Source organism: Bradyrhizobium sp. USDA 3311, assembly GCF_054062495.1.
In genome coordinates this window covers 2,562,193-2,784,007 of record NZ_JBSSFI010000001.1, presented here as the reverse complement: position 1 = coordinate 2,784,007, position 221,815 = coordinate 2,562,193, and the positions used below count along the sequence as shown (strand labels likewise).

Sequence of the window (221,815 nt, the reverse complement as noted above, 5' to 3'; positions counted from 1 at the left end):
TCCTGTTCGGCCTCTCCATTCTCTGGGAGGTCTTCACCACCGGCAAGCAGGTCCCCGGCTATCCCTCGCTCGTGGTCGGCCTGATGACCATCGGCGGCGTGCAGCTCATCATGATCGGCATCGTCGGCGAATATATCGGCAAGATCCTCTCCGAGCTGAAGGCGCGCCCGATCTACTTCGTCGCCGAGCACAGCGAGAAGCATTTCGAGGCCGACAAGGCCGACGACGCCGCGAAGAGGACGGCGGCCGAATGAGCGCGGCGGCGGCGCCGCGGCGGATCTGGCTCTGCGCCGACGATTACGGCATCAGCCCGGGCGTCAATCGCGCCATCCGAGACCTGATCGAGCGCGGCCGCCTCAACGCCACCTCGGTGATGATGGTCGGCCCCGCGATCGCTCGCGGCGAGATCGAGGCGCTTGAGGCCGCGGCGAAGACGAGCCCGCGCTGCGCGATCGGATTGCACGTGACGCTGTCCGCGCCGTTCCGGCCGCTCACCATGCATTTCCGCCCGCTCGACGGCGACATGTTCATGCCGTTTCCGAAGCTCTTGCGCGCGGGTGTCTTGCGGCGGCTCGACCGCGAATTCTTTCGCAATGAGGTGAAGGCGCAGCTCGTGGCCTTCACGGAGGCTTTCGGCCGCGCGCCAGACTTCGTCGACGGCCATCAGCATGTGCAGCTCTATCCGCAGGTGCGCGACGGCTTTATCGACGCGGTCAGCGAAACCGCGCCGAACGCCTGGGTGCGTCAGGGCGGCCGCGACCTGCCGCTGAAGCAGCGGCTGGCCTCGCCGAAAGCCATGGTGCTCGACATCCTCAGCGCACAATTCCGCCGCCGCGCCGGCGGCGCCGGCCTCGGTTTCAATCCCGGCTTCGCCGGCGCCTATGACTTCACGCGCGCGGCCGATTTCGGCGCGCTGATGCGGCAGTTCCTGGAAGGCCTCCCCGATGGCGGCCTCGTGATGTGCCATCCCGGCTTCGTGGACGACGTCCTTGCCGCGCTTGATCCGATGACCGACGTGCGCGAACGCGAGCATGCCTATCTTGGGGGCGATGAATTCGTACGGCTGCTGGAGCAGACCAACACGACACTGGGGTGAATGGCGGCGAAAGCCGGCCGACGAGGCAGCTTGTCGCATACCGAAATTTAATCCAGCCGGCACTGTTGGGGCCACAATGGAACCCTACATCTCCTGCGCGCTTGGTTTGCGCGAGGGAGATTGATCATGACGCCGCAGGAACGCCAGCTCGTCGACGAGCTTTTTGACCGGCTTTCGAAACTGGAAAATGCACCGCGCGATCCCGACGCGATCGCCGCGATCTCCGACGGCCTGCGCAAGGCCCCCGGCGCCGTCTACGCGCTGGTGCAGACCACCCTGTTGCAGGACGAAGCGCTCAAGCGCGCCCATAACCGCATCCAGGAACTGGAAGCGGCGCAGGCGCCCGAGCCGGCCCAGTCCGGCGGCTTCCTGGATACCATGCGCGACACGCTGTTCGGTGGCGGCCCCTCGCGCGGCTCGGTTCCGAACGTGCCGCCGCGTGACGCACGGCCGGTGTGGAACAGCGGCCAGGCGATGCAACAGGCGCAACCGGGTTACGGCCAGCCGCCTTACGGGCAGGCTTACGGCCAAGGCCCAGGACAGGGCCCCGGTCAGGGCTATGGCGCCCCGCCGGTCGGCGGTGGCGGCGGCTCGTTCCTCGGTACGGCCGCGGCGGCCGCGGCCGGCGTCGTCGGCGGCTCGCTGCTGCTCTCCAGCATCCGCGGCATGATGGGCGGATCGCACCAGCAGGCCTTCGGCGACACCAACGCCCTGGGCGACCGCAGCGCTGGTGGAAGTCCCTGGGGCGGCAGCGACCAGTCCGGCGGCTCGCTCGCGCGCGATGCCGGCCTCGACGACATCGGATCGAACCGCGACCGTGGCGGCGATTCCCGCCAAGGCTTTGTCGACCAGGCTTCGAACGACGACCAGAATTACAACGATCAGAACGACAATGACGACAACGTAGACCTGGCCGACGACAGCGATTTCGGCGGCGACGATGGCGGCAGCGATTATGCGTAAGGCCGCTCGATAGCGCGCAAACAAAAACGGCCGCCGATGGGGCGGCCGTTTTCATTTCGGGGCTCGGACCTCACATCACCACGACCCTGGTGCCGACATTGACGCGACCGTAGAGGTCGATGACGTCCTCGTTGCGCATGCGGATGCAGCCGGACGAGACGTTGGTGCCGATGGTCCAGGGCTCGTTGGAGCCGTGGATGCGGTAGAGCGTGGAGCCGAGATACATCGCGCGCGCGCCGAGCGGGTTTTCCGGACCGCCTTCCATGTGCCTGGGCAGGTCGGGGCGGCGCGCGATCATTTCCGCCGGCGGGGTCCAGTCCGGCCATTCGCGCTTGGCCGTGATCGCCTTGACGCCGGACCAGGTGAAGCCGGGACGGCCGACACCGATGCCGTAGCGCATCGCCCGGCCGTTGCCCTCGACGAGATAGAGGAACTTGTTCGGCGTATCGACCACGATCGTGCCGGCACTTTCCTTGCCGCTATAGTCAACGAGTTGTTTCTCGAACTTCGGATCGAATTGACGCTGGCGCGGATCGACCGCCTCCTGCTGGAGACCTGCGCCTTGCTGATATCCGCCCTGCATCTGCGGCTCGCCCATCGGCGGCAGGCGGCGCGGATCGTTGTAGCCCGGCTGCTGCTGATACACCGGCGGCGCGTAGGCCGGACCGCGGCCGGGCCCATCGCCGAACAGGAACTCGATGAAGCCGCCGCCCATGTTCGCGTTGGAGGCGACGCGCACCGGCGCCGGCGGCACTTGCGGCTGATAAAGCACCGCGGGCGGATCGTTCGGAACGGTATTGTCGAAGGCGCTGGCGCTGGTTGCGCCGGCAACGAGGGTGCAAGCGCTGCCGAGCAGCGCGACAGACATTTTCTTGAACATCGACGTACTCTGTACTGTTTCGTCTAGATCACATGCGTCGTGCAGAGCTGATGGCTGATCGGCGTCCGCGACGTGGTCAATAAAGAGCAAAAGGCGTTTCGTTTGGTAAACGGAAACGCCGTTTTGATTCACCACGTCGCGAGCGAGAGCCCAATTTGGCGATCAGCGTTTATTTTCGATGAAAGCCTCATGCTCATGGTTAATCGCTTCTTCTCGCGTCGTCGCGCGCGGCCGCGCAACAGTTCCGGTCGTGAACCTCGTGTTAAATTGCTTCTGCCTACAAAGACGCGTGAGTGAGGTGGGGGGAGTTTCTGATGGCTATTCACCGCAAACGTTTTCGTGTCGAAGAGGCTATTGTCGGCGAGATGCCCAGCCCCGAAATGATTGAGGAGGCTGCGCCGATGCATAGCGAGATCATGGCGGAACTGCGCGCGATCCGCGCACAGATGGCGAAGGGCACCGCTGCCCCGCTGTCCGCCAGCGCGGCGATGGCGGCGATCGACGCTTCCACGGCCCATGAGCTTGCCGAGACGCGCACCATGCTCGACACCTACCGGGCGCAGATCGAGCAGTGCGAGAAGCTGAAGGTCGAGCTCGACCTCATCCACGACGCCATCGACCGCACCAAGCGCGAAATCGCGACGCTGCACGGCAAGAGCTTCGACGGCGGCGAGATGGCCAAGGTCAATGGCGAACTCGGCGCGGTCGTCGGCGGCACCGAGCAGGCGACCCAGCAGATCCTGGAAGCCGCCGAGTCGATCGACCAGGCGGCCAGCGCGATGTCCAAGGTGCAATCGGCCGACCAGCAGAAGCGGCTCGCCGACGACATCCAGGAACGCGTCATCTCGATCTTCGAGGCCTGCAACTTCCAGGACCTGACCGGCCAGCGCATCAGCAAGGTCATGACCACGATGAAGTTCATCGAGCAGCACATCAACGCGATGATGGAGATCTGGGGCGGCGTCGACGCGATCAAGGCCCATGTGCCGGCGCCGGCCGACACCCGCAGCGAGGACGAAAAACTCCTCAACGGTCCGAAGCTCGCCGGCGACGTCGGCCACGCCTCGCAGGACGACATCGACGCGCTGTTCGACTGAACGGACGCGGCATAGAGAAGAAGCAAAACGCCGGCGCGAGCCGGCGTTTTTGTTTTTGGGATTTATCTCACGCTGTCATTCCGGGGCGGCCCGCAGGACCGAACCCGGAATCTCGAGATTCTCAGGTGCGCAATTGCGCACCATAGTTCGATACTTTCGCATCGCCCCGGAATGACGGGAAGAACATCACGCCCTCGGGGCGCAGCGGACGTAGACCATGTTGCCGTAGCGGGTGGCGGCGTCCTTGTCGATGAAGCGGGTGATCAGGACGCGACCGTCGAAGGACACGATCTCGCGGTCCTGCTCGCCGGGGGTCGGACCGGCCGGCCCGATATAGTTCTTGCCGCTGGGCGAGCCCTTCAGCCGCAATTCCTGCGGTGTCGCCTGGTCGGCCAGATGCATGACCACGCCGCCGGAGGTGCCGGCGCCGATCACGTAAGGATTCTTGCACTGGGACCGCGCGGCGGCCTCGGTGCGGGCGCGGTCGGCCGGGTTCTGGAACGAGGCGAGACCCCAGCGGCCGACGATCTCGTCGGCGCGGATGCTCGCCGGCATTTCCGGGCCGGTACCGGGCTCTGCCTCGGGCGGCGGGGACGAAGACGAGAAGGACGGCAGGCTCATGCCGCCGCCGCAGGCGCCAAGCAGCAACGCCAGGCCAGATGCGGCTGCCAGATTGGCAACCTTGCGCGCGCGAGCTGAACTGATCATGGCATTCCCCCGAACAAGACCATGGCCGCACCCCTCCTGCAGCCAAGCGCAAAACCGCCACCGGAGCAATGACGTCGTTTGATACGCCGGCGCCCCGAACACGTTTCCAATGCCACCATCCTATATCCGCCTCACCAATCGCTTAACCACCTTTGCTTGACAGGATCGCGGCCAAGCCATATTTCCGGGCGCACTATTAGCACTCGGAAAGCCCGATTGCTAAGCGCGCCGTTCGATCCTCGGGACGAGGGTGGACGGAAGCGCCGCCCCACCCACTTCCACTACTTCCGAAGCGAGCCTCCAAAGGGAAACGTCATGGCTAAATCCAAATTTCGTCCGCTGCATGACCGTGTCGTGGTCAAACGTATCGACGCCGAGGAAAAGACCAAGGGCGGCATCATCATTCCGGACACCGCCAAGGAAAAGCCCTCCCAGGGCGAGGTCGTCGCCGTCGGCCCCGGCGGCCGTGACGAGACCGGCAAGCTGATCCCGATCGACCTCAAGGTCGGCGACCGCGTGCTGTTCGGCAAGTGGTCGGGCACCGAGGTCAAGATCGACAACGAAGAGCTCCTGATCATGAAGGAGTCGGACATCATGGGCGTGATGGCCTAAGGCCGTCAGCCTGAACGGCCGCTGAATGTCGTGCCCGGATCGCGTGATCCGGGCATCCATCCTTCCGCCGGGTTCGACCTGCGGATCCCGGAATCGATGCGGCCGGCAAAGCGGCAAGACGCAGCACGAAACAAGACACAGCACGAAACACGAGGGATTGCAGAAATGGCTGCCAAAGACGTCAAGTTTTCCGGAGACGCGCGCGAACGCATGCTGCGCGGCGTCGACATTCTCGCCAACGCCGTCAAAGTGACGCTCGGCCCGAAGGGCCGCAACGTCGTCATCGAGAAGAGCTTCGGCGCGCCCCGCATCACCAAGGACGGCGTCACCGTCGCCAAGGAGATCGAGCTCGAGGACAAGTTCGAGAACATGGGCGCCCAGATGGTGCGTGAGGTCGCCTCCAAGACCAACGACCTCGCCGGTGACGGCACCACCACCGCGACCGTGCTGGCCCAGGCCATCGTGCGCGAAGGCGCCAAGGCGGTTGCCGCCGGCATGAACCCGATGGACCTCAAGCGCGGCATCGACATCGCGGTTGCGGCCGTCATCAAGGACATCGAGAAGCGCGCCAAGCCGGTCGCCTCCTCCTCCGAGGTCGCCCAGGTCGGCACCATCTCGGCCAACGGCGATGCCGCCATCGGCAAGATGATTGCGCAGGCGATGCAGAAGGTCGGTAACGAGGGCGTCATCACCGTCGAGGAGAACAAGTCGCTCGACACCGAGGTCGACATCGTCGAGGGCATGAAGTTCGACCGCGGCTATCTCAGCCCCTACTTCGTCACCAACGCCGAGAAGATGACCGCCGAGCTCGAGGACGCCTACATCCTCCTGCACGAGAAGAAGCTCTCGGGCCTCCAGGCCATGCTGCCGGTGCTCGAAGCCGTGGTGCAGTCGGGCAAGCCGCTCGTGATCATCGCCGAGGACGTCGAGGGCGAGGCGCTGGCCACCCTGGTCGTCAATCGCCTGCGCGGCGGCCTCAAGGTCGCCGCCGTCAAGGCGCCGGGCTTCGGTGACCGCCGCAAGGCCATGCTCGAGGATCTCGCGATCCTCACCGGCGGCCAGCTCATCTCCGAAGAGCTCGGCATCAAGCTCGAGAACGTCACGGTGAAGATGCTCGGCCGCGCCAAGAAGGTGGTGATCGACAAGGAGAACACCACGATCGTCAACGGCGCCGGCAAGAAGCCCGACATCGAGGCCCGCGTCGGCCAGATCAAGGCGCAGATCGAGGAGACCACCTCGGACTACGACCGTGAGAAGCTCCAGGAGCGCCTCGCCAAGCTCGCCGGCGGCGTCGCGGTGATCCGCGTCGGCGGCGCGACCGAGATCGAGGTCAAGGAGAAGAAGGACCGCGTCGAGGACGCCCTCAACGCCACCCGTGCCGCGGTGCAGGAAGGCATCGTCCCCGGCGGCGGCGTCGCGCTGCTCCGCGCCAAGAAGGCGGTGGGCCGTCTCACCAACGCCAATGACGACGTCCAGGCCGGCATCAACATCGTGCTGAAGGCGCTGGAAGCCCCGATCCGCCAGATCTCCGAGAACGCGGGCGTGGAAGGCTCGATCGTCGTCGGCAAGATCCTGGAGAACAAGTCCGAGACCTTCGGCTTCGACGCCCAGAACGAGGACTATGTCGATATGGTCGAGAAGGGCATCATCGACCCCGCCAAGGTGGTGCGCACCGCGCTCCAGGACGCCTCCTCCGTGGCCGGCCTGCTGGTGACCACTGAAGCCATGGTCGCCGAGGCGCCGAAGAAGGACGCTCCGCCCGCGATGCCGGCCGGCGGCGGCATGGGCGGCTTCTGAGCCCACCGTTCCCTGACAATGTTGCGAAGGCCGCCTCCGGGCGGCCTTCTTTTTTGCCGACCATGGCTCACGCTTTCCGATTCAACCGACGGCCAAAACCCATTACGGTGGCGCCGATTCTAAAGCGCGATGAGGTCGGAACGAGTCGTCATCGCGCTTTAGGTTGTTGTTTGAGCATGATCTTTTCGGTCACACTTTTCCGGATCATGCTCCCTTGCTCGAGGATTTTATCGATGCGCGCGCTTCTGGTTTGCTCCACGGCCCTTGTGGCGGCTCTGCTTGCTGTTTCGCCGGAGGTCGCATCCGCCCAGATGAAGCTGTCGCCAAAGGCGACGGTGCCGGGCGGCCCCGAGACGCGCTATTTCACCTCGATCGACGGGCTGATGGACGGCAATGCCGACGTGATCCTGAAGGAGACGCGCCAGGGCAAGACGGTCACGGCCGCCGTGCTCGACGTCTGTTATCCGGTCGCGAAAAATTCCGACCGCAAGGATCGCTTCGTCGTCAATCTCCAGGTCGCCGGCCAGACGCTGACCGGCACGACGCAGAGCCTCGGCGCGAAGGCGCCCGTCACCGTCAAGCTGCTGCGCAAGCCGACCGGAGACACTTTCGAATTCCGCGGCCAGATTGGAATCGGCCAGGCCGTGACCGAGGTCACCTCGCCCGACAATTCCGATCTCAGCGAGAAGGAGTTTCTGGACAACCAGACCTCCGACGACGGCATCACGCCGCAGCCGAAGGACTTCACCGACGTCTCGCCGGAGGCGATCGCGGTCAAGGTCAAGCTGGATGCGGCGACCGAGTTCCTGAAGAGCCTGAAGGGCCAGGAGGTCGAGGTGACGCTGGCGAGCCTCACCGTCGGCTGCGACGCGTTGCGCGCCGGCGAGCAGACCATCAACATGTCGGTCGACCCGGAGCGCGCCGGCGCGCTGCTGGCAAAATTCAAGGCGATGCCCGGCGTCGTCGCCGCGGGCTGGACCGCGGGCATGACCGAGATGGACCGCACCATCCGCTTCGCCGCGGCCGACTGGCGCGACGGCGACAAGATCAACCGCGACAAGCTCGCAGCCGCCGTGGCGGGCGTGCTGGGCCGGACGCTCGCGGCAAAGCCGGTCTCGCAAAGCTTCAACCCGGCCACCGGCAAGCTCAAGCTGGTCTTCAAGCGGCCGAACCAGGATTTCCCAACGCTCGATCTGACCGACACGATCGAGGTCGCAGGGCTCATCTCGCCGGACAAGCCCGGCACGACCGACAAGCTCATGCTCTGGATCGGCAGCCCCGCCACCACGACCGCCGACGAGAGCAGCGGCGCCAAGCTCAATCTCTCGGACGAAGCTTCGGCCGACGAGGAGGGCGACCAGCCCGACGACAACGGCTCGGTCGAGGCGCTCGCTAAGGAATTGAAGGGCCAGCGCTGGGACGCCGACAAGTCGGTGTGGAAATAGACGGAGACACCACCTCAACCCCGGCGAAGCCTTTGGCGTAGCCGGGTCGCGGGGTATGACAGCGAGGCTAATTGCCGTTCGCGCGGAAGCGCAGCGGCTTGGGGCCGAGAAGCGTCAGCACATCGCCCTGGCGCTTCCAGGTCTCGACGCTGCCGAGCGCTGCGACGAGATCGTCGTCGGCCTGGGCCTTTGCCGGCGGGCAGGACCGGTCCTGGATCTGACCGGGGACGAAGATCACGGTGTTGCCGGCGACCGAGAACTGGCCCTTGCCGCCCTTGCACCAGAGCTCCAGCACGACCTCGCCATTGTCTCCAATCTCGATGTTCGGAATCCGCTTCGAGCCCGGCTGCGGCGACGCCTCCAGCGTCAGTTCGGTGCCGAAGGGAAAACCATCCTCCGCACGCGCGACAGTGGACATCGCAAGCACTGCAACCGTCGCACACACCATATGCCTGAGCGAAACCATGAAACCTCTCGAGCGACCTGATTTGCCGCACCTTCTATAAGACGGCGGCGCCATTGAGAAGGTTCGCTCAGCACGGACGCAAAATCCCCGCGGGGGTGAACCCCGCGGGGATTTGCGTCGAAGTGGAGCCTGTTACTTCAGCACCATCGCCGTGAACGGCCAGACATAGGCCTGCAACGTCACGAGCACGCCGACGAGGCAGGCCAGCACGATCGAGTGCCAGAACACGAAGCGCAGGATCGTGCCTTCATGGCCGTACCAGTTGGTGGCGGTGGAGGCGACGACGATCGATTGCGCGTCGATCATCTTGCCCATCACGCCGCCGGAGGAGTTCGCCGCGCCCATCAGGATCGGCGACAGGCCGAGCTGCTCGGAAGTGATCTTCTGCAAGTTTCCGAACAGCACGTTGGAGGCGGTGTCCGATCCCGTCAGCGCCACGCCGAGCCAGCCGAGCAGCGTACCGAAGAAGGGATAGAGCACGCCGGTTGCGGCGAAGGCGAGACCGAGCGTCGCATCGACGCCGGACAGGCGCGTCAGCGTGCCGATCGCGAGCATCGCCGAGATCGTGATCAGCGAGATCGCGCACAGCCGGATGGTGCGGGCGTACTCGGTCACGAGCTTGCCGGGACCGACGCCCATCAGGAAGCCGGAGATGATCGCCGCGATCAGCATGCCCGTACCGGTGAAGGACAGGTAGGTGAAGCCGAACACCGCGCTCTCCTTGGTCGGCCCTGGCGCGACCGGCGGCATCTTGTTGATCATCTGGTGCAACTCGGGAACGGGATAGTTCCAGGTGAAGATCGAGTTCGCCCAGGTCTTGAAGCCGCCATTGCCCCAGACCAGCATCACGATGCAGACCATGATCCATGGCAGCAGCGCGCTGAAGAGTTCGCTTTGCGTCAGCGGTGTCTTGTCCAGCGGCTTTGCGGCGGCCATGGTGGAGGCCGATTCGTCGCGGCCGCGCAGCGCCGGCGACAGCCAGAGCTGCCTGGGCTGCCACACCTTCAGGAACAGGATCAGCGCGCCCATCGAGATCAGCGAGGCGCCGATGTCGACGATCCACGGATTGATGAAGTTCGAGATCACGAATTGCGGGACCGCGAACGACACGCCGGTGACGAGGATCGCCGGCCAAACGTCCTTCATGCCCTTCCAGCCCGCGAACGCCCACACCACCCAGAACGGCACGATCAGCGAGAAGAACGGCAACTGCCGTCCGACCATCGCGCCGAGGATGTAGGGATCGAGCCCGGTGACCGAGGCAAGGCCCTGGATCGGCGTGCCCAGCGCGCCATAGGCGACCGGCGCGGTGTTGGCGATCAGCGACAGGCCGGAAGCGGCGAGCGGCGAGAAGCCGAGGCCGATCAGCACCGCGCCGGTGATCGCAACCGGCGTGCCGAAGCCGGAGGCGCCCTCGAAGAAGGCGCCGAACGAGAACGCGATCAGCAGCAATTGCAGCCGCCGGTCCTCGGTGACGCCGCCGACCGCGCGCTTGAGCAATTCGAAGCGTCCGGTGGTCACCGTCACCTGGTAGAGGAAGATGACGTTGAGAACGATCCAGCCGATCGGGAAGAAGCCGGTCACGACGCCGAGGATCGAGGCGCGGATCGACATGTTCACCGGCATGGTGAAGACGAAGATCGTGATCAGGTTGGCCACGATCACGGCGATGATGGCCGCGATATGCGCCTGGACGCGGCCGCTCGCGATCAGGACCAGCAGCGTGACGACGGGTACCGCCGCGGCGATCGTCGACAGCACAGGGTTGTGCAGCGGATCATAGATTTGATTCCACATGGTCTTCCTCCCCCACGCATGTGTGCCGCAGGCGGCCCGCGTGGACAGCCGAACCTGCTTGACGCTGGAAGCGATAACCCCCGAGCTGGACGCGAATTCCTCGCGAATGCGGCGGTTCCCGTCCGCTCACAAGCTCGCGAAGTCCCGAAGGCCCCCACCCCGCGCCGTTAAACCCCATGCTAGGGTTGCAAGCGCCGACAAGCCAACGCAAATTGCAGAACTTGCGACTTTAGTCTAAGCGCGCCCATTTCGGCCGTTGCCTCAGCCATTTGGCTCCAGGCATTTGTGCACATCCCCTCAGGAGACAGAGCTCTGTGAAGAACATCAGCGCCACGCTCGCGATCGTCTGGCGAATCGCCGTCCCCTATTTCCGATCCGAGGACAAATGGGTCGGCCGCGGCCTGCTCGCCGCCGTGATCGCGATGGAGCTGGCGCTGGTCGCGATCGACGTGCTCGTGAACCAGTGGCAGAACCGGTTCTACAGCGCACTGCAGGCGAGCGACTGGGACGCGTTCGTCACGCAGATCTGGATTTTCGTCGCCCTCGCCTCGATGTTTATCGCGCTGGCGGTCTACAAGCTGTACTTGAACCAATGGCTCCAGATCCGCTGGCGGCAATGGCTGACCCGGCACTATCTGGGCGAATGGCTGCAAGGCGCCACGCATTACCGCATGCAGCTCAAGGGCGATGCGGCTGACAACCCGGACCAGCGCATCACCGAGGACGTCAAGAACTTCGTCGAGCAGACCCTGACGATCGGGCTCGGCCTGCTCTCGTCGATCGTGACGCTGTTCTCCTTCGTGATCATCCTCTGGGGTCTCTCCAACGCCGCACCGCTGCACCTGTTCGGCACCGACCTCATGATCCCGGGCTATCTTTGCTGGGGCGCGCTGGTCTACGCGATCTTCGGCACCGCGCTGACGCACTGGATCGGCGCTCCGCTGGTCAACCTCAATTTCGAGCAGCAGCGCTATGAGGCCGACTTCCGCTTCCACCTCGTCCGCGTCCGCGAGAATTCCGAGCAGATCGCGCTGCTCAAGGGTGAAGGGGCCGAACGCGGCCGGCTCCTGGGTCGCTTCGGCCTTGTGATCGGCAACTGGTACGCCATCATGAGCCGGACCAAGCGCCTCACCGCGTTCACCGCGAGCTATCAGCAGGCCGCCGTGATCTTTCCCTATGTGCTGGTGGCGCCGGCCTTCTTCGCCAAGAAGATCCAGCTCGGCGACATGATGCAGACCGCATCGGCCTTTTCCAGCGTACAAGGCGCGTTGTCGTTCTTCGTCACGGCTTACCGATCGCTCGCGGAATGGCGCTCGATCGTCGCGCGTCTCGATGGCTTCGAGATGTCGGTCGATTCAGCCGCGAACCTGCCGGCACACGAGCCGGCGATCGCCCTCGAGGCCGCCGGCGGCGACCGCAATATCGACCTCGAGCAGCTCTGCGTGAACCTGCCCAACGGCACGCCGCTGGTCGCCGCCGGCGCCTTCGCCATCCAGGTGCCGGAGCGCGTGCTGGTGACGGGGCCGTCCGGCTCCGGCAAGTCGACGCTGTTCCGGGCCATCGCCGGCATCTGGCCGTTCGGCACCGGCACCATCGTCGTCCCTGAGAGGGCGAAGCTGATGATGCTGCCGCAGCGCCCCTATTTCCCCGTCGGGGTTCTGCGCGATGCCGTGGTCTATCCCGCAGCGCCTGATACATTCGACGCCGCGCGCGTCCAGGACGCGCTGATCGCGGTCGGATTGCCCGACCTCGCCGAGCGGCTCGACGAGGACGGGCACTGGAACCGGATGCTGTCGCTCGGCGAGCAGCAGCGTCTGGGTCTCGCCCGCGCGCTGCTGCATGCGCCGGACTATCTGTTCCTGGACGAGGCCACCGCCTCGCTGGACGAGCCGTCCGAGGCCCGGCTGTACCGGCTGCTGACGGAGAGGCTGCCGCAAGCCGCCATCGTCTCGATCGGCCATCGCTCGACCCTCGATGCTTTCCATACCCGCAAGGTGACGATGGTGAAGGACGGCCAGATCCACGTCCTCGGCAAGAGCGGCGAGCCGGTCCAGGCGGAATCGACCGTGGCGCGCTGAGGCGCAAGACGATCGCTATCGTAGTCGAAGGACCCCGATAAGGGCCTTTCCTTGCGGCCCATCCTTCGAGACGCCCGCCTTTGGCGGGCCCTCAGGATGAGGTCGGACTTCGCCGCAAAGTCCCAGATCCTCATGGTGAGGAGCGCCGCCCTTGCGGCGCGTCTCCCGGACGATGCTTCGCATCGCCTAGAAAACCATGAAGGCCCGGCACGATCGCAGCGCTCCAGGCCGCAAAAAGCAAAAGGGCGGCAGATTGCTCTGCCGCCCTCAGCAAGTCGTTTCGGGAAGAAACTTACTTCAGGTTGGTCATCGCCGTCAGGTCGAACGACAGCTTGGCGATGCCGGCCGCGCCGCACCAGTTGGAGCCAGCGCCGCTCGGGTTGATCGGGGTGACGTTGGTGGTGCCGGTGGCATTGAAGGCGCTGGTGAAGGCGTTGCAATCACCCTTGTTCAGGTCGGTGTCGGAGTAACGCAGATCCAGCGTGAACACCTTGTAGGTGAAGCCGATGCCGACGTTCCAGGTGTTGTAGTCCTTGTAGGGAATACCGTTGGCGAAAACGGTGCCGGCGCCGGTGCCGTAGAAGGCGTCCGAGGTGCCGAACCACTGGCGGCCGAACTCACCCGACACATACATGCCGACGCCCGAGGGACCGAAGACGGTGCTGGGCGCGGTGTACTTGGCAGTCACCGACGCGTAGTTGCCCCAGGCACCCGAGTTCAGGAAGTTCGGCGAGTAGTACTCGTTCACGCCGACGGCCCAGTTGTCGTTGATGGTGTAGTTCAGCTTGGCATAGCCTTCGAAGAAGCTGACGTTCTTCTTCATGACGTTGCCGTCGGCGAGGAATATCGTGGTGGTGCTGACGGCGCAGACGTTGCCGCCGGGAACGCCGCCGGTGAGCACGTTGTCGGCGCAGCTTCCGCCCGGATACAGGTAGCCCCAGATACCGAAGTCGAAGGCGAAGGCGCCGAAGGTCGGGCGGATACCGCCGTAGACGTCGACTTCAGCCGCAGCGCGGTTGGCGAAGGAGATGCTCTCCGCGGACACACCGGCGTAAAGCTGGAGGTCCTTGGTGACGTTGTAGCGCGGCTCGAAATAAGCGGCGACCGACGGCTGGTGGTTCGACTGGGTCACGCCGCGGAAGATGTAATCGCTGACGAGCGCACCGCCGAAGGCGATGTCCCAGGGGTCGAAGGCAGCGACCGGCGGGGCCTTCTTGGCCTTCACCGCCATATCCGCCGCGAAAGCCGAACCCGTCGTCACCATTGCCAGCGCCGTTGCCAACAAAGCCACTTTTTTCATTTCGATCCCCATCACCAGTTCTCACCCAGTCGGTTTCCCGGAAGCCCCCCGGGGCGTACGACCCAACATCAAAAATTCATGACTGCGGCAATCTGGATCGGAGGATGTGAACCGTGAAGCAAAAAACGCGGGCATCTGCTGACTTTTTAGGCGTTCTGACGATTTCACGAAAGGTTGTCTGCCTGTGTGGCTTCTCGATCACATTATTTGCCCTCCAAAGGGCACTGGAGGACGGGGTTAGTACGGAGACCTGCAGTACCGTGCTCCGCGCGCTACGAATCGGGCTGGCGCCGGGGAATGGCGGCCTCCGGCAGCCACAGCCGCGATGCAGAAAGGCCGCAGCGTCGCCGCCGCGGCCCTCCTGCTGTCGATCGTGTTCGTTGGGTTGAAGCCAGCCTTGGCCCAGCCCCTGGCCTGACCGCGGGCCTGACCTTAGGCCTAACCCTGCCCCTCGGCCGGCGTCGGTTCCGCAGAAGACGAAGGCATCGCCCAGCTTGTCTCGGCGACAGGCTCGGGAGCCGGAGCTGCCACCGGCGCTGACGGCTTCGGCGCGGGAGCTGCCTTCGCCTTCTTCGGTGCCGCCTTCTTCGCAACCTTCTTGGCGGCCTTCTTCGGTGCAGCCTTCTTTGCAGCTTTCTTGGCCGACTTCTTCGGTGCGGCCTTCTTAGCAGATTTCTTCGCTGACTTCTTGGCTGCCTTCTTCGTCGCCTTCTTCGCGGTCTTCTTCGCCGCTACAGCCTTCTTGGCCTTTTTTGCCTTCTTGCTTTTTTTCTTTTTCGCTTTCGCCATCGTGGTCCTCCTGTTGCCGCCGAACAATGGTCGATCGGACGTCTTTCCGCCGTCACCTCCGGACGAAAGCTCAGCTCGACGCGTTCAATGCCGGCCGCGACCCGCCCGTAGCCCAATCGAGAAGCTCAATCGTGTGTACGACCGGAACTGACGTGCCACTGGCAATCTGCACCATGCAGCCGATATTGCCCGCGGCAATCATGTCCGGCTTGACGCTCGCGATGTTGGCGACCTTGCGATCACGCAACCGGCCCGCAAGCTCGGGTTGGAGAATGTTGTAGGTCCCCGCCGAACCGCAACACAAATGGCTCTCGGGCACATCTTTCACCACGAATCCATTCTTGGAAAGCAATTCTTTCGGAAGGCCCGTGATTTTCTGCCCGTGCTGCAACGAACAGGCGGAGTGATAGGCGACGACGATGTTGTCGCCTATCGCAGTGGTCGCGAGATCGAGGCCGGCAACATATTCGGTGATGTCCTTGGCAAGCGCGGACACCTTCGCCGCATCGGCCGCGAACGCAGCGTCCTCGCGCAGCAGATAGCCGTAGTCCTTGATCACGGTGCCGCAGCCGGACGCCGTCACCAGGATGGCGTCGAGCCCCTCGCCGGCCGCTTCCGCCCGCCATGCCGCGATATTGGCGCGAGCCCGCGCCAGCGCATCGTGGTCGTTGCCAAGGTGATGGGTCAGCGCGCCGCAGCATTGCTCGTCCCTGACCAGGACGACCTCGATGCCGTGGCGGGTGAGAAGACTGATGGCAGCCTGGTTGATGCGCGGCGCCAGCACCTGCTGCGCGCAGCCCTGGAGCAGCGCGACCCGGCCGCGCTTCTTGCCAAGCGCCGCAAACACGCTGCCCGGGAGGGGGCCGGGCGACGGCAGCCGGTTCGGGGCCAGCGCCAGCATCGCCTTGAGGCGCTGGACCAGGCCCGGTGTCGCCGAGGGCCGCGGCGTCGGCAGGAATACGGCGAGCGGACGGGCCAGCCGCGCCAGCCACATGCTGGCGCGGAAGCGCTGCGGATCCGGCAGGACGAAGGCCAGCACCTGGCGCAGCAGCCGCTCGGTGAGTGGCCGCTGATAGCGTTGCTCGATCCTGACCCGGGCCTGGTCGACGAGGTGCATGTAGTTCACCCCGGAGGGGCAGGTCGTCATGCAGGCCAGGCACGACAGGCAGCGGTCGACATGCTTGACCACCTCGGCCGTCGGCGCCTGGTCCTTCTCCAGCATCTCCTTGATCAGATAGATGCGGCCGCGCGGGCTATCGAGCTCGTCGCCGAGCAGCACATAGGTCGGACAGGTTGCAGTGCAGAAGCCGCAATGGACGCAGGCGCGCAGGATCTTGTCGGCCTCCGCGATATCGGGATCGGCAAGCTGCGCGAGTGAGAATTCGGTCTTCATGCCGCAGCGCCCCGCGTCAGCCGTCCCCGGTTGAGAATGGACTTCGGATCGAAACCGGCCCGTACCCGCTCGCTCAGGGCGGCGATGCCTGGCGCTTGCGGATGGAACACATCGACGTCGCGCCTGACATCCTCTGCCGCCCGGATCAGCATGGCATGCCCGCCGACCGCATTCGCACGCGCGCGCACGGCCGGTTCATGCGCGTCGCCCTTCGGCGGCAGTGCGGCCCAGATCAATCCGCCGCCCCAGTCGTAAATCACGTCGCCGCCGGTCTCGCGCGCCAGCTGGGTCCCGAGCGCCGCACCTGACGCCGGCGGACAGACGATCCGCCACACCGGCCGGGCGCCCAGCGCGCCGCCGGCCGCGAACGGCAGGACGTCGCGGACGGTCGCCCACAGTGCCGCCGACGATGCGTCCTCGACCAGGGCCGCGGTTCCGAACGGCGCCAGCAATTCGCGCAGCGAACCGGCGCGGTGGGCGGCTGAAGCGGTAATGCCTTCGAGCCGCAGCACGGTCAGCGCTTCGCCCTGGCCCGCGATGTCGCCGAGCCCGTCGATCTTCGCCCGGAACGCGGATTTCGGCAGGTGGGCGGCGCCGGACACGTCGAAGGGCGAGCCGAGCGCCGCGGTCATCGCCTTGTTGGCGGCGGCATCGTCGAGCCCGCGCAGCAGCAGCGTCCGCTCGGCCTCCGGCTTCGGCATCACCTTCAGCGTGACCTCGGTCATCACCGACAGCGTGCCCCAGGAACCGGCCAGAAGCTTGCAGAGGTCGTAGCCGGTGACGTTCTTCACCACCTTGCCGCCGGTCTTGAAGCTGTCGCCGAAACCGGAGACGGCGTGCGCCCCGAGCAGGTGGTCGCGCGCCCCGCCCGCCCTGATGCGCCGCGGGCCGGCGAGGCCCGCCGCGATCATGCCGCCGATGGTGCCTGATACGGGCGTGCCGAGCAGCGGCGCGGTGTTCATCGGCTCAAAGGCGAATTGCTGGTTCTTGGCATCGATCAGCGACAGCACGTCGGCCAGCGGCGCACCGGCCTCAAGCGTCACGATCAGCTCGTTGGGCTCGTAGGAGGTGACGGCATTGAGCGCGGAGACGTCGAGCACGGCGTTGGTCGCCATCGCGTGGCCAATGCTGCGCTTGCTGCCATGACCGATGATCTCGAGCGGCTGCTCGTTGGCAATCGCCGCGCGCACCACCTCTTCGACGTCTTTGGCGTCTCTGACCTTGAGCGTATCCACGGGAAAAGGCGGTAGCGAAATTCGCCGCCAAAATCAAATGCAGCGTGACGCGGCGACCACCCAGCCGTGCAATGCCAGTGCGGCGTGCGACGAAACTCCATCAGGCCGGCTCCGCGACATCCGACAACAACGGTTCGATAAAGATCGAAGCGTTCACGACATCGACACTTCGATCACCGGCGAACCAAAGCCGACAGGCCATCGCTACAAGCTTGCGCCGATCGCGATCGAGCCCAACCGACGGAGACACACATGGAGCGATCGACATATGCGCGGCCGGCGCCGCGCGTCCACGAAACATTCAGCCGCAGGTCGGTGATCACCGCCTTCGGTGCCGTCCTGGCGATCTATCTCTCGCCGTGGACGTCGTCATCTCAAGCCCAGCAGCAAGGAGGAAAGACCATGAACCACTATGCCACGCAGAAATCCCTCAGCGACGCCGTCGACGGCGGCGGCCTGCTCGTCGTCGCGCAATGGGAGGCCAAGCCCGGCGAGGCCGACAAGGTCGCCGCGATCCTCGACCGCTTCCTGCCCGAGGCGCAGCGCGAGGACGGCGTCAAGCTGTTCCTGATCTCACGCGCCAGGGAGAATCCGGCCCAGTTCCTGTTCTACGAGCTGTTCCGCGACGAGGCCGCTTTCAAGGCGCACCAGGAGAGCGGGCACTTCAAGACGTACATCGCCGGCGAAGCCCTGCCGCTACTGGCGAAGCGCGAGCGGGCGCAATACGGGCTGCTGTAAGCGTTTCGGAGGGAAGAGGTTTGCATCGCAAGCCCCTTCCCTCCGCGCGAGCGCCTAGAACCGCGGAATGTCCGGAAACGCCAGCTTGCCCGCGTGCACGTGCATGCGGCCGAGCTCGGCGCAGCGGTGCAGGGTCGGAAACACTTTTCCGGGGTTGAGCAGGCCCTGCGCGTCGAAGGCGCATTTCAGCCGCTGCTGCTGGTTGAGGTCGATCTCGCTGAACATCTCCGGCATCAGATCGCGCTTCTCGATGCCGACGCCGTGCTCGCCGGTGAGCACCCCGCCGAACTCGACACAGGCGCGCAGAATGTCAGCGCCGAAGGCCTCGGCCCGCTCGATCTCGCCGGGCTTGTTGGCATCGTAGAGGATCAGCGGGTGCAAATTGCCGTCGCCGGCGTGGAACACATTGGCGCAGCCGAGCTGGTATTTTTCCGATAGCTCGCGGATGCGCGCCAGCGCCTTCGGCAACGCACCGCGCGGGATGGTGCCGTCCATGCAGAGATAGTCGGGCGAGATGCGGCCGACGGCCGGAAACGCGGCTTTCCGGCCCGCCCAGAACAGGTTGCGCTCGGCCTCCGAGGTCGAGATCTGGCAGGTGGTCGAGCCGCAGGCATTGGCGATGGTCTCGACGCGCGTGATCAGCTCGTCGACCTCGATCTTGGGACCGTCGAGCTCGATGATGAGCAGCGCCTCGACGTCGAGCGGATAGCCGGCATGGACGAAGGCTTCCGCGGCGTGGATCGCGGGCTTGTCCATCATCTCCATGCCGCCGGGAATGATGCCGGCGCCGATGATGCGTGCCACGCATTCGCCGGCCGCTTCGACCTCCGCGAAGCCGACCATCAGCGCGCGCGCCGTCTCCGGCTTTTGCAGAATGCGCACCGTGATCTCGGTGATGACGCCGAGCAGACCTTCGGAGCCGGTGATGACGCCCATCAGGTCGTAGCCGGCGTTCTCGCACCCCTTGCCGCCGATCCGCAGGATCTCGCCGCTCATCAGCACGATCTCGCAGCCCAGCACGTTGTTGGTGGTCATGCCGTATTTGAGGCAGTGCACGCCGCCGGAATTCTCCGCGACATTGCCGCCGATCGAGCAGGCGATCTGCGAGGACGGATCGGGCGCGTAATAGAAGCCGGCATGCGCAACCGCCTGGCTGATCGCCAGATTGGTGACACCGGGCTCGGTGACGACGACGCGGTTGTCGAAATCGATCTCGCGGATGCGCTTGAACTTGCCGAGCCCGAGCAGCACGCCGTCTTCGAGCGGCAGCGCGCCGCCGGACAGCGAGGTGCCGGAGCCGCGCGGCACCACCTTGATGCCCTGCCTGGCACAATATTTCAGGACGAGCGAGACCTGCTCGGTCGTATCGGGCAGCACCACGACCATCGGCGGCTGGCGATAGGCGGTCAGCCCGTCGGATTCATAGGCCCGCATCTCGGCGGCGCTGTCGATCACGCCTTCGCCTGATACGATTGCGCGCAAGGCGGCGACGATCTCGCTGCGACGCGCCAGCACTGCCTGGTCGCTTGCGGGCATCATGATGGCCATATTACGAAGCCTTCGTCCGACGGAGGAAATTGTCCCGGCAAATCAATCATGTCTTGCCGTCTTTGGGTAGGTCCTCCGAAGGTCGCATTGCATTGTTGCAGCGCAAGTTCTCTCTGGGGCAAGTCTGCTATCAGGAAACCTGTCAAGGATTCGCGGCTTGTCCACTTGCCCTGGACCTGCCAAAACCACGACCCTCCATCTGACCCGGGAAGAGACGAAGAGCACCCTTATGACAAAACTGACTTTCGGCGCGCTAGTTGCCCTCGCCATGACTGCCGCAGCGTCCACCGCCATGTCTTCCAAAGCGATGGCGCAGGACGCCGCCGCGGGCAAGACGTCGTTCAACAAGTGCCTGGCCTGCCACGCGATCGGCGAAGGCGCCAAGAACAAGGTCGGCCCCGAGCTCAACGGCCTCAACGGCCGCAAGTCGGGAACTGCGCCGGACTACAGCTATTCGGATGCGAACAAGAATTCCGGCATCACCTGGGACGAAGCCACGTTCAAGGAGTACATCAAGGACCCCAAGGCCAAGATCCCCGGCACCAAGATGGCGTTCGCCGGCATCAAGAACGAGACCGAGATCAACAATCTCTGGACCTTTGTCTCGCAGTTCGACAAGGACGGGAAGATCAAGCAGTAAGCGCGCGAGAGGCGGCCGCCAGAGCTTCGGTTCTGATTGAAGCAGAGCCGAAGCTCCGGCTTCTTGTTTGGACGCGTTTTCTTCACGCGAACCGGTATCCGCTTCGCTCGAAAACGCTTCAGTCGGCGGCCGCCTGCGCGGGCACGATTTTCCCGATCATCGTCTCGATCTCCGTCTTCACCAGATCCGGCACGGCGTTCTGCACCATGTGGCCGAGATCGGGCAGCACGATCAGCTTTGCATTCGGCACCTGAGCTGCGAACGGGCGCGCGTGGATATTGGTCTTCACCGTCTTGTCGGGCTCGCCGGCGATGATCGTGACCGGGGCCGATATTTCGCCATAGCGCGCGGCTTGCCCAGCCACCGACGCCTTCAACGTCACCAGATCATAGGCATTGGCGATGAACTCGCGCGGCCGCAGCAGCAGCGGCGTCGCGGAGTGCTGCACGAAACCATCGGGCATGGTCTGCGGCAGGAACACATTGCGCGCGCCGGACTCGGCGACGAAATACCCGAGCGGCAGCGTGATGGTGTAGGCGAGCAACGGGCCGATCACGGGCGCTGCGATGAGTTCGTTGTAGCGGCCGACGCCGCCGCGCCAGGGATGCGTGACGGGCGCCAGCATCACGAGGCCGGCGACGCGGCCGGGATGATCGAGCGCGAGGCGCGCGCCGAGCGCCCCGCTCCAGGAATGCACGACGAACACCGCACGATCGATTCCGAGCTTACGAAGCGCCTCGTCGATCATCCGTGCCTGGATCTGCGGCGTCGAATCCTGCCGCCGCGCGCGCGTGCTCCAGCCATGGCCGGGACGGTCGATCAGGACGACGCGATGGTCTTTTGCCAGGAGATCGCCGAGCGGGCGTCGCATCGCTTCGAGATTGGAGCTCGCGCCGTGCAGCATCACGACCGGCAGGCCTGAATCGCGCGGGCCGATGTCGACGACGTGAAGCGTCGCGCCATCGACCTCGATCATCCGGCCCTGTGGCGGAAAGGCGCGTTGCACGGCGACGATTCCGCCCTGCGTGACCAGCGCCAGCAGAACCAGCGCCGTCACGACTGTCATCACGATCATGGAGAGAATCCGGACGTAATAGGGCACCTGGCAATTACGGGCGTGGCACGCGGCAGTTTCGCCCCAGGCGCTTCAGCACTTCCACCGGAAATGAGGGGCTGTGGATATGTGCATAATCGAGGGCCAGAAAAACTCAATAGAATCAATCTAATTCCTGATTGCGCGCAGGCTTCGGACCAGCTTCATGCGGTCGTCATAGCGGTTTCCATATAATCGCCATGGTCGGTTCCGCCATTTAGGCGCGGGTGGGCGCCGATCCTCCTCGCGACCTCAGGGGATGCGGGACAGGCCGGCAGGATTTGTCCTGATTTGAACCGGAGAATTTCGATGAGCTTCAGATCGAACGACACTGCAATCGACGAGATTGTCGCAAGCTGCAACGGTGACCTGCGCGGTGCCGTGCGGGCGCTGCTCCTGATCAACGAGCATCTCGAGGCGGAGCTCGCCAGGGCTTACGCCGCAGTGGCCGATCGCGGCCTCGCCGAGCGCGGCGGCGCCGCCCTGCATTAGGTTGCGGGCCGGACCTAGTCCGTCTTGTCCTCGTCCTTTTCGTCATCGGGACTGACCGCGGGACAGGCGCGGATGGTCGAGCGGGCGAGCTTGGCGTCGGCCCTGGACTTGTAGGGACCATCGCCGAACCAGATGTCGCCGATGATGACCGGATTGCTGGTCACGATGTTGCATTTGCCGGTGGCGCGGTTGCCGACCACCCAGAACAGTCCGTCGGCGAGACTCACCGTTCCCGACGCGAGCAACAAGCTACCCGCAAAAATCAAACGCTTCATGGCTTTGCTCCTGCCATGCAGGTAGGCCTGCGGCCGCATTGGCGATACCCCAGCTCATGCGACGCGTGTGATCGTGGTTAATCCGCGTGCGCCGCAATCGCTCGGGAAATGATCAAACTATCCCTTTGCGCTGGCGCGGCCCTTCGGGTCCGGATCGTGCTCTAGATGTCGCGGCCTTCGACCTTTTCGGTCAGCGCCTTGACCTGATCGGGGATCTTCTCGAGGTGCGGATTGACGGCGAGCGCCTTGCGGTAGGCCTCGAGCGCGCGCTTCTCGTCGCCGACCTCCTGCATGATCATGCCGAGCCCCGCGAGCGCGCCGAAATGGCGGGGTTCGCGGATCAGCACTTGCTGGATGTCGGCGAGCGAGCGGCCGTAGTCGTTCTGCATGTAGTAGAGCGTGGCGCGCCGGTTCCAGGCCTCGATGTAGTCGGGCCTGAGCTTGATGACCGAATCCAGCAGCTTGATCGCGACGTCGATCTTCTGCGCGTCGACCGCGGTCTTGGCCCGCGCCATCAGCAGCGAGGCGGTATCGCTCGGGGTCTGGAGCCAGATCGCCCAGATCCGCGCCTCGACATGCTTGGCGCTGACATCGTCGGGCGCCGCCTTCAGCGCGCCGAACAGGAAATCGAGATTCTTGGTGCGATCGACCTTGGGCAGCTTGGCCGGCGCTTCGGGAAGCTTCTTCTGCTTGCCGGGCGGGGTCGGCGGCTCAACCTGCTGCGCCGCGGCCGGAGCGAGGCCGGCGGCTCCCAAAGCAAGGGCCAGACACAGGGTGCGCGCGAAAGGGAATCTGACTGCCATGGCCGAAGTCTAGACGCGCAAAGCCGCCCTTGCAAAGCAAAGGCGGCGTCAAACTCATGTGAGACCGTGGTCTTGCGGGGCACGCGAAGGCGACCGCGAGGGCAAACTCAGCCCTGGCGAGCCTTGAAGCGGCGCTGCACCTTGTTGATCACATAGACCCGGCCCTTGCGGCGGACCAGGCGGTTGGCGCGATGGCGACCGCGCAGCGATTTCAGCGAGTTACGGACCTTCATGGCGGAATCCTGAACGTTCGAAAGGCCGTGTTCGGCACTACCGTTTCGGCACGCGCGAATGTGGCAAAATGAGATTTTTCCCGCTGGCGGACGACCGCCCGGGACGGGGCGGTTCTTAAGGCATGGCGGGAGGTCATGTCAATGTTAACTGCCCGGTTCCGAACCGGCAAATTCGCGAAAACAACCCCATGCACAATAGAAGCGGCCGGATCGGCCCGATCTGCCGCATCAGAGGCCAGGCACGGCAATGACTTTTGCGGGCTGCGGTTTTGCTTCCAGCGACGCCTTGCCAAATTCGTTATATCATATAATCAATTTGGCAACCCGTCGGGAGGAAACCAATGCCGAAGCTGAAGCTGCCCAATATCGACGATGTCGTCGCCATCGACATCCACACCCACGCCGAAGAGCCCTGCGGCTGCCACGCTGACGACGGCTATGACGACTTCCAGGCGCAGATGGCGGAGTACTTCAAGTCGCCGAACAAGCATCCGCCGACCGTGCCGGAGACCGCGGCCTACTACCGCTCCAAGAACATCGCCGCCGTGATCTTCCCGGTCGACGCCGAGCGCGAGACCGGTTTCCGCCGCTACAACAATTACGAGATGCTGGAGGTCGCCTCCGACCATCTCGACGTCCTCATCCCGTTCGTCTCGATCGACCCGCACAAGGGCAAGCTCGGGGCGCGCGAGGCGCGCAAGCTGATCGAGGAATACGGCGTGCGCGGCTTCAAATTCCATCCGACCATGCAGGGCTTCTATGCCAACGACCGCATGGCCTATCCGCTCTACGAAGAGATCAACAATGGCGGCGCCATCGCGCTGTTCCACACCGGCCAGACCGGCGTCGGCTCGGGCATGCCCGGCGGCATGGGGATGCGGCTGAAATATTCCAACCCGATGTACATGGACGACGTCGCGGCCGATTTTCCCGATCTCAAGATCATCCTCGCCCATCCCTCCTTCCCCTGGCAGGAAGAGGCGCTGTCGGTCGCGACCCACAAGCCGAACGTCTACATCGACCTGTCGGGCTGGTCGCCAAAATACTTCCCGCCGATCCTGGTGCGCTACATCAACTCGATTCTGCAGGACAAGATGCTGTTCGGCTCGGACTGGCCGGTGATCACGCCGGACCGCTGGCTGTCGGACTTCGCCAAGATCGACATCCGCGACGAGATCCGGCCGAAGGTGCTGAAGGCCAACGCGCGCAAGCTGCTGGGCATCTAGCGCGGACGCTGAGAAGGCCGCTGGCGTGGCAGGGCAACGCTCGAGCTGCCGACGGCAAGGAGACCGCCAGACGGCGGTCTCCGGAAGTTCACCACGCCTGATCAGGCAGCTCGCTTGAAAGCCTCCCGCGCCGCCTCGTTGGCACGATCAAAGGCAAGGCGGGTCTCCGCCAGGGCCGCCATGAGTGCGGACCATGAGTGGGTCCCCGCCTCTCTGAGCTTCTCCAGTTTTTTCTCCGCCTCGATTGCATCGGCATTCATGCGCTTCAGGGCTGCGTCGATGTCGCCGCGGCGCTCGGACGCAAAGTTCTTGGCATCGCTGCCGAGCTTGTCGGCGGCTTCGCGCCACGCCTTGAGCTGCGCTTCGGCCTGAAGCTTGAACGTCGCCTGTTGCTGCTCGATCTGCTTGCCGAAGCTTTCGACGTATTTTCCGGCCTCGGTCTCGAACACGCGCCAATCGGCTTCCATCCTTGATTTTGCCTGGGTCCAGGCGGCCTCGCCGACCTCCGACTGCTTCTTCACGGTGTCGCGGAATTCGTCGCGCTGCTTGCAGAGATCCGCCAGAACCTTCGTGGCCTTCTCACGCGCTTCCGACTGCACCTCGGAAGCCCTGGCTTCGAGCGAGGTCACCGTTGCTTCCATTTCGTCAAGACGCTCCTTGGCCCAGTTGGTGAAGAAATTGATGTTGTTTTGCGTGACCATTGCTTCGTGTCCATGGTTCGAATGGTACCGCCCCAGTTTCCCGACTAACACGCTGCGCCACGCGTGTTCTTGACGTGAGTCAAGCAACGTCGCCGAGCTGATGAGGGCTTCGATGCCGAGGACAGAAACCCTCACTTGCCAGATCAAGCGCCAGCCCGGGACTCAAGGATTTGTAGGTCGCGAGCGGCGCCTGCGCCATTGCCGGGTGCGCGAGCATCAACAGGACGGTGGCCGCAAGCAGGGTGCGAGCGAGCATGGTTTCTCCGACGTGAGCTGGTCGACGTCGACTTTAATCTAGGGCGTGTACTCTTAACGCGCAGAAGTCCGGTCTTGAAGGCTTAGCGGAAATGTTCCGCTCGGTCAGCGCATTGCCGCTGATGACCCGATTGAGACATCCTCATGACAGTCGGGCGATGAAGAACGCGGTCTGTCGGCTGAGCCATCAAAGGCCCATGTACGCCCAAGAGGGAGTACCACCATTTTTCTATCGCGATTGGCGGCCATGAGGTTGTTATCGTCTTGTCGGAAATGGCAAAAACCCTCACCCTTGGTTCGGCCAGTTCATTCCGACATTGCTTTGATGAAAAGCTAGGAGGGAACATGCGCAAATATGTCCGTGGTACCTTCGTCGCCGCGCTAGGTCTTGCTTTTATCGGTGCGGCCCTCAGACCAATTGCAGCAGAAGAGCCTTACAAGGCTCAGCTCGACGCGTTGCGCAAATCGCTGGAGAAATATCAGGACTACAAGGTAGCCGTGCGCGACCTCTACCTGTCGACGGTGGGCTGCGTGCACTATTCTGGCGAGAAAGTTCCGCACCACATGGAGTATGCCAAAGGCGCTATGGGAGTGCACTTTGCCAATGTCACAGTGCAGGGCGCTCCCGATCCGATGAAGCCCAACGTATTGATCTACGAACCTGTGGGCAAGGAATTGAAGCTCGTGGCTGTTGAGTGGTTGGTGCCTCTAACGGCAGATACCAAGCAGCGCCCCTCTCTCTTCGACCAACCCTTCATGGGCCCGATGGAAGGACACTGGCCGCTCATTCCAAAGGAGTTTGTGCATTATGATCTGCATGCCTGGTTGTTCAAGGACAACCCGCTCGGCATGTTTGCGCCCACCAACCCGAATGTTAGCTGCGAGGGCTACGACTTTTCCCTGCTGGAAGAGCCGACCATGATGGTGCCGGGCCCATAAGCCAATCGCGAGGTCGGCTTCTGGCCCATCAGCGAAGTGGTAGCACGCCTCATTGAGGTCCGTTCAATGGGGCATAGCGGACTGAGCTTGCTCACGTTGAGTTTTTCGCGTTTTGACCCCAAAGAAGGCACGGCATCGGGCCGGGCAGATGTCGGCCTCGACCCGCTTCGGACATCGCGGTTTGGCAAACAGGGCAGTAAGACTCCCGGGCGCATCACGAGGCAATATGAAGCGGCGGGAGTTCATCGGGCTGGTTGGTGGTGCAGCTGCTTCGTCGGTTGTGGCGCATGCAAACTTTTTCCGCTTTAGCGGGCGCTAAGCGGGATGGGCAAGTAATCTTATGCTCGTCGGTTGCTACTTTTGCTGAACGCGGCTGAGATAATCGACAACAGCGAGGATGCGTTTTCGCACGACGACTTCGGGGCTTTGCTCCGGCCCGGCCATCTTCCAATAAGACGGATCAACATAGTGAGGCAAGTTGACAATGGGGTTGAATCGTTCCCCCCAAATTGGCATCTCACGAGTGCCGTGAGCAGGAATTGTTTTCGATCCATCTATGGTTTCATAGACAGCGTTCGTGGGAAAGACCCCGTTGTTGTTCTTGGCCAACACCGTCAAATCGGGAGGCGGGATCTTGAGCTGGTCGCTGACCGGTCCTTTGCCCTTTGCATCCGCGCCATGACAACTCGCGCACGAAGACTGAAATTCTGACTTGCCGATGTCGAGGTCTTCAGCCTGAGCCGCGGCAGCGAAAGCAGCGGTAAGGCCGGCAATTATCAACCAACCACACTTTACCATGTCGCGCTCCGACGCTGGCTAGAAAGGCTTTACTACTAGCCGCTTTGCGCTCCGACAGATTGACGCATATCAAGACTGGCTTCCGGCTTAGGCTTGTGAAGGTTCTGGGAGTGGCATGCTTTCGCCGGCTGATCGGACTTAAGAGCCCGCGCCCTAGAGTGATGCCGTGCTCGCCGATCTCGCGCTGCTCTGCTACCACCCGCATGGTCTGGGCGCGTCCGCCGTTCGGTCGCTATCGGGGATAGATCGGACATGGAGCGGATAACCCATGTCGGTCGCAAATGACCCTATGTATGGTCCGGCCGTGCGTAGCAAGAGGTTCGTCGATCAGGTGGTGTGGTCTTGCATCAATGTATCCGGCCTTTGGTTGGAGCATTTTCTCCGGGCCATCATGGATATCAGCGCGCGTGCGTTCTCATTAGCGGACAGGCCTCGATTGGGCCATTTGGGTCACCAGTGTTCGCATGCGCCGGGAAGACCGAACCTCCATCTCGTCTCATCCTCTCGCAGACCTCGGCTGGAACCTGTTGATGGGGTTACGTCATCGCTTGCTCCTCCTACCTCGCAGTTCCTGTGTTCGAGCCGGGGGCCGTTCCTTCGTCCCGGCCCGCAGGACGTGCGTCGCGTCGCGCGCACGGGCGGTCAAGGCCGGCCGTTGCGCTTGGCTTGCGGCTGGCTCCGGCGTTGCCAGGCCGCGCCTTGACCGCGCCGAGCACGGCGCGACGATCAAGCGGGTCGGACGCCTGCATCGTTGGTCCTTGTCAGCTCGAAGGCGCGTCCTTTAGCCAGCACCGCCCAGGCGATGCGGGCAAGCTTGTTGGCGAGTGCGATCGCCAGCACGTTGTGGTGCAATCGCTTCTTGGCGGCTTCGATCCAGGATCTGAGTCCGTAACGTTCCCAGTTCTTGATCCTGACCAGCACCACCCATGCCGCCTGGACGAACAGAACGCGGAGGTAGCGATTGCCGCGCCTTGAGATTTTGCCGAGGATCGTGCGGTCTCCCGTCGAGATCTGCTTGGGCACCAGCCCGAGCCAGGCGCCGAAGTCACGGCCTTTGGAGAAGACGTCTCCAGTGCCGATCGCGGCCACCATGGCGCTCGAAATGATCGGCCCGATGCCAGGCACCGTCATCAGGCGCGAACATGCCTGATCTTGACGGGCCAGTGCTTCGATCTCGCCGGAGAGCCTATCGATGCGCTGATCCAGCCGACGCCAGTCGCCTGCCAACTCCTCGATGACACACAACATGCGTGGCGACAGGGCATCGGTGCGCGTCGCAAGGATGGTGGGCAGTTCTGTGCGCAGGAAGCCGATACCCTGGCGCACCGCGATCCCGCGTTCCAGCATGAAGGCGCGAATCTGGTTGATGATGCCGGTGCGTTGCGACACCAGCCGCTCGCGCACCCGATGCAGCGCCTGCAGATCCAGTTGCTCCGCGGTCTTGGTCGCCACGAACTTCATCGTCGGGCGCTGCACGGCTTCGGCAATCGCTTCGGCGTCATTGAAGTCGTTCTTCGGTCCTTTGCTATAAGGGCGGACATATTTGGCCGGCATCAACCTGGCATCGTGACCTAACGATGCGAGTTTGCGGCTCAAATGATGTGCGCCGACGCAGGCTTCCATGCCGATCAGGCAAGGCGGCATATTGGCGAGCCGCGCCTCGACCTGGCCACGCGACCACTTTTGCCGCAGCACGACGGTGCCGCGCGTATCGTGGCCCACGACGTGGAACGAGTTTTTGCCGATATCGATGCCGATCACGGCGATCGCGGTACTGGGTGTCTGGGACATGGCGTGCTCCTTGTCTTGGCGCCCCTGGCCAGCTTATCGCTGGCGGGGCAGGAGCACGGCCGGACCATCCCATTAGCGGACTCTCGCATCGGCTACTAGTCAGCTTCAACGTAGCGAATGATGCTCTGATTTGAACGTTTGCAACCAATTCATCCGCGCGGGACAAAAGACGGCGGAGCAGGGGCGACGGATTAGTCCGATTGTATCCCAGCGCCAGATCGACCGTCGGCGTGCCGCCCTCGAGCGCTCTGGCGACGACGTTCGGTGCAAGCATGTTCTGCGCATAGAGCGGGACGAGGCTAATTCCGCCTGTGGAAGCCACGAGCGACATGGCCGATGATATGTTTTCGCCTTCATACTTCGCCTTGAGGGTAATGCCGACCCGAGATGCGTAATTATGTATGACCTCCTGCAAGACCGGCGATGTTCTTGCCGAGCTGACATAGATCTCGCGGGCGAGATCCTGCGGACGAATCTTCTTCCGTGATGCCAAGCGGTGTTCGGCCGGCAGCACGGGAATCAAGGGCTCCTTCGCCAATATCTTGAAGACGACGCCCTCGTTGTCTTTCTCCGGACGAAGGAAAGCGATGTCCAGCTTTCCCCGCATCAATGCCAGTGCGAGTTCTGGCGAAGATTGCGTGCTGAGCGTCACGTCGACATCGGGGGCTTCCTCGCGGAGGATGCGCAGCAACTGGGGGAGCCACATCACCTCCAGCCCGACGAGAAAGCCCATCGAGAGGACGGGCCTTTGCGGTTGCGCCGTCTGCCGGGCCCCTTCCGTTGCGGCCTCGACCTGCAGCAGCGCCAGCCGCGCATGATCGAGAAACACGCGTCCGGCAGCGGTCAGCGTCACGCCGCGCGCCTGGCGCTCCAATAACTGGACGCCGACTTCGGCTTCCAGATCGCGAATTTGCCGGCTCAAGGACGGCTGGGAGGTGTTCAGTCGCCGTTCGGCGGCGTTCAGCAGGCTGCCTTCTTCAGCGACGGCAACGAAATAGCGCAGGTGCCGGAGCTCCATGATCCCTCGTATATCTTCCAGGCATAGCTCGAAGCCTACAAGGTCTTGGTCAGGAGCCAAAGGGGGATTTACCGTTTCGCAGTCTTCAACCAAAAAAAGGACAACGAACAATGTCTTCGCCGAAGCATAGTATCGTCTTCAGCAAAGTGATCCCAGCACTCCAGGCCGATAGGAACGGCGTGATCGCAATTCAGTACGGCCTCGACAATTCTGCAGCGCGATCGAGAGTGGCGTCCCTCATTTAGCGGGAAACGCGCGCGAATGCGCAGGAGCGACGAATAGCGCCGCGCCGGATCCGGCGATAACGCGTCGGCGATCGGGTGTTGGCACGACAAGGGCTTGCCGGCGAGGCCGCTGAACATCGTGTCTTTTGGAAAGCCAGGGGGCGCGATCTGTGGCCTGATCAGCTTGCGCCTGCCTGCTTTTTTAGACCCCCGTCCGCAAACTTTTCAACAAAGATCTAACAGAGCAGATGGAGCGACTCGATGTCGACGATCACGACTACAGACGGCGTAAGCATCTTCTACAAGGATTGGGGATCAGGTCAGCCGATCGTGTTCAGCCACGGCTGGCCGCTGACAGCGGACGACTGGGATGCCCAGATGATGTTCTTCCTTCATCACGGGTATCGTGTGATCGCCCACGACCGGCGCGGCCACGGCCGGTCCGACCAGCCCGGCACCGGCAACGACATGGACCACTGGGTTGCCGACCTCGCGGCCCTGACTGAACACCTCAACCTGCGCGACGCGATACATATCGGGCATTCGACAGGTTGCGGTGAGGTCGCTCGCTATGTTGCTCGCCACCCGGCGCGCGTCGCGAAGGCCGTACTGGTCGCTTCACTGACGCCGAACATGTACCGGAGCGAGGACAATCCGTCCGGTCAACCGCCGGAGTGGTTCGAAGCGATCCGGGCAGGTATGTTGGGTAACCGGTCGGAGTTCTACCGTTTCGTCCCTGAGAATCCGTTCTACGGCTACAATCTCGACGGAGCCAAGCCTTCGGAGGCCATTATCGCCAACTGGTGGCGCCAAGGCATGGCCGGTGGTGCCCTCGCTCACTATACGACTGTCGACTCTTGGCTCGAAGACTATACCGAGGATCTCAAGAAGATCACCGTGCCGGTGCTGGTGATGCATGGCGAGGCGGATCAAGTCGTCCCATTCGCAAGTACCGTGCCGCGTGCGGTCAACCTGCTTAAGAACGGGTCGCTGAAAACTTATCCAGGCTACCCCCATGGCATGCTCACCACACATGCGGATGTCCTCAACCCCGACCTGCTCTCGTTCATCAGGACTTGACGACATCGCTCATCCATCATCGCCTCCCGCGCGAAGGAGATGCCGTTTGCAAGGCGGCCTCTCCTTCCAGTTCAAGAGATGGTGTGCAACGGCCGCCTTTGGCCCAACGCGGAAGTCCTGCGACGTCCGCTTTCGCGCCGCTATCGGGGGCATAGCGGACGTCTAACGGCGTCCCGATTAATGAGTACGCGCCCTAGCACTACTTTGGCAGAATGTGTTTTCGCCGCTGTTTTTCAAGGATTTGCTTTCGGCAATATGGGCACTGCTGGGGCGGCGGCCGAAGGATGAGATCGACGATGGCGTGACGTACGGCGGGCATGGTTGGTTGAGGCGGAGGCCCGTTGATTCTTTTTTTTCCGCCCCGCGTTTGCGAGGCGACGATGTTGCAGGAAGGCGTAGGCAATCATTGTCATAAGGGCGTGGCGATGAAGACCTTGCCATGATCGCCCTTCGAAGTGATCAAGTCCAAGTTCCTCCTTCAACTGTTGATGCGCCTGCTCACAAATCCACCGTGCCTTGATGGTGGCGGCCAGCGTGCGCAGATCCGTCATCGCCGGAAGATTGGCGAGATAGTATTTCTTCTCTCCCGAGGCGCGTTGCTCGCCAATGAGCCAGGCTTCGTCGCCTGGGAGATGCTGCTGACCTTTATCCCATATCCGCTGCGGAGGGCCGTCGGCGGTCCGGACACGGAGAGCAGCAAATCGGGCTTTGAGCCGACCTTTCGTCCCGCTACGCCAACTCACGGTTTTCCATTTGGCGCTGGCCAGCATTTGTTCTGCCGCAATCGATAAGATATCGGGCACGTGGTGCTTTCGTGGTTTCCCGCGGACTTTGGTAATCGGCCAAATGAGCTTCACATCGACCGGATACACTTTCAGGTGCCGAGGGATGCCGACAGCCCAGGCCAGCCCGCGCTCTGTTAGCCCTTGTCGAAACGGTGCGCTGAGGCCGTATCCTGCATCCGCCAGCACACATCCAAAGCGCACGTTGGCTGCCATCGCGCGGTCAATCTCGGCCAAAGCAATCTCCGGCTTGGACCGTGGCGTTCGGTGTTCGACTGGCACGCGAGCGCGCTTCAAACGAGACATGTCGCTTGTCCAACTGTCAGGCAAAAAGAGACGTAACGCGACCATCACTGGCACTTCGCCGCGCGCAAGCGTTAAAGACACCAGCGTTTGGCAATTTGCCGTTTTACCGAGAGCCGACGCGTATTGAGCCGCAACACCGACCGAGCGCTCACCCTTCTTCGGCAGTGAGGTGTCATCAATAACCAGCACCGCATCGCTGCCGCCGACAAGTCGGTCCGCCTGGTTGAGCAGCTCTGTCTCCAGCGGCGTCGCGTCCCAGACACCGTCCGCAATGAAATGGTGCAACTGGTCGTAGTTGCTCGTGGCAAGGCGTTCCGCCATCGGCTGAACGCTCTTGCGATCGCCAGGACCGATCAATCCCGCAACATATAGAGGACACATCCGCTGTCGGGTCTTATGACCCAGCCGGTCCAAGAACGGCATCAGCCAGCGTTCGAGTTCGTCTTCCCATCCCGGCATGGTCAGCCCTCCAAGAGCCGACCACCCATGAATCATTGAAAAATTGATTCGGGAATCCAATAAATCGAGGTGAAATCAACAATCTGCCAAAGTAGTGCTAGTGCAGCGCACCGTATGTCAGGTCGTCGAATACGGTGACGCTGTCGGCCTTGGTCCACAAGCCGATCATGCCGGCGTCCCTGATCGATTCGTCCTCGACCTCGAACATCGGCTTGCCGTCATACGTCACCTTGAATAGCTTTCCCGCGAATTCGCAGCGTAGGGAATGCCATTGACCTGATGGCACCGATACCTTGACGCCATAGCCACCTTTCCGGCCGACGATATCGAGCGCGCTGCGAACACCCTTGATCGTCTTGTAGAGCACGACATTGTCTTCAAGCGCGTTGGCCCGCACGACATAGTAATTGTCGGCATCCTTTGCGCGCCAGACAATACCGGCCGCACGATCCTCGGAGCCTGCGATCGCCTTGAACTTGACCTCGACGAACCCGTCCAGGATGCTGGTGCCGTTCCTGAGCGCCACTGGAAACGTCGCCTGACCGGATTGTTTCAGGACGTTCGGCTTGCTTGGCGCCGTCGACTCCGCCTCGACCGTCCATTTTGGCTGGCCGCGACCCGTCTTCGTCAGAGTCCAACCTTCGGGCGCTGCGCCGGTTGCTGCGTTGTCAAAATTTACAGTGTCTGCCATCGCGTTTCCTTCCACCGACAATAGGAACAACGCCACCCCCAAGAGCGCTACGCTCATTCTTCGCACGACGTCTAAGCTTCCCGCCTGTATTGATCGTAGAGTGTCGCAGCGTTGTCCCATTTGATCGCTTCCATGTAGATGTCGACATACTTCGCGGCCGCGGCACCGTAATCCATGTGATAGGCGTGCTCATACATGTCGAGCACCAGCACGGGGCGTCCGCCGGCCAGCGTCGTCGTGTGGTCGGCGGCCCACTGATTGACCAGCCGCTTGTCGCGCGGTGAGTAGGAAAGAATCACCCAGCCGGAGCCGCCGCCTTCGGCCTTGCCCATGGCGGAGAACTCCGCGCGCCACCGCTCCATGCTGCCGAAATCGCGCGCGATCGCCTCGGCAAGTGCTGTGCTCGGCTTGCCGGCACCGCCGAGCCCGTCGAAATAGATTTCATGGAGGATCATCGAGTTTGACGCGACGAGTTCCTCGCGCTTCAGGCCGTTGATGACGAAGTTCGGAGCTTTCGCGAAGTCGAGCTCGGCGAGTTGCGTTCCGATCGCGTTCAGTCGCTTTACGGCGCCGACATAGTTGTTCTCGTAGTGACTGACGAGCACCTTCTCCGAGATGCCGGCAATGGATTTCGGATCGAACGGCATCGGCTTGGGCTGGTATGTCATTGGCTTGGCTCCTGTTGGCTGATTGGCTTGCGCAAGGGCTTGCGTCCCCGCGAGTAGTGCGGTCGACGCCGCGGCGGCCCCCACGCCCCTGATGAAGTCTCGGCGGTCGGTATTCGTGGTCATGAAGTCCTCCACTTGATCGTCGTCCCCAACGTCCCCCGCGTACTCGCTAGCTCTTGGTGCTCGCCGTCTTGTCGCGTGCGCAAATAGACCGCGCGGTCCTCGTCGATACGGACATCGACGAGACCGGCGCGCTGGCGGCACCAATTGACGGGACAATTTCTGTGATGAGATCGAGATGAAAGCAGACATGCAGCGTCCTTGGTGACCAGGACGCGATACTTGGGCATGTCGCCTCGCGGGGAGATCGCAAATCCCCGTGCCTCGAATTAAGCGCCTGCCGGCGGCAGTGTCAATCTGCTGCGCGACGCCGCCGGGGTGACGATTTCTTGAAGAAGGTTCCGACCTTGTCGCGCACCGGGCCGTTTCGGTATTGTCCGTGCGCCTCCCGCAAAGATCCCAAAGGAGCGAGCCAATGAGCCTCAAAGCCGTCGTCTTCGACGCCTACGGAACGCTCTACGACATCCAGTCGGTCGCTGACATCACCGAGGATGCGTTTCCGGGCTATGGTGAGATCATCACGCAGGTCTGGCGCATCAAGCAGCTCGAATACACGTGGTTGCGCTCTCTGATGCAGCGCTACCAGGACTTTGACGCGGTCACGCGCGACTCACTCGCCTATACGCTGCGCATCCTTGGGCTCGCTTATGAGCGCGAGGAATTCGAGCGCGTGATCGAAAAGTATCTGCATCTCGATCTCTATCCGGATGCAACAAGCGCGCTTGCGGCCTTGAAGCCCCGACAACTCGCCATCCTCTCCAACGGCAGTCCGGACATGCTGAACGGGCTCGTGCGCAACACCAAGCTTGACGGCCTGCTCGATGCCACCATCAGTGTCGATGCCAAGAAGGTCTTCAAGCCGAGCCCGAAGGCCTATGAGCTGATCGGCGAGGTGCTCGCTACCAAGCCTGACGAGGTTCTGTTCGTGTCCTCCAATCCCTGGGACGTGGCCGGCGCGAAATCGTTCGGGCTGAACGTCGCCTGGATCGAACGGGTGACGCCGGAAGCCATGGCGCTGGCTTGCGTCGAGAACGAACTCGTGGCACCGCTGACGATGTTCAAGGCGATCCGCACCCAGATGGACGAGCTTGGCTTTGCGCCGGACCACCGCGTCCGCGCACTCTCCGAGCTGCCAAGTATCATCTGAGGTAGGTACGCCGCCCGCCCGTGAGACTGGAATGAGCCTGGAATCCGTTCGCGCCTTCTTCGCCGAGAAAGCCCCCGACATCTCCGTCATTGAATCCCCGATCAGCTCCGCGACCGTGGCGCTGGCGGCCGAGGCCTATGGTGTCGAGCCGGGGCGAATCGCCAAGACGCTGTCGTTGCGGATCGGCGAGCGCGTCATCCTGATCGTCGCCGCCGGCACCTCGCGCATGGACAACAAGAAGGTGAAGACGCAGTTCGGCGGCAAGCCGAAGATGCTGGGGCTGGAAGAGGTCGCCGAGATCACCGGCCACGAGGTCGGCGGCGTCTGTCCGTTCGGACTGAAGGCGCCGCTGCCGGTCTATTGCGACGTATCGCTGAAGGCGTTCGACGTGGTGGTGCCGGCCGCAGGCTCGACTCACAGCGCGGTGCGCATCACGCCCGAGCGGATGGCCGAGCTGACCGCGGCCGAATGGATCGATGTCTGCGAAATCAGGCCTTAAGAGACGTTAATCGTCCTCATCGTAAGGCCGCGGCTGCGGGGGCGGCGGCGCAGCATTGTAGCGCGGTGGCGGCACCGCCCGCCCTCGCGGGACCGGCTGCTGCGGCTGCATCTGGTTGTTGGATTGGAACACCGCACGGCAGGCGCTGGAGAGCTGGGGCGTGTTCTGCTGCAAGCAAGCCGTGATGCGGCTCACGTCCGGAATCTGGTCGCTGCACAGGCGCCACACATCCGGTGTGCAGGCCATCTGCTGTTCCATGGTTCCGCGATATTCTTCGGCGAATGCTGCGCCTTGCGCGACGATGCCGCCAATCGCGAGCGCCACACCCAGCGCAATCCGCTCTGTTCGCATGTCTCGATTCCTTCCAGAGTTTCTCGAATTCTCATCAATCAATGAGACGCGGGCAGGTTCTGGACGAACAAAAAAATGTGAAGGTCAGGCCGGAACCTACTCCACCCGGCCGATCTTCTTCACGGCCGTGATCAGCCGCGCACTGTCGGTCGCCACAAATTGCGAGAACTCCGGCGCGTCCTGATAGGCGACGAGACTGCCGGAGGCCTCGAAGGACTTGAGGACCTCCGGACTCGCCATCACCTGCGCCATGGCCTCGCGCAGCCGGGTCGCGATCGGCGCGGGAAGAGAGCTCTGTGCAAAGAGCCCGGCCCATATGTACATCTCGACATCCTTGTAGCCGAGCTCCTGGAAGGTCGGCACGTCGGGGAAGCTCGCGATGCGTCGCGCACCGCAATTGCCGAGCACGCGCAGCTTGCCGTCGTCGACCTGCGGCTTCAGCGTGCCGGGCGCGGCCGCGATTGCCTGCACGGTGCCGCTGAGCAACGCGGTGAGCGCGGGACCGGCGCCGCGGAACGGCACATGCAGCAATTTGATGCCGGCGCTGTTCGCAAACATCTCCATCGCCACATGCAGCGTGCCGTACGGCCCGGACGAGCCATAGGTGATCTGGCCCGGCCGCTTCTTCGCGTCCTCGATGAAATCCTGCGCGGTCTTCCATGGTGCCGAGACCGGCACCGCGAGCAGCGTGGGATCGGCGAGCACGCGCGCGATCGGCATGAACTGCGAGACTTCGTAGGCGACGGGACGGTCGAACAGCCGGTCGGCCTCCGGCAGCACCGCGAGCGACGAAAGGGTCATCAGCAGCGTGTAACCATCCGGCTCGGCGCGCGCCGCCGCGGCATTGCCGACCGATCCGCCGCCGCCGCCGGCGCGGTTGTCGACGATCACGGGCTTGCCGAGGATCCGCTCCAGCGCCATGGCCACGGGGCGCGCGGCGAGATCGGCCTGGCCGCCGGCCGGAAACGGCACGATCATGGTGATGTTGCGGGCCGGATAGCCCTGCGCGAGCGCCTGGTCCGGTAACGCAGCCCGCAACAACGGCAATGCCGCAACCGCGCGCAAGAGATCGCGTCGATCCATGGTGGTCCCTCCCCCTGATTTTCTTTGTTTCGCGGCCAGCCTAGCGCGGCGATCGGCAAGAACAAGACGTTTACGAAGTGCTAACCATGTCCGGTCCGGCCCGGAACGCATCCCCGGACCGGCTGTTGCCCTTCCAGGGAGTGAGTGATGCGCAATCTTCAAACCATTGACGTCGCGTTGGACGAGATGCTGGTCAATCTCGCGGCGATCGTGCTGCGGCTGTCAAAGCCCGAGGTGACGCGAACCCCGGAAGCGCGGCGCGCATTGGCGCAATCGGTCCACCAATACGCGGTCTGCGCGGCACGCTCGACGGACCCGCGCGTCCACGAATTGAAATCGGAACTGGAGGGGACGCTGAAGCCGAGCCTGCGCATCGTCGCGATCAACGGCGTGAAGGTGTCGTAGTCAGACCGTCTTCGCCTTCGCGCGCGTCCGCCGCTTGCACGTGCCCGGCAGTTTTGCCGCGAGAAAATCGGCAAGCGCTTCGACGCGCGCGGGGCGCGGGCCGCCAGGCGGCGTCACCAGGTGCACGGCGCCTTCGGCCTGCTTCCAGTCCTTCAGGATCACCTCGACCTCGCCGGAGGAGATGGCCTCGCCGACGATGAATTCGGGAAGCTCGGCGATGCCGAGGCCGGCGATCAGCGCCGGCATCACCGCTTCACCGTTGTTGACGCGAAGCTGCCCGCCCGGACGCACGCTTGCCTGCTCGCCGGCGGAATTGGTGTAGTGCCAGACATTGGGCGTGGAGAGATAGGCGTAGCTGAAGCATTTGTGCTCGGCCAGATGCATCGGATGCGTCGGGCGGCCGTGACGCTTGAGGTAGGACGGCGCCGCCACCGTGAAGCGCGGCATGGTGAACAGCCGCCGCGCGATCAGCGAGGAATCCGGCAGCCGCGCGATCCGCACCGCCATGTCAAAACCCTCGCCGATCAGATCGATGGTCGCATCGCTCAGATGCAGATCGACCGAGACTTCCGGATAGGTCTCGAAGAACTCCGGCAGCAGCGGCGCCACCGCCTTGATCCCGAACGTCATGGGCACGGCGAGCCGCACGAGGCCGCGCGGCGCCACCGATTGCGCCAGCGCCTCGTTCTCCGCCGCCTCACCATCGACGAGCAGGCGCGTCGCCCGTTCGGCGAGCTTGTGCCCGGCATCGGTCAGCGCGAGGCGGCGCGAGGTGCGGTTGAACAGCCGGGCGCCGAGCCGCTCCTCCAGCCGGGTGACGGCCTTCGACACCGTCGCCTTGGACATCGCGAGCTCGCTCGCGGCCCCCGCAAACGACCGTAATTCCACGACTTTTGCGAAAATCGCGAGCGCCTCAAAATCGGGGAGTTTTGCCATGGGAGGGGGTCCGTCAGGAGTAATTCAGGAAACAATGCGTTTCAACAGTTTCTATTTCTATACCATAGGCGGAGGCTTATCCAAGCGTCATCAGAAATTCAGGAATGGAGAAATCCAATGACCAAGAAGCTCTCAGGCAAGGTTGCCCTCGTCACCGGCGGTTCGCGCGGCATCGGCGCAGCCTCAGCCCGCGCGCTCGCCGATGAAGGCGCGGATGTCGCCATCAGCTACGTCGCCTCGCCTGACAAGGCCGAAGCGGTCGTCACGGAGTTGAAGGCCAGGGGCGTCAAGGCTCGCGCTTTCAAAGCCGACCAGGCCTCGGCCAAGGACGTCACCAAGCTCGTCAACGACGTCGCCAAGGAATTCGGCCATCTCGATATCCTCGTCAACAATGCCGGCGTCGCCGCGGGCGGCGCGACCGACGATGCCAAGGCCGACACCGACGCGCTGGAACGCCAGGACCAGGTCAACGTGCATGGCGTGATCGCGGCGATCCGCGCCGCCTCGCAGCTGATGGGCGAAGGCGGCCGCATCGTCACGGTCGGCTCGATGCTGGCCGACCGCGCCTCGTTCCCCGGCCTTGCCGACTACGTCGCCACCAAGGCGGCCGTGGTCGGGTACACCAAGGGCGCGGCGCGCGACCTCGGCCCGCGCGGCATCACCGTCAACGTGGTGCAGCCCGGCTCGATCAACACCGACATGAACCCGGACGACGACCGCGACTTCGCGGAAGCCCAGCGCAAGCAGCACGCGCTCCAACGCTTCGGCCGCCCCGAGGAAGTCGCCGCCGGCGTTGTCTTCCTCGCAAGCCCGGAGGCCTCCTTCGTCACCGGCACCGTGCTCAATGTCGACGGCGGGTTTGGCGCGTAACGCCAAACCCCTCCCCTCCAGTCAGGAACCCACATCCATGATCGAACTCAGACCTTTCGCAAAGCTCGGCGGCGCCGACCACGGCTGGCTCAAGGCCAAGCATCACTTCTCCTTCGCCAGCCACTACGACCCGAACAACATGGGTCACGGCTCCTTAAGGGTGTGGAACGACGACGAGATCGCGCCGAACACCGGCTTTCCCGCCCATCCCCATGCCAACATGGAAATCATCACCTATGTGCGCGAGGGCGCGATCACCCACCAGGACAACCTCGGCAACGAGGGACGCACCGAGGCGGGCGACGTGCAGGTGATGAGCGCCGGCAGCGGCATCCGTCACTCCGAGTACAATCTCGAGCCGAGCAAGACCCGGATCTTCCAGATCTGGATCGAGCCCGTGGCGCGCGGCGGCCAGCCGACCTGGGGCTCGAAGCCGTTCCCGAAAGGGGATCGCTCCGGCAAGCTCGTCACCATCGCGAGCGGCTTCAAGGACGACACGGACGCACTGCCGATCCGCGCCGATGCGCGGGTGCTCGCCACCACATTGAAGGCCGGCGAAAGCGCGGAGTACGAGCCGCAGAAGTCGCGGCATCTCTACCTCGTGCCCGCGGCAGGCTCGGTCGAGATCAACGGCGTGCGCGTCAACGCCCGCGACGGCGCCGCGATCCGCGACGAAGACCGGCTGAAGATCACGGCGCTCGAAGATTCCGAGCTCGTGCTCGTCGACGCGGCTTAGCGGCGGCGAGCTACATCATCTTCCGTCATTCCGGGATGGCGCGAAGCGCCAGACCCGGAATCTCGAGGTTCCGGGTTCGATGCTTTGCATCGCCCCGGAACGACGGAGCAATCACGAACACTCACTGATCACCCAACGGAGACCACCATGACCAAAGTTCTCGTCCTCTATTATTCCGCCTATGGCCACATCGAAGCGATGGCCAACGCCGTTGCCGAAGGCGCGCGCGAGGCCGGCGTCACCGTCGACATCAAGCGCGTGCCCGAGCTGGTTCCGGCCGAGGTCGCCAAGGCCTCGTACTACAAGGTCGACCAGGCCGCTCCGATCGCCAAGATCGAGGACCTCACCAATTACGACGCGATCATCGTCGGTACCGGCACGCGCTTCGGCCGGATGGCCTCGCAGATGGCGAACTTCCTCGACCAGGCCGGCGGGCTCTGGGCCAAGGGCGCGCTGCACGGCAAGGTCGGCGGCGCCTTCACGTCCAGCGCGACCCAGCATGGCGGCCAGGAGACGACGCTGTTCTCGATCATCACCAACCTCCTGCATTTCGGCATGGTCGTGGTCGGCATGAACTACGGCTTCGCCGGCCAGATGAAGCTCGACGAGGTCACCGGCGGCGCACCCTACGGCGCCACCACGATCACCGGCGGTGACGGCAGCCGCCAGCCCAGCGCCAACGAGCTCGCCGGCGCGCGCTATCAGGGCCGCCAGATCGCGGAGACCGCCAGGAAACTCCATGGCTGAGCGGCACGGCTGAACTCCACGGCCAAGGTGCGCGGTTAGGCTTGACGATCGACCGCATGGCTGATGCGACACGGGCGGCATTCTCTTTCGGGAATGCCGCCCCATCTACGTATTCAGGGATATTTGACCAGAAGCGATACGAATGGCTTTCGAACTGTTGTTGATTGCGCAGATGATCCGCAGGCCCGCCCAGGCGCTTGCGCGGCGCTGGTATTGCCGCAGCCTGTTCCGCGCCTCGCGCGGCCGGCTTCACTGTGCAGGTTGCACGGGATCGTGAGACGGCAATCCCCCTAGGCCTGCGTGATGTCGGCGCGAGGCTGAACTGACGCCGTCGGCGTGGGCGCCGGCGCCGTCGACAGCCACCAACCCTCACCGGCGAACCAGCACGTCTCGTCGGGAGCGCCTTTCCTCCGCAACGACTGCACGCTCTCCCATCCTCTCGCGAACGCCTCAGCCAATCGCCGACCGGCCTCCGCATCCTGCAATCCTGCGCAGCCGATGAACTGGGCCCGGCTGAGAAATTTCGCCGGCCAGATCGCGTCGTCGTCAGGACGCGTGATCATCAACATACCGCCGTGCATGCCTTCCGGCGCCAACGGAAACACCAGCCGCCCGCCGGGCCGTAGCGCCTCGAGCCACTCCGTGGCCGGCTGCGCCGCGCCGGCGCAGACATAGATCACATCCGCAGCCGGCAGATCGGACGCGATGCCCGAACGGTCGTGCACATCCGCATGGGCGATATCCCTGAGATTTTCGCGCGCCAGTCCTGCCAGACGCTGGTCGATCTCGTAGGCATGGACGCGGCCGCCGGGTCCGACGAGATGCGCGAGGATCGCGGTGTAGTAGCCGCTACCCGCACCGATCTGGATCACAGTCTCGCCTTCCTTCACGGCGCAGCCGCTGAGCCAATGGGCGTGCGCACCGGGCATCCCGATATTGAGGCCACGCGCGCTGTCGAGCGCCAGCAGCGTGTTCTGATAGATGAACGCGGGATCATCATCGGGCGTCACGACATAGGGATGACCGCCGAGACAGATCGACCACGGCCCGGGCCCGACGAAAGGCTCGCGCCTGACGGTCCGAAAGGCCTCCTCGATACGGGGATCCGCGGCTCTCGCCGCGGCGCAGATCAACTGCGCATAGAATGCGCGATATTTTGCCGAACGATCTTCCATGTCGCCTCCGTGAAACGGAGACGACGATAACACAACGATTGCGATATTCGAGCGACATCTGCAATCGGGGGGCGCGTGCTCTAGCGCGTTCCCTTGCCCATCGCCCGCGACGCGACAGCGGCCAGCCTGGGATGGCGGCGCAGGCCCTGCGCGGCATGGTCGCGCCATGCGTAAGGAGCGCCGCGCCAGGACAGCGCGACGCTGGCGTCGGTCAGCGCGACCTTCTCGGCGCCGAAGCGGCGCTTGTAGTCCTGGTTGCCGATGCTGAGATCGAAACGGCGCACGCCCTCCGCATGCAGCGCCGCCATGGTGCGCTCGGTGACGAGCAGCCCCGGCGAGCAGCTCGACCATGAATCGCCGGCGTGGCTGATCCGCAGCAGGAAATAGGTCGCGCCATGCCTGACGCCGAACGTGGTGGCAACGACGCCCTCGTCGCACACCAGCGCCGAGATGACGACATAACCATCCGCGACACCCTGGCGCGCGACGTCGCGATAGAATCGGGCATGCGTGTCGTCGTTGAGGACGAACCGCGAGCCGAGCTTGCGCATGCGCGCCTGCTGCTGCGCGTCCATCACGTCCAGCAGCTCAAGCGCGCGCGCGGCATCCGTGGCGATCTCGAACCGCGCGCCGGCGTGACGGCTGAACACGCGCCAGCAGCGCGGCATCTGCATGCGCTTGATCGAGGCCTGATAGCCGTCATAGTCGTCGCCCGTCAGCACGAGATTGCCGCTCAGCGAGCTGGATCCGATACGGCCGAGCGACACCAGCGGGTTCGGCTTGCCGCCGACATGCGCCGGCATCTTCCTCAGGCGCAGCAGGTCGAAGCGATCGGGCAAGGCGCAGAGCGCGTCGACCAGCGCCTTGCCGATCGCATCCATCGCCGCCGCATCCAACGCGGCATCGAGCGCCAGGATCGGCGCGTTGTTGTCGGAGACGCCGAGGTCGGCGAACTCGACCACGCGGATGCCGCGCCTGATATGGCTGATCATCGGCACCGCCGCGATGTCCTTGCCGGTCGCGGCATCGGAGATCACAGCGATCAGCGGCGCGAGATCGTGAAACGCCTCGTACCAGGCGCCGAGCCAGTATCCATGCTGGAACGCGGTGCGATGCCCGCCATTCAGGCGCAATGCGGCCGGCCGCCAGTCACGCACGAAATCGACCGCGATTCCCGACGTGCTGGACACCCGATCATCTGGTTGCTCGACGCTGAGAAACGCCATCCGCGGGTCATACAGTGACTGAATGTTTCCAGATAGATTATGTTTTGCCGCAGTCCACAAGTGACGTCGCCGCATATCGTTAAGCGGATGCCACTTACGGCCGTTCCGGCTGCGACAAGCTGTCAGCGCGCGGCTCCGTTTGCTCGACGCACTGGAACCTGGCCAGGAAATGCAGACCGGCCGCGGCAAGCGCGAACATGAACCAGATCGGATTCTGCCGTTCGAGCAGGAAGGTCTCGGTGGTCCCGTAGTACAGGCCGAACAGCCACACGGTCAGGAACAGTTTGACCAGCGCAGCGCTGCGGTTGTGCGCCTGGGCCGACTGGAAATTACGGAGCGGCGCGAGCACGAAGACGAGGACGACGAGCAGCAAGCCCGGCAGGCCGATGGTGACCGCGAGGTCGAGATAGCTGTTGTGGCTGTGCGCGGCGGACGTCGCCCATTCGGCGCCCTGGGCGGTCTGCCGCGCCGTCACGTCGTCCCAGAAGGCCGCATAGCCGTGGCCGATGATCGGCTTTTCGGCGACGGCCGCGAGCGCGAACTCCCAGATGGCGGAACGGCCGGTGAAAGTGGGATCGAGGGGAAGCAGCCGCGTCATGGCGCCGAGCGACGGGCTCACGACACTGCCGACCGTCAGCAGGTTCATCACGATCAGCGGGGCGAAACACATGAGCCGCTTCAGCCACGGGCTTGGCGTGGCACAGACCAGCGACGCGAGGGCGTAGATCGCAAGGCACAGCACCGACGACGTCTTGCCGCCGGTGAAGATCAGGAAGATGCCCGCCAGCGCGGCGATCGCCGGTCCCATCACGAACGACCCGACGCTGCAGAGGTAAATGCCGACATAGACCAGGATGGTCATCACGGGAGATGCGACGTTCTTGTGGCCGAAACTGCCGCGCCAATCGCCGGCGAGCTGCGGCTCGGTGACGTCGAGCGCGGTGTGCATGGAATATTGCGGCGCGAGGAAGACGCCGAGATAGCACAGCACCAGCAGCACGAGCGCGGCAGCGCCGAGACACAGGTTGAAGCTGCGCTGCGTCGGCGGCAGCAATGGCAACAGAACGGCGAGCGACGTCACGCTGGCCGCGAGCACGAAGCGCTGCATCGAAACGCCGCGGCTCTCTGAGAAGACGATGTTGATCAGCAGCCAGCCGACGAGGCAGAGATGCAGCGGGGTCACCAGGCTCTTCAGCGCGGGCGCATCCGTGGCCGCGACGAGCAGCGCGGCGATTGCAGCCAGGAGGCCGAAGGAGATGTAGGTGAGCGCCATTCGTCCGCCGACGACGGTGGTGACGTCGGGATTGCGCAAATCGGGAAACGGATCGAGCGTCACCAGCACGAGGAGCAGGGCCGCAACCGCGACGAGGCAGCGCGCCGCCAGCACGGCATTCAGACCGGCAAGCCCATCGCGCAGGACGTGGCCGAACGATCGGGCCTCGACGTCGGTCATGTCAGCGGCACTGCGATCCATGGCTCAAGGCCGGCCTGGTGAACCCGGGGAAGCAAGCGACAAGTCTTAGCTCGTCCTCGTTAACCATCCGTCAACCAGCAGGCCGGACGCGTCAGACGCCTTCTGCTGCCGCGCCACGCTTCGCGCGATCTCGTAATATTGCAGCGCTCGCTGTTCCAGCGTGAGATTGTCGAGCACGAAGCCGCGCGGATCGAACGTGCCAGCGGCGCAGCCGGCCCAGAAATCGTCCCAGCCCGCCTCGAACCCGGCGGCGTCGACGAACCTGGTGCCGCAACGGTGATCCCAGTACGGCACCGACGACACCGGTTCGAACTTCACGCGATGCGGATAATAGTCGGGGTCCCGCCACGGGCCGCCAGGGTCCCAGGCGAACACCGGCACGCCGCAGGCCAGCGCCTGCTGATAGGCGATGCCCTGGCTTTCGTTCTGGCACAGGAAGATCATCGCGCGCGAGCGCGCCAGCGCGGCCTGATAGTCCTCTTCCTTGTAGCTGCCATAGCGCAGCTCGGTGAACGAGCGCCCCTCCTTGAGCAGCCGGGCGCGGACAGGCTCGATCAACTCCGGCGCATAGCGCTCGCGGTCCCAGTGGACCTTGTCGTAGATCAGCACGTCGACGGTCTTCTGCGAGGCGCGCGACGGCGCCCAGAGATCCGTGTCGATGCCGACGGGCCAGGCCTCCGTGTCGGGCCAGTACGGCCGGTACATGTCGGCGTACCACTGGCCGGGCACCACGACCTTCTTCACCGGCAGGCGCTTGAACAGGTCGGGATCGTCGAGCGGATGATTGTGGGCGGCGACACCGAGCAGGATCGGATTCTTCCACGCGAACTTGTCGAGCAGGAAGGTGCGACCGATGATGCAGGCGACTTCCTCGGGATGCTGCGCGACGTAGCCGTAGTCGTTGACGCGGTAGCGGATGCCGAGCCGATCGAGCCCCGCGCAGAGATTGAGGAACACGCGAAGCTGCCCGCTCATGCGCGGCTCCCCGAGCAGCATGCGGCGCGCCATGCGCCGCAGATGCCGGTCGCCGGGAAACCAGCGGTCGTCCTTGTCCTCGTAGAAAAGGTTGAGGACCATGTCGTCGGGATCGTAGTCGAATGTCTTTGCGGGCACTGGAATCCATCCGCGGCAGCCGAGTGCGCATTCTCGCATGGGACCGGCTGTCGCACTCTTCCAAGTTTGCGACAGGCTTAATGCCAACGGCTTAACGTTATTCTGCGAATCCGGCGTCGCGCAGGCCTTCCGAGAAACGATTTGGCCGTAATGCGGGTATCATCCGCAGCGGCCAAGGTTGCCATCGATCGCATCTGCAGATGCGCCCTGGTTAACGAATCCTTAAAGCGAGCCGCAGCTTGATCACCGCCGAAGACGTTCTCGATTTACCGGTCAGCGCACGCGTAGCGACGCAAGCGCGCCTCCCGCTGCCGGTGGGCTCGACCACATCGGTGTCCGTCGTCATTCCCGCCAAGAACGTTGCGGCCTATGTCGGCGAAACCCTCGCCAGCGCGCTGGCGCAAGGCGAGGTGACCGAGGTGATCGTCGTGGACGACGATTCGACCGACAACACCATCGCGATCGTCCGCGCCATTCGCGACCCGCGGCTGCGCCTGATGACCAACGATTCCGCCGGCGTATCGGCCGCGCGCAATCTCGGCGCGCGACATGCCAGCGGCGAGTGGCTCCTCTTCCTCGATGCCGACGACCGCCTGCGCCCCGGCGCGGTCGCGGCACTGCTGGCCGCAGCGCGCGGCGCTCCGCGCGCCGTCCTCGTCTACGGCGACTACAACACGATCGACAGCGAGGGACGGCAGGTCGGCCGGCGCGACCTCTTGACAGGACGCCGCAAGCCCTCCGGCGACGTGCTGACGCGGCTCGCGGCCGGCAATTTCATCGTCAATGGCGGCATCGCGCTCGCGCGTGCGGAGGCCTTCCGCGCCATAGGCGGCTTCGACACCTCCCTCAGATATTGCGAGGACTGGCACTGCTGGTGCCGCCTTGCTGCGATCGGCGAGTTCGAGTTCGCACCAAAGCTTCTGCTCGACTATCGCCTGCACACGGCCAACACCATGAACGCGGCTGTGCGGACACCGCAGGATTTCTTCCCGGCGATCGCGCGGGTCTTCGACGACGGACTGATCCTGGCGAGATTGCCCGAGGGCACGGCAGCCCGGCTGCGGCAGGCGGCCGAGATTCATCTCGTCACCTATTCGGCGATGCAGGCGGTCCGCTTCGGCAGATATCGCCAGGCCTTCATCTATCTCGGGATGGTCGGCCGCCGCTCGCTCAAATCGCTGCCGCGCTCCGCGCTCAGGGTCGCCCTCGCCTGCTTTGGCATCTAGTCCGCCGCCACGGCGTCAGGACACGATCTTCGAGGCCTCGTAGGGCTTCGGCTCGATGCCGAGCGCTGCCAGCAAGGAGCCGAGCGCGACCATCACGGGATGCATCGCGACGACGGCTTTCGACGTCGCCAGCAGGCGGGCCGCGCGTAGTAAAGACAGCGGCAGCCGGCCGAGCATCTGCGCAAACACCCGCACCCGCGCCGCTGCGCCCTGCGCAGCCTTGTGCTGCACACGGTAGTTGATCGCGCCGATACGCAGACCGCGCTTTGCGATCCAGCCGAGGCTGGTGCGGCTTTGTGGCACGGTCTCGGTGATGACCGCCTCTGTCGTCCAGTGGAACGTCATGCCGGCATCGCGGCAACGCACGAAGAAGTCGCAGTCGCCGCCGCCGAGGAAGTTGAAGCGCAGATCGAAAGCCGGACTGCCGAGCCGGTCGAACGCCGCACGCGTGATCAGACAATTGCCGCAGCCATAGATCAGCGGCACCGCGCCGCTGTAGTCGTAGGCAGGGCGGAAGGCGGGATGACGCGAAAGCCAGGGCTGGCCGTCGTCGTCGAAGTCAGGCAGCACCGGCCCGCCGACCACGTCGGCGCCGGTCGCCTCTGCGGTGCGAACCATCAGCTCGAGCCAGTCGGGCGAGGCGATCTCGTCGTCGTCGATCATCAGGAAGCGGGTCGCTGCGGGAAACAGCGCCTGCGCCGTCTCGAAGGCAGCGTTGATCGCCTGACAGTTACCCTGCCGCTGCTCGACAAGGCAGATGCCCTGGAGCCGGCCGTCGGCGAGATACTCCGCGGCAACCGGCGCGCTCTCGCGCCGCGCGGCATCGTTCTCCACCATGACGACGGCGAAGGAACGCGGGGTTCGCTGGCTCGCGAGCGATTCCAGCGTCAGCCGCAGATGCTGCGGGCGGCGGAAGCAGGGAATGCAGACGACAATGCCGACCGACAGGTCGATGACGCGAGAGCTCGCCGCGATCTCCCGGTTGGGATCGCGCACGGCATCCGAGAGCCGGCTGGCGGACAGGTCTGTCGGGATCAGCGTCATGGCGTTCTAGATGCCCGAGATATGTTGAAAAAGCCCTGCGTCAATCGCATCAGCCGGTGAAGTCCCGCGAGGACACAGTGCCACGGGACAGATGCGTGCCAAAGTGAACGGCCGGACCGAGGCGCGAAACGGCACCATTCCGCGGATCTCTCGACAATGCAGACCTGCCGCCATGCGCTTAACCGCTTTCGCGTGTTTTCCCTACCAATCCATGCGCACGTGGTACTGCAAGTCGCAGTCCATCCGCTGCGGACGGCGCGACAGGGACAATGCTGTAGTTAACGGCCATGCGCATTAACCCGACCGTAAGCACCGCGACCGGTGGGGCGTCGCGGTACCAGATTTGCTCTTCGGGCATGCGAGACTTTTCCTGTAAATTTGAGTCGAACAAGCGCGGTCAGAAAATATGAACAAGCCAGCCACGATCGATTTCGCGACAGCTACGGCGATCCAGATCCCCGCGGCCACCGCGCAAGCCCAGGCGCTGCACGATCTGGTCCCCGGCGAAGCCCGCGACAGCCTGCTCGCCGTCCACGACGTACTGCGCCGCGAACTGCCGCAGGGCCGGCTCGCCATCTATGAAGCCGGCGGCGGCTCGTGCAGCGTTCTGCCGCCGGAATTGCTGAGCCGCAGCCAGGTCACCGTCGTCGACATCGACGAGGACCAGGTCCGCAACAACACCTACGCGGACGAAGCCATCCTCGGCGACGTGCAGACCTACCGCTTCGGCCGCGAGACCTTCGATCTCGTGATCTGCTACAACGTGATCGAGCATCTGCCCAACGTCGACGCTGCGCTCCTCAATTTTCGCGACGCACTCAAGCGCGGCGGGATGATCCTGATCGGCGCGCCCAATCCGCGCTCGCTGTCCGGCGTCGTCACCAAGTACTCGCCGCACTGGTTCCACGTCTGGTTCTACCGGCACATCCGCGGCATCAGGGATGCCGGCCTGCCCGGCGAACCACCGTTCCCGACCTTCTTTCATCCGCTGGTGACGTTGCCTCGGCTCGAAGCGTTTGCGGCCGCCAATGGCCTCGAGATGACCTATCGCCGTGAGGTCGAGAGTCCGCGCTATCCCGAGATGCGCCGGCGCAAACCGCTGTTCGCAGCTCTGGTCGATGCCGGCGCCGCAATGCTGAACGCCGTGCTCCCGCGCGGCACCGACGTTCGCCGCGGCGATTATCACGTCATCCTGCGGAAGAGCTGACAATCATGGCACGCGCGCGGTCCATCGCAGGACGAGCGAAGCCTGGCGGCCTTGCTGCGCGCGGTAACGAACCGTTAATCCCTTGGGGACCCCGGCATCGCGAGTGTCACAGTGACGCGCCGAGGCGCGGCGTGCGCTTAAACGCTTTGTTTGCCATTTCGGTGAATAGTCCCTCAATGAGTATGGTTAATTTTCCCTGTTGCGTTGATTGGGCACCTATATCCCGGGTGCGTGGCGTAAAGCGAAGAGTAACCCCTCAGCCCGCGGTCGTTGGAATGAAAGCTGGGGACTATGCTTGACTACAACCAGCCGATAGATCGGGCCGGACCGGAGGCCCCGCGACAAAGGCCTCAAACCGGCTTCAACGTGCTGGAGCTCGTCAATCTGCTCTGGCGGCGGAAGATCGCGATTGCCGCTGCCGCACTCCTCGGTGCGACGCTTGCCGTCACCGTGGGCAAGAGCGTGACGCCCCGCTACACCGCCACCGCCCAGCTCTATGTCGACCCGCGCGAGCTTCAGCTGGTCGATCGCGAGCTCACGCCGCGTGCCCAGGACGTCTCCGGCATGGCCATGGTGGTGGAGAGCCAGGCCCGCCTGATCACCTCGAACAGCGTGCTGCTCCAGGTGATCCAGCAGGCCGGCCTCGACAAGGACCCCGAATTCGGCGGCGGTGATGCCAGGAGCCTGATGTCGTCGCTGCTCGGCCTGATCGGCCTTCAGCCCCGTGCGCCGTCCGCCGCGGAAACCAAGGAAGTGCAGCTCGCGGCGCTCGACGCGCTGAACCGGCACATCACGGTCCGCAAGACCGAGAAGAGCTTCATCGTCGACATCGAGGTCTGGTCGACCGATCCGGCGAAAGCGGCGATGCTCGCCAACACGCTGACCAGCGCCTACCTCGCCGAATCCCGCAACTCGCAGGCTTCGGCCGCGCGACGCGCCACCAACGATCTCTCCGGCCGCCTCAAGGAGCTTCGCGAGCGGTTGCGCAGTGCCGAGACCGCGCTCGCCACCTACAAGGCCCAGAACAATTTCGTCGGCACCCAGGACGCGCTGATCAGCGACCAGCAGCTCTCTGCCAGCAATCAGCGGCTTTCCGCGGCCCGCGCGGCGACAATGGACGCACAGGCGCGGCTCGACCAGATCGAGGCGAGCCGGCGCGCCGCTGCCGATGCCGGCGCGAATTCGGAGGCGCTGCAATCGCCAACCATCGCGAACCTGCGCGCGCAATATGCCGACGCCCGCAAGAAGTACGCGGAGCAGGCCGGCGAGCTCGGCCCGCGCCATCCGGCGCTGCGCCAGACCGAGAAACAGGTCGAGGATCTCAAGCGCACCATCAACGAGGAGATCGATCGCTTCGCGCAGTCCGCCAAGAACGATCTGACGCGCGCCCGCGACTACGAGGCCTCTCTGAACCGGGCGCTGGAGGCGCAGAAGCGGCAGAGCGTGCAGCTCAGCCAGGCCGCCGTGCGCCTGCGCGAACTCGAGCGCGAGGCCGATGCCAGCCGCGACGTCTATCAGTCCTTCCTCAAGCGCTCGCGCGAGACCGAGGAGCAGGAGACCCTGAACACCTCGGCGGCCCGCGTCATCGGCGAAGCCACCGTGCCGCAGCGGCGCTCGTTCCCGCCGGCGATGAGCCTGTTCGCCATGATCGGCTTCATCTTCGGCGCGCTCGCGGCTTCGAGCTGGTTCGTCGCGGCCGAGCTCCTGTTCGCCGGCGCCCCCACGCCGGCCCGCCGTGAACGCACACCGGCGCCGCAAGGTCCCCGAGCACCAGAGACGACGCGGACTTCGGAGATTGCCCGGCCTCAGCAGGCATCGCGCACTCCGGAAGTCGCGCAGGCTCTGCCGGAAGTTGCCGCGCCATCGCTGCAGCCCTCGATGGTCGAAAGGCCCCTGATCGAAAAGCCGCTGATCGCGCGCCTGCAGGAGGCCGATGTCATCCACACGCTGGGTGCCATTCTCGCCACCGGCGGCGGCGTCGACCTGACACGGCTGGGCTGGCCGACGCTGCGCCCCGGCTTTCCCCTCACGACGCTACTCAATGCCTGGCGCGACATGCGCGCCGCGATGGCCCGGCGCGCCGGCGGCAAGGCGATGCCGGTGATCGCGCTCATTGGTGCGAGCGAGACCACCGGGCGCAGCGTGACCGCGCTGAATTTCGCGCTCGCGGCCGCGCGTGACGGTGCCCGCGTCCTGATGATCGATGCCGACCATCAGGCACGCTCGCTCTCGAACAAGGTCACCCGTCCCGGCAAGAGCGAGCCGAGCGCGCTCGGCTGGCTCTCGATCGGCAGCAAGACCGCGCGCGAGATCAAGACGGTGAACGGCATTTCGGTGCTGCCGGCCGCCGAAGGCGACGCGGGCAAAGCGGCCGAGGCCATCCGCAAGGCGATTTCGCAGGCGCGCGCCGCCGGCGGCTATGACCTCGTGGTCCTCGACGGCCCCGCGATGCCGCTCCCGGCCGGCGGCCGCAAGCTGCTCGACGATGCCGACGCACTGGTTGCGGTACTGCCGACCAGCCTCGACATCAACGACAGCCTGGAAGAGATCCTGAGCACGCTCGGCCGCGCCGAGCGCAAGCTCGTCGGCGTCGTGCTCGACGAACTCGCGCCCGCAACCCAGGCGCGCCAGCGAGGCAGACAATATGCTTGAGCGCCGCGTCAATCTGGACGGCCGGGCCGCAACCGCCGACGTGCCGCGGATCACCGTCGGCGGCCTTCGCATGGCCGCGCTCGACCTGGAAGCGACCGCCGACTTCATGATCGAGGCGACCGATCCGCGTCATCGCATCGGCCGTCCGTTGCACCTGACCTCGGCCAATGGCGAGGTGCTGGCACGCTGCTCGACCGAGCCGGAGACCGAACGCCTGTTCCGCGGCGCCGACCTGATCAACGCCGACGGCCAGCCGCTGGTGGCGGCCTCGAAGCTGCAATCCTGGTTCCCGCTGCCCGAGCGCGTCGCGACCACGGACCTGTTCCACGTCGTCGCGCGCAAGGCCGAAGCGGTCGGCCGCACCTTCTACATGTTCGGCGCCAGCGAGGCCGAGAACGCCGCGGCGGTCGAGAACGTCCGGAAGATGTATCCGAACCTCAAGATCGTCGGGCACAGCCACGGCTATCTGCGCGGCGAGGCCCTGCGCGCGAAGGTCGAGGAGATCAACGCGCTCGCGCCGGACTATCTCTGGGTCGCGCTCGGCGTGCCCAACGAGCAGGCATTCGTGGAGCAATACACGCCGCTGCTGACCAATGTTGGCGTTATCAAGACATCGGGCGGCCTTTTCAACTTTTTGTCGGGCAGCCGGTCCCGCGCGCCGCAATGGATGCAGAAATTCGGACTCGAATGGGCCTGGCGCACCTGGCTCGAGCCACGCCGCCTGTTCTGGCGCTATTTGACCACCAACCCCCGCGCACTCTATCTTCTCTTCAGCCGCAAACGGCCTTCCAATCGCTGAGAGAAGAGTAGAAGACGATATGACCGACCGACCGACCGTCCTCGTCACAGGGGGCGCGGGCTATATTGGCTCGCATGCCTGCCGCGCACTGTCTGCCGCCGGCTATCAGCCCGTCGTTTATGACAATCTCTCGACAGGTCATCGCAGCTTCGTCGCCGGCCCCCTGGTGATCGGCGACCTTCTCGACGGTGCAGCGTTGGCGCGCGCCTTCGCCGACCACAAGGTCACGGCGGTGATGCATTTCGCGGCGGCGAGCCTCGTCGGCGAATCCATGACCGATCCGCAGAAGTACTACATCAACAATGTGCAGGGCACGCTGTCGCTGCTCCAGGCGATGCGCAACGCCGGCTGCCATCGCATCGTGTTCTCCTCGACCGGCGCCGTCTACGGCAACGCCGATTCCAAGGAGCTGCCGGAAGACTTTCCCTGCGCGCCGATCAATCCCTATGGCGCCTCGAAATGGATGATCGAGCGCATGCTCGCCGACTATCGCGCGGCCTATGGCTTCGGCGCGTTCTGCCTGCGCTATTTCAACGCCAGCGGCGCCGATCCGGCCGGCGGCATCGGCGAACTGCGCGACAACGAGACCCATCTCATTCCGCGGGCCATGATGGCCCTGCAGGGCCATGTCGACTTCGCTGTGTTCGGCGACGACTACGACACGCCCGACGGCACCGCGATCCGCGACTACATCCATGTCAGCGACCTCGCCGCCGCGCATGTCGCGGCGCTGAAGCTGCTGGAACAGGGACATGCCGGCGGCAGCTTCAATCTCGGCACCGGCTCCGGCTTTTCGGTGCGCGAGATCCTCAACGCCATCAGGCAGGAGACCGGGCGCGAGGTGCCGCACACCGTCAAGCCGCGCCGCGCCGGCGATCCCACCTATCTGGTCGCCGACCCGTCCGCCGCGCGAAAAGTTCTGAACTTCGTGCCGCGTCACTCTGACCTGCCTACGGTCATCCGCACCGCTTGGGCCTGGCACCAGAAGGCACATCCGTTCAGGTCGCGTTAGGTAATCGTAACACCCGCACCTTGCCTGCCGTCCCTCCAAACGGCTAGAATGGACGTTCGCTGCCGCCGTCGGCGCATCGCTGACGGCCGCATTTCAGGCATTGCCGACGATGATGTCGGCATGCATGGCTCGGCCAATTTGCGCGAGCCAGCTTTTTCCGAGCGTCAAGGCCACGATCAAATCCGCGCGTCGGCCTGTCATCGGGTGCGGATTCCGGGAGTATCGACCGCATGCATCAGGCTGCACGCCTGGAGTTCGAGCGCGTGATGGATGAGTTCGTTCGCTGGCATGTCGTGCCCGGGGACGAGCGCTCGCCTGCGCCTGCCTGGTGGTGGGGGCCTGCCATGGCGGTGGTCGACGACCACGAGCCGATGAGCGGCGCATGGTGCTCCGAGCTCGACCTGAACGAAGGCGCGAGCTTCGCCGACGGTGCGCGCACGATACTTGCGCTGTTCGTCGAGCAGACCTCACTGACGGGGCCGCAGGATTTTCCGAGCAAGGCCGAGGCCACGGATCACGAGGTCCGCGAATTGCACCCGCAACCGTCAGACGACAGCGCATTTCAGCCGTAACGCCGCCGCTTCGCGGGCGGCGGGATCCGGTTCCGGCTGGAGCGGCGGCGCGATCGGCAGAACCATCGGCCGCAGCAGTTCGGCCATCTGCCGGGCCGGCAGCGGCTTCGAGATCAGGAAGCCCTGCATCTCGTCGCAGCCATGGGTGCGCAGGAACGCCTCCTGCTCGACGTTCTCGACGCCTTCGGCGACGACGGTCATGCCGAGCGCCTTGCCCATGCTGATGATCGCCTGCGCGATCGCCTGGTCCTCCGAATCCTGCGGCAGGTCGCGCACGAAGGAGCGGTCGATCTTGATGGTGTCGATCGGGAAGTGCTTCATCAGCGACATCGACGAATAGCCGGTGCCGAAATCGTCGATGGCGAGGCGGATGCCGCGGCTCTGGATGGCGTCGAGCACCTTGAGCGCGCGCCCGACATTGCGCATCATCATGCTCTCGGTGACCTCCAACTGGAGCAGCACCGGCGACATGCCGGAGGCCGCCAGCACCTCGTCGACATCCTGCAACAGATGTTCGTCGACGAACTGCCGCGGCGACAGGTTCACCGCCATCGACAGCGGCAACAGGCCGCGGCGCTGCCAGGCCATCGCCTGCGCGCAGGCCTCGTTCAGCACCCAGCGGCCGATCGGCACGATCAGCCCGGTTTCTTCCGCAAGCGGAATGAACTGTGCCGGCGAGACGTTGCCGAGATCGGGATGTGCCCAGCGCAGCAGCGCTTCCACGCCGGTGATCTGGCCGGTCTCCATGTCGACCTTGGGCTGGTAGTTCAGCGAAAACTGCTCGCGCTCCAGCGCCCGGCGCAGCGCGCTCTCGAGCGACAGCCGCTCGATCGACTGCGTCTTCACTTCCTTGGAGAAGAAGCGGTAGCCGTTCTTGCCGTCCTCCTTGGCGAGATACATCGCCATGTCGGCGTTCTTGGTCAGCGTCTGCGCGTCGGAGCCGTTGGCCGGATACATCGCGATGCCGATCGAGGCCGTGGTGTGACACTCGTGGCCGGCCAGCTCCATCGGCTCGGCGAGCGCCGCGAGCAACCCGGTCGCAATCCGCTGCACGTCGTCGATGTCGCCGCACTGGTCGAGGATCACCACGAACTCGTCGCCGCCGAGGCGCGCCACCACGTCGCTTGTCCGCAGCGCACCGCGCAGCCGGTTCGCCACTTCGAGCAGGAGCAGATCGCCGGCCTCGTGGCCCAGCGAATCGTTGATGACCTTGAAGCGGTCGAGATCGATGAACAGAACCGCAAAACGGTGATCGTGGCGCTGCGCGGCGTCGATCGCCTCGCGCAGCAGCCCGTTGAAGGTCTCGCGGTTCGGCAGGTCGGTCAGGCTGTCATGCGAGGCGAGGTATTCGATTCGCTCGTCCGCCTGGTTCTTCTCGTCGGTGCGATCGAAATTCTCCATCGCAAAGGAGACGTTGTCGGCGAGACGCTGCAGCAGCTCGACGAACTCGGACGTGAAGGTGCCCGGTTCGGTCGACATGTAGATCATGACGCCGACGGCCTGGTCGTGCGCGATGAGCGGAAACGCCGCGCCCGACCGTGCGCCGTCGCCGCGGACGACGGCATGGAAGACACGGACGCGATCGTCGTTGAGATAGTCGTTGCTGATGCAGGGCTGGCGTGTGCGGAATGCCGTGCCGCTCATTCCGCGCCCCTCGGGACGCTCGGGGTCGACGGAGAGGCGGATGTTGCGCGTGGTGTCGGCGGACGGCCCGGCCGCGGCCACGATCTCGAGCTGGTCGCTGTCGGCCCTGGCCAGCGCGATCGTCGTCGAGGTGAACTTGGCGCCGTTCGATGCCGCGAGGCAGACGAGGTCGAACAGCTCGGCGCGCGACTTCGCCCGCATGATCGCCTCGTTGGTGGCGCTCAGCGCCGCGAACATGCGCGTCAGGCGCTCCTTCTGCGCCTCGGTGCGGGCCTTTTCCTCGGCCCGATCGAAATTGTCGAGCGCGAACGAGACGTTCTCGGCAAGCCGCCCCAAGAGCTGGATCAGGTCCGGCGTGAACGCGCCTTCGTCGACCGAGAGGAACAGCAGCACGCCGACCGCCTTGCTGCCGTTGCTGAGCAGCGGGAAGCAGGCCCCCGATCTCGTGCCCTGGATGCGCGCGATCTGGTGCCAATGCGCCGTGCGGATGTCGGTGAGAAGCTCGTTGGCGACGCAAGGGATGCGCGTGCGGAAGGCGGTGCCGGTCAACCCCCGGCCTTCCGGATCTTCCGCCGACGTCGAGAACCGCCACGACTTGACCTGGTAGCAGCTCTCACCCTTGGTCATGGCGATGTCGAGGTAATGTCCGGTTTCGTCCACCAGCGCGATGGTCGCGGAGGAGAACGTGCCGCCGAGCACCGCGGCTTCGCAGACCACTTCGAACAATTCGGCGCGGGTCTTCACCCGCATGATGGCTTCGTTGGTCGCGCTCAGCGCCTCGAGCATGCCCCGCAGACGATTGCGCTGGATTTCGGCCTTGGCCTTTTCATCGGCGCGATCGAAATTCTCCAGCGCGAAGGCGACGTTGGCCTGAAGCTTGCGCAACAGCTCGACGAACTCGGGCGTGAAGGTACCGCGCTCCGGAGAATTGAACAGGAACACGCCCTCGACCCGGTCGCCATTCAAGAGCGGCAGCGCCGCGGACGACGCGATCCCGGTGCGGCGGGCGCTGGCCTGCCACGGCGCAATGCGGTCGTCGGCGAACACGTCGTTGCTGACCGAGGGCTGGCGTGTACGGAACGCGGTGCCTGTCAGTCCCCGCCCCTCCGGCACCTGGTCGGAGGTAGAGAACTTGAAGGTGCGGACCTGATCGGCGTTCGGCCCATAGCTGGCGACCACGCGCAGCAGCTCGGCACGATGGTCGGCGAGCGCAATGGTGACCGAGGTAAACTTGGCGCCCTTCGCCGTCGCCTCGCAGACGAGGTCGAACAGCTCGGCCCGCGTCCGCGCGCGCAGGATCGCCTCGTTGGTGGCGCTCAGCGCCGCATACATGCGGGCGAGACGCTCTTCTTCCGCGGCGATACTGGCCTTCTCTGCCTCACGGTCAAAATTCTCGATCGCGAACGAGACGTTCTCCGCCATGCGCAGGAGCAGCGCGACGACTTCCTCGTCCTTGGCCCACGACCTGCTGACGAAGGACAACAGCACGCCGACGCTTTCGCCGTGCTTGATCAGCGGCGCGACCACGCAGGCGGCGACACCGGTGTTGACGTTGGCCTGCTCCCATGGGGTTCCCCGGGTGCGGCTAGCGAGATCGTCCTCGATGATGGCCTTCTGCGTCCGGAACACCTCGCCGGAGATGCCCTTGCCGTAGGGATTCTCCGGATCGATCGAATAGCGCGCCTGGGTGACCAGCTCCAGATTCTGTCCCGTAGATGCGACCGGCTTCATCCAGTGCGAACCCGGTTCGCGGAGCAGGACGATGGTCGCAAGCGACTTGCCGCCATGCACGGAGGCGTCGCACACGAGCTGGTAGAGCTCCTGCTCGGTCTTGGCGCGGAGAATGGCCTCGTTGGTGGCGCTGATGGCGCCGAACATGCGGTTGAGCCGCCGCGTCGCCCGCTCGCTGGTCTGCCGCGCCGTCTCACGCGCGAAATTGTCGAGGGCATAGGAGATGTTGGCCGACATGCGCTCGAACAGCGACACCATCTGCTCGTTCAGCGAGCCAGCTTCGCTGCGGGTCACGTACAGCACGCCGACGCTCTTGCCGTTGCAGAGCAGCGGCAACGCCGCCGCAGCGCCAATGTGGGCCTTGGCGGCGCCCTCGCGCCACGCCAGCGAGCGCGGGTCGTTCAGATAATCGTTGCTGACGCACAGCCTCTGATCGCGAAAGGCCTCGCCGCCGACGCCCAATCCTTCCGGCGTGCCGGCGTCCGTGGTGATCTCGATCGAGCGCAGCCGCTGGATATCGTCGCCGCAGCCGGCCGCAAAGCAAAGCCGCCGGCCGTCCGGTCCCACCAGGAACACGGCCACGGCCAAAAAGTCCCCGCTCGAAAACCCGGCGTCGCAGACCTTCTGGTACAGCTCGTCCGGCGATTTCGCGTAGAGGATCGCTTCGTTTATGGCGCTCAACGCCGCAAAGGTGCGCGCGAGTGTCGTCGGCACGATCTCAGCTCCCGGGCATTTCTGCCTAATTTTCCCGGGTACTTTATGAACGGCCATCGCCTAAGTGGTCGTTATTGCGTGCCGCAAACCGTCGATCAGAGTGAACGAGCTGCGAACGACCCCCGCCAAACTGTCGAGAATACCGCCGGCCGGAACGAATCTTCGACCAAAGGCGCGCTCTCTTTACGAATTTGCAGCCCTGTATTGGTTTACGGGAGATTGATATCGGTCCTGCGCTTTGAGACGATGGTCCCCAACAAGCGCCCGCCAGCTATCATGATAGGGGCGATGACCGGGGAAACGCCATGCCGATCGTCAGGGCCGACCGCCTCACGCGCATCAGCGCCGCCCTGCTCCAGGCGGCGGGAGCTTCCCAGGAAGAGGCCGATGCGGTCGCGACCGGCTGCGTCAACGCCAATCTCGCCGGCCACGACTCCCACGGTGTGATCGCGGTTCCCACCTATATCGACCGCATCAAGGCCGGGCACATCGTTCCCGGCGCGACATGGACCATCGTGCAGGAATCGCCGACCACGACCGTAATCGACGGCCATTGGGGATTTGGTTTCCACGTCAACGCCAAGGCAATGGCGCTGACGATCGAGAAGGCGAAGACGGCGAACGTCGCCGCCTGCACCGTGTTCCGGCAGAGCCATGTCGGCCGCCTCGCCGCTTATCCGCTGATGGCGATGCGCGAAGGCATGATCGGGATTGCAACCGCGGACTCCGGCCGCTCGCCGAAGCACGTGGCGCCGTTCGGCGGCAAGGAGGCGCGGCTCGGCACCAACCCGATCTCGATCGCGGTGCCGTCCGATCTCGATGCGCCGTTCTACCTGGACATGGCGACCTCGGCGGTCGCCGCCGGCAAGATCCAGCTCGCTGTGGCCCGCGGCGATAAGATCCCGACGGGATGGATCATCGATGCCGAGGGACGGCACACCAACGACCCGACCCAGTATCGCAAGGGCGGCGCGCTGCTGCCGCTCGGCGGCACCGAGGGCTACAAGGGCAGCGGGCTTGCCGCCATGGTCGAGGTGCTGTGCGGCCTGCTCACCGGTCTCGGCTTCGGCGTCGAGCCGACGGGGCGGCACAATGACGGCTGCTTCATGGCGGTGTTCAACGTCGCCGCGTTCCGCCCGCTGAAGGAGTTCAAGCGCGAGGTCGCCGAATTCGCGCGCTATCTGAAATCGACCCCGCCCTCCGAGGGCAGCACGGGCGTCTACTATCCCGGCGAGATCGAGGGCGTGCGCGAGCAACAGCGGCTGCGTGACGGCATCGAGGTCGAGGATGCCACCTGGGACAAGCTGCGCGCGCTGGCGCGGGAATACCGGCTCGACACGGTGCTCGATCTGGCCTGACGCAATTCGGAGAACAGCAGCATGACGCGGCAGATGGTACTGGTCGGCTTCCTCCAGGCGCAAAACTGCACCAATTTGCCGAGCTCCTGGCGGCATCCGGACTCGCGCGACGATTCGATGTCGGCGGATTACTATCAGGAGATCGCCAGGATCCTCGAAGCCGGCAAGTTTCACATGGCCTTCTTCGACGATCGCCTGGCGATGCCGGACCGCTACGGCAACGACCACGCCCATACCGTCGAATACGGCATCCGCTGCGTGAAGATGGACCCGCTGATCGTGCTGACCACGATGGGCATGGTCACCGACAAGCTCGGCCTTGGCGCGACCTGCTCGACCACCTATTACGAGCCGTTCGACGTCGCGCGCCGCTTCGCGACGCTCGATTTGATGTCCGGCGGGCGCGCGGGCTGGAACGTCGTCACCTCGCTCAATGACGGCGAGGCGCTCAACATGGGCCGGGACTCCCATCCCGAACACGATTCCCGCTACGACCGCGCCGACGAGTTCATGGAGGTCGTCCTCGGCCACTGGGACACGTGGGAGGACGGCGCGCTCATCATGGACAAGAGGAGCGGCCGCTTTGCCGATCCGGCCAAGGTGAAGCGGCTCGATCACAAGGGAGCAGCCTTCAAGTCGCGCGGGCCGTTCACCGTGCCGCGTTCGCAACAGGGCCATCCTGTCATCATCCAGGCCGGCGCATCCGGCCGCGGCCAGCGCTTTGCCGGCCGCTGGGGCGAGGTGATCTTCACCGCCGCGCGCAACCTCGCCGCGGCCAAGGAGGGTTATGCGGCCGTGCGCAACGAGGCGGCCAAAGCCGGCCGCGATCCCGAGCAGATGTTCCTCTGCAACCTGACGACGCCGGTCTGCGGCGCGACCAAGGCCGAAGCCGAAGACAAGATGGCGCTGATCAACAAGCTGCCGCTCCAGATCGACGCGCTGTCGCTGCTCGCCGAAGCGCTCAATTACGATTTCGCCTCCAAGGACCTCGACGCGCCGCTGACCACGGAAGAGCTGAAGAGCATGCAGGGCATTCTGGGCATCCGCGACGGCGTGCTGAAGAATTCAGGCAAGAGCAATCCGAGCGCGCGCGATTTCGTCACCTTCTCCGGCCGCGGCCAGGTGCAGGACGCGATGGTCGGCGGCCCCAAGGAGATCGCGGACAAGCTCGAAGAGATGTTCGTCGAGCGCGGCTGCGACGGCTTCGTCATCGCGGCCACCTACGTGCCCGGCTCCTACGCCGATTTCGTTCGCCATATCGTGCCGGAGTTGCAGCGGCGCGGCTTGTTCCAGAAGGACTATCGCGGCAAGACGCTGCGGGAAAATCTCGGCTTGAGGCGGCCTGCCGCCGGCGCCTGGAAGGTGCAGCCGCGCGATGCTGCGGAATAACTGGAGGATCCGACATGCGCTGGCTGAAATTCTCCGCCTCGGACAAGACCTCCTGGGGGATCGTTGAAGGCGACCGGGTCATCGCAATCGACGGCGATCCCTTCCGCGAATGGCAGCGCACCTCGCGCACGCTTCCGCTTGGCGAGGTGAAGATCGAGCTGCCGCTGATCCCGCGCACCTTCTATTGCGTCGGCCTGAACTATTTGAAGCACCTGAAGGAGGCCGCCGACAAGCGCGGCGAGGTGCCGGCCGTGCCTGACAGGCCCGAGATCGGCTATCGCGCGCAGAACGCGCTGATCGCACACGACGAGGAGGTCGTGATCCCCTCTTTCGCGACGGACAAGATCCACTACGAGGGCGAGCTCGTCGTCGTCATCGGCAAGAAGGTCAAACACCTCACCAAGCAGAACGCGATGGATTGCGTGTTCGGCTACACCATCGGCAACGACGTCAGCGAGCGCAGCTGGCAGAAGGCGGATCGCAGCCTGTGGCGCTCGAAGAACGCCGACACGTTCAAGCCGATGGGCCCGTGGATCGAGACCGAGGCGAATCTCGCCAGGATGGAGACCGTCGTCCGCGTCAACGGCAAGGAGACCAACCGCTTCTACACCAACGACATGATCTTCGGCGTGGTGCCGTTCCTGGTCGAGCTGACCAAGTACTTTACGCTATGGCCGGGCGATGTGATCTGGATGGGCACCGACGGTGCCTCGCCGGACATCAAGCATGGCGATGTCGTGGAGATCGATATCACCGGCATCGGCACGCTGCGCAATCGGTTCGTGCGGGAGCAACGGTAGATCAGCTCGCGCCGCCTGAGCGGCCCTTCACATGATCGATAAAGGCCCGCAACTTCGGCATGATTTGTCGGTGACCGGGATAGTACAGGAACACGCCCGGCGTCATCGGCGCGAATTGCTCCAGGACGGGAACGAGCTTGCCCGCCGCCATGGCACCGGTGGCCAGCGGTGCGGGCACTTGCGCAAGACCCACACCTTCGACGGCGGCTCCGAGCATCGTCGGGAAGTCGTTGGCGATGAAAGGTCCCGCAACCACAATCTCGATCGAACGACCGTTGTCGTCGAGCGACCATGACGCAAGCGCACCGTTCGATCGTCGCAATCTCAAGCACGCGTGCTCGCGCAGATCGTCTGGCCGCTCGGGCCGACCGCGGCGGGCAAGGTAAGCCGGGCTGCCGAGGATAATGAGCGGTAGCGGATTCGTCAGGCGCACCGCGACCATGTCGGGGGCGATGAACTGGCCCAACCTGATGCCGGCGTCAAAACCTTCGGCTGCGAGGTCGACCAGTTCTTCGCTTGCGGCAAGCTCCACCTCGATCTCGGGAAATGCCCGGCAGAACGACGCGATCAGCGGCTCCAGCAGGATCGGCACGACGGAGCGCGGCACGGTGAGACGCAGGAGGCCGGCCGGTCGCTGTCCGAGCTCGCGCGCCGCCCCGCTTGCCGCGACGAGCTCCTCGAAGGCGGGTCTGGCGCGCGCAAGGAATCTTTCGCCGGCTTCGGTCAAACCGACGCTGCGGGTCGTGCGGATGAAGAGCGCGGCGCCGACGCGCGCCTCGAGCGCGCGTATCGCCTGACTGATGGCCGATGGCGTGACCCCGAGCTCAGCTGCCGCTCGGCGGAAACTGCGATGCTGGGCGACACTCAGGAACGCCTCCACGCCGTCCAGTGCACCGTGCCTGACTGTGAAGTTCTGCTTCATAGCCCGTCAACATTATCGCGAATAGTAACTCGCGGGAAGCGGCCTTACATCCGAATTGCAAATGAGCCGTGCCGTCGCCGTAACCGCCGCGATCGGAGACATGAAATCGATGAAGACAATCCGCGACGTCGTCCTGAACGTCGTCTTGGCAGTCACCCTCATACTCACAGGCGCAACCTCCATGGCCGATCCTTCACTTGCCCAATCACAGACCGCGTCGCCGACAACGGGGGTCATGGTCATCCTGACCGTCAAGGCGGGCGTCACCCGAGATCAGATCATGGCCGTCATGCCCGATGAAATCAGGCAGACCGTGCAGCTCTATCTCAACGGAACGGTTCGCGAATGGTATTCGCGATCCGACGGGCGCGGCGCCGTATTCCTGTTGAATGTCAGGGATGTCGCCGAGGGACACGCGATCATGGAGGGCCTGCCGCTCGCGCGGCGGGAACTCATGGACCACGACTACATCGCAGTCGGTCCGCTGATGCCGCTCGGTCTGCTGATGGCCAAGCCCTGAGCGTCCGCCGACGCCGAACCCACCGGCTTCGACCACACTGGCCGGACAGGCCACCACAAGGACATCCGAACGTGCCGCAAAGCTTCAACCTTCCCTTCGTGCTCAGCGTCGCCGGCGCTTTCCTGACAAGCGCGGTGGTGGCTTCGATCTACGTCTGGCCGGCACTCCGCGCCATGCCGCGCTATGAGGCCCTGAGACTGCTCGCGGCCTTCAACGCGTTCAGGTTCTTCGGCATGAATTTCATGGTGGCGGGATTCGTATCCGCGGAGTTGAGCCCGAATTTTGCCGCCGAGGTCGGATGGGGGGACCTTATTGCCGCCACTCTCGCGCTCGCGTCAATCGCAGCACTCTCCTGGCGATGGTCGATCGCAATTCCGGTGGTCTGGGCGTTCAACGTCTGGGGCACGCTGGATCTCCTGAATGCCTACTATGTGGGCGTGACGAAAATCCAGGATCCCGGCCTCTTCGGCGCCGGCATTTATATTCCAGCCCTCTACGTGCCGCTGCTGCTCGTCAGCCATGTTCTCGTCTTCATGATTCTGGTGAGGTCCGGATCGGAAGAAAAAACGGCCTGAGATGGCCGCTGGCCGCGATCTCGTGCGTCCACCGCAGCCGACCTCTCTCTAGGGAACGCCGATGAACAGCGATGCTGCTTCCGTTGCCGCCCCGGCCCAGCCTGCCATCCGGCTCGGCTTGATGTGGACCGTTCTATTCACGATCCTGTGGACCTGGCTGATCTACTCGCTCCCCGCACTTCCGCAGAGCGGCTTTCCGGCCCTCGGCGTTCGGCTGCTGGCCCATGGGCTCATTGCGCTCGGCCTGTGGCTCGGGCTCGAAAACACCGCGTTGACGCCAGAGCAACGCCGGGCGACCTGGCTGGTCGTCATAGTCCCCTTCACGCTTTGGGCTGCCCTCGCCTGGACGGCATCCATCAATGGTGCATTCCGCACGGGTGCCTCCTCCTTGCCGCTGCTTCCCGCGGCGATCCTGCTGCCAGTGATCGTCGGCGCTCCGGTGCTGATGCTATCGAAGCGGGTCGGACAATTGCTCGATGCAATGCCGGCGACGTGGCTCATCGCCCTTCAGGTCTATCGCATCTTTGGCAGTCAATGGCTCGCTTACTGGCTGCGCGGGGTGCTGCCGGGCGTCTGGGCATTGCCGGCAGGAGCCGGCGACGTGCTGACCGGACTGTTCGCGGTGCCGGTGGCGATCGCCTTGGCGGCCGGGACGGCCGAGGGGCGGACAGGTGCGATCTTCTGGAATATCTTCGGCCTCGCAGACTTCGCCGTTGCGATCGCCCTGGGAATGGCGATGTCGCCTGGCCCGTTCCAGCTCATCGTTCCGGATGGCCCGAGCATGGCCATTGATACCTTTCCGAACGTGCTGACCCCGGCCTTCGTCGTGCCAAGCTCGATCCTGCTGCATGCACTGTCGCTGCGCCAACTGCGCCGGCGCAGCCGGACTGAGGCAGTGTGAGTCCCGTCGTTGTCTCAGAACGGCAGCGCCACGCCGGTCTTGATCTCCTTCAGCACCACATTGCTGCGGACATAGCGGATGCCGGGGATGCGGAACATGAACTCGTCGAGGAATCTGTTATAGGCCGCCATGTCCTGCACGACGACGCGCAAATGATAATCGGCGTCGCCCGTGGTCGCGAAACATTCCAGCACCTCGCGGCGCGTCGTGACCCTGGCCACGAATTCGTCGACGAACTTCGCATCGTGCCGCTCCAGCGAGACGTGGAGGATGGCCGACATCGTAAATCCCGCCTGCTCGCGCGCGACCAGCGCCGCATAGCCTTGGATGACGCCGCTCTCCTCCAGCGCGCGCACCCTGCGCCAGCAGGCGGAGGTGGACATGCCGATCTCGTCGGCGAGCTGCTGATTGGTGGCGCGACCATCCTTCTGAAGGTGGGCGAGTATTCGCGTGTCCTGTTCTTCGATCATGGAGGCCTCCCCGGGCCGAGAACATCTACCAAATTTGATTGCCTTGCGCAAAATTCTACCGAAATTTTGATCTATGCGGGACAAATAGGTAAGACCTACCAGCCTCCCAGGCATAATCTTCCAGCTTCAGGCAGGATGCCGCGCGAGGTCCACCATGGACGCCATTCCGTCACTCGACGCTTACGAGCTCTCCGACCGCTACGACCGCGAGGACGGCCGCGTCTTCCTCACGGGTACGCAGGCCATCGTCCGCATCGCGCTCGACCAGGCAAAGCGCGACCGTATGCGCGGTCTCAACACCGCCGGCTTCATCTCCGGCTATCGCGGCTCGCCGCTCGGCGGCATCGATCTCGAGCTGTGGCGCATCCAGGAGCGTCTCAAGCGGGACCGCATCGAATTCCTCCCGGCCGTGAACGAGGACCTCGCGGCAACCGCCGTGCTCGGCTCGCAACAGGTCGAGACTCAAGCGGAGCGCGAGGTCGATGGCGTGTTCGGGCTCTGGTACGGCAAGGGCCCCGGCGTCGACCGCTCCGGCGATGCGCTCAAGCACGGCAATGCCTATGGCTCCTCGCCGCATGGCGGCGTGCTGGTGGTCGCCGGCGACGACCATGGCTGCGTCTCCTCCTCGATGCCGCACCAGTCCGACGTCGCCTTCATGAGCTGGTTCATGCCGACGTTGCATCCAGCCGATGTCGGCGAATATCTGGCGTTCGGCGAATATGGCTACGCGCTGAGCCGCTTCTCCGGCATGTGGGTCGGCTTCAAGGCGATCTCGGAGATCGTGGAGTCAGGCGCATCCGTCGCGCTGCGCCCGCCGCGCGCCTTCCGCACGCCCGACTTCACGCCGCCGCCGGGCGGCCTGCATTATCGCTGGCCGGACCTGCCGGGACCGCAGATCGAGGAGCGGCTGGAGGCGAAGAAGCACGCGGTCTATGCCTTTGCAAAGGCCAATCCGATCGACCGCCACATCTACGACATTCCGAACGCCACCTACGGCATCGTCACCACAGGCAAGGCGCATCTCGACCTGATGGAAGCGCTGCGGCTGATGGGCCTCGATGAGGCGGCCTGCCGCAGCATCGGCATCGACGTCTACAAGGTCGGCATGGTCTGGCCGCTGGCGCTACATGACGCGATGGACTTCGTGAAGGGCAAGCGCGAGATCCTCGTTGTCGAGGAAAAGCGCGGCATCATCGAGAGCCAGTTCAAGGAGTATTTCTACGACTATCCCGGCACCAAGCCCGAGCGCATGGTCGGCAAGCATGACGAGCGAGGGGCGCGGCTGATCTCCTGGATCGGCGAATTGTCGCCGCGTGCGCTGGCTGGCGTGCTCGCCCGCCGGCTCGATCCGATGTTTCCGGGCCTCAATCTCGCCGCACGCGCGGCCGCCTTGATGCCGGAAGCCGCCCGCACGATCAACGTCAGCGGTGCGACACGTACGCCTTATTTCTGCTCGGGCTGCCCACACAACACGTCGACAAAGGTGCCTGAGGGCTCGAAGGCGCTGGCCGGCATCGGCTGCCACTTCATGGCGAGCTGGATGGACCGCGAGACGTCGTCGCTGATCCAGATGGGCGGCGAGGGCGTGAACTGGGCAGCGTCGTCGAGATTCACCGGCAACAGGCACATCTTCCAGAATCTCGGCGAAGGCACCTACTATCACTCCGGCTCGATGGCGATCCGGCAGGCGATCGCCGCCAAGGCCAACATCACCTACAAGATCCTGTTCAACGACGCCGTCGCCATGACCGGCGGCCAGCCGGTCGACGGCCCCATCAGTGTCCATGCCATCGCGCATAGCGTCCGTGCTGAAGGTGTGGCGCGCATCGCGCTGGTGTCGGACGATCCCGCGCAGTTTTCGCCGGCGGACCTGCCTATCGGCGTCACCATCCATCCGCGCGAGGAAATGGACCCCGTGCAGCGCGAGCTGCGCGAGGTCTCCGGCGTCTCCGTCCTGATCTACCAGCAGACTTGCGCCACCGAGAAGCGGCGCCGCCGCAAGCGCGGGCAGATGGCCGACCCCAAGCGTTTTGCCTATATCAACGACCTCGTCTGCGAGGGCTGCGGCGACTGCTCGGTCGAATCCAACTGCCTCAGCGTCGAGCCGAAGGAGACGCCGTTCGGCCGCAAGCGGCAAATCAACCTGTCGACCTGCAACAAGGATTTTTCCTGCCTCAACGGCTTCTGTCCCAGTTTCGTGACTGTCGAAGGCGCGACGCGCCGGAAGAAGAGCGCGAGCGAGATCGATGCGGTCGGCCGCGCGGCGACGCTTCCCCTGCCCGCTCCCGTCACGCTCGACCGTCCCTACGACCTGCTGGTAACAGGCGTCGGCGGCACCGGCGTGATCACCGTCGGCGCGCTGATCGGCATGGCCGCGCATCTGGAGCGAAGCGGCGTCTCGGTCCTCGACTTCACCGGCTTTGCGCAGAAGTTTGGCCCGGTGCTGAGCTTTATCCGCCTCGCCGCCTCGCCCGAAGCGTTGCATCAGGTCCGCATCGACCAGGGCGCGGCCGATGCGCTGATCGGCTGCGACCTCGTCGTCAGCTCCGCGCCGAAGGCGTCCGGCACCTATCGCCGCGGTACGCGCGCCGCTGTCAACACGGCGGAGATGCCGACCGGCGACGTCGTTCGCTTCCGCGATGCCGATCTCGCCTCGCCCGCCCGCCTGCGCGCGATCCGGCAGGTCGTCGGCAACGACAATCTCGACACCATCAACGCCAACGCGCTGGCCGAACGGCTGCTGGGCGATGCCGTCTATGCCAACATCATCATGCTGGGCTTTGCCTGGCAGCGCGGACTGATCCCCGTCTCGCTGCAAGCGCTGTTGCGCGCGATCGAGCTCAACGGCATCGCGGTCGAGCGCAACAAGCAGGCCTTTGCCTGGGGCCGGATCGCCGCCGCCGATCCGGACTCTCTGCCGATGGCGGACGATACGCCCAAAACCGAGACGCTCGACCAGCTCATCGCCCGCCGCGCCGATTTCCTCACCGCCTATCAGAACGCAGCTTATGCGGCACGCTACCGGACGATCGTCGATAAGGTTCGCAACGCCGAAGCTGCGCTGAGCAGCGAGGCGATGACCGAGGCCGTCGCACGCGCGCTGTTCAAGCTGATGGCCTACAAGGACGAGTACGAGGTGGCGCGCCTGCACATGCAGACCGGCTTCCTCGACGAACTGAAGCGCGAGTTCGAGGACGGTTTTAGCGTCCAGTATCACCTTGCGCCGCCGTTCCTGCCATCCGAACGCGACGCCCGTGGCCGTCCGCGCAAGCGCGCCTTCGGCCAGTGGATCCAGACGCCACTTGCCCTGCTCGCGCGGTTGAAGGGGTTGCGCGGGACGCCGCTCGATCCGTTCGGTTACACCGCCGAGCGGCGCACCGAGCGGGAGCTGATCTCCTGGTATGAGGGCGTGATCGAACGGATGCTGCACGAACTCGACGCGGCGCGCCTGCCCGATTTCATTGCGATCGCCAAGGCTCCGATGGAGATCCGTGGCTACGGCCCGGTCAAGGACATCGCGGTCGCGAAGGTGAAGCCGGAGGTCGAACGGCGTCTCGCCGATGTGATCGCCGCATCGCCGGCAGAAATGCGCGCCCACGGTTGACGTGAAACACCGATCCCGGCAGCAATGCCGGCAATCCCGGTGTCCAGATTCCAATCGCGCTCGGCGCGACGAGCAAATTGCCGATTGGCCTTGAGCTCGACGGCCCGGCAGGCAGCGATCGTCGCTTGCTCGCGATCGGCATCGCGCTTGACGGCGTGTTCGGGCGGCTGCCGCCGCCGCACCGGTCATGAATAAGGATTGATCAGCTTCTGCTGCTCGGCGCTGTGCGCCACCAGCATGTCGATGAAGGTTCTCACCTTCGCCGACAGATGATGGCGATGTGGATAGACAGCGTTCATGGACAGCTCGACCGTCCGATATTCCGGCAACAGGCGCACGAGGTGACCGGCTTCGAGGTCGTCCTGAATGAGAAACCCCGCCATCAGGCAGACGGCAGCGCCCCCCAGCGCGACCTTCCGTAGCGCTTCTCCGCTGTTGGTGACGAAGCTGCCGGATATCCGTACCGATGCCGGCGTGCCCTTGCGATCGAGGAAGCGCCATTCATCGCCAAACGGATAGTTCAGGTGACGGCCGCAATTATGCGCAGTGAGCTCGTCGAGCTTCTGCACCCGGCCGTGCTTCTCGATATATTCGTGGGAACAGCACAGCACGTGACGCCAGGTGGCGAGGCTCCGCACGATCAGGCTCGAATCCGGCGGCGGCGTCATGCGCAGGGCAACGTCGTAGCCTTCCTCGATGAGATCGACATCGGCCTCGCCCATGCGCAGATCGATCTTGAGCTCCGGATACGTCGACAGGAGTTTCGCCACAACGGGCGCGACGAACGGCACCATGTGCGTGGCGACGTGGACGCGCAACGTTCCGCGGGGCACCGACTGCAATTCGCTCGCGATATCGTCGGCCTGTTCGATATCGGCGAGGATCTGGACGCAGCGGTCGTAATAGGCCTTGCCGATCTCGGTGAGGTTGACCCTGCGCGTGGTGCGCTGAAGCAGCCTCACGCCGAGCCGGTCTTCCAGCGCCTGGACGTGATTGCTCACCATGGTGGTCGACATGTTGAGCTTGCGGGCTGCTGCGGAGAAGCCGCCGGTCTCGACCACCCGGCTGAAGACTTCGAGGCTGGTCAATCGGTCCATGCCGCCTGATTATCCGCTCTTGGTCGATAATCTCAAGGTTTTCGCCCTGATTATCTACCAGATCATCCCGCGTGTGACATGGCGCATGGGTTAGCAGCAATCGCTCGACAGGCGCGGCAATCGCTCTGGGGCAGTCGCACGTCTGGTTCGGTAGACCACACACCAGGGCGAACCCCGGACTATCCACCCCGAGTGGATAATCCTTTCAGCATTTCGCCGATTATCGCTCGAACTGGAAAGACCGATAGTCCCTGCCAGCCGATAGGAGACCGTCATGTCCGAGATGCCCCGCACCGAAAACTTCCAGCAAGCAACTGAAATCACTCAAGATTATTCCAAGGCGCCGCTGCTTGTGCCGATCCGTGACAAGCTCCGGCGCACGGCCCTGATACTCGCGCTCCTCGCGGGCACGACAGCGGCCGTCTATTACGGACACGACTACTGGATCAACGGCCGCTATCTCGAGACGACCGACGACGCCTATGTCAAGGCGGACTCCACGATCGTCGCGCCGAAGGTTTCCGGCTACATCGCGAAGGTCCTGGTCGGCGACAACGAAAAGGTCAAAGCCGGCCAGGTGCTGGCCAGGATCGACGACCGCGACTTCAAGGCGGCGCTCGATCAGGCCCGCGCCGATGTCGCCGCCGCGGAGGCTTCCGTGCGCAACCTCGATGCCCAGCTCGAACTGCAACAGCCGATCATCGAGCAGAGCACGGCCGATGTCACGGCTGCGGACGCCAATCTGAAATTCGCCCAGGAGGAGCGCGCCCGCTACGACGACCTGATGAAGTCGGGCTCCGGCACGATCCAGCGCGCACAGCAGACCGATGCCGCGCTGCGCGCCAGCAACGCGCAATTGCAGCACGCCAAATCAGGCCTTCAGGCCGCACAGCGCAAGGTCGACGTGCTCACCACCCAGCGCGCCCAGGCCACGGCCCAGCTCGAACGCGCCCGCGCGGTCGCGCAGCAGGCGGCGTTGAACCTGTCCTATACCGAGATCACCGCACCGGTAGACGGCACGGTCGGCGCCCGTAGCTTGCGCGTCGGCCAGTACGTGCAGGCCGGCACGCAGTTGATGGCGGTGGTGCCGCTCGATGCGGTCTATGTGGTCGCGAACTTCAAGGAGACGCAACTCACCCATGTCCGCGCCGGCCAGCCGGTCGAGCTGCGCGTCGACAGCTTCCGCAGCCAGACCCTGCGCGGTCATGTCGACAGCCTGTCGCCGGCCAGCGGGCTCGAATTCGCGCTGCTGCCGCCCGATAACGCCACCGGCAATTTCACCAAGATCGTGCAGCGCGTCCCGGTGAAGATCGTGCTCGACGATCACAGCCTCACCGGCCTGCTGCGGCCCGGCATGTCGGCGGTGCCGACCGTCGACACCAAGGCCGCAGTGCTGGCTGAGCGCGAGACGGCAAAGCGCCTCGCTGACAACACGGTCCATCCGAACGGCGGGTGAGGCTGCAAAACCGGCGGGATTATCAAGTCCCGCCGGACGATCCTTCCAGGACTTCCGCGATTATCGAAACCATCCGCCCAGCGCATCCTGTCTCCGTAACCGAGACGAGGCTTCCATGAGCACGCTCCAACCGACCGTCAACGCCGCCTCCGCCGCCAACTTCCCCGCGCCGGCCGCAGCTCCCACGATTCCGGCCGTGTCGGCCAAGACCTGGATCGCGGTGATCGGCGCGACGCTCGGCGCCTTCATGGCGGTGCTGAACATCCAGATCGTCAACGCTTCGCTCGCCGACATCCAGGGCGCGATCGGTGCCGGCATCGACGACGGCGGCTGGATCTCGACCTCCTATCTGATCGCGGAGATCGTGGTGATCCCGCTGTCGGGCTGGCTCGCCCAGGTGTTCTCGATCCGCATCTACCTCCTCACCAACGCGATCTTATTTCTGGTGTTCTCGGCGGCCTGCGCGCTGGCGCAGGACCTGCCGCAAATGATCGTCCTTCGCGCCGTGCAGGGCTTTAGCGGCGGCGTGCTGATCCCGATGGCGTTCACACTGATCATCACGCTGTTGCCGAAGGCGAAACAGCCGATCGGACTTGCGCTGTTTGCGATCTCTGCGACATTCGCACCCGCGATCGGCCCGACCATCGGCGGCTATCTCACCGAGAATTGGGGCTGGGAGTACATCTTCTACGTCAACCTGGTTCCCGGCACGCTGATGATCGCGATGCTGTGGTTCTCGCTGGAGGCGAAGCCGATGAAGCTGTCGCTGCTGCGCGAGGGCGACTGGCCGGGTATCGTCACCATGGCGATCGGCCTCTCCGCGCTGCAGACCGTGCTGGAAGAAGGCAACAAGGACGACTGGTTCGGCTCGCCCTTCATCGTCAAACTGTCCATTATCGCCGTCATTGCGTTGACCGCTTTCCTCGTGATCGAGCTGACTGCGAAGAAACCGCTGTTGAACCTGCGTCTGCTGGTTCGCCGCAATTTCGGCTTCGGCATCCTCGCCAACTTCCTTCTCGGTATCGCGCTGTACGGTTCTGTGTTCATCATGCCGGTCTATCTGTCGCGTATCCAGGGCTACAATGCCGAACAGATCGGCATGGTTCTGGCTTGGACCGGCTTGCCGCAGCTGTTGCTGATCCCTCTGGTGCCGCGGCTGATGCAACGCTTCGACGCCCGGATCATCATCAGCATCGGCTTTGCGCTGTTCGCAGCCTCCAATTTCATGAACATCTATATGACGAACGACTACGCCACCGATCAGCTGTTCTGGCCCAACGTCGTTCGCGCCGTCGGACAGGCGTTCGTGTTCGCGCCGCTCTCGGCCGTCGCCACGGCCGGAATCGAGCCGGAGAATGCCGGCTCCGCATCAGGCCTATTCAACATGATGCGCAACCTCGGCGGCGCCATCGGCATTGCGCTGCTCCAGACCGTGCTGACCAAGCGCGAGCAGTATCACTCCAACGTTCTGATGCAGTCGGTCTCGATGTTCGAGCAGGCCACCCGCACGCGGCTGGAACAGCTCACTCAATATTTCGTCAATCACGGCATCCTCGATCGTGCGGATGCGTCGCATCGTGCCTATGTCGCAATCGGCCATATCGTGCAGAAGCAGGCCTATATCCTGGCCTTCAGCGACACCTTCTACCTGCTCGGCATGGCGCTGATCGTGGCCCTGATCGCCGTCCTCTTCCTGAAGAAGCCCGGCCAGACCTCGGCCGGTGGAGCCCACTGACGTCACCCCAGCAAAAGGAGAACGACCATGAAGCCCCGCATGAACTACTATCAGGCCGCGCCCGACACGCTCAAAGCCCTGATCGCGGTGGACGATCAGATCAAGGCCAGCGGCCTGGAGCAATCCCTGATCGAACTGGTCAAGACACGGGCGTCGCAGATCAACGGTTGCGCCTTCTGCATCAACATGCACACCGAGGACGCCCGCAAGCGCGGCGAGACCGAGCAGCGGCTCTATCTTCTCAATGCCTGGCGCGAATCTCCGCTCTACACCGATCGCGAGCGCGCCGCCTTGGCCTGGACCGAAGCGGTGACGCTGATCTCCGAGACGCACGCCCCTGACGACGTCTACGAGCAGGTCCGCGCGCAGTTCTCGGAGCAGGAGACGGTCAACCTCACCATGCTGATCGGCACCATCAACGCGTGGAACAGGATCGCGATCTCGTTCCGCGCGGTCCATCCGGTGAAGGTGAAGGCGTCGGTGGCGTGAGGGGTGGTGTCAGTGGCGGCGTGCTGGACGCAACGCCGCTACCACACGCTCAACTGTCATGCCCCGCGAAGGCGGGGCATCCAGTACGCCGCAGCCTCTCGATTCATTCACGGGCGTCACGGAGTACTGGATCGCCCGCCTTCGCGGGCGATGACACCTGAGGTACGTCCTAAACCGCCGTCGCCCTGGCGAATTCCACGTAGATCTCGCGCAGACGCGTCGCCATCGGGCCGGGCTTGCCGTCGCCGATTGTCTTGCCATCAATCGCGACCACCGGCTGCACGAACGACGAGGCCGAGGTGATGAAGGCTTCCTTGGCGGCGAGCGCCTCGGCGACCGTGAAGGACCGCTCCTCGACGCGGAGCTGACGTTCTTCCGCGAGCGCGATCACGGCCTTGCGCGTACAGCCCGGCAGAATCGCGTTGGAGTTCTTGCGCGTGACGATGACATCGTCCTTCGTCAGGATGAACGCCGACGATGAACCGCCCTCGGTGACGTATCCATCCTGCAGCATCCAGGCTTCGCCTGCACCGGCCTCCGCCGCGGCCTGCTTCGCCAGCACCTGCGCCAGCAGCGCCACGCTCTTGATGTCACGCCGCTCCCAGCGGATGTCGGGCACGGTGATCACGTTGATGCCGGTCTTGGCCGAGGCGGCATTGATGATGTCCTTTTCCGAGGTGAACATCACCAGGCTCGACCTGACATCAGCCTTGGGGAACGGGAAGTCGCGGCCCTTGTCGGCGCCGCGCGTAACCTGGAGATAGACGAGGCCGCTCCCGAGCTTGTTGCGCGCGATCAGTTCCTTCTGCAGCTCGGTGATGCGCTCGACCGTCTCCGGCAGCCTCAAGCTGATCTCGCCGACGGAACGCTCCAGCCGCGCCAGATGCGAGGCGTTGTCGACCAGCTTGCCGTCCAGCACGGCCGAGACCTCGTAGATGCCGTCGGCGAACAGGAAGCCGCGGTCGAGAACCGAGATTTTGGCGTCCGAGAGCGGGACGAATGAGCCGTTGACGTAGGCGATCGAGTCCAAGGCAGGTCTCCTGGCGGGAAAAGGGGATTTGGCCACGGGTATAGGAGATTTAGCGAGCCCGATAAACCCTCGATCCGTCATTCCGGGGCATTCGCAAAGCGAATGAGCCCGGAATCTCGAGATTCCGGGTTCGATGCTTCGCATCGCCCCGGAATGACGGCGCCGGTTAATGCGACAGAATCTTCGACAAGAACTTCTGCGCGCGGTCGCTGCGCGGCTTGCCGAAGAAATCCTCCTTCGCCGCGTCCTCGACGATCTCGCCGCGATCCATGAAGATCACGCGGTTGGCGACCTTGCGGGCAAAGCCCATCTCGTGCGTGACGACCATCATGGTCATGCCCTCGCGGGCGAGATCGACCATGACGTCGAGCACCTCGCTGACCATTTCAGGATCGAGCGCCGAGGTCGGCTCGTCGAACAGCATGACGATCGGATCCATCGCGAGCGCGCGCGCGATCGCAACGCGCTGCTGCTGGCCGCCGGAGAGCTGCGCCGGGAATTTCTGCGCCTGCTCCTTCAGGCCGACGCGCTCCAGGAGCTGCATGCCTTTCGCCACCGCCTTGTCGTACGGCCGTCCCAGCACCTTCTGCTGGGCAAGGCAGAGGTTCTCGATGATCTTGAGATGCGGGAACAGCTCGAAGTGCTGAAACACCATGCCGACGCGCGAGCGAAGCTTCGGCAGGTCGGTCCTGGGATCGTTGACCTTGGTGCCGTCGACGCTGATGTCGCCCTCCTGGAACGGCTCGAGCGCGTTGACGCATTTGATCAGCGTCGACTTGCCCGAACCCGAGGGACCGCAGACCACGACGACCTCGCCCTTGGTGACGCTGGTGGTGCAGTCGGTCAGCACCTGGAAGGTCGGGGTGTACCATTTGTTGACGTGGCTGATTTCGATCATGACCGACACGCTCTATCGAATGATGGCGATGCGCGCCTGGAGGCGACGCACGCCGAAGGACGCGACACAGGAAATGGTGAAGTAGACGACGGCGGCGAACAGGTACATCTCGACCAGGCGGCCGTCGCGCTGCGCGACCTTGCTCGCCGCGCCCAGAAAGTCCGGGATCGAGAGCACGTAGACCAGCGAGGTGTCCTGGAACAGCACGATGGTCTGCGTCAGCAGCACCGGCAGCATGTTGCGGAACGCCTGCGGCAGCACGACGTAGCGCATGGTCTGGGCGTAGGTCAGGCCGAGCGCGTTGGCGGCGGCGGGCTGGCCGCGCGAGATCGACTGGATGCCGGCGCGCATGATCTCGGAGAAGTACGCCGCCTCGAACATGATGAAGGTGATGAGCGAGGAGGCGAACGCGCCGACGCTGATCGGCCGCGACGCGCCGGTCACCCACTGCCCGATATAGGGCACCAGGAAGTAGAACCAGAAGATGACCAGCACCAACGGCAGCGAGCGCATGAAGTCGACATAGACGCCGGCGATGCGGCCGAGCACCTTGAAGCCCGACAGTCGCATCAACGCGATCGCGGTGCCGAAGATCAGGCCGCCGAGGCCCGCCAGCGCCGTCAGGGTCACCGTGAACGTCATGCCCTCGTAGAACAGGTAGGGCAGCGCGCGGCGGATGACGTCGAAATCGAGATTACCGAACATTGCGCTATTTCCCCGTGATGTAGCCGGGGATCGCGACATAGCGCTCGAGGAAGCGCATCGCGGTCACGACGACGGCGTTGACGAGGAGATAAAGGATGGTCGCGGCGGTGAAGGCCTCGAACACCTGGAACGAGAATTCCTGCATCGAGCGCGCCTGTCCGGTCAGCTCGATCAGGCCGATGGTGATGGCCACCGCCGTGTTCTTGATGGTGTTGAGGAACTCGGAAGTCAGCGGCGGCAGGATGATGCGGAACGCCATCGGCAGCAGCACGTAGCGATAGCCCTGCACGGTGGTGAGCCCGAGCGCGGTCGCCGCCATCTTCTGCCCGCGCGGCAACGAACCGATGCCCGCCTGCAATTGCACCGCGACGCGCGCCGACATGAAGAAGCCGATGCCGATCGCGGCCGTCCAGAACGGCGCATTCGGCAGTTGCTTCAGCCACAGGCCGGCGGATTTCGGCAGCAGTTCCGGCAGCACGAAGAACCACAGGAAGAGCTGCACCAGCAGCGGCATGTTGCGGAAGAACTCGACCCAGCAGAAGCCGAACCGGTAGGCCGCCTTGGACGGCAGCGTGCGCATGACGCCGACGAGCGAGCCGAACACCAGCGCGATGATCCAGGCGAGCACCGCCGTCTTCAGGGTCAGCACCAGGCCCGACAACAGCATGTCGAGATAGGTGCCGGTCCCCATCGGGTTCGGCTCGAAGAAAATTCCCCAGTTCCAGTGGTAGTTCACGTGTCCCTCGCGCGAACGCGCCAATCACAGATGTCGTAAACGTCTATGCAAATGTCCGGCCACTCCCTCCAGAATGGCCGGAATTTGCTTCCTCTCCCCGCAAGCGGGGAGAGGCGAACAACTCAGCTTACTTGTAGTCGTCCGGGTTCGGCGAGTCCGTCGGCTTGGCGAACTCGTTCTTCAGCTCGGCCGAGATCGGAGTGTTGAGGTTGAGCCCCTTCGGCGGGATCTTGGCCGTGAACCACTTCTCGTAGATCTTCTGGCCTTCGCCCGAGGTGTAGAGCGCAGCGGTCGCCGCATCGACCACCTTCTTGAACGGCGCGTCGTCCTTGCGCAGCATGATGCCGTAGGGCTCGGGCTTGGAGAAGGCGTCCTTGGAGATGACGTAGTCGTCGGGCGACTTCGAGCCGGCAACCAGGCTCGCGAGCAGGATATCGTCCATCACGAAGGCGACCGCGCGATCGGTCTCGACCATCAGGAAGGATTCGGCGTGATCCTTGGCCGGGATGATGTTGGCGCCGAGGCCTTTCGCAACATTGGCCTCGGTGAGCTGCTTGATGTTGGTGGTGCCGGCAGTCGAGACCACGGTCTTGCCCTTGAGATCATCGATCGACTTCAGGCCGCTCGACTTCTTGAACACGTAGCGGCTGGCGGTCAGGAAGTGGGTGTTGGTGAAGGCGACCTGCTTCTGGCGGTCGGCATTGTTGGTGGTCGAGCCGCATTCGAGGTCGATGGTGCCGTTGGCCATCAGCGGGATGCGGGTCGCCGAGGTCACCGGATTGAGCTTGACCTCGAGCTTGTCGAGCTTGAGTTCCTTCTTCACGGCGTCGACGATCTTGTAGCAGATGTCCATCGCGAACCCGATCGGCTTCTGGTTGTCGTCCAGATAGGAGAACGGGATGGAGGAGTCGCGGAAGCCCAGCGTGATGGCACCGGTGTCCTTGATGTTCTTCAGCGTGCCGGTCAGCTCCTGGGCCCCGGCCTGGCTGACGACGAAGGTCGCGGCCAGCGCGAGCCCGATGTGACGGAAATGCTTCACTTTTTTGGTCCCCTTTCAGGATGATGCGGCCGGATGCAAGCACAAATCAGGCCGGATTAGAATGTGACTTTCGACTGGATCGCCGCTCAGGTTAACGGCTCAGGTGAGTGGTTTGGGCAATTCGCCGAGATCCCAGAACAGGCCGGCCATCACCGTCAAGGCCTCTTCGGTCAACGGCAGCAGGATGTGCTCATTGGGCGCATGCTGGGAGCAGCCGGGATAGGAGTGCGGGACCCAGATCGTCGGCAGGCCCAGGATCTCGGAAAACACGTCGTTCGGCAGCGAGCCGCCGAAGTTCGGCAGCACCGCCGGCGCCTTGCCGGTGGTTTCCCGCACCGAATCCGCCGCCCATTTGATCCAGGGGCTGTCGAAATCGGCACGCGAGGCGGCAAAGCTCTGTGCGGCCCGCACCTCGACCATCGGGAAACCCTTTTGCACGAGATGCGCGCGGACGGCCTCGATCAGGCCGTCGACCTTGGTGCCGACGACAAAACGCAGTTGCAGCACGGCATTGGCGTGGCCGGGAATGGCGTTGGCCGGCTTCTCGATATTGCCGGACGACATCGCCAGCACTTCCAGCGTGTTCCAGGCGTAGAGGCGTTCGGCCGCCGACAGGCCTTCCTCGCCCCAGTTCTCCGCCAGCGCCGGCTCGTCCGCAGTCGGCACCACCTCCACGTCCGCAAGATAGCTGCGGATCTGGTTGGTGAGCCGCGGCGGCTTCAGGGCCTCGAGCTGGAGACGGCCATGGCCGTCGACCAGCGTCGAGATCGCGTTGACCAGAATGGTCGCGGGGTTGGCGAGCACGCCGCCCCAATTGCCGGAATGATGGCCGCCGTCGCGCAAATTCACGTCGAGATGGATGCGGATGCCGCCACGGCAGCCGAGGAAGAGTGTCGGGCGATCTGCGGACAAACGCGGTCCGTCGGAGGCCATGAACAGATCGGCCTTGAGCGCATCGCGATTGAGGTCGCAGACCTTGCCGAGATCGGGCGAGCCGATCTCCTCGCCCATCTCGACGATGAATTTGGCGTTGAAGCCGAGCTTGCCGCCGCGGGCCTCGCGCACCGCGCGGAGCGCCGCCATGTTGATGCTGTGCTGGCCCTTGTTGTCGGCGGTGCCGCGGCCGTAGAGGCGCGTGCCCGCAACCGTCATGCGCCAGGGATCGCGGCCATCGCGCCATTCGCCTTCCATGCCGTCGACGACGTCGCCATGGCCGTAAATCAGCACGGTCGGGGCGGACGCGCTCTCGTGATGCTCGGCGAACAGGAACGGCGCCTTGCCGCTGGGGGATTCGACCATGCGGCTTTGAAAATCGAGCTCCGCGAACGCCGGCTGCATCTCCTGTTCCAGATAGGCGCGCAGCTCGGGGCCGCGCGACGGATTCTGGCTCTCGGTCTTGAAGGCGACGCGGCGGTCGAGTTCGGCGAGGAACGCGCCCGAATTGAAATCCTCACGGGCACGGGCGATGGCGGCGGCTCTGGTCATGATTTGCTTTTCGGACTTCGAGGAAGGACCCTACCCGAGACAGGACGGCCTTCGATAGTGGCGGGGACTTGGATTGTTCTTGTAGTTCTCTTGTAGTTCTCTTGTTCTCTTGGGATTTCGTTCTTGCTCGCTTGAGATTGGCTTGCCAAGGGCAGCAGTGTTGCTGATTTTGGCCTTGCCAAGTGCAAGTTATATGCAAGAACTTCGCCAAGTTGGGGCGCACGTCTATCATTCGAAGAGCGCTCGGTACAGAGCGCCGGGGGACCAATATGGCCAAGCAGATCAGGCTCAACGCCTTTGCGATGAATTGCGTCGCCCACCAGTCGCCGGGCCTGTGGACCCATCCGCGCGACCGCACCGCCGAATATAATCGCCTGCCTTACTGGCTCGATCTCGCCAGGACGCTGGAGCGCGGCCGTTTCGACGGATTGTTCCTGGCCGACGTGCTTGGCGTCTACGACGTCTATGGCAACAGCCCTGACGCAGCCTTGCGCAATGCAGCACAGACGCCGTCGAACGAGCCGTTGCTCCTGCTCTCGGCGATGGCGGCGGTGACGCAAAATCTCGGTTTCGGCGTCACCAGCAATTTGTCCTTCGAACCGCCCTACCCGTTCGCGCGGCGGATGTCGACACTCGACCATCTCACCGAGGGCCGGATCGGCTGGAACGTCGTCACCGGCTATCTCGACAGCGCCGCCCGCGGCGCCGGCAAGGACAAGCAGACCGGACATGACGACCGCTACGACATCGCCGACGAATATATGGAGGTCGTCTACAAGCTCTGGGAAGGAAGCTGGGAGGACGATGCCGTGCTGCGCGACCGGACGCGCGGCATCTTCACCGATCCCGCAAAGGTTCATCGCGTCAATCACGAGGGCGCGAACTACCGCATCAACAACACCATCCATCTCAGCGAGCCGTCGCCGCAGCGCACGCCCGTGCTGTACCAGGCCGGCACCTCGCCGCGCGGCCGCCAGTTCGCGGCGCGTCACGCCGAATGTGTGTTCATGTCGGGACCGTCGGCCAAGATCATCGCGCCGCGCGTCTCCGCGATCCGCCAGGAGGCTGCCGCACTCGGCCGCAATCCGGCGGAGATCCTCATGTTCAACATGATGACGATCATCCTCGGCAACACGGAGGCTGAAGCTGCGGCGAAATATGCCGACTACCGCTCGCATATCAGCCCGGAAGGCGCCCTGGCCCTGATGTCGGGATGGACCGGCATCGACTTCTCCGGCTACGAGCTCGACCAGCAGGTCCGGCACGTCCAGAACGATGCCGGCCGCAGCGCGCTCGACAACGTCACCCGCGGTGATCCCGACCGCGTCTGGACCGTGCGCGACGTCATCGAGCATGTCGGCATCGGCGGTGCCGGTCCGGTCGTGGTGGGCACGCCGGAGAGCGTCGCAGACAAGATCGAGGATTGGTTCGAGAAGACCGACGTCGACGGCCTCAACGTGGCGTTCGCGATCTCGCCCGGCGATTTCGAGGACATCGCCGACATGCTGGTGCCGGAGCTGACGCGGCGCGGACGGTACAAGCCGGAGTATGCGAAAGGCACGTTGCGGGAGAAGCTGTTCGGTGCGGGGCGCGCAAGGCTCGACACGCCGCATCCGGCGGCGGGGTATCGGGTGGGGAAGACGGGGTAGGCACCACCCCCAATGTCGTCCTGGCGAAAGCCAGGACCCATTACCCCAACAGGGAGTTTGGCGAAGACTGGTCGTTCGGGATTAGTACCACCCGCACACGATAGATCACGCGGTATGGGTCCTGGCTTTCGCCAGGACGACGATGTGGAGGCATTGTGCACGCTGCCTCCACACCGTCACTGCCCTACACCTTCCTGTCCACCATCACCTCGATCAGCTTCGTCCCCGGCCGGCCAAACGCCGACGACAGCGTCGCCTTCAGCTCGCTTGGGTCGCTGATCTTGATCGCCTCGCACCCCAATGCCTTCGCGATCCCGGCGAAATCGACCGGCGGATCGACAAAATCCATGCCGACATAATTGTCGTCGCCATGGAAGGCGAGCAGGCGCTGCTTGATGATGCGATAGCCGCCATTGTTGGCGATGACGACGTTGAGCGGCAGCTTGTGATGTGCCGCCGTCCAGAGCGACTGGATCGAATACATCGCGCTGCCGTCGCCGGAGAAGCACACCACGGGACGATCCGGATTGGCGATGCTGACACCGACCGAGGCCGGCAGGCCCCAGCCGATGCCGCCGGATGCGAGCCCATGATAGCCGAAGCGATCGCGGTGCGGATGCAGGTTCGTGATCTGGCGGCTGGAGGTGAGGCCTTCGTCGACGAGGATGGCGTTGCCGGGCATGGCCTCTGTCATTTGCAGCACCAGATAGTCCGGATCGATGGGGTTGCGGCCCGCACTCTTGCCGATCTGCTCCACCAGCGCGGCGCGGCGCGCGCTCCAGTTCTTCGGCGCAAGCTCGGCGAGACGCTGCCTGGCGCGTTGCGCCAGTGCCGCGCCGCCCATCTCCTTCAGCACCGGGATCAGCGCGCGCAGCGTTTCCTTGACGTCCGCCTTTAGCGCAATCTCCGCGCCAAAATTCTTGGCGATCTCCCAGTCGACGAGGCCGACCTGGAGAATTGGCAATCCATCCGGCAGCGGATCGACCTCGCTATAGACCGACATCCGCAGCGGATCGCCGCCGAGCGCGATCAGGAGGTCGTAGGGCGCGAGCGTGTCGCGCGCGACCTTCTGCACCCGCGCCAACGTGCCGACGAAGCTCGGGCTCTCCGAGAGGAAGTGCGAGCCATAGGGCGTCGAGGACTGATAGGCGGCAGCGCCGAGCAGCTCGGCGAGCTCGGCGGCCTCCTTCAGCGCGTCGCTCTTGACCACCTCGTCCATGGTGACGATGACAGGACGTTCGGCCTTGAGCAGCCGCGCGGCAAAGGCCTTCAGCGCCTCGTCCGACGGTTTGGTGCGCGCGTCGATGCGGGTGGAGCGGCCAAGATCGATGCCGGCTTCGCTGTTGAGGATGTCACCGGGCAGCGAGATGAACACCGGCCCGGTCGGCGGCGTCATCGCGACCTTGGCGGCGCGGCGCACGATGCGCGGCAGATCCTCCAGCCGCGTCACCTCGACCGCCCATTTCACCAGCGGCTCGGCCATGCGCACCAGCGGGCCGTAGAGCACCGGCTCCATCAGGCCGTGGCCCTGCTCCTGCTGGCCCGCGGTCAAAATCATCGGCGTGCCCGTGAACTGGGCGTTGTAGAGCGAGCCCATGGCGTTGCCGAGGCCGGGCGCGACATGGACGTTGCAGGCGACGAGCTTGCCGGAGGCGCGGCTGTAGCCGTCGGCGATCGCGACCACCAGGCTCTCCTGCATTGCCATCACATAGGTGAGATCAGGATGGTCCTTCAGCGCATGCATGATCGGCAGCTCGGTGGTGCCGGGGTTGCCGAACAGATGGGTGATGCCCTCGTCCTTGAGCAGCGCGAGAAAGGCGGAGCGACCGGTGATCTTGTTCTTCATGTTTCCTCCAGGAGCGGGCGTTGCCGCAAGGACGGAGGCATGATGGCCGAACTTGGCCGAGGCACGCAAGGAAGCGCCGTCATGGCAGACTTGCGTCGGCGCGCGCAAGCTGGAAACATGCTCGGGCGTAAACCTGCACGGGGAGACGCGATGGCCTATGACGAGAACACCGCGGCGCGGGTGCGCAAATTACTGGCGGGTCAGCGATACGTCGCAGAAAAGAAGATGATGGGCGGCCTCTGCTTCATGGTGAACAACACCATGTGCTGCACCGTAAGCGGGCGCGGCGGCATGCTGATCCGCGTCGGCCCGGAAGCGCATGCACGCATGCTGCAGGAGCCGCACACGAGCCCGATGGAAATGCGCGGGCGCATCATGAGCGGCTTTGTACGCGTCGCGCCGGACGGCTATCAGGGCGATGCCGAGCTGAAAAAATGGGTCAAGCGCGGGCTCGACTTCGTGGCGGCGAATACCGCGGGACGCAAAGCGGCGCCGCGGAAGGCTGTTTCGGCGAAGACTGAGGTCGCCGCCAAGGCTAAAACACCTCCTCGCGGCCGAGCTCGAAAGGGTTTTCGCCGCTAGCGCGCTTCTTCTTTTTCGAGCGCTGCCAGACCACACCGGGAAAGCCCTTCAACGGCACCAGCGGCTCGCCGGTATAGGCCCATTCCTGGAGCTCTTCGATCGCGATGTGATAGAGCGGCTGGCGGCCGGTGCGCTCCCTGAACAGCGCGCGGGGGATGTTGACCATGTGGGGCCCGCGCGGCCGCTCGTAGGCGATCGGCGTGCCGCAATGCGAGCAGAAGCTGCGCGCGGTTTTGGTGGCCTTGTCCTCGTAGCGCGTGAGCGCGGTCTTGCCGGAGGTGATGCGAAAGCGCTTCTTCCAGCTCCCGACATAGGTCGCGTAAGCCGCGCCATGGGCGCGGCGACTACTGGCGGAATGATCGTGCCAGGCCCAGCGCGCGGGAACGTCGATCTCGAAGGTGACCTTGCCGCAGAGGCATTGACCGGTGGCGGTTCCTGCGGCGGCTGCGGCTTTGGCCATCGTCTCTCTCCGTCGTCGTTGCAGAGACGACAATACACGATCGTCATTCCGGGGCGCGACGAAGTCGCGAGCCCGGAATCCATCGGGCCGCGTACTCAGAGGCGACATGGATTCCGGGCTCGACGCTCCCGGGCCGCGCTTCGCGCGGTCCCGAGCGTTGCCCCGGAATGACCGAGGGAGATTACGCCGGTGTCAGCTCGTCATACGCCGGATAGTCGGTATACCCCTTCTCCTCGCCGCCGTAGAACGTGGCCCGATTGTAGGGCGTGATCGGATAATCGTGCCGAAGGCGCCGCGGCAGATCGGGGTTGGAGATGAAGATACGGCCGAAGGCGATGATGTCGGCATGGCCGTCGGCGATCGCCGCATTCGCGGTCTCGCCGGTAAACCCGCCGGCCGTCATCAGCACGCCGCTGTAGAGCGGACGGAACAGCACCATCGCCGACGGTACATTCTCCCAGTGGACGTCGGCGCGCCCGGCGCCGCTGGAGCGCGGCTCGATGAAGTGAAGATAGGCAAGACCGAGCTTGTCGAGCGCCTTCACGACATGGGTGTAGAGCGGCATCGGATCGGGCTCGCCGGAATCGTTGGCGATACCGTGCGGCGACAGCCGCACGGCGACGCGGTTTGCACCCCAGACGTCGATCGCGGCCTGCGTGACATCGAGCAGAAGCCGCGCGCGATTCTCTATTCCGCCGCCATATTGATCGGTGCGCTGGTTGCTGCGCGATTGCAGGAACTGCTCGAGCAGATAGCCGTTGGCGCCGTGGATCTCGGCGCCGTCAAAGCCGGCAGCGAGCGCATTCTTCGCGCCCTGCCGGAACGCCTCGACGATGCCCTTGACCTCGTCCGTCTCCAGCGCGCGCGGCGTCTCGTAGTCGGCGATCTTGCCTTCGGCCGTCATCGCCTTCATGCCTTCGGCCTTGATCGCAATCGCCGAGGCCGAGACCGGCAGCTCACCGCCATGGAAGGACGAATGCGAGACGCGGCCGACATGCCAGAGCTGGAGGAAGATGATGCCGCCCTTGGCATGCACGGCATCCGTCACCTTGCGCCAGCCGGCGATCTGCGCCTCCGAATAGATGCCGGGCGTCGCCGGATTGCCGCGGCCGTGCGAGAGCACCGGCGAGGCTTCGGCGATGAGCAAGCCGCCCGGCGTCGCGCGCTGGCCGTAATATTCGGCATTGAGCGGCCGCGGCGAAAAGCTGTCGCGCTCGGCGCGCATGCGCGTCAGCGGCGCCATCGCGACGCGATGCGCCAGCTCGTACGGACCGACCTGCAACGGTTTGAACAACGCCGGAAATTTCATGCTGGCCCCAAAGTGGCTATGGAAGGATGCGGAACATATAAGAGGAAGAGACGGCCTGAAAAGACGGTGCCCGGTCTCCCTCTCCCCGTTCTTACGGGGAGAGGGTTGGGGTGAGGGGCCGCCTCCACGAAAATGGTGAGAGCTGGACTCGCGGAAACGCCCCCTCACCCGGAATCCGCGCTACCCGCGCATTCCGGCCTCTCCCCGCAAGCGGGGAGAGGCAAAGTGGCGCCGCGAACGCGGGAACCACGCTACGCCGTCTTGATCCAGACGGCCTTCACGTTGAGATACTCCTCGACGTGCTGCTTGCCGGACTCGCGGCCGTAACCGCTCATCTTGTAGCCGCCGAAGGGCACGGCCGGATCCATCGCCTGGTAGCAGTTCACCCACACCGAGCCGGCACGCAGGCTCTTCGCGACCGCATGCGCCTTGCTGACGTCGCGCGTCCACAGGCCCGAGCCGAGGCCGAACGTGGTGTTGTTGGCGCGCTTGACCAGTTCGTCCATGTCCTTGAACGCGATGGCGGAGATGACGGGGCCAAAAATCTCCTCCTGCGCGATGCGCATATTGTCCTGGACGCCCGCGAACACGGTCGGCGAGACGAAGAAACCCTTCGACAGCGCGCCTTCGGTGACGCGGCCGCCGCCGGCGAGCGCCCGCGCGCCTTCCTTCTGGCCGATATCGAGATAGCCGGTGACGCGCTCGAGCTGCTGCTCGGAGACCAGCGGGCCGATCTGCACGTTGGGATCGAGACCATTGCCGACTTGCAGCTTCTTGCCGAACTCGGCGACGCGGCCGACGAACTCCTCGTAGATCGACTGCTCGACGAACAGGCGCGTGCCGGCACTACAGATCTGGCCGGAGTTGGCAAACACCGCCATCGCGGCGCCGGGCACGGCGGCATCGAGATCGGCGTCCGCGAACACGATGTCCGGCGACTTGCCGCCAAGCTCGAGCGAGACGCGCTTGAGGTTGCCGGCCGAGGCGCGGATGATCGACTGTCCCGTGACGTGCGAGCCGGTGAAGGCGACCTTGTCGACGTCAGGGTGCGCGGCGAGCGCAGCGCCCGCGGTCTCGCCATAGCCGGGCACGACGTTGACGACGCCGGGCGGAATGCCTGCCTCCATCGCCAACTCGGCGATGCGCAACGAGGTCAGCGGCGCCTCTTCGGCGGGCTTGAGCACCACGGTGCAGCCGGTGGCGATCGCCGGGCCGATCTTCCAGATCGTCGCGGTGAGCGGGCCGTTCCAGGGGATGATGGCGCCGACGACGCCGATCGGCTCCTTCAGCGTGTAGGAGAAGATTTCGCCCGGCAGCGAGTTCTCGATGGTCTCGCCATGGATCGCGGTGGTCTGACCGGCGTAATAGCGCAGCATGCCGACGGCGCGGAGGCGATAGGCACGGGTGCGGCTGAGCGGCGCGCCCATATCGAGCGTGTCGAGCTGCGACAATTCGTCGAAATTCTTCTCGACGAGATCGGCAAGCTTCAGCAGCAGGTTCTGCCGCTCGAACGGCTTGACCTTGCTCCAGGGTCCTTCGAAGGCGCGGCGGGCGGCGGCAACCGCACGGTCGATGTCTTCCTTGTCGCCCTCGGCGACGGTTGCGAGCAGCTCGCCGGTCGCGGGATTGTGAGTCTCGAAGCGCTTGCCGGAGGCGGCATCGACCCATTTCCCGTCGATCAGCATCTGCTTGTAGGACCCATTGGCGAATGGGTGGCGCGTGATCGGAATAGCCTGCGACACAGCCATGGCTGCACTCCCTGTCAGGTGATTGATTGGGTTCGATCTCGGCGGGATCGTTGGGCGAGAAAGGATACAGCGGTGCCGGAAAGGCGTAAAGGCGGCGTGGAACGAAGACCTCCCATGCCGACTTGTGCAGGGTCGCGCGAACGCCATGTTATAGCTCGACCGAACTTGACGCCGCTCCCCGGAGAATGAGCCATGTCGCATCCTGTCATCGCCAAGGGCAATGTCGCCGTGATCACCGGGGGCGCATCCGGCATCGGCCTCGCCGCCGCCATCGCCTTCGCACGCGCGGGAATGAAGGTGTGCATCGCCGACGTCGACCAGGCGCGACTGCAGGAGGCCGCAACAAGACTGTCATCCGTCACCGCCGCCACACATGTGATGACATTCGTCGTCGATGTCAGCCGCGCCGAGAGCGTGAAGGAACTGGAACACGCCGTCGGCGCGCATTTCGGCGGTACCGATATCCTCATGAACAATGCGGGCATCCAGCCCGGCAGCACGCTGTTCGGCGAGCCCGATAACTGGCAGCGCATCATCGCCGTCAACATGTGGGGCATCATCAACGGCTCGCGCATCTTCGCGCCCAACATGATCGCGCGCGGCAAGGCCGGCCTGATCATCAACACCGGCTCGAAGCAGGGCATCACCACGCCGCCCGGCGATCCCGCCTACAATGTCTCGAAGGCCGGCGTGAAGGCTTTTACGGAAGCGCTCCAGCATGAGCTGCGCAACACGGAAGGCTGCCACATCACGGCGCATCTGCTCGTTCCCGGCTTCGTCTTCACGGGGCTGACCGCGAAGGGCCGCACCGAGAAGCCGGCGGGAGCCTGGACGCCCGAGCAGACCGTCGACTTCATGATCACCCGGCTCGAGGCCGGCGATTTCTACATCCTGTGCCCGGACAACGACGTGCCCCGCGCCCTCGACGAAAAGCGCATGCTCTGGGCCGCCGGCGATATCGTCGAGAACCGGCCCCCGCTGTCGCGCTGGCACCCGGACTATGCGGACGCGTTCGCGAAGTTCGTGAAGGGGGGCTAGGCGCGCTCTCTCGCTCCCTCTCCCCGTTCTTACGGGGAGAGGGTGGGGCGAGGGGCTGCTTACGCAAACTGCGGTCTGAACTATTGAAGGGATTTCGCAAGGGGTGGCCGTGGAGTCGGAGAGACTTTTGTCGCTGCGACTCAGTGCCATGCCCCTCACCCGGATCGCGTCGGACGATGCTTCGCACCGCCGAGGGCGATCCGACCTCTCCCCGCAGAAGGGCAGGGAGAGGTTAAGAAGCCTACAGCGTCTCTTGCTGATGCCCGCAATTCTTGCAGGCGAACTTGACGCGGCTCTGGCCCTTTGGCGCCTGCACCCGGTTCGGGGCGCCGCACTTGCCGCAGACCGCCTCGATCCGGGTATCGCCCTGCTTGACGACGATGGTCTTCTTTTCCATCGATTCGCGGATCAGGCGCTCGGCCTCCTCTCGCAGGGATTGTTTGGACAAAGCTCATCTCCGCCATGAATGCGGGCGAGGCTTATCGCACCTGCGTCGGAATCACAATCCGTGATGGTGATCGCGGCGTTATCAACATGTCATTCCGGGTTGGTCCGCAGGACCAGACCTCAGGTGCGCACTTGCGCACCGGGGAATCTCGAGATTCCGGGTTCATTCGCTGTGCAAATGCCCCGGAATGACGGTGTATGACTTCAGACCTCGACAATCACATAGCTGTCCTCGACATGCACCGGAAACGTTTCGGCAACATACGGGCCCTTCTGCAATTCGTCGCCCCGCTCCACCGCGACCGGATATGACCTGATCCTGACGCGTTTCGGATCGAACCAGGACTGGCCGCTGCGCATGTCGAACTCCCAGCCGTGCCAGGGACAGCGCAGCATCTCGCCGACGCGAGAGCGCTGATAGATGCCCGGCTCGGGCGAGGTCAGCCGCGCCACGCAGGCGGCCTTGTCGAGCGGCGCGCCCTCATGCGGGCAGCGGTTCAGAAGCGCAAAGAACTCGCCGTTGACGTGGAACACGACGATGTCGCGGCCCGCGACGTCGACGACCTTGTTGCCGCCAGGCGGGATCTCGGAGGTGCGGGCGACAATGTGACGGGCCATGCTGGTTTCAGAGCTTGTAGACCGCGCGGGCATTGGTGCTGAAGATCTTCTTCCGCTCAGCCTCGGTCAGCGGCGTCTTGAAGGCGAAGCGCGGATCGTCGAAGTCCCAATGCGGATAGTCCGACGAGAACAGCAGACGGTCGATGCCGACCCATTCGATCAGCGCGCGCAGGTGCCGGGCCTCGTCCGGCTCGTCGATCGGCTGGGTCGTGAACCAGAAGTGCTCGCGGACGTATTCCGAGGGCCTGCGCTTGAGGTGTGGCACCTCGCTGCGGAACCGCTCGAAATGCTGGTCCATGCGCCACACCGCTGACGGAATCCAGCCAAAGCCGCCCTCGATGAAGACGATCTTCAGCTTTGGAAAGCGCTCCGGCACGCCCTCGATGACGAGGCTCGCAAGCTGCGCAGCAATGGTGTGTGCGTTCGACTGGTGCTCCTCGACATAATAAGACGGCCAGCCGCCGCCGGTCGGCGCGTGGCCGCCATAGCCGCCGACATGGATACCGAGCGGCAAGTCCAGTGCCTGCGCGCGCTCGTAGATCGGCCAGTAGCGGCGGCGACCGAGCGGCTCGTTGGCGCGCGGCGAGACGTTGATCTGGATGTATTCCCCGACCTTGGCGCAGCGCTCGATCTCAGCAATGGCTAGCTCGTTGCCGTCCTGCCCGACCAGGATCGACGCCTTCAGGCGCGGATCCCGATGCGACCAGAACGCCAGCTGCCAGTCATTGATGGCGCGCTGGATCGCGGCGCCGAACTCCAGGTTCTGCTGCGAGAAGATGAAGAGATCGAGCACCTGGAGAATGCCGAACTCGACGTCGAGCGGATCGAGATGCTGCTTGCGCATGAAATCAAGATCGGAACCGGGCGGCCCCCCGGTCGGCGGCCAGGCATCGCGCCGCGCGATCAGCGGCGAGGACCGCGGATAGGGCGTGGTGAACAGATACGGCGTGCGCAGATGGCTGCCGTATTCCTTCAAGTGCTGCTGCCAGCGTTTGGGCAGGAACTCGTTGAGATCGTTCGTCGAGCGCAGGCTCGGATGGACGTCGCAATCGACGATGCGCAGCCGCGATGCGGCGGGCTTCTCGTCGTCGCGCAACGGACGGTCGATGACCTCACTCATGCGAACCTCCAAAATCAGTTGGCGAGCGACAATCGCGGAAACGTCTCCAGCGGGTTGTCGACGCACATCTTCGCGATGATGCCCTTCGGCAGGTTCGGCGGGATCGGATCGTCGCCGTCGAACTGCCAATGCGGGTAGTCGGACGCGAACAGGAACATTTTTTCGGAACCGATCTGGTCGATGATCTCCTCGACGCTTTTCGCGTCGCTAGGTGCATCGAACGGCTGCATGGTGACGCGAAAATTGTCGCGGATGATCGATGCCGGCTCGCGCTCGACCCAGGGAACCTCGACGCGCACGCCGCGCCAGGTCTTGTTGGCCCGCCACATGAAGGCCGGCAGCCAGCTTACGCCCGACTCCATCAGCACGACCTTCAAGTTTGGGTATTTGCCGAACACCCCCTCATAGATCAGGCTGAGGATCTGCGCCTGAAACGCCTGGGCCTCGACGAAGTAATATTCATAACGATGCGACGGCCAGCCGGCCGAGCTCGGCGCCTGGCGATATTGCGTGCCGGCGTGGATCGCGAGCGGCAGCTTGTACTTTTCTGCGAGCTGATAGACGGGCCAGAAATGTCGCCGTCCCAGTAGCGTCTCGCCCTGCGCCAGCACCAGGATGGAGACGAAGCGATTGTCGCCGGCGCGGCGCTCGATCTCCTCGATCGCGAGATCCGGCGCCTGCATCGGCACCACGATGGAGGCGCGCAGGCGGGAATCGCGCGCAAGCCATTCGGCGGCGATCCAGTCGTTGATGGCCTTGCAGAAGTCGGCCGCCATGTAGGCGTCGAAGACGGCCTGCGCGCCGTAGAGCACGTTGAGGATGGCGTGGCTCGCACCCAATTGGTCGAACGCGCCCTTCTGCACCATGGCGACATCGGAGCCGGGCTTGGCGCCGTTGGCCGGCCGCCAGTCGGCGCGGCCCGAAAGGGGCATGCTCGGTGGATAGGAGGTGAGATCGAGCCCATCGATGGCGCGGCTCACCACCTGCTCTTTCCAGTGATCGCTGAGATAGGGAAGCAGCGTCGTGCGCGTGCCACCAACGGCCGGGTGGATGTCGCAGTCGATCCGCGTCGCCGCCATTGGGGTTCCTCGGAGTTTCCTCGCGCAGTCTTTATTGGCGGCGTTCTTCGCGCCGCCCGGGCAGAGTGCGCCGGCCGGCGCCGCCACGCAAGGGCGCGCGCCCGCGCGATCCGTCATGGCTCGGTTGCATTTCGCAGGCGCGATATGTGGATCAGCCGCGCGGTGGATGCTCTGGCACCCACCGCGTCAGATTGCAAACCGCTGCGCACTTCTCTCCTCAAGCCGCCTTGGAAACCTCCATCAAGAGGCGCTCGGCCTTGGCATCCTCGATGCGGTTCATCAGCCGGCTGCTCTCGTGATTGTCGCGCACGGTCTTGGTCAGCGTGACGCAGGTCTGGAGCAGCATCGCGACGCCCATGGTGAGATAGCCCTTCATCCAGAGGTCGATCGGCAGGAAGAAGATGCCGATTGCGACGAGGAAGGCGGAAGCCGCGAAGGACACGTAAGTGAAGGTCACCCAGGCGCTGCTGTGGGGCTGGCCGTTCTGGTTCATGGTCGTCTCCTGTTGGTTCGAATGATGATGGGATCTGAGTTCAGGCAGTCGGCTGGTGCTTGGACTTCAACCGCGCCAGCACGTCGTCCGCGGTCGTCTTCAGCCGGGGGCCGAAGCCCTGCTCGGCGAGTCGTTCGGCGGTCGCGAGCGGACCGGTGGCCGCATCGAGCTCAAACAGCGCGTCATCGGCGGCCTGGGCTTCCATCTGGCGCTCGCGCAGGCGCCTCAAGGTGCTCTCCGCTTCCGGCAGTGTGGATTCGTAAGGACGTGCGGCCTCGATGCCGCTGCGGCGAAGCGAGCGCACCGCTTCCGAGGCACGGGCGAGGCGACGGCCGCGATCGAGCTCGGTGATGCGGGCCTGGGCGCTTGCAACGTGCCGCTTCAGCCTGATGATCTCGGTCGCGAACAGCGCGCGGGCCGTCATCGCCGCATCGCGGTCGGCTTCGAGGCCCGCGATGGCTTCGGCGGCCTCCTTGGCGAGATCCTCGCGGCCGCCATCGAGCGCCGCCACCGCGCGGGTCTCGAGATCGGCGATGCGCGCGCATGTCGCCTCGAGCTTGCGGCCCTCCTGCTGGTCCTGCGCGATCGCCAGCGCCAGCGTCCGTTTGCTGCGCTCCACCGCGGCAGCGGCATCGCGCATCTGCTGATCGAGGATCAGCAGGGCCGTACGGTCCTCCAGCTCCTCGCCTGCGGCGGCCACGCTGCCGCGGAAAAGTGTCACGACGGTCTTGAACATCTGCAGCTCCCTGTTTATGAGCGTTGCTCACAAATGCTTTGTAGCAGGAATATTGAACATCGTTCAATAAATATTTGAGCGACGCTCAAGAATTTGACTCCAGATGACTAAGGCCTTGGAACGTCGAGCGAAACTTCGGACCGACCTGATCCAGGCGGCCGAGCGGATGATCGCTGAGCGGGGGTTGGCGGGTCTGAAAACCCGCGATTTGGCCCGCGAGATCGGCTGCGCCAATGGCGCGGTCTACAATCTCGTCGCCGACGTGGACGAGCTCGTCCTGCGGGTCGGCTCGCGCACGCTGCATCGCCTCGATGAGGCGCTCAGCGCGGCGGAACGCGCCGGGGAGCCCTCGCCGCAGGAAACGCTGGTCCGCATCGCCATTGCCTATTGCGACTTCGCCGCCGAAAACCTCGAACTCTGGCGCGCGCTGTTCGAGCACCGCATGGCCGCCGACAAGATCCTCCCCGACTGGTCCGTCGACGATCAGCTGCAGCTGTTCCGCCACATCTACCACCCGCTGGCGCTGCTGCTTCCCAAGCGCAATCAGGAAGAGCTCGGCATCACCGCGCGCAGCCTGTTCTCGGCCGTGCATGGCATGGTGGCGCTGGGACTGGAGCAGAAACTGGTCGCCGTTCCCCTGCCGGCGCTGCGCAAGGAGATCGCAAACCTCGTGCGCGCGATGATCGACGGGCTGATCGCGCGGGCGGAGTAAAAAGATCGGCGGCGGCTGACTAAAATTTCGCCTGTCGCATCGCGAGTGGTGCGCTTAGCCTTCGGGCCGTCCCCTCACCTCTATCCGGAGTCTCTCATGCCCCTCCTCATCCGCGGCGGCACCGTCGTCAATCACGATCATTCGCGTCGTGCGGACGTGCTGATCGACGGCGAGACCATCGTGGCGGTGGGCCCGTCGCTCGAGGCGCCCACAGGCACCGAGGTCATCGATGCCGGCGGCGCCTACGTCATTCCGGGCGGGATCGATCCGCATACCCATCTCGAAATGCCGTTCATGGGCACCGTCACCGCCGACGATTTCGAATCGGGAACCAAGGCGGCACTGAGCGGCGGCACCACCATGGTGGTGGATTTCTGCCTGCCCGATCCCGGCCAGTCGATGCTCGCGGCCTATCAGGAGTGGCGGCACAAATCCGAGAAGGCCGCCAGCGACTACGGCTTCCACATGGCGGTGACGTCGTGGTCGAAGCAGATTTTTGACGAGATGGAGACCGTGGTCAAAACCTACGGCATCAACACCTTCAAGCATTTCATGGCCTACAAGGGCGCGCTGATGGTGAATGATGACGAGCTCTACAACTCGTTCGCGCGCTGCGCCCATCTCGGCGCGATGCCTGTTGTCCATGCGGAGAACGGCGACGTCGTCGCCTTGATGCAGGAGGCGCTGATCGCGCGCGGCGTCACCGGCCCCGAGGGCCACGCTTATTCGCGGCCGCCTGAGGTCGAGGGCGAAGCCACCAACCGCGCCATCATGATCGCGGACATGACCGGCACGCCGGTCTATATCGTGCACACCAGCTGCCGCGAGGCGCATGAGGCGATCGCGCGGGCGCGCGCGGCGGGAAAGCGCGTCTATGGCGAGCCGCTGATCCAGCATCTGCTGCTCGATGCCGGCGAGTACCTGAACAAGGACTGGGATCATTCCGCGCAGCGCGTGATGTCGCCGCCGTTCCGCGGCAAGTCACACCAGGATAGTCTTTGGGCCGGCCTGCAAGCCGGCTCGCTCCAGGTGGTCGCGACCGACCATTGCGCCTTCACCACGGAGCAGAAGCGGTTCGGGCTCGGCGATTTCAGGAAGATCCCGAACGGCACCGGCGGCCTCGAAGACCGCCTCGCGTTGTTGTGGACCGCGGGCGTCGCCACGGGGCGGCTGACAAAGGAGGAGTTCGTCGCGGTGACCTCGGCAAACATCGCCCGCATCCTCAACATCTACCCGCGCAAGGGTGCGGTCGCGGTCGGCTCGGATGCCGATATCGTGGTGTGGGACCCCAAGGCGACAAAGAGCATCAGCGCGAAGCGGCAGATGAGCCGGATCGACTACAATGTGTTCGAAGGCTTTGCCTGCACCGGCGGACCGGCGGCGACGCTCTCGCGCGGCCGCGTCGTTTGGACGGATGGCGATCTGCGCGCCGAGGCAGGCGATGGCCGCTACATCGAACGCCCCGCCTTCTCGCCCGTGCATGTGGCGAATTCGACCTGGAAAGAGCTGACCGCCCCGCGCGCAGTCGCACGCGGAGCGGTGACGCCTTGAGAACGCGATCCACGCGGGATGCGACGCCATGAAGCGCGGTTGATGGCACGCGCTTTGCCTCTTTATGTCGCAACTTTCTCTCAAGGAGGCCGCGATGAGCGCATCATCTTCCGACATGAACCGTCGCAGCGTCGTGCTCGGTGGCCTCGGTATCGCCGGAATGACGGCCGTCGCGCCTCCCTTCGCCCGGGCGCAGGGACGCAGCGAGACGCTGCTGGTGGTGCAGGAGCTGGGGCCGAACTCGCTGGACATGCAGGGCGTCGGCTCCAACCAGACCGTGAACGGCCTGTCCTGGAATTGCTACGATCGCCTGCTCACCTACGCCTCCAGGACGCTGCCCGATGGGACCGTGTCCTATGATCGCGAGAAGCTCGCGCCTGAACTCGCCGAGAGCTGGGAGGTCGCGGCCGACGGCATGGCCTGCACCTTTCGCTTGCGAAAGGATGCGAAATTCCACGACGGCGCGCCGGTCACGGCCAGGGACGTCAAATGGTCGTTCGACCGCGCCGTGAAGGTCGGCGGCTTTCCGACCTTCCAGATGTCGGCGGGATCGCTGGAAAAGCCCGAGCAGTTCGTCGTGGTCGACGACCACACCTTCCGCATCGATTATGTGCGCAAGGATAAGATGCTGCTGTTCAATGTCGCGGTGGTCGTGCCCTTCATCATCAATTCCGAACTCGCCAAGAAGAACGCAGCGCCCGAGGATCCGTGGGCGCTGGCCTGGCTGAAGACCAACGAGGCCGGCGGCGGCGCCTACAGGATCGAGAGCTGGAAGCCCGGCAGCGAGACCGTGCTGGCGCGCTTTGACGACTGGAAGAGCGGACCGCTGCCGAAGGTCAAGCGCGTGATCGCGCGCGACGTCCCCTCCGCAGGCACGCGGCGCGCGATGCTGGGGCGGGGCGATGCGGATATCTCCAGCGGCTTTGCGCCGCGCGATTTCGAGCAGATCATCAGGGAGGGCAAGGTCAAGGTATCAGGAGTGCCGATCCCGAACGCGCTCTGGTACGTCGCGCTGAACACGGCGAAGCCGCCGTTCGACAATGCGAGGCTGCGTCAGGCCATCGCCTGGGCGATGCCGTACGAGCAGATCCAGAGCAGCGCCTTCTTCGGACGCGCCGTTCCGATGTATGGCGGCGCGGCCGATGTCTCAAAGCCGGTCTGGCCGCAGCCGTTTCCCTATGTCACCGATCTCGACAAGGCCAAGGCCCTGATGAAAGAGGCAGGCTTCGAGTCCGGACTGGAAACGACGCTGTCGCTCGACACCGGTACGGCGACCGTCGGCGAGCCGACCGCGATCCTGATCCAGGAGAGCCTCGCCAAGATCGGCATCAAGGCAGGAATCGAGAAAATCCCCGGCGCGAACTGGCGCACGACGCTGAACAAGAAGGAGCTGCCGCTCGCCCTCAACCGCTTCAGCGGCTGGCTGGATTATCCCGAATATTACTTCTACTGGAATTTCCACGGCAACAATTCGATCTTCAACATCTCCTCCTACCAGAACAAGGAGATGGACGCGCTGATCGACAAGGCACGCTTCACCGCCGATGCAGCCGAGTACGACAGGTGCGTGAAGGATTTCATCGCGCTCTGCATGCGCGACGTTCCCGTCATCCCGCTCAACCAGCCGATCCACGACGTCGCCATGCAGAAGGCCGTCACCGGCTACGAGTTCTGGTTTCACCGCGAGCCGGACTACCGCCAGTTCGCGAAGGGCTAGTGCCGATCGACGACGCGGACGAGGCCTGAGGCGTCTCGCGCCTGCCTGGTCGGAAAGCTCCGCGCGAGCCGCGTTTCGCTCGCGTGGAGCATCACCGCGTCGAGCTTGCCCTGCCGCGATCCGTTCAGCGCGCAGGCGAAGACACGATAGAACTGCGCGCCGTCATAGGCGACCAGCAGCATATCGACGCCGGCATTGATCGCCTCGACCACTGCTTTGCAGACGTCGTTCTGGTAGATCGCGCCCATCACGAGGTCGTCGGTCATCACCATGCCCTGGTAGCCCCATTTGCTGCGGATGATGCCATCGACGACCCGCTTCGAGTGCGACGCGGCGCGATCGGGATCGACCGCGGTCAGCGTGACATGGCCGACCATGAGCGCGCTGCGCGAATGCGACAGCACTTCGCGGAACGGCAGCCAGTCGGTTGCCTCCAGCTCCTTCACTGGCGTGTCGAGACTGGCACTGAAATGATGCGTGTCGGTGCGCACGCGCCCGATGCCGGGAAAATGCTTGAGCGTGGCGCCGACGCCTGAATCTTCCAACCCGCGCACATAGGCGTTTGCGATCGTGCTGACCACGACGGGATCGGTCGCAATCGCGCGCTGGCCGATCAGCGTATGGAAATCGAGGCGGTTGCGCCTCTGCGGCGGCTTGAGGTCGAGCACCGGCGCCAGATTGAGATTGACGCCGAGGCTGGCGAGCTCGCGGCCGTGGATGCGGCCGAACTCCTCGGCTTTGGTCTGCTGCTCGTCGGGGGCAAGCGAGGAGAGGGTCGCGAGCGCCGGCACCTTTGTCAACGGCGGCGCGAGATGCCCGACGATCCCGCCTTCCTGGTCCGCGGCGACGACCAGCGGCGGCAGCCCCACAGCGCGCCGCTTGTCCTGGAGCGTAGCGATCTCGGCACGTAGCGCCTCGATGGTCCGCCCCCGGATGTTGTGCCGGGTGACGTAGACGCCGCCGATCAAGCCTTGCTCGGCAAGGCGCGCGACCTCGGGAAAGGAGGAATAGCCGACCATGAAGTGAGGCCCGAGCTGACGCGCCTCATTGGCGCTGGCGGCAAGAACGTCGTGCTTGCGCAGCTCGAACTTCAGATGCGCCACCGACATCAGCAGCGGCGGCAGGCACCAGAGCATGACGAGAAGCTTGCCGGCCATGGTGCGCCACCGCCCTCTGCGAAGCAGAAGCATGACGATCGCGATGCTTGCAACGACAAGCACGATGTTTCCGGCGCCGCGCAGCGGGACCAGATAGGGATCGTTCTTGTTCGCGGCCGCGAACGCGACGACAGGCGCGGCCAGCCAGAGCAGGATGAGACCGATACGGCGGAGGAATTGCATGATGCGTCACACGCTAGAAGTGGCGAATGCTTCGCACCTAACAAAGCGATTTGCGCTGCGCGAGAGGCAAAAGCGCACCTGCACGAAAACTGCAAAAGACTCCTGAAACCGTGCAGACGATGATCCCGCCTTCTGCACAGACGCCGTTCAGACTTCGTGACGTTACCCATCACGAGAGGTCTTTTGGACATGACGAGCCTGGCTTCGACGATCGCAGCGGACATCCAACCGATCAGGCATTCCTCGATTCCAGCCAAGCTTGGCTGCGCGCTGGCGCTGGCTGCGCTCGCCGACTGGCTGTTCTATGGCGAGCGCATCGGACTGTCGCTCACGCTGTTTGCGACCGCGATGGCTTGCGTGTCGGCGCTGTCCAATCATGCGGCCCTGGATCTGCGGCGCGCCATGATCGCTGCGGCCATTCTCGTCGCCGGCCTCGTGCCGGCCGTCGAGGAGCTCAACACGCTGTCCTTCCTGATCCTCATCACGGCGCTGGCCATTGCGCTCCTGGTCGCGACCAATCCGGAAACGACCGAGTTCACCGAGCGTGCCCGTGCGCTACGCAATTTCTTCCTGCTCGGTCCCTTCAGGTTCTTCCTCGACGCGCTCCAGGTGTTCAACATGTCGGCGTTCACCCGCGGCATCGCGCTCTGGCTGCTGCCGGTGGCGCTCGGCACCGTCTTCGTCGCGCTGTTCGCGGCGGCCAATCCGGTGATCGAGCGGTGGGTGTCTCTGCTCAATCCAAAAATCCTCCTCGAATATGTCAGCGTCCCGCGTGTGTTGTTCTGGACGACGATGCTGGCGCTGGTCTGGCCGTTCATCCATGTGCGCTGGCGGCGGAGGACGGTTGTTACTACGACGGATGCCGATGGCCCGGTGCCGCCGCCGCCCATGGTCTCAGCGGAGTTTCTCGGCCCCTCGACGATCCTGCGCTCGCTGATCCTGTTCAACCTGCTGTTCGCGGCACAGTCCATTCTCGACGGCATCTATCTCTGGGGTCACGGCGCGCTGCCCGCAAACATGACTTATGCGGCCTACGCCCATCGCGGCGCCTACCCGCTGATCGCGACCGCCCTGCTCGCTGCTGCCTTCGTACTGGTGGCGATGCGCCCGGGTGAACCGGCTGAGAAATCGAAGGTGATCCGACCGCTGGTCTATCTCTGGGTGGGCCAGAACGTGCTGCTCGTCGCCTCCTCCATCCTCCGCCTCGACCTTTACGTGGGCATCTACATGCTGACCTATTGGCGCATCGCGGCCTTCATCTGGATGGGTCTGGTGGCACTCGGGCTGATCCTGATCGTGGCCCGCATCGCGCTCGACCAATCCAACCGGTGGCTTGTCGGCGCCAATCTGATCGCGTTAACGATCGTGCTCTATACTGCCTCGCTGGTGAACTTCGACGCGTTCATTGCCGACTATAATGTTGCCCACAGTCGGGAAGCATCGGGCAACGGCGTGCAGATCGACATCAACTATCTCCTGACGCTTGGGCCACAGGCGCTGCCCGCCATAGACAAGGCGATCTTGCTGCGGCCCGGCAGCCCCGAGAGCTGCCTTGTGTCGCGCCGCGACCGCCTTGTAGAACAGCAACGTCAGGATCTGGCCTGGCGGAGCTGGGGCTTTCGAAACTGGCGGCTCCAGCGCAGGCTGGAGGCGCAGGTGAAGAACCAGCCGGCAGGGTGAGCGGAGAGTTTACTTGGCGCATCGCATTCTCATCGTCGACGACGAGGGCCACATCCGCGAGGTCATCCGGGTCGCCCTGAAGAAGGCCGGCATGGACGTGATCGAGGCCCGCGACGGCAAGGAGGCACTCGCCCGCTTTGCCGCCGACAGGCCGGATTTGATCGTGCTCGACGTCGGCATGCCCGAGTTCGACGGCCTCGACGTCTGCCGCGAGATACGCAAAGGCTCCGACGTTCCGATCCTGTTCCTGTCGGCGCGCGACGAGGAGATCGACCGCGTGCTCGGCCTCGAGATCGGCGGCGACGACTACGTGACAAAGCCGTTCAGCCCGCGCGAGCTGGTGGCGCGGGTCAACGTCATCCTGCGCCGGCTCAGCCCGCGCAATGGCGAGGTCAAGGCCGGGCCGAGCGCGCTGGCGCAAGGTGGCCTGCTGATCGATCCGGAGCAGCATGTCGCGTCGTTCGCCGGCACGCCGCTGAAGCTGACCGCGATCGAGTTCGGCATCCTGCGCGCGTTCCTGACCCGGCCGACCTCGGTGTTCAACCGCGAGCAGCTGATGCGCGCGGCCTATCAGCTCAACATCCAGGTCTCCGACCGCACCATCGACAGCCACATCCGCAACATCCGCGCCAAGCTCGCGGCGCTTTCCTGCGACAACGTGATCGAGACCATCCACGGCGTCGGCTTCAAGCTCGGCCGCTGCGAGAAAGAGGCATGAGCGCGGCCCCCGACAAATGGCGGCCGTCGCTGGGGCTCGTGATCTTCGCGGTGCTGACGACCGTCGCGGTGCTGCCGCTGGTCGGCCTGTTCTTCTTCCGCCTCTACGACAACCAGCTGATCCGCCAGACCCAGGCCGAGCTGATCGCGCAAAGCCGCGTGCTCGCGACGATCTATGCGCAGGAGGTCGCGGCAAGGCTCGACAGTGGCCTGACGCTCGGAGCCGAGGTGCCGCCGGGCGTGCTGCCTGATCCGGGCGACCAGGTCACGCCGATCCGTCCCGCGCTTGACCTCACCGCCAACGATCTGCTCCGCCGGCGGCCCGATGCACAAGCAGCAATCCGGCCGGCGCAGCCCGCCTATGTCGAGATCGGCGCAAGGCTGACGCCGATCATCCGCGAGACCCAGAAGGTGACGCTGGCGGGTTTCAGGATCCTCGATCCGCAGGGCGTGGTGATCGCCGGGCGCCAGGAGGTCGGGCAGTCGCTTGCCCATATCGAGGAGGTCGCGGACGCGCTGCACGGGCAGTATCGCGCCACCCTGCGCAACCGCGTGCCGGACAAGCCGCCGCCGCCGATCTACTCCTTCAGCCGCGGCCTCGGCGTGCACGTGTTCTCGGCGATGCCCGTCATCGTCAGCAACCGGGTCGCGGGGGTGATCTACACCACGCGGACGCCGAGCAACATCTTCGACCATCTCTACCAGGAGCGGGCTAAGTTCGTGCTGGCCGGGCTCGCCGTGATCCTCGGCACGATCGCGATCGGCCTCGTGTTCTCCCGCACCATCACGCTGCCGATGCGCGAGCTGATCGACCGCGCCGCCAGAATTGGCCGCGGCGACCGCGAGGCGTTCAGGCCGCTGCGGCACTACGGCACGCGCGAGTTCGCCCAGCTCTCGCACAGCTTCCTCGGCATGGCCGAGCAGCTGGCGCGGCGCTCCGACTACATCGCGACCTTCTCGGCGCACCTCACCCACGAGCTGAAATCGCCGCTGACCTCGATCAAGGGCGCAGCCGAGCTGTTGCAGGATTCGGTTCAAGGCAAATCCGAGGGCCTGACGCCGGCCGAGCAGAAAACGTTCATCGCCAACATCCTGTCCGACACCCAGCGGCTGGAGGCGATGGCGCAGCGGCTGCGCGAGCTCGCCCGCGCCGAGAGCCTGCCGCAGAACGAGCGCACCGAGCTTGCGCCCGTCATCGCCGACCTCAGGAGCAGGTTTCCGGAAAGCTCCATCGAGGCCAGCGGCAGCCTCGACCGGGCGATCGGCATGTCCGGCGAGAAGGCATTGATCGTGCTGTCGCATCTCGCCGACAACGCGGTGCGGCACAAGGCTGGGACAATCAGGCTGGAGGCGGTGGACGAGCGGACGACCCTGCTTCTGACGGTGAGTAATGACGGCGAGCCGATCTCGGCGCCGAACCGCGACAGGATCTTTGACGCGTTCTTCACCACCCGCCGCGACCAGGGCGGCACGGGGATGGGGCTGGCAATCGTGCGCGCGGTGATGGCGAGCCATGGCGGCTCGATCAGGCTGAAGCCGACCGACGAGGGCGCGGCTTTCGAGCTGCAGTTTCCAGTCGCCTAGATCGCGAACACCCAGGCGGCGACGATGGTGCCGATGGTGACGAGACCGGCGATGGTCCAGCCGGCGGCATATTCCAGCTCAGGGTGACCGGTCGCCCGCATGATCTCTGCCGGATCGGCGGTATGCTTCTCTGCCATGACAGCCTCGCACGTTTCTTCCCGTGTCTAAGGATAAGTCGCGCCAGCCGCCAGAAGGTTCCATCACGGACGTGCGAGGGACACAAAGACGCGAAAACAACCCCATGCACAGTAGAAAGCCCGCTCCGGCGCGCGGCCCGGTCGCGCCGCACAACCTTCTGACACATCGGTGCAAAACGTCCCCGCCGCGCAATTCCCGCGTGCCCCGCGCCTTGCCTTCCAAATCCGGTTGCATGCTAGACTGGACGCTGTCCACGGCAGGAGGGAAGCATGGCCGACAACAAGGCAAAGCGGGGCGGAGCCGATCGCGCCCTGATTGCGCTCACCGAGAAATACGAAGTCGCCTATTGGTCGAAGAAGTTCAAAGTGACGCCGGCCAAGCTGAAATACGCCATCAAGAAGGTCGGCCACTCCGCCAAGAAGGTCGAGGCCTACATCAAGCTCCAGAAGCACCGCGCCTCCGACAAGAGCCGGATCGCGCTGAGCGAGGCCTATGAGGTCCGCTACTGGTCGAAGAAATTCAAGATCACCCCGGCCAAGCTGAAGGCCGCCGTGGCCGCAGCCGGCCATTCCGCCAAGAAGGTGGAAGCGTATCTCGCGGCCCAGAAGGCGGCAAAAAAGGCCAGGAAGGCGAAGAAAACGGTCAAACGGAAGAAGGCCGCCTGAGATTTCGGGCCCATGGAGGCAGGGATGAAATCCGGCCGATCGATCCTATCCTGCGCCCTTGTTCTTGCCGCCACGTCCCACGTCGCCGGCGCCTCCGCAGCCACGCCCGCAAAGGTCTCGGGCTCGGCGGCGCTGGCGCTCGCGGGCGTGATCGCGCCGCTGTCGCCGAATCTCACCGGCGCCGAGAAGAAGGCGGTGGCGATGCTGTTCGCCGCCAATGCCGACATTCCCTACAAAAAGGCCATTGTGGTGACCGCCGACCGGATCGTCTGCCGCACCGGCAATGTCGACATCACCGTTCGCAATTGCGAGGTGACCTTTGGCAAGAAGGTGAAAACCGTGAACGGCTCCACCGCCAACGAGATCTTCGCGACCGAAGCGCTGGCCGGCGTTCCGCCCGACGGCGCGGCGGGATCGAATTTCGAGAGCCTCGCCAAGCTGAGCTGCACGATCGACCCCAACGCCATCAGGCGGAAGGACGGCAGCGGCGCGGATTGCACATTCGAGCCGGGGAATTGAGCGCCGAAGGTGCCGTCAAATCGCCTCAAGACCAGCCAACTAATAAGGCGAATTGAAAAGACAGGCCCCAAGAGCGAGCCAATATGAGCGCGCAAGGCCCGGCACCATCATGAAGAATTATCTCGCATTTTTGCTTGTTCTGACCGTCTCGACAGCTTCCGCGCATGGTCCGGTTCCGACGCGGCTGGCTGCGCCATCCGATCTCGTCCGCGTCGGGCTGACTGACAACGACACCACCGCCGGCGGCACCGCGCGGCTCTGCGAGCAGGTCACCTTCGCGCGCGGCCTGCGCTACGGCGAGAGCGAAGCCAATGTGCTCGATGTCGCCACCAGCGCGACCAAGGCGGATACGCCGCGGCCGGTGCTGCTGTTCGTGGCGGGCGACACCTTTACCGGCGACCATGCGGCGCCGGAGCTGTCGCGCCAGATCCAGGACCAGATCATGTGCTTTGCCGCGCGCAACGACATGATCGGGGTGCGCGTCAACTATCGCCTCGCGCCGTCGGCGAGCTGGCCCGCCGGGGCGACGGACGTGGCGGCGGCACTGTCCTGGGTCCACGGCAATATCGACCTGTTCAATGGCGATGCCCGCGAGATCGTCGCGGTCGGCTATGGCGCCGGCGCCTTTCACGTCGCCACCCTGCTGGCGCATCCCGAGCTCCAGACCGACCGCGCCGACGTCGCGGGCGTCGTGCTGGTGTCAGGGATCTATCGCGTGGGCAAGGACGCCAGCGACAACGAGAAGGCCTATCTCGGCACTGACGCCACCCAGTACGACAAGCGCTCGGTCTTCCCCGGCATTCTCAATGTCGACGTGCCGATCGTGCTGGCCTGGGCCGCGGACGATTCCACCAGGCTGGTGGCACAGGGCGAGACCCTGAAGAAGACGCTCTGCGGCGCCGGCCATTGTCCGCGCGGCACCATTCTGCGCAGCCGCGACGGCATCGCCGCCGCCTTCGGCCTCGACGGCTCCGGCGACAGCCTCGCCGAACCGACGCTGCTGCTGGTGCATCAGCTCGAGGCGCGGGGGCTGCCGTAGCGGGGTGTTGCGGGCGGCACGCGTTATTTACTCCGACCTTTTGCTGGGCCACCCCTCTCCCCCGCCCTCCCCCGCAAGGGCAGGGCTATCGCATGTGAATTTCACGAGGATTGTCCGCGGGTTTGCTCGGCCTCTCCCGCTTGCGGGAGAGGCCGCCGCGCCCCCGGGCGATGCGAAGCATCGTCCCGAGCGCGGCGGGTGAGGGCTCTCGCCACGCAGGGACGTTCTCCGCAGTCCCTGGCAATCCCGACGCGGAGACACCCCCACCCCAGCCCTCCCCCGCAAGCGGGAGAGGGAGCCGAGTGCCGATGCCGCCGCATCATGCAAACCACATGCGATAGCCCTGCCCGCAAGGGGGGAGGGAGCGCAGCGGAGTGCGCCGCTACGCTGTGCCTCACCGCACTGTCGCAATTGATAAGAACGAACGCGTGCCACAACGAAGGTGCGTTCCCTCCCCCCTTGTGGGGGAGGGTTAGGGAGGGGGGTGCCACACGGGGACTTTCGCGATGAGAAAATCGACGCGTCGCCGCAACGGCACGTCAGCTCGCCTGCCGCTTTCGTTCGCGCTAACAGCTGCGCTGCTTTGAAGTGCGCCACCAAGCCACAGCTTTGACAAACGCTTGACGTAGATCAACTCGCCTTGGTGCGGACTGAGCCGACCTCGTTGGGGGCCAACGACAAGGTGTCGAGCATGCGCGTCACCGGCAGGCTGCTATTCATTGTGATCATCGCCTTCGCTTCGCTCGGGGCGATGTCCCAGCAACGGTCCGAACAACCGGCAAGCGACAACGAGATCCGCATCGGCAATGTGATGCCGTATTCGGGGCCGCTCTCGGAGTTCGGCGCGATCGGCACCGCGGAGGCCGCCTATTTCGACATGATCAACGCGCGCGGCGGCATCAACGGCCGCAAGATCCGCTTCATCACCCGCGACGACAATTCCGATCCGGCGGCCGCGCTGGAGCTGACCCGCAATCTGGTCGAGAAGGACGACGTCCATCTGATGTTCGGCTCGTTCGGCACGCCCGGGAATCTCGCCACGCGCTGGTATCTGAACGAGAAGAAGATCCCGCAGCTTTTCCTCGCCACCGGCGACGAGGAGCTGAGCCAGGCCAAGGCGTTTCCCTGGACCATGGGCTGGCAGCCGTCGTTCCGGTCGGAGGGACGCATCTACGCCAACTACATCCAGGCCTATTATCCGCGGAAGAAGATCGTGGTGCTCTGGCAGAACGACCAGTTCGGGCGCATGCTCTACAAGGGTATCCAGGAAGGCCTCGGCGATCTGAACCGTCACGTCCTCGTCGACATCGCCTTCGATATCAACGACGAGCATCTCGAAGGGCACGTCTCGATCCTCAAGCGCGCCGGCGCCGACATCTTCGTCTTTCTCGGCGTGCCGTCGACGGCGTCCAAGGTGATCAAGCTGGCGGCGTCGCTCAAATGGCGTCCGGTCTTCATCGTGAACGACGCCTCCGCCTCGATCGCCAATGCGATGGCGCCCGCGGGCCTGGAGAATTCGGCCGGCGTGGTCTCGGCCGCCTTCCTGAAGGATCCGAGCGATCCCGCATGGAAGAACGATCCCGCCATGAAGGACTGGTTCGCCTTCATGGATAAATACCACCAGGTCGAAAGCACCAACAACAGCGCGGCAGTCTATGGCTACGCCGCGGCCGAGGCGCTGACCAAGGTACTGAAGCAATGCGGCGACGATTTTTCGCGCGAGAACATCATGCGTCAGGCGGCTTCGCTGAAGAGCTATCAGCCTTCCCTCGCGCTCCCCAACATCAGGATGAACACCTCGCCGGACAGCTATCTGCCGATCAGGCAGATGCGGCTGGTGCAGTTCGACGGCCGTTCCTGGCAGCCCTTCGGCGACGTGATCGAAACCGCATTCACGGAAGGCGCGGCGCGGTAGCCTGCTCACGCGCACCTTTTGCTGGGCTACCCCTCTCCCCCGCTCTCCCCCGCCCTCCCCCGCAAGGGGGGAGGGAGCGCAGTGTGCCACGCGGTGAGAGTTCGGCTCACAAGCTCAATGAGTTCACAGAACCAAAGCCAATTATTGCCACCTTGACGCAGCCACGCGCACAACTGCGTTCCCTCCCCCCTTGCGGGGGAGGGTTAGGGAGGGGGGTGCCGCACGGGGACTCTCTCGACCGGTAAAGCGGCTGCGCACCCTCACGCCGGCTTCAGCGAGGCCAGCGCATTCTCCAGCAGCGCGCGCACACGCGCGGCATCGCCTGACTTCACCACCGCGGGGTCGAGATAGAGCTCGAGGCCGGGCGCGCGTTCGGTGATGATGCCGCTGTTCTCCGCCGCGGCATCGTTCAGCGCGTCGACCGAATAGGGAATCACCTCGCGGCTGATGCCCTTCATCGTGATCGCCGGCAGCGCGTGGGCGCGGACGATGTCGCTGACCAGCGCAAAGGTCTCGTAGCTCAGCACGATGCCGCCGGGCTCGGCGATCGATTGCAGGCGCGCGGCGAGGTTCGCCTCGGCACCGATGATGGTGTAGTCCATGCGGTCGCTGCTGCCGAAATTTCCGACATTGCAATAGCCGGAATTGATGCCCATCCGCGAGCGGAACGGCTGCTCGATGCCGGAGGCGCGCCACTTCGCATTGAGCTCGGCTAGCCGCTGCTGCATGCGCCAGGCCATCTGGAGGCAGGCCTGCGCATCGGCGCGGTCGCCCCGGGTCTCGGGGTCGCCGAAGAAGATCAGCATGGCATCGCCGATGAACTTGTCGATCGTGCCGCCATGTTCGTGGGCGATCGCCGACATCTCGGTGAAATATTCATTGAGGAGTTGCGTCAGTTGCTCGGGCTGGAGCCGCTCCGCGGTCGCCGTAAAATTCTGGATGTCGGAGAAGAAGATGGTGAGCTTCTTGCGCTCGGTGTGGATGATGACGTCCTTCTGGCCGGAGAAGATGCTCTTGTAGACCTGCGGCGGGATGTAGCGCGAGATCTTCATCGAGAGCGAGGCGAGGAAGTCGTTGGCGGATTCGAGCTCCTTGTTCATGCCCTTGATGCGGCTCGCCTGGCGGCGCTGGAGCGAGAGGAAGGACAGGCCGCTGCCCGCGGCGATCAGAAAATAGGCCAGCAGGAACTTGAACGAGAAGATGTTGGCGGCGATCGGCTGGGCGATGATCACCTCCTGGATGCCCCTGATATCGCCGACCTTCCAGTCCTTCTTCGGGCTTTCGGGGTGGCTGTTGTGACAGCTCACGCAGGCCGGGCCCATCGTGACGGGGGCGACGAGGCGGACCTTGTCGTTGAACAGCGAGGTCTCGGTCTCCAAGATCTTCTGTTCGGGATCCCTGCGCAGCGCGTCGAGCGCGTCCTTCTCGAACTTGTCGAGCTGGTGCGGCGCACGGTTCTGGAACGGGAAGTCCGAGACGAAGCGGTAGGTGATGTTCTCCTGCTGCGCGCCGATCACCCGTCCGAGCTCCAGCGACAGCGTCGCCGGGATCGGGATCGCACCAGGAACGGATTCGTAATTGTGAACCACCCTGGTCGTACCATCAGGATTGGCGATGATGCGCCCGACCACGTTGGTCGCGTAATAGCTGCGCACACTCGTGATTACCGAATTGAGATCGGCGGCCTGCCGGCGCAGCGCCGTCTTGGAGAGCTCGGTCAGGTCCAGCCACACCGCGAGCGGCAGAGCGAGCAGCAGGAACGCGATCGCGGCACCGGTCAGGACGCCGCTCTTGCGCTGTTCTTCGGCGATCTCTTGTTTCACACTGTGGCTCCGTTGTGTGCGCTTTTGTCGCAAACCTCCCGGGATTTGCGGCAAAGCCTGCGGCGGCACAGAGCCAACAAAAGCGGGCGCGCGCAACCCCATTTTATGGTGGTCGCACCAAGCGTCTTTCCGTTTCATCACGAAGGTTTAAGATCGGGATCAACCTGCATTGATCATCCGGAGCCAGCACCCATGACCGAGACCGTCCGCATCAAGCGCTTCAATGCGCGGCCCGTGATCGTGCCGATGAACCTGCCGCTCCAGACCTCGACCGGGGCGGTTGCCAGGGCGCCGCTGGTGCTGATCGACTGCGAGACCGACCAGGGCGCCCGCGGGCACGCCTATCTGTTCTCGATCACGCCGTCGGCCCTGAAGCCGCTGACGGCGATGGTCACGGAAATGTCGGAGCTGCTTGCCGGCGACGAGCTGCTGCCGTTCGAGATCGAGCGCAAGCTGACCCAGCGCTTCACGCTGCTGGGCCTCGCCGGCCTGCAGCGGCTGGCGCAATCCGGCATCGACATGGCGGCCTGGGACGCGCTGGCCCGCAGCAAAGGCCTGCCGCTGGCAAGGCTCCTCGGCGGCGCGCCGAAGCCGGTCAAGGCTTACAATTCGAAGGGGCTCGGCATCATGCCGGCAGGCGCCGCGGTGGAGGAGGCGCACAGGTTGCTGGCGGAGGGTTTTCACGCCGCCAAGATCCGCGTCGGCCGGCCCGATGCGCGGGAGGATCTCGCGGTGGTGCGCGCGGTGAGAAAAGCCGTCGGCGATCAGGTCACGCTGATGTGCGACTACAACCAGGCCCTGACGGTCACCGAAGCCATCCGCCGCGGCGAGATGCTCGACGACGAGGGCTTAAGCTGGATCGAGGAGCCGATCCGCCACGACGACTACGAGGGTTGCGCCCGCATCGCGGACGCGCTGCGCACGCCGGTCCAGATCGGCGAGAATTTTGACAGCGCCTTCTCGATGCAAGCGGCGCTGTCGGCGGAAGCCTGCGACTACGTGATGCCTGATGTGCAGCGCATCGGCGGCGTCACCGGCTGGCTCCGCGCCGCCGCGCTCGCGCATGCCGCCGGCATCGAGATGTCCACCCATCTGTTCTCGGAAGTCAGCGCGCATCTCTTGTGCGTGACGCCGACCGCGCACTGGCTGGAATATGTCGACTGGGCCGACGCGGTGCTTTCGACGCGATTGAAGATCAAGGACGGCTTTGCTCTGCCGAACGAGGAGCCGGGCAACGGCATCGCGTGGGACGAGGCGGCGGTGAAGAAATATCTGGTCAGCTGATCCGGCTACGTTCGCGCGAGGGAAAAGCCGGGCTGGCCGCGAAGGAAACCGTTGGCAAAGGCGACGCCCGGGTAAAGCTCGGACAGGCGGCCATTTGCCTCCTCGGCTGACCTGCGCCCGTCGAGCACGTCGCGAAAGGTCTTTGCGACTTCGACCATGTCGCAATCCTGCGGCGACAGGCGCAGCGAGCCGATCCCGGCCTCGCGCAGCGCACCGATGTCACTGATGAGATTGGTGCAGGCATGCGACAGGGTCTGAACGCCGTTGACGGTCAGGAAATCCTGCTGGTCCAACGTCTTCAGCGCGAGCCCGTCCGGGTCCTTCTCGCAGACGAAGCGGCAATTGTCCTTGGAGAGCTTGTGCAGCCGCGCGTGGTAGCAGCGGGCCGCGATCGCCAGCGGCACCCTGCCGAAAGCGAACATCTCGATCACGGCCTCCGGGAGCGCCGCGGCGATCGCCGCCGCTGACGCGACCGGCAGTTCGGGCGGCAAGCAGATGCGCGCGGCGCCTTGCCGGACGTGAAAGGCCGCGCTGGTCTCGTTGTAGATGTTGACGAAGGGCCCGATGGCGTGCGGCCGGCCCTTGATCGACCTGAGGCAAGTGAGGTCGTTGACCTCGACCAGCGCGTCCCCGGCGGCGCAGAGCTCTTCGGTCTGACGCCGTTCGCGCCGCAGCGACACCAGGATCAGCGAGCCCAGGAGGACCTGCTTGCCGGCCTGCTGGAGGCGTTCGATCACCTCAGGCAGATGCCCGGCGAAGAACGGAGACCGTTTCGAGCACACGATCTCACCGACCGATACGACGTCGACCGGCGCCTCGTCGGCGATCCGGAAGTAGAAATCGCGCCAGCGCTCCGGCGCCCAATTGTACAGGACCGGACCGAGACTAAGCTGCATCGGGGCATCTCTCATTCATGCTGGACCGCCAGCCCTCGCTTCACCAGTCATCGCCGAACGATCATCGCCATGTCTTGCGATAGGCGCCGAGCGTGGAGGCCTGGCCTTCGGTGAACGGCTTCAGGCTCACGATATCGGCTTCGCTTCCATCCTCCAGCGTATCGAGCGCGCGGCGGAAGTGACGGACCACGCTCTCGATATAGGCGCGTCCGCGCTGGCGTCCCTCGATCTTCAGCGCGGCCACGCCGGCGCTCCGCAATCCGCCGAGCAGCGTCGTGGCGTCGAGGCTGACCGGATCCTCGAAAATGTAGCCGTCACCAAGCGCCGTCGAGAAGCGCCCCTTGCAAAGGGTCGGATAGCCCGCGGCTTCCTGCGGAGCGAAGCGGTTGATGGTGAAGCCGCCGAGCCGGGATGTCGTTCCTTTCGCGGTCTCCTCATAGGCCACGTGGCTTGCCGGCGAGCAGACGCCCTGCATGTTCGGCGATTTCCCGGTGGCATAGGACGACAGGGAGCAGCGCCCTTCGGCCATCACGCAGAGGCCGCCGAACACGAACACCTCGGTCTCGCATGTCGTCTCGCGGGTGATCTCGGCGATCTCCGAAACGCTGAGCACGCGCGGCAGCACGACGCGGCGCGCTCCGAACGTCTCGACATAGAAGGCGATGGCGTCGGGGTTCGCGGCCGCCGCCTGCACCGAGACATGCAGGCGCTGGTTCGGATGGCGCCTTGCGACATAATCCATCAAGCCGATGTCGGCGACGATCAGCGCGTCCGCACCGGCATCGACGGCATCGTCCACCGCCCGTTGCCAGAGCGCCACGGACGACGCCCGCGGAAAGGTGTTGATAGCGACGAGGATGCGCGCGCCGCGTCCATGGGCAAAGGCGATTCCCTTGCGCAGCTCATCGCGGCTGAAGTTCAGCCCCGGAAAATTGCGCGCATTGGTCTCGTCGTTGAAGCCGCAATAGACGGCGTCCGCGCCGGCCTCGATGGCGCTCCGCAGCGCGGCCGGCGTGCCGGCGGGACAGATCAGCTCCATCACCCCTGCTCCCGGGGCGCGCCGGTCAACCTGTCCCGCGCGAGCTCGAACGAACGCCTGGCCGGCTCGCCCAATGGACCGAACAGGGACGCCAGCTCTGCGGCCAGATCGAGCCGCGCATCGTCGATCGCGTTACGCAAGGCCAGCACCGCCTCCATGTCGCCCTCGATTCCGAGCTGGCGCGAGAACATCAGCGCATCGCCGTCGACCCTGCCCTCGACCAGGGCCAGCAGGTTCGCGAGCGAGGCGGAGACGCAGGCGTCCAAGCCGGATGGCAATTCGCGCACCACCGACAATCGCGCCGGCGCGGCCTCGACGATGAACGCGAACGGCAAGTCGGTCGGCTTGATTCCGAACCGTGCACGGCGATGTTCGCCGAGCCTGTCGAGCAGGCCGGGATTGCGCCTCAGGATCCGCTCCAGGAACCCACCGAGAACGAGTTGCAGCGGCAGCAGGGGCAAGGGACGCAGCGCGAGCGCGAGAAGCGGCGGGATTGTCGGCAACGGGCCGGACGCGAGGGACGAATGACTCATGGGACATATCTGAGCCGATTGCGCGCGAATGTATTTGAGCGGGAACAATGAGGAGCGAAATCGCTCCGGCTAGCTTCTGCTCCTTTCAGGAGATTGTCCGCTTGCAACGTGACGTTCCGCGCTTCCGCGAATTATCCGACTTCCTGCGCTTCATCGAAGGCAAGGGACAATTGCGACGCATTCGCGAACCGGTCTCCGTGGTCCATGAGATCACGGAGATTCACCGGCGCGTCATCGGCGAGCACGGACCGGCACTATTGTTCGAGCGGCCGATCAGGGCCGACGGCCTACCATCCGGCATGCCGCTCCTGACCAATCTGTTCGGCACGGTGGAGCGGACCGCGTGGGGCATGGGCATCACGCCTGACCGGCTCGAAGAGCTCGGCGCGATGATGGCCGAGTTGCGCGCACCGCGCCCCCCGCACGGCGTTCGGGATGCCTGGCGCAAGCTGCCGCTGGCCCGCGCCGCGCTTGCGACCCGGCCGCGCTCGCGCGCAGCCGCGCCGGTCCAGGATCGCGCCGCCATGGGCGAGGACATCGATCTGACGAAACTGCCGGCGCAGATCTGCTGGCCGGGCGAGCCTGCCCCATTGATCACCTGGCCACTGGTCATCACCGCGCCGCCGGCATCGCCGACCGCCGACCAGGAGGAGAATGTCGGCGTCTATCGCATTCAGATCCTCGGCCGCGACCGCGCCATCGTCCGCTGGCTCGCCCATCGCGGCGGCGCCCGGCATCATCAGCAATGGAAGGCCGTGGGGCGCGACATGCCGGTCGCAATCGTCATCGGCGCCGACCCCGCGACCATCCTTGCCGCTGTAATGCCGCTGCCCGAGACGATCTCCGAGCTGCGCTTCGCGGGCATCCTGCGCGGTGAGCGGCCCGAGCTGACGCCCTGCCTCACCGTACCGCTCGAGGTCCCTGCCACGGCCGAGATCGTCATCGAGAGCTTTGTCTCGGCGACCGAGACGGCGGCCGAAGGTCCCTATGGCGATCACACCGGTTACTACAATTCGGTCGAGCAGTTTCCGGTGCTGCGCGTCACCGCCATCACGTCGCGGCAACAGCCGATCTATCTGTCGACCTTCACGGGCCGCGCGCCGGACGAACCGTCCCGGATCGGCGAGGCCCTGAACCGGCTGTTCGTGCCGCTGATCCGGCAGCAATTCCCCGAGGTGACCGACTGCTGGCTGCCGCCCGAGACCTGCTCCTACCGGGTCGCGATCGCATCGATCAAAAAGCGCTATCCCGGCCAGGCACGGCGGCTGATGCTGGGCCTGTGGTCGATGCTGCCGCAGTTCAGCTACACCAAACTACTGATCGTGGTCGACGACGACATCGACATTCGCGACTGGCGCGAGGTGATGTGGGCGGTGGCGACGCGGAGCGACAGCTCGCGTGATCTCGTGGCGCTGTCCGACACGCCGATCGACTATCTCGACTTCGCCTCGCCGAAATCCGGCCTCGGCGGCAAGCTCGGGATCGACGCCACCACGAAGATGCCGCCGGAGACGGAGCGGGAATGGGGCGAGCCGCTGGCGATGGATTCCGCCGTGATCGCCAAGGTCGATGCGATGTGGCCGGCGCTCGGCCTCGGCGGGATCGGCGGGCTGCAGCTACGCGAGCCCGCATGAGCGAGCGGCATGGCGTGATCGTCGGCATCAGCGGTGCCTCGGGCGCGGCCATCGGCGTGCGCATCGTCGAGCGGCTGGCGGAGAATCCACACTGCGCGGTGCATCTGGTGATCTCACCGGCAGCGGAGCGTACGCTCGCCGAGGAGGTCGGCCCCGAGGCGCTGCCGCGGCTGCGCGCCCTCGCCTTCCGCGACCATGCGGCTTCGGACATTGGCGCCAGCATTGCCAGCGGCTCGTTTCCGGTCGGCGGCATGATCGTGGCGCCGTGCTCGATCCGGACGCTGTCGGCGGTTGCCTTCGGACAGCTCGACAATCTTCTCGTGCGCGCCGCTGACGTGCAGCTCAAGGAGCGACGACGCCTGGTGCTGCTGGTGCGCGAGAGCCCGCTGCATCTCGGCCATCTCCGCGCGATGGTCCAGGCCACCGAGATCGGCGCGATCATCGCGCCGCCGCTGCCGGCCTTCTATCTGAAGCCGCAGTCGCTGGCCGAGATCGTCGATCAGATCGCCTGCCGCGCGATCAATCTCCTGGACCTGCCGGACATTGCGGCGCCGGCGCAGAAATGGCACGGCGATAGATAAGCGCCAGCGCGCGGCGGCGTTCAGGTCCGTCGTCTCGGGCAGGCCGTTCTGGCGCCGATCGATGGGGGCGTTCATCGTTGCACGCAAGTGCGACAGGCATTATCGATGCCCCATGACCACCTGGCGCCCTCATCCTCACATCCGCGTCGTCGCGATCGGCCTGCACTGGCGGGACGGGCGGCTGCTGGCGGCCGAGGTGCGCGACGATGCGGGCCGGATCAAGGGCGTGCGCCCGCTTGGCGGCGAGATCGAGTTCGGCGAGAGCTGGCGGGCGGCGCTCGTGCGGGAGTTCCACGAAGAGCTCGGCATCGACATTGCCATCACGGGCGAGCCGCTGGTGATGGAGAACATTTTTGCGCATGAGGGAGAGACCGGGCACGAGGTGATGTTCATCGCCGAGGTCGCGTTTCCCGACGGCGCATTCAGCGGACAGGACCGCATCGATTTCCGCGAGGATAACGGCGAGCAGATCGTCGCGCGCTGGTTCGACCTCGCCGATCTCGACGTGGAGGGCGGACCCAGCCTCTATCCGACCGGATTGAAGGATCTGCTGCTGGAGGCAAAAGACGGAACTGCGTGAGAGGCGCCGCTCTCGTCACGTTCCGCCCGTATCGCGCCGATAGCGGAAGTCGCAATGCGGCGCGCCTTGCATGATCGTCTGCGTGCGCGTGAGCCTGACGTCGGGGCCGAACCCTTCCGCGGTCGCGAAGTCGGCGGTGCAGACCAGGAGAAAACCGAGCTCCGGCTCGCCCAGCGCCTTGTAGAACTCGGCATAGGCGCATCGCTTGACGTCGAACGCGAAGGCGTCGTGGCTCTGCTCGATCACGTCATAGGCGAGCGCATCGTCGCGGGCATAGGTCCTGAACGCCGACGAGACGGCCTTGCCGAGATCGCTCTCGTTCTTGGCTTTCCAGAATTCCTCGCCGAAGCCGCGATAGAGATCGCCGAGCGCCTTGCGCACCAGCGCGTTGGCGCGCGCCTCGCCGAGCTCGGCCTGGAGCGCCTTGACCAAGGGCACCAGCACCTGGGCCTGGATCTTTGCCTGTTCGATGACGGACACGCTCATGGGCAACCTTCATCCGGGTTACTTCACGCCACAGCACGATAACTCAACTTGCTGTTGGCGGCGAGAGCTTGCCTGTTTCGTCCTATGACGTCCCAAAGCCTACGTTTCCGTGATGTCAGGGTTATCGCCGATCGTGCAATTCTGAAAACGTCGACGCAGCCATCAATGGTATGATGAGTACCATTCAAATGCCGCCGGCAGATGACCAGAGGTGAACATGATCCGACCCGAGATGTCTCCAAGCAACGTCAGGCCACGACGTTCTTCACGACGCCGTCATGTTGCGGCGGTGGCCGCGGCACTGTTTCTCGCCACCACGTACTGGTCAGTCGGAGGCGCGCAGGCTGCCGCGAATGACGCCGAGGCACGAGCCATCTTCGAGAAATTCATCGCGGCACAGAATGCGCATGATGCCGATGCGGTGAAGGCGATGCTCTTGAATTCGCCCGGCACGCTGCTGTTTGCCAGAGGCATCGAGACACGCGGCCGCGACGAGGTCGCCACCCGGTTCAAGACGTATTACGAGGGCACCTGGCACCTCGAGCCCGACATGTCGAAATTCCACGTCGCCGTGATTTCGAACGAGGTCATGCAGATCCTCGTCCCGATCGTCTTCACGCGCGCACTTCCGGGCAAGCCGGCGCAGCAGAATACGTTTCTGATCAGCCAGACCTACGTGCAGGATGCGGCCGGCTGGCACGTCGCCTCGATCATGCCGGTGGCGAATACGGAACTGAAGTAGAGGGGGATTGGGCTTGCCTGGCCGAAGCTCGCGGCTGCAGCCCGCCTTCGCCCTTTGGGCTCCGGCGCGGCATCCTTCTCTCGCTATCGCGAGCGAAGGATGGTGGGCACGACAGGGATCGAACCTGTGACCCCTACCATGTCAAGGTTGCGCTCGGCGACGCATGTCCTTGATTTTGGTTCACATTCGTTCCAGCTCGTTACTTCCGGTGAAGGTTCGTTTCCGCGCCTTTTTGCCCTTTCCTGGAAGGTTCATGGAAGCAGCTGCGTTTCCCGGCGGGTGCCCGCATGAGCAGCGAGGCATCGACGGCGCCCCGTAAAGCCCTGTTCAACCGCCTGCCGCGGGAATTCCGCGACGAGCTCATCACAATTGGACGGCGCGCCAAAACCATGTTTGGCCGCATCCGTTTCCAGGATGTTTTCGACGAAAACCTTTCCCTGTTCGAACGATTGGCCGCCAACGGAGCAACCGCGGCCGATATCGGCGAGGTGCTCGCGGCCGCCGGGGTCGCGCGCAGGGACGGCTCGGTGCTGCCGGAGGGGACGGTTACGAGCGCCTTGAGCCGTGCGCGAGAACGCGCCGGCCGCCGCGCCACCAACCTGCGGCCGGCCGGTCCCTGCATGACCCTGCCGATCCCTGCACCAGCCTGCAATGCCCCGCACGAGCAAGAAAACGCGTCAGTAGGCGGCCTGCCCAGACGCCCTTCCCGTCAACAACCGCCAGCTCCCATGCCCGGCTCCAGCTCTGTCCGGGTTTCTCCGGGCGGACCGGCAGGTTTCGATCTGCCGGCACACACCCGCCGCACCGCGGCACTTCTCGATCAAATCAGGAGCGAAAACGATGAAGACGACTAAAACGACGAATTTCCCGGACCTCGTGGAGATCACGGCGGACGGCACGTCGATCGGCAAGACGGTTTTGGCCCACCGCGTCGCCCATCTCTACCGCGAAGTCGGACGGAAGGTCATCCGGGTCCAGATCGAGAGCAGCCGCCGCCGCGCCGCGAGTGAGGAGGAAATCGTCTTCATCAATCTGGAGGAGTTTGCCTCCGCCGGGACCCGCAACGGGGGCCTGGTCGGCGTGCTTTCTCCGATGTTTGAATCGGTCCTAGAGGCCCGCAAGAACGGCGCCGCGGTTGTAGTCGATTGGGCGGGCGGCACGTCGGGCCATCGTTTGGAGGTTCTGGCCGCCACCAACTTCGACGCCACGCTCGCCGCCATGCAGGTGAAGGCGCTGTCAATCGTTATGACTACGAACTCCTCCGAGCACATGACCCAGGCCGAGAAGCACCTCCATAGCCTTCAGAAGGTCGCTCCCCAACTGCCCCGCGCCTTGGCTCTTTCCGGCCGTGCGGGCCCCTTCGACTGGTCAGTCGGCAGCGAGCAGCGCGGCCACTTGGACCGCTTGCTGGCCGCGGCGGGAGAGATCCCGATCCTGCGCATCCCGCTGGTTGCCGGCAGGGCCCTGCAGGTTTGCGCCGATGCCGCCCTCGACCCGACGCGGGCGCTGCTCATGAACTTCGATGAGCTCGCTGCGCGGCTCGGTGTCCACATCTTCCAGTCCACGGCCTGCGCCACCGAGATCGCGCTCTGGTGGCAGCGGGTCGGCGGCGAGCTGCGCAAGACGCTGGAAGCGACCCGTGCCCCCGTCAGCGCGTAGGCTCCAAGAGCGCGTGAACTACTTGGTACGCCTGCGGCGGCTCCTCGCCGTCCAGGCGGCCGCCTTCACGCTTGGCTACTACCGCTGTCACCGCCGGATGCCCCCGAACTACGTGCTGCGCCTCCTACCTTCCGGCACCGTCCACCGGATCCGGCTCCGGGCAGAATTGGAGTTTTTGCTAGGAATCTCGTCTCTTAACAGGTTTTCCCGCCTCTTGTTGGGCCGCGTCATTGACCGTTGCCGTGGCTCGCATGACGTTCGGAGGCGGCGTTAGTCGACTAGTGGCTAATAAAGCCATATCTATGGTAAATGAAGGAGTACCCTATCATGATCGACATCAATAACTGCTCCCCGTATCAGCTGCTCTCCACCACGGAGGTGGCCGCGGTCCTCGGGCTCAGCAAGGGCGCCGTGCGAAAGTTGGCCCGGAACGGTCGCCTGCGCACGATCGACGGCTTCCGGATCTTGTATTTTTCGGCTCAGGCGGTGCGTGACTTCGCGGCCGGCGCTGGTGTCTGATGAGGTACACGAGCGTCCATTCGATCGGTGAGTTCGAGCTGTGCAAGGCAAGCAACAGCCCGAACTACTACGTCGCGACCTACGTGCGCGAAAAGCGCCAGATGGTGCACCGCTCGTTGCGCACGAGCGACCTAGAGAATGCGATCGCCCAAGTGAAAAGCCTTGTCGCCCGCGGTATCGCGGGCGACCCCGGCGACGCGCTGGTTCAAAAGCCGATTCAGACCGTCACTGAGGTCCTTGAGCTCTACAAGCCGCACGCTGCCGAGCTCAAGTCGGCGGAATTCACCAACATCGCAATTGAACGCATCAACCGCCTCATCGGCGGTTCGATCTTGTCGACCATGGTCAAAAGCGATTTCGACGACTTTCGTAAGGCTGCAGAAGGGGAAGGTCTTGCTCTTTCAACGGTGGCTCGGACCCTCACTGTTTTGCGGAGCGCATGCAAGATAGCGGTTGGAGAGCGCCGGCTGGCCGAAGAGAGCGTTCCGCATATCCCCTATATCATGAGCAAAAATGACGCCCGTTCGGCGCCCGCGAAGGGCCGCGTCATGACGGCGCCTGAGATCGCTGCGGCAATCGATCAGTTGGACTATCTGCACCTCCTCGTGGCCAACGTTTTCCTCCTCAATACAGCAAGCCGCATTGGCGCAATTCTTGAAGCGCAAGCTAATCAGATCGATGGCGTCTGTAATATTTTTCACCTGAATGCGAAGGGCCGTATCCAGACTGACAAGTACCGCCCTGACTTGCCAATCACCAATACGCTTATGCCGTGGGCGATCAGCTTGCCGCCCGGCCCGCTGGTCGCGTGGCGCGGAGCCGCGGTCGAAGAAATCGACACCGGCTTCGGTGCTGCATGCAAGCGTGCAGGCCTTCCCGGCGGCGAAAACACCTACTCGATCAGGCATTCCGTCGCCCGCTACATGCTGCAGAAGGGCGTCGACCGTGCCGAAATCGGGCAGTGGCTGGGCCACATCAAGCCCCCCGACTCGCCCGAAACGACCCTGATCTATTCGCCGTACGCGCCCGATTATCTGCGTGCAGCCAAGGCAGCGGTGGAGGATTTCGTGCGCGAGATAAACTCGCACTGCCACAAGCACGACCTGTTGATGCCGCCCTGGCGGAAGTAGTCGATGCCCACGCGCACGCCGGCCACCGACGCCAAGTACCGCGACCGAGCCCGGCAGTACGAAGCCTCGGCATCCCGCGCCGCGGGCCGCAAACTGTCTCCGATCGAGGTTGCTAGCCACCTAATGACGCGCACAGATCTTGCGTATGACAGCTTCCGCCAGAATCGTGCCTCTTTGGTCGCCGTATGGGAGGAGATAGCGAACTTGTCTCCCGAGAACGCGTCCGAATGTCGCGCTGCCATTAAGTTGATGTACACACCGCGCGAAAAGCTAAAACCGGAGCCTAAGAGGCAGTTGCGCACGTCGCAATGCAAGCAGAAAGGGATCGAAGACGAGTTGGACCGCATCTGCTATGCCGCGTTAGCTACGAAAAGCCCTAACCGGCAATCGCTTGTCGCTTATCTGCAGGCGGGAACGCTCGCCGGGGCCCGATTCACCGAGTGGCCCACGGCCAATTTCGGTCCGGCCCAGGTGACTGGTTTCAAGTTTCAGCTGACCTTCGCGAACGGAAAACAAGGCAATGGCCGCGCCCACGGCGAAAGGCGGACTTTGCTGTGGGAGGACCTCCCTGCGGATCAGGTGCGCTTCCTAACAATGTGGATAGAAACATCGGCCAAAGCAGCACAGGAAGGGAGATACGAAACGCTGCATGATACACTTGGAGATTTCATGCTCCGCGTCACAAAGAAGCTCTTTCGAAAGGACAAACAGCGTCGGCCGACCTTATCATCGGTGCGAGACGCAGCGGTCGCACGCTGGAAGCAAACCTATGTAAAGGAGGCTGAGACTGAGGAAGCAAAACAGCTCGGCCGAGCAGTCGTGGCGGCGCTGATGGGTCACGCATCGGATGAAAGCGCCACGAAGCACTACGCCCGCGCTCGCAAGGGGGGCGGCAAGTATCCTACTCCACGCGCGGATCCCGCCGAGGTGGCCAGCGTCTTGCGGCGCTATTCGACGCCGCATTTCGCAGGCGATGATCCAGCGCCCCCGTCCCTCTAGCGTAGCAACCCTTCAGTCCATTCGCCAGAGCGTCTCAGCTATGCTCGAACCGGATGGCTCGCACGGCGATCCGGAGCAACTTGCGGAAATCAGTATCGGACAAGCCGTTGAAGGAAAGGTCCGCAACCCCTTGAGGGGCTTTGAGAGGATGTCGAAAAGAGCTAAATCTACCGTTAGCCCACGTCTGCTTCGAGATTAGTTGCGGACACCACCGCGCGGTTACGCTGCGAGATTAGGGAACGCCAGCCGACGAAGCGCATTTCGTGGGCGTACGCCCCAAAGGCATTGGGCGCACACATTTTCTTTGACGATCAAGAAAAACACATCCTCGGCGCATCCCAGGTCGTTCCCTCCGGCCACGTTCCCGGCCCACACGAGCCGGACGACCCGATAATCCCGGCAGATCTCTAGAGCGAGGACAGTCGGCGACAGGAAGGCGCCGCTCCGGAGCGGGGGGTCGACAGACGAGCCGCCCAGCGCTTGCCAATTTGAGGAGACACTCTGAACTCTGGCGCTGCGGAACACGTGGACAATCCCTAGCCCTGCTGATTGGGAATCCCTGCTCCGTGCTAACCGCCCGGAACGAGCAAGGGGGCGGAAGGATTCGCCCTGGCAGGAGGGATCTCGATGCTGATGCTCAAGGAAAGGCGACCCACGATCCGGACGCTACGCGGCTGGGCGATCTCCCTGCTGCAGGAGGCCGGCGCCATCCGCGAATGCGAGGAGCACGGCTGGATGCGGGACCGCGCCGATCCGCACGCCCGCGAGCGTGCCTTCGACATCGCCCGCCGGGATCCGCCGGACGGCGTCTCCGCCGAGAAAGCCGTGGCCGTGGTGCAAGACTTCATCGACACGATCGGTGATACCTGTCCCGAGTGCCCGTCGGAGCCCGGTTAGGCGGCCTGCTCCTTGCGGCCGTTGGGCGTCGAGGCCGGGTGCATAAGGGCAAGCTGTTGCCAAGCGATGGCCAGGCCAATCAGGCGTTGTCGCTCCGGTCCGTCGGCGGCCATGGCGAGCTTCATGGCCGCTTCCGCTTCGCGCCGAGGATCGTAATCGCTCTTCATCGAACGCACTGTAGTCACGGATCGTAAATGATCACGCACCGGGGAGACCGTAAGAATCCGGCCCCCCGGTCCCGGCATCGACGCTCATCGAGAACCGAGAGCAGCCCGTAGCAACTCGCCGGTGACTTTATCGAACTGCGCCTTCACCGGGAGTCCGCTTTGACGGTCGACGATGCGGGTCTTGAAGGCACCGTCGTCCAGCTCGAAGCTGCCGAGATCGTAACCGAGGGCGTCGATCTGCCGTTTGAGCTGGTCCGCCGCCATCGCCCCAGTTCGCGAGGCCCGGTGGAAAGAGGTATCGGCGTCTTCCGCCAACGCGCTGCCGGTCGAAGTGGCGAACAGGGCGATGGCGGCGTCGATGACTGGCTTGCGCATTGTGATCTCTCGTTTTGGAGGCGCGGCGTCTGCCGCACGCGCAACCGTTACTCCAGCCCGGCCCTCAAGCCGCTGACGGCCGATGTCAGCAAACCGTCAGGCTTGCTGCGCAACAGTTGTGGACGGGGCCGCGTTTTCGGCCGGACCGCTTCGCTTCTCGAGCAGCGCAGGTCTCGGAGCGATTGCCGCCTTCAGACCGCCGAGCTCCGATGTGGAGAGCTCCAGTCCCCATCCGTACGCGTCCAGAACGTCCTGCACGATGGCAAGACCCAGGCCCGCAGCGCCACCTCGCTCGTCGAGGCGGATGCCGCGCTCCAGCACGCGCGAGAGGTGGACAGGTTCGATGCCTGGGCCGTCATCTTCGACGGCAACGGATGGCCGGCTTCCATCGACCGTGAGGCGTACGCATCCCGCGGCGTGGCGAGCGGCGTTCTCGATTAGATTCCCGAGGATTTCCGCGAGGTCGGTTCTGTCGAGTGGGACGCAAACACTGTCGGCGATCAGGTTTTCGAACCTCACTCGCCCGCCGTCGGCAGTGCGCGACAAAGTCGCGACGATGGATCCCACGAGCGGTTTCACGGAAGTGGATGCTGGGGCGCTACCTCTGGCGCGGCCGCGGACCCTGGCGCGCGCGAGCTCGCGGTCGACGTGGCGCCCCATCGCCTCGCCGACGGCTTCGATGTCGCAGGCGATGTCGCGCTCGCCCCGCTCGCGGAGGCGCGACACATCGGCTGCGAGCGCCGCAAGCGGCGTCTTCAGTCCGTGCGCCAAGTCCGCGGCGCGTCCGCGGGACCGCTCGATCTCGCCTTCTTGCGCATCAATGAGCGCGTTGACTTCCTCGACCAGGGACCCGACTTCCGTCGGGACCGAGGACGGCAGATGCCGGGTTCGGCCCGCCCTGATATCCGCCACTCCGCGGCGCAGCGCTGCCAGGGGACGCAGGCCGACGCCGACCTGGACCCACGTCGCAGCGGCCAGCACGCAGGCGAGCAGAACGAGCGCGATCGCAAGGTCCTTGGCGAACGCCAAGGTCGCGGCCGACACCCTCGCCAGGTCCTCGGCGACGGCGAGGCGGACGACAACCGGCTTCCCGTCCGCGGAAAGCGTGACGGCGCGCTCGGCGACCAGCACGCGCTGGCCTCCGGGTCCCGTGGCTTCGTGCTGATGGGTTTCGCCAGGCCCCAGCCGGTCGGCCAGGAGCGTCATGGCGGAGTCCCACAGGGAGCGCGAACGCAGGACCTGCCCGCCGTCGTCGCCGACCTGCCAGTAGAGCCCGGACAGAGGATCCGCGAACCGCGGATCGACCGGCGTTTGCGTCAATACCAGCTTGCCTTGCGGATCGACGTCGATACCCGCGAGAAGCTGCTTCAGATGGACGTCGAGATCCTGGGCAAGGGTGCGCGAGATATGGCGTTCGAAGACCACGACGAGCGCGCCGCCGGCGACCGCAAGCGCGATCAGGATCGCAATGACCCCGCCTGCGACCAGTCGCAGCCTGAGCGAATGCCGGTTCATGCGGGTTCCTCGGGCATCAGATAACCGAAGCCGCGCCGCGTCTCGATGGCATCGGCACCCAGCTTCTTGCGCACGCGGCCGATCAGCACCTCGAGCGTGTTGGAGTCGTGCTCCTCGCCGTGACCGTAGACGTTTTCGTCGATCTCCTGCTGCGAGACGACGCGCCCGCGATTCCGGAGGAGATGGGCGACCAGCCTGTACTCGAGCGGCGAGAGCGTGATCGGCACGCCGCGGCGAGTCACCTTCATCTGCCGCTCGTCCAGCACGATCTCGCCGGCGGTCATGACCGAGGAGCCATGTCCCGCCGAGCGCCGCACGATGGACCGCAGCCGCGCCAGCAACTCCTCCATCCGGAAAGGCTTCGGCAGGTAGTCGTCGGCGCCGGCGTCGATCCCGTCTACGCGCTCCGCCCAGCTACCCCGCGCCGTGAGGATGAGAACGGGCATGTGGCGCCCGTTGGCGCGCCAGCGCTTCAGGACCGCGAGGCCGTCCATGCCCGGCAGACCGAGATCAAGGATAACGGCTCCGAAATCCTCGGTGTCTCCGAGAAACCAGGCGTCCTCACCGTTGGCGACGGTCTCAACCACGTAGCCGGAGGCCTCGAGCGTGCGCGCGACGTCGGACGCGATCCTCGGGTCGTCCTCGACAACTAGCACGCGCATCACTTCTCCTTCGTCCGTTCGACTTCGCCGCTGCGGGCATCAACATGGATTTCGAACAGCCGCCCCTTGTCGTCGACGACCCGCAGTTCGTACATCCAGACGCCGGCTTCCCGTTCGAGCTTCACGCCGACGACGTCGCCGGGCAGCTTCCCCCTGACGACATTCAGAATGTCCGCAAGCGGACGGATCTCGCCGGCCTCGACGGCCCGCCGCGCATCGTCGTGATCCCGGGCGAAGGACGATGCGCCGCCGCCCGCGGCCAGTAGAGCGACCGCAAGGATCAGGGCGCGAAGGCGAGGCAGGCGCAGGTTCATGGGGCAACTCGTCATCCGAAAGATATGGATGCCAAACCCCGGCTGACAAATCGCTGACATGGCTCAACAGGCGTCGGTCAGGCCGCTTCTGGCAGGTTGCCCGCATCGCCGCCGCATGGTGCGGCCGGCCACTTTCAGGAGACATCTATGCGCAAGATCGCAATCCTCACCACTGTCGCCATGGCGCTCGGGGCTGCGGCGTCCGCTCAGGCCGTCAGCCTCGGCAAGCCGTGCACGTCGGCCCCCGAGGCACAGTGGCTGCCGATGGCGCAGTTGCAGGCCAAGGTCGAGGCCCAAGGCTACAAGGTCCAGAAGGCCAAGCTCAAGAACGCTTGCGGCGAACTCTACACCCTCGACAAAAGCGGCAACCGGGTCGAGCTGTTCGTCGACCCGACCAACGGCCAGATCATCGGCCAGATGTGATGGTCGGCAAATGAGAATCGTGAGCAACAAGATCGGAGCCGGCGGCGCGACGCCGCCGGCCACGATCAAGGTCTGGGATCCGTTCGTCCGGATCTTCCATTGGTCCCTGGTCGCCTTATTCGTCGTAGCCTATGCCACCGGCGACGAGATCGAGCGGGTGCACGTCGCCGCCGGCTACGCCATCGCTGGCCTCCTTGGCGCTCGCATCATCTGGGGCCTCGTCGGTCCGCAGCATGCGCGATTCGCGAACTTCGTTCGCCCGCCGCGCGAGATCCTCGCCTACCTTCGCGACATCGCAATGCTCAGGGCGCCCCGCTTCATCGGGCACAACCCCGCGGGCGGAGCCATGATCGTGGCGCTCCTGGTCGCGCTGGTCGGCACCTGCGCCACGGGCTACATGATGACCACGGACGCCTACTGCGGCTCCAAGCTGATCGAACACGTCCACGAGTTTCTGGCTAATCTCACCGTCGGCCTGGTCGTCGCGCATGTTATCGGCGTGCTGATCGCAAGCTTCGAGCATCGCGAAAATCTGGTCGCGTCCATGATCTTCGGCCGCAAGAGGGCCGCCGAATAGGCAGCCCTCTTCGAATCCGCGAATGCCGTCCAACCTGGAGCGTCCCTGTGCCAGCCACCCCGCACATCGAAAAGCACTTCACCTCCTCCGAAAGCGTCCGCGACGTCGTGATCGGGATGGCCGACGGCCTGACCGTGCCGTTCGCGCTGGCGGCCGGTCTTTCCGCGGCGGTCGCCAACACGGACGTAATCGTCACCGCCGGCCTCGCCGAGGTGGTCGCCGGCGCCATCGCGATGGGCCTCGGCGGCTATCTCGCCGCGCGCACGGACGCCGAGCACTACGCCGCCGAAGAGCAGCGCGAGCATCACGAAATCGATCACCTTCGCGAGCGGGAGATCGACGAAGTGGAGCAGATCTTCCGCGAGTACGGTCTCGAAGGAGATGTGCTGAAGTCCGTCGTTGGCGCCATCGCTTCAAACCGGCAGCGATGGGTCGACTTTATGATGCGCTTCGAACTGGGATTGGAGCGCCCGGATCCGAAACGGGCTCCGATCAGCGCTGCAACGATCGGCGGCTCGTACGTGGTGGGCGGCCTGATTCCGCTCGTGCCCTACATGTTCACGAAAGACATCGGGACGGCCCTGCAGATCTCGGTCGCCGCGACCGGCCTGGCCCTGCTCTGCTTCGGAGCCGTCAAAGGGCACTTCACAGGCGTCAACAAGATCAAGTCGGCGCTGCAAACATTGCTGGTCGGTGGATTGGCCGCAGCGGCGGCGTATTGGCTTGCGCACCTGTTCGGCTAGACCTCGTGAGAACTACGCCGACCTCCGCTGCGGCTTGGCCGTGGGCTTCTTCGCCGCCGCCTCCTTCGCGGGCTTCTTGCCAGCGATCGACATCAGCATTTCCTTCTGGCCGGCCGCCGCCTTCCGCGGCTTCTTGGCCAGCTTCTTCGGAACCTTGGCTTCTGCCGCAGCGCCGCCGACGCTTCGGCGCAGCGCCTCCATCAGGTCGACGACGTTGGTCGATGCGGGCTTCTCCTTCGGAGTGATCGGCTTGCCGCTGCGCTTGCTGTTGATGAGGTCGATCAGCGCGGTCTCGTAGTGGTCCTCGAACTTGCCGGGGTCAAACCGACCGGCCTTCTGGTTCACGATGTGCCTGGCGAGATCGAGCATGTCCTTCGTGACCTTCACGTCCTGGATCTCGTCGAAATATTCAAGCTCCGAGCGTACTTCGTAGGGGTAGCGCAGCAGGGTGCCGACGAGCCCCTTGTCCATCGGCTCGAGGGCGATGATGTGCTCGCGGTTGGTCAGCACCACGCGACCGATAGCGACCTTGTCCATCTCACGGATGGTCTCGCGGATCACGGCGAAGGCGTCGTGCCCGACTTTGCCGTCTGGCCGCAGATAGTAGGGCCGGATCAGGTAACGCGGGTCGATGTCGGTCTTGTCTACGAACTCATCGATCTCGATGGTGCGCGTGGATTCCAACGCGATCTCCTCGAGTTCCTCCTTCGTCACCTCGATGAACTGGTCCTTGTCGAGCATGTAGCCCTTGACGATGTCCTCGTTGGCCACCTCGTCGCCGGTGTCGGCGTCGACCTTCAGATACTTGACGCGGTGGCCGGTCTGCCGGTTGAGCTGGTTGAACGAGATCTTCTCGCTCTCGGAGGTCGCCGGATACAGCGCGACCGGACAGGTGACGAGGGACAGACGCAGGAAGCCTTTCCAGTTGGCGCGCGGGGCCATGTACGCAGAACTCCAGTTCAGGGCGGCTTGGATTCAAGACGAACGTGGCAGCCTGGTTCCGACACGATGCCCGACCGAGGATGCCCATTTCATTCCTCCGCTATGGGGCTAGCGAACTTTCGCGATCTGTTCCGTAGGTATTTTTACCTTGATCTAGCGCAGGTTCGGCGCCCCTTTTGGGGCGGGCGGACGAATTCGGCAGAGCGTGCCTGAGCTTGCCGTTCGTTCGCCCGCTTGACTCTCATTGAACAAAACACGAACATCTATCACGCTCGCTGCACCCGAACCCGCTGCGCCCTCCGAGGGCGATCTTGAGTTCGCCGCCGACCAGGCCATCGCGACCTGCCGCGGGGACGCCCGGGAGGCGGTGAAGGCGCTGCTGGTGGCCAACGGTTTTCTCGAGGCAGAGCTCGAGGCGCTACAAGCGTCGGTCTCCACCGGCTATGCGCGAGGCCGGTTCGATCGATCGCGCGATCGCAAGGAGTGACCGCGATGGACGTCACCTCCTACGTTGCCCTGCCCTTCGTGGCCGCCGACGATGGAATCGCCGTCGGCGAGGCGACGGAGTGCCTCTCAGCCACCGCCGCCGTGATGCGCGCCGAGACCCTCTCGCGCAAGCCCGGCGTCATGGGCGCGGTCGCCTTCTCGCGGACCGGAGATCCGGCCAGCGGCGACTTCGGCGACGCCAAGGTGATCCGGAAGTTCGGCGAGGTGCCGGACGACTTGAGCGCGCTATAATCAAGATTGGTCGATGATCTTCGGCGCACCGGACCGCGGCTCAAACCGGAATCAATCCACCGCTTCGCATTTGAAACATCGCCAAACTGGAGACCCTTTGCCTGTTCGAGGCGTGGCCAACGTCATCGGCGTCCTGCAACGCGGGCAAGACGGAATTTGATTGGTACGAGGCATGCTGCAGCGCGCTTGAAGACCCCTAAGGCAATAACCCGGCTTCCGAGGAAACGTGCCGGCGATAGCGCCGCTGCGGTTCAAGATCGCGTGAGGAGACCGCTCGGCGACATGGTCGGCAAATCCCTCGGCGAGTGTGAGCAATTCGAGCCTCTGGGCTCGGGAGGAATGAAATGCGAGGCCGGAAGTTACCGCGCAGGCGCGGCATCCGAACTCAGAACCTGACGGCTGGCGTGGTGAGCAACCGTTCACTTCTTGTTGTTCCTGATCTGCCTCTACACGGGATTGTTCGGAAGAAGCCGCACGCGACGCGGCCGAGGCATCTCACGCCGCAGCGAGGCCGCTGGACGCTCCTTGCGTCCCGTGGCATCTTTCCGTCACTTCATCGGACCGAACGGGCCCAAGGCTGCGCCGGGATCGCAGCGGGTGGGCCCCACATCACCCGACCGACGGAAACATGAAGAAGTTCATTTGCGAGCAGAACATCGCGCATTTCCGCAAACTGCTGGAAGACGCGCCCGACTAAATCCAGCGGAGGACGCTGGAAAAACTGCTGGCTAGTCAGTTGCGCGAACTGGCGGTGCTCGATGCCGCGAGCGTCGGGGCCCTCAGCTCCCCGGCGCGGACGCTTCGCGGATCCGGGAGGAGTTTCTCGCGGACCTCGCCACATCCTTATCTGCTGCTCGATCCCGGACCCGGGCTACAGATTGTCGACGTGAACGCCGCGTATGCCGTCGTGACCTTTACAAGTCGAGCCGACATCCTCGGACGCTCACTGTTCGAGGTCTTCCCGGACGATCCGGACCAACCGTTCGCGGACGGGGTCACGAACCTGTACAATTCGCTGAAGACGGTCGCGCAGACCGGGAGGCCGCACGCCATGGCCGTCCAGCGCTACGACATCAAGGACACGGCCGGTTCCTTCGTGGAGCGCCATTGGCAGCCGATCAACACGCCGGTCCACGACGACGGCGGACAACTTGTCTTTCTGCTGCATCACGTGGAAGACGTCCCCGGTCAGATCGTCCACGGAGCCGAAGGCTCTGATGGGCGAGATTGGTCGGCAGCTAAGTGAAGCCGCTGACGGTGAATGTCCTCTTTGCGCGTCGTAGCGGCTTGAGCGGCGCCGCAGCCGGATCATTTGATGTCATCGCGACACAAGCAGCGGTCCGAGCTAAGGTAGGGGACCTTTGCAATTCGTCGCGCCTCAGCCTGATTGCGCTTTTCCTCGGTCATCAGCCAGCTCGTCGGCTAACGCTCGCGCGTGTCGGTCACCTCTCGCGCCGCCAGCTCAAGCTCTCTGAGCTGTTCAATCAGCAGTTCGACGATCTGCTCATAGTCGGAGGGCGACAGCGAATTCACGCCACGCAACGTCATCTGGTCTTGGAGAATGGTCGCCATCATGGCTTTGACGCTCATGAGCCCCCGTCTGAAAAATGGGCCGTCATAAAATCAATCGTTCCATCAGATGGTCCTCCGGAGGTTGTCGTAGCGGGCACGATCGGCGATCGGTGCATGACGGAGCGTCAGTGCGGCCGGCGTCATAATGTTGGCCGGTGGGTCGGGTTCACGTTGACGGGCCAGGATATTGAGAACGACATCGGCGGAATGGACGCTGTGACTGAGCGCTTCGGCACAGGACGCTTCCACCGCGGGCAGACCGTCAGTCAGCACCGCGTTGAGGATGTCGACCATCTGCCGATTGCCATCGTCGGTGCTGGCAAGCTTGCGCCGGATCCGCTCGATCGCGGCTGGCAGCACCCAGTCTTTGAAGGGAGCACCGTTGCGCAAGGCGCCGGGTTTGCGGGCGAGCACCGGCACATATGCCAGGGGCCGTAGACGGTATCGCCGCGGCCAAAGGATCCCGGGTGCTCGGCAACGATGCTGCGACCGAGTACTTGTTGTTGTCGAAGCGCACCAGGCAGGTCTTCGAGACCGACGCCGTCACCGCATGGAAGCCGTCGAAGCGGCCGGCATAGGCAACGAGTTTGGGGCGTTCGGCTTCGAACACTTCCCAGATCGTCCGATCGACCAGTTCCGGATGGCGATGAGCCTTGGCGTAAGCGATGCATTTGTCGAGCAGCCAGGCGTTTAACTCGTCGAGGTTTTTGAACCGCAGCCGCGGCGTGAAGAAGCGTTCCCTGACCAGCCCGACCTGGTTCTCGACCTGCCCCTTCTCCCAGCCCGACGCTGGCGTGCATCGGTGCGCGTCGCAAGGATGGTGGGCAGTTCAGGTCAATCGCGTCGGTTTGACAGGCCACCGAGGACTTCCGGTCAAGCCTGGTGAACGGACTTCCAGAACCGCTTTCATGGAGGGAGCGGCGGTCGCCAGATCGAAGAAGCCCAGGGAGGTCTGATAGGTTTACTGGATACGACAGAACGCAGTTGCTTGGGACGTCCCATGGTCGGACGACAAGATCGCTGCGGCGCGCACCCGGGAGCGCGAGACCAAAAATCAATTCTTCGCAGGAGAGACACCAGCAAACTTCTGGCAACGCTTCTGGCGCTGGCTATTCGGATAAGGGCTTCGGTCGGACCAAGAACAAGAGAGCATTGACTTCGCACAAGATGGGATGCCACTTACGCTTCGCCCACACCGGTTGGACGACAGCAAGCGCTGGGAGGAAGGCGATCAACATCGACGCAAAGATCTTCAGCAATTTTTTGCAAAACTCCCCCATCGAACGGACCCGGGTCAAGTATCGCAAATGCGATCGTTCGACCCGGCAATAAATTACCGTCTGATGCCTTGCACTCCGACTTCAACATGTTTCTTGAGCTTGCCCTCGTATTCTATGAAGCGACCTGCCGTGATCTGATCGTAAGGGCGCAGGCGCGGATTCGAGCACGGCAACCCCATCACGAGGTCAGCATTGCCTTCGCGATTCTTCAGCCGAACCATTCGCGTATCGGCGAAGTCGGTGGTCGCGCCGATGAAGACGATCGCGCATGCCAGAGCTGAGATCTGAGAATAGCCCCAGCTCCGGACCTTCGAAGCTGGGGCTGAGCCTCTCGATTGGGACCGGCAAGGGGATAGCCGGCAACACAATCTTAGCTCCTCCACCGAAGTCGAGGGATCACAATCCGGTGTCGAAATCGTCAAGGTGTACGTGGCAAAACAGAGCTGCGCGTCAGAAGTCGCTGATGCTTAAGGAAGGCGATGCTCGTCTGTATGCTCCGCATCGGATCAGCCGAAACGTCCTGTTCGACGAAAACATGTTGCACACCGCTCTCCGCGGCGGCTTCGAGTATCTCGGCGAAGTTAATCGTACCGTGACCAAGTTCGATGGTCGATCCGTCCTTTGCCATGTCCTTCAGGTGCAGGAGGCGAAATCGCGATGGATGCCCTCTCAAGACGCGCGCTGAATCGAGATGTCCCTTGGTTGCCCAGTAAACATCGAGCTCGAACATGACAAAGCGCTCATCGGTGCGGCTGAGCAGAACGTCGTATGGCTGGATGCCACCTGCCAAGTTCCCGAATTCAAAATCATGATTGTGATAGGCAAGCGTTAGCCCGGAACGCTGCGCCAGTTCACCGATCGTGTTCAGAGTGTCACAAATCCGCTGCCAATCATCGAGTGTTTGCCTTTCCGATACGTCCAGCCAGGGACAAACGACGAACCGGCTGTCGAGCAAATGGGCGATGTCGAATGCTGAGTTGGCGTTGTTCCGCAGGCTGGCGTAGTCGAGATGCAGCGATGGTGCGGTGAGATCCAGGCTGCGCAGGAGCTTGCGGGTGAGCCTCAGGTCGTTCCCGAGAATGCCGGCAAACTCCAGCTCGCGATACCCGAAATTCGCGACTTTCCTCAGCGTTCCTTCGAAGTCGGCCTTCAGCGGGTCGCGGACGGTGTAGAGTTGGAGACCGATATTCCACAGTTCCCGACCGGAAACCGGCTCGATTCCCATCGTGGCACCGGCCGCGATCCCTCCCAAAACAGTGCGTCTGCTGAGTGGCGCCAGCACGCTCGGCTACCTTGGTGCCTGCAGTACGACGCCATAGCTCTTGTATATCCGATCGACGGTGCCATCGGTTCGTAACCGATCGAGAGCTCCATCCATGGCTTCGCGTAAGGCATCATCAGGGCGAACCATGCCGACGGCGACATTCCAGTTGAGATCCACCGTGCTCTCGTCGCGATCAAGGATGCGGAGCGCCTTGTCGGGATGCGTCAGATTGAAATAGCTCGCCACGGTGGGCGTCACCGCAGCGGCGTCGATCTCGTTATTCGAAAGGGCCTCGAGACTGTCGCTCTCGAAACCAAAGGTCGATGTAGGTACGTGCCGCTGACTAATTATCATGGCTGCGACGGACCCGACCTGCACCCCGACCTTGGTATGCTCGTTGAGGCTCTTGAACGACGTAAGCGTGCTGGCGGATGGCACGGCCAACGCGACGCCCGTGCGATAGTACGGTTTCGAGATCCTCAAGTGAGTTTCGCCTTGCGCCTCGCGGTCGGCGATCACATCGAGAAGAATGTCACAGCCAGCGCTACGCATTTGGTACTGGGTAATGATCCAATCAAGCCTCAGGGAGACGCCGAGCTCCCGCGCCAGTGCTTGTCCCAATTCAACCTGAAATCCGGGAGGATCCCCGGCTTTGCTCGCGAATGGAAGCGAGTTCGGGTGAGCACATAACCCAAGTACGCCGGCCGAGCGGATTGTCTCGAGGGATCGAGCCCGTGCCGGCCCCAGCAAACCTGCCACCGCCACGATGATGAGCGGGAGGATCAGTTCTGTTCCGCGTACCTTGCGCATGGAGTTTGACTCGCCGGCTCATCCCTCTCGCGGCTTTAATTCCCGGATGTACTTGATGATTTGGTCGATCTGAGCATCGCTGAAGGTAGAATCGAATGCAGGCATCGCGCCTTGTTTGCCGTTCTTGATACGGTCGCGAATAAAATCGTCATCGCGCGTCGTGTTCATGAGCTGCGGTCCCTTACCCGCCGCGCGGCCGCCATCGGAATGACACCAGCCGCAGGTCGTTGCGAACAGCTGCTTAACATCGAAGTTCCCGTTGTCCGGCGCAGCGGAATCCGTCTGCGCGGAGACAGGCGTGGCACATGCGAACCAAGTGGCCAGCGCCATCAAGCTCAATTTCATGACGCAGAACTCCACTTTCCGTTAGCCCTGACCGTTCCAAGGCACGGGGAGCGAGCTTCTGTCGCTCCCCGCCAGATTGTCCGAAAACCCCTATTTCAAGCTGTACACGATGAGCGCGCCATCATCGCGCGGCATGCTCTTGTAAACGCCGCCGAAGGTCGGCGCGTAGTCGTCCGACGCCATGCCGCCGAAGCCCGCGGTCACGGCGACATATTGCTTGCCGTTAACGGCGTAGCTGACGATGCCGCCCTGGTGGCCAGTGCCGTCGGAATGGCTCCACAGCTCGGCACCCGACTCGGCGTCGTAAGCATGAAGGGTGCCGCGCGAGTCAGGCACGAAGACGAGATTGCCACCGGTCGATAGCACGCTTCCAAGCGGCGGCTCGGGGTAGCGAACCTCCCACTTCTTGACTCCGGTCACCGGGTCGCGCGCGTCGAGATGACCGTAGATCTCGCCGCCCGGAGGAGGCGCGATCTTAAAGTCGGCGCCGATGTTGAGCTGGGCTTGGGGCGCGGTCACCGGTGTGGTCTTCATGACCTCGAGCGTCATGCACCATTCTTGGCCGAGCTTGTAGTATAGACCCGTCTTCGGATTGTATGAACCCGAGTTGAAGCTGACACCGCCGGAAATATGCGGGCAGAGGGGTTCATTGACCTTGCCTGCGGAGAAGTCGCGACGGCCGATCAACTCACCTGTCTTGGGATCGATATCCTTGACGAAGTTGCTGTTCTGAGTGATCCGCCAGACATTCTTGATACCCAAATTGCGGTCATAGACGAAGATGTAGCCGCTCTTATTGGGGTGCACCACGAGCTTCTGCCCGTCGCGATCGAGCATTACAAACTCACCGACCGCGCTGTCGAAGTCCCATGCGTCGTGCGGCAGCTCCTGATGATAGAATTTTAGTTTGCCGCTATCGAGATCGAGACCGATCACTGAGGTCGTATAGAGATTGTCACCTGGGCGGGCGCCTTGCGTCTTGTAATCGGAGCCCGACCAATCGTAGAGCGGCGCCGGGTTCGCGGTGCCCCACAAGATGGTGTTAGTCTCGGAATCGTAGGTGCCTGGCATCCAGCCGCCGCCGCCGCCGGTGCGCCAGGAGTCACTGCCCCAAGTCTTCATGGCTTCGTCGGTGCCCGCAACCGTCAGGAACTCCCATTTCTTCTTTCCTGTGGCGGCATCGACAGCAAAGATCGGGCCGCGGCCCGGCCATTCGCCGCCCTGCGCGCCGATGATCACCGTGCCCTTCGCATAGAGGGGCGCGCCGGTGAAACCGACCGTCAGCTTTTGGGAATCGATAAGCTTGGTGTCCCAGGCGACCTTTCCAGTCTTCATATCAAGCGCGATGAGCCGGCCATCCATCGTGCCGACGTAGACCTTGCCTTCTCCGAGCGCAGCGCCGCGATTATAGGGAGAGTGCGTCTGCCGCGCGATCAGGGCTTCGTCAAGTTCGGGGAAATAGGACCAGATCACCTCCCCTGTCGCGCCGTTCAGCGCAAACACTCGACTGTAAGAGCCCGTGTAGTAGAGCACGCCGTCGGCCGCAAGCGGCATTGACTGCAAGCCACGGGTGGACCGTCCCGGAATATGGATCCAGGCAACGCTTAAGTTACCGACATTGCTCGTATTGATCTGCGAGAGGGGACTGTAGTGATAAGACTTATAGGAACCGTGATAAGTCAGCCAGTCGTTCTGGCCGCCGGTCTCGATGCGCGCGGTATCCACAGTTTGGGCAACGGTTGACGACGCGGCAAACGTCGCACCAATCGCAACAACCACAGGCAAAGAAAAATAACCCCACCGTTTCTTCATATGCTCGTCCTCCATTTCATTTTTATGGCACTTGGTCATTGCCTTGCTGGGCGCGCTGCGCCCTGTTCATTTGTCGACCCGAATAGATACGGCGTGCCAACAATCTCACCTCGTATCATAGGAACCCCGGCATCGAGGCTTTCGTCGAGTTCCACTGAAGGGGCTGCTTTCCGCACGGAGATGCACCCGCATCTCGTCAGTCATTTCGTCCAACAGTTGTTTGCTGGGCACACGATATCGCCTGCAGGCAATGCCCGCGCTTATCGCGGCATTGCGGACGACTCGATTGACGCATCGCACAATCGGCGGCCGGCTTCCACTTTGCAAATGCAGAGCGTTTGCAGCCATCGCGTCTAACTGCCTCTCAGCCTCGAATGGCCCATTGCAGCGAGTTTCGGCTTGCTTGACGGCATCGTTGCCGCGGAATGTGGCGACACGGCGCCGAGTTGTATCATCCAAGGCGATTTTGTGAATACGGCAAGCAGGTCGCGCACTAAACCGGGATTTCGTCACCTGAGCTGACCTAAAGACTTCACGGGCATCCCACACCGAAACGGCCGGCGCGTCGCATGGAAGTCCGTTCTTCCTTGGGGTAAGGCAGACTTCGCCTATCGACCAATCACGAGCGAGGAGAAGGCAAGCCCCCACGGCCTTACAGAACTACAGCCTATCAAGATTGTTCGCTTAACTCGCAGTGCATTCGACAGGACCAGGGCGCATTCCGCGATGGAGCATGAGACTCTGCTTGAAGCTGCGAACCAGCGCCTGGCTGCAAGCACACGAGCCAAGCGCCAGCGTTGAAAGACAGTCGAGCATCCGTTGGCACGATTAAGGCGCGCAGGAGAGCGACACAGTTCCTTACCAAAGCGCTCCCCAAATTAGCCGGCGAAGTGGCTCTATCGGTCTGGCTTATGGCCGCCATCCCGCGCCTGATCAGACCTTCTCAAACATCCATAGTGCCAGCACGCGCGTGCCGTATGTAAGCGCGACGCCTGTCAGAATCATTGCGATTGTTGTCCAGTCGCTGTTGAAGAGCGAGGCCATCGTCGCGAATGTGCAGGCCGTCGAGCACTCCGAACAGCTCGCTGAGCGCCCGGGCCGAGGAGCTTGGTCACGATGATATCGTGTGCTTCCTCACCAAATCTGAACGAAGAGAAGGCGGCCGGCACCATGCTCAACACAGTGGCGCCGCGCAAGGGCGTCAACGCCAAGGCTTCGAGCGCGGCCTGATCGAGTTTCAAGGCGGTTTCAGCGGCACCGCGACAACGCGGTGCCGCTGTCTCGTTGTGCCAATTGGGCCCCGGCGTAGACGGCGCCATGTTCATAAATCGCGATGCCCAGTGTCGCGAGCGCAACCGAAGGTGCCGCCCCGAAGAGGCCGGCGAAGCTCTTCGGCTTCAGCACGTCGCCCAACATCGAGAACGCCGAAACGACTGCGCCTCCGATCAGGAAACGGATGAGGTACTCGGTCATTTCGGCCTCGTCCAAAGCTTCTTGAGCGGCCCCGCGCCGCCATAGGCCGGGTCCTTGCGCGGCACCGGTACCTTCGGAATGGTCTTCAGCGCGCGCGGACGGTCCTCGACAGTCGTGCACTCGTCGTAGGTGCCTGCCGACGGATAGGCGCCGACGACGAGAGAGTCCTTGTCCGCCGCCAGGCATTGATGGCCGGTCCCAGCGGGCAGGACTACGACGTCGCCGGCCTTCAGCGTGAAGGTCCGCCCCTTGTTGCCGCCGAAGCGGACGCGCCCCTTGCCGCGCGCTATCCCGAGGACCTCGTGGATTCTCGAATGGTAGTGAACATAGTCGTAGATGCCGTCGCGCCAGCTATCCCCCCATCCGTTGCCTTCGAACCGGTCTTCGAGCACCGCCGCAGGATCGTGCTGCTCGTCGAGTCTGACGGCGCTTTGGTACAGCATCAGGGGCCAGCGCGGGTGATTGGGCACAAGGCCGTCATCCCTAAAGCGGACCACGTGTGGCTTCCGCGGACGAGGCAGTTCGGAAGCCCGACGCTTGCCCGGGCGACGAAGACCGGTGGCGCGTTCGGCGTATTCCTTAAGGTCCTCAAGTAGCGGCATCATCTGTCTCCTTGACGGGATAGCCCGTCCATAGGCGAAGCATTCGTTCGAGCGCCGCACCAAGGGCGAAGCCGGCGACGACGTCGCTCGCCCAGTGCGCCAGCACGACGATGCGCGTCAGACAGAGGCCCACCGCCAGCGCGCGGATCGCCCGGCGGGGCCCTGCCGGAAGTGGCCCCGCCGCCGATGCCAGCGCGCCCATGTGCAGGGCGTGTCCCGACGGAAAGGCGTCTTCGCGTTTGCCGGAAAACGAGATCCCGTGAACATGCCCCAACACCGTCTTCCGGTCCGGACGCGTTTGGTCGAAGACCGACTTCAACAAGTGCGGAAGCACGGAGGCCGCAGCGGCCACAAGCAGCGCATGATTGCCGGCGCGGCGCAAAGGCTCTCCTTGCGTACGTGACAGGATCCAACCCGCTGCCGCCAAGGCCAGAAGGATTTTCTCGTCGGCGCCCCAGGTCAACCCGCGGGCGACCGTTTCCGCACGACGGTTAGTCTTGCGCGCCACCGTCCGCGCGATCCTCTCGTCGATCTTGGTCGGTTTCACGGTGAGAAGGGACATCGATCCTCTGAAATTCAACAGGGAATCCTATAACGCGGGGCAGCTCTCTGGGTGCCAAGCGTTCGCGCCGAGGAACGGCCGCTAGTCGCCCCCGTTGACGGACCATGTCCGGCTCTCTCTCTCTCTCTCTCTCTCTCTCTCTCTCTCCACCTACCTCGGCAACATCGCCGCTTTCCTTGCATCGCTCTCCTACATTCCGCAGGTTCGGAAAGCCTGGCCGCGCAATTCCACGGACGATCTTTCGCTCGGCATGCTGACGGCACTGACGCTGGGGCTCGGCCTCTGGGCCGTGTACGGCCTGATGCGGGAAGATTGGGTCATCGTGCTGTCCAACGTTCTTCCCGCTCGCTGATCTTGGGAGCGGTTCGCTTCGCCGGCTTAGGCCGACGCTTTTCACGCTGAATTCGGTTCTCGCCGGACTCCAGATTGATTGGTAGATCGGAGTGCTCGGCAAAACGTCCGGACGACCCCGCCGGCCGCTTGAGGACCACGCCCGGCTTCGACATCGTCGCGGCGACCACATCCGGATCGTCCGTCTCCTTGGCGACGCCCTGATGGAAGAGATTGCTGTCGGCGCCCCACGCCTCCAGCGGCGCCTTCATCGAGGGCGCCGCGATCGCAAGATCGTAGAAGCCCAGCGAGGTCCGAAATGTCTTGAGCTTCCTGGCCATGGAGCGTGCCGGCCCGCGGATTTCCTAGCGCCGGCGCGCGACCCAGAGACCCAGCAGGAACGCGACGAAGAGCGACTGCAGGGGGGCTTTCACGGTCACCTCGCGCAACTGGTCGGCCCAGCGCACCGCCATGTCCGATTGGGGTGAGTGCCTTTGAAATACTCGCGGCTCCGCCCGGCCGCTCGGCCCAGCTTCCGATGCCCGCTCGATGCCGCCCTGAGCGTCCGTCAACCCGGAGGGTTCCGTCATTGCCGAAGCTTCTTTCATATCCATGCGGCTCTCCTACAAGGGGGTCAGGCCGACTTCCGCTGCGGCTTGGCCGAGGGCTTCTTGGCGGCCATTTCCTTCGCCGGCTTCTTCCCGGTGATCGACATCAGCATTTCCTTCTGGCCAGCCGATACTTTCTCCGGCTTCTTGGCCGGCTTGGCCGAACGCCGAGCCCAAGATTCCAGAAACCGTCGCCCGACGCGAAGACGGATGGATCACCCGCCATTCAGCGAGAGGCTGATGCGCGTAACGATCCCATCCCAGGCGCGCTCTTCGCTGGCCGGATAATTGATCAGCACGCAATGGACCAACCCGCCGGAGAAGTTGCAGCGGTCATACCAGACCTTGTCGCCCTTGTAGCTGGAAACCGCAAAAAACCGCGGCGTCACTCTCTTGTACTGAATGCGCGCCGGCAGTCCTTTTTTCGCGAGGAAAACAGCGGGCGAATCGCTCCCGACGTTGGGAGCAGCCTGTATCGTGAGGTCGGCGCGGCCGTCGGCAGTTCGAAAGCGTTGCCCGTAACCGTCCGGCCGGCCCGCTTCTTCGGTGAAGATCGAATAAGGGAAGTCGACCGACGTGCCGGTCTGTGGAATGCGGTAGGTCGTCCACCTTACGGGCTGCGCCGAAACCGAAGCGGCCGAGACAGCGAAAATGGCCATCGCCAGAGCTGTCGCTTTCATCAAACCTCCTCCTTCGCAGACCCCCACCGAGACATAGGCAGCGAGCCGGCTGCATCCCTTCATACCAGGAAAAGCCGCGAGGCCAATTACGTTCCAAGAGGCCTGATCCTTCGCCATCAATGCCTCTCTGCCGAGAAGCAGATGCGAAAGCACCACGCTGACGCGTTCGAGGCAGGGGATCGATGGGCCGCAGCAAACATCGACCGGCGACGTGAGTATCCGAAGGCACGTGACCTCCGGGCGGCCGCTGAGCAACCTCGGTACATGTGTCCCTTACGGCGGAAACGATCAGCCGTCTGCCGCGCCTCCCCAGCAGCCCGCGACCGCCCTGTACCGCAGCCCGTCCCGCCCCGCGTCGCAACCAACTCCGAAACCCTGACGCCTCCACGAGCCCGCCTTCAAGGGGACTTCCGCAGCCATCATAAGACCACCAGAACCGGCTTCCAGTCATACTCGTCGGCGGGCTACCCAGGAACGGCTACGCATTTTGGCCGTTCGACATGAGAACAAATGCTATCGGATATGAGCCGCCAGCGAGCGTACTTCTTGTCGAGGACGACCCTTTGATCCGCGAATTCATCGTCGAAGCGCTGCGCGAGGCAGGCTATCACGTGATCCACGCGAGCACTGGGGAGGAAGCGCTGGCCTGGTGCAAGCGCCACGCCGCGGGTGTGCTGGTCACCGACGTCAGGCTACCCGGACAGGTCGATGGATGGCAATTAGCGGAGCGCTTCCGCGAGCAGGATCCGGAACTGCCGGTCATCTACGCCACGGGCTTCTCTCCCGCCACTTCACGTCCCGTTCCCGGGAGCCGCATCGTGTGGAAGCCCTTCCATCCGCACGAGATCGTCCGGATGGTCAAAGAGCTTGGCGAGGAAAAGGGAGCGCCGCCGAGTTAGCCGGTCTACTCGCGGCCTAGCTTAACCTGCGATCGCCGCAGCCTGGACCACCTAGGATCCGCAGCTTGGGCGCACCATGCCCTTTGCCGCGTAATCACCCTTTGGGCAGGCCCAGTTCCTCTACGGCCCGAACGCAGATTTCGGAGGGGTCCTTGAGGCCCGTCTGACCGATCTCGATGATCTTCTTGGCGATCAACTCGGTGAGAGGGTCGTTCCGATCCTGTACGCCAATCGAACGCAGCGCCTCTTCGTAAGCTCTCGAAAGCCGCGTGATCTCTTCGGGCCCCAGAGGCGAGTTTTGAAGTATCCGGTAGATGACCAATTGTTATCCCTCTACAGGGCGCAGCGTAGCACTGATCTGCTGAGGGAGCATTGCATCTTAGCAGCAAATCTTAACTTCCGTAGTCTGCGCTTGCTACGTTCAGGGAGTTTGCAGGCGGCCGGCGGCGAAGAAAGGCGTCGCAGAGGAGAACGGGGACCTCCGCGCGTTTCCTGGGCGACTGGACTCGAAACGTCTCTGGGACGCGGAAGGAACGATAGCTCGAATTGGCCTCAGCTCACACCCCGGCCCCCGAGCTGGGGCTTTCGGTTGTCGGGTGTCGAGAGGAGGCTAGTGTTGAGGTAGCGTGTAACGGCCCGGTCCTTAGCTATCCGTCGGCTCTGCTCCGAGAGTCCTTGGACCCGAGAAGCTTCAGCGCCGTATCGATCTTGGCGAGGAGCGCCTGGATTTCGGCGCGCTCGTTCGCGCCGGGTCCGGCTTCAAGCCGCGCCAGCAATTGCTCTTTCTGTCCCAGCAGCTTCGCAAGAGCGGACATCCGATCACCGCAATGTCGACCGTATCGAAAGGGCCGCTCGGAGAGCGGCCCTTTCTTGGTAACCGGCTACGGGTTGCCGAAGCTGAAGCCGCTGAGCGGGGCGGCGCTCGCAGCCGATCCCAAAAGGGAGGCGGCGAGCATTCCCAGTGCAATGATCTTCATGAATGTTCTCCTTCCTTGGCGAAATCAGTCGATCTCTTCGATGATGCGACGTTCCTGCGGTTCGACGATGTAGGTTCGGCTATCCCGGTGAATGTATCGGTACTCCCGCAGGCTCGGCGCCTCGCGATAGACCTCGTCGGGGAAGGCATCGATTTCCACGCCGTCCGGTAGGCGCTCGCCCCGGCGGATCTCAGTTCGCACTGTGCTGCCGGTCGTTTGCCGCTCGCGCTCGACGGGACGCGCCTTGACGTGCTTGCGGATCACCTCGCGATCACGATCGCTGAACGTGGTCTTCCGCTGCTCGGTGCGCGCCGGAGCGGCCGCCGTGGACCGGCCCGAGTACGGCAGGACCGCGACGATCTTGTAGCTGGAGGGCTCCACGATCACGACTTCGTCCTTCACCAGGACGAAGTTGTAGCCCCGGTACTGGGGCACGATCTCGACGACCTCCGCCGGCAGCGGCTGCAGACGGACATCCCGCGGCACGGCAGTGCCCACGGACAACGAGAAATTCACGTTGTTGAGGGGCTGCACGTTGAGGTGCGAAATCGACGTGCTGATCCGTGTCCGCTGCTGATCATTGATGTTCACCGAGGCATTCACGTTCGTGTTCGACGAACGATCGGCCGTATTCTGCTGGGTGCTCGGCTGCTCGGCCGTGTTCGTCGAGTTACTACCCGTCGGAGACTGCGCCTGACTGGCGCCCGAAGCTGGCGGGTTCGCGCTCTGCGCCCGGTTGTCCGTAGGCGGGTTGGTCTGCGTCTGGTCCGAAGGCGCATTGGTCTGGTTGGAGGGCTGGCTGGTCTGCGCCTGATTGGTCGAGTTGTTCGAGGTGGGCGCCTGCGTGGTGTTGGTGCCCGTACCGGAATTGGTCGTTTGGCCTGCAGCGCTCTGGCCGGTCGATGACGGAGACTGCGTCTGGGCCGAATTGGTCGAAGGATTGGTCTGCGCGGATCCCGAAGGTGTTGAAGAGGACGGCGTCGTCGAGGTGGAATCCGGCTGACGCTGCGTAGTTGACGGATTGGAGTTCGACGTGCTCGGAGAAGATTGCGCAAGAGCCGAAGTCGCGATCGCGACAGCAGCCGTCGTAGCCAAGAATAAACGCTTGTCCATCTGAACCTCCTAAATGCGGATGTCGATCAACCTCCGATGCGGCACGCGGTTCCTTTTCGGGAAAACCCGGCAGCTCTCGTGGCGGCGGGAGGTGATCGGTAGACCCAAGATCGCGGTTGTGCCGAAATGGCGCTGGGGCGCTGCAGCCGCGAACAAACGGAACTTCAGTCAAACCACGCCGTTGGCAGTGACTACTTACGAATAATTTGAGGAGGACACACCATGAAGAAGCTGATTGTGTGCGGCGCGCTTGCCGCTTTCGCCCTCGGCACGCAGGCCGCCAGCGCCGCCGAGTTCTACATCGTGCGCGACGCGACCACAAAGAAGTGCACTGTCGTCGACACCAAGCCGACCACTACGACCACGACGGTGGTGGGCAACGGCGTCTACAAGACCAAGGTCGAGGCCGAATCCGCGGTGAAGACCACCAAGGTGTGCACCGAACAGTAAATATCGCGGGCTTCAGGCGGCCACTCGGAAGCGTTCGGACAGCAATTGGAGGAAATGCCCGTACTCATTTTGTGGGCCGTTCCTGCCGTCCTCGTTATTGGCGGCCTCGGCTATTTCTTAATTCACATGCACTGAACGACGACCCGCCCGATGATCCGGGCGGGTCTTTTTTTCCCGACAACCGTCGGTGGCTCACGGCGGACAAAAAAGGGCCCCGTGATGGGGCCCTCATCTCTGAACTCTCGTCCCATTTAGTTGTAATCTGAGTATTTGAACTGCGGGAGCGCCTTCAATTGCTCCTTGTTGCCACTCATGACGGCGTGGTCAGGGACCCAATCGTTCGTGCTGCGGTTCGTGGTGGTTGTCGCTGCGGCGCCGGTGGTGGTGTCGCGCGACGTGGTCGAGGTGCTGCTCGAACTGGTCCGGACCGGCTCTTCGACGAACTTCAGCTTGTCCATCGAGACGGCGATGTCGTGCTCACCCATCCCCAAAAAACCGCCGATGCCGATCACCACCGCGTTGATCTTACCGCTCTTGTCGACGAGCAGCTCGTTGATGTCGCCGAGCTTCTCGTTGGCCTCGTTGTAGACGTTCAGGCCCATGAGCTTCGAGGCGCGCCAATTTCCCTTGAGCGCGATCTTCGCATCGGCCGAGTGGGTGGCCGCCGGCGCGGCGCGATCGGCCGGCTGAGTGGTTTGCGCGTACGCAGCGCCGCCGATCACAGCAGTGCCAAGCAGAGCGACGGCGAGAAAGCTTTTCATCGATTATCTCCTCCAACGTGAGCCAACATCCGTACAGATGCCGGCGCCAACGCCCGGGGCTGCCACTTGTTCCTGAATTGACTCTTGTTCAGAACGGTGCTCGCGAAGGATTCGATCCGCGCTGCGGACGCCGGTGCGCTACCGACGTTCGGTGGTAACAAGCCGGACGGGAATGCGCTTACCGTCGGAGCGGAGGCAGGCTTCCGAGAAATGCGGCCAAACCTGCTTCGAACAGACTTCCGCTTCCTTCGTGGAATCGCTTGCCGGCTGGACCTGCGGCTGCGGAGGAGGCGCCTCATCCGCAAGAGCCGCCGTCGTTGCGAGCAGAACGAAAGCTGCCGTTGCGTAAATAATGGTTTTCATGTGTCCTCGATCGCCAACTCAACGACCAAAGTCCGAAGCCGTTCCGACAGGTCGGGAAGACTGTGCTGCCCCTTTCGCGAATCCTTCGTCTCCTCCAGGTATCTGAACACTCTCGGCTGCGCGGACTCCGCGATCGACCAACTCGCGATATCGGATCTCGTACTCCCTCGCCATCCGGCTCGCGGCGAAGCGCTCCTCGAACCGGGCGCGGACTGCTCTTCTGTCCAGCCGGCCCAGTTCGTTCACCGCCGCGATCGCCTGCTCCTCGTTGTCGACGATAAAGCCGGTCACGCCGTCTTCCACCACTTCGGGCACCGAGCCCCACCGGTAAGCGATCACAGGCGTCCCACACGCCATCGCTTCGATCATGACGAGCCCGAAGGGCTCCGGCCAATTGATCGGAAACAGCAACGCGGCGGCCCCGGCGAGGAAGGGCTGCTTCCTGATTTCGTCCACCTCGCCGACGAGCCGGATCTCTTCACCATCGATGTTCGGTTCGAGCTTCTTCTTGAAGTAGGCCGTCTCCGCGCGAGGAATCTTGGCGGCGACCCGCAGCGGCATCCGCGCGGCCCGCGCGATACGTATGGCGGCTTCCGGTCCCTTGTCTGCCGTCAGCCGCCCGAGAAAAGCCAGGTACGAACCATGGTCGTAAGAGGGCCGAAACAGGTCCTTGGGCATGCCGTGCTGGATCGTTGCGATCCAGTTCGCATCCGGAAGCGGCCGACGCTGGTTGTCGGAAATCGAGACGAAGCCCGCGTTCGGAAAGGCCCCGATCACCTTCGATAGACCGGGAAGGTCGAGGCGGCCGTGCATCGTCGTGAGGAAAGGCACCCCGGTCCGGCTGAGCACAGGAAGTGGCAACCAGTCGACGTAGGAGTGGATCACGTCGAAGTCGCTCGCGCGCTCGGCAATGGCTTCTATCAGCAACGCGCAGGCGGCGCTCGGGTCCGCGCCCCTCCGGCCCAGGCGCAGTGCGCGCGGCCACACCGGGTGGAGCTTTCCCTTCGTCTTCGAATCTCCGCTCGCGAACAGGGTGACGTCGTGTCCGAGCTCGACCAGTTCGTCCATCAGCCAGGCGATCACCCGCTCCGTGCCACCATACAGCTTTGGAGGAACGCTCTCGGCCAACGGAGCAAGCTGGGCAATCCGCATCGGCTAGGCCCCGAGCACGAACCGCAGGACCGTCACGATAGTCGCGGAAATGAGGGATGAAATCGCGAGCATTGTCCAACTCGGCCTTGTGCTTCCGCGAGCCACGCGTGCGGCGAGCATTTTCATCCCCGTCAACATTCGTCTTCGGGAAGCCGGTGCAGGTAGGCTATCCCGAAGCTGGCGAGTTCTTCGGCATCGCTCTCTCGCTCATCCCCTCTCCTTTGCAGGTGGCGCTCGAGCAGGCAGCGACGGCTGTCCTGTGCATCGACGTCGGGGTGCCTCGCCCGGTACACCGTCCAGGCGGTCTCCGCGGCCCTCATCAAGGCGACTTCGTCGACCATCTTCACCTCCGGCGACCGCACCAATCGCAGGCAACTCAAGAGGGTTCGGAAAGTTTCTAGTTTTTCCCGAAGCCTCGAAATACCGGCGGAGATCCGCGAGGAGGAGTCAGGAGGCCCTCCCTCGCGCCCGCTCGCGGGCGGCTCGGCGGCGTTGCAGTCGGTTGCTTCGGCCGGACGTTGTGGAGGCGTGAGGTCGGGGCGCGGGGGCTAGAGATGAAGGTTCGGCTCCGAGGCCTTCGCTTGTGGGCTCCAGTTCGCGAGGCCGCGCTTCCATGAATTCCAGCACTACCCGGCCCTTCTCGGTTATGCGCCAGCCACCGTTCAGTCGCTCGACCAGTCCCTGCGAGAAGATATCCAGATCCGGCACGCGCGCGGCCAGGCGCTTGGTGCGCTCTACCCAGTCACGTCCGCTCGTCGCAAGGATCGCCATGTCGCGCTTGAGGTCCGCCATGACTGCGAATCCATCGGGATAGCTCACGAGGATCTTGAGCACGGTGACCTGGAAGTTCACGCCCCGGCTCCCTTCCGCTACCGCCACATCGTCGGTGCGTCGTGGAGAGCCTCGCAGCCGACCTGCTTTAGTCTCTCGCGCGAAGTGTCGCCGTTCGTGGCGGCTTCCAGAATCCTGGATGCCACAAAGCTGCGTGCGCCGGTCTCATAGCGCGAGACGTCTGCGCAGACTTCGTCGAGAACGGCGCGCAGAAGCGCGGTCGTTGCCGGATAGAACATGGGAGGCCCCAAAAGGAGAAATAATCGTAGCGCAATCGCGGGGGCGCCGAAATCAACAGTGTTAAGCGCCCCAATATCTGGCCAAGTCTACACTCGAAGTCCAGCTCGGCAAGCTCCGAAAAGTCGCCGCACCGCACGCGGATTGAACCGGTCTTCGGTCGAAATGTTTGTGTTCCAAGCTCGAAACTCTCAAGTGACGACGTCCCGGCGCCGAGCACCATTGCCTCTCGGCACCGGGGCAACCAGCAACCATTGCCTATTTTTCCCGTTGTCTGGCCGGGCCAGAAACGTGGAGAGGAGGAATCCGATGAAGAAGATTGCAATGGTGGCGGCGACGGTCGGCGCTCTCGGTCTCGGCTCGATCGCGGCGACGTCGCCCGCCGAGGCTCATTGGCGAGGTGGCTGGGGACCGGGTATAGCCGGCGGCCTGATCGCCGGCGCGGTGATCGGCGGGCTTGCCTCCTCGGCGTATGCCTGGGGGCCGGGCTACTACGACTACGGTCCGGGCTACTACGGCGCCGGATACTATGGCGGACCCTACGCCTATGACTATGGGTACGATGCGCCCTACCGCTGGGGCGGCGGCTACGCCACGACCTACTACACCGCGCCGGTGTCCTATGGCTACCGGTACCGCCGCGTCGTCCGGCCCGCCTACGCCTATTACCGCGGCGCCTATCCGGTCGTGCGGCACCACTGGCATCATCACCACTGGTGATACGGCGCCGTCCCTTGAGGCCCCCGTCAGGCCGCGCTCCGAACGGGCGCGGCCTTCGTGGAGCAGGATATTGCAGGTCACCACCATCCGCCGGTGAAGAAGTCGTGCCGGCCGAACGCCAGCCGTGGTTCGGCTGGCCTCCTCACGGATTTTCGTCCACCGCTTCGCCTGCGGGCGAACTTCTGCGCGTTTGCGCGCCGGCGGCTCTTTCTTGGCGTCGGACGGCGGTGCTGCAGGCATCGAGGCCATCGCCTCTCCCACTGATTGCTCCGGTTCTTCCGGCATGGGATCAGCCTCCGCGCGATCTTCGGAACATCGGTGCGCAGGCGCGTGTCGAAGCTTTGCCTCCAACTCCAGACAAACCGCTGCATCGGACTAACCGACGCGATGGGCCAACATGATGTTCGACGCACTTTTCGCGCGCACCGAAACAATATCCATCGTTATCGTCGGCTAACGGTGCAACTCACGAGCAACATGCGCTCTCCCTCGCAGAAGCTTGGGGACATTCTGCCATTAGGTCAACGCTTCTGTATTTTCCGAATCGACAGTTCATGGTGGGTCAGCCACGCGCGACGTTCCGGGGTGTAGGAGTGAGCCAGTTTCTGTCGACGCTTCTGCTAGTTACCGCGGTAATTTTGACCGTCTGCTTTGGAGTGGCGGCCTGGCGCCTCTCTGACGAGAAGGACATCGACGTCACTGGCCAAATTCCGCGCCAGTCCTATGGCTGGAAACCGACATCGAGGAATTGAGCGGGCCGCACCGCGATCTGCTCTGGAGCAAGCCACTTTCAGAGTACGCCCTCCATCAGATGTGCAAGCGTCTCTTGATCCCGCTGCCGATCCGCGGGCATTTCAAGAAGCGGCCGCCAAGGCCGCCATTGGACGGAGACCCGATAAGGGACCGACTCGACGAGTACGACGTGATAGGCCCGTCGGCGTGGTTCGCCCCACGCAGATGCAAAATCCCCAGCGCGCGAACGCTGGGGTGGCCGCATCCATTAATGATCGAGATGCGGCCGCGAAGATCGAGGCGCTGGCTGAGGAATATAAGAGGCGCGCTGGGGCGCTCAGCGCTTCCAAAGAGGCGGAAGCACACAAAGGATTCGGACGAGCCCTGACTGCAGCCAGTATCAGACTGCGTTCAGCAAGCCTACGCCTCTAGCGGGCCAGACGCCGGATTGCCTTAGCCGCCCGGCGTGGACCATGCCATCCGAGAAATTCCAGCTCCTTGTTCTCAAGCGCATTCGTCGCCCGAAAGAATTGTTCAAGGTCGTCGCGCGCGCGGGAAGGCAGTTTGCGGACGTCCTTGATATCCGTTTCGAGCGGTGATCGGTCAGGCACCGCAAACACGCGGTCGTTTCGTTCCTTCTTGCCCTTGCTTTTCTGTTCGACCTCAAGAATGCCAACTGGACGACAGCGCAGCACGACACCGGGGTATGTCTGCGCGTCATGCAGGATCAGCACATCCAGCGGATCGCCGTCCTCGGCTTTCGTCGAGGGAATGAAGCCCCAGTCGTAGGGATAGGTCAGACCTGCCATCAGCGGCTTCGCCAGGGCAAAAACGCCAAGCTTGGGATCGAAATCAAGTTTGCACGAGCTGCCCCGCGGCGTTTCGACCACGGCGAAGATATTATCGTCGTCGGCCCAACTCGGCAATTTCGTCAGATCGGTCATCGCAACAGTCGATCACGCATTTCGCACCGACAACGGGGACGGGCCCGACGAAATCGCGTCGGTCAGGCCCCCTGCTGACATCACGCGGCGGTGGACGCTTTCTTGTTGACGCCCTTGCGCAGTGCGACGGTATTGAGCTTGGTGTTCGCCGCCTTCTCTTCGTTCAGATTTGTGGTCAAAAATCGCACGATATCGTCGTGGCCAAGTTCTTCCGCCCAGGCAATCAGCGTACCGTAACGGCATATCTCGTAATGCTCGACGGCCTGCGCGTTCGCGACAATCGCCGCGTCAAGCACCGTCTTATCTTCGATCTCGCCAGCCGTCTCGTTCGCTTCTTTGATCAGACCGTCGATAGCGGGACATTGCGTGCCGCTCGGCCCCTTGCCCAGCTTCTCAAAAGCCTTTTCGAGACGCTCGATCTGCTTGTTAGTTTCTTCCAAATGGTTCTTGAGGCCCGCCACCAGATCGCGGTTGGTCGCCTTCTCGATCATTTTCGGGAGCGCCTTTATGATCTGCTGCTCGGAGTAATAAATGTCCTGCAAGCCGTGTAGGAGCAAGTCATCCATTGTTTTGAGGTCTTTTGTGAAGAATCCCATAGCTTCCCTCCTCATTCTTAAGGCATGGGAACGCGCGCTTGCGAACCTTGTTCCTCCGCGGCTCCGTCCAGCGGCCGCCCAAGGACCCCCTCGCGTCTTCGGGATTGACGATTCGCGCTGCGGGGGAACGGAGTTGCGGCGGCCGGCCGCGTGGCAAGAAGGAACTCTAGCATCAAGCCGGTGTTTTGCTTTTTTGCGGAGTTTTGCATGGTCAGCACCTCGCTATGGATGGATACCGAGATATTGCCGGAGGCGAGTGCGCTCAAAGGTGATGTGCATTGCGATGTAGCCGTTGTCGGCTCGGGGATTGCCGGTCTGTCGACCGCCTACGAGCTCTCCAAGCGTGATCAGTCGGTGATTGTCATCGACCGTAAGGGCATCGCGAGCGGTATGACGGCGCGCACCTCGGCGCATCTTGCGCCGCTTTGCGATGATCTGATGAGTGAATTCAGGAAGCTGCGTGGCCCGGAAATCGCAAAGCTGTTCTACGAAAGTCAGGCGGCGGCCGTCGATCGTATCGAGGAAATCCAGGCGAGCGAAACCATCGCCTGTGACTTTCGGCGTCTCGATGGGTATCTCTTTCAGGGCCACGGCATGCCGGCCGATGTGCTCGATGAGGAGCTGGAAGCGGTGCGCGAAGTCGGTGCCCCCGTCCATCGGCTGGTCGGCGTTCCTCTCAAGGGATGTGAGAACCGTCATGTGCTTTGCTATCCGCGCCAGGCGACCTTCCACCCCCTCAAATATCTTGCCGGCGTGGCCGCAGTTTGCCAGACTCACGGCGTCCGCTTCTTCGCTAACAGTCCGGTCGAAGAGGTTGCGCAAGGAGATGGCGACGTTACGCTCCGAACCGCACAAGGGCAGATTACGGCCGGTAACGCCGTGATCGCGACCAACGCCTCAATTACCGACCGCTATCAACTGCATTCCAAAGTCGCTCCCTACCGCACCTACGTGCTCGCTTTCGCGATTGCACGGGGCGAACTCCCCGACGCGCTCTATTGGGATACCGAGGATCCCTATCACTATGTGCGGCTGCAACTAGGTTCCGACGATCATGACGTCGTCCTTATCGGCGGCGAAGACCACAAGAGCGGTGAAGCAAATGACGCCGAGAAGCGCTTTGCCAAATTGGAGAGCTGGGCGCGCGAATTGATCCCGGGCCTTGGCAGGGTCACACACCGCTGGTCCGGCCAGGTTCTCGATACCATTGACTATGCCGGCTTCATCGGCCGCGAGCCTGGCAGCGAACGCATCTACCTCGCGATGGGGGATTCCGGCCAAGGGCTGACCCATGGCGTGATGGGCGCGATGCTGAACACGTCCCTTATTCTCGGCGAGCACAACCCCTGGAGTGCTGTATATGCGCCTGGCCGCACACCACTTGCGGCCGCCAGGAATTTCTTGCGCGAGAACCTGACCATCCTACAAAACCTTGCCGAGTATGTGGCACCGGGTGAAATTGCCTCCCTTGAGAAGATTGAGCCGGGTGAGGGCGCCATCCTACGGCGGGGCTTCGAAAAGATTGCCGCCTACAGGGACAAGGCCGGCGAACTGCACCTTCATTCGGCAAGCTGCACGCATATCGGTTGTCATCTGCACTGGAACAGCTTCGAGACCTGCTGGGACTGTCCATGCCACGGCTCGATCTTTGCGCCAAACGGACAACCGATCAATGCACCAGCCGTGTCCGCCTTGCGACCCGTAAAGGTCTAACGAAACTGCTTCTATGCTCTCGGGAGAGTTCCATCTTTAAGGACGAAGACATCGAGCAAGATGATCTGCGCAGCTCCCGCACCCCTTGGGCGGCCCTGCCTCCCCCACCGATAAAGCCTATCGCCGACAGCTTTCGTTGCGATGCTCTGGTAATCGGCGCCGGCATAACGGGTGCTCTGGTGGCCGAACGCCTGACACGGCAAGGTCGTCAGGTGGTCATCATCGATCGCGAGCTTCCCAGCCTCGGCAGCACAGTTGCGAGCACCGCGATGCTGCTCTGGGAGACCGACCGTCCTCTCTTTGAACTCGCGCAGCTCTATAACTTCGAGAAAGCGGTCCGCTGCTATCGGGCTAGCCACCATGCCGCGCGGGGCTTACTTGCCCTGGTCACCGATCACGGAATTGCCTGCCAGATGCGGCCACGTCTTTCGCTTTATTTGGCCGTCGATGACAGTCCGAAGCTTGTTCGGAATGAATATGCCCTGAGGAGCCGCGCTGATCTGCCGACACTGTTTCTCGATCGTGTCGAGCTGCTCAACCGCTTCGGCATCGCGCGGGCAGGCGCCCTTTTGTCAAGGGACGCAGCCGACGCCGATCCGGTGCGACTCACACGTGGCCTACTTGATGTCTCTCTCCAACGCGGCGCCCGCCTCCTGAAGGCCAACGCGGTTGCCTACGACAGCGCGGCGTCAACTGTGACCGTCGGCCTTGAAAACGGGCTTTCGATCGAAGCGCGCCATGTCGTGCTCGCGACCGGCTATGTGATGCCGAATATTGTGGGCTCCACATCGAACCAGCCAGCCTCCAGCTGGGCAATCGCGACCCGACGTCGGCCGAACGCTCTGTGGCCCGAGCAAGCGCTGATCTGGGAAGCGACCCGCAACTATCACTATGCGCGCACTACGCCGGATGGCCGCGTCATCTTTGGTGGCGAAGATGATGATGCCATCATCGATCCCGAAGCTCGCGCTGCCGCGACGCCGGCAAAGGTAAGAGCGCTCAAGGAGCGCCTGAAGGCGCTTTGGCCCCGCGCATCCACCGAGGTGGCCTTCACCTGGTCCGGCGCGTTCGATACCACCCGTGACGGGTTGCCGCTGATTGGCGCTGTGCCCGGCTACAGGAATATCCTTGCCGCCTTCGGCTATGGCGGCAACGGGATTACCTTTAGCTTCCTCGCGGCGGAACTGCTGGGCACGCTGCTTTCAGGAGGCTCTTCGCCCCTGCTCGACGTTCTTGCGCTCGACCGCGATCTCCCAGCTAACGACGCGCCATCAGATAGCCAAGCATGAAGGCGACGAGCAGCGACGGCAGTGGGGCCTCCCGGACCACATCACGCAGAAAGGCGCGCGCCCGGCCGGGCGGTTGCCCCTCTTCCAAACTCTGCCGCACACGAGACCGAATTGGACCCTGGAAGCCATTTCGTGCCTCCTCGCGGGGGCGTGCGTCGTTGTGCTGCAATTTCTGCTGGGACCGTAGGATTGACGACTTACGGCGCGCCGGAGAGGACCGCGCGCAGGGACGCGATGGTTTCAGCTTCGAATATCGTGAATTCCGGCGCGCCAGCGCGGTGCTCCCGCCGGTGCGGCGAACAGGTCGGCGGCCACACGCGCTGAGAAATCGCAGGAACGAGCACCTGCCGATCTCACTTGTCTTGCATCAATCTTTTCAGGAGGAGGACGACGATGGAAACGGAAAGACGTGAAACGGGAACGCTGATCGGCAGCGACAAGGTCGAAGGCACGGCGGTATACGGCGCGGGTGACCAGAAGATTGGGTCGATCGAGCGCGTGATGATCGACAAGGTGAGCGGGCAGGTGTCGTATGCGGTTCTCGGCTTCGGCGGGTTCTTAGGCATCGGCGACGACCACTACCCGCTGCCATGGCAGTCACTGAAGTACGACACGAACCTTGGCGGGTATCGGACCAATCTCAGCGCCGACAGGCTGCAAGGAGCGCCGCACTACGGCAACGATAACGACTGGAATTGGGACGACCCAACGCGAGCGAGAGCGGTGAACGACTACTATTCCGGCTTCTAGCCTTGCCGGCGGTCGAGGCCCTTTGTCGCGAGCGCGCTTCCGGCTGGTGCCGCACGCGAAGTTGAAATGGGTCAAGGCGAAGCAAGGCCAGACTTGGAGTTGTACCGAGTGGCGTTAGCACTCACGTGCTCTTACGGTTGTGGGGCCCGGCGCCTAAGCCCTCCGGGTCCCGCTTCTAGAGTGCTCGAGCCATCGGACGGCCTCAGCGAGCTTTCTGTCCATCTGCGCGCGGGATCCTGGAGCGGATTGATTCCATCGCGGTATGCGCAGGCATGCCGGTCGCGCCCGGCCTTGCCGGGTTCGCTGTTCATTGGGTCGGCGAAAGCTGCGATGCTTCGCGAGCGCGGCGAAACGCAACGAAATTGGCAAAATCCGCGAAATCTGTGCGGCTAATACGCATGCCCCCGTATACCATAGCGACTCAATCATGTTGACAGCCATTCCGCATTATCGCGGCCAGCACCCCGATGGCGGCCGTTGTATCCGCACCCCGATGGAACCTACAGGCTTTTCCGATCTTGAACCGAATATTTCCAAACGACGGGAGGAGCGTCATGCCTCGTGGCGACAAGTCAAGTTACACCGACAAGCAGAAGCGACAGGCCGAGCATATCGAGGAAGGCTATGAACACCGTGGCGTCCCGGAGAAGGAAGCCGAGCGGCGCGCCTGGGCGACCGTAAACAAGGAGACCCACGGCGGGAAGAAGAGCGGCTCGGGTCGAGGCACTGAGGAAGACCATTCGCCGTCCCGCAAAGGTGGCAGATTGGGCGGCGCGGCGTCGGCCAAGCGGCCGGCATCGGAGCGTTCGAGGTCCGCCAAAAAGGCGGCCAAGACCAGAAAACGACGTGCTGCGTAAAGTCATCGAAAGGGAAGACGGGTCTCGAAGCCGTCTTTTCCTTGGAGCGTTTGTACTCCTCACGGCGCTGATCTATGGCGTCCTCAGCTATCACTATCCAAACCGCGCGTTGGATCGCGTGGCCGAAAAAGTTACGCGCGAGAGGTACCGAAGGAACGAAACCTGGCGCGACGCGATCGGGACTTCGATATTGGCTAGGACGCGCTCCAAATCCGCGGCGCTCTACCGAATAGTCGTCGAAGCTTATCGCCTGTTCTCAAAAATCTCCGGCAGGGCGATAGGCCAGCCAGCGACCTCACGCTGGACGGCTCAACCCAAGTTCCATGTTCAAGGTGACCTCATCGTCAAACACCCATCCTCATCATCGAACAACCATGGAGTCCCTTATGTCGCTGTCACCTTCCCGAGCCCCGCAACGACACTGCGCGAGATGCGCGGGTCCATCATCAAGGACGCGGACAAGACGGAGGTGCGAACCGCGATCACGAGCATGGTGAAGGCGGCACGCTGGATCTTCCGACCTCTCCGAGAGACATTGACCACGACGACTAACCGTTTCGCGGGCGACGTCAGAGCCCATCCTGGAATGGCCTAATCTGACGCCGACAAACTCGTCACGTCTTTCATGTCCCGATATCGATCAGCGCTATGCCTATATCTGGCTTCTTCCTCCGCCTGAGATGAGCTGGCGTGTCCGCGACGACCAACTCGAGCGTCGGTCGAACCTTTCCTTCGAGAAGATGCCCGCGACGACCTTCTTGGCATCGAAGATATCCTTGATGAAAAGCGCCTTGGGCTCGACTCGCAGAAGATCCGGATTGATCTGCCCGCCGGGCAACACAATCGCGTCGTAGTCGGGGGCCGATGCCTCCTCGAGCGCCTTGTCGACCTTCACCGGCCGCCCCCAATCCTTCTTGTCCCAGCCTTTGATCTCGCCGGCGGCGAGCGAGACGACATCGACCGTTGCGCCAGCCTTCTTCAAGCGATCCTGCGATACTTCCAACTCGGCCCGCTCGAAGCCGTTCGTGGCGAGAATGGCGATCCTTTTGCCGGTCAGATCCATGGGTCCAATCCTTCGTTTCGGGGTTTTGTCCAACAATCGATCGTCTCGAACATCGTTCCTGAAGAGATAGCTCGGTCGAGAGTTAGGATTCGACCGCCGAGACGACGGTTATCAGGGGTTAGAAGCAGCAGGAGCGCCTCGCATCGCTGGCAGGTTCAATGGCAAAGTCGTCATCGTCACAGGAGCAGCTTCCGGCATCGGAGAAGCGACAGCTCGCCGCTTCGTTACAGAGGCCACGAAGGCAGCCCTCGTCGACCGCAATAGAGCCTTACTGGAAGAAGTCGCCAAGAGTCTGCCCGCCGACCAGGTGATGGTCCAAGCCACCGACGTGTCGGACTCGAGCGCCATCGACGAAATGGTCGCGGCGGTTGTCGACCGCTTCGGACGGCTGGACGTTGTCGTAAACAACGCGGGCGTCCATGAAGGGGGCGCCCCCGCTTCCATCACCGACAAGAAATGGCGGACGGTAATGTCGACTGACGTCGACGGCGTGTTCTATGGCTGCCGCGCGGCACTGCCCACCTTGAAAAGACCAGGGGCTCGATCGTGAACAGGGTGTCAGTCTCCGGGACCGATGGCGATTGGGGCATGAGCCCCTACAACGCGGCGAAGGGCGCCGTCGTCAATCTGACGCGCGCCCTTGCCCTGGACCTCGGCAAGAAGGGCATCCGCGTGAACGCGGTCTGTCCTAGCCTGACGCGTACGGGCATTACGGAAGACATGATGGACGACAAGGAACTGCTCGCGAAGTTCGCCGAGCGGATTCCGTTGGGCCGCGTCTGCGAACCAGAGGAAGTTGCCGCCGTGATTGCGTTCCTGGCAAGCGAAGACGCGAGCTTCATGACCGGCGCCAACGTAGCGGTGGACGGGGGCGTATCCGCCTCCAATGGGCAACCGCCGCAGGAATAGCCGTAGAGCGCCGGTCGCGGTCCTATTTTGTGAGCGCTGTATCGCCGAACCGAGCGTAAAGGGTGCCTGGACCGGGGTACACTTCGACGCACCCAGCTTCCCGCAGCGAGTTTTCGGTGAATCCGCCGCAGAGGACGCCGATGGCCGAGACGCCCGCCTTGCGGGCCGCGATAGCATCGTAGGGCGTGTCGCCGATCGCGACCGCTTCAGACCCCTTGATGCCAAGCTTCTTCAGCACGACTTCGAAGATGTCCGGGGCCGGTTTGGATTCATCGACGTCTTCGGAGGACGTAGCGACGTCTACCAGATCGGAGATGGCAGCGATGTCGAGGTACTTCTTGAGTTCGTCCTCCTTCGCCGAGGATGCTACAGCGATGCGGAGACCGGCCTCGCGGACGCGCTGCAGGAGTTGTGAGACCGCCGAGAAGGGACGGATGAGCGGTAGATAAGTCGACTTGAAGCGGTTGCCGCGCCACTCCTCCAAATGCTTGCCGTGTTCTCGCTGCTGTTCATCGGACAGAAAAACCGGGATGAGCTTATCCCCGCCCTTCCCGATCTGGCTGCGCACCTGCTCGAGGGTGACGTCGTGACCAAATTCCACCATCGCTTCCTGCCAGGCGAGCGCGTGGAGATCTACCGAGTCCAGAAGCGTGCCGTCGAGATCGAAAATGCTGCTTTAGGCAATTCGCTGTCCTCCATGTCCATCACGACCAAGCGATGCGCACCAATCCGCTAGAGCGTGTTCTTCGCTATGCGCCGGTTGAGCATGCTCGGCCAAGGCATCGCCACTACGCGGATCCGCCGGCGACCATTGCGGGCTTGATCGAAGGATCGGAGTTTCACAACGATCCCGGTTCGACCCGGCTAGGCCCGGGTATCCAGTAGCTGCGAGACGGCGGCAGCCAATTGCGCCGGCGCAAAGGGCTTCTCAATCAGGAGGCTGCCATCGACGCCCTGCGATTTCCAGTCTGGCGCGCTGGCGCTCGTCATGTAGACCACAGGAAACCCAGGCGTGATTTCCCTGATTTGCCGCGCCAGCTACCATCCGCTGATGCCGTCACCCAGGTTGACGTCCGTCAGCAGCGCCCGACACTGCTCCCGGCCGTCCCGAAAGGTGGACATCGCCGCCTCTCCCGAATGGACCGAGCAGGCCTCGAAGCCGCCGTCCGACAAGGCGTCCTCGATGAAGCTGCAGATCAGAGCTTCATCCTCGACCACGAGAACACGAAGGGCATTGCTCACTTTTCAAGTCTCCTTTGCGACCGGGGCCGATCCTGTCCCGTCACGGCGGGTGCGTTCGGCCGCGAGTGGCCCGCCGCTCAAGCCACCGGAACACCGTAGTAGGCATTCACGGAGCGCGCGGCGCGGGATCGCTCCAATTCCAACTGCTCTCGTCGGCGTATTTGGGGGCGCTGCGAAGCTGGTCCTGGGTAATGCCGGTGACGTAGCCCGCGAGGTTGGTGTCGTACTTCAGCGCCTGCCAAGGCAGCGGATAGTGAACGTCGCCGATGCCGAGCAGGCCGCCGAAGCTCAGCACCGCGTGCGATACCTTGCCGCTGACCTTGTCGATCATGACGCGCTCGATGTAGCCGACCTTTTCGCCGTCGGCCCCGTAGACATTCGTACCCTCGACGTTGTCGCTTCCGATCAGGCTGAAGGTCTCACGATCTTCCATGGCCATATTGACCTCCCGAATGTTGTCTTCTGGAGTCAACGGGAGGACGATGGCGCCGTTCCTGGCTGAAAGCCTCGGTGGCCCTAGTTTTGGATGAGCGGAGTTCGAGCATGGAACTGACCGAGCTGGAGCGCGAATTTCTGAGGAAGCTGCTCGGCGAATCCTGGGTCAGCCCGCCGATGTTCGACCATGAGATCGTGGCCCGGCTGGTGGAGCTCGGTCTCGTGGAAACCGAACCGCTTCCATCCGGCGATATCGAATACCGGATCACTGACGCGGGGCGAGCGGCGGCCGCGTAAACGCGATTCGGGAATCCCAGGTTCCGTTCCCGGCTGAACGATCGATCGGATGACCTCGGCCGCAACGCTTTGCCTGCAAGCGCGGCCCAGGTCCAAGGTTCCTGCGAGGCAGCGGAATGCCGCGGCGGCACCCTGGAGCCTCAAGTTCGGAGGAACGATAATCGTCGTATCCAGGATCCTGCAGAACTTAGCCATCGGCCGAGGCCGCCTCACAGGTTAGAGAAACGCCCCCGAATCGTCGAAGTTGGCATCGCGTCCGGCATGTAACGAGAAGCTCCGACAACTGCCGCCGCGGCCTCGCCAGGTCCCTCCGGAGCGGCGTTGTGCCAGTCTTACTCGACGACGAAAAACGTGCGTGGATGGAGCTTACGTCAGCGTCCAAACTCGTCCGTAGTGCGAGGGAATGTCCAGCCAGACCTGCTGCAGCGCAGGAACATTCTTCAGATCTAGAGCGACCCCATGCAGCTCTTCGACGTAGTTGCCGGCCTTAGGAAACCAGAACGGAACGGTCCGGTCGGTGTCGCCGAAATTAGTGGCGATCAAGGTGTACTGGGCGCCGTCGTGACGCGCGAACAGCAGGATGCCGAACTGCTGATACCGATCCCAATCATTGAAGAAGAAGTATGTGCCTTGACGAATGTGGTCTCTCTGCCGCCGAATGCGCAGCAACCTGCGCACCAGGCTCACGATCGGCCGGCCTGACTCATCGTAGAAAAAGTCCCAACGCATGGGCCGCAGCAGCGATACCCGGCCCATTCCGAAATCGGGCAAAAAATAGTTCTCCGCAAACTCCTCGCCTTGCCAGAGCATCGGAATGCCTTTGCTCATCAGCAGACAGATCAAATAGGGCTGCAGCAGGTACCGGCGCCTGCGGTCGCCCTCCGCGAACAGTGGATTGCCTGCTTCGTCCGGATCCATCTTCCTCGAAGCCGTCGACGCCATGACCCCTGCTCGTCGTTCAGGAAGGGCATCATCATGCTCAACAACGAGGATCGCGGATGCTTCGTGAAGACCGCACGTCGTTACACGCGCGTGTGCAGCCCCGGCAAACTTGAATTGCTATCCTCCTCCTCACCGACTTCGCCCACGTGGCTGACGAGATCGCGGCCGGCGAAGCCTACGGCAACATGACCCGCTGCGGCGGGCTATTTTGGGAGGCGTTCGCGGCTTGCGTTCTCGACGCGGATTGGTGATGGGAGACCAGCAAACGGCAGCGATAGTGAACGGTCGCCGCGCGGGTACGGTCTTCCCATGCCGCAGTGGTAATGCGTCCTATGTGCAGGAATCTCTGGAATAATACGGTGCAGTTGCGGTTCAGGAAGTCGCACGTTGAAGTGGTGAGAAACGTACATACGTGGCCTTCATTGCGGCAGGACCACTGGAGCGGGCAGACATCGCAGGGTCGCAGCGTTAAGCAAGGGATTGCGAGATGCGCGCTGATCGCGTTGAGCCGCTTCGCCGCGCCGCCGTAGTTGTTCTGAAGCTCGGAACTCGGCCTCGGTCTTGCGACCTCTGCCTCAACTCTTCGTTGCTGGCCGTCTTATCGAGTGCCGCGCAAGCCTTCTGCGAGCTTGACCGCATCATATTCGCCCAGAAGTGCAGGAAGAAAAGCCGTGGCTGCTTGTCCAGCATGCGGCTATGAAGCGCGGTCACATCGATGCCGTGGGAACGTAGCGCTTGACGGGGTCGCCATGTCCGGCGACGTGCATGTAGAACGTCGCAGGGCTCGCGCGCAGGGGATGGTTGTGCACGGCGGTGTACGGTGGCGGACCACCAGCCGGTCTTTCGCGCCGCAAGCGATCATCCCAGTATAACATTTGCCTCCCGAGCCATCGCCGCCTCCTTAGTTATTGCGGCGTCGAGGAGGGCTAATGTCGCGCTGCCGCTTCAATTTGGTGCGCCGTGACTGATTTCGTGCCGCGTGTCTGTCCTGCCAACGCTACCCTGATCAGCAGGATCATAATCCGCTTGCAGGACTTGAGGAGTTTCACGCGCGATCAGAAGCTGTTTCCGCATTTCGGCGAGGCGGGCGCGGCAATATTCGCGGTAGAGCAAGTCGAATATGGCGGGCATGGATACCCCCATCGTTTGAGTATCGCTAGAGATAACTTCCACCACGGATTCGGATAATCGTTGCCCCGGCGATGGCTGTCCGATGTGACCATTTACAGGCCGAGCCAATTCAAAAACTCAAAGGACGATTGGCTGGCTTGCAGGTCGGTGCAAAAGGAACAGGGCTGATTACCTAAAAAAGATTATAGCAGCCTTCTGTTTCCGCATAACTTCGTCAAACAACTTAAGAGCGCTGCTCCGCGAATAAATATCCAACTACAGCGCGAAATAACTTACCACTGGATGCAAGTACCCTTGGCTGCAACGCCGCCTGTTAGCCTCCGGACCGAAGCAAGAATGGATCGACCGAGGCAGCTAGTCGGTCTGCCACTTGCATCTTAGGCGTGGACCGCCCTTCGGTGGGCAGCGAGCCGATGGAATTGATTGCCAGCCCAGCACCAGCGGCAAGAACAGCTATCACAATCGCAGAAAGATATTTTATCCTCATGGCGATCCTCCATCGCTGACGACAAGGCAATTGTGTTCGCTCAAAATTGGTTCCGCTGCGGGCGCTCCGAAAGAGTTCCACAGCGAAAAGAAACGGCGACGGTGATGAGAGGGTACGTCGGGGCCGTGGCCATTCCACATATGACAGTGCTAATGGCTAGATGCCCTTCGCCCTTTCACGGTAACTGGACCCGCTTGCGAGCGATTGGCCACCGCATTTCTGGCTGCGGCGACCGACTACTCGTGATCCGCTCGCAGAGCCGCCTCCAATTCTGCAACGATGTCGAGCAACAGGCCCAGTGCAAGCGGATTAGTGACGTCGCGCTCCATCATGCGGTAGCGCATGATCTGATCTTGAAGCTCCTCGTCGTCGTTCATAACGCGCCCCGCAATTGACGCGAACGAGGTCCATGGTTGCGTGGACGGTCAAAAAGTTTGGCCGGAATTGAGGCGTCCACCCGGCCAACCGCCATACGCGGATCTCTCAGAACATTCCGATCAAGGCGAAAAGCGCAACCTCGATTAGGACAGTGAGGCCCATGATGCCGACAGTGAGAATTGCTTCGCCCGGTGGTAGAGGGGTCATAGCGTGCCTCGCATATTGCGAAGCCCCGAAGCCCAATAGCCAACCCGCCGAAGTCGGGAATGTTTCAGGTCCAAGCGCGTTAGCCACAAGATGCCTAACGCATCTCGAGTTCCTTGATCGCCAAAGCCGCAATTTCTGCCGGGGCGAAGACCTCCGTTTGCGCGATCTTGATTATCTTGCTCGCGACCATTTCCGTGAGCGGATCGTCGCGGTCTTGGACACAAAGCGTATGGAGTGCCTGCTCGTAAGCTGCCGTGATGCGGCTGACCATTTCCGGCTTTAAATTGGCGGTTTGTAATCGCAGGTAGGTAGACACTTCTTGCCTCCCCAAGCCCACGCGGGAGAGCAGGATAGCACGCGAACCCCGTTGGCGATTGAAAACTTCGGAAGCTCGGAGCAGCGGTATCAGCGCGAAGCTGGGATCAAGGTGGCATCTCGCACGTTACTACGGCGGCGGCAGGATATCCGTGCATGGCAAGGAGGCGGTGCACGTCAAGGCTAACGGTGGCAGCCATGGCAGATACCCCTTCGACCGCGCCCGTGGTCCATCCGCCAAATTTAGATCATCCGGATCATCGCCGGGCGATCTGCAACGAGATTGGTGAGCGACTTCGCGGCACCCTCACGGACGATCTCACCCCGCTACCATTGCGACTGCAAGGCATGGTGGAGCGGCTGACCGACTTGGATGGCGACGCCCCATCGGCCGCGCCGGATCGCCGGAGCGGTGCGCCATCCCGGCTACTCTCGAAATTTGTGTCAGCGCTTTCGCGGGCTCTCCGAAAGGGCCCTTGAAGTGCGGGGACGTGAGACCGCACCTTTTCGGCGCATTTCACCCGGACGATTTTCGAATTTAGTTTGCTAGAGTGCGCCACTCGCGCGTTTCCAAGTGAGGGCTGTGTGGGACGCGACCGCGTGCGTAAATCGCGGTAAACGGCCCGCTGGCATTTACCGGACCCACGTCCCACGCGGCGGCGCATCCCGCAATCCTAGAGCATGCACTCATTATGAGCGGCTGGCCGACTGATGTCCGGTCAACCCCCAACAGTGGCTGAAGAGCGAACATTCCCCGAGGTCGCAGATGGGCCCAATAGGCGACATGCAGTGGGATATTACTCTATCAACAGCAGCCCCCGCTTCTTATCGCCGTCGAGCGTATTTACAGCGTCGAACAGCCGCTTCCGCTCGACCAGCCATGGCTGGAAGTTGAAATTGACATCGAGCACGAAAACGAGGTCCTCGGCTTCGAAATAGCCCCCAATTGGGGAGTGATGTCCGCTACCAGCACCAAAAATTCGAGCGCGATCGAAATTCACGATGTAGCGTCGGCCCGGATCGTTAGCGCGACGGAGATGCTCCAGAAACTGGTTCTCGCTGAGATCGCGTAAGACCGTGACTTTCCGGCTCGTGTTGGTCTGGGCGACTTTGGCCAGCTCGTCGAGCGTGAGACCCATGATGCACACGCCTGTCCAGCAGCTCCATGTACCGGCCAACACCTTGCCCTCCGTCCGTGCCGCCTCGCCAAGCGACCGGTAGGCATTCGCAACAGCTGCAGGTCCGCAGCGAGAGCCATTTGACTGCCAGTCAACGTGTCTTTGGAATGTGGCTGCCACGGGCAGGTGCCACGCACGCTCCATAAGCTCCGGAGCACGTGTTACCGATGACGCTATGGCGTCTGATGGCACGTGCGATTGACCGACCACCAGGGCACCGGCACAAACCAGACCCACGGCGATAACCGTGCTGCTGATACTGGCGTAGCGCCATCGCTTCATGGATCAGAACCTTAGCGGCAATGACGACATTGGCCGGCAAGATTATGTTTTCAAGCCAACTGGCGAGAGATATTGTGTGAGCGTCCCATGGGGGCAACAGCTGCTCTCGATGGCGGCAGTCAGCCAGTCCCGGATCCCCGCAACGCCCGAGCTGAAGGCGCACCTCGACAAGCTAAAGAAACGAAGGCCGGCGCGCTGATGATGCTGACGCCGACAGGAAGGGCTTACACCAAGCGCTATTTCAACGAGCACTGGCGTAAGGACTGCGACAAGGTCGACGCGATCAATGCTGAAACCGCGGCCAACGGCAAAAACGCCGAATACGTCAAAACGGCGGACCTTAATTTCCACGAGAACCGCGGCACGGCCGCGACGCTGCTCGCCGAAGCCGGCGCCGGAGATCGCCGAGGCGCTATGCTGGAGCGTCGATAAGGCGCAGAAGGTGATTGATCTGTACCTCGCGCGTCGCGGCGTGCTGGCCGCGAATGCGATCAGGAAACTCGAAGACTACCGGGACAGAACGACGCCCTCGTGAAACTTGGGTGCGATCGATCTTCAAAGAATTACAGGAACTTAGGAAACAGTGGGTCCTTCTCACGTTGTTGAGCAAACAACCTGAGGAGGAAAGCATGCGTCGAATCGCACTTGCAGCAATCGTTCTTGCTGCTGGCTTGACGCCAGTGGTGGCTCAACAGACCTCGCCAAACATGCAAAACGAAGCCGATAAGGGCATCAAAACTCAGAACTCCGGCGCGTCGGGTTACGTCGGTGAGCAGGACAGACCAGGTTCCGCAGCGCAAATCCCGGGCAGTAGCTCAGGTCGCGCCGATTCCACGACAACAGCACCTAGCGCTCAAAATTCCGGAACAGGGATTGCCGGAGCACCGGGTGGTAAAAGCGGCCCCTCTCCAAAAGGTACTGTCGGTCAGAACATGTCGACTCAGCAACAGGACTCATCGAATATCAAAGGTCTGCCGGGAAACAAGAGCGGCCCGCCCGCTAAACGTTGACGGCTCGTTGCTCAAGACGCGTGGCGTAATCGCCACGCGTCTTGATCGCTCTTAGACCTGTAAATTGTCGGTCATGCCGGGCGGCAGCTCATCTGGCTGCGACCGTCCCGTCAGAAGCTCCTTCTCGGCTTCATACCAGAAGGCATCCACGTCCCCGTTTGGCTCGCCAGCACGCCCAAGCTCGTTGGCACGAATACGAATGTCATCCTGACTTAAGTTGGGCGTCGTTTGCTCCTACGTACTGGGTGCAAACCTTGGCTCCAGACGCTCTCGCTGTTGATATTCAGTGTCGCTGGAGAGCGTATCGACGTTTTAATCTTTCGGTTGTCGTCCGAGCAGCATAATCGATGCGGTCAATGTCGGCGCCGTCGGCCGCAGTAACGTTCAAACGCCAATTCATAGTGCTCGGGTTATCTTCATCGCATTCAACTTCGACCGCGATAACCAGTTCGCCGCCCGAAAAGCTCCGGATCTCCTGCAGCGCTATCAACTCCAGGTTTTTCCTTGACACACTGATCATTGCGAGGCTCGCGCGCCCATTTCTCAACCAACACGCAACGTTCTTGCCTCGTTCCTAAAATGCGAAAAAGTCACCATGCCGTCTTGTCGCAGACCGAGACAAAGAAAGCGGGTCTAGCCTGGCCCGGCATTGTGTCTTTGCGGTTGAGACAGCCAGGGGTCGGCTGTTCACTTTCTGACTTGAGCCCATTGCGGGGACGGTACTTCTGCCAAGGAACGATGGCCGTCGGTTCGTAGCTGCGGCGCATAGTCCACTAAGACCGGCCCCGCTGGGCTCCAAAGGAGTGCCCCTTTTGGGCAGTCATCTTTTCCACTTCACCGGCGTAAATTGGAACTCGCCCATCGGGCTGGCTCGCCCCTTCCAGCCCCAATCCGTGAGGCAGGCGGCCCTACCGCGCGATCAGCGAGGCGGGGTTGCTGCGCGTCATACACTCGCGGATGAGGAATGAGGACACCGCCTTTCGCAGGGCGCTGGCCTGCTTCAACCCATAGCGTCAAGAACTTGGATCCAGCGAACGGATTGCGAACGCAAGTGTATTCATCAGCGGAACGCGGTTCCGGGCTAAGGCGAGCTTATTTATTGACATTACCAAGCTGGTTGGTCGGCGCTTGGTGATGAAAGCCGGTTGGATTCCCGCCTGCCCAGCAAGCGAGGGTGCCGTGATCGAACAACCTCACTTCGACCCTTACTCGATCTTAGCACGCATCTGTTTTGCCGTCGCCGTCGTCGGTGGCGTAGCGCTCATTGCGAAGGCGATCATGAGTATCTGTTTCATGTAGGCATAGTCGCCTTTTGGGTCAAACTCGGAAGTCGGCGGGTCTATGGATGGTCTGTTTTGCCACTGTGAGCGGACATCACCGGCTCCGCTGTTCAGGTCCGCGAAGGGCCAATTGCTGACTCATGCACCGCAGCAACAGGGGGTTCTATTGATCACCTCGTCGTCGCGCGCGAGCACAGTTCATTCGGGTAACCCCGCTTTGCGGAGACCCTCAATAAACATCTTTGAGCTTTTGGGGACCCGGGCGATATGCCCCGATATTGTAAAGGCTGGATCGATCTCAAGCACACGCGCCGCTGCGGCGTGCGCCTCAGCGTCGCGTCCGAGATGGGCGAAGGCAGACGCCAGTCCGCGGCAAGCTGGCATAAAGGAAGGATTCTGACGAAGGGCTTTCTTCAATACAATGATCGCCTCGTCAAACCGGCGAAGGCCCACAAGAGCATGCCCAATGCCCAGAAACGTCATATGCAGCAGCGGGTCTAATGGGCTCATGCGAATGGCACGTTCAAAGCTTCGAATAGCCTCTTCGGGCAGCCCCGCCATTGTATAGACCCAGCCTCTATTGTTCCAAGTGCGCCATGAATTCGGGTTGAGCGCGACCGCCCGGTCAGCCATTTCGATTTCGGCTTCACTATCGCCGACCACACACGCCGAGACTACGGCAACCCTTGACAACGTGTCCGGATCACCATCATCGAGGCTCAATGCCAAACGAGCAAGCCGAATTGCTTCCTTGGCGTCGAACTCGGGATTGTTGGCATAGCCTAAAGCGACGTTGCTCGCGTGACAGTCACCTGCCAGAGCCGCTGCAGAGCTGAACCTCGGGTCTAGCTCCAAAGCGCGATGAGCAAGCTTAATCGCCTCGGCCAAACTTTCGCGGGTCGTCAGGTAATACTGTTGCATGGATCGGAGAAAAAAATCATAGGCAGTGAGGTTCTCTGGTCGCCGCCGCGCAGCCGTTGCAATCTCTGTTTGAAGCATCTTTGGCTGAACGGCCGAGACAACGGCGAGCGCAACGTCGTCTTGGAGAGCGAAAATGTCCGTCAGATCACGCTCGAATCTGTCCGCCCAGATGTGCGCCCCTGTAATCGCGTCGATCAACTGTCTGGCGATGCGAACTTTCCCGGCAGCCTTGCGCACAGACCCCTCAAGGATATAGCGCACGCCCAGCTCGTGCCCGACCTGCTTCACGTTCACCGCCTTGCCCTTGTAGGTAAAGCTGGAATTGCGAGCGATCACGAACAACCATTTGAACCGCGAAAGCGCGGTGGTGATCTCCTCAACCATTCCGTCCGCGAAGTATTCCTGTTCGGGATCGCCGCTCATGTTCTCGAACGGCAGCACGGCGATGGATGGCTTGGCTGGAAGTGGCGGGGCCGCGCTTAGTCTCTCGGTCAGCGCGCTAGACGCTCCAGCACGGACAGCGTAAGCGCGGACCGGCTTGGCGATGTTCTTGAGCTGCTGCTCGCCGCGATCCTCGAAGCCAACGTCCAGCTTGCCTTCGACTTCGCTATAGACCTTTTCGGACATCAGGATGCCGCCCGGATCGGCGATCCCCTCCAGCCGGACAGCGATGTTGATCCCGTCGCCATAGAGGTCGCCGTCCTGCCCAACGATCACGTCACCAAGGTTGAGCCCGATGCGTAGCTTGAATGGACCGCTCCCCTCGGCGAGATGATCCTGCATCTCAGTCGCGCATCTCACGGCGGCTAAGGGACTCGCGAATTCGGCGAGCGCGCCATCACCCGTTGTCTTGATCAGTCGCCCGTCGTGGCGGGAGAGGCTAGGCTCGATCAATTCTCGCTTGAGCCGCTCGAACTCGGCGTAGGTGGCCTCCTCAGCGCGTTGCATCAACGCAGAGTAACCAACCACGTCGGCGGCCAAGATCGCCGCTAGTCGCCTCTGAACCCGCTGCTCGGTCACAGCCCCTCCGAACGACCAGACTAACCCCGCCGCTGGGACAAGGCGGAGCGTAGCACTTTGTTGCGGACATGTGAGCGGTAATCGCCGGAGAGACCCTATCTTGCCCAAAATTCGGGGCCGCCGTGGCACGGGCTGCACTCGCTTTTCCATTGCCGGGTGCAAGGCAAAGCGCCCCGGCCAATTCAATGCACTATGTCTCTTACGGGTCAAAAGCGCCGTTTTGGCTACGGCCCGCGCACTTCCGGTCTGCACCGCTAATCGGACGGACCCGGCGTCGGCGGCCACTTCGCAAAAGGGCCATAAGAGAGACTTGTTCAACGGACATCCGCCGAGCACAGTAACTAGCGTCTTAGCTTCCTCTCCTACGGAGGTTCTTCCGTGACATCCAACCCTTGGCTCACTCTCCTCGGACTGATCAACGGCTTCCAGGTCACACAGGCAATTCACGTCGCGTCAACTCTTCGTATCGCAGACCATCTGAAAGGCGGCTCTCGTTCGGCAGAGGAGTTGGCGCCCTTAACGCAAAGCCATCCAGGCGCTCTCTACCGACTGCTGCGGGCGCTCGCCGCAGTGGGCGTTTTTGAGGAAGATGAAGACCGAAGGTTTGCGCTGACACCAATGGGAGATTGTTTGCGCACTGACTCCGCGACACCGATCGGCGCGTGGGCGGAGTGCGTCGGAAGTCCCTACGTTTGGAGCACATGGGGCCATCTGCTGCACAGCATTCGAACCGGCGAGAATGCCTTTCAAAGTCTCAACGGTAAGGACATTTGGAATTATCGCGCCGAACGTCGGGAGGAGAGCGCGGTCTTCGATCGCGCTATGACGGAGTTTTCGCGCGGCGGCGCTGAAGCCGTTATCGGCGCGTATGATTTCTCCGCTTTCCATCATGTTGTGGATGTGGGTGGCGGACGCGGTTTAATGCTGGCAGCCATTCTGACCGCTCATCCCAGGATGCAGGGCACGTTGTTTGATCAGCCAGGGGTCATTGCCGGAGCCGAGGCGGTTCTGGAAGCGCACGGCGTCGTCGACCGTTGCCGAATGGTGAGCGGAAGTTTCTTCGAATCGGTACCTGAAGGCGGAGATGCCTACGTCATGCGGGTAGTAATCCACGATTGGGACGACGACGAAGCGATCGCCATTTTGAAGGCGTGCCGGCGTGCGATGCGGGAGACGGCGAAGTTGGTTCTCATCGAGCGAATTATCGCGCCTGCGAACGAAGTACCGGCGACAAAATTCATGGACCTCCACATGTTGGCTTTGCCCGGTGGGCGGGAGCGGACCCGCGACGAGTTCTCTGACCTGCTTGCCAAATCTGGCTTCGAGCTGACGCGCGTTGTGCCAGCGGGTAGAATCAACGTCATCGAGGCCCGGCCATATTGAGCACAAGGCGGCCCGCCCGGCCTCCGGTGCGTTCCGGGTCACAACGCGAAGAATTCACCTGAGCAAGTCTAGTCCCATGCCTCAGTAAGCGGACCTCCGCGAGGCCAGACGCTACTTCGGAAAAGGGCCAATTACAGGTCTTTAGCCGCGAACCGACGCGCGGATAGCCGTTGCGATCTTCGCCTTCGGGCCACAGGCGGAAACGAGACTATCAGCTTGCAGAGGAGCCACCCCTGTTTTGAGTCAATTGCAACCCGTCGCATGCGCGGCAGTCAGGACAAGAGTCCTGCACCCTCTTGATCGCGACCCGACGGAGATCGATCGGGTTCTTTTGACCGTCAGCAGCCAGGATCAAAATCTTCTCGGCGAGGCATGCCATCAATGAAGGGGTTCGCCTTGCTTCGGGCAGCGTCTCTGCAGCATCCGCCAGAATACCTCGCAATACGGCACGAGGATAAGTGTGCGACCACTCGCTCTTCGTCGGCGCCATCAGCTACTCCACAGAGAGACTACCTACAAACAAGAATTGCTGCTGAACTTCGCTCGCCCGCCTCGCTCTCTAAAAAAAGGCCGTCGAACCCAACATTCGACGGCCCAATTCGTTCGGTGTGACGTGGTGGGCGTTTGGGGGGCTGCCACACCGACGAACCAATATAGTTAGGTCATTGAAAGCCGGACATCTTAGTCATCTCGACGCGCTTCGCAGAGGGGGGTAGTTTCCCAATTTCGTTCTCGAGCAACCAGAGCAATATGCTGCGCTTGTCCGGGTGCGTCTCCTCTCGCAGGAGCTTCTTGTAATGAACTAGGTTCTGGCTGACGATGAAGCTTTCCAAGTCAGTCATTCGAGCCTCGCCTTCTCACGCACTCATTCATACGGTACGCGGTGCGTGAGCAGAACGATTTTCAAGGGCCAAATCCTGCAGACATTGCTCAATCTGGGTCATCACAAATTGAGTGTTCCTTGCAGATTTTGAGCCAGACTGGGTATTGATCTGGATCAGTTTCAGCATCCATCTCCCGATGTAGCGATTTCCTACTCGGCACAATGATGTGACGAGGTCCCGGTCGATTTGGATCATGGATCTTCTTGAATACCCGCTCAGTCGATCTCCGGTCGTTCGCACCCGCGATCCGGAGACGATGAGGAATGCGCTGTTTACGGTGTATGGGGCAACTGGATTTGCGGTCGCTAAACCAGCCGACTTCGAAGGAGTGGCAAATTACCTACTATTGTCCAAGATCGGGCTTGGCTTTTGTGGATATGGTGCGAAGACAGTCGTCGAGTTTCCTGAAGGCGATTTCGCAAGATTACAAATCGGCCTCAAGGGGAAGGCAGGGGTCATTTTAGGCAGCACCGCGACGATCCCCGTGAATGAGCAGCAGCCCGGCATTACGCCGCCGGGACAGCCAACAACCATTGTGTTTGAACCTGGGTTCGAGCAGCTGATCCTTCGCATAAAAACCGGGGCGCTGGAGAACGCTTTAACAACACTGCTCGGCGCAAAACCTCGGGGATCGCTGGTGTTCGACCCGACGGCGCCTCCGAAGCCGCCGACTGCTCAGCTGTTGCGTGAGCTGATCATGTTCCTAGCCAATCAGCTAAATTCAACGGCAGCGCAGTTGCCCAAGTCGATGCTCCAAGAGCTTGAGCAAGCGCTAATCGTCTCGTTTCTCTCGGCTCACCGGCACAACTTCACCGACCTGTTGGAGAGTTCCGCCACGGAACCGGCGCCGCTCGTAGTCCGCTTGGCTGAAGAATACGTCGAAGCAAATTGGGCTCGCGCTATTACCATTGAGGAGCTGGCATCACAGACGAACACCAGCATCCGTAGCCTCTACGCGGCTTTCAAGAAATACCGCGGGTACTCGCCGATGAGATTTGCAAAAACCGTGCGCTTGCGACGTGCTAGGCAGATGCTCCTGGAAGGGAATCCGAAAACTTCCGTTTCCCAAATCGCTTTCAAATGCGGTTTCGGCAATCTGGGCCATTTCGCCGGTGATTTCCGGCAAATGTTCGGGGAGCTTCCCTCCGAAGTGTTCGCGCGAGCACAGCGAGCGAGGTAGAGTCCGAACGCATGTAATCAAGATGGGGCGGCGTTTCGCGCCGCCGCTCAGCATCTCTGCCGAGCCGAAATTCGAGTTGTAACTGCGCGCCGGGGCCGTCCCCGACAGCACGGCTGGCTCAATCTCGGTATTCCGCATGGGGTCAAAAGCGTCGGTGTACGTCTCGGCCGACGTAAGCAACCTCTCAGAAGCAAACTCCGCCCGGAGGGGCCGCGCGGCGAGGTTCTGTGCGGAGAGGGAAAGGTGACTCCCATCTAGCCGCGAAGGCTATTGTTGCTTTTGGATTGTCGTGAGTGTCCCACGCGGAGTTGCGGGCACGTCTCTGGCTTCTTCTTCGGCTAGGAGCGTTCGGATGAGGGCCCGCTTGTCCTCATTCTTCTCCTCCTCAAGAAGTCGCCGGTATAGGCGGTTATGCGGCTGCCTCGTTGCGGTGGTACGAAGCGCAAGCCGTCGTCGGACATCTTCGATGTAGCGCGCCACTTCGCAGAAATGCCATCATCTATCGTCGCTCTGGCTCAGCGAAGGGCTTTGCTGAGCAACACTATTCCGAGCAGGATGATCAATATCGGTGCCAACGGCAGGGAAACTGCAGAAGCATCCACACGCCTCCTGCGAGAAAAGCTACGCCGCAGGCAATCCAGAACAGGTCAACCTTATTGTCCATGCTCCAGTGGAAAAACTGCGCCGCTAAGAGTGAGGACGCCGACGCCCACAAGAAACCAGTCCCACGGCACCCCCATTAGCATGGCGATCCCTACCCAAATGAAGAACGCGGCCCACGCGACAGAGTCGATTCTCCGCGCAGTTTCGCTCGCAGAGCCTTCGCTGAAGGCTGGTTGGATGCTGTTCATCACACGTGCACCGGACAGAGGTTGGAGAGACCAGCGTAAGCACCAGTGATCAAAATGAACGGCGCAAAAACAAAGGGCCACTCGGCCAATTCGGTACTGCAAAATCGGATTAGGCCATCAACGATAGACGACCTCTTAGAACTATCGGCGGCGCAGACCAATGAGCCTCAATGGTCGCAGGCCGGTTGTAAGTTAAGTCTTCGCATCAGAGAGCCGATGCCATCTGTTCGACAGTCTTGTGACGCAGCTACCTTGGCGGAGGAGTCGCTTCGGGAGGTGCTTCGCGATGGCTCAGGCTTCAACTTCTTCGCACTGGCTCGGGTGTCATTTGGATCGTGCCAGTGGCGAGCAATGAATTCTGGAGCCTTCGTCTTGGCCACTTCCCTTGGCTTAGGTTGAGGTGGTACCGGCGGCTCGGAAGGTGTTGTGTAAGCAAGGGCAACCTGCTCCACCCTCGGCTGGATGTCCTGCATGCTGACCAGCGAAAGCCGATCAGCCTCATTGCCGGCTACAGCAGGATAGGTGATTGATGTCATCGGCACCGGAGGAGACTTGGAGGTGGCGGCAGCAATAGCTCCGACGCCCCCAACACAAATCAATCCAAGTACGACGACCTTGATCACAGCGATGCCCACACCGAGGGATCGAGCCTAGACGACATTTTGCCCAGATTAAGGCTACCTGTTTGTTTGGTTAACGCAATAGCTGATCCGCGCCAGGCTCACGACCCCAGAGCAAGGCTATAATTCGGACCTGAGTAGCAGATCGTCTCGATATTCTCTTTCGACCTGTATCGAGCAATGAGTTCAGCGGTAGACTTTGAGGGCTTAACGGCGTTAGGCCAAATTACTATCCCTCTGCTCTCGCTGTCGGTCTTCCAGGTTCGATTGGCGCCTTCCAGCACAACGTCAACGAATTCCCGCCAGAGAATCACTTGGCTTGGCCCCATGAATTGCCAGAAACCCCGAGTTTGACGGTGGGTCTCGGTGGTTCGCTGAGACTTCAGCTCAACGTTAACAAGTTCGCATGCTCCGTTCTCGTCGGTGCGGATCATAAGCAAATCGGCGACCACTTTCGTTGGTTTCGAGCCTCCCCTGTCGTCGGAGGCCGCCAGTGCGATCTCATCTGAAACAAATCACCCTCTCCGCGCCCTATAGCGGGAGCGGGCCAGTTCCGGCAACCGATCAGACCTTAAAAGGCCCGTGGAGTCAGGCCCCCCGAGCACAGGCGCAGGGCTAGAGCATGAGCTCCAGGTCTTTCCTGAGCACGACCTGGCCATCGCGCTCGACAACATAAGTGGCCTTGTAGGACCCGCGTTCCCACCCCCCAGGAGGTCGCTTCTTCCCCGCAAAGAGCATGAATTGCGCCTTGTTGGCCTGAAGTGGCGCAGACCGAGTTTCCGCAATGACGTTCTCGAGAGGATCCTTGATGACCAGCCATTGCGCATCGCCTGCCTTGAGCCCGATAGCCCGCACGAATGCGACGATCGCCATCGAACTGGCAGACGGCATTTGCCTCTCGGCACTGCCGTCCTCGATGAGCTCCATCGTGACCGGACCCGTCGTAAAGCCCGCATTGAGGATGGCTCGTTCCTGATACTCGAGTTTCGAGCGCAAGGCAGTAAGCCAGAGGGATTGACCGCCTTGGCAAGACTCGGGACGAACGCCATACGCAAAGGGATCGACGACCACGCCATTGTGCCTCACGGTGAAATGCAGGTGAGGATACTCCGTGAGGCCGGAGAGACCTACACGGCCGATCGGCTGTCCAAGTTCGACCTTGTCTCCAAGTTTGACCAACACACTTCCGGCGGCCAGGTGGCAGTACTGGGTTTCCCACTGCTCCGGGTGTTCGATGACGACGCCATTGCCGCATTCGGCCTCGCGCACCGCTTCGCGCCCCAATTTTGTAAAAGTCCCGTCTGGAGCGTCATTGCGGATACGAAGAATGCTGCCGCCTGCCGCTGCGCGCACTTCCACGCCGGCCTTTTGCACTGCCAGTGAGGGCAAGCGAAAGTCGGTGCCGTTGTGTTCGTCATAAGTCAGCGTGCCGCACTTGTAATCTCGCGCCGACCGAGACGGATCGAGATCCGTGTAATTCTGGATGTAGCAGGTACGGCCAGGCTCGCAGGCAATAGGAAGCGCCAATTGAATGCTCTGGGCATCGGCATGGAAGCCGGCCCCAACCAATACGAGGGCGGCAAACGCCCGGTGGAGCAAACCTGCGCAGCTCATGCGACTAGACATCGCGGAGACCCCCGTACTCAGTCAGGCGAACGCTTGCCAGCCCTCCGCAATCTCATCGGACCCTCTTCGTCCAATTGACAGTCGAAGGCCGGCCGGCTCACCGAGTTCTCCCGCCTGCCAGCGCCAAAAGGCGACTGGGTGAGATGATACAGAAGAAAGAATTCCGACTGTCGATTGATCCCTAATTTGAGCATGATCCTCTTGGTGTAGGTTCGCACCGTTGCCTCGGTCAGCCGAAGCTCGGCTCCAATATCGCGAGGGCAATGGAATTGAAGAATCCGGGTGACGATTCTTTCCTCGGCCCAGTTCAATCCGAAGGCAGATGCAATGCAGTGCGCGCCCTGCACGTCGTCGAATTGCGGCACGACAATGAGGGCCTGTCCCAGCTTGTCATGCGTTGGAACAGCGCCGATCTTGGCGAAGGCGAACTGCTGACGATCCATCGAGAGCGGTACCGTAGTATTGAACCATCCATGAGTCCCGCTCTCGATCAGCACCTTCCCGACTGCCTCCCGCAAGCTCTCGGTCACGGAACCGCATGAGCCCGCGAGCCTGCCTCCGTCCATCCTTAGCAGCTGGCGCTTGGCAAGCAGTACTCGTCCACCACGATTGACTGCGTAAATGTGCAGACTCTGGTCCGCGACGATGGCGGGAAAGGTCAGCTCTTCGAGCCAGAGTTGCGCATCGACATGCTCCGGCGTTTGCCGGGCAAGTGAATGAGCGGCCTTCCATAACGGGCGCACGGTATGCGCCAAACCGGGAATCTCGGCTGCCGCAAGCGCGGCCGGTCGCCATCCGGCCACGAATACGACCGTGGCTCGCTCATCGGAAGCAAACCTGCCAATGACTGAATGACTCTTTACCGGGGGTTCCGCACCGATCAACTTGCGGACGAACGAGGTCCGGGAATTGATCGGCTCGAGCGAGGCGACGTCCTCAGGGGTGCCCGTGCGCGCAATTCGCTCAACCACCGTCGTGCATGACGGGTCGGTTGGGGCGTCTCCGATTCTGACTTCTTCAAGCCCGGAGGAGGATATCATGGCTACGTAGCAGCTCCGGCAACCGAGCAATTCCGCCATGGCCTTCGCGAAATATTCCATTGCGATCTGTGGCGGGCGCGGCTCCGGACACGGCCCTGATAGGCCACATCCGTCATTGCCTTGCTTCGAGGCGCGCTCGACGCAACCGGAACGAAAATCATCCTGTGCGGACGGTAGTGCCTTACTGCATTCATGCACGGTCGCCTCCCTCGCAGGCCGGCCCACCCCTCACCAGCGCCTAATTCTCCCTGAACGCACGGTTGATCCGTAGCGTCATCGGCTGCAAAAGATATTCCGCAAAGGTTCGTTCCCCCGTCTCGACAAATATCTCGACAGGCATTCCAGGCATCAATGTGGAGATGTAGGAGGCTGTCGGCGCGTTGGGGTCCAGCTCAACCTCGGCCAAATAGGAGCTCTCGCCGGAACGGGTGTCGGTCAGCGCGTCTGCCGCAACGCCGACGACCCTTCCCTCGAGCATCGGCCGGCGACGAACGTTCAGCGCGTGAACCCGCACACGCGTCATCTGTCCGACATAGACCTCTTCCCGATCGGCAGGCTTCAATGTCGCCTCGATGACAAGCCGATCTTGCGTCGGAACGATTTCCAAAAGGGTTTCCCGAGGTCCAAGCACGGCATTGAGGTCCCTGCTGTTGAGGCCGACGATCCTTCCACTTTCCGGGGCACGCAATTCGGACCGGACAAGCTGGGCACGCAACGCGGCAATTCGATGTCTGAGGTCACCGATTTCCTCGCTCGTCGCATGCCGCTGCTTGGCGATATCCTGATTTTGGTTGAACCCTAGTTGCCGGCGTCTGTCCTGCAACTCCGAGATCTTGCCCTGCATCTCCGAAATTGATGCGGCATTGCGATCGACCTGTCCGGCAGCCTCGGCTTCCGCGCGTTGCAACGCCAACACACGTGGTTTCCGGGCGAGGCCCTTTGCGAGGAGATAGCTCGTGTCGGCTATCTCTTCTCGCAAAAGTTTGAGTTGCTGTTCAAGTCCTTGAGTGTTGCTCTCCATGCCGCGGATGGCGTCCGCGTTTTGGAGCATCTGCTGATCGATCACCTTGCGCTCGTTTTCAATCGCGGCCAGTCGCGCGGCAAATTCAGCCTCCTGGGTTTGAATGGCGATACGTGCGGAGAGACGGGTCGCACTTTCCCGCAATTCGTCCGGAAACCGGATTGACTTGGCGGCGTCTTGCTCCGCCGCCAGCCGGGCCTCCATCGCCAGGTCGGCAAAGAACTTCGTTTCGAGGGAACCAAGGGTCGCTTCGATCTGCGCGGTGTCGAGCCGTGCAATGAGTTGACCGGCTTCGACGTGATCGTTCTCCCGGACATAGATCGATTTGATGATTCCGCCTTCCAGATGTTGCACCGCCTTGCGCTTTGAATGGACCTTGATGAATCCCGGTGCCACGACGGCGCCGCGGAGCGGAACCGTGGTTGCCCACAATCCGAAGCCGCAAAATTGCAGGACGAGCAATACACAACCCCAGGCGATGATCCGTCGCATGTCGGATCGCGGTTGCTCCGTCGGCCACGTCTTCGACCGGCCGGCAACAGGCGCGGACATCGCGGAGGCATGACCGGTCTGCGTCATGGAATGACCCTCCTGCCTGGCAGCCTCTGAGGTTCGACATTGCGAGGGGGCCCTGGCGAACCCGGTACCGGTGCCGGCCGCTGGGTACGAAGAACCTCATATGGCGGTCCGAAGGCGATCTGGTTGCCGTCCCGCAACAGCAGCACGGCATCGGCGATGGTCAACAGCCGCGGCCGGTGGGTGACGATCACCGACGCTGCGCCGCGCGCTTTGGCCGATTGAATGGCGGAGCACAACGCTTCTTCGCCGTCCGGGTCGAGATTAGCATTGGGCTCATCCAGCAGGATCAATTTGCGATCGCCGAAGAAAGCGCGTGCAAGACCAAGGCGCTGACGCTGGCCCCCGGATAGCCTGCAGCCGTCGCGGCCGATCTCGGTCTGGTAGCCGGCCGGAAGAGACAGGATCATCTCATGCGCCTGCGCGAGCATGGCCGCCGCGACGATGGCCTCGTCCCGTGCGCATTCATCAAACCCGGCAATGGCTTCGGCCACCGTTCCATCCAGGAGCTGCACGTCCTGGGGGAGATAGCCGACGAATTGCCCAAGCTGGTCGGGATCCCAGGTATGGAGTGCTGCGTGGTCCAACCGGATCGTACCGCTGGTCGGCCGCTCGAGGCCTGCCATCAAGCGCAGCAATGTGGATTTTCCAGCACCGGTCGGTCCGATCACGACGATAAGTTCGGACGGACGGCATTGAAAGGATATGCCCGCGAGAATGGGACGCTGCGTCCCGCCAATCCGGAATGTCACCCGTTCGACCTGGAGGATGCCGGATGGCGGCGGAAGCAACGTCTTCCGCGGACGCGCAAGCACCGGCATCGCGGCGTTGCAGACTTGCGTCCAGGCGTCCTGCGCAGATGCCAGCGCGCGCCAGGCCGAGACTAACCCTTCCATGGGCTGCAATGTGCGCGCTATCAGGATCGAGCTCGCGATCAGACTGCCGGACAGCACCTCGTTCTGGAGCACGAGCCAGGCACCACAGCCGATCGCGGCAATCTGCAGGATGGTCCTGACCGTTCGCGCGGCGGCGCTAATCGTGTAGATGCGTTCGCTGGCCCGCACCACCGGAGACAGGGCTTCGTCATTGAGGCTCATGAACGCGCGGATGGCGCCCCGGGTCCAGCCCATCGCCCGCACCACGCTGGAGTGCCGGACGATTCCATCGAGCAACGCCTGCGTCTTCAACGCGGCCTGCGAAGCCTGCGCAATTTCCCCGCGCGCGATCCAGTGGCTTGCAACACCCATCGCCAGCAGGACCCCAACCCCGATCAGGGCTATGACGCCATACCAGGGGTGCAGGAAGAACAGGATGAGAATAAACACCGGGAGGAATGGAGCATCTATCAGCGATGTGACCGTTCCGCTCGACAGGAAACTTCTCAACTCGCGAAGCTTGACGAGATCGTGCTGCCGGCCGTCGCCCGGCGCCGCGCCGGTGATGCTACCTTCAAGGATGATCGGAGCGAGGCAGTGCTCGAACCCGACCGCGAACCGGCTCAACAGACGGTTACGAAACGTGTCGAAGGCGGCGCTGAAGGCGAGAGCGCCGACGGCGATGACGGTCAGGCCGATAAGCGTCTCGACGCTTCCGCTGCTGAGCACGCGGTCGAACACTTCGATGGAATAGAAAGGTACGACCAGCAGCAGCAGGTTTACGGACACACTGAAACACACGATCCACACCAATGCGAATCGTCCCGGAATTAAGGCCACCAGCAATCTCTGACCAGATGCTGGGATCGCACCACGGTTACGCGAATACATAACTTGCCAGCACTATCACTGACTGAGATGAGGGCGGGGCGGCCTAACAGCCGCCCCGCTACTAGTCGGCGCTAGACAACTTCGATCGCCGTATAACCGGCGGCATTGTTGATATCATCGATCGACTCGAACGGTGTCGCGCCGCCCGAGACGCCGTCGAGCTGGATTGTGCCGAAGCCGAAATCCAGCACCGTGTTGGTGCCGTCGTCGTCCACGACGACCGTGGCCGGGTCAAAGCCTGCCGGAGCATCGACATGAACGACATCGCCATCAGCGGCACTGAGGTCGGTGACCTCATCATTGCCGAAATTGGTCGCCGTACCGTCACCGAAATTGTGCGTATCGGTACCTCCGCCGCCCGTCAGCACATCGTCGCCGAGCCCGCCGCTGAGGACATCGGCGCCGTTGCCGCCGCTCAACTCGTCATCGCCGGCATCGCCATTCAGGGTGTCGTTGCCGGCCCCTCCCGATAGGGAGTCGGCCCCGTCTCCACCGTTCAGGACATCGGCGCCGTCGCCGCCGGCCAGCGTGTCGTCTCCGGCGTCGCCGTTCAGCGTGTCGTTGCCGGCTCCGCCGCTGAGTTCGTCATCGCCGTTACCGCCGCTCATGGTGTCGTTGCCCGCACCGCCGGCCATGAGGTCGTCTCCGGCATCGCCGAACATCACATCGTTGCCGCCGCCGCCATCCATGAGATCATCGCCGGCATCGCCATGCATGGTGTCGATACCGTCGCCACCGTTCAGCGTATCGGCGCCGGCACCACCGTTCAGGATGTCGTCGCCCGTACCGCCATTCAGCAGATCATTGCCAAGTCCGCCGTTCAGCGTGTCGTTACCGGCGTCGCCATTCAGAGTGTCATCCCCGAGGCCGCCGTTAAGTACGTCGTTACCGTCGCCGCCGTTCAATACGTCATTGCCGGCGTCGCCGCTCAACGTATCGTCGCCGGCGTCGCCCCACAGGGTGTCCGCGCCTGCGCCGCCATGGACGTCATCGTTGCCGTCCCCGCCATGGATGCTGTCGTCGCCGGCGTCACCAAAGAGGTGATCGTCGCCGGTTCCACCATCGATTGTATCGATGCCCGCGTTTCCATGGATGGTGTCCACGCCGGCATTTCCGTTCAGCGTATCGTCGCCCGCGCCGCCATTGATCGTGTCATCGCCATCGCCACCGGCGATCGTATCGATACCGGCATTTCCATCCAGGGTATCGTTGCCGGCACCCCCATCGATGTTATCGTTGCCCGGGCCGCCGCTTACGGTATCGTTGCCGTCGAGACCCGTGATGGTGTCGTTACCTTGCAGGCCATTGATCTGATCGTCCGCAGCCGTGCCGGGCAATACATCGTCGCCTGCTGTTCCGTTGATGAGTGCCATGGTCTCCGCTCCCTTTGCATGGAAATGCGCGACGCGGGTCGGATTGCGGCCCGTCATGGACGTCGCAGATTTTGGGTTTGGCTTGATGCCCATCACCGATCGATGTGGGCTCCGATCAAGCAACCTTGGATGAAAGAAGAGCGATCCAGCAATCCCCATTTGGGGACAAAAGAATACGGCAAGCTGGTGGACCCAATGACGGCCACAGTCTTCGTCTCAGGCGCGAACGACCCTCACTCGTTCAACCGATGAGTCCGTCAAGGTGATGTCGGCGTGCGAGCGGAGATGACGGTGGTGCTGTTACGAGAGGTGCTGCTCGATGGCTCTGGCTTCAACTTCTTCGCACTTGCTCGGGAATCATTCGGATCGTGCCAGTGGCGAGGAATGAACGCTGGAGCCTTACGCACGTACATTCAAACTAATGAATTCTGGCGTCGAGCCACCTCCAATCAGCTCAGCTACAGTGGTGCAAACCCCGGGTCTGCGATCCTGTTAAATCAGCCCGGAGACCGGTTGCAGCGCTTTCCAAACCCTGCACGACCTATTTGCCCAGAAAGTCGACCTCCAGCTGCCGCGCCAAATGGGCTGGTCGGCATCTAGGCTGCCCGGAATCTCGCTTGCCTCGCTGCAGACGGTCGCCGACGCAGAGTCGCAGCACGACTTGCCGATCTGACCACATGCCAGCGTGGGAGCGTGCCCACGACTCTCGCTTCGGCCTGATCCCTATGTCGACGCGGCCAGAGATTGCTCACAACGGAAGTTGCAGCAGATCTCCGCGGCACAGAAAGTCTGACATGGCCTTGAGATCCTGACCTTCTAAAGGTGGGGTTCTGCAAGTCGCTTTGTCAGGGCCCTCGATAGCACCCGATAAGAGCGCCCGTTCGCGCCGATCTTGTCAGGAAACGACGTGCGGCTGTCCTGATCCGTAGGATCGGGTTTGTTGTTCAAAGCAGCGCCCCGTGGCCACATGCGGACAAGCCAGCTAAGCACCAGGAGTTTCAGATGATTCCGAGCAGCATGATTCGTGACGCTACTGAAGAGCGAACTCTTTCAACAATGATGGCCTGGCGCGTTCGCGAGTTCGGGCCACCAGAGATCATGAAGTTCGAGCGCGTTCCACGGCCCGAGCCAGGCGCTGGCGAGGTCCTGGTCAAAGTCAAAGCCGCTGGAGTCGGACCATGGGATGGCTGGATCAGGGCTGGCAAGAGCGCTTTGCCGCAACCGCTTCCTCTCACTTTGGGTTCAGATCTTTCTGGTGAAATCGTCGCCATGGGCCATGACGTTGCCGAGTTAGCTGTGGGAGATCAGGTGTACGGTGTTACGAACCCGCAGTTTGTCGGGGCCTACGCCGAATACGCTGTCGCTTCCGCAGGGATGGTTTCGACTAAGCCAACCTCGCTAACCCACGTCGAAGCCGCCTCCGTTCCTGTCGTTGCCGTCACCGCATGGCAGGCATTGTTTGATCACGCCCAACTCAAAGCAGGTCAAACGGTGGTCATTCAGGGAGCGGCCGGTAACGTAGGATCCTATGCGGTTCAACTGGCTCGTCAGGCAGGTGTGCAAACCATCGCATCCGTATCGACGGAGGATATTTCCGCCGTGCGCGACCTCGGCGCAAACACCGTGATTGATTGCCGGACCCAGCGCTTTGAGAAAGAAGTACAGGACGCGGACGCTGTTATTGATCTGGTCGGCGGCGAAACTCAAGAACGCTCATTCCAGGTCCTTCGTCGCGGCGGCAAGCTGATTTCGGCAGTGTCTCGCCCGGGTCAGGACCTTGCAAAGCGATACGGTGTTGAAGCCGCCTTCTTTCTGGTCAACGTCAGGAGCGAATGTCTGACCAAGGTCGCTCGCTTCATCGATGGTGGAAAACTACGAACAAACGTGGGGACAGTCTTACCGCTCGCGGATGCGCGCGAGGCTCATTTGATGCTGGAACGCGTGCGGCCTCAGCCGAAAGGAAAGATCGTGCTCGACGTCGGAGCGAGTTGATCAGGATAACGTCGCAGTTGCGCTCCCGCGCAATGCGCAGCCAAGCCCCACAGTAATCCTAGAAAGGACGCAACAATGACAGCCCGAAATCTCGCCCAGGCTCTCGTCATTCCCGATTCCTTGCTCGCGAAAGAGGCGACAGACATCCTGCGCGAACATTCCACCGATCTGCTGTTCAATCACTCGATCCGCGTCTACCTGTTCGCGACTGAGCAGGGTCGTCAGAGGAATCTGCGCTTCGACCGTGAGCTTCTGTACGTCGCCGCCGCATTTCACGATCTCGGCCTGATCAAGAAGTTCTCGAGCCCAGACGAGCGCTTCGAGGTCGATGGCGCAAATGCCGCACGGCAGTTTCTTAGCACCCATAACATCGCTGAAGATCAGATGCAGACCGTCTGGGAAGCAATCGCGCTGCACACCACTCCCGGCATCCCGAAGTATATGGGTCCTGAAGTAGCGCTCCTCAATTCCGGTGTTCTTCTCGATGTCATTGGAGTGGGGTTCGAGCAATTTCCTGCGGAGCTGCGCGAGGAAATCGTCGCCAAGTACCCGCGCACGAATTTCAGAGAAGGCTTCATTCAGGAGTATTTCGCCGGTTTTGCGCACAAGCCAGCGACCACGTACGGCACCGTCAACGCCGCCGTTTGCGAGCGTTTCATCCCGGGGTTCAAGAGTCCCAACGCCTGCGACCTGATCACTGCTTCTCCCTTCCCGGATTCCCAGCACAAGACTCACAATCATGACTAGGACCTATCCGGTGCTCCAGGAGCTCAAGCCCGATCGCGCGCAAGTTACCAGCGCCGACTCGCTGGCCTCCCCAATCTGGTTAACCCTTGGCGAAGGGGTTCATGATCGCCGGGCTCTCTGTTGTCGGTGCTGCTCAGCGGCAGCAGCACATCAGGCCGAAGGTGATGGCGGAGGCAATGGCTTCTCATCGGAAGCTTCACCATGACCATCGGTTCGGCTCTGAGTCCTGGTTTCAAGCAGTTGCGTGAACTCGTTAGAAGAGGATGTGCGATGATGTCGATCAGTGGATTTGCCTATCGGATTGGTGCTGTATCAGACCCTCGAGGTATGTCGGCAAAAGCAGCGAGAAGAGCACTGCGAACGGCCGCCGTCCCGCTGATAGCAGCAGCGATCGCCCTGGGAGCCTCCCCGGCGATCGCGCAGGACCGGGAGCAGGTGAAAGTCGCCTTCGCGCACGCACTGCCGAATGTCGAAGGAAAGAGGCTGGTTGCTGTGACGGTGACTTATCCTCCCGGAGCCAAATCGCTCGCTCATCACCACGCAGCGTCAGCTTTTATCTACGCCTACGTGCTGTCGGGGGCCATCCGTAGTCAAGTCGGCGACGAACCCGCGAAGATCTATCACGCAGGCGAAAGCTTTTACGAAATGCCCGGTTCGCATCACAGGGTCAGTGAGAACGCGAGTGACAAGGAGTCCGCCAGCTTACTGGCGGTCTTCGTTGTGGATTCCAAGGACGAGCCATTGACGACGCCGGACAAGGCGCCGGGATCACAATAATGGCGCGACAAATTCGCCTGTTGCCGTGACGATCTTTTTGGACCTCCATGGGCCTCTTGATTGGCCGGTGGGAGAGAAAAATCGACCAATAGAGGTCCATAGCCCCTGGTTTATCCCGGATGCACGGATGTTCGTTCTGTTGCCTCTCGGATCGCCCCAGGCCTTTTGCGGGGGCCGGACTACCTGCATAATAAGGCTCCGAGTGGAGAGGCTGTAACAGGTGCCGGTACAGGCTGTCGCGATCGTCGTCTGTGAGGGGGTCCAGGCCCTGGACGTGGCGGGGCCGATGGATGTGTTCAGCGAGGCGAACACGTTTCTCGGCAGCGCGTATCGCTACGAAACGGTATTGGTTGCTGCTCACCGCAATCCGCTGCGCGCGTCGAACGGCATACGCATGGTCGCCGACCTGACTTTCGATGAGGCGGCGGGCGGCTTCGACATCGTTCTGGTGGCCGGCACTCCGACGCCACCGGAAGCGGAGCCCGAACCGTGCCTGCTTCAGTGGGTCAAGGAGCTACCGTGGCGCTCCAGCGTCTATGGATCGATCTGCACTGGGGCTTTTGTGCTCGGTTATGCCGGCCTCCTCGACGATCGGCGTGTCACCACCCATTGGCAGGATGCACAGGCGCTGGCGGCCAGGTTTCCGAAGGCCAAAGTCGAACCGGATCTGATCTATGTCCGCGATGGACGGTTGATCACCGCGGCTGGTGTGACTGCGGGGATAGATTTGGGCTTGGCGCTCGTCGGGCAGCGGCACGGCGCGGAAACGGCGCTCAAGGTCGCCAAGCGGCTGGTTGTAGTTGCCCAGCGCCAGGGCGGACAATCGCAGTTCAGTCCCTACCTCACGGCACCTGCGGATCCGGAATCGCCAATCGCACGCATCCAGGACCATGTCATGGCCAATATTGGGGATCGCCACACGTTGGAGTCGCTTGCCGCTGTGGTCGGCATGAGCCCCCGGAATCTGGCCCGGCATTTCGGGCAGGTGACCGGGACCACACCGCACGAGTTCATCGAGCGCGCCCGTATTGATGCCGCGCGCATGATGCTGGAAGCAAGCGACCGACCGCTGAAGGCCATTGCCTTCGATTGCGGCTTCGGATCTGCGGATCGGATGAGGATTGTCTTCAGCACCCGTCTCGGCGTGACCCCTGTCCAATATCGCGCCAGCTTCCGACGAGCAGAACCGCAATAGTTCGCGAGCTATCCGAGGACGAAACTGCGGGCTCCTACTGCCCTGAAGCTCCGAGCGGCCCTTTGTCAGGAAACGACGTACGGCTGTCCTGATCCGTAGCATCCCGCTTGTTGTCCGGAGCAGAGCTCTGTTGCCTAATCCCGACAAGCAACCAGCCCGTTATCCAACCGAGGAGATTACTCCATGTCCGAAATCATCGCCGGCATTCGCGTGCCTGACAGCGCCATCGCGCGCGCAGCCACGCAGCTCGTGCGCGATACCGAAGACGACCTGCTCTACAACCATAGTCGGCGTGTCTTCCTGTGGGGCGCGCTCACCGGCGAGCGCCGCGGGCTGAAATACGACCCGGAGCTGCTTTACCTCGGCGCCATGTTCCACGACCTGGGCCTCACCGAGAAATATTCGAGCCCCGATCTGCGCTTCGAGGTCGACGGCGCCAATGCCGCCCGCAAATTCATGAAAAGCTACGGCGTGCCCGAGCGTGACATCGAGGACGTCTGGACTGCCATCGCGCTCCACACCACGCCCGGAATCCCCGAGCACATGCGCCCGACCATCGCGCTGGTGACCGCCGGTGTGGAGATGGACGTGCTCGGCATCGCCTATCACGACTTCACGCATGAACAGCGCGACCATGTCTGCGTCCATCATCCGCGTGAGGCAAATTTCAAGGAGAACATCATCGATCACTTCGCCAATGGAATTATCAAGAAGCCGCTGACGACGTTCGGAAACGTGAAGGCCGACGTCCTCGCGCTGAAGGACATGAACTACGTCCGTCAGAACTTCTGCTCGATCATCCTTGGCTCAGCGTGGCCGCACTGAGCCCTCGTTGCTCCCAGCCGATACCAGCCCATACGAGCATGTCTGGTCCTGAAGGTACCGAAATCGGCACGGTGAGATGTCGTTGCGCAGGGGGATCGAGGTTCCGCTCTTTCTAAAGGGATGAAGACACCAGTTGGTTCCCTCTGAGGTCGGCGGACGCGATGTGGGGGGCAGCGCAGAATCGGACCTCAAATGGGAGCCGGCCGGTTCCTTCCGAAAGGCCATTGCATACAGAAGAGACAGGACAGCTATTTCAGACAATCGCCACAAAGTTCACTGACACGACCCCGACAGTCAGTCTCCACGAAGGCCGCGATGTCCCAGTATTCACTCGATGTGTTGCGTCAGCGCTATGTCGTGGAGAAAAGACCGCTTGAAGCCAAGTGTCGAGCAGATCTTGCGGGCAGACACCCGCGCGGGAGCGCGGGCGATCTTGGCTTCAATCGATAAACGCCGCTTCGAGAATAGGTCCGAAGGACAGCGGCTCCGCAAGATGCTCCGCTTCGAGACCTCCCTCTGGGAAAGTGGCCATGCTGCCGTGGCAGGTGTGGACGAGGCCGGAATGAGCCCTCTCGCCGGGCCGGTCTCCGCTGGCGCCGTGATCCTGAAACCTGGCACGCGGATAGTCGGGATCGACGACTCGAAAAAGCTCGATGCCGCGGCACGCGAAGAACTCGCGAAGGAGATCAAGGAAAAGGCGGAGAGTTGGTGTGTGGCGTTCGTCGAGGTCGAGGAGATCGACGCGATCAATATCTATTGGGCCGGCATCCAGGCTATGCAGCGTGCGGTCCGGGGGCTACGGTTGCCACCCCGCATTGTGCCAGCGTGACCACTCTGATTCGCACAAATGGAAAACGAGCCCCCAATGGCGGAAATTCGAATTGACGCTGACAAGGCTGAACGAATGATCTCTCAGATACTGCGCGACGAAGGCGGCATGCTTCCAGCCAAAGCAAACCAACTCGCGGCAAACATAAGCAGGCGGCTCGGGTTGGCCATGGCAGCTCCGACGTCAGAGTCCCTGACGGGTTATAGAGCTATTCGTCGAGAGCCCCCCCTACGGCAGCGATTTTGCTTTCGCCGTGGCTAAGATACTTGCCGACGCAAAGGGCGATTCCGCGCTGCATCCCGAGCCGCTTTGGAAAGCGGTTTATGATCGCGGTCGCGATCTTCCTGCGTCGGGCCTCGATCCATGATCGGGATAGACTACTGGAGAACGGAGTGGTCCACCTTTCACTATAACCTTGGGTGGTCTCGTTGGGTTCGGTTCTTGGATGGGTGGATCGCGAAATGCGCGATGGCCGTACCCGTCGTTGGCTATCTAGTTTTATTCAACGACGGTGTTTCCCAGCACATATCGTTCAATGATCTTGCAAGCGAACATCAACTGTCGGTGCTTAGCCTCACGGCGTCCGGGCGACTGAAGCTGATATACTTTGGCCTAATTTTTTTGGGTTCAGCAAACATCCTTTACCGATTGCGGCGACCTTATATTTTCCGGGTCGGCACCGATCAGTTTGATTACGTGGAGCGAGCGCTGGTTCATTTCACCGTGGACAATTACATCGATCTAAACGGGGTTATCAGACACGAAGGTCACCGCACGTTGCATGGGAAATATGATGACGCGGAATTTGACAGCTTCGTCGATGCTGCGACAGGACGGAACAATCCCGATGTCGGGAACTGGAATCTAGCAAAGAGTAAGTTTGAAGGCCTGCTCCGGTCGATCCTCATAGAGAATTTTTTCCGGAATGACGTCAAGCATCGGTTGGCACTTACGTGCTTCTTGCTTTTAGCATTCTGCGGATACGGCCTGCTTCTTATTCCGAGCTTCGATCTGTTCGTTAAGGTCATTCGCGTCACGATAAGGGGTGTGACGTAAGAGCCCTCACTTCACTTCGCGGCCTGCCTCGGTGGCTTCGCAGGCGGCAACGGGATCGGGATGCCACCGCGAAACACCGCAACGCTGCATGCGCAGCGCCAATTCGGCACCTTCGCGCTTCGCACCGGGATCGCCATAGGGCTGATCCAGCGCGCTCAAGGTGGGATAGCACCGTAGACTTTGCCACGGCATCAGGCCCAGCGCTTCGATCCGGCAATGATTCGCGGCTAACAGTTGCACATTTACAACCCGCACAGTCATTTGAGATACTAAGCTCGTCGATTGAGACGACCAAAACATATTTCATTCAATAAGATTAGCGGGGGACAAAAGGTGTTTGATGTCTATCGCAATGACAAGCGCGACTTGCTCGTTCTAAGTACAGGCTCTGCCGTACCCGTGCTTTACTCTGCACATAAGTGGCGCAAGAGCAGAAAAAGAGTTTTCAAAGTCAGCGCCGAGATCAGGCTGGCCGTTCAGAGCCAAGGCTATTACGTCCGCCGCTTGCGCGTTACCGATAAGGGATTGATGTAGGTCGAGTGCGTCAGCATCACCCCCGACCAAGCGCCATCCTCGCGCCCTACCGCGTGGTCAACTGCTATGCCCCGCGCCTGCGTAGTGCCGGATGATCCGGTAAATCGATGCTTGCCGAAATTCGATCACTTATTTTCTGCAACTTGGATACTTCAATACCGACCGCGCGCAACCTGATAAACTTTCGTTAACCACTTAGGCGTGAAACTAAAACACGGATTTCTACTGCGTATCGGGCAGCCGTGATTATCACGGCAACTCTAGTCGGAGTTGGTCTGTTCGACCGTTGTCTCGCGTGAAGCTATATTTTTTTCATCGTTTTTTTGATCGCTTTCGACAAAGCAACGTCATTGCGGCAGTAATTGCCGACCGCAAAAGAGATTTACGACAATGTCTTCGGTCCTTAGATTTCAGCGGCCTCGCAAATTGAAATCTGGGACAAGTCCCTCAGACCAGAGACTGCCCGACGTTTTAGCGAACGTCGCCGCTCTGTTGTCGCAGGTTGAAGCTCTAAAAATTAAGACAGCAGATGACGCCCGCCAGGCCATTTTTCTTCTTGAACTCGCGAATACTTGCATCCGGCTGATCGTCGGGCAGACCAATTTGGATGAAGAGGTCAGAAAGGCGCTACTTGCTCATTCTGCGATGATCGATATGCGCCTTGGAGCCGCGCGCAGGGACGCATCTATTCTGAAAAGTTGATTGAAGCATTGGAATTTCAGATGATTGGAAATAATCGAAAGACAAATCGCGTTCGGTTTGACCACAAACATATCGTTAGGATCATGGGAGCCGATGGGACATCGCAGCGAAGGTGTCATCTTCTCGACGCGTCTGAAAGCGGTGCCAAACTTGAGGTTGAAGGCTCAACCGATCCTCTAAAGGCACAAGAATTTTTCCTCGTTCTATCCACCACAGGTCTGGCATTTCGGCGATGCGAACTGATTTGGGTCGATGGATCTCAGGTCGGAATTCATTTCGTCACCGCGCGGACAAAGGGCAAAGCGAACGCAGAGAAACAACGTGTTTGTTCACAATAGGAAGATCTTTAAGTGCAGCTTATTTCCTCTCGAATTATTCCGTTCATCGATACTCAATCCCTCTCAGAGAGCCACGCCAGAGAAGCGTTACTGCATGACAATCGCAGAGGCTTCGTCCTCTATCTTTCTAGCGGTGATTTAGCATCGGCCAGGGAAGAACGCGTCTTGTTTCTAGAGCCGCGACAAGCTCTGTTATGGCTAAATGAGTCCTCAGAGGAGCCGGGATCATTTTGGGTATGAGGCATTACGTCCCGACTTAGACACGCAGCCAATCCCCGGACCACACCTTGTCTATGGTTCCTGTCGACCAGGCCGAATGTTTTCGTGATTGGAGCCGGTCTCATTCAAAGACAATGCCGTGATCCTGACGGCGCAGACGAGCAGCGTGATGTCTGGATGCGCGCGCCGTGGGATGAGCGAAGGCGTTACAGCGGCCGTTGCCGGATGGCGCGCTCAAGATTGTGATGCGTGGAGCGGAGAAGGAAGTTAAGGCGGCGGGCTGAACGGGAACAACTGGTTGGCGATCTCGTCGCTGCGCCATCCAACCGCGCCAGCCCAGCCTCAATCACGACGATGTCTTCCTCGATCTGTCGAATAGTGCTCGTGCAGTCGATCCCGGTACATGAATTGAGATCTGCGATAAGTTTGCGGCGCTGTGTCCGAAGCTCATCAAGAGCGGCTTGGTCTCTGAGGGAAACGTAACCCTCCACGATCAGCTCAATAGCACCTGACACTTCATACCCCCCGAGCCTCATGCACACCCTCAAGCACTCCCCAAGCTAGGTTCGGGAGCGCGCCAATAAGGCTACGCGTCTCAATCCCGCGCCTTGAGTTCGTATAGAACAACGTGCCTCCGCAACTCGTGCGCAGTGGCCAAAACAGACATAGCAGTGAGCCAACTGGAGCGGCGAGAAGGCTTCGCGCGCCCGCCCGGTTACGATAAGTGTAATTGTTTTAGCAGCGTAGACAGCTGGATTATTTGGATCGATTTCGAGCGCTGCATCGTATTCAGCCATTGCCTCCTCAGGGTGTCCAAATAGAAGAATGGCTCCCTTGGTCCTATGGGCACTCGCGCTTGCCGGGTTTTTGGACAGAACTCTGTCGACGAGGTCGAGCGCTTGTTTCTTGTCTTCCACAACGGAAGACCAAGCGCCCAAGCCGCTTGGTATCTCGACCCGACGCAGCACATCGGCGCGACCACTCCAATGTCCATCCTGTAATGCCGCTTGGACGATCACTGCGTCGCCGCGGACCATCGCCTAGCGACGGAGCCGCCCTGCTCGGCAAGATGGTCGACGAAGCCCCGCTCGTGGATCTTGCCGCGCTCTGTCAGCGCATCGAGAGTTGGGTCATCGCGGACCCTTGGCCTCGCCAGCTCGCCTTGCGCGACCTTGAGATCGAGGTACGTGAGGTAACGACAATTCAGGTGCCCGACCAAGTCGCCTGCGCTGAAGACGATCGCCGCGCCGTTCTTTTGCATCTATTCCCCCGCGACTGCTGCCGGGACCTAAGGGACACGGCTTTCGCAGCAACGATACCGGCCTTCAGACGGGCGCAAAAGGCCTTCGGAAGTAGAACACGCAAAGCGAAAGAAGCCGGCTGCGAGCCGAGTATCGACAGAAACAGCCGCGCCTTCACCCATCCGATCTTTATGTGACAATTGGGTTTTCGGACCACCGGAGCCCGCAAAGCAAACAAGGCGAGATAAGCCACAATGCGCACATCAGTTGTTATGGAAGAAGTCGGCCATAGACCGACCTCAAACTAGACACCGGGCCGAAATCTATCTTGATCTCCGCCTTGCATTGCCGGCTCAACCGGTCGACGCGACACAGGCGCTAAAGCTGGCGCAGCGGACCAGTGGGTCTTCGATGCGGGGTCCGCACGAGCTTGTCAGGCCCATGCGGCAATGGGCCACGCCAAACCGCGAACCCAACCATGTGCTACGAAGCTTTATGCCTTGTGATGAACGGGCTGCAGGCCATAGACCGGGGTCGGAACGCCCTCATAGCGAGCTTTCAACTGTAGGGACAGGAATTGCGAGTAGTGACGCGACTGGTGCAGGTTACCGCCGTGGAACCATAACCCTTCCTGCTGCGTCGGCTTCCACATGTTGCGCTGTTCGCCTTCCCATGGGCCGGGATCCTTGGTGGTATTCGAGCCTAGTCCCCAGACCTTGCCGACCTTGTCGGCCATGTCCCGGCTGATCAGGTCGGCGACAAAGCCGTTCATCGAACTGTAGCCGGTGGCGTAGACGATCACATCGGCGGGCAGCTCCTTCCCGTCGTAGAGTCTGACACCATTGGGCGTGATTTCCTCGACCTGGCCTGCGACCAACTTGACCTTTCCGTCGATGATGAGCTGCGAGGCGCCAACGTCGATGTAGTAGCCCGAGCCGCGACGCAAGTACTTCATGAACAGACCGGAATCGTCGTCGCCGAAGTCGAGCCGAAAACCGGCTCTCGTCAACCCTGCATAGAAATCGGCGTCATCCTGGCGGATCTTGTCATAAACCGGCTTCTGCAACTGATGCAGGATCTTGTAGGGCAGCGAAGCGAAGATCAGATCGGCCTTGGCTGTCGTCATTCCACCGCGGACCGCGCGCTCTGAATAGAGGTCCGCGATGGATGCCATCAGCGAATCCGAGCGCACGATATGGGTGGTCGAGCGCTGCACCATGGTCACGTCGACGCCGGCCTCGTACAGCGCGGCGCAGATGTCATGTGCCGAATTGTTCGAGCCGATCACGACGACCTTCTTGCCCTTGTAGCGATCGGGACCTGGGTGGCGCGAGGAATGGTGCTGTTCACCCTTGAAGGTGTCCATACCCTTGAATTGCGGCATGTTCGGCTTGGCGGACATGCCGGTCGCGAAAACCAGCTGCTTCGGCTTGAGCGTAATCTCCTTGCCATCGCGCTCGACGACAACCGTCCATTCCTTTTTGGCGTCGTCCCAGTCAGCGTGTTTGGCCGTGGTGCCGGTCCAGTAGTTCAGCTCCATGACCTTAGTGTACATCTCCAGCCAGTCGCCGATCTTGTCCTTGGGCGAAAACACCGGCCAGTTCTTCGGAAAGTCGATGTACGGCAAATGATCGTACCAGACCGGATCATGCAGGCAGAGCGACTTGTAGCGGTTGCGCCAGGAGTCGCCGGGACGGGCGTTCTTCTCGACGATGATGGTGGGCACGCCGAGCTGGCGCAACCGCGCGCCGAGTGCGATGCCACCCTGACCGCCGCCGATGATGAGCACGTACGGCTGCGTCTTAAGGCCGAGCTGCTCGGTTTCCTCGTCCCGCAATTCCTTCCATGTTTTGGCGCCGGGATTGACGCCATGGCGGGCACCAAGCGGCCGGGTGAAGCCCGCCTTTTCCTCGTGACCTTTCAGTTCGACCATCGTCGTCAAAAGCGTCCAGATCTGGCCGTTCTGGAGACGGACTAGACCGTAGCCGCGCGCGACCTCGGTCTCGAACGTGATCCAGCATTCGATTACGCCGTCGGCTTCAGTAGCGCTTTCCGCGTCGGCTATTTTCCAATTGCGTGGCTTTGCTTGTGCCAAGCAGGAGTTGAGCATCTCGCGGATCTGATCGCGACCTTCCATGGTCTTGATGTTCCAGGTGAAGGCAACGAGGTCGCGCCAGTAGCACTCGGGTGCGAACATCGCTACGGCGGCGTCCAGGTCGCCCGCCACAAGCGCCGCTTCGAATTTGTCGAGAAAGGCCTGGATGCGCGCGTTAAGCGTGGTGTCGAGCATCATTTCCTCCCAAGAAGCTTTTTGATCTTTCCGCAATTGTTGCAAGCTTATCCGAACGATCGGCCGAAACCAGACTCGCGCGGATCAACTTTTTCGCAGCGCTTCTGATCGGATAGCGGCACCTTGCCGCGGTGCGTCAGTCCGCAAATTGCTCATGTTTCGTGGTCGCTTTGCCGAAAATTTGTCAGCAAGCGGATGATAGGACCCACTCTTTTGCGAACTGCCGGTCCGACCGAATGTCCGCTTTGCGCGAGGACCCGCCATCCGGCCAAGTCGCTTGTTGACCCGAAGCAGGTGCTTTCCGCAACCGACAAGGCCTAACGTGCACATTCTTGAACTGCGAAAAGCCGCCAGCGGCCGGGGACGCCCTTGAGAGTATGAGAACCCCGGTCCGAGCATTCCACTCTTGAGCCAGCGATCAGGTCCTTCACGGTGCTGGAAAGAAGTATCTCGCCAGGATCAGCGCGGGCTGCCACGCGCGCACCGATGTGCACAGCGATGCCAGCCACGTCGTCGCCTTCAATTACGCACTCGCCAGTATGAATACCGCAGCGGATCGCCAACCCCAAACTGCCAACCACGTCCCTGACCGCGCGCGCGCATTTGATCGCGCGCGCCGGGCCGTCGAAGGTTGCGAACACACCATCGCCGGCAGTGTTCACGACGCGACCGCCGAGACGCGCGACTTCCTTGCTAACGAGCTGATGATAGTTGTCGACCAGGTCGCGCCAACGTGAGTCTCCGATCTCCGTGGCGCGCTGGGTCGACTGGACAACATCAATGAAGAGGACCGTTGCGAGAACGCGGTCCGCCTCCAACATCGGAGTTTCGCCCGTCAGAAATTCTTGGATCTCTGCAAGCAGCGAATCGGCATCGCCGATCCAGAGCATGTGATCGTCGCCGGGCAGCTCGACGAACTTTGCACCCGGGATCTGCCCGGCCATGTAGCGAGCGCCCTCGCAAGGCTGCAATCGATCGCCTCTCCTGTGGAGGATCAAGGTAGGCACCCTGATCGTCGGAAGGATCGCGCGAATGTCGACCTCGACATTCATCCGATAGAGCGTGATGCCGGCGCCTGGGCTGGCGGCTATGCGCATGAACTGGGCCCACCATTGACGCACCCGTTCGTCATTGGCAGCACTGGGGGCCAGCGTCTTGAGGCCGATCGGTGTTCCCCAATGCTTTTCGTAAGCATTGAAGGCGGCTTCGTGCTGCTCACGTGTGGGGCCCCACGGATAGTCGTCGGTGCGGATCCACTTGGCGTAAGCGCCATACATGATCAGTGCGGCGGTGCGCCCGGGATAGGTCGCGGCAAACAGCGTCGAAAGCGGCCCCCCCTCAGAGATGCCGAAGATGACGGCGCGATTTGAACCTGCTGCGTCCATGACCGCGCGGATATCATCCATCCGCATTTCGAGGGTGGGCAGCGCGCTCTCCGCGACGCGGTCCGACAGGCCCGTGCCGCGCTTGTCAAAGACGATGAGGCGACTGAAAGAGGCCAAACGGTTGAGGAACCTGGCTAATGCGGGATCTTCCCATTGGTACTCAAGATGAGAAATCCAGCCATGAACCAGCACCAAGTCGATGGGCCCATCACCAACGACTTGGTAGGCGATGTGAACGTCGCCGCTCTTGGCGTAGTGGGTTGCAGGGACCATAGCCTGGTACCCGTCGGATTACGTCATTGTCGCCCACGACAACTACACTGCGCAAGTCCACGGCGGAGGATCAATGCGTCAATACGGCTTCCCTGATGCGCCTGCCCAAGATCAATCAGGCTTCGCCTTCTGGTCCTTAGCCGTTGTCGACTATCTCGCCAGATGTCCGCTTCGCGTCCACGAGCGGATTCGCAAGTGAGATGTTATGAAAGAAGTCGGTCGATGGCCGACGTCCCTTTTGATGCGTTTAGCGGATCTGAAAACATTTGGGTCGCACGTCAGCGATGGGCCAGAAGGGAGGGCCGCTCTTGGGCGCAAAGCGGACACAAGGCGAGATCTGCTTGTCGCCGAAGGGCCGATAGTGTTGCAAAAGTCGAAAGCTGAACGACGCCGAAAATCTCGCAAAAGCTGATTTTAGCCAGCTCCACCACTGCAATGCTCCGTAGCGCCCATACGAAGCTCCGTGGTCGTTTTTGTGGGAAACGATGTGGTCCCTCATATCGCCGCGTGCGAAGCGCAAGCAGACATCGGCACCTGATCGATCACCTCGCTAGCGCGCAGCAGGAACGACCCGAGCGCGTCGTTGACGACGTAAAGTGCATCCGCGCGACCAGCGGCGGTGAGGCCCCGCTCGGCCCGCGGGTGCGGCAACTCCTGCCAAACACTCAACGGAAATTTACTGGTGCGCCCGCTCGGCATCGGCGGTGGCGGTGGTCATGTATTTCGAATAGAAATGAGCAACCCGCTCGCGCCACATTCCGACGAACGCCTCCGACGTTAGCTTCTCCACCGATTTCCACGCCTCTTTGACGGCCGGAAGCGTATTGCGCCAGATCGCGCGCCTGCACCATTTTTCGCCCTTCTCCCTGCCTTCGCTGGTGGCGCACATCGATTTCCAGGCTATGCGATTGGGTTGGCTGAGGTGCTCCGCGGCGCCCTCCCAGCCCTGCTGATGGATCAGGTAGAGATCGTTCAAGTCCGGCTCCCTGTGCGTCACCCACTGAAACAGAATGCCTTCGATGATGACCTTGTAGGCTGCCGCAACGGCATTATCGCGGGGATTGAGAATGTCTCCGGAGCCGAATTTGCCGAACTCGTATTTGCTCAGCTGGAACAGTCCGATATACGACCCGGTGCGTTGCTTGGGGTCGAAACCGGACTCGACCTTAGCCACCGCCTTCATGAAAGTGAAATCCAGACCGAAAGCGTCGGACGCGCGTTTGATCTCTTCCACCGGCGTTCCGACCGGGATGTCCTTGAACGAACGCAAGACGATCGCAGCCGGCTTCTCGGCAGGCGGCAGTTCGGACCAGACATAACAAATGAGATACCGAAAATCCTGCGGCCCCGAGTTGGAGGAACCGCCGGATGCACCACACCTTGTCGGCGCCGGTTGGGCGACATCACGGTGGCCCAAGCCCACCGATTCCTGCACAGGCGGTAAATCGGCCGACGGCATCTGCGACGGATCGGGCAACGCGACGATCGATTCCGGCTTATCCGATACCGCCGTCGTGTTGGTGGTCGTCCCTGCCGCGGGTTCGGCGGCCGTCGCCACTTCGGCGCTAGCGACAGTGGCGTTCGCGACAACGGTGTTTGCGACAACGGCGTTGGCCATTGCGATTGCCTGCGGTTCATCCGCGAGCCGAGCGGTGGCGGCGAGAGATGCTGCGCGGTCCTCGATTGGCACTGCGCGGGCGTTCTCGGTGCCGGCCGAACCGAAGCCAGCCAGCCAGCCAACGATCCCCCCCGCGAGAACGACCGTCCCGCAAAACGTTGGCGCTACTATCGCAAATCGCCGCGGGTTCATGATGCCGTCGCCTCCATAGGCTCCGCCGGAGCCGTGTAGAAAAGCCAAGCATGCGAAGAGGCTCATTCTTGGGATCAATGTGGGTCGCGCAATGGCGCAAACGGCCGCTCGTCAATTTCTCCAAAACATGTTGCCCGATTGCAACGCGCCGATCACAAGCAATTGCGCCCGTCTCAACGGCAACTCCCACCGTAATTGTGAGTACGGTCCTATTTTCGACCCACTGCGACCAGATTTGAAGGAGAGGCTTGGCGCGCTGGTCGGGATGACGCATCAGGCGTCGGCTTCGCGCATCGTTTCGAAACGATGGAATCGTGCCTATTGGACCGGGCGATGTTCGCTCAGGGATTACGAGCAATGCAGCGCGCGATAACAACGGCTGTATTCGCCATCTTCATGCTCCCTGCGGGGATCGTACACGCTCAATTTCTGTTTGAACCCCAACACACGTTCTGGCCGGGCCAATACGCTCACAAGCACCACCACCGGCAGACAAACTCTGAAACCGCGCCCGAGCCCCTTCCGAAGGGCCCGCTCCAGATCATCATCTCAATAGCAGACCAACGAGTCTCGCTTTTTGACAACGGCGCCCTGATTGCACGCTCTTCGGTGTCCACGGGAATGGAGGGGCATCCTACGCCCCTCGGCGTGTTCAGCGTTATCAGCAAACAACGATGGCACCGTTCAAATATTTATAGCGCCGCACCCATGCCCTACATGCAACGCATCACCTGGTCAGGGATAGCGTTGCACGCCGGTGTCGTGCCTGGGCATCCGGCGTCACACGGCTGCATCCGTTTGAAGAATGATTTTGCCGTTCGACTCTGGCATCTCACGAAGCGCGGCACGCGCGTGATCATTGCGCACGGTGATGTCCAGCCGGTCGAGATAACCAATCCGCATCTTTTTCAAGCGAAAGCCGCGTCCGCTTCGTCGGAATTCCAGACTGCCACCGTCGCAACCAAGAGCATCGGTACAGCCGCAGCAACGCAGGGATCACTGGTGTCAAACGCGGAGACTCCGGAAGCCGCCAGTCTCCAGGTGCCGGGCTCGGTTCCCGCTGCAAGCGCGCCAAAAAAAATCGTCCCAATCTCCATCTTCGTCAGTCGTAAGTTGAGCAAGCTGTTCGTGCGTCAGGGATTCACGCCGTTGTTTGATGTCCCGGTCAAGATCGAAAATTCGGAGGAGCCGCTGGGAACACACGTGTTTACCGCAATGGAATTCCAGAACGAGGGAACGGCTATTCGCTGGACCGTCGTGTCGATTCCGGACGAATTTCCTCGCATCGAGGGTGCCACGAAAGGGCGCGAGGCGCCCGTGAAGCAAACCGCCCTATCGGTACCGTCGCCCGATCAGGCCAACGCTGTCCTCAACCGCATCGAAATACCTCAGGATACGGTTGAGAGGATCTCTAAACTTCTGACGCCGGCCTCTTCATTGATTATTTCCGACAACGGATTTAGCCATGAGACCGGAAAAGACACGGATTTCATCGTGGTAACGCATTGATGCGGCGACGCAACCCACCAACAAACGACGCCGCTGCGCAACCCGTTGGAATTGTTCGACCGCAATTCTGGTGCAAAATTCTTGATGTCCGCACCTAAGCCAAAACGGCGCGAGGTCCGTTCTGGGTCACGAGCGACAAACCTCACGTTGAGCACAACGAGTCCGCTCTTGCCTCGGTCGCCGACATGCGAGCGGACATGAACTTCTGTCGCTAAGGGCCATAAGCCGACCTACCAGGGGCAGGGAATGCTCCGATGAGCGGCAGTGGTGGCATGGCAGACACGATCGAACCGGCTGGGCGTTACCAGCGGCACTTGGTCACCTAGCAGGCTCACCGTCGATCAGGCGAAGGGGGCGGCCCCGGTTGGCTTCGCTGGCAGCGGATGCCAAAAACTCATTTAGCAGGTGTCGTTTGATCCTGATCGGTTCACGCTCGCCTTGGGAAGCGAGTAAGAGAACGCGCTCGGCAACTTCCACCGCAGATCGCTGCTGCTGACGAGTGAATGACGGACTGGAAAGAACGTCGTCTAGAACGTCGCGGAGCATATGTACTGTTACCGTGTCGTAAGTCATGCGCCGAATACCCCGCTCGTCGAAACAAGATGCGTCGTAGTGATGGCGCAAGCGAAAGGAAGTGAAGCGTCGCCGGGCTCGAAATAAGCGTCCCGGCAGCGCTTATTCTCTAACTGAGCGCTGAAATCCCAGTCGTCCTGCATTGTGCAATGGTCATGCCACAGGCTTGTGACGCCGGTTCGCGCCAGGGGTTCCATGCAACAGTCGAACGGCGACCGGAAGCCCCGATCGCGATCTACAGTCCCGTAATATGCACGTTGACGTGCATTTGGTTCCCAGCAAGTTCTTAATATATATAAAGAATTTCCGCTAGATATCTGCGCCGAGTGTTGCAGCTTAGCTACATCAACCTTCAGGCGAACGGGATAGCGTTGATTCCTCAGGTGGGCGTCGTGCCTTTTTTGAACTTCTTTCTGGGGAGATTTCTCGTAATGAAAAAGCTTCTGATTGCCGCGGCCGGGATGATGGCCGTGGGTCTATCCGCCCCTGCGTCGGCGGCTGATCTGGCGGCCCGTCCCTACACCAAGGCGCCGCCCCCGGTGGTCGCGCCGATCTATGACTGGACGGGATTCTACATCGGTGCCAACGGCGGTTGGGGCCAAAGCCACAGTTGCGTGGATTTCGTAACTGCCCTTGGAACGGTCGCGAGCGGGTGCGGTGATCGGTCGGGAGGCGTCGTCGGCGGGCAAATTGGATATCGCTGGCAAACCAGTCAGTTTGTGTTCGGATTGGAAGCCCAAGGCGATTGGGCCGACCTCAAGAACACGCGGGTGAGCCTGTTCAATCCGACTCTCTCAACCACGGCAAAGACTGACGCCATCGGTCTGTTCACCGGGCAACTCGGTTGGGCTTGGAATTCGGCGCTGCTCTATGTGAAGGGCGGTGCGGCTGTGACCAGCAATCGCTTGACTATATTCGACAACACCACCGGGATCGGTCTGGTCTCGGCGGATAATACGCGCTGGGGCGGTACCTTGGGTGTCGGCTTTGAGTATGGCTTCACGCCCAACTGGTCGGTCGGTGTTGAGTACGACCACCTGTGGATGGGGCACGCAAATAACTCCTTCTCCGTGGTCGATCCGCGCCTTGCGGCGGTACTCAACGACCGGATCAGCCAGGACGTGGACATGGTCACCGTTCGGTTCAACTATCGCTTTGGTGGTTACGGGGCTCCGATCGCGGCGAGATACTGATCGCTCCAGTCTGTGCAAACCAAAGCCCCGGCTCGCCGGGGCTTTTTTGCGGGCTATGAATTGCTAGCGTCTGAGGTGGGTCAAAATGCGAAGGACTCAACGTAAGCTCGGGTCTGCTATGCCCCGTTGAATGGACCTCAATGAGGCGTGTCGCCGCTTCGCTACCGGAAGTCAGGCGTCGAACTCCGCGAGAGCATGACGATCTAGCAATTCGATCCGCCGCTGAATGTTTCCGTCAAAGCGCAGCAGCGCTTCGTCTCGAAGTATGGAAAACGCGCGGGAGACGGTTTCCAAGGTGATGCCGAGATAGTCGGCGATGTCGCGGCGGTTCATTGGCAGCAACATCATCGCGGGATGTGCTAGCCGTTCATCCATTTCAAGAAGGAAGGCGGCAACTCTCTCCAGGGAAGTCTTCCGCCCCAGGAGAAGCATGTGATCTTCCGCGTGCTGCAGGTTTTGCGTAACAAAGCAAATGAGGTTTTTTGTGCTGACTACTCGATTTTGCATGGCATCGAGGATGCTGCCTCGCTTTATGATGCGAACGTGGGTTTCGACGAGAGCGTCAGCGCTAAACCGGTGCGCGACGCCATTCTCAAATCCGAACATGTCACCCTGGAGGTGGAACGCATTGATCTGGCGGCGACCATCTGGGAGCATCTTATACGTCCGCACCGCTCCGGAAGTAATCTGGTAGACGTATTCGGCGTGCCCCCCTTCGCCAAAAATCTCGATGCCCTTGCGATACTTGAACTCGCTGCAGAAGACGCGCTCGCCAGCGAGATCGGCGAGGTGCCCGTCAATAGGCTGGCGGGTGGCAGCGTTCGCATTGACTAGCACCGTTCAACCATCCCCATTTTGTAGCTTGGCAAGGAGTTGAGCATAGAGCAAATCCCCGAGATTGATCAGGCGCAAATTGGGGCGGACCTACGTAGTCAACCGGAGGCGGGTGCTTCTCTTGGCTGGCCGGAAAAATGCGTACAAAAGGAAGCCGCCAGCCCTTGGGGAAGCCAGCGGCTTTGGGGTGGGGTCGCGTAGTGGGGGCTACGCAACGTCTCCATTAGCTCTAGCGAAAGGATCGCATGTTGATCAGGATCAAGCTGGATATCGGGTGGAGTCGATGGACGCCCGCTATGGGTCAAAAGCGACCGTCTGGCGCTCGGCTACAAACTTCCGGTCTGCCCCTATGAACTGACATCCCGCTACACCGCGCCTACGGACGCGATGGGCCATATGCGGAAGTCACTGCTCCGGTAGCCCCGCTTTGCGCAACGCTCCTTCCACGTAAGCGCGCTGCTCCACGTAGGCAGGATCGTCCGACAGATCGGTGGCCCGGAATTTCGCAAGACTGGTGTAGTTCGGATTCAGGCGACCCGCCGCCGCGAGTGCCGCGCGGGCAGCCGCTATGTCGTCTTTGATAGCCATGATCGCGGCGTAGTAAAGTTGGCCATATGCCAGTCTCGGATTCGTCGCCACCGACCTGCTGAGCCAGGTTAGCGCCTCATCATCGCGCCTGAGCAGGATCATCGCGCGCCCCATTTCAAACTGCCACGTTCCAAGACCCGGGTCGCGTGGACTGAGTTCAATGGCCCGATCGAACAGCGGGATTGCGTCAAGAGATTTCCCGGTGAAGACAAACGTCTCGCCAAGAAAAGCGTCGTTGTCGCTATATTGCCGTTGATTTGCAGGGAGATCCTGTACTGCTCGGCGGCCTCTTTCTGCCGCTTCTGTGCCTGCAGGGCCCGGGCGCGCAACGCATGAGCGGCCGCATTATTCGGATCGAGCCCGACTGCTTGCTGCGAGAGCTCGTCGGCGCGACTTAAATCTCCTGCCGGGTCGGGGGATTGTCCATTGATCACCAGATTGGCTAGTGTCAGGGAAAGTCCTGTCATCGCCCTTAATGTATGCGGATCAATCTCAAGCGCATGCTCAAACAGGCGCCGAGCTTCCTCACGCGTCTCGGGCGTGGTCGGCTTGTACACGGCAGCCCATCCCTGCAAAGCAAGGTCCGACGCGGTAGGATTGGTCTGGTGCTCCAGTTCGATGCTGCGGGCCGCTAGAACAACCAGTTCCAATCCCAGAGTGCGGGCGATCCGGCCGGTTATGTCATCTTGCAATTCCAGATAGTTGCTCCGCAGACGATCGAAGCGGTCCGACCAGACATGGCCGCCAGTTTCAGTATCGATCAGCTGCGCATTGACTCGAACCTGATCGCCGACGCGCTGCACGCTACCTTCGAGCGCGAAGCGGACACCGAGTTCACGCCCGATCTGGCGGGCATCTATCGACTTGCCCTTGTAGGTGAACGCCGTGTTGCGCGCGATAACGAAGCTGCCCTGAATTCGCGAGAGATCTGTTGTCAGGCCGTCCGTGTGCGAAATAATCCTGTCCCGGATCGCCACTGAGGTTGATGAAGGGAAGCACGACAATGGATAAGCGCGGTGCTGTCCTGGATACTCGGGACGCCGCTTACGCGCCCTCTCGCGAGGGCCAAATCCGCCGTGCCGCTGTGCCTCGTGGTGGGGCGCTACCCGTAAATTTCCCAAGTGTTGGCGACTAGGCGCGCTGGTTAAGTGGTCGGCAGGTTCTGAGCGCCGTACCATGAAAGCACCGAAGCCAAAGCAATGGGCCGAGCAGGAAATCCGACGCTTGGTCAGGCTCGCCCGGCAGGGCGTTGGCGTATCGAAGATAGCCACCGAACTGGGCCGCCATGCGGGGTCGGTGAGGCGAATGGCGCGAACGATGGGAATACTATTGAAGAAGTAGCCGTCGTTCGACGCCTGATCCGTTGAATGCAGGGCGGCGGCCCTACAGCCCAAAACCGCGGCCAATCTCCCGCACAAGCCTGAACGCAGCGTCAGTATTTCGGCCGTAAAAGAGCGCCTGATCGAGCTGCGAAAGAATGCTCAGCCCAAATAGCGCGATAGCTATGCCTCTAAACATGGTTGTGGACCGGGTTGAACCATACAGCGAAAGTTCAAATCGGCCCCAGCCGCAGGTTGGGAGAAACAGCCGGGGCCGACATTCCCATTCCGTGTGCCGTAATCAGCGGTAATCGGCACGGCTCCCAGCAAGCCACAAGAAAGCTAATGAACTGTTTCGCTCGCCTCTGTTCGGGCGGACCAGCGCCGCTGCGTGCTCCCGTGTGTAGCGCAGCGGTGACACTCCGGGCCCGAGCCCCCATAACCTCAGCAGCCTGAACGGCAGGTTGTTCGGCTACGGGGCGAGGCTAATAACCTGGCGAAGCAAGCCGCGTCGATCTTGCGCAGGCGCGCATCGCTGCACCACCTAGCTGAAGGAGGTGCGTTGCCGCTGCGCGGCGCGTCGCGAGCTGGCCAAGCAGAACTCACATCGTTTGCAACAATATCATTCCGACGACGGTCACAAAGAAACCGATTGCCGTCACTGCGGCGAAGCACCGCTCTACGCTATCCATGAACGCAACCCCTGCCGAAAAAATTCAATTCAGCGTTTTCCGTGATCTACTGCGATTCCAACCGCTGACTCGCTCGTACCCCGCGAGGAAATTTGAGATCTCCTTCCCTAGAACAGAACGCTCTGCAAAGAGTGAGAGCTAGCTGTGACCGTCAAGGGGACTTGGTACCGAAAGCGCTCATGCCGCCCTACTGTGGGCCGATTGCGTGGTGTTCGCATCATCTCCAATTGCTGGGAGCGGGAAGGCAGATGTGCATGACTGATCGCGCAGCGCATCATCGGCCAAATGCTCCCAAAACTCAGCTTCGGCGAGCAGTTTCCAACTTCGATCAGGGTGATGCGCAGCAGTCTGACGGCACAGCGATGCCATCGCGCGCAGGCGACTTAGAGTATCCACCTACTCCTCCCAATATCTTTGTTTTTTCCACCCTATTTTCTATTTTTGCGTCGGAGTCATTATGATTATGACGCAGAACCAATTTTTAGGTTTGCAAGCGCGATTCGGCTTTCGTTACGCCTCAAATCGCGTCCCGAAAACAACGGACGCAACCCGTGCTTCTTATTCGCGCTCAATTGTCGAGCGGCGCCAAAATGGTTGTCGAGTTTGCAGTGCAGTGCAAAGGTCCTTGCCATAGCCCGTAATTCTACGGCGATGCGCATCCCTAACGTTTGGCGTCTACTTCAGATTGTTCTTATGACGATCTAATTTCAGACGAGGTCCCATGAGCGTCAAAGCCATGATGGCGACCATTCTCCAAGGCCAGATGACGTTGCGTGGTGTGAATTCGCTGTCGCCCTCCGACTACGAGCAGATCGTCGAACTGCTGATAGAGCGGCTTCGAGAGCTGGAGCTTAGCCTGGCGGCGCGAGAACTGACGGACAAGCACGAGCCGCAGTAGCGTAATGAACAACCAAGGCTGGCAGGGGACTTTCGACGATCCGATCCTACTGCCAGATGGCCGCAAGCTGATCACGCTGCACGACGCCGCCACCGTCATCACGAAGCTGCCGAAGCCCGAGCATGATGCTCCGGAATGGCAGGCCGCCATCGAGGCGCTGATGCTGGTGGTCGATCTCGGAGGCCCGACGATCTTCGCTCGCGTCGGCGTTGTGCGTGCGCTTAGCCGACATCAGAAGCCGTTCGTCAAGCCGCGCAAGAAGCGCGTGAGAGCGTACACGAATCGTCAGATGATGAAGCGGCCCTGGATTGTAAAACATCAACCGCGCCCTATTCGCAGCGCAAGCACTTGTGCTGCGTGGGGCGCGGAGGTTGACGCTCGCTTTCTCTGGCCGCCAGGACGCTGGCACTGTCGGCGCTGACCCCGTCGGGCGCTGGCACTACCTGTTTGCCAGGCTAGCCGAACACCTGTCTGTGCTCGCATCGGAGGTGGAGCGGGCGATTGGCAAGCCTGCCGCCCAAGGCCGTAAAAGCCACACGGGCGACGATCTGCGGAGGCTGCCGCTGCATCTTCGCAAGTCCAATCTAGAACGCCTACTTGCGCGGCGCCCACGATCTGCGCCACGGGCAACTCGACAAGAACGCGCCTCTGCTTGAGTTACCTCCTAATGGTAGACGCCCGATCTACCGTTTGTTCGCAACGATTGGCATGATGCACGGACTGTACGCCGTGAGGTGAAGACAATGATCAATGACCGCCTCCTGCGGCCACCGCCGATGGCTCGCATCCGCAAGATCGGCATCATCGGAACCGCACTCCTCCTGCTTGGGCCGATGGCCGCTTCCACCGTTCTTGGAGCAGGAACGCGCATCTCTGAAGGCTTCGAGCCGTTCGAGAAATCAGCGAATGAGCGCATCGCCCAAGCCTTCGAGGACATTAGGGACCTCGCGCCCATCTCTGATGAGCTGAACACCGCGCTGGCGTCGCTGAGCCAGAGTGTGCAGGGCGCGCAGAAGCCGCCGGTTCAGGCTGAAGGCAATGAATGACCTGATCTGACTTCCTTCTGTGATGAGAGGCAATGCAGCTCGTAGTAACGCCGTGCCGTTTGAGGTGCCATTTCCGGGCATGGGACAGCAGGCACGTTTTCACCACGAGGTTGTCAAAATAATCCCTCTGCTTCCACGGAATGGGATACCTACGACGTCCAGTACCTCAACGCCGATCCCAAGTAATTGCGACCACGTCCGTCGGAGAGATCGACGATGACCGAAGAACGAATTGCTCGTTTACGTACCCATAGGAACAATATTGATCGATATCGGCGCCTGCTCGAAACTGAGTTAAGTGAGGCCGAACGGCACTACCTCGAAAGGCGGCTATCCGAAGAACAATCCGCAATGGAAATGGACCTGAGCACGGTCGAGCCGCCGCCGATTATGGTCGGACCGAAATGACCACCTCAGATCGAGTACGACCTTTGGCGGGCGACGGCCCGACCACTGCGGAAACTGCTCGGCGTCTGGGGATAAGATACCAACATGCCTACAACATCCTGCACAATTCTGGCGCTGACAAATCCAATCGGCGGATCGGGGCGAGGCAAGTGGGTCTCCTCGCCATATACGCGCAGCGGCGACATTAAGGGAACGAGGGAAAGACGGCTACGTTCGACCACAACAAATGGCCCCGACGCTTTGCACGTCGGGGCCCTTCAAGATTATCAGGCCGGTTACATCCGCCGTGCCCTCTGATCCAGATGTCGCCGATTACTGCACCCGATTTTGTGCAGATGATGGCAGCCGCACGGCATTGAGGTAATCACATGCGGCGCGAAAGCGCTCGGCCGCCAGCTCGCCCTTGCGCCACTCGACGCGCCGTCGGCGCTCGGCCGCCAATTGTAGACCCGCGACCGTCGTTGCGATAACGTCGTCGATCTCCGCGCCCGTTAAGGTCTGGCGAATTTTCAGCACGATGCTCAGGGCCATGATGATTGGGCCGTGTGGGCGCAGCAGATCGTGCGCCTGCTGCTCGCAGAACGACAGGAACCGCTCGACAGCCTCTGCCGACTTGCAGACCAATGTCGCGAGCGCAACTGCTTGCTCAACGTCACTAACGGAGGGCACGGGCTCACCTGGCAGAAGCATACGTTCCGCGACAGATGCCGCGCCCAGCTCAATGCAACGGTCGAGCACGTGCAAGTACGTATCTGCGGCATCGCCGCGAACCTCGCCATCCTGGGGCATGAGGTCCCGCAATTGGCCGCACAGCTCCGGCACATCAGCAGCGTCGTCATCGCTGCCGAAGGCAACGCTGTGGCGCGGCCCCCACACGAGACCGCCGTACTTCCCGTTCTGATCGGGATTGATTGTCGCTCCGCCGAGCGGCTTGCCGAGCAAGCGCGCTGCCACGGCGTGACCGGCTCCATGAATTGCAATCCGCTCGTCCTCGCACTCGGTGCGACCGATCTCGTATTCGTCGTGCTCGTCGCCAAAGCTCATGTTGTCATCATTCATGCCGGAACTCCTGCGGCCAGCTCATCGCGTCCGATGAGCTGGCCGCCTTCCACCGACTCCGCGAAAGCTTATTCACGAACGCGGAACGTCAATCAGGATCGTGCGCGGTTCCGCGGCGGGGAGCGGAGTGAAGTTCGCTGAGCGCGGCACAGGATCGAAGTGCGGCAGGTTCTTGGGCTCCTCGACGACATCGAGATCGATGACATCGGGCGCGCGCGGATTGAAGTCGCCGCCGCGCGTACCACGGAGCCGAGCGCGCTTCGGATCCGTCACCAAGACCGCCACACCCATGCGCAGAGCACGCTGCGCAGTCGTCACCGGCATGGTTGCATCTTCAAATTGCTTGGCGAAACGGATGCGGCCGTCGTGATCGCGGAAATTTGCAGACTTCATCATGAAGATCATTTGCGTCGGCGGCGACGGCTCAGCAATCGGGACCAAAGTGGTGACCGGCTGGGCTGCCGGGATAGGCGCAACGCCCTCGCGGACCGCGACCACCATGCCGCGCAGCTCCACGAGCGCAAAACCGGCAGCGACTTCGACCTGCGTCGCGGTGTTGCAGATAAAGCGGACCATTGCGCCGCTCTCATGGTGGAAGTGAAGTTTCTCCAGGGCGTCGGCAAAGCGCTTGCCAGCCGCCAGATAATCCGGCAGCGCCCGCTCGACGGCATCGAGATCACTGGCCAGCTTTTCGCTTGCGGCCTTGCGTTCGACAGTAGCGCGTTCTGCTGCGAGCTTCTGCTCGGCATCGGTAATCTTCGCCTGCACCTCCACGAGCGCATTCGCGTAACCGTCGCGGGTCACAGCGCAGGCGGCGACCGCCGTCTCCAACTTCGCGCGGGCCTTGTCATCGGCATCAAGATCGGCATCGAGGTGGTGACGCTGGAGTTTCGCTTTGGCGTCATCGTGGGCCGCTTCCGCAGCGGAATGGCGGCTATTCAAGGCTGCGGCGCGCGTGCGCAGCGAGGCCAGTTCGGCTTCAAGCTTTTCCATGGGTGATTTTCGTCGGAAGAATGGTGTCATGCCTCCTAGCCTACGGAGAGCAAACCGATTTGCGAATGATGGACCTGTGGCCTGCGCCACATGGCTGGGCATTCAAGGGCAATTGTTGTGGTGATGCCCAATGATTGCCGGATCGTTGGGCGGGCGCACTTGCAAATGGCCTCAGATCAGATGTCCGCTTGCCCCTGATAAGCGGCGGAATAGCGGACGTTCTCCAGTGGCTGCTTGGGGCCAGGAGCGGACAGCGCGTTCTAAAGCCCCGTCAGTGCACGGTTTACTGATATCTCTTGCAGCCTCTTCTCACTGCATCCGGACGCAATATTATCTTCCATTCCATTGTGACCAGCGGCACTCCAGCCCATCGTTCGTAATCACATTCGTAGTACACGCCGCGCCGCCCGACTCCCCTCGCGCATCTCGCGCCAGCGGAAACCAGCTCTTTCTGCAAAACTTGAAGATCTGAACCCGCAGGAAAGCGACTGTTCAGATACGTTTGCGCGGCGCTACAATCTCTTTTCGCGGCAAGGACTCGAAATAGTTGAAATCGAAAGTCGTCGGATCTCCTCCCATCGCTTCTTCACAACATATGGATGGAAGTACCACGACCAATAGTGATACCCAACCCGCCGAGCCCGAGCGCATCTCCCATGTCCTTCAACCAGTTGTTAGGCTACGGAAATCGAACCGCGTGGAGAATACAAGTTACTCTGCTAGTGGCTCTACAATGTATTCAATTGGTTTGAACATGCACAGCTAAAGATTGCAATTGGCAGGTCGTTACGCCGGCCGAAGTGTTGTCTTGATGTCTGCAACGGGTCATTCGCGTTCATTTGGCCGCATCCCCACCACGTCTGCTCTGGCGTCGGCTGCTGACGAGCCGGGCGCGGTTGCAAGTTCGCCCTCGGGGGCGTTCTCCGTGGTCAGTTTCGTTCTGGCCGGCCACTGCCGCTGTCTCGGATCGCCCTGGGCAATATCACTTGGCCTTTGGTCGAGACGGTGGTGGTCAGTTTCTGTTTGGATCAGCAGGCACGGCGGACGTAACCGGCCTGATGATCGTGAAGGGCGACGACGTGCGACATCGTCGGGGCCTTTCTGCTTTGTGTCAGGGGAAACGGATCGGCCTCGCCACGGCCGCCTATCTATCGACGTTATCTCCGCGGGTTGCAAACCGCTCGTCCACGGGCGTTGGCTGCCGCCTGGGTTCGTAGCGCTGCACTAAATTCAAAAGGCGCTTTTTGATGAATGGGTCGGCTTGCTCTGCGAGTTCACGTAATATTTTCGCACGTTGCCTATTAAATTCGTCGTCCAACATAGTCGGCCCCATTATAAAATATGAGATCGCAATAGTATGAATGTAGCGGCTTAGGCTTCGCGAGAAAGCCCAAAATATTTTCCTGCGTGACTAATACGAACGGCCGCGCGTTACAGAAAGACCATCTACAGACGGTCTTTCTGTAGGCGCCGGATGCGCGTGGCTTCTTCCCCGCCGATCATAATATTACCAGCCAATTTTTAGCGCAGATTATCTACGCAGGTCAGGCTTATCGTGTGAAGCCGAAACCACGGTGCAAATCATGGAACAAGAGAAGAGTTGCTTGCGTGCAACATGCTAGTGCCTGCCAACTTGTTTGTTCGCGACCTCACAGCTCCCGCTCCATCGCGGGGTGACTGCGGTTTTTTACCTTTACCCAATGCTTGCTCCGGCCCACCTGATCAGGCTGGTCGCGACGCTTCGATACCAATCCTTCAAGACCCATGTTGCACGCGGCGCGGAATAGGTCAGGTCCAAGCTGGCCACGCTCAAAGGGATTAACGAAAACGCCTTCAGGACGCCGCGCCAGCAGGCGCTCCAAGTTCGTCTTCCGCATCGACAACGAGAGCCTGCGGTGATCGTCGCCGCCTTCGGCGAGAATATCGAAGGCGCAGAACTGCACTTCGTGGTCGCGCTTGCGCGAGTGAAGTGCGTTGAAATCGGAGATGCCATCGACGCCGAGCACGACTGCTTCGCCATCGAGGACGAAATGCTTCTGGCGGACCTTGCGCGCGGCCTCGACGATCCAAGGATAGCGACTGGCCCAGTTGTACCCGCCGCGCGTGATCAGGCGTACCCGGTGGCCCTCGCGCTCAAGGCGAAGACGGTAGCCGTCATACTTTACTTCATGAAGCCAATCCGGCCCGCTAGGGACGGCCACACCTCTGCTGGGAAGGCAAAACTCAAATGAACGCATTCAGGAAAAATAGGCATTCGATGCCTGATTACGAGATGGAGCTTAGGGCAACTCGGTCAAGCTGGCGTCCACATTTTTACGGCTTGGGCGGCAGATCAGGAGCGATGTCGCTGCCGTGCTCTCACCGATAGCCTGCTCTACTGCGGATGCGAGCACCGCAAGGTGTTCAGCCAGTTTGGCAAACAGTTCGCGCTTTTTGGGGTCCGTCGCCAAGTCGCGAATAAGGGCGCACTCAGCGGCGTCTCGCTGTAGCTTCTCCAGTTGGGCCTGCATGTCTTTCATCTGCGGCCTCGATGTTCCAGTGCGGGAACATTACAAATACCTGTTCCGGGTCACAAGTGAACAGAGCGATATCGCCGACTGGGACTAGCCTCCAATTGCGTGGCGCCTCCTCACGGCGCCAGCCCGTCGGACCGCTCGGCCCCGCAACTGTCCCCTCCGTACCGCCGCAAGTGGGCCGGGCTGGTCCGAGGGGCTTTGCGCAGCGTCAAAGCGATATCCTGCCATGTCGGACAGACTGGACGCGTAGCCGAACAACCTATTGTCAGGCTTCTGAGGTTATGAGGCCCTGGGCTCCTAGGCACACCGGGCCTCGCCTTAACTGCCTATCCGCCCCTGACTGTGTGTTGATCTCGCAGGCGATGTGCGACAGGAGGCTAACGTGTCCGCCGAAAATTACGCCGATGATCTCCGCGCGACCGTGCGCTTTGCTCTAGAGACGACCCGTGCAATCGCGGTCTGCCCCTTCCATTCTCAAGTGACCATCCGCATAGGGGATGATGCGGCCGAGAGCCATGCTTTCGAGCGCGCGAAGAGAGTCGTCAAGAGTGACGGCACGAACTGGGACCCGCGGGCTCTTATGGGCGAGATTGGTCGGCAGCTAGGTGAAGCCGCTGACGGTGAATGTCCGCTTTGCGCGTCGTAGAGAGCCATCCGTCTGGCGCTCACCCGCGCATATTGTGCGAGCGCGGTTGCTGGCCGCTCGCAGGTGCTCGGCTGATGTTTGCGATCACCTGTTTCGCCGTTTTCGTATCCGCACAGTCAGCCAAGCCGCGGCCTGAAGACTGCGCACTTCCGCTGCAGGCTGATACCGACCTGCATTCGTCGAATTCGCAATCTTCTTCGCTGCATCTTCGCCACATCGCCTGCCGTTGAGATCGCCGGCGTCGCCAGTCCGTGTAACTACAGCTCCGGATGAATACTGTGAGAAAAGCTGACTTATCGAGCGATCTTTGTGTGGGTGCGCCCCAGCGGCAAAGAACGTGGCCGCGATATCGAGCGTACGAAAAGCCGTCCTCAGCGACATTCGCGTTTCGACAAGTCTTGAGGGAGCTGACCGCACGAGCGGCCTTCAAGCGCCCGAGGAACATCTCCGCGCGCGGTCGGTTGGCCGAGTGATTGCCGATGAAAGGACGGGGCGGCGGGAGGAGGCTGCGGTGGCAAGAACATCGATCTCGAAGACCGACTTGGAGCTTATGGCGCTTCAGCAAATTCGGAGCTTCCCGGGCGGCGAGCATGCGGTTTCTGTCGAGGTCGAATGCGTCGCTGGCGAGGCCCGAGACGTGACCTGGAGGCTTCATGTCACCGCAAAGGACGAAGCCGACTTCGGGCGTATCCATTATGCCGCAGAGACCACGACCGAAAGATTGAAGCGACGGTATTGCCTCAAACGGTGACCAGATGATCCATCACGTCTCGCTCGGCAGTAACGATGTCAACAGCGCAAGAGCTTTCTACGATCCGCTGATGTCCCTTCTCGGACTGCGGCTCCTCAAACACTCGGACCGTTCGCTCCACTACGGCGCCTCGGATATCATTTTCAGTATCGAAACCCCGATAGACGGGCTTCGGGCAACGGCAGGAAATGGCACTCACGTAGCTTTTCAAGCACCGGATCGCGAGACAGTGAGAGCTTCCACGCGACCGCACTTGCGCTTGGAGGCGTTGACGAAGGGACTCCCGGCATCCGAGACAATTACAACGCGAATTATTTTGGTGCCTTCGTACGCGACCTCGATGGAAACAAGATTGAGGCGGTGACGTACACCGCAAGAGAAAGCTTTTAAGAAGGCCCTTGAAATTCGCCCCGGCTAGGAGGCTGTCGAGGCCGGTGTCCCGAGAAGCGCGTCCTGCAAAGCGAGAGGATTTGAACCTCCGACCCTAGTCTCCCAGGCGCGGGCAACCTTTTGATCTTTCGATGTTATTTTCGAACTACCCTATTCAGCCCCCGCTGAATGAGCACGCTTTTCGGCCCGATTGGAACGTGAGCCTGACGTACCGCATTACCGCGCATGCCGAGATATTTCTTTCACATTACGCACGAGCGCACCGAGATCGACCGCGTGGGCGAGGACCTCCCGGACAAGCATGCCGCGTGGAAGGAGGCCACTGTCACCGCCGGACAGATACTACAGGGCATTGACGGGAACCTAGTACCGGGCCGAGACTGGCGGATGGAAGTGGCCGACGAGTTTCAGAACACGCTCTACGTTCTGCATATTCGGGCTGAAAAACCAGCGTAAGGCCGCCTCAGTTGGCCGTCTAGTGTTCGATTTTCACTGCGAACTGAGTGTTCGCGAGCCACATACGATAGCCCACCACCGTTGTTCCTCCAGATGGAACCAACTTGTCGGGATCCGCATCTTAGGAATCGGAAAACTCAAACCCTGCGGTTAGGACCCGTAAGACGAGGTGTTGTCATGCAGCGCCGCCGCCGTTTCAAACAAATACAGTCCCTTGAAGAACGTTTAGCCGAAATAGCAAAACGCCTCCGTGAAGAGGCCAAATCCCTCCCCCCAGGAATGGAGCGCCAAGAAAAGCTCCGCAAAGCCTGGCAAGCCGAAACCGGCTCGCACGTGAGCGAGTGGCTGAGATCGCCCGGATTGCCACTGCCTGAGTAATCCGCTCAGCGGTTTCAGGAACATTTGCCGGCATAGGCCGGTTGATCGCCATCACCGTTACAACATTTGGCCTTTGCCGGTGACTGCGAGTCCTTGTTCACGCCTCCCACCGTGGATGGCAAGCATGTGCGAACATTGCGTGGAGCTAGATAGACGGATCAACCACCTGAAAGGCTTGCTTGCGAAGGTAACTGATGCACAGACAGTCGCCGCAATCGGCGCGATGGTCGAGAAAATCGAAGCCGAGAAGATCGCCCTCCATCTCACCAAATAAAGGCCGCCTCAGTTGGCGGCTTCTCCTGTTCGAGGATCGAGCGGCTCAACGCGCGAAGGTTTATCGGGTGCTGTCCTAGGCCGTGTACCTATAAACCCGGCGGCGTCATGTGACTGGTGGCTCCTATAGCGACCAAGTTCTTGGGGCAGCGCAATATGTCGTGAGAGCAGCGAAGCCAAGCTCGATTGGGTTTTACGTCGGAACGGCGATTTCGCAAACTAGCCCTTCCGCGCGCCAGTCAAAATGCACCTTGCCGCCAAGTGGGGTGATCGTTCCTTCGATGAGGCGGCTACCAAAGCCCTTGCGTTCGGGCGCATTTACCCTCGGACCGCCCAATTCGGTCCAGCGGAGCATTAGCTGTCCATCCTCGGCTCGCGACCAATCCAATCCAATCCAGCCTTTCGCGTTAGACAGCGCTCCATACTTGGCAGCGTTGGTCGCTAATTCATGCAAAACCACAGCAATCGCCTGTGCAGCGGTGGGTTCTAATACAATTTGCAGACCCTCCATCACAATCCGCTTGTCTTGGCCTTCTTGGAGATAAGGGGCGAGCTCTTGCTTGGCGATCGCCGAGACCTCGGCTCCTATCCACCGCGTTTCAACAAACAGCGAGTGAACATTTGCCATCGCTTGGATGCGCCCGCTGATCACTTCCTTGAGGCGCTCGGAGGTGTCGGACTGAGAAAGATTGATGATTGCCTGTACGTTCGCGAGGATGTTCTTGCTTCGGTGCTCCGCCTCGCGAGCCAGAATGCGAATCTGCTCCTGAGCTCGCTTGTGCTCGGTAATATCTCTAGCAATCTTAGATGCGCCAATGATGTTGCCGTGGGCATCTTTGACAGGAGAAACGGTCAGCGAAACGACGATTGAGCTACCATCCCTACGTCGGCGAACAGTCTCAAAATGGTCGAGGCGCTCACCTCGTCGGATGCGGGTTAAAATCTCGCGTTCTTCGCTTTGTCGGTCCTCCGGGATCACAAGTGTAATAGGCTGGCCGATCGCCTCGGCGGCCGAATAGCCGAAGATGCGCTCAGCCCCCTTATTCCAACTTGTAATAATGCCGTCCAGATTCTTGCTAACGATCACGTCGTCGCTAGATTCAACTATGGAGGCCAGCAGATTGGCCAACCGCTCGGCACGGTCCAGGGCCGGCTCGCTGACGAGAGCTTCGCGTTGAAGTCCCGGCTCTCCTTTAATCGCCAATAGGACCCCCAAACCCAGATGTTGCACTGCCGTTGGTGCCCAATCATAGCACCGAAAGCAAAGGCAAGAAGGTGTCCATTGGGACGGTTTCAGCGGAAATTGTCGGTCCCCTTCTACTCGGTAAGTGTCCAACCGGGGCCTGCCCGGAAGCGTTGCGTCTGGACAGGGCTGGCTGCGCGTTATGAGTCCGCGCCCTAGTTAAGACACTCGCAGGGGCAGACAGGAGACACCCGCCTAATCTGCTGCGTCTGTGGCAGCGAAAAAATCAATTAGACGATTCACAAATGTGCTTGCGAGAATCTTGAGGATCGGGAAAAATCGGCAATCCGGGGCTGGCTAGACCATTTGATCTCGGAATTATTGAAACCCGGACGGGGCCGCTGATGGCGAGTCGGCGGCCCTTGTCTATGTGGCAGGGCGGCTGCCAAGTTTTCCTGGTGCCCCGCGACCCCGTTGGCGACGTGCTCTATGGTACCGAACTCCTAGACCTATGCTATTGGCGGTCCACCGCAAAGATTGATACGTGACAGCGCCCGTGCCGAGCTCCTATTAAAGCCCCCATGACCACGCCGATCACGATCAAGAAGCACGAACGCGTCCCCGACACCGGCAGCTATAAGGTCCGCTTCGCGGACGGCCGTCCGAGCGTCTATTTCTACTGGGGCGACCTGCCCGGCCGGCGGCTTCGACCGGATCTGCTGACGCGCAACGAGGCCGAGGCCAAGGCCAAGGAACTGGCTCGCATCGAGCGCGACAAGCTCGCCGGCGCCAGCGCATGAAGCACGTCGAGACCCGCCACTTCGCAGATCCGCAAGTTGCCGCACGCAAGCTCCTCGAGCTCGCCGCCGGCGTCGAGCCCGTCAATGGGCGCATTCACATCGAGAAGATCAACGCGCCGTTCCTCTCCAGGAACGGCTGCAAGGCGACGGGCCCGGAGTTCGGCACCGGCATCCAGCATGCGGTCGAGAGAGGCTGGCTCGAGCTGCACGAGAGCGGAACCTTCGTGCGGCTTAATCAAGGCTGAGGTCCAATAAAAACGGCCCCAGCATACCCCTATGCTGGGACCGTTGGAGGTGCTTGGCGGTAGTGGGTCGCTAAGCATCCCTAGCTTAGGAAAAACTGGCAATCAGGTCTGTGCGCTTTCGTACACAAGCGGTATGGTTCCGCTCGGGAACGGAACTGATCGCAATGAAAGGCATGCAGGCTCAATTGGAAAAGCTCCGCACGGATGCTGCCGAGTGCGCCCTCATCCGTGACCTGGCGACCGCCCCGAAGAAACGAGAGCTTTTTACGAGGTTGGCTGATCACCTGACGACGCTCCAGCGCGCAAGGATGCTGGCAACCGGCGCCACCTCGATCTGCAAGCTGAACCTCTTGGTGTAGAGATTGATGAGCGCATCGTGACTTTCATCAGACGAGCTGCAGAGCGCGTCCTCAGCGAGGATAACACGGTAGCCGATATCGACCGCAGCCAGCACCGTTGCGAGCACACAGACATCGGTCTCACCGCCAGACACGATCAGCGTGTCCACCTGATGCTCATCCAGAAAGGCTTGCAGGCGCCTATTGGTGAATGCGCAGTAAGTCTGGCGGTCGATGACTGTGGCAGGCGGCACAAAGCGTGTCAGGGCCGGCATCAGCTCAAGCAACCCCGGATCGGCCTTGTCGCGTGTCACGCATTCCCATTTCTCATAATAGGCTTTCCAGACGCCGCGCGCCTCGGCCTTGTTACGGACCGGAATGAAGCGCGTGAAGACGGTACGTGGCGGCGCGTGCGCAATCAGCCTGACCGCCTCGGGTAGCGCACGCTCCAACCAGGGCGTTGCCCACGGGGCATACGGTGCGAACAACCTTTGCATGTCGATGCAGAGATGGACGGCGTGAGGACCGGGGGGTGCGAGCAGTTGCCCCATGACTAGCCCGATCTTCCCTGACGACCAAATCCCGTCAGCCGCCTTATGACGCGCTCCAGCGCGACTCCGATCGCCAGACCCGCAAGTACATCACTTGCCCAGTGAGCCAGCAGGAACACGCGCGTCGACACCAGAACGGCGCCGAGGCCCCACGCGAGATTGCGCTTGGCGGGCGACAGGACCGCGGCGGCGGATGCGAGGGCACCGACATGCACGGCATGCCCCGAGGGGAACGCATCCAGCGCGCGGCCGGAGAGTGGGATGCCATGCAGATGGCCGCGCACGGTGCGCCGGTCCGGCCGCACCTGGTCAAAATGCGTTTTTAGAAGGTGTGGCAACAGGACAGAGGCGAGCGTCGTCAGCAGCACATGATCGCTTGCGTGCCGCTGCGGCAGTGGTTTGGCGCGACACCAGAGCCACCATCCGACGGCAACCGCGGTCAGAATATGCTCATCCGCTCCCCAGGTCAGCGCGCCCGAAATCCGCTCCGGCAGCGGACGGGTGTGTCGCGCAATCGCACGCGCAAGTTCGATATCGGCGGACAAAGGATGTACTCGTATCGTCATCGACTGCCTTCTCTCGCAGATGTCCTTATGCCCTGCAGCAATCTCCGTAAAAGAGTGATTGGAAAGCAGAGCAAGTCGACCTGGTCTTTCAATCAACCGCCTCGAAAACCGTTCCCGGCGAGGAACTGTGCGCCGGACGGACGCGTTGGATGCGAGGGACAGATCAATGGAGGAGAGAGCCATGGGCTTTGGACGAGGCGCATTGTTGTGGTTGCTGGGCATACCGTTGCCGATCATTCTGCTGCTCGCGATCTTCTGGCACCATTAAACCAGCGGCACAGGTCAGGCGAGCCTGTCGGCCAAAGGACTGTCAAAGTGCCCTGAGCAGCCCTGATGTAATATTCATGCGATGCTGGCCGGCTCGACAGCCTATGCCATTGGCGAAGGCCGCAGATGCCCCGTTGGCCTCGCCCGCAAACCGCGGCAGGCCATGGCGTTTTATTCGGTGCTTGCCCTCTCGGTCGGCCTCGGTGTGGCGCTCAATTTCACGCCAATTGATCCGATCAAGACGCTTTACTGGAGTGCGGTCATTAACGGGGTGCTAGCAGCACCGGTAATGACCGTTTTAATGCTGCTTGTCAGACGGCGTGACGTGATGGGCAAGCTCGTGGTCGAAGGCTGGCTGTATTGGCTCGGCTGGGCGTCGACGGCGGCTATGGCTCTTTGCATCGTCGGCATGGCGGTCAGCATGCTGGTACCAAGATCGTCCTAGAAACGGCGATCAAGGAGGAAATGGTGGACTACGCGCTGCGCTTTCTGATTGGCGGCTTGGTCGTTTCCCTGTTTGCGGTCATAGGCGACGTGCTGCGGCCCAAGAGCTTCGCGGGATTGTTTGGCGCCGCGCCCTCCGTAGCTCTAGCAACGCTCGGCCTCGCCTTCTCAAAACATGGCGGCGACTATGTTGCGATCGAAGGCCGCTCGATGATGCTCGGTTCGATCGCGCTCGCGGCTTACAGCGTTGCTGTTTGTCAGTTGCTGACACGGGCCGAATGGTCGGCGCTCAAGGCCACCCTCGCCGCTTTCGCGATCTGGCTTGTGGCCGCGATAGGCCTCAAGCAATTTTTGATAGGCTGACCACTATGGTTGTCCACTTCAAGTTCTCCGCACTCAAGCAGGGACGACTTTACGAATATGTCGTGCGTTTTGCATTGGGCGGGTTGGCAACCGTGGTGGCTGGCCTTGTCGCGGACGGGGCAGGGCCGGAGGCCGGCGGGCTGATGCTGGCCTTTCCAGCGATCTTCTGTGCCAGTGCGACCTTGATCGAGAAGCATGAGCGTGAGCGCAAGGAGAAAAACGGCCTGCGCGGGCAGCGACGCGGAAAGGCTGCCGCCGCACTTGATGCCGCCGGGGCCGGATGGGGAAGTCTGGGCCTTGCCTGCTTCGCGCTCTTCATCTGGCACGGACGCGCTTTACAGCCCGCGCTCTGCCTCGCAGCGGGTTCGCTCGTCTGGTTCGCGGTCGCCGTCCTCATGTGGCGCCTACGGCGCGAACTACGTTTCGGAAGTCCCTCCTAAAATTTAAGAGTCGTCCGCAAGCCGAACACGGAAGCATTCTCGAGTGGCGTTCCGGCTAGAGGTCCTGAAGGGTTCGTTGCTCCTCCACCGGGGTGAATAATGTACTGAAAATTGGGCTGCAGCGTCCAGCCATCCCTGATCTGGTACTGATAGACGGCGGTTAGAAGGCCTTCGCTCACAGGTTATTCGGCGGCCCAACTGCTGGGCCTAACAATTTTCGAGGAGACGCATCCGGAAGATGTGTCGGAGGATCGCCGTCAATTCCAGCGCCAGCTCGCGGGCGAGTTCGAGCGCTGCAGCATCGAAAAGCGCATTGCCCGCAAGGATGGCGGCCATATCTGGGCCCAGGTGACGTCGTCGAGCGTCCGCGATGCTGACGGGCGCTTTCTTTATGCGGTTCGCGTTCAGCACGACATCACCAATCGCAAGCGAGCTGAGAGGCACTATCCCGTCGCATGGAAGAACACGCAGCGCTGTTTGCCTTTTCGGAACGATTGCAGCATTGCACCTCGTCCACCGATTGTTACGAGGCCGCCCTTAATGCAGTTCCGGGTCAAAGGTCAGGCCCTTGCGCTTTCCTGCCAAGGCGGCCCAATAATAAACGCGCATAGAGTGTTGAAACAGCCGGACTGATAGATCTCGCCGATCGTCATCTTCTCGAACTCGCAGGCGGTGAGGAGGTACATGGAACATAATCCTTCGCGCCTGGAAGTTTTATCGGCTGGTTCCAAAGAAAGCCTTGCCGAGCAGATCGAAGTTTATCAATTGCGATATTGGCTCCGTAGACGCGATGCGCACGAAGTCCGCTAATGGGATGGTCCGGCCGTGCTCCTGCCCCGCCAGCGATAAGCTGGCCAGGGGCGCCAAGACAAGGAGCACGCCATGTCCCAGACACCCAGTACCGCGATCGCCGTGATCGGCATCGATATCGGCAAAAACTCGTTCCACGTCGTGGGCCACGATACGCGCGGCACCGTCGTGCTGCGGCAAAAGTGGTCGCGTGGCCAGGTCGAGGCGCGGCTCGCCAATATGCCGCCTTGCCTGATCGGCATGGAAGCCTGCGTCGGCGCACATCATTTGAGCCGCAAACTCGCATCGTTAGGTCACGATGCCAGGTTGATGCCGGCCAAATATGTCCGCCCTTATAGCAAAGGACCGAAGAACGACTTCAATGACGCCGAAGCGATTGCCGAAGCCGTGCAGCGCCCGACGATGAAGTTCGTGGCGACCAAGACCGCGGAGCAACTGGATCTGCAGGCGCTGCATCGGGTGCGCGAGCGGCTGGTGTCGCAACGCACCGGCATCATCAACCAGATTCGCGCCTTCATGCTGGAACGCGGGATCGCGGTGCGCCAGGGTATCGGCTTCCTGCGCACAGAACTGCCCACCATCCTTGCGACGCGCACCGATGCCCTGTCGCCACGCATGTTGTGTGTCATCGAGGAGTTGGCAGGCGACTGGCGTCGGCTGGATCAGCGCATCGATAGGCTCTCCGGCGAGATCGAAGCACTGGCCCGTCAAGATCAGGCATGTTCGCGCCTGATGACGGTGCCTGGCATCGGGCCGATCATTTCGAGCGCCATGGTGGCCGCGATCGGCACTGGAGACGTCTTCTCCAAAGGCCGTGACTTCGGCGCCTGGCTCGGGCTGGTGCCCAAGCAGATCTCGACGGGAGACCGCACGATCCTCGGCAAAATCTCAAGGCGCGGCAATCGCTACCTCCGCGTTCTGTTCGTCCAGGCGGCATGGGTGGTGCTGGTCAGGATCAAGAACTGGGAACGTTACGGACTCAGATCCTGGATCGAAGCCGCCAAGAAGCGATTGCACCACAACGTGCTGGCGATCGCACTCGCCAACAAGCTTGCCCGCATCGCCTGGGCGGTGCTGGCTAAAGGACGCGCCTTCGAGCTGACAAGAGACCAACGATGCAGGCGTCCGACCCGCTTGATCGTCGCGCCGTGCTCGGCGCGGTCAAGGCGCGGCCTGGCAACGCCGGAGCCAGCCGCAAGCCAAGCGCAACGGCCGGCCTTGACCGCCCGTGCGCGCGACGCGACGCACGTCCTGCGGGCCGGGACGAAGGAACGGCCCCTGGCTCGAACACAGGAACTGCGAGGTAGGAGGAGCAAGCGATGACGTAACCCCATCAACAGGTTCCAGCCGAGGTCTGCGAGAGGATGAGACGAGATGGAGGCTCGGTCTTCCCGGCACGTGCGAACACTGGTGACCCAAATGGCCCAATCGAGGCCTGTCCGCTAATGAGAACGCACGCGCGCTGATATCCATGATGGCCCGGAGAAAATGCTCCAATCAAAGGCCGGATACATTGATGCAAGACCACACCACCTGATCGACGAACCTCTTGCTACGCACGGCCGGACCATACATCGGGGTCAAAAGCAGCGGTGCACGTCTCGGCCGACGACTTCCGGTCTACCTCAATTTCGGACGTATTGTTGTGCCGCGCCCAGGGTCGCATCTGGGCCAATAAGCGACATGAGCAGCGTGGCCTGGTCATTCGATCCGTCGTACAATATCTCCTCGGTTGGGTTGCGAGCCATGGTGCAAAAGCGGCCAGTCCGGGTCGAGCGTAGGTTGTCGGCGATATTGGCCGCCGACATCGCTGGCTATTCGCGGCTGATGCACAATGACGAAGAGGCAACGCACGCCAAACTGGCAGCGCTCCTAGCAGACGCCGTCGAGCCCGCGATTGCCGAACGCGGGGGCCGCATTGTGAAGAACACCGGCGACGGCTTCTTGGCAGAGTTTCCAAGCGCGGTCGAAGCGGTTCGAGCTGCCATTCAATTTCAGACCCGCGTCCGCGAACTTACCGTCGGTTATGCTGAAGACAGGCGCATCCTGTTCCGTGTGGGCATCAATATCGGCGACGTAATTGTTGAACCGCATGACATCTTTGGAGACGGCGTTAACATCGCGGCGCGGCTTGAGGGCATCGCCGAACCCGGCGGCATCTGCCTATCCTCCTCCGCCTACGATCAGGTTCGCGGCAAGGTCGCGGTCGAGTTCGCCGATCTAGCGAGCAGAGCCTCAAGAATATTGCCCGCCCAGTCCGAGCCTATGCTGTGGTCTGGGATGGATTTATTCGGGGCACAACGACTGAGGGTGCGATGCCGAGCACACCTCCCCCGACACATCTGTCCATCGTGGTGCTGCCGTTCGCGAACATCGGCGGCGATCCCGAGCAAGACTATTTCGCCGATGGCGTGACCGAGAGCCTGACTACGGACCTGTCGCGCATTAGGGACTCATTCGTGATTGCCAGCACCACTGCGTTGACGTTTAAGGGCATGGCCGTCGACGTGAAGAAGGTCGGGCGCGAGTTGAACGTCCGCTACGTGCTCGAAGGCTCGGTGCAGCGGGGCAGCAACCGACTTCGGGTGAATGTGCAGCTGATCGACGCGAAAACCGGCAATCATCTTTGGGCCGAACGCTTCGACAAGCCTGTCGCCGACCTTTTCGATATGCAGGACGAAATCGTTTCGCGGCTCGCTAACACTCTCGATGCCCAGCTCATCGCGGCCGAGGCACGGCTAGCGCAACGTTCGCCGCATCCTGATGCGATGGACTTGTATTTTCAGGGCATCGCTTGCTTACACGAAGGACTAACCAACGAACACTTGGCGCAAGCGCGCGGCTTTTTCGAACGTGCCTTGGCGCTCGATCCCGACTGTGTCGAAGCACTGGTTGGCAGCGCAATAGTTGACTTTAATAGGGGCGCTAACTTTTCTATTGACGACCGCGCTGCGCTGCTCGCGGCGGCCGAGGGGGCCTTAATCAAGGCTTTGTCCCTGGCTCCGCAATACGCCCCGGCCCACATGTATCTCGGCGCCGTGCATATTTTTACGGCCCGCGCGGCCCAAGGTATCGCCGAATGTGAGCACGCGTTGTCGCTGGATCGAAATCTAGCTAACGCCCATGGCTGGATTGGTCTTGCCAAGTATTTTCTTGCTCGCGCCGAGGAGACCGAGGCCCATGTCCATGAGGCGCTGCGCCTCTCTCCCCGGGATATCTGGGTCTACCGGTGGATGCTGTTTGTCGGCTGCGCCAACGTGCAGCTCAATGCCGACGCCGAGGCGGTCGCCTGGCTGCGCCGAAGCATCGAGGCCAACCGCAATTTCCCCCTCGCGCATTTCCATCTCGCCGCCGCGCTGGCGCTGCTTGGGTGGCTGGACGAGGCACGGGCCGCCGCGCAGGTAGGGCTTGCACTCGATCCAGGGTTCACCATCCGCCGCTTCCAACGCCATGCTCCGAGTAACAATCCGACTTACCTAGTCAGACGCGAACGCTTCTATGAGGGCATGCGCTTGGCCGGGCTGCCAGAGGGCTAAAGGTCGGTTTTGGGAAATGAGCGCCGGTCGAAGACCGGGTCGCCCATGTCCACTCTACCCAACACACCGGACTTCTGCGACTACCCGAGCCTTTTCGCCTCTGGGCCAACAACGGCCCTCGTTACGGCTGTTGCCCAGAGAAAGAGAATAGTCGGCTACCACCGCCGGTGATAGACTTCGGTGCCAGCTAACGTGTTTCGAGCATAGTCCCATGATTAGCAAGGCCGATACTATTGTCATTGGCTCCGGCGGCCTCGGCGCTGCCACAGCATATTACTTGAGCAAACGCGGTCTCAACGTCGTTCTGATCGACAAGCACGATATCGGATC

At 62.5% G+C, this 221,815-nt stretch carries 221 protein-coding genes and 15 pseudogenes (2 of these 236 running past the window's edge); 115 read left to right on the top strand and 121 right to left on the bottom strand.

Annotated elements, in window-relative coordinates; translation table 11 throughout:
• The 3 genes from ACVWW6_RS13115 to ACVWW6_RS13105 form a co-directional block, all read left to right on the top strand.
• Positions 1-254: the end of a glycosyltransferase family 2 protein gene (locus ACVWW6_RS13115; protein ID WP_011090258.1), read on the top strand. Its footprint begins 793 nt before the window's first position; only the last 254 of its 1,047 coding nucleotides appear in the window; its start codon lies off the left edge, out of view; its stop codon occupies positions 252-254.
• Positions 251-1,096 (top strand): ChbG/HpnK family deacetylase, encoded by an 846-nt coding sequence (locus tag ACVWW6_RS13110; protein ID WP_456680829.1) that lies wholly within the window; start codon positions 251-253, stop codon positions 1,094-1,096. Before ACVWW6_RS13115 ends, ACVWW6_RS13110 begins: the two co-directional genes overlap by 4 nt.
• A gap of 126 nt (positions 1,097-1,222) precedes the next feature.
• On the top strand, positions 1,223-2,059 hold the full coding sequence (locus tag ACVWW6_RS13105; protein ID WP_060910416.1) for a DUF2076 domain-containing protein: 837 nt from the start codon (positions 1,223-1,225) through the stop codon (positions 2,057-2,059).
• Between the two features lie 70 nt (positions 2,060-2,129).
• Here ACVWW6_RS13105 and ACVWW6_RS13100 read toward each other — a convergent pair whose 3' ends face one another.
• Positions 2,130-2,939, bottom strand: coding sequence for a L,D-transpeptidase family protein (locus ACVWW6_RS13100; protein WP_038967312.1), 810 nt, complete (start codon positions 2,937-2,939; stop codon positions 2,130-2,132).
• Positions 2,940-3,253: 314 nt separating this feature from the next.
• On the opposite strand from ACVWW6_RS13100, the gene ACVWW6_RS13095 reads away from it, so the two are divergent.
• Positions 3,254-4,036 (top strand): protein phosphatase CheZ, encoded by a 783-nt coding sequence (locus tag ACVWW6_RS13095; protein WP_028174613.1) that lies wholly within the window; start codon positions 3,254-3,256, stop codon positions 4,034-4,036.
• Between the two features lie 186 nt (positions 4,037-4,222).
• Here the strand turns inward: ACVWW6_RS13095 and ACVWW6_RS13090 are convergent, their stop codons facing one another.
• On the bottom strand, positions 4,223-4,744 hold the full coding sequence (locus ACVWW6_RS13090) for a hypothetical protein (RefSeq protein WP_161536749.1): 522 nt from the start codon (positions 4,742-4,744) through the stop codon (positions 4,223-4,225).
• A 315-nt stretch (positions 4,745-5,059) separates the two neighbouring features.
• Between ACVWW6_RS13090 and ACVWW6_RS13085 the strand changes: the two genes are divergently transcribed.
• The 3 genes from ACVWW6_RS13085 (at position 5,060) to ACVWW6_RS13075 (ending at position 8,598) form a co-directional block, all read left to right on the top strand.
• Entirely contained in the window at positions 5,060-5,356 is a 297-nt protein-coding gene (locus ACVWW6_RS13085; RefSeq protein ID WP_011090264.1) for a co-chaperone GroES, read from the top strand.
• Between the two features lie 165 nt (positions 5,357-5,521).
• The gene (groL, locus tag ACVWW6_RS13080) at positions 5,522-7,153 is read left to right on the top strand and encodes a chaperonin GroEL (protein WP_011090265.1); all 1,632 of its coding nucleotides are present in this window, start codon (positions 5,522-5,524) and stop codon (positions 7,151-7,153) included.
• A gap of 233 nt (positions 7,154-7,386) precedes the next feature.
• Positions 7,387-8,598 (top strand): hypothetical protein, encoded by a 1,212-nt coding sequence (locus ACVWW6_RS13075; protein ID WP_456680828.1) that lies wholly within the window; start codon positions 7,387-7,389, stop codon positions 8,596-8,598.
• A 67-nt stretch (positions 8,599-8,665) separates the two neighbouring features.
• Here ACVWW6_RS13075 and ACVWW6_RS13070 read toward each other — a convergent pair whose 3' ends face one another.
• Both ACVWW6_RS13070 and ACVWW6_RS13065 read right to left on the bottom strand, forming a co-directional pair.
• Positions 8,666-9,064, bottom strand: coding sequence for an META domain-containing protein (locus ACVWW6_RS13070; protein WP_028174610.1), 399 nt, complete (start codon positions 9,062-9,064; stop codon positions 8,666-8,668).
• 132 nt (positions 9,065-9,196) lie between these two features.
• Complete coding sequence (locus ACVWW6_RS13065) at positions 9,197-10,861, bottom strand: L-lactate permease (protein WP_011090268.1); 1,665 nt, start codon at positions 10,859-10,861, stop codon at positions 9,197-9,199.
• 314 nt (positions 10,862-11,175) lie between these two features.
• Here ACVWW6_RS13065 and ACVWW6_RS13060 point away from each other — a divergent pair, with 314 nt between their 5' ends.
• Positions 11,176-12,939, top strand: coding sequence for an ABC transporter ATP-binding protein/permease (locus ACVWW6_RS13060; RefSeq protein WP_028174609.1), 1,764 nt, complete (start codon positions 11,176-11,178; stop codon positions 12,937-12,939).
• A gap of 292 nt (positions 12,940-13,231) precedes the next feature.
• On the opposite strand, the gene ACVWW6_RS13055 is transcribed toward ACVWW6_RS13060, so the two are convergent.
• From ACVWW6_RS13055 to ACVWW6_RS13040, 4 genes are all read right to left on the bottom strand, one after another.
• Positions 13,232-14,239, bottom strand: a complete 1,008-nt coding sequence (locus ACVWW6_RS13055) for a TorF family putative porin (protein ID WP_028174608.1) — start codon at positions 14,237-14,239, stop codon at positions 13,232-13,234.
• Positions 14,240-14,677: 438 nt separating this feature from the next.
• Positions 14,678-15,028 (bottom strand): histone, encoded by a 351-nt coding sequence (locus ACVWW6_RS13050; RefSeq protein ID WP_456683153.1) that lies wholly within the window; start codon positions 15,026-15,028, stop codon positions 14,678-14,680.
• A gap of 70 nt (positions 15,029-15,098) precedes the next feature.
• On the bottom strand, positions 15,099-16,421 hold the full coding sequence (glcF, locus tag ACVWW6_RS13045; protein ID WP_161536754.1) for a glycolate oxidase subunit GlcF: 1,323 nt from the start codon (positions 16,419-16,421) through the stop codon (positions 15,099-15,101).
• On the bottom strand, positions 16,418-17,656 hold the full coding sequence (locus ACVWW6_RS13040) for an FAD-binding protein (RefSeq protein ID WP_304548558.1): 1,239 nt from the start codon (positions 17,654-17,656) through the stop codon (positions 16,418-16,420). Before ACVWW6_RS13040 ends, glcF begins: the two co-directional genes overlap by 4 nt.
• Positions 17,657-17,908: 252 nt before the next feature.
• Between ACVWW6_RS13040 and ACVWW6_RS13035 the strand changes: the two genes are divergently transcribed.
• The gene (locus ACVWW6_RS13035; RefSeq protein WP_074077533.1) at positions 17,909-18,394 is read left to right on the top strand and encodes a putative quinol monooxygenase; all 486 of its coding nucleotides are present in this window, start codon (positions 17,909-17,911) and stop codon (positions 18,392-18,394) included.
• A gap of 54 nt (positions 18,395-18,448) precedes the next feature.
• On the opposite strand, the gene ACVWW6_RS13030 is transcribed toward ACVWW6_RS13035, so the two are convergent.
• Positions 18,449-19,942 carry an FAD-linked oxidase C-terminal domain-containing protein gene (locus ACVWW6_RS13030; RefSeq protein WP_028174604.1) on the bottom strand — a complete coding sequence of 498 codons (1,494 nt, stop codon included), beginning with the start codon at positions 19,940-19,942 and terminating at the stop codon, positions 18,449-18,451.
• Positions 19,943-20,171: 229 nt separating this feature from the next.
• Here ACVWW6_RS13030 and cycA point away from each other — a divergent pair, with 229 nt between their 5' ends.
• Positions 20,172-20,582, top strand: coding sequence for a cytochrome c-550 CycA (gene cycA, locus ACVWW6_RS13025; RefSeq protein ID WP_011090276.1), 411 nt, complete (start codon positions 20,172-20,174; stop codon positions 20,580-20,582).
• A 118-nt stretch (positions 20,583-20,700) separates the two neighbouring features.
• On the opposite strand, the gene ACVWW6_RS13020 is transcribed toward cycA, so the two are convergent.
• On the bottom strand, positions 20,701-21,657 hold the full coding sequence (locus ACVWW6_RS13020) for an alpha/beta fold hydrolase (RefSeq protein ID WP_404524102.1): 957 nt from the start codon (positions 21,655-21,657) through the stop codon (positions 20,701-20,703).
• Positions 21,658-21,984: 327 nt separating this feature from the next.
• On the opposite strand from ACVWW6_RS13020, the gene ACVWW6_RS13015 reads away from it, so the two are divergent.
• On the top strand, positions 21,985-22,167 hold the full coding sequence (locus ACVWW6_RS13015; RefSeq protein ID WP_161536757.1) for a hypothetical protein: 183 nt from the start codon (positions 21,985-21,987) through the stop codon (positions 22,165-22,167).
• Between the two features lie 14 nt (positions 22,168-22,181).
• On the opposite strand, the gene ACVWW6_RS13010 is transcribed toward ACVWW6_RS13015, so the two are convergent.
• The 3 genes from ACVWW6_RS13010 to ykgO form a co-directional block, all read right to left on the bottom strand.
• Positions 22,182-22,442, bottom strand: coding sequence for a hypothetical protein (locus ACVWW6_RS13010; RefSeq protein WP_161536758.1), 261 nt, complete (start codon positions 22,440-22,442; stop codon positions 22,182-22,184).
• Between the two features lie 161 nt (positions 22,443-22,603).
• Positions 22,604-23,245: a tetratricopeptide repeat protein gene (locus tag ACVWW6_RS13005; RefSeq protein WP_456680827.1), complete on the bottom strand. Its 642-nt coding sequence runs from the start codon at positions 23,243-23,245 to the stop codon at positions 22,604-22,606.
• A gap of 107 nt (positions 23,246-23,352) precedes the next feature.
• Complete coding sequence (ykgO, locus tag ACVWW6_RS13000; RefSeq protein WP_006611362.1) at positions 23,353-23,478, bottom strand: type B 50S ribosomal protein L36; 126 nt, start codon at positions 23,476-23,478, stop codon at positions 23,353-23,355.
• A 341-nt stretch (positions 23,479-23,819) separates the two neighbouring features.
• Between ykgO and ACVWW6_RS12995 the strand changes: the two genes are divergently transcribed.
• Positions 23,820-24,704 (top strand): 4-hydroxyphenyl-beta-ketoacyl-CoA hydrolase, encoded by an 885-nt coding sequence (locus ACVWW6_RS12995; RefSeq protein ID WP_011090280.1) that lies wholly within the window; start codon positions 23,820-23,822, stop codon positions 24,702-24,704.
• A 101-nt stretch (positions 24,705-24,805) separates the two neighbouring features.
• On the opposite strand, the gene ACVWW6_RS12990 is transcribed toward ACVWW6_RS12995, so the two are convergent.
• Positions 24,806-25,552 carry a sll1863 family stress response protein gene (locus ACVWW6_RS12990; RefSeq protein ID WP_456680826.1) on the bottom strand — a complete coding sequence of 249 codons (747 nt, stop codon included), beginning with the start codon at positions 25,550-25,552 and terminating at the stop codon, positions 24,806-24,808.
• A gap of 453 nt (positions 25,553-26,005) precedes the next feature.
• Here ACVWW6_RS12990 and ACVWW6_RS12985 point away from each other — a divergent pair, with 453 nt between their 5' ends.
• The gene (locus ACVWW6_RS12985) at positions 26,006-26,599 is read left to right on the top strand and encodes a hypothetical protein (RefSeq protein ID WP_028174598.1); all 594 of its coding nucleotides are present in this window, start codon (positions 26,006-26,008) and stop codon (positions 26,597-26,599) included.
• A gap of 354 nt (positions 26,600-26,953) precedes the next feature.
• Here the strand turns inward: ACVWW6_RS12985 and ACVWW6_RS12980 are convergent, their stop codons facing one another.
• From ACVWW6_RS12980 to ACVWW6_RS12970, 3 genes and pseudogenes are all read right to left on the bottom strand, one after another.
• Positions 26,954-27,397, bottom strand: a complete 444-nt coding sequence (locus ACVWW6_RS12980; RefSeq protein WP_011090283.1) for a c-type cytochrome — start codon at positions 27,395-27,397, stop codon at positions 26,954-26,956.
• Between the two features lie 726 nt (positions 27,398-28,123).
• On the bottom strand, positions 28,124-29,188 hold the full coding sequence (locus ACVWW6_RS12975; RefSeq protein ID WP_011087397.1) for an IS110-like element ISBj4 family transposase: 1,065 nt from the start codon (positions 29,186-29,188) through the stop codon (positions 28,124-28,126).
• A gap of 217 nt (positions 29,189-29,405) precedes the next feature.
• Positions 29,406-30,206 (bottom strand): annotated as a pseudogene (locus ACVWW6_RS12970) (LysR family transcriptional regulator); the annotation flags it as partial.
• 485 nt (positions 30,207-30,691) lie between these two features.
• Here ACVWW6_RS12970 and ACVWW6_RS12965 point away from each other — a divergent pair.
• A complete protein-coding gene (locus tag ACVWW6_RS12965) occupies positions 30,692-31,510 on the top strand; it encodes an alpha/beta fold hydrolase (RefSeq protein WP_011090285.1) in 819 nt (272 codons plus the stop codon).
• A 233-nt stretch (positions 31,511-31,743) separates the two neighbouring features.
• Here ACVWW6_RS12965 and ACVWW6_RS12960 read toward each other — a convergent pair whose 3' ends face one another.
• From ACVWW6_RS12960 to ACVWW6_RS12950, 3 genes are all read right to left on the bottom strand, one after another.
• A complete protein-coding gene (locus tag ACVWW6_RS12960) occupies positions 31,744-33,093 on the bottom strand; it encodes an IS701 family transposase (RefSeq protein WP_456680778.1) in 1,350 nt (449 codons plus the stop codon).
• A gap of 61 nt (positions 33,094-33,154) precedes the next feature.
• Entirely contained in the window at positions 33,155-33,748 is a 594-nt protein-coding gene (locus ACVWW6_RS12955; RefSeq protein ID WP_456680825.1) for a hypothetical protein, read from the bottom strand.
• 71 nt (positions 33,749-33,819) lie between these two features.
• A complete protein-coding gene (locus ACVWW6_RS12950) occupies positions 33,820-34,416 on the bottom strand; it encodes a superoxide dismutase (RefSeq protein ID WP_028173935.1) in 597 nt (198 codons plus the stop codon).
• 535 nt (positions 34,417-34,951) lie between these two features.
• On the opposite strand from ACVWW6_RS12950, the gene ACVWW6_RS12945 reads away from it, so the two are divergent.
• Together ACVWW6_RS12945 and ACVWW6_RS12940 are read left to right on the top strand one after the other, a co-directional pair.
• Positions 34,952-35,683 carry a haloacid dehalogenase type II gene (locus ACVWW6_RS12945; protein ID WP_271552510.1) on the top strand — a complete coding sequence of 244 codons (732 nt, stop codon included), beginning with the start codon at positions 34,952-34,954 and terminating at the stop codon, positions 35,681-35,683.
• Positions 35,684-35,714: 31 nt separating this feature from the next.
• Positions 35,715-36,182 carry a YbaK/EbsC family protein gene (locus ACVWW6_RS12940; protein ID WP_011090290.1) on the top strand — a complete coding sequence of 156 codons (468 nt, stop codon included), beginning with the start codon at positions 35,715-35,717 and terminating at the stop codon, positions 36,180-36,182.
• Positions 36,183-36,188: 6 nt separating this feature from the next.
• Here the strand turns inward: ACVWW6_RS12940 and ACVWW6_RS12935 are convergent, their stop codons facing one another.
• Positions 36,189-36,533 carry a hypothetical protein gene (locus ACVWW6_RS12935; protein ID WP_011090291.1) on the bottom strand — a complete coding sequence of 115 codons (345 nt, stop codon included), beginning with the start codon at positions 36,531-36,533 and terminating at the stop codon, positions 36,189-36,191.
• A 96-nt stretch (positions 36,534-36,629) separates the two neighbouring features.
• Positions 36,630-37,616: a tripartite tricarboxylate transporter substrate binding protein gene (locus tag ACVWW6_RS12930; RefSeq protein ID WP_271552513.1), complete on the bottom strand. Its 987-nt coding sequence runs from the start codon at positions 37,614-37,616 to the stop codon at positions 36,630-36,632.
• A gap of 147 nt (positions 37,617-37,763) precedes the next feature.
• On the opposite strand from ACVWW6_RS12930, the gene ACVWW6_RS12925 reads away from it, so the two are divergent.
• Positions 37,764-38,021, top strand: a complete 258-nt coding sequence (locus ACVWW6_RS12925) for a hypothetical protein (RefSeq protein WP_028173932.1) — start codon at positions 37,764-37,766, stop codon at positions 38,019-38,021.
• Here the strand turns inward: ACVWW6_RS12925 and ACVWW6_RS12920 are convergent, their stop codons facing one another.
• Entirely contained in the window at positions 38,022-38,957 is a 936-nt protein-coding gene (locus ACVWW6_RS12920) for a LysR family transcriptional regulator (protein ID WP_028173931.1), read from the bottom strand.
• Between the two features lie 117 nt (positions 38,958-39,074).
• Between ACVWW6_RS12920 and ACVWW6_RS12915 the strand changes: the two genes are divergently transcribed.
• The 3 genes from ACVWW6_RS12915 (at position 39,075) to wrbA (ending at position 41,310) form a co-directional block, all read left to right on the top strand.
• The gene (locus tag ACVWW6_RS12915) at positions 39,075-39,827 is read left to right on the top strand and encodes an SDR family NAD(P)-dependent oxidoreductase (RefSeq protein WP_011090295.1); all 753 of its coding nucleotides are present in this window, start codon (positions 39,075-39,077) and stop codon (positions 39,825-39,827) included.
• Positions 39,828-39,864: 37 nt separating this feature from the next.
• Entirely contained in the window at positions 39,865-40,563 is a 699-nt protein-coding gene (locus ACVWW6_RS12910) for a pirin family protein (protein ID WP_456680824.1), read from the top strand.
• A gap of 147 nt (positions 40,564-40,710) precedes the next feature.
• On the top strand, positions 40,711-41,310 hold the full coding sequence (gene wrbA, locus ACVWW6_RS12905; protein ID WP_028173929.1) for an NAD(P)H:quinone oxidoreductase: 600 nt from the start codon (positions 40,711-40,713) through the stop codon (positions 41,308-41,310).
• 290 nt (positions 41,311-41,600) lie between these two features.
• Here wrbA and ACVWW6_RS12900 read toward each other — a convergent pair whose 3' ends face one another.
• The 4 genes from ACVWW6_RS12900 to ACVWW6_RS12885 all read right to left on the bottom strand — a co-directional run bounded on the left by ACVWW6_RS12900 (position 41,601) and on the right by ACVWW6_RS12885 (position 46,298).
• Positions 41,601-42,485: a protein-L-isoaspartate O-methyltransferase family protein gene (locus ACVWW6_RS12900; protein WP_038967364.1), complete on the bottom strand. Its 885-nt coding sequence runs from the start codon at positions 42,483-42,485 to the stop codon at positions 41,601-41,603.
• A gap of 80 nt (positions 42,486-42,565) precedes the next feature.
• Complete coding sequence (locus tag ACVWW6_RS12895; protein WP_456680823.1) at positions 42,566-43,711, bottom strand: GNAT family N-acetyltransferase; 1,146 nt, start codon at positions 43,709-43,711, stop codon at positions 42,566-42,568.
• A 94-nt stretch (positions 43,712-43,805) separates the two neighbouring features.
• Positions 43,806-45,185 carry an O-antigen ligase family protein gene (locus ACVWW6_RS12890; RefSeq protein WP_456680822.1) on the bottom strand — a complete coding sequence of 460 codons (1,380 nt, stop codon included), beginning with the start codon at positions 45,183-45,185 and terminating at the stop codon, positions 43,806-43,808.
• A gap of 45 nt (positions 45,186-45,230) precedes the next feature.
• Complete coding sequence (locus ACVWW6_RS12885) at positions 45,231-46,298, bottom strand: glycosyltransferase (RefSeq protein ID WP_456680821.1); 1,068 nt, start codon at positions 46,296-46,298, stop codon at positions 45,231-45,233.
• A gap of 239 nt (positions 46,299-46,537) precedes the next feature.
• Between ACVWW6_RS12885 and ACVWW6_RS12880 the strand changes: the two genes are divergently transcribed.
• Positions 46,538-47,524: a glycosyltransferase gene (locus ACVWW6_RS12880; protein WP_456680820.1), complete on the top strand. Its 987-nt coding sequence runs from the start codon at positions 46,538-46,540 to the stop codon at positions 47,522-47,524.
• A gap of 15 nt (positions 47,525-47,539) precedes the next feature.
• Here the strand turns inward: ACVWW6_RS12880 and ACVWW6_RS12875 are convergent, their stop codons facing one another.
• Complete coding sequence (locus ACVWW6_RS12875) at positions 47,540-48,568, bottom strand: glycosyltransferase family 2 protein (RefSeq protein ID WP_456680819.1); 1,029 nt, start codon at positions 48,566-48,568, stop codon at positions 47,540-47,542.
• Between the two features lie 406 nt (positions 48,569-48,974).
• Here ACVWW6_RS12875 and ACVWW6_RS12870 point away from each other — a divergent pair, with 406 nt between their 5' ends.
• The 5 genes from ACVWW6_RS12870 to ACVWW6_RS12850 all read left to right on the top strand — a co-directional run bounded on the left by ACVWW6_RS12870 (position 48,975) and on the right by ACVWW6_RS12850 (position 54,810).
• Complete coding sequence (locus ACVWW6_RS12870; protein WP_028173923.1) at positions 48,975-49,775, top strand: class I SAM-dependent methyltransferase; 801 nt, start codon at positions 48,975-48,977, stop codon at positions 49,773-49,775.
• Positions 49,776-50,066: 291 nt separating this feature from the next.
• Entirely contained in the window at positions 50,067-52,427 is a 2,361-nt protein-coding gene (locus ACVWW6_RS12865) for an exopolysaccharide transport family protein (protein WP_456680818.1), read from the top strand.
• Positions 52,420-53,226 carry a WecB/TagA/CpsF family glycosyltransferase gene (locus tag ACVWW6_RS12860; RefSeq protein WP_028173921.1) on the top strand — a complete coding sequence of 269 codons (807 nt, stop codon included), beginning with the start codon at positions 52,420-52,422 and terminating at the stop codon, positions 53,224-53,226. The genes ACVWW6_RS12865 and ACVWW6_RS12860 overlap by 8 nt, the downstream gene beginning before the upstream one ends.
• A 19-nt stretch (positions 53,227-53,245) precedes the next feature.
• Positions 53,246-54,238: a UDP-glucose 4-epimerase GalE gene (gene galE / locus ACVWW6_RS12855; protein WP_304548586.1), complete on the top strand. Its 993-nt coding sequence runs from the start codon at positions 53,246-53,248 to the stop codon at positions 54,236-54,238.
• Between the two features lie 230 nt (positions 54,239-54,468).
• On the top strand, positions 54,469-54,810 hold the full coding sequence (locus ACVWW6_RS12850; protein ID WP_304548588.1) for a hypothetical protein: 342 nt from the start codon (positions 54,469-54,471) through the stop codon (positions 54,808-54,810).
• Here the strand turns inward: ACVWW6_RS12850 and ACVWW6_RS12845 are convergent.
• Positions 54,784-58,899 (bottom strand): bifunctional diguanylate cyclase/phosphodiesterase, encoded by a 4,116-nt coding sequence (locus ACVWW6_RS12845; protein WP_456680817.1) that lies wholly within the window; start codon positions 58,897-58,899, stop codon positions 54,784-54,786. The two genes, ACVWW6_RS12850 and ACVWW6_RS12845, sit on opposite strands and share 27 nt — an antisense overlap.
• A 305-nt stretch (positions 58,900-59,204) precedes the next feature.
• On the opposite strand from ACVWW6_RS12845, the gene ACVWW6_RS12840 reads away from it, so the two are divergent.
• From ACVWW6_RS12840 to ACVWW6_RS12830, 3 genes are read left to right on the top strand one after another with little or no spacing between them, the layout of a single operon-like run.
• Positions 59,205-60,257 carry an Ldh family oxidoreductase gene (locus ACVWW6_RS12840; protein WP_456680816.1) on the top strand — a complete coding sequence of 351 codons (1,053 nt, stop codon included), beginning with the start codon at positions 59,205-59,207 and terminating at the stop codon, positions 60,255-60,257.
• A 21-nt stretch (positions 60,258-60,278) separates the two neighbouring features.
• On the top strand, positions 60,279-61,646 hold the full coding sequence (locus ACVWW6_RS12835) for an LLM class flavin-dependent oxidoreductase (RefSeq protein WP_110117258.1): 1,368 nt from the start codon (positions 60,279-60,281) through the stop codon (positions 61,644-61,646).
• A 14-nt stretch (positions 61,647-61,660) separates the two neighbouring features.
• On the top strand, positions 61,661-62,446 hold the full coding sequence (locus ACVWW6_RS12830) for a fumarylacetoacetate hydrolase family protein (protein WP_011090312.1): 786 nt from the start codon (positions 61,661-61,663) through the stop codon (positions 62,444-62,446).
• A gap of 1 nt (position 62,447) precedes the next feature.
• On the opposite strand, the gene ACVWW6_RS12825 is transcribed toward ACVWW6_RS12830, so the two are convergent.
• On the bottom strand, positions 62,448-63,368 hold the full coding sequence (locus ACVWW6_RS12825; RefSeq protein WP_038967360.1) for a LysR family transcriptional regulator: 921 nt from the start codon (positions 63,366-63,368) through the stop codon (positions 62,448-62,450).
• A 61-nt stretch (positions 63,369-63,429) separates the two neighbouring features.
• Here ACVWW6_RS12825 and ACVWW6_RS12820 point away from each other — a divergent pair, with 61 nt between their 5' ends.
• From ACVWW6_RS12820 to ACVWW6_RS12810, 3 genes are all read left to right on the top strand, one after another.
• The gene (locus tag ACVWW6_RS12820) at positions 63,430-63,888 is read left to right on the top strand and encodes a hypothetical protein (RefSeq protein ID WP_304548595.1); all 459 of its coding nucleotides are present in this window, start codon (positions 63,430-63,432) and stop codon (positions 63,886-63,888) included.
• Positions 63,889-63,986: 98 nt separating this feature from the next.
• Positions 63,987-64,463, top strand: a complete 477-nt coding sequence (locus ACVWW6_RS12815) for a hypothetical protein (protein ID WP_304548596.1) — start codon at positions 63,987-63,989, stop codon at positions 64,461-64,463.
• A gap of 61 nt (positions 64,464-64,524) precedes the next feature.
• Entirely contained in the window at positions 64,525-65,364 is an 840-nt protein-coding gene (locus ACVWW6_RS12810; protein ID WP_304548598.1) for an MFS transporter, read from the top strand.
• A gap of 14 nt (positions 65,365-65,378) precedes the next feature.
• On the opposite strand, the gene ACVWW6_RS12805 is transcribed toward ACVWW6_RS12810, so the two are convergent.
• Complete coding sequence (locus tag ACVWW6_RS12805) at positions 65,379-65,834, bottom strand: Lrp/AsnC family transcriptional regulator (RefSeq protein WP_011090317.1); 456 nt, start codon at positions 65,832-65,834, stop codon at positions 65,379-65,381.
• Between the two features lie 154 nt (positions 65,835-65,988).
• Here ACVWW6_RS12805 and ACVWW6_RS12800 point away from each other — a divergent pair, with 154 nt between their 5' ends.
• Positions 65,989-69,438, top strand: a complete 3,450-nt coding sequence (locus tag ACVWW6_RS12800) for an indolepyruvate ferredoxin oxidoreductase family protein (protein WP_456680815.1) — start codon at positions 65,989-65,991, stop codon at positions 69,436-69,438.
• Positions 69,439-69,443: 5 nt separating this feature from the next.
• Positions 69,444-69,629: pseudogene (locus ACVWW6_RS12795) on the top strand (indoleacetamide hydrolase); the annotation flags it as partial.
• On the opposite strand, the gene ACVWW6_RS12790 reads toward ACVWW6_RS12795, so the two are convergent.
• Positions 69,624-70,535, bottom strand: a complete 912-nt coding sequence (locus ACVWW6_RS12790) for a LysR family transcriptional regulator (protein ID WP_456680814.1) — start codon at positions 70,533-70,535, stop codon at positions 69,624-69,626. The pseudogene ACVWW6_RS12795 and the gene ACVWW6_RS12790 sit on opposite strands and share 6 nt — an antisense overlap.
• A 274-nt stretch (positions 70,536-70,809) precedes the next feature.
• On the opposite strand from ACVWW6_RS12790, the gene ACVWW6_RS12785 reads away from it, so the two are divergent.
• The 3 genes from ACVWW6_RS12785 to ACVWW6_RS12775 all read left to right on the top strand — a co-directional run bounded on the left by ACVWW6_RS12785 (position 70,810) and on the right by ACVWW6_RS12775 (position 74,215).
• Complete coding sequence (locus ACVWW6_RS12785; protein WP_456680813.1) at positions 70,810-71,991, top strand: HlyD family secretion protein; 1,182 nt, start codon at positions 70,810-70,812, stop codon at positions 71,989-71,991.
• Positions 71,992-72,106: 115 nt separating this feature from the next.
• Complete coding sequence (locus tag ACVWW6_RS12780) at positions 72,107-73,726, top strand: MDR family MFS transporter (RefSeq protein ID WP_456680812.1); 1,620 nt, start codon at positions 72,107-72,109, stop codon at positions 73,724-73,726.
• A gap of 27 nt (positions 73,727-73,753) precedes the next feature.
• Positions 73,754-74,215, top strand: a complete 462-nt coding sequence (locus tag ACVWW6_RS12775) for a carboxymuconolactone decarboxylase family protein (RefSeq protein WP_028173905.1) — start codon at positions 73,754-73,756, stop codon at positions 74,213-74,215.
• Positions 74,216-74,384: 169 nt separating this feature from the next.
• On the opposite strand, the gene ACVWW6_RS12770 is transcribed toward ACVWW6_RS12775, so the two are convergent.
• The 6 genes from ACVWW6_RS12770 to ACVWW6_RS12745 form a co-directional block, all read right to left on the bottom strand.
• Positions 74,385-75,245 carry a D-amino-acid transaminase gene (locus ACVWW6_RS12770; protein WP_456680811.1) on the bottom strand — a complete coding sequence of 287 codons (861 nt, stop codon included), beginning with the start codon at positions 75,243-75,245 and terminating at the stop codon, positions 74,385-74,387.
• 166 nt (positions 75,246-75,411) lie between these two features.
• Positions 75,412-76,143: an amino acid ABC transporter ATP-binding protein gene (locus ACVWW6_RS12765; RefSeq protein ID WP_011090324.1), complete on the bottom strand. Its 732-nt coding sequence runs from the start codon at positions 76,141-76,143 to the stop codon at positions 75,412-75,414.
• 12 nt (positions 76,144-76,155) lie between these two features.
• On the bottom strand, positions 76,156-76,848 hold the full coding sequence (locus ACVWW6_RS12760; RefSeq protein WP_011090325.1) for an amino acid ABC transporter permease: 693 nt from the start codon (positions 76,846-76,848) through the stop codon (positions 76,156-76,158).
• A 4-nt stretch (positions 76,849-76,852) separates the two neighbouring features.
• A complete protein-coding gene (locus ACVWW6_RS12755; RefSeq protein ID WP_011090326.1) occupies positions 76,853-77,584 on the bottom strand; it encodes an amino acid ABC transporter permease in 732 nt (243 codons plus the stop codon).
• Between the two features lie 127 nt (positions 77,585-77,711).
• Positions 77,712-78,623, bottom strand: coding sequence for an amino acid ABC transporter substrate-binding protein (locus ACVWW6_RS12750; RefSeq protein ID WP_011090327.1), 912 nt, complete (start codon positions 78,621-78,623; stop codon positions 77,712-77,714).
• Positions 78,624-78,722: 99 nt separating this feature from the next.
• Positions 78,723-80,108: a M20/M25/M40 family metallo-hydrolase gene (locus tag ACVWW6_RS12745; protein ID WP_456680810.1), complete on the bottom strand. Its 1,386-nt coding sequence runs from the start codon at positions 80,106-80,108 to the stop codon at positions 78,723-78,725.
• 269 nt (positions 80,109-80,377) lie between these two features.
• Between ACVWW6_RS12745 and ACVWW6_RS12740 the strand changes: the two genes are divergently transcribed.
• The gene (locus tag ACVWW6_RS12740) at positions 80,378-81,757 is read left to right on the top strand and encodes an LLM class flavin-dependent oxidoreductase (protein WP_456680809.1); all 1,380 of its coding nucleotides are present in this window, start codon (positions 80,378-80,380) and stop codon (positions 81,755-81,757) included.
• Between the two features lie 184 nt (positions 81,758-81,941).
• On the opposite strand, the gene ACVWW6_RS12735 is transcribed toward ACVWW6_RS12740, so the two are convergent.
• The gene (locus ACVWW6_RS12735) at positions 81,942-83,603 is read right to left on the bottom strand and encodes a thiamine pyrophosphate-binding protein (protein ID WP_456680808.1); all 1,662 of its coding nucleotides are present in this window, start codon (positions 83,601-83,603) and stop codon (positions 81,942-81,944) included.
• A 39-nt stretch (positions 83,604-83,642) separates the two neighbouring features.
• Here ACVWW6_RS12735 and ACVWW6_RS12730 point away from each other — a divergent pair, with 39 nt between their 5' ends.
• The gene (locus tag ACVWW6_RS12730) at positions 83,643-84,185 is read left to right on the top strand and encodes a TfoX/Sxy family protein (protein WP_246740411.1); all 543 of its coding nucleotides are present in this window, start codon (positions 83,643-83,645) and stop codon (positions 84,183-84,185) included.
• Here the strand turns inward: ACVWW6_RS12730 and ACVWW6_RS12725 are convergent.
• The 3 genes from ACVWW6_RS12725 to ACVWW6_RS12715 form a co-directional block, all read right to left on the bottom strand.
• Complete coding sequence (locus tag ACVWW6_RS12725; protein ID WP_161536784.1) at positions 84,139-84,645, bottom strand: GFA family protein; 507 nt, start codon at positions 84,643-84,645, stop codon at positions 84,139-84,141. The two genes, ACVWW6_RS12730 and ACVWW6_RS12725, sit on opposite strands and share 47 nt — an antisense overlap.
• A gap of 181 nt (positions 84,646-84,826) precedes the next feature.
• Positions 84,827-85,954: an alkene reductase gene (locus ACVWW6_RS12720; protein WP_456680807.1), complete on the bottom strand. Its 1,128-nt coding sequence runs from the start codon at positions 85,952-85,954 to the stop codon at positions 84,827-84,829.
• 251 nt (positions 85,955-86,205) lie between these two features.
• Positions 86,206-87,702 (bottom strand): aldehyde dehydrogenase family protein, encoded by a 1,497-nt coding sequence (locus tag ACVWW6_RS12715; protein ID WP_161536786.1) that lies wholly within the window; start codon positions 87,700-87,702, stop codon positions 86,206-86,208.
• 192 nt (positions 87,703-87,894) lie between these two features.
• On the opposite strand from ACVWW6_RS12715, the gene ACVWW6_RS12710 reads away from it, so the two are divergent.
• Positions 87,895-88,740 carry an SDR family NAD(P)-dependent oxidoreductase gene (locus ACVWW6_RS12710; RefSeq protein ID WP_456680806.1) on the top strand — a complete coding sequence of 282 codons (846 nt, stop codon included), beginning with the start codon at positions 87,895-87,897 and terminating at the stop codon, positions 88,738-88,740.
• A 241-nt stretch (positions 88,741-88,981) separates the two neighbouring features.
• On the opposite strand, the gene ACVWW6_RS12705 is transcribed toward ACVWW6_RS12710, so the two are convergent.
• From ACVWW6_RS12705 to ACVWW6_RS12680, 6 genes are all read right to left on the bottom strand, one after another.
• Entirely contained in the window at positions 88,982-89,188 is a 207-nt protein-coding gene (locus ACVWW6_RS12705) for a hypothetical protein (protein ID WP_027547442.1), read from the bottom strand.
• Positions 89,189-89,391: 203 nt separating this feature from the next.
• Complete coding sequence (locus tag ACVWW6_RS12700) at positions 89,392-89,805, bottom strand: Rieske (2Fe-2S) protein (RefSeq protein ID WP_038967347.1); 414 nt, start codon at positions 89,803-89,805, stop codon at positions 89,392-89,394.
• A gap of 7 nt (positions 89,806-89,812) precedes the next feature.
• The gene (locus ACVWW6_RS12695) at positions 89,813-90,925 is read right to left on the bottom strand and encodes an amidohydrolase family protein (RefSeq protein WP_456680805.1); all 1,113 of its coding nucleotides are present in this window, start codon (positions 90,923-90,925) and stop codon (positions 89,813-89,815) included.
• Between the two features lie 14 nt (positions 90,926-90,939).
• A complete protein-coding gene (locus ACVWW6_RS12690; protein ID WP_456680804.1) occupies positions 90,940-92,004 on the bottom strand; it encodes an amidohydrolase family protein in 1,065 nt (354 codons plus the stop codon).
• Between the two features lie 217 nt (positions 92,005-92,221).
• The gene (locus tag ACVWW6_RS12685) at positions 92,222-92,497 is read right to left on the bottom strand and encodes a YiaA/YiaB family inner membrane protein (RefSeq protein ID WP_011090339.1); all 276 of its coding nucleotides are present in this window, start codon (positions 92,495-92,497) and stop codon (positions 92,222-92,224) included.
• A 40-nt stretch (positions 92,498-92,537) separates the two neighbouring features.
• The gene (locus ACVWW6_RS12680; RefSeq protein ID WP_456680803.1) at positions 92,538-93,233 is read right to left on the bottom strand and encodes a PspA/IM30 family protein; all 696 of its coding nucleotides are present in this window, start codon (positions 93,231-93,233) and stop codon (positions 92,538-92,540) included.
• 103 nt (positions 93,234-93,336) lie between these two features.
• Here ACVWW6_RS12680 and ACVWW6_RS12675 point away from each other — a divergent pair, with 103 nt between their 5' ends.
• From ACVWW6_RS12675 to ACVWW6_RS12665, 3 genes are all read left to right on the top strand, one after another.
• Positions 93,337-93,945, top strand: a complete 609-nt coding sequence (locus tag ACVWW6_RS12675; RefSeq protein WP_028173892.1) for a TetR/AcrR family transcriptional regulator — start codon at positions 93,337-93,339, stop codon at positions 93,943-93,945.
• A 96-nt stretch (positions 93,946-94,041) separates the two neighbouring features.
• Positions 94,042-95,496, top strand: a complete 1,455-nt coding sequence (gene hydA / locus ACVWW6_RS12670; RefSeq protein WP_456680802.1) for a dihydropyrimidinase — start codon at positions 94,042-94,044, stop codon at positions 95,494-95,496.
• A gap of 94 nt (positions 95,497-95,590) precedes the next feature.
• A complete protein-coding gene (locus ACVWW6_RS12665) occupies positions 95,591-97,213 on the top strand; it encodes an ABC transporter substrate-binding protein (protein WP_456680801.1) in 1,623 nt (540 codons plus the stop codon).
• On the opposite strand, the gene ACVWW6_RS12660 is transcribed toward ACVWW6_RS12665, so the two are convergent.
• Complete coding sequence (locus tag ACVWW6_RS12660) at positions 97,210-98,553, bottom strand: glycoside hydrolase family 3 N-terminal domain-containing protein (RefSeq protein ID WP_456680800.1); 1,344 nt, start codon at positions 98,551-98,553, stop codon at positions 97,210-97,212. The two genes, ACVWW6_RS12665 and ACVWW6_RS12660, sit on opposite strands and share 4 nt — an antisense overlap.
• 189 nt (positions 98,554-98,742) lie before the next feature.
• On the opposite strand from ACVWW6_RS12660, the gene ACVWW6_RS12655 reads away from it, so the two are divergent.
• From ACVWW6_RS12655 to ACVWW6_RS12645, 3 genes are read left to right on the top strand one after another with little or no spacing between them, the layout of a single operon-like run.
• Positions 98,743-100,233: a DUF4153 domain-containing protein gene (locus tag ACVWW6_RS12655; RefSeq protein ID WP_028173888.1), complete on the top strand. Its 1,491-nt coding sequence runs from the start codon at positions 98,743-98,745 to the stop codon at positions 100,231-100,233.
• 13 nt (positions 100,234-100,246) lie between these two features.
• The gene (locus ACVWW6_RS12650; RefSeq protein ID WP_028173887.1) at positions 100,247-100,951 is read left to right on the top strand and encodes a response regulator transcription factor; all 705 of its coding nucleotides are present in this window, start codon (positions 100,247-100,249) and stop codon (positions 100,949-100,951) included.
• The gene (locus ACVWW6_RS12645; RefSeq protein ID WP_161536796.1) at positions 100,948-102,534 is read left to right on the top strand and encodes an ATP-binding protein; all 1,587 of its coding nucleotides are present in this window, start codon (positions 100,948-100,950) and stop codon (positions 102,532-102,534) included. Before ACVWW6_RS12650 ends, ACVWW6_RS12645 begins: the two co-directional genes overlap by 4 nt.
• On the opposite strand, the gene ACVWW6_RS12640 is transcribed toward ACVWW6_RS12645, so the two are convergent.
• Positions 102,531-102,671 carry a hypothetical protein gene (locus ACVWW6_RS12640; RefSeq protein ID WP_007597071.1) on the bottom strand — a complete coding sequence of 47 codons (141 nt, stop codon included), beginning with the start codon at positions 102,669-102,671 and terminating at the stop codon, positions 102,531-102,533. The two genes, ACVWW6_RS12645 and ACVWW6_RS12640, sit on opposite strands and share 4 nt — an antisense overlap.
• 270 nt (positions 102,672-102,941) lie before the next feature.
• Between ACVWW6_RS12640 and ACVWW6_RS12635 the strand changes: the two genes are divergently transcribed.
• The 4 genes from ACVWW6_RS12635 (at position 102,942) to ACVWW6_RS12620 (ending at position 106,810) form a co-directional block, all read left to right on the top strand.
• Entirely contained in the window at positions 102,942-103,337 is a 396-nt protein-coding gene (locus tag ACVWW6_RS12635) for a DUF3606 domain-containing protein (RefSeq protein WP_456680799.1), read from the top strand.
• 24 nt (positions 103,338-103,361) lie between these two features.
• Positions 103,362-103,856, top strand: coding sequence for a hypothetical protein (locus tag ACVWW6_RS12630; protein WP_060909038.1), 495 nt, complete (start codon positions 103,362-103,364; stop codon positions 103,854-103,856).
• 109 nt (positions 103,857-103,965) lie between these two features.
• A complete protein-coding gene (locus ACVWW6_RS12625; RefSeq protein WP_404524155.1) occupies positions 103,966-104,895 on the top strand; it encodes an alpha/beta hydrolase in 930 nt (309 codons plus the stop codon).
• Positions 104,896-105,586: 691 nt separating this feature from the next.
• Entirely contained in the window at positions 105,587-106,810 is a 1,224-nt protein-coding gene (locus ACVWW6_RS12620; RefSeq protein WP_028173882.1) for an ABC transporter substrate-binding protein, read from the top strand.
• 260 nt (positions 106,811-107,070) lie between these two features.
• Here the strand turns inward: ACVWW6_RS12620 and ACVWW6_RS12615 are convergent, their stop codons facing one another.
• Positions 107,071-108,633: an adenylate/guanylate cyclase domain-containing protein gene (locus tag ACVWW6_RS12615; RefSeq protein WP_404524156.1), complete on the bottom strand. Its 1,563-nt coding sequence runs from the start codon at positions 108,631-108,633 to the stop codon at positions 107,071-107,073.
• A gap of 192 nt (positions 108,634-108,825) precedes the next feature.
• On the opposite strand from ACVWW6_RS12615, the gene ACVWW6_RS12610 reads away from it, so the two are divergent.
• Complete coding sequence (locus tag ACVWW6_RS12610; RefSeq protein WP_011090352.1) at positions 108,826-109,917, top strand: enolase C-terminal domain-like protein; 1,092 nt, start codon at positions 108,826-108,828, stop codon at positions 109,915-109,917.
• A gap of 5 nt (positions 109,918-109,922) precedes the next feature.
• Here ACVWW6_RS12610 and ubiV read toward each other — a convergent pair whose 3' ends face one another.
• From ubiV to ubiT, 3 genes are all read right to left on the bottom strand, one after another.
• The gene (ubiV, locus tag ACVWW6_RS12605) at positions 109,923-110,813 is read right to left on the bottom strand and encodes a ubiquinone anaerobic biosynthesis protein UbiV (RefSeq protein WP_456680798.1); all 891 of its coding nucleotides are present in this window, start codon (positions 110,811-110,813) and stop codon (positions 109,923-109,925) included.
• A gap of 61 nt (positions 110,814-110,874) precedes the next feature.
• Positions 110,875-111,852: a ubiquinone anaerobic biosynthesis protein UbiU gene (gene ubiU / locus ACVWW6_RS12600; protein WP_028173878.1), complete on the bottom strand. Its 978-nt coding sequence runs from the start codon at positions 111,850-111,852 to the stop codon at positions 110,875-110,877.
• Complete coding sequence (ubiT, locus tag ACVWW6_RS12595) at positions 111,852-112,385, bottom strand: ubiquinone anaerobic biosynthesis accessory factor UbiT (RefSeq protein WP_028173877.1); 534 nt, start codon at positions 112,383-112,385, stop codon at positions 111,852-111,854. The genes ubiU and ubiT overlap by 1 nt, the downstream gene beginning before the upstream one ends.
• 47 nt (positions 112,386-112,432) lie before the next feature.
• Between ubiT and ACVWW6_RS12590 the strand changes: the two genes are divergently transcribed.
• The 3 genes from ACVWW6_RS12590 (at position 112,433) to ACVWW6_RS12580 (ending at position 115,180) form a co-directional block, all read left to right on the top strand.
• Positions 112,433-114,019, top strand: coding sequence for a UbiD family decarboxylase (locus ACVWW6_RS12590; RefSeq protein WP_456680797.1), 1,587 nt, complete (start codon positions 112,433-112,435; stop codon positions 114,017-114,019).
• Positions 114,016-114,600 (top strand): UbiX family flavin prenyltransferase, encoded by a 585-nt coding sequence (locus ACVWW6_RS12585; protein WP_028173875.1) that lies wholly within the window; start codon positions 114,016-114,018, stop codon positions 114,598-114,600. Before ACVWW6_RS12590 ends, ACVWW6_RS12585 begins: the two co-directional genes overlap by 4 nt.
• Before the next feature lie 112 nt (positions 114,601-114,712).
• Positions 114,713-115,180: an NUDIX hydrolase gene (locus ACVWW6_RS12580; RefSeq protein ID WP_404524163.1), complete on the top strand. Its 468-nt coding sequence runs from the start codon at positions 114,713-114,715 to the stop codon at positions 115,178-115,180.
• A gap of 15 nt (positions 115,181-115,195) precedes the next feature.
• Here ACVWW6_RS12580 and ACVWW6_RS12575 read toward each other — a convergent pair whose 3' ends face one another.
• The gene (locus tag ACVWW6_RS12575; RefSeq protein WP_456680796.1) at positions 115,196-115,666 is read right to left on the bottom strand and encodes an L-2-amino-thiazoline-4-carboxylic acid hydrolase; all 471 of its coding nucleotides are present in this window, start codon (positions 115,664-115,666) and stop codon (positions 115,196-115,198) included.
• Positions 115,667-115,955: 289 nt separating this feature from the next.
• On the opposite strand from ACVWW6_RS12575, the gene ACVWW6_RS12570 reads away from it, so the two are divergent.
• The 8 genes from ACVWW6_RS12570 (at position 115,956) to ACVWW6_RS12535 (ending at position 121,612) form a co-directional block, all read left to right on the top strand.
• Positions 115,956-116,408 (top strand): DUF4440 domain-containing protein, encoded by a 453-nt coding sequence (locus tag ACVWW6_RS12570; RefSeq protein ID WP_456680795.1) that lies wholly within the window; start codon positions 115,956-115,958, stop codon positions 116,406-116,408.
• A 287-nt stretch (positions 116,409-116,695) separates the two neighbouring features.
• Positions 116,696-117,262, top strand: coding sequence for a hypothetical protein (locus ACVWW6_RS12565; protein WP_271612756.1), 567 nt, complete (start codon positions 116,696-116,698; stop codon positions 117,260-117,262).
• Positions 117,249-118,067 (top strand): hypothetical protein, encoded by an 819-nt coding sequence (locus ACVWW6_RS12560; RefSeq protein WP_271612757.1) that lies wholly within the window; start codon positions 117,249-117,251, stop codon positions 118,065-118,067. Before ACVWW6_RS12565 ends, ACVWW6_RS12560 begins: the two co-directional genes overlap by 14 nt.
• Before the next feature lie 327 nt (positions 118,068-118,394).
• Positions 118,395-118,586, top strand: coding sequence for a helix-turn-helix domain-containing protein (locus ACVWW6_RS12555; RefSeq protein WP_271612758.1), 192 nt, complete (start codon positions 118,395-118,397; stop codon positions 118,584-118,586).
• Entirely contained in the window at positions 118,586-119,716 is a 1,131-nt protein-coding gene (locus ACVWW6_RS12550; RefSeq protein WP_271612759.1) for a tyrosine-type recombinase/integrase, read from the top strand. Before ACVWW6_RS12555 ends, ACVWW6_RS12550 begins: the two co-directional genes overlap by 1 nt.
• Before the next feature lie 3 nt (positions 119,717-119,719).
• On the top strand, positions 119,720-120,715 hold the full coding sequence (locus ACVWW6_RS12545) for a hypothetical protein (protein ID WP_404524170.1): 996 nt from the start codon (positions 119,720-119,722) through the stop codon (positions 120,713-120,715).
• Between the two features lie 285 nt (positions 120,716-121,000).
• Complete coding sequence (locus tag ACVWW6_RS12540; RefSeq protein ID WP_390892862.1) at positions 121,001-121,126, top strand: 5'-nucleotidase; 126 nt, start codon at positions 121,001-121,003, stop codon at positions 121,124-121,126.
• Positions 121,127-121,342: 216 nt separating this feature from the next.
• Complete coding sequence (locus tag ACVWW6_RS12535; protein WP_456680794.1) at positions 121,343-121,612, top strand: hypothetical protein; 270 nt, start codon at positions 121,343-121,345, stop codon at positions 121,610-121,612.
• On the opposite strand, the gene ACVWW6_RS12530 is transcribed toward ACVWW6_RS12535, so the two are convergent.
• From ACVWW6_RS12530 to ACVWW6_RS12510, 5 genes are all read right to left on the bottom strand, one after another.
• A complete protein-coding gene (locus tag ACVWW6_RS12530; RefSeq protein ID WP_248894156.1) occupies positions 121,609-121,779 on the bottom strand; it encodes a hypothetical protein in 171 nt (56 codons plus the stop codon). The genes ACVWW6_RS12535 and ACVWW6_RS12530 overlap by 4 nt on opposite strands.
• An 84-nt stretch (positions 121,780-121,863) precedes the next feature.
• Positions 121,864-122,154, bottom strand: coding sequence for a PepSY domain-containing protein (locus tag ACVWW6_RS12525; RefSeq protein WP_456680793.1), 291 nt, complete (start codon positions 122,152-122,154; stop codon positions 121,864-121,866).
• Between the two features lie 96 nt (positions 122,155-122,250).
• Positions 122,251-123,669 (bottom strand): sensor histidine kinase, encoded by a 1,419-nt coding sequence (locus ACVWW6_RS12520; protein WP_271612763.1) that lies wholly within the window; start codon positions 123,667-123,669, stop codon positions 122,251-122,253.
• On the bottom strand, positions 123,666-124,331 hold the full coding sequence (locus tag ACVWW6_RS12515) for a response regulator transcription factor (RefSeq protein ID WP_028175764.1): 666 nt from the start codon (positions 124,329-124,331) through the stop codon (positions 123,666-123,668). Before ACVWW6_RS12515 ends, ACVWW6_RS12520 begins: the two co-directional genes overlap by 4 nt.
• The gene (locus ACVWW6_RS12510; protein ID WP_271612764.1) at positions 124,331-124,645 is read right to left on the bottom strand and encodes a PepSY domain-containing protein; all 315 of its coding nucleotides are present in this window, start codon (positions 124,643-124,645) and stop codon (positions 124,331-124,333) included. The genes ACVWW6_RS12515 and ACVWW6_RS12510 overlap by 1 nt, the downstream gene beginning before the upstream one ends.
• 147 nt (positions 124,646-124,792) lie before the next feature.
• Here ACVWW6_RS12510 and ACVWW6_RS12505 point away from each other — a divergent pair, with 147 nt between their 5' ends.
• The 3 genes from ACVWW6_RS12505 to ACVWW6_RS12495 are packed head-to-tail and all read left to right on the top strand — an operon-like array spanning position 124,793 to position 126,388.
• Positions 124,793-125,068 carry a PepSY domain-containing protein gene (locus ACVWW6_RS12505; protein WP_028175762.1) on the top strand — a complete coding sequence of 92 codons (276 nt, stop codon included), beginning with the start codon at positions 124,793-124,795 and terminating at the stop codon, positions 125,066-125,068.
• Positions 125,069-125,078: 10 nt separating this feature from the next.
• Positions 125,079-125,645 (top strand): cytochrome b/b6 domain-containing protein, encoded by a 567-nt coding sequence (locus tag ACVWW6_RS12500; protein ID WP_404524173.1) that lies wholly within the window; start codon positions 125,079-125,081, stop codon positions 125,643-125,645.
• Positions 125,646-125,692: 47 nt separating this feature from the next.
• The gene (locus ACVWW6_RS12495; RefSeq protein ID WP_271612766.1) at positions 125,693-126,388 is read left to right on the top strand and encodes a VIT1/CCC1 transporter family protein; all 696 of its coding nucleotides are present in this window, start codon (positions 125,693-125,695) and stop codon (positions 126,386-126,388) included.
• Positions 126,389-126,400: 12 nt separating this feature from the next.
• Here the strand turns inward: ACVWW6_RS12495 and ku are convergent, their stop codons facing one another.
• Positions 126,401-127,330, bottom strand: a complete 930-nt coding sequence (gene ku / locus ACVWW6_RS12490; protein ID WP_028175759.1) for a non-homologous end joining protein Ku — start codon at positions 127,328-127,330, stop codon at positions 126,401-126,403.
• A gap of 244 nt (positions 127,331-127,574) precedes the next feature.
• Here ku and ACVWW6_RS12485 point away from each other — a divergent pair, with 244 nt between their 5' ends.
• From ACVWW6_RS12485 to ACVWW6_RS12475, 3 genes are all read left to right on the top strand, one after another.
• Positions 127,575-127,817, top strand: a complete 243-nt coding sequence (locus tag ACVWW6_RS12485) for a hypothetical protein (RefSeq protein ID WP_404524174.1) — start codon at positions 127,575-127,577, stop codon at positions 127,815-127,817.
• Between the two features lie 5 nt (positions 127,818-127,822).
• Entirely contained in the window at positions 127,823-128,068 is a 246-nt protein-coding gene (locus ACVWW6_RS12480; protein WP_028175757.1) for a hypothetical protein, read from the top strand.
• Positions 128,069-128,804: 736 nt separating this feature from the next.
• Positions 128,805-129,314, top strand: coding sequence for a PAS domain-containing protein (locus tag ACVWW6_RS12475; protein ID WP_271612767.1), 510 nt, complete (start codon positions 128,805-128,807; stop codon positions 129,312-129,314).
• 176 nt (positions 129,315-129,490) lie between these two features.
• Here the strand turns inward: ACVWW6_RS12475 and ACVWW6_RS12470 are convergent, their stop codons facing one another.
• A complete protein-coding gene (locus ACVWW6_RS12470; protein ID WP_166466006.1) occupies positions 129,491-129,658 on the bottom strand; it encodes a hypothetical protein in 168 nt (55 codons plus the stop codon).
• A 45-nt stretch (positions 129,659-129,703) separates the two neighbouring features.
• Positions 129,704-130,442: pseudogene (locus tag ACVWW6_RS12465) on the bottom strand (IS21 family transposase); the annotation flags it as partial.
• A 564-nt stretch (positions 130,443-131,006) separates the two neighbouring features.
• On the opposite strand from ACVWW6_RS12465, the gene ACVWW6_RS12460 reads away from it, so the two are divergent.
• Positions 131,007-131,201 (top strand): hypothetical protein, encoded by a 195-nt coding sequence (locus ACVWW6_RS12460; RefSeq protein ID WP_456680792.1) that lies wholly within the window; start codon positions 131,007-131,009, stop codon positions 131,199-131,201.
• Between the two features lie 137 nt (positions 131,202-131,338).
• On the opposite strand, the gene ACVWW6_RS12455 is transcribed toward ACVWW6_RS12460, so the two are convergent.
• The 4 genes from ACVWW6_RS12455 to ACVWW6_RS12440 form a co-directional block, all read right to left on the bottom strand.
• Positions 131,339-132,202 carry a sugar phosphate isomerase/epimerase family protein gene (locus ACVWW6_RS12455; protein WP_028175754.1) on the bottom strand — a complete coding sequence of 288 codons (864 nt, stop codon included), beginning with the start codon at positions 132,200-132,202 and terminating at the stop codon, positions 131,339-131,341.
• Between the two features lie 6 nt (positions 132,203-132,208).
• Entirely contained in the window at positions 132,209-132,994 is a 786-nt protein-coding gene (locus ACVWW6_RS12450; protein ID WP_028175753.1) for a substrate-binding periplasmic protein, read from the bottom strand.
• An 18-nt stretch (positions 132,995-133,012) separates the two neighbouring features.
• Positions 133,013-133,339 carry a c-type cytochrome gene (locus tag ACVWW6_RS12445; protein ID WP_162185850.1) on the bottom strand — a complete coding sequence of 109 codons (327 nt, stop codon included), beginning with the start codon at positions 133,337-133,339 and terminating at the stop codon, positions 133,013-133,015.
• A 90-nt stretch (positions 133,340-133,429) separates the two neighbouring features.
• Complete coding sequence (locus tag ACVWW6_RS12440; protein ID WP_271612768.1) at positions 133,430-135,151, bottom strand: pyrroloquinoline quinone-dependent dehydrogenase; 1,722 nt, start codon at positions 135,149-135,151, stop codon at positions 133,430-133,432.
• A gap of 1,039 nt (positions 135,152-136,190) precedes the next feature.
• Here ACVWW6_RS12440 and ACVWW6_RS12435 point away from each other — a divergent pair.
• Positions 136,191-136,381, top strand: a pseudogene (locus tag ACVWW6_RS12435) (DUF892 family protein); the annotation flags it as partial.
• Between the two features lie 63 nt (positions 136,382-136,444).
• Here ACVWW6_RS12435 and ACVWW6_RS12430 read toward each other — a convergent pair.
• From ACVWW6_RS12430 to ACVWW6_RS12420, 3 genes and pseudogenes are all read right to left on the bottom strand, one after another.
• Positions 136,445-136,624: pseudogene (locus ACVWW6_RS12430) on the bottom strand (DUF3147 family protein); the annotation flags it as partial.
• Positions 136,621-137,226 (bottom strand): cupin domain-containing protein, encoded by a 606-nt coding sequence (locus tag ACVWW6_RS12425; RefSeq protein ID WP_456680791.1) that lies wholly within the window; start codon positions 137,224-137,226, stop codon positions 136,621-136,623. The gene ACVWW6_RS12425 and the pseudogene ACVWW6_RS12430, both read right to left, overlap by 4 nt.
• Complete coding sequence (locus tag ACVWW6_RS12420) at positions 137,213-137,788, bottom strand: phosphatase PAP2 family protein (protein ID WP_049832597.1); 576 nt, start codon at positions 137,786-137,788, stop codon at positions 137,213-137,215. Before ACVWW6_RS12420 ends, ACVWW6_RS12425 begins: the two co-directional genes overlap by 14 nt.
• 94 nt (positions 137,789-137,882) lie before the next feature.
• Here ACVWW6_RS12420 and ACVWW6_RS12415 point away from each other — a divergent pair, with 94 nt between their 5' ends.
• Entirely contained in the window at positions 137,883-138,140 is a 258-nt protein-coding gene (locus tag ACVWW6_RS12415; protein WP_456680790.1) for a SemiSWEET family sugar transporter, read from the top strand.
• A gap of 70 nt (positions 138,141-138,210) precedes the next feature.
• On the opposite strand, the pseudogene ACVWW6_RS12410 reads toward ACVWW6_RS12415, so the two are convergent.
• The 3 genes and pseudogenes from ACVWW6_RS12410 to ACVWW6_RS12400 all read right to left on the bottom strand — a co-directional run.
• Positions 138,211-138,459, bottom strand: a pseudogene (locus ACVWW6_RS12410) (cell envelope biogenesis protein TolA); the annotation flags it as partial.
• Positions 138,460-138,483: 24 nt separating this feature from the next.
• On the bottom strand, positions 138,484-138,732 hold the full coding sequence (locus tag ACVWW6_RS12405; protein ID WP_060909049.1) for a hypothetical protein: 249 nt from the start codon (positions 138,730-138,732) through the stop codon (positions 138,484-138,486).
• 209 nt (positions 138,733-138,941) lie between these two features.
• Entirely contained in the window at positions 138,942-139,406 is a 465-nt protein-coding gene (locus ACVWW6_RS12400) for a hypothetical protein (RefSeq protein ID WP_028175747.1), read from the bottom strand.
• A 500-nt stretch (positions 139,407-139,906) separates the two neighbouring features.
• Between ACVWW6_RS12400 and ACVWW6_RS12395 the strand changes: the two genes are divergently transcribed.
• Positions 139,907-140,305: a response regulator transcription factor gene (locus ACVWW6_RS12395; protein WP_060909051.1), complete on the top strand. Its 399-nt coding sequence runs from the start codon at positions 139,907-139,909 to the stop codon at positions 140,303-140,305.
• A gap of 94 nt (positions 140,306-140,399) precedes the next feature.
• On the opposite strand, the gene ACVWW6_RS12390 is transcribed toward ACVWW6_RS12395, so the two are convergent.
• The 3 genes from ACVWW6_RS12390 to ACVWW6_RS12380 form a co-directional block, all read right to left on the bottom strand.
• On the bottom strand, positions 140,400-140,627 hold the full coding sequence (locus tag ACVWW6_RS12390; protein ID WP_028175746.1) for a hypothetical protein: 228 nt from the start codon (positions 140,625-140,627) through the stop codon (positions 140,400-140,402).
• Positions 140,628-140,952: 325 nt separating this feature from the next.
• The gene (locus ACVWW6_RS12385; RefSeq protein ID WP_166466005.1) at positions 140,953-141,120 is read right to left on the bottom strand and encodes a hypothetical protein; all 168 of its coding nucleotides are present in this window, start codon (positions 141,118-141,120) and stop codon (positions 140,953-140,955) included.
• Positions 141,121-141,306: 186 nt separating this feature from the next.
• Positions 141,307-142,395, bottom strand: coding sequence for a DUF1236 domain-containing protein (locus ACVWW6_RS12380; RefSeq protein ID WP_049832594.1), 1,089 nt, complete (start codon positions 142,393-142,395; stop codon positions 141,307-141,309).
• A gap of 222 nt (positions 142,396-142,617) precedes the next feature.
• On the opposite strand from ACVWW6_RS12380, the gene ACVWW6_RS12375 reads away from it, so the two are divergent.
• Positions 142,618-142,845 (top strand): hypothetical protein, encoded by a 228-nt coding sequence (locus tag ACVWW6_RS12375; RefSeq protein ID WP_011090370.1) that lies wholly within the window; start codon positions 142,618-142,620, stop codon positions 142,843-142,845.
• Positions 142,846-143,096: 251 nt separating this feature from the next.
• Here the strand turns inward: ACVWW6_RS12375 and ACVWW6_RS12370 are convergent, their stop codons facing one another.
• The 5 genes from ACVWW6_RS12370 to ACVWW6_RS12350 form a co-directional block, all read right to left on the bottom strand.
• Positions 143,097-143,606, bottom strand: a complete 510-nt coding sequence (locus ACVWW6_RS12370; protein ID WP_011090371.1) for a PRC-barrel domain-containing protein — start codon at positions 143,604-143,606, stop codon at positions 143,097-143,099.
• Between the two features lie 381 nt (positions 143,607-143,987).
• The gene (locus ACVWW6_RS12365; RefSeq protein WP_456680789.1) at positions 143,988-145,121 is read right to left on the bottom strand and encodes a glycosyltransferase family 4 protein; all 1,134 of its coding nucleotides are present in this window, start codon (positions 145,119-145,121) and stop codon (positions 143,988-143,990) included.
• 131 nt (positions 145,122-145,252) lie between these two features.
• Positions 145,253-145,462, bottom strand: a complete 210-nt coding sequence (locus ACVWW6_RS12360) for a hypothetical protein (protein WP_028175743.1) — start codon at positions 145,460-145,462, stop codon at positions 145,253-145,255.
• 106 nt (positions 145,463-145,568) lie between these two features.
• Positions 145,569-145,973, bottom strand: a complete 405-nt coding sequence (locus ACVWW6_RS12355) for a hypothetical protein (protein ID WP_038967338.1) — start codon at positions 145,971-145,973, stop codon at positions 145,569-145,571.
• A gap of 17 nt (positions 145,974-145,990) precedes the next feature.
• The gene (locus ACVWW6_RS12350) at positions 145,991-146,191 is read right to left on the bottom strand and encodes a hypothetical protein (protein ID WP_028175742.1); all 201 of its coding nucleotides are present in this window, start codon (positions 146,189-146,191) and stop codon (positions 145,991-145,993) included.
• A 307-nt stretch (positions 146,192-146,498) separates the two neighbouring features.
• Here ACVWW6_RS12350 and ACVWW6_RS12345 point away from each other — a divergent pair, with 307 nt between their 5' ends.
• The gene (locus ACVWW6_RS12345) at positions 146,499-146,909 is read left to right on the top strand and encodes a hypothetical protein (protein ID WP_028175741.1); all 411 of its coding nucleotides are present in this window, start codon (positions 146,499-146,501) and stop codon (positions 146,907-146,909) included.
• Positions 146,910-148,069: 1,160 nt separating this feature from the next.
• Here the strand turns inward: ACVWW6_RS12345 and ACVWW6_RS12340 are convergent.
• A complete protein-coding gene (locus tag ACVWW6_RS12340; protein WP_011090374.1) occupies positions 148,070-148,585 on the bottom strand; it encodes an inorganic diphosphatase in 516 nt (171 codons plus the stop codon).
• Between the two features lie 80 nt (positions 148,586-148,665).
• Positions 148,666-149,181: a YciE/YciF ferroxidase family protein gene (locus ACVWW6_RS12335; RefSeq protein WP_011090375.1), complete on the bottom strand. Its 516-nt coding sequence runs from the start codon at positions 149,179-149,181 to the stop codon at positions 148,666-148,668.
• Positions 149,182-149,388: 207 nt separating this feature from the next.
• Between ACVWW6_RS12335 and ACVWW6_RS12330 the strand changes: the two genes are divergently transcribed.
• From ACVWW6_RS12330 to ACVWW6_RS12310, 5 genes are all read left to right on the top strand, one after another.
• Positions 149,389-150,894, top strand: a complete 1,506-nt coding sequence (locus tag ACVWW6_RS12330) for an FAD-dependent oxidoreductase (protein ID WP_404524178.1) — start codon at positions 149,389-149,391, stop codon at positions 150,892-150,894.
• Positions 150,813-152,183: an NAD(P)/FAD-dependent oxidoreductase gene (locus tag ACVWW6_RS12325; RefSeq protein WP_011090377.1), complete on the top strand. Its 1,371-nt coding sequence runs from the start codon at positions 150,813-150,815 to the stop codon at positions 152,181-152,183. The genes ACVWW6_RS12330 and ACVWW6_RS12325 overlap by 82 nt, the downstream gene beginning before the upstream one ends.
• A gap of 393 nt (positions 152,184-152,576) precedes the next feature.
• The gene (locus ACVWW6_RS12320) at positions 152,577-152,933 is read left to right on the top strand and encodes a PRC-barrel domain-containing protein (protein WP_011090378.1); all 357 of its coding nucleotides are present in this window, start codon (positions 152,577-152,579) and stop codon (positions 152,931-152,933) included.
• A gap of 554 nt (positions 152,934-153,487) precedes the next feature.
• Entirely contained in the window at positions 153,488-153,790 is a 303-nt protein-coding gene (locus ACVWW6_RS12315; RefSeq protein ID WP_028154436.1) for a hypothetical protein, read from the top strand.
• Positions 153,780-154,385, top strand: a complete 606-nt coding sequence (locus tag ACVWW6_RS12310) for a hypothetical protein (protein WP_011090380.1) — start codon at positions 153,780-153,782, stop codon at positions 154,383-154,385. The genes ACVWW6_RS12315 and ACVWW6_RS12310 overlap by 11 nt, the downstream gene beginning before the upstream one ends.
• 144 nt (positions 154,386-154,529) lie before the next feature.
• Here the strand turns inward: ACVWW6_RS12310 and ACVWW6_RS12305 are convergent.
• Positions 154,530-154,853 (bottom strand): annotated as a pseudogene (locus ACVWW6_RS12305) (DJ-1/PfpI family protein); the annotation flags it as partial.
• Between the two features lie 142 nt (positions 154,854-154,995).
• Here ACVWW6_RS12305 and ACVWW6_RS12300 point away from each other — a divergent pair.
• A pseudogene (locus tag ACVWW6_RS12300) lies at positions 154,996-155,762 on the top strand (SDR family NAD(P)-dependent oxidoreductase).
• A 22-nt stretch (positions 155,763-155,784) separates the two neighbouring features.
• Here ACVWW6_RS12300 and ACVWW6_RS12295 read toward each other — a convergent pair.
• The 3 genes and pseudogenes from ACVWW6_RS12295 to ACVWW6_RS12285 form a co-directional block, all read right to left on the bottom strand.
• On the bottom strand, positions 155,785-156,432 hold the full coding sequence (locus ACVWW6_RS12295) for an HAD family hydrolase (protein WP_456683152.1): 648 nt from the start codon (positions 156,430-156,432) through the stop codon (positions 155,785-155,787).
• Positions 156,433-156,626: 194 nt separating this feature from the next.
• A pseudogene (locus tag ACVWW6_RS12290) lies at positions 156,627-157,004 on the bottom strand (response regulator).
• 77 nt (positions 157,005-157,081) lie between these two features.
• A pseudogene (locus tag ACVWW6_RS12285) lies at positions 157,082-157,443 on the bottom strand (PRC-barrel domain-containing protein).
• 104 nt (positions 157,444-157,547) lie between these two features.
• Here ACVWW6_RS12285 and ACVWW6_RS12280 point away from each other — a divergent pair.
• Positions 157,548-157,736: a hypothetical protein gene (locus ACVWW6_RS12280; protein ID WP_039184865.1), complete on the top strand. Its 189-nt coding sequence runs from the start codon at positions 157,548-157,550 to the stop codon at positions 157,734-157,736.
• 366 nt (positions 157,737-158,102) lie between these two features.
• On the opposite strand, the gene ACVWW6_RS12275 is transcribed toward ACVWW6_RS12280, so the two are convergent.
• From ACVWW6_RS12275 to ACVWW6_RS12245, 7 genes and pseudogenes are all read right to left on the bottom strand, one after another.
• Entirely contained in the window at positions 158,103-158,678 is a 576-nt protein-coding gene (locus ACVWW6_RS12275; RefSeq protein WP_028175772.1) for a hypothetical protein, read from the bottom strand.
• 582 nt (positions 158,679-159,260) lie between these two features.
• A pseudogene (locus ACVWW6_RS12270) lies at positions 159,261-159,413 on the bottom strand (DUF1259 domain-containing protein); the annotation flags it as partial.
• Positions 159,386-159,553, bottom strand: a complete 168-nt coding sequence (locus tag ACVWW6_RS12265) for a DUF1259 domain-containing protein (protein ID WP_236845275.1) — start codon at positions 159,551-159,553, stop codon at positions 159,386-159,388. The gene ACVWW6_RS12265 and the pseudogene ACVWW6_RS12270, both read right to left, overlap by 28 nt.
• A 70-nt stretch (positions 159,554-159,623) precedes the next feature.
• Positions 159,624-159,809: a hypothetical protein gene (locus tag ACVWW6_RS12260; RefSeq protein ID WP_231166525.1), complete on the bottom strand. Its 186-nt coding sequence runs from the start codon at positions 159,807-159,809 to the stop codon at positions 159,624-159,626.
• Between the two features lie 723 nt (positions 159,810-160,532).
• The gene (locus tag ACVWW6_RS12255) at positions 160,533-160,673 is read right to left on the bottom strand and encodes a hypothetical protein (RefSeq protein ID WP_166466004.1); all 141 of its coding nucleotides are present in this window, start codon (positions 160,671-160,673) and stop codon (positions 160,533-160,535) included.
• A gap of 302 nt (positions 160,674-160,975) precedes the next feature.
• On the bottom strand, positions 160,976-161,197 hold the full coding sequence (locus tag ACVWW6_RS12250) for a hypothetical protein (protein ID WP_028175774.1): 222 nt from the start codon (positions 161,195-161,197) through the stop codon (positions 160,976-160,978).
• Between the two features lie 796 nt (positions 161,198-161,993).
• Entirely contained in the window at positions 161,994-162,656 is a 663-nt protein-coding gene (locus ACVWW6_RS12245) for a phytochelatin synthase family protein (RefSeq protein WP_011090390.1), read from the bottom strand.
• Positions 162,657-162,743: 87 nt separating this feature from the next.
• Between ACVWW6_RS12245 and ACVWW6_RS12240 the strand changes: the two genes are divergently transcribed.
• Together ACVWW6_RS12240 and ACVWW6_RS12235 are read left to right on the top strand one after the other, a co-directional pair.
• Positions 162,744-163,088, top strand: a complete 345-nt coding sequence (locus ACVWW6_RS12240; protein WP_231166526.1) for a hypothetical protein — start codon at positions 162,744-162,746, stop codon at positions 163,086-163,088.
• 368 nt (positions 163,089-163,456) lie between these two features.
• Positions 163,457-163,666 carry a hypothetical protein gene (locus tag ACVWW6_RS12235; RefSeq protein WP_456683151.1) on the top strand — a complete coding sequence of 70 codons (210 nt, stop codon included), beginning with the start codon at positions 163,457-163,459 and terminating at the stop codon, positions 163,664-163,666.
• A 283-nt stretch (positions 163,667-163,949) separates the two neighbouring features.
• Here the strand turns inward: ACVWW6_RS12235 and ACVWW6_RS12230 are convergent, their stop codons facing one another.
• Positions 163,950-164,186 (bottom strand): hypothetical protein, encoded by a 237-nt coding sequence (locus tag ACVWW6_RS12230; protein ID WP_049832599.1) that lies wholly within the window; start codon positions 164,184-164,186, stop codon positions 163,950-163,952.
• A 958-nt stretch (positions 164,187-165,144) separates the two neighbouring features.
• Positions 165,145-166,887, bottom strand: coding sequence for an adenylate/guanylate cyclase domain-containing protein (locus ACVWW6_RS12225; RefSeq protein ID WP_456680788.1), 1,743 nt, complete (start codon positions 166,885-166,887; stop codon positions 165,145-165,147).
• Positions 166,888-167,265: 378 nt separating this feature from the next.
• Between ACVWW6_RS12225 and ACVWW6_RS12220 the strand changes: the two genes are divergently transcribed.
• On the top strand, positions 167,266-168,270 hold the full coding sequence (locus tag ACVWW6_RS12220) for a methyltransferase (RefSeq protein WP_456680787.1): 1,005 nt from the start codon (positions 167,266-167,268) through the stop codon (positions 168,268-168,270).
• Between the two features lie 211 nt (positions 168,271-168,481).
• On the opposite strand, the gene ACVWW6_RS12215 is transcribed toward ACVWW6_RS12220, so the two are convergent.
• Together ACVWW6_RS12215 and ACVWW6_RS12210 are read right to left on the bottom strand one after the other, a co-directional pair.
• The gene (locus tag ACVWW6_RS12215) at positions 168,482-168,760 is read right to left on the bottom strand and encodes a hypothetical protein (RefSeq protein ID WP_456680786.1); all 279 of its coding nucleotides are present in this window, start codon (positions 168,758-168,760) and stop codon (positions 168,482-168,484) included.
• A 172-nt stretch (positions 168,761-168,932) separates the two neighbouring features.
• Positions 168,933-169,112, bottom strand: coding sequence for a hypothetical protein (locus ACVWW6_RS12210; protein ID WP_404524182.1), 180 nt, complete (start codon positions 169,110-169,112; stop codon positions 168,933-168,935).
• A gap of 235 nt (positions 169,113-169,347) precedes the next feature.
• Between ACVWW6_RS12210 and ACVWW6_RS12205 the strand changes: the two genes are divergently transcribed.
• On the top strand, positions 169,348-170,334 hold the full coding sequence (locus ACVWW6_RS12205; protein ID WP_039185315.1) for an AraC family transcriptional regulator: 987 nt from the start codon (positions 169,348-169,350) through the stop codon (positions 170,332-170,334).
• 1,018 nt (positions 170,335-171,352) lie between these two features.
• On the opposite strand, the gene ACVWW6_RS12200 is transcribed toward ACVWW6_RS12205, so the two are convergent.
• The 6 genes from ACVWW6_RS12200 to ACVWW6_RS12175 all read right to left on the bottom strand — a co-directional run bounded on the left by ACVWW6_RS12200 (position 171,353) and on the right by ACVWW6_RS12175 (position 179,207).
• Positions 171,353-171,808: a hypothetical protein gene (locus tag ACVWW6_RS12200; protein ID WP_404524184.1), complete on the bottom strand. Its 456-nt coding sequence runs from the start codon at positions 171,806-171,808 to the stop codon at positions 171,353-171,355.
• Positions 171,809-172,420: 612 nt separating this feature from the next.
• A complete protein-coding gene (locus ACVWW6_RS12195; protein WP_028175783.1) occupies positions 172,421-173,419 on the bottom strand; it encodes a M23 family metallopeptidase in 999 nt (332 codons plus the stop codon).
• A 29-nt stretch (positions 173,420-173,448) separates the two neighbouring features.
• Positions 173,449-174,531, bottom strand: coding sequence for a helix-turn-helix transcriptional regulator (locus ACVWW6_RS12190; RefSeq protein WP_162185852.1), 1,083 nt, complete (start codon positions 174,529-174,531; stop codon positions 173,449-173,451).
• A 178-nt stretch (positions 174,532-174,709) separates the two neighbouring features.
• Positions 174,710-176,071 carry an HlyD family type I secretion periplasmic adaptor subunit gene (locus ACVWW6_RS12185; protein WP_456680785.1) on the bottom strand — a complete coding sequence of 454 codons (1,362 nt, stop codon included), beginning with the start codon at positions 176,069-176,071 and terminating at the stop codon, positions 174,710-174,712.
• A complete protein-coding gene (locus ACVWW6_RS12180; protein ID WP_404526037.1) occupies positions 176,068-177,753 on the bottom strand; it encodes a type I secretion system permease/ATPase in 1,686 nt (561 codons plus the stop codon). The genes ACVWW6_RS12185 and ACVWW6_RS12180 overlap by 4 nt, the downstream gene beginning before the upstream one ends.
• 152 nt (positions 177,754-177,905) lie before the next feature.
• Positions 177,906-179,207: a calcium-binding protein gene (locus ACVWW6_RS12175; protein WP_231166530.1), complete on the bottom strand. Its 1,302-nt coding sequence runs from the start codon at positions 179,205-179,207 to the stop codon at positions 177,906-177,908.
• A gap of 1,002 nt (positions 179,208-180,209) precedes the next feature.
• Here ACVWW6_RS12175 and ACVWW6_RS12170 point away from each other — a divergent pair.
• The 7 genes from ACVWW6_RS12170 (at position 180,210) to ACVWW6_RS12140 (ending at position 186,628) form a co-directional block, all read left to right on the top strand.
• Positions 180,210-181,199, top strand: coding sequence for an NADP-dependent oxidoreductase (locus ACVWW6_RS12170; RefSeq protein WP_074076801.1), 990 nt, complete (start codon positions 180,210-180,212; stop codon positions 181,197-181,199).
• 75 nt (positions 181,200-181,274) lie between these two features.
• On the top strand, positions 181,275-181,946 hold the full coding sequence (locus ACVWW6_RS12165; protein WP_011090403.1) for an HD domain-containing protein: 672 nt from the start codon (positions 181,275-181,277) through the stop codon (positions 181,944-181,946).
• A gap of 354 nt (positions 181,947-182,300) precedes the next feature.
• On the top strand, positions 182,301-182,723 hold the full coding sequence (locus ACVWW6_RS12160; protein WP_028175787.1) for a cupin domain-containing protein: 423 nt from the start codon (positions 182,301-182,303) through the stop codon (positions 182,721-182,723).
• A 220-nt stretch (positions 182,724-182,943) separates the two neighbouring features.
• Positions 182,944-183,918, top strand: a complete 975-nt coding sequence (locus tag ACVWW6_RS12155; protein ID WP_011090405.1) for a GlxA family transcriptional regulator — start codon at positions 182,944-182,946, stop codon at positions 183,916-183,918.
• 183 nt (positions 183,919-184,101) lie between these two features.
• Positions 184,102-184,743, top strand: coding sequence for an HD domain-containing protein (locus ACVWW6_RS12150; protein WP_011090406.1), 642 nt, complete (start codon positions 184,102-184,104; stop codon positions 184,741-184,743).
• A gap of 373 nt (positions 184,744-185,116) precedes the next feature.
• Positions 185,117-185,572: a ribonuclease HII gene (locus ACVWW6_RS12145; RefSeq protein ID WP_370140771.1), complete on the top strand. Its 456-nt coding sequence runs from the start codon at positions 185,117-185,119 to the stop codon at positions 185,570-185,572.
• A 468-nt stretch (positions 185,573-186,040) separates the two neighbouring features.
• A complete protein-coding gene (locus ACVWW6_RS12140; protein ID WP_456680784.1) occupies positions 186,041-186,628 on the top strand; it encodes a hypothetical protein in 588 nt (195 codons plus the stop codon).
• A gap of 6 nt (positions 186,629-186,634) precedes the next feature.
• On the opposite strand, the gene ACVWW6_RS12135 is transcribed toward ACVWW6_RS12140, so the two are convergent.
• Positions 186,635-186,889 carry a hypothetical protein gene (locus tag ACVWW6_RS12135; RefSeq protein ID WP_168772764.1) on the bottom strand — a complete coding sequence of 85 codons (255 nt, stop codon included), beginning with the start codon at positions 186,887-186,889 and terminating at the stop codon, positions 186,635-186,637.
• Positions 186,890-186,961: 72 nt separating this feature from the next.
• On the opposite strand from ACVWW6_RS12135, the gene ACVWW6_RS12130 reads away from it, so the two are divergent.
• From ACVWW6_RS12130 to ACVWW6_RS12120, 3 genes are all read left to right on the top strand, one after another.
• Positions 186,962-187,162 (top strand): hypothetical protein, encoded by a 201-nt coding sequence (locus tag ACVWW6_RS12130; RefSeq protein ID WP_011090410.1) that lies wholly within the window; start codon positions 186,962-186,964, stop codon positions 187,160-187,162.
• Positions 187,163-187,654: 492 nt separating this feature from the next.
• Positions 187,655-187,864 carry a hypothetical protein gene (locus tag ACVWW6_RS12125; RefSeq protein WP_162185855.1) on the top strand — a complete coding sequence of 70 codons (210 nt, stop codon included), beginning with the start codon at positions 187,655-187,657 and terminating at the stop codon, positions 187,862-187,864.
• A gap of 20 nt (positions 187,865-187,884) precedes the next feature.
• Entirely contained in the window at positions 187,885-188,202 is a 318-nt protein-coding gene (locus ACVWW6_RS12120; protein WP_456680783.1) for a PilZ domain-containing protein, read from the top strand.
• 1,234 nt (positions 188,203-189,436) lie between these two features.
• Here the strand turns inward: ACVWW6_RS12120 and ACVWW6_RS12115 are convergent.
• The 4 genes from ACVWW6_RS12115 to ACVWW6_RS12100 all read right to left on the bottom strand — a co-directional run bounded on the left by ACVWW6_RS12115 (position 189,437) and on the right by ACVWW6_RS12100 (position 195,486).
• A complete protein-coding gene (locus ACVWW6_RS12115; protein ID WP_039184876.1) occupies positions 189,437-189,682 on the bottom strand; it encodes a hypothetical protein in 246 nt (81 codons plus the stop codon).
• Between the two features lie 473 nt (positions 189,683-190,155).
• Positions 190,156-191,952: an NAD(P)/FAD-dependent oxidoreductase gene (locus ACVWW6_RS12110; protein ID WP_028176058.1), complete on the bottom strand. Its 1,797-nt coding sequence runs from the start codon at positions 191,950-191,952 to the stop codon at positions 190,156-190,158.
• A gap of 317 nt (positions 191,953-192,269) precedes the next feature.
• On the bottom strand, positions 192,270-193,610 hold the full coding sequence (locus tag ACVWW6_RS12105; protein ID WP_028176057.1) for an adenylate/guanylate cyclase domain-containing protein: 1,341 nt from the start codon (positions 193,608-193,610) through the stop codon (positions 192,270-192,272).
• 676 nt (positions 193,611-194,286) lie between these two features.
• On the bottom strand, positions 194,287-195,486 hold the full coding sequence (locus ACVWW6_RS12100; RefSeq protein ID WP_456680782.1) for a transglycosylase: 1,200 nt from the start codon (positions 195,484-195,486) through the stop codon (positions 194,287-194,289).
• 291 nt (positions 195,487-195,777) lie between these two features.
• Here ACVWW6_RS12100 and ACVWW6_RS12095 point away from each other — a divergent pair, with 291 nt between their 5' ends.
• Together ACVWW6_RS12095 and ACVWW6_RS12090 are read left to right on the top strand one after the other, a co-directional pair.
• A complete protein-coding gene (locus tag ACVWW6_RS12095) occupies positions 195,778-196,929 on the top strand; it encodes a L,D-transpeptidase (protein ID WP_028176055.1) in 1,152 nt (383 codons plus the stop codon).
• A gap of 1,004 nt (positions 196,930-197,933) precedes the next feature.
• Positions 197,934-198,695: an outer membrane protein gene (locus tag ACVWW6_RS12090; RefSeq protein WP_028176054.1), complete on the top strand. Its 762-nt coding sequence runs from the start codon at positions 197,934-197,936 to the stop codon at positions 198,693-198,695.
• Positions 198,696-198,866: 171 nt separating this feature from the next.
• On the opposite strand, the gene ACVWW6_RS12085 is transcribed toward ACVWW6_RS12090, so the two are convergent.
• From ACVWW6_RS12085 to ACVWW6_RS12075, 3 genes are all read right to left on the bottom strand, one after another.
• The gene (locus ACVWW6_RS12085) at positions 198,867-199,496 is read right to left on the bottom strand and encodes a helix-turn-helix domain-containing protein (protein ID WP_231166741.1); all 630 of its coding nucleotides are present in this window, start codon (positions 199,494-199,496) and stop codon (positions 198,867-198,869) included.
• A gap of 438 nt (positions 199,497-199,934) precedes the next feature.
• Positions 199,935-200,219, bottom strand: a complete 285-nt coding sequence (locus tag ACVWW6_RS12080; protein ID WP_166466002.1) for a hypothetical protein — start codon at positions 200,217-200,219, stop codon at positions 199,935-199,937.
• Positions 200,216-201,094 (bottom strand): tetratricopeptide repeat protein, encoded by an 879-nt coding sequence (locus tag ACVWW6_RS12075; RefSeq protein ID WP_166466001.1) that lies wholly within the window; start codon positions 201,092-201,094, stop codon positions 200,216-200,218. The genes ACVWW6_RS12080 and ACVWW6_RS12075 overlap by 4 nt, the downstream gene beginning before the upstream one ends.
• A 1,755-nt stretch (positions 201,095-202,849) precedes the next feature.
• Here ACVWW6_RS12075 and ACVWW6_RS12070 point away from each other — a divergent pair.
• The 4 genes from ACVWW6_RS12070 to ACVWW6_RS12055 all read left to right on the top strand — a co-directional run bounded on the left by ACVWW6_RS12070 (position 202,850) and on the right by ACVWW6_RS12055 (position 204,480).
• Positions 202,850-203,026, top strand: a complete 177-nt coding sequence (locus ACVWW6_RS12070; protein ID WP_166466000.1) for a hypothetical protein — start codon at positions 202,850-202,852, stop codon at positions 203,024-203,026.
• 4 nt (positions 203,027-203,030) lie between these two features.
• Entirely contained in the window at positions 203,031-203,447 is a 417-nt protein-coding gene (locus ACVWW6_RS12065) for a hypothetical protein (RefSeq protein ID WP_063778795.1), read from the top strand.
• Positions 203,448-203,769: 322 nt separating this feature from the next.
• Positions 203,770-204,072, top strand: coding sequence for a hypothetical protein (locus ACVWW6_RS12060; RefSeq protein ID WP_060910340.1), 303 nt, complete (start codon positions 203,770-203,772; stop codon positions 204,070-204,072).
• Positions 204,073-204,288: 216 nt separating this feature from the next.
• The gene (locus ACVWW6_RS12055; protein ID WP_011090426.1) at positions 204,289-204,480 is read left to right on the top strand and encodes a hypothetical protein; all 192 of its coding nucleotides are present in this window, start codon (positions 204,289-204,291) and stop codon (positions 204,478-204,480) included.
• A gap of 312 nt (positions 204,481-204,792) precedes the next feature.
• Here ACVWW6_RS12055 and ACVWW6_RS12050 read toward each other — a convergent pair whose 3' ends face one another.
• The 4 genes from ACVWW6_RS12050 to ACVWW6_RS12035 form a co-directional block, all read right to left on the bottom strand.
• Complete coding sequence (locus ACVWW6_RS12050) at positions 204,793-205,539, bottom strand: hypothetical protein (RefSeq protein ID WP_060910339.1); 747 nt, start codon at positions 205,537-205,539, stop codon at positions 204,793-204,795.
• 72 nt (positions 205,540-205,611) lie between these two features.
• Positions 205,612-206,532 (bottom strand): hypothetical protein, encoded by a 921-nt coding sequence (locus tag ACVWW6_RS12045; RefSeq protein ID WP_456680781.1) that lies wholly within the window; start codon positions 206,530-206,532, stop codon positions 205,612-205,614.
• A gap of 1,649 nt (positions 206,533-208,181) precedes the next feature.
• A complete protein-coding gene (locus ACVWW6_RS12040) occupies positions 208,182-208,769 on the bottom strand; it encodes an ATP-dependent DNA ligase (RefSeq protein ID WP_456680780.1) in 588 nt (195 codons plus the stop codon).
• A gap of 42 nt (positions 208,770-208,811) precedes the next feature.
• A complete protein-coding gene (locus ACVWW6_RS12035; RefSeq protein ID WP_038967817.1) occupies positions 208,812-209,051 on the bottom strand; it encodes a hypothetical protein in 240 nt (79 codons plus the stop codon).
• 379 nt (positions 209,052-209,430) lie between these two features.
• On the opposite strand from ACVWW6_RS12035, the gene ACVWW6_RS12030 reads away from it, so the two are divergent.
• The 4 genes from ACVWW6_RS12030 to ACVWW6_RS12015 all read left to right on the top strand — a co-directional run bounded on the left by ACVWW6_RS12030 (position 209,431) and on the right by ACVWW6_RS12015 (position 211,943).
• On the top strand, positions 209,431-209,694 hold the full coding sequence (locus tag ACVWW6_RS12030; RefSeq protein ID WP_028176062.1) for a hypothetical protein: 264 nt from the start codon (positions 209,431-209,433) through the stop codon (positions 209,692-209,694).
• A 1,366-nt stretch (positions 209,695-211,060) separates the two neighbouring features.
• Complete coding sequence (locus tag ACVWW6_RS12025; protein WP_011090434.1) at positions 211,061-211,291, top strand: DUF6894 family protein; 231 nt, start codon at positions 211,061-211,063, stop codon at positions 211,289-211,291.
• Between the two features lie 177 nt (positions 211,292-211,468).
• Positions 211,469-211,669, top strand: coding sequence for a hypothetical protein (locus tag ACVWW6_RS12020; RefSeq protein ID WP_074076794.1), 201 nt, complete (start codon positions 211,469-211,471; stop codon positions 211,667-211,669).
• 124 nt (positions 211,670-211,793) lie between these two features.
• Positions 211,794-211,943, top strand: a complete 150-nt coding sequence (locus tag ACVWW6_RS12015) for a hypothetical protein (protein ID WP_156149849.1) — start codon at positions 211,794-211,796, stop codon at positions 211,941-211,943.
• Between the two features lie 192 nt (positions 211,944-212,135).
• Here the strand turns inward: ACVWW6_RS12015 and ACVWW6_RS12010 are convergent, their stop codons facing one another.
• On the bottom strand, positions 212,136-213,146 hold the full coding sequence (locus ACVWW6_RS12010; protein ID WP_232675563.1) for a PAS domain S-box protein: 1,011 nt from the start codon (positions 213,144-213,146) through the stop codon (positions 212,136-212,138).
• Positions 213,147-213,706: 560 nt separating this feature from the next.
• Between ACVWW6_RS12010 and ACVWW6_RS12005 the strand changes: the two genes are divergently transcribed.
• The 3 genes from ACVWW6_RS12005 to ACVWW6_RS11995 all read left to right on the top strand — a co-directional run bounded on the left by ACVWW6_RS12005 (position 213,707) and on the right by ACVWW6_RS11995 (position 214,529).
• The gene (locus ACVWW6_RS12005) at positions 213,707-213,925 is read left to right on the top strand and encodes a hypothetical protein (protein WP_038967816.1); all 219 of its coding nucleotides are present in this window, start codon (positions 213,707-213,709) and stop codon (positions 213,923-213,925) included.
• Positions 213,922-214,170, top strand: a complete 249-nt coding sequence (locus ACVWW6_RS12000) for a hypothetical protein (RefSeq protein WP_038967815.1) — start codon at positions 213,922-213,924, stop codon at positions 214,168-214,170. The genes ACVWW6_RS12005 and ACVWW6_RS12000 overlap by 4 nt, the downstream gene beginning before the upstream one ends.
• A 164-nt stretch (positions 214,171-214,334) precedes the next feature.
• Positions 214,335-214,529, top strand: coding sequence for a hypothetical protein (locus ACVWW6_RS11995; protein WP_074076792.1), 195 nt, complete (start codon positions 214,335-214,337; stop codon positions 214,527-214,529).
• Here ACVWW6_RS11995 and ACVWW6_RS11990 read toward each other — a convergent pair.
• Both ACVWW6_RS11990 and ACVWW6_RS11985 read right to left on the bottom strand, forming a co-directional pair.
• Positions 214,451-215,059 (bottom strand): cysteine hydrolase, encoded by a 609-nt coding sequence (locus ACVWW6_RS11990; protein ID WP_074076791.1) that lies wholly within the window; start codon positions 215,057-215,059, stop codon positions 214,451-214,453. The two genes, ACVWW6_RS11995 and ACVWW6_RS11990, sit on opposite strands and share 79 nt — an antisense overlap.
• Positions 215,060-215,061: 2 nt before the next feature.
• A complete protein-coding gene (locus ACVWW6_RS11985) occupies positions 215,062-215,604 on the bottom strand; it encodes a phosphatase PAP2 family protein (RefSeq protein WP_211434525.1) in 543 nt (180 codons plus the stop codon).
• A gap of 370 nt (positions 215,605-215,974) precedes the next feature.
• Between ACVWW6_RS11985 and ACVWW6_RS11980 the strand changes: the two are divergent.
• From ACVWW6_RS11980 to ACVWW6_RS11970, 3 genes and pseudogenes are all read left to right on the top strand, one after another.
• Positions 215,975-216,337: pseudogene (locus ACVWW6_RS11980) on the top strand (divalent metal cation transporter); the annotation flags it as partial.
• 20 nt (positions 216,338-216,357) lie between these two features.
• Positions 216,358-216,699 (top strand): DUF3147 family protein, encoded by a 342-nt coding sequence (locus tag ACVWW6_RS11975; RefSeq protein WP_456680779.1) that lies wholly within the window; start codon positions 216,358-216,360, stop codon positions 216,697-216,699.
• A gap of 5 nt (positions 216,700-216,704) precedes the next feature.
• On the top strand, positions 216,705-217,139 hold the full coding sequence (locus tag ACVWW6_RS11970; protein WP_011090440.1) for a DUF3147 family protein: 435 nt from the start codon (positions 216,705-216,707) through the stop codon (positions 217,137-217,139).
• Here the strand turns inward: ACVWW6_RS11970 and ACVWW6_RS11965 are convergent.
• A complete protein-coding gene (locus ACVWW6_RS11965; protein WP_082901065.1) occupies positions 217,136-217,318 on the bottom strand; it encodes a carbohydrate porin in 183 nt (60 codons plus the stop codon). The genes ACVWW6_RS11970 and ACVWW6_RS11965 overlap by 4 nt on opposite strands.
• 19 nt (positions 217,319-217,337) lie before the next feature.
• Here ACVWW6_RS11965 and ACVWW6_RS11960 point away from each other — a divergent pair.
• Positions 217,338-217,520 (top strand): annotated as a pseudogene (locus tag ACVWW6_RS11960) (PAS domain S-box protein); the annotation flags it as partial.
• A gap of 179 nt (positions 217,521-217,699) precedes the next feature.
• Here ACVWW6_RS11960 and ACVWW6_RS11955 read toward each other — a convergent pair.
• Positions 217,700-217,825 (bottom strand): hypothetical protein, encoded by a 126-nt coding sequence (locus tag ACVWW6_RS11955; protein ID WP_257784485.1) that lies wholly within the window; start codon positions 217,823-217,825, stop codon positions 217,700-217,702.
• Positions 217,826-218,021: 196 nt separating this feature from the next.
• Here ACVWW6_RS11955 and ACVWW6_RS11950 point away from each other — a divergent pair.
• The 3 genes and pseudogenes from ACVWW6_RS11950 to ACVWW6_RS11940 all read left to right on the top strand — a co-directional run.
• Positions 218,022-219,087, top strand: a pseudogene (locus ACVWW6_RS11950) (IS110-like element ISBj4 family transposase).
• A gap of 608 nt (positions 219,088-219,695) precedes the next feature.
• Positions 219,696-221,485: pseudogene (locus ACVWW6_RS11945) on the top strand (adenylate/guanylate cyclase domain-containing protein).
• Between the two features lie 211 nt (positions 221,486-221,696).
• On the top strand, positions 221,697-221,815 hold the 5' portion of the coding sequence (locus ACVWW6_RS11940; RefSeq protein ID WP_110117265.1) for an NAD(P)/FAD-dependent oxidoreductase. The gene runs 1,096 nt beyond the window's last position; only the first 119 of its 1,215 coding nucleotides appear in the window; the start codon lies at positions 221,697-221,699; its stop codon lies off the right edge, out of view.

Coding starts and splice junctions, on each gene's coding strand:
- ACVWW6_RS13110 (WP_456680829.1), top strand. CDS start 251: ATGAGCGCGGCGGCGGCGCCGCGGCGGATCTGGCTCTGCGCCGACGAT.
- ACVWW6_RS13105 (WP_060910416.1), top strand. CDS start 1,223: ATGACGCCGCAGGAACGCCAGCTCGTCGACGAGCTTTTTGACCGGCTT.
- ACVWW6_RS13100 (WP_038967312.1), bottom strand. CDS start 2,939: ATGTTCAAGAAAATGTCTGTCGCGCTGCTCGGCAGCGCTTGCACCCTC.
- ACVWW6_RS13095 (WP_028174613.1), top strand. CDS start 3,254: ATGGCTATTCACCGCAAACGTTTTCGTGTCGAAGAGGCTATTGTCGGC.
- ACVWW6_RS13090 (WP_161536749.1), bottom strand. CDS start 4,744: ATGATCAGTTCAGCTCGCGCGCGCAAGGTTGCCAATCTGGCAGCCGCA.
- ACVWW6_RS13085 (WP_011090264.1), top strand. CDS start 5,060: ATGGCTAAATCCAAATTTCGTCCGCTGCATGACCGTGTCGTGGTCAAA.
- groL (WP_011090265.1), top strand. CDS start 5,522: ATGGCTGCCAAAGACGTCAAGTTTTCCGGAGACGCGCGCGAACGCATG.
- ACVWW6_RS13075 (WP_456680828.1), top strand. CDS start 7,387: ATGCGCGCGCTTCTGGTTTGCTCCACGGCCCTTGTGGCGGCTCTGCTT.
- ACVWW6_RS13070 (WP_028174610.1), bottom strand. CDS start 9,064: ATGGTTTCGCTCAGGCATATGGTGTGTGCGACGGTTGCAGTGCTTGCG.
- ACVWW6_RS13065 (WP_011090268.1), bottom strand. CDS start 10,861: ATGTGGAATCAAATCTATGATCCGCTGCACAACCCTGTGCTGTCGACG.
- ACVWW6_RS13055 (WP_028174608.1), bottom strand. CDS start 14,239: ATGAAAAAAGTGGCTTTGTTGGCAACGGCGCTGGCAATGGTGACGACG.
- ACVWW6_RS13050 (WP_456683153.1), bottom strand. CDS start 15,028: ATGGCGAAAGCGAAAAAGAAAAAAAGCAAGAAGGCAAAAAAGGCCAAG.
- glcF (WP_161536754.1), bottom strand. CDS start 16,421: ATGAAGACCGAATTCTCACTCGCGCAGCTTGCCGATCCCGATATCGCG.
- ACVWW6_RS13035 (WP_074077533.1), top strand. CDS start 17,909: ATGGAGCGATCGACATATGCGCGGCCGGCGCCGCGCGTCCACGAAACA.
- ACVWW6_RS13030 (WP_028174604.1), bottom strand. CDS start 19,942: ATGGCCATCATGATGCCCGCAAGCGACCAGGCAGTGCTGGCGCGTCGC.
- cycA (WP_011090276.1), top strand. CDS start 20,172: ATGACAAAACTGACTTTCGGCGCGCTAGTTGCCCTCGCCATGACTGCC.
- ACVWW6_RS13020 (WP_404524102.1), bottom strand. CDS start 21,657: ATGATCGTGATGACAGTCGTGACGGCGCTGGTTCTGCTGGCGCTGGTC.
- ACVWW6_RS13015 (WP_161536757.1), top strand. CDS start 21,985: ATGAGCTTCAGATCGAACGACACTGCAATCGACGAGATTGTCGCAAGC.
- ACVWW6_RS13010 (WP_161536758.1), bottom strand. CDS start 22,442: ATGAAGCGTTTGATTTTTGCGGGTAGCTTGTTGCTCGCGTCGGGAACG.
- ACVWW6_RS13005 (WP_456680827.1), bottom strand. CDS start 23,245: ATGGCAGTCAGATTCCCTTTCGCGCGCACCCTGTGTCTGGCCCTTGCT.
- ykgO (WP_006611362.1), bottom strand. CDS start 23,478: ATGAAGGTCCGTAACTCGCTGAAATCGCTGCGCGGTCGCCATCGCGCC.
- ACVWW6_RS12995 (WP_011090280.1), top strand. CDS start 23,820: ATGCCGAAGCTGAAGCTGCCCAATATCGACGATGTCGTCGCCATCGAC.
- ACVWW6_RS12985 (WP_028174598.1), top strand. CDS start 26,006: ATGCGCAAATATGTCCGTGGTACCTTCGTCGCCGCGCTAGGTCTTGCT.
- ACVWW6_RS12980 (WP_011090283.1), bottom strand. CDS start 27,397: ATGGTAAAGTGTGGTTGGTTGATAATTGCCGGCCTTACCGCTGCTTTC.
- ACVWW6_RS12975 (WP_011087397.1), bottom strand. CDS start 29,188: ATGTCCCAGACACCCAGTACCGCGATCGCCGTGATCGGCATCGATATC.
- ACVWW6_RS12965 (WP_011090285.1), top strand. CDS start 30,692: ATGTCGACGATCACGACTACAGACGGCGTAAGCATCTTCTACAAGGAT.
- ACVWW6_RS12960 (WP_456680778.1), bottom strand. CDS start 33,093: ATGATTCATGGGTGGTCGGCTCTTGGAGGGCTGACCATGCCGGGATGG.
- ACVWW6_RS12955 (WP_456680825.1), bottom strand. CDS start 33,748: ATGGCAGACACTGTAAATTTTGACAACGCAGCAACCGGCGCAGCGCCC.
- ACVWW6_RS12950 (WP_028173935.1), bottom strand. CDS start 34,416: ATGACATACCAGCCCAAGCCGATGCCGTTCGATCCGAAATCCATTGCC.
- ACVWW6_RS12945 (WP_271552510.1), top strand. CDS start 34,952: ATGAGCCTCAAAGCCGTCGTCTTCGACGCCTACGGAACGCTCTACGAC.
- ACVWW6_RS12940 (WP_011090290.1), top strand. CDS start 35,715: ATGAGCCTGGAATCCGTTCGCGCCTTCTTCGCCGAGAAAGCCCCCGAC.
- ACVWW6_RS12935 (WP_011090291.1), bottom strand. CDS start 36,533: ATGCGAACAGAGCGGATTGCGCTGGGTGTGGCGCTCGCGATTGGCGGC.
- ACVWW6_RS12930 (WP_271552513.1), bottom strand. CDS start 37,616: ATGGATCGACGCGATCTCTTGCGCGCGGTTGCGGCATTGCCGTTGTTG.
- ACVWW6_RS12925 (WP_028173932.1), top strand. CDS start 37,764: ATGCGCAATCTTCAAACCATTGACGTCGCGTTGGACGAGATGCTGGTC.
- ACVWW6_RS12920 (WP_028173931.1), bottom strand. CDS start 38,957: ATGGCAAAACTCCCCGATTTTGAGGCGCTCGCGATTTTCGCAAAAGTC.
- ACVWW6_RS12915 (WP_011090295.1), top strand. CDS start 39,075: ATGACCAAGAAGCTCTCAGGCAAGGTTGCCCTCGTCACCGGCGGTTCG.
- ACVWW6_RS12910 (WP_456680824.1), top strand. CDS start 39,865: ATGATCGAACTCAGACCTTTCGCAAAGCTCGGCGGCGCCGACCACGGC.
- wrbA (WP_028173929.1), top strand. CDS start 40,711: ATGACCAAAGTTCTCGTCCTCTATTATTCCGCCTATGGCCACATCGAA.
- ACVWW6_RS12900 (WP_038967364.1), bottom strand. CDS start 42,485: ATGGAAGATCGTTCGGCAAAATATCGCGCATTCTATGCGCAGTTGATC.
- ACVWW6_RS12895 (WP_456680823.1), bottom strand. CDS start 43,711: ATGGCGTTTCTCAGCGTCGAGCAACCAGATGATCGGGTGTCCAGCACG.
- ACVWW6_RS12890 (WP_456680822.1), bottom strand. CDS start 45,185: ATGGATCGCAGTGCCGCTGACATGACCGACGTCGAGGCCCGATCGTTC.
- ACVWW6_RS12875 (WP_456680819.1), bottom strand. CDS start 48,568: ATGACGCTGATCCCGACAGACCTGTCCGCCAGCCGGCTCTCGGATGCC.
- ACVWW6_RS12870 (WP_028173923.1), top strand. CDS start 48,975: ATGAACAAGCCAGCCACGATCGATTTCGCGACAGCTACGGCGATCCAG.
- ACVWW6_RS12865 (WP_456680818.1), top strand. CDS start 50,067: ATGCTTGACTACAACCAGCCGATAGATCGGGCCGGACCGGAGGCCCCG.
- ACVWW6_RS12860 (WP_028173921.1), top strand. CDS start 52,420: ATGCTTGAGCGCCGCGTCAATCTGGACGGCCGGGCCGCAACCGCCGAC.
- galE (WP_304548586.1), top strand. CDS start 53,246: ATGACCGACCGACCGACCGTCCTCGTCACAGGGGGCGCGGGCTATATT.
- ACVWW6_RS12850 (WP_304548588.1), top strand. CDS start 54,469: ATGCATCAGGCTGCACGCCTGGAGTTCGAGCGCGTGATGGATGAGTTC.
- ACVWW6_RS12840 (WP_456680816.1), top strand. CDS start 59,205: ATGCCGATCGTCAGGGCCGACCGCCTCACGCGCATCAGCGCCGCCCTG.
- ACVWW6_RS12835 (WP_110117258.1), top strand. CDS start 60,279: ATGACGCGGCAGATGGTACTGGTCGGCTTCCTCCAGGCGCAAAACTGC.
- ACVWW6_RS12830 (WP_011090312.1), top strand. CDS start 61,661: ATGCGCTGGCTGAAATTCTCCGCCTCGGACAAGACCTCCTGGGGGATC.
- ACVWW6_RS12825 (WP_038967360.1), bottom strand. CDS start 63,368: ATGAAGCAGAACTTCACAGTCAGGCACGGTGCACTGGACGGCGTGGAG.
- ACVWW6_RS12820 (WP_304548595.1), top strand. CDS start 63,430: ATGAGCCGTGCCGTCGCCGTAACCGCCGCGATCGGAGACATGAAATCG.
- ACVWW6_RS12810 (WP_304548598.1), top strand. CDS start 64,525: ATGAACAGCGATGCTGCTTCCGTTGCCGCCCCGGCCCAGCCTGCCATC.
- ACVWW6_RS12805 (WP_011090317.1), bottom strand. CDS start 65,834: ATGATCGAAGAACAGGACACGCGAATACTCGCCCACCTTCAGAAGGAT.
- ACVWW6_RS12800 (WP_456680815.1), top strand. CDS start 65,989: ATGGACGCCATTCCGTCACTCGACGCTTACGAGCTCTCCGACCGCTAC.
- ACVWW6_RS12790 (WP_456680814.1), bottom strand. CDS start 70,535: ATGGACCGATTGACCAGCCTCGAAGTCTTCAGCCGGGTGGTCGAGACC.
- ACVWW6_RS12785 (WP_456680813.1), top strand. CDS start 70,810: ATGTCCGAGATGCCCCGCACCGAAAACTTCCAGCAAGCAACTGAAATC.
- ACVWW6_RS12780 (WP_456680812.1), top strand. CDS start 72,107: ATGAGCACGCTCCAACCGACCGTCAACGCCGCCTCCGCCGCCAACTTC.
- ACVWW6_RS12775 (WP_028173905.1), top strand. CDS start 73,754: ATGAAGCCCCGCATGAACTACTATCAGGCCGCGCCCGACACGCTCAAA.
- ACVWW6_RS12765 (WP_011090324.1), bottom strand. CDS start 76,143: ATGATCGAAATCAGCCACGTCAACAAATGGTACACCCCGACCTTCCAG.
- ACVWW6_RS12760 (WP_011090325.1), bottom strand. CDS start 76,848: ATGTTCGGTAATCTCGATTTCGACGTCATCCGCCGCGCGCTGCCCTAC.
- ACVWW6_RS12745 (WP_456680810.1), bottom strand. CDS start 80,108: ATGACCAGAGCCGCCGCCATCGCCCGTGCCCGTGAGGATTTCAATTCG.
- ACVWW6_RS12740 (WP_456680809.1), top strand. CDS start 80,378: ATGGCCAAGCAGATCAGGCTCAACGCCTTTGCGATGAATTGCGTCGCC.
- ACVWW6_RS12735 (WP_456680808.1), bottom strand. CDS start 83,603: ATGAAGAACAAGATCACCGGTCGCTCCGCCTTTCTCGCGCTGCTCAAG.
- ACVWW6_RS12730 (WP_246740411.1), top strand. CDS start 83,643: ATGATGGCCGAACTTGGCCGAGGCACGCAAGGAAGCGCCGTCATGGCA.
- ACVWW6_RS12725 (WP_161536784.1), bottom strand. CDS start 84,645: ATGGCCAAAGCCGCAGCCGCCGCAGGAACCGCCACCGGTCAATGCCTC.
- ACVWW6_RS12720 (WP_456680807.1), bottom strand. CDS start 85,954: ATGAAATTTCCGGCGTTGTTCAAACCGTTGCAGGTCGGTCCGTACGAG.
- ACVWW6_RS12715 (WP_161536786.1), bottom strand. CDS start 87,702: ATGGCTGTGTCGCAGGCTATTCCGATCACGCGCCACCCATTCGCCAAT.
- ACVWW6_RS12710 (WP_456680806.1), top strand. CDS start 87,895: ATGTCGCATCCTGTCATCGCCAAGGGCAATGTCGCCGTGATCACCGGG.
- ACVWW6_RS12700 (WP_038967347.1), bottom strand. CDS start 89,805: ATGGCCCGTCACATTGTCGCCCGCACCTCCGAGATCCCGCCTGGCGGC.
- ACVWW6_RS12695 (WP_456680805.1), bottom strand. CDS start 90,925: ATGAGTGAGGTCATCGACCGTCCGTTGCGCGACGACGAGAAGCCCGCC.
- ACVWW6_RS12690 (WP_456680804.1), bottom strand. CDS start 92,004: ATGGCGGCGACGCGGATCGACTGCGACATCCACCCGGCCGTTGGTGGC.
- ACVWW6_RS12685 (WP_011090339.1), bottom strand. CDS start 92,497: ATGAACCAGAACGGCCAGCCCCACAGCAGCGCCTGGGTGACCTTCACT.
- ACVWW6_RS12680 (WP_456680803.1), bottom strand. CDS start 93,233: ATGTTCAAGACCGTCGTGACACTTTTCCGCGGCAGCGTGGCCGCCGCA.
- ACVWW6_RS12675 (WP_028173892.1), top strand. CDS start 93,337: ATGACTAAGGCCTTGGAACGTCGAGCGAAACTTCGGACCGACCTGATC.
- hydA (WP_456680802.1), top strand. CDS start 94,042: ATGCCCCTCCTCATCCGCGGCGGCACCGTCGTCAATCACGATCATTCG.
- ACVWW6_RS12665 (WP_456680801.1), top strand. CDS start 95,591: ATGAGCGCATCATCTTCCGACATGAACCGTCGCAGCGTCGTGCTCGGT.
- ACVWW6_RS12660 (WP_456680800.1), bottom strand. CDS start 98,553: ATGCAATTCCTCCGCCGTATCGGTCTCATCCTGCTCTGGCTGGCCGCG.
- ACVWW6_RS12655 (WP_028173888.1), top strand. CDS start 98,743: ATGACGAGCCTGGCTTCGACGATCGCAGCGGACATCCAACCGATCAGG.
- ACVWW6_RS12645 (WP_161536796.1), top strand. CDS start 100,948: ATGAGCGCGGCCCCCGACAAATGGCGGCCGTCGCTGGGGCTCGTGATC.
- ACVWW6_RS12640 (WP_007597071.1), bottom strand. CDS start 102,671: ATGGCAGAGAAGCATACCGCCGATCCGGCAGAGATCATGCGGGCGACC.
- ACVWW6_RS12635 (WP_456680799.1), top strand. CDS start 102,942: ATGGCCGACAACAAGGCAAAGCGGGGCGGAGCCGATCGCGCCCTGATT.
- ACVWW6_RS12630 (WP_060909038.1), top strand. CDS start 103,362: ATGAAATCCGGCCGATCGATCCTATCCTGCGCCCTTGTTCTTGCCGCC.
- ACVWW6_RS12625 (WP_404524155.1), top strand. CDS start 103,966: ATGAAGAATTATCTCGCATTTTTGCTTGTTCTGACCGTCTCGACAGCT.
- ACVWW6_RS12620 (WP_028173882.1), top strand. CDS start 105,587: ATGCGCGTCACCGGCAGGCTGCTATTCATTGTGATCATCGCCTTCGCT.
- ACVWW6_RS12610 (WP_011090352.1), top strand. CDS start 108,826: ATGACCGAGACCGTCCGCATCAAGCGCTTCAATGCGCGGCCCGTGATC.
- ubiV (WP_456680798.1), bottom strand. CDS start 110,813: ATGCAGCTTAGTCTCGGTCCGGTCCTGTACAATTGGGCGCCGGAGCGC.
- ubiU (WP_028173878.1), bottom strand. CDS start 111,852: ATGGAGCTGATCTGTCCCGCCGGCACGCCGGCCGCGCTGCGGAGCGCC.
- ubiT (WP_028173877.1), bottom strand. CDS start 112,385: ATGAGTCATTCGTCCCTCGCGTCCGGCCCGTTGCCGACAATCCCGCCG.
- ACVWW6_RS12590 (WP_456680797.1), top strand. CDS start 112,433: ATGAGGAGCGAAATCGCTCCGGCTAGCTTCTGCTCCTTTCAGGAGATT.
- ACVWW6_RS12585 (WP_028173875.1), top strand. CDS start 114,016: ATGAGCGAGCGGCATGGCGTGATCGTCGGCATCAGCGGTGCCTCGGGC.
- ACVWW6_RS12580 (WP_404524163.1), top strand. CDS start 114,713: ATGACCACCTGGCGCCCTCATCCTCACATCCGCGTCGTCGCGATCGGC.
- ACVWW6_RS12575 (WP_456680796.1), bottom strand. CDS start 115,666: ATGAGCGTGTCCGTCATCGAACAGGCAAAGATCCAGGCCCAGGTGCTG.
- ACVWW6_RS12565 (WP_271612756.1), top strand. CDS start 116,696: ATGAGCAGCGAGGCATCGACGGCGCCCCGTAAAGCCCTGTTCAACCGC.
- ACVWW6_RS12560 (WP_271612757.1), top strand. CDS start 117,249: ATGAAGACGACTAAAACGACGAATTTCCCGGACCTCGTGGAGATCACG.
- ACVWW6_RS12555 (WP_271612758.1), top strand. CDS start 118,395: ATGATCGACATCAATAACTGCTCCCCGTATCAGCTGCTCTCCACCACG.
- ACVWW6_RS12550 (WP_271612759.1), top strand. CDS start 118,586: ATGAGGTACACGAGCGTCCATTCGATCGGTGAGTTCGAGCTGTGCAAG.
- ACVWW6_RS12545 (WP_404524170.1), top strand. CDS start 119,720: ATGCCCACGCGCACGCCGGCCACCGACGCCAAGTACCGCGACCGAGCC.
- ACVWW6_RS12535 (WP_456680794.1), top strand. CDS start 121,343: ATGCTGATGCTCAAGGAAAGGCGACCCACGATCCGGACGCTACGCGGC.
- ACVWW6_RS12530 (WP_248894156.1), bottom strand. CDS start 121,779: ATGAAGAGCGATTACGATCCTCGGCGCGAAGCGGAAGCGGCCATGAAG.
- ACVWW6_RS12525 (WP_456680793.1), bottom strand. CDS start 122,154: ATGCGCAAGCCAGTCATCGACGCCGCCATCGCCCTGTTCGCCACTTCG.
- ACVWW6_RS12520 (WP_271612763.1), bottom strand. CDS start 123,669: ATGAACCGGCATTCGCTCAGGCTGCGACTGGTCGCAGGCGGGGTCATT.
- ACVWW6_RS12515 (WP_028175764.1), bottom strand. CDS start 124,331: ATGCGCGTGCTAGTTGTCGAGGACGACCCGAGGATCGCGTCCGACGTC.
- ACVWW6_RS12510 (WP_271612764.1), bottom strand. CDS start 124,645: ATGAACCTGCGCCTGCCTCGCCTTCGCGCCCTGATCCTTGCGGTCGCT.
- ACVWW6_RS12505 (WP_028175762.1), top strand. CDS start 124,793: ATGCGCAAGATCGCAATCCTCACCACTGTCGCCATGGCGCTCGGGGCT.
- ACVWW6_RS12500 (WP_404524173.1), top strand. CDS start 125,079: ATGAGAATCGTGAGCAACAAGATCGGAGCCGGCGGCGCGACGCCGCCG.
- ku (WP_028175759.1), bottom strand. CDS start 127,330: ATGGCCCCGCGCGCCAACTGGAAAGGCTTCCTGCGTCTGTCCCTCGTC.
- ACVWW6_RS12480 (WP_028175757.1), top strand. CDS start 127,823: ATGGACGTCACCTCCTACGTTGCCCTGCCCTTCGTGGCCGCCGACGAT.
- ACVWW6_RS12470 (WP_166466006.1), bottom strand. CDS start 129,658: ATGAGCGTCAAAGCCATGATGGCGACCATTCTCCAAGACCAGATGACG.
- ACVWW6_RS12460 (WP_456680792.1), top strand. CDS start 131,007: ATGTTTCTTGAGCTTGCCCTCGTATTCTATGAAGCGACCTGCCGTGAT.
- ACVWW6_RS12450 (WP_028175753.1), bottom strand. CDS start 132,994: ATGCGCAAGGTACGCGGAACAGAACTGATCCTCCCGCTCATCATCGTG.
- ACVWW6_RS12445 (WP_162185850.1), bottom strand. CDS start 133,339: ATGAAATTGAGCTTGATGGCGCTGGCCACTTGGTTCGCATGTGCCACG.
- ACVWW6_RS12440 (WP_271612768.1), bottom strand. CDS start 135,151: ATGAAGAAACGGTGGGGTTATTTTTCTTTGCCTGTGGTTGTTGCGATT.
- ACVWW6_RS12425 (WP_456680791.1), bottom strand. CDS start 137,226: ATGCCGCTACTTGAGGACCTTAAGGAATACGCCGAACGCGCCACCGGT.
- ACVWW6_RS12420 (WP_049832597.1), bottom strand. CDS start 137,788: ATGTCCCTTCTCACCGTGAAACCGACCAAGATCGACGAGAGGATCGCG.
- ACVWW6_RS12405 (WP_060909049.1), bottom strand. CDS start 138,732: ATGGATATGAAAGAAGCTTCGGCAATGACGGAACCCTCCGGGTTGACG.
- ACVWW6_RS12400 (WP_028175747.1), bottom strand. CDS start 139,406: ATGAAAGCGACAGCTCTGGCGATGGCCATTTTCGCTGTCTCGGCCGCT.
- ACVWW6_RS12395 (WP_060909051.1), top strand. CDS start 139,907: ATGAGAACAAATGCTATCGGATATGAGCCGCCAGCGAGCGTACTTCTT.
- ACVWW6_RS12385 (WP_166466005.1), bottom strand. CDS start 141,120: ATGTCCGCTCTTGCGAAGCTGCTGGGACAGAAAGAGCAATTGCTGGCG.
- ACVWW6_RS12380 (WP_049832594.1), bottom strand. CDS start 142,395: ATGGACAAGCGTTTATTCTTGGCTACGACGGCTGCTGTCGCGATCGCG.
- ACVWW6_RS12375 (WP_011090370.1), top strand. CDS start 142,618: ATGAAGAAGCTGATTGTGTGCGGCGCGCTTGCCGCTTTCGCCCTCGGC.
- ACVWW6_RS12370 (WP_011090371.1), bottom strand. CDS start 143,606: ATGAAAAGCTTTCTCGCCGTCGCTCTGCTTGGCACTGCTGTGATCGGC.
- ACVWW6_RS12365 (WP_456680789.1), bottom strand. CDS start 145,121: ATGCGGATTGCCCAGCTTGCTCCGTTGGCCGAGAGCGTTCCTCCAAAG.
- ACVWW6_RS12360 (WP_028175743.1), bottom strand. CDS start 145,462: ATGGTCGACGAAGTCGCCTTGATGAGGGCCGCGGAGACCGCCTGGACG.
- ACVWW6_RS12350 (WP_028175742.1), bottom strand. CDS start 146,191: ATGTTCTATCCGGCAACGACCGCGCTTCTGCGCGCCGTTCTCGACGAA.
- ACVWW6_RS12345 (WP_028175741.1), top strand. CDS start 146,499: ATGAAGAAGATTGCAATGGTGGCGGCGACGGTCGGCGCTCTCGGTCTC.
- ACVWW6_RS12340 (WP_011090374.1), bottom strand. CDS start 148,585: ATGACCGATCTGACGAAATTGCCGAGTTGGGCCGACGACGATAATATC.
- ACVWW6_RS12335 (WP_011090375.1), bottom strand. CDS start 149,181: ATGGGATTCTTCACAAAAGACCTCAAAACAATGGATGACTTGCTCCTA.
- ACVWW6_RS12330 (WP_404524178.1), top strand. CDS start 149,389: ATGGTCAGCACCTCGCTATGGATGGATACCGAGATATTGCCGGAGGCG.
- ACVWW6_RS12325 (WP_011090377.1), top strand. CDS start 150,813: ATGCCACGGCTCGATCTTTGCGCCAAACGGACAACCGATCAATGCACC.
- ACVWW6_RS12320 (WP_011090378.1), top strand. CDS start 152,577: ATGGAAACGGAAAGACGTGAAACGGGAACGCTGATCGGCAGCGACAAG.
- ACVWW6_RS12315 (WP_028154436.1), top strand. CDS start 153,488: ATGCCTCGTGGCGACAAGTCAAGTTACACCGACAAGCAGAAGCGACAG.
- ACVWW6_RS12280 (WP_039184865.1), top strand. CDS start 157,548: ATGGAACTGACCGAGCTGGAGCGCGAATTTCTGAGGAAGCTGCTCGGC.
- ACVWW6_RS12275 (WP_028175772.1), bottom strand. CDS start 158,678: ATGGCGTCGACGGCTTCGAGGAAGATGGATCCGGACGAAGCAGGCAAT.
- ACVWW6_RS12265 (WP_236845275.1), bottom strand. CDS start 159,553: ATGTTATACTGGGATGATCGCTTGCGGCGCGAAAGACCGGCTGGTGGT.
- ACVWW6_RS12260 (WP_231166525.1), bottom strand. CDS start 159,809: ATGCCCGCCATATTCGACTTGCTCTACCGCGAATATTGCCGCGCCCGC.
- ACVWW6_RS12255 (WP_166466004.1), bottom strand. CDS start 160,673: ATGAACGACGACGAGGAGCTTCAAGATCAGATCATGCGCTACCGCATG.
- ACVWW6_RS12245 (WP_011090390.1), bottom strand. CDS start 162,656: ATGAAGCGATGGCGCTACGCCAGTATCAGCAGCACGGTTATCGCCGTG.
- ACVWW6_RS12240 (WP_231166526.1), top strand. CDS start 162,744: ATGGGGGCAACAGCTGCTCTCGATGGCGGCAGTCAGCCAGTCCCGGAT.
- ACVWW6_RS12230 (WP_049832599.1), bottom strand. CDS start 164,186: ATGATCAGTGTGTCAAGGAAAAACCTGGAGTTGATAGCGCTGCAGGAG.
- ACVWW6_RS12215 (WP_456680786.1), bottom strand. CDS start 168,760: ATGGCGCCGACGAAGAGCGAGTGGTCGCACACTTATCCTCGTGCCGTA.
- ACVWW6_RS12210 (WP_404524182.1), bottom strand. CDS start 169,112: ATGACTGACTTGGAAAGCTTCATCGTCAGCCAGAACCTAGTTCATTAC.
- ACVWW6_RS12205 (WP_039185315.1), top strand. CDS start 169,348: ATGGATCTTCTTGAATACCCGCTCAGTCGATCTCCGGTCGTTCGCACC.
- ACVWW6_RS12195 (WP_028175783.1), bottom strand. CDS start 173,419: ATGAGCTGCGCAGGTTTGCTCCACCGGGCGTTTGCCGCCCTCGTATTG.
- ACVWW6_RS12190 (WP_162185852.1), bottom strand. CDS start 174,531: ATGGAATATTTCGCGAAGGCCATGGCGGAATTGCTCGGTTGCCGGAGC.
- ACVWW6_RS12185 (WP_456680785.1), bottom strand. CDS start 176,071: ATGACGCAGACCGGTCATGCCTCCGCGATGTCCGCGCCTGTTGCCGGC.
- ACVWW6_RS12175 (WP_231166530.1), bottom strand. CDS start 179,207: ATGGCACTCATCAACGGAACAGCAGGCGACGATGTATTGCCCGGCACG.
- ACVWW6_RS12170 (WP_074076801.1), top strand. CDS start 180,210: ATGATTCCGAGCAGCATGATTCGTGACGCTACTGAAGAGCGAACTCTT.
- ACVWW6_RS12165 (WP_011090403.1), top strand. CDS start 181,275: ATGACAGCCCGAAATCTCGCCCAGGCTCTCGTCATTCCCGATTCCTTG.
- ACVWW6_RS12150 (WP_011090406.1), top strand. CDS start 184,102: ATGTCCGAAATCATCGCCGGCATTCGCGTGCCTGACAGCGCCATCGCG.
- ACVWW6_RS12140 (WP_456680784.1), top strand. CDS start 186,041: ATGGCCGTACCCGTCGTTGGCTATCTAGTTTTATTCAACGACGGTGTT.
- ACVWW6_RS12135 (WP_168772764.1), bottom strand. CDS start 186,889: ATGACTGTGCGGGTTGTAAATGTGCAACTGTTAGCCGCGAATCATTGC.
- ACVWW6_RS12120 (WP_456680783.1), top strand. CDS start 187,885: ATGATTGGAAATAATCGAAAGACAAATCGCGTTCGGTTTGACCACAAA.
- ACVWW6_RS12115 (WP_039184876.1), bottom strand. CDS start 189,682: ATGCAAAAGAACGGCGCGGCGATCGTCTTCAGCGCAGGCGACTTGGTC.
- ACVWW6_RS12110 (WP_028176058.1), bottom strand. CDS start 191,952: ATGCTCGACACCACGCTTAACGCGCGCATCCAGGCCTTTCTCGACAAA.
- ACVWW6_RS12105 (WP_028176057.1), bottom strand. CDS start 193,610: ATGGTCCCTGCAACCCACTACGCCAAGAGCGGCGACGTTCACATCGCC.
- ACVWW6_RS12100 (WP_456680782.1), bottom strand. CDS start 195,486: ATGAGCCTCTTCGCATGCTTGGCTTTTCTACACGGCTCCGGCGGAGCC.
- ACVWW6_RS12095 (WP_028176055.1), top strand. CDS start 195,778: ATGCAGCGCGCGATAACAACGGCTGTATTCGCCATCTTCATGCTCCCT.
- ACVWW6_RS12090 (WP_028176054.1), top strand. CDS start 197,934: ATGAAAAAGCTTCTGATTGCCGCGGCCGGGATGATGGCCGTGGGTCTA.
- ACVWW6_RS12080 (WP_166466002.1), bottom strand. CDS start 200,219: ATGATCCTGCTCAGGCGCGATGATGAGGCGCTAACCTGGCTCAGCAGG.
- ACVWW6_RS12070 (WP_166466000.1), top strand. CDS start 202,850: ATGAGCGTCAAAGCCATGATGGCGACCATTCTCCAAGGCCAGATGACG.
- ACVWW6_RS12065 (WP_063778795.1), top strand. CDS start 203,031: ATGAACAACCAAGGCTGGCAGGGGACTTTCGACGATCCGATCCTACTG.
- ACVWW6_RS12060 (WP_060910340.1), top strand. CDS start 203,770: ATGATCAATGACCGCCTCCTGCGGCCACCGCCGATGGCTCGCATCCGC.
- ACVWW6_RS12055 (WP_011090426.1), top strand. CDS start 204,289: ATGACCGAAGAACGAATTGCTCGTTTACGTACCCATAGGAACAATATT.
- ACVWW6_RS12050 (WP_060910339.1), bottom strand. CDS start 205,539: ATGAATGATGACAACATGAGCTTTGGCGACGAGCACGACGAATACGAG.
- ACVWW6_RS12045 (WP_456680781.1), bottom strand. CDS start 206,532: ATGGAAAAGCTTGAAGCCGAACTGGCCTCGCTGCGCACGCGCGCCGCA.
- ACVWW6_RS12040 (WP_456680780.1), bottom strand. CDS start 208,769: ATGCGTTCATTTGAGTTTTGCCTTCCCAGCAGAGGTGTGGCCGTCCCT.
- ACVWW6_RS12035 (WP_038967817.1), bottom strand. CDS start 209,051: ATGAAAGACATGCAGGCCCAACTGGAGAAGCTACAGCGAGACGCCGCT.
- ACVWW6_RS12025 (WP_011090434.1), top strand. CDS start 211,061: ATGCCGAGATATTTCTTTCACATTACGCACGAGCGCACCGAGATCGAC.
- ACVWW6_RS12020 (WP_074076794.1), top strand. CDS start 211,469: ATGCAGCGCCGCCGCCGTTTCAAACAAATACAGTCCCTTGAAGAACGT.
- ACVWW6_RS12015 (WP_156149849.1), top strand. CDS start 211,794: ATGTGCGAACATTGCGTGGAGCTAGATAGACGGATCAACCACCTGAAA.
- ACVWW6_RS12005 (WP_038967816.1), top strand. CDS start 213,707: ATGACCACGCCGATCACGATCAAGAAGCACGAACGCGTCCCCGACACC.
- ACVWW6_RS12000 (WP_038967815.1), top strand. CDS start 213,922: ATGAAGCACGTCGAGACCCGCCACTTCGCAGATCCGCAAGTTGCCGCA.
- ACVWW6_RS11995 (WP_074076792.1), top strand. CDS start 214,335: ATGAAAGGCATGCAGGCTCAATTGGAAAAGCTCCGCACGGATGCTGCC.
- ACVWW6_RS11990 (WP_074076791.1), bottom strand. CDS start 215,059: ATGGGGCAACTGCTCGCACCCCCCGGTCCTCACGCCGTCCATCTCTGC.
- ACVWW6_RS11975 (WP_456680779.1), top strand. CDS start 216,358: ATGGTGGACTACGCGCTGCGCTTTCTGATTGGCGGCTTGGTCGTTTCC.
- ACVWW6_RS11970 (WP_011090440.1), top strand. CDS start 216,705: ATGGTTGTCCACTTCAAGTTCTCCGCACTCAAGCAGGGACGACTTTAC.
- ACVWW6_RS11955 (WP_257784485.1), bottom strand. CDS start 217,825: ATGTACCTCCTCACCGCCTGCGAGTTCGAGAAGATGACGATCGGCGAG.